This is a genomic window from Herbaspirillum sp. NPDC101397, from assembly GCF_044767325.1.
GTDB lineage: Bacteria > Pseudomonadota > Gammaproteobacteria > Burkholderiales > Burkholderiaceae_D > Herbaspirillum.
In genome coordinates this window covers 230687-409637 of the sequence record NZ_JBIWNS010000007.1, presented here as the reverse complement: position 1 = coordinate 409637, position 178951 = coordinate 230687, and the positions used below count along the sequence as shown (strand labels likewise).

The following is a 178951-nucleotide window of genomic DNA, read 5'->3' as shown; positions in this document are numbered from 1 at the left end:
ATCCGTGCAATACTTTTTGAAAAATTATTTAAACTTTTTAATCCACCTCCCCGCAAACCCGCTCCAGCTCTGGATTTGCAACCGTAAATAATTTTTAAAACAAAAGCATGAAGCCCATCCCTTACGGGATGGGCTTCATTTTCTGCCTTAACTAACAGTGATTAGCGGTGCAGCAAATTAGCTGCTCTTGACGGTCAGTTCGCTCTTCACGTCCTTGACGCCGTCGATCGCGGCCGCCAGCTGCAATGCATGCTGGCCGGCGTCGGCATTAGGTACTGCGCCGGCCAGGGTAACGATGCCCTTCTTGGTGGTGACCTTGATCTTCAGGGCGGACACCTGGCTGTCTTCAACGAAGGCGGCCTTGACCTTGGCGGTGATGACGGAGTCATCTACATAGGCGCCGGCTTTTTGGGTAGTAGTGCCGGACGAACTGGTGGAGCTATCGGCGGCGTAGACGGCAGGAGCTGCTACGGCGGCGGTCAGGAAGGCGGCGGTAACCAGTGTCGAGATGGTTTTGGTCTTTTGCATGATGAGGTCCTTATAGTATGAAAAAGAGAGACAACGCATTCGCGCTACCTGCCCTCTCTTTCGCAAAGGCCGTGCCAAGCAAAATTAACCCAATGATTTCAACAACTTAACGGATTCAGAGCAAATCCGCGGCGGATTTCGAGGGCAAAAACCCGGTTTTTCGTCGCCTGATAGCGACGCTGCGGCAGCCCACGATTTTAAGTTATTGATTTTAAAGAGATTACTCTTGTCGCTCGACGGCGACGTCTTCCTCATCTCCCCGGAAAAGCCGCGGATCCAGTCCGTTCTTCTGCAACAGACGATAGAACTCGGTCCGGTTACGGTCGGCCAGGCGCGCCGCATCGGTGACATTGCCGTCCGTTAATTTGAGCAGCTGGATCAGGTAGTCGCGCTCGAACCGCTGCTTGGCGTCGGCGTAGCGCAATACCTCCAGCGCCGGCACCCGCAAGGCGCGCTGCACCAGCGCGGCCGGAATCAGCGGCGCGGTCGACAAGGCGCAGACCTGCTCGACCACGTTATATAACTGGCGTACGTTGCCGGGCCAGGAGGCCATCATCAGCATTTCCAGCGCATCAGGGGCGAAGCCGTTGAGTTTCTTTTGGTACCGGTCTGCGATTGCCTGCAGGAAATGATTGGCCAGCAAGGCAATATCTTCACGCCGTTCGACCAGCAGCGGCAGCGCCAGCGTGACGACGTTGAGCCGGTAATAGAGATCTTCGCGGAAGGAACCGTCGGCCATCGCCGCATCCAGATTGCGATGGGTTGCCGAAAGGATGCGCACGTCCACCGTCGTGCTGTCGTTGGAGCCGACCGGGCGCACCGTGCGTTCCTGCAACACCCGCAGCAGCTTGACCTGCAGCGGCAAGGGCATGTCGCCGATCTCGTCGAGGAACAGCGTGCCGCCGTCGGCCGCCTGGAACAAACCCTTGCGGTGCTCGACTGCGCCGGTGAACGCCCCCTTCACGTGACCGAACAGCTCGGACTCCAGCAATTGCTCGGGAATCGCCGCGCAGTTGACCGCGATGAACGGCGCCTTGGCGCGGCGGCTGGCCCGGTGAATCGCGCGCGCCAGCAATTCCTTGCCGGTGCCGCTCTCGCCGCGGATCAGGATGCTGGCGTCGGACACCGCCACCAGGCGCGCCTCCGACAGCACTTCCGCCATGCGGGGGCTGCGGCTGATCAATTCTTCACGCCACGCCTCCTCGTCGGCATCACCGTCGACGGCCGCGGTCAGACTCAGCGCCTGCTCGATCTTGGCCAGCAGGATCTTGGCGTCGTATGGCTTGGTCAGGTAGGCGAAAGCGCCGCGCGTGGTCGCATCGACCGCATCGGGAATGGTGCCGTGCGCCGTCAGCAGGATCACCGGCAGCGCCGGATACTGCGCGCGGATCTCGTCGAACAGCGCCAGCCCGTCCTTGCCCGGTAGGCGGATATCGCTGATCACCAGCGCCGGCAAGTCCATCGCCAGTTGCGCCTGGGCTGCTTCCGCGCTGGCCACGCCGGTCACGCGGTAGCCGTTGGCAGTCAGGCGCAAGGACAGCAGTTGCAGCAGATCGGCGTCGTCATCGACCAGCAGCAAGTGGCGCGGTGTACTCATCTCGATGTGCTTCTCTATATAGGGGGAGTTATTTGGGCTGGCCCGGCAGCGTGCGCTCGATATTCTTGAGCGCCTCCAGCTTCTCGCTCAGCTGGTCGAGACGGCGCTGATTGTCGCGCGCCTGCTGGCTGGCCTTGTCCGCATTGTCATTGAGCCGACGCATCTCGGCATAGTTGCTCACCAGCAGTTGCGCCAGCGGCTTCAGCGCAGCCGCATCGGAATCGGTCGCACTGAGCACCGATCCCAGTTGCGCCTGTGCCCTGGTCAGGTCGCCCGCGTCGTGCGTGAGGCCCAGCACCATGGCTTTCTGCATTGCCAGCATGGCGCCGCCGCCATGGCGCGCGTTGAGCGCCTGCAGCTCGCGCCCCAGCTCTTGCGGCGACAAGCGGCGCAGGGATTGGTGGTACGCCAGCAAATCGTCCATGCCGCCGACCGTAGTCACCAGCTTGACGGTCGTGGTCGGCGCTTCCGGCGCAGGCGTGGCGCAGGCTGCCAATAACAGAGAGAGCAACAGAAGAAGTAGTCTTGATTTCATGATTTGTCAGGTTTCAGCTTTCATCCGGCAATTCGATGCGGAAATGCGCGCCGCCCGGGCCCGCCATCAATTGCACCTCGCCATTGTGCGCCAGCACGTACTCGCGCACGATGGACAGGCCGATGCCATTGCCGTGGCGCGCGCCTTGCGGCTGGTTCAGGCCCTGGTAGAAGGGATCGAAAATCCGCCCCGCGTCGGTCGCCGCCACGCCCGGCCCCTGGTCGATGCAATCGATGCGCACGCGGCCCTCCTGGCCCGACAGCACGAAACGAATGGCGCCGCCGCGCGGGCTGAAGCGCACCGCATTCGACAGCAGGTTGGCCAGCACGATGGCGAACTTGTCCGGATCCAGCACCGCCGTACGGGCGCCGCCTTCAACGTCCACCTTGAGGTCGCGCGCCGCCCATTGCAGGCGCTGGTCGTCGATCACCTTATATAAGAGGGCGCGCAAATCCACCGGCAGGCGGTTGATGTGCTGGGCGTCGAATCCCACTTCGTTATAGCGCAACAGATCCTCGATCTGGTTCTGCAGGGCCTGGGTATTCTGGCGCAGGATGCGCGAAATCTCGCGTTGGCTGTCGGTGAGTTTGCCGGCGACCTCGTCGTCGAGCAGCGCGGCGCCTTCGCACAGGGCCGCCAGCGGCGTCTTCAATTCATGCGAAACGTGGCGCAGGAAGCGCGACTTCTCGGCCTCCAGGTCGGCCAATCGTTGCCGCAGCCAATCCAGTTGCTGGCCGAGGCGGCGCAAGTCGGCCGGCCCCTTGACGATGATCGGCTGGTCGAAGCGGTTTTCACCGAGACGGTTGATCGCCAGCTCGATGCGCGCCAGCGGCCGCGACAGCCACAGCCCGAACCAGAACGCCAGCAGCACCGCCAGCACGATGGCGCCGATCACCTGGAACGTCAGCATCTGGCGCTGCTGCTCCAGATCGTTGGACAAGGCGTTATTACGGCGCTCGACTTCGCGTTTGCTTTCCAGCGCCAATTGTTCGTTGAGCGCCGGCAGATGGGCGAAAGCCTGGAACAGCGCGCGCTGGTCTGGTTTGCGCGCCTCGACCTTGCGCGCGGCCTGCTTGCGCTTGCTGCCCGTCGCCGGCGCAGGGTCGACTGCAACTGCAGGCGTCTGGTCCGCCTGTAACACGGTCCAGGCCGCTTCGCCGTAGCTGTTCCAGGAATTGAATGTCTCGGCCGGCGCCTGCGGCAGCGCTTCCTGCAATTCGGTCAACGCGGTCTTGGCTTGTTGCCAGGCTTCGGCGTACCGATCGCGGAAGGCGGGATCGTCCAGCACCAGGTACTGGCGCGCGCTGCGCTCCATCGCCACGGTGCGTTCGGCCAGCCGCTGCGCCTGTTCGGTCAGGCGCACGGCCTGGCCGGCGGTCTCGCGGCTGTGGGTGGACATGCGCTCGAGCGTAAACAAGGCGTGCACCGAGGTGCCGCTGAGCAGGGCGGCAATCAACAGGAATGCCGCCAGCAACAACTGACGGAACGACAATCCCGGCAGCATCACCGGCCGGGCTGCGGGAGAACGAGACACCGGCTGTTGTAAGGCAGCTTGCTTGAGCATGAATCTTTCTCGCTAGGATGGATCATCATTGTAATCAACGACGAGGCGGAAGCAGAAAAGTATCTTATAACTTCTAGAAAATACTTCAAACCGAGGCCGACGCACAATCCCCGCAAAACACCCCTCGCCAGCAGCCCCAGCGGTTCCCGTATATCATGGCCGCAGCTCCGGACCGCCCGCCCTGCCGCCGTGTTTCGCGCAATTCAACGGCAGCATGCGCACCGATCGTCCGCAACATCCTCCCTACCACTACTCCGCATCACAATGGAACCTTCGAAGTCCAAGGCCGCCGATTCCGCCGCTGCCCCTCATATCGTCATCGCCGGTGAAGGCCTGCCGGCCGACAAGCGCGCCATCGCCGTCATCACGCTACTGATCGCCGTCGGCCTGGCCACGCTCGACACCGCCATCGCCAACACCGCGCTGCCGGTCATGGCGCGCGACCTCAACACCACCCCGGCTGCCTCGGTCTGGATCGTCACCGCCTACCAGCTGGCCATGATGGTGTCGCTGTTGCCGCTGGCCGCGCTGGGTGAAATCGTCGGCTACCGCCGCATCTATATTGCCGGGCTGGCGCTGTTTACGGCCGCGTCGCTGCTGTGCGCCGTGGCCTGGTCGCTGCCGGCGCTGACCGTCGCGCGCTTCCTGCAAGGCCTGGGCGGCGCCGGCATCATGAGCGTCAACACCGCGCTGATCCGCTATATCTACCCGACCCGCTCGCTCGGACGCGGGGTCGGCATCAACACGCTGATCGTCGCCATCTCCTTCACCATCGGCCCCAGCGTCGCCTCCGGCATCCTGGCGATCGCGCCGTGGCCGTGGCTGTTTGCCGTGAACGTCCCGCTCGGCATCATCGGCCTGGCGATGGCGATACCGTCGCTGCCGCACACGCCCAAGTCCACCCACCATTTCGACATCAAGAGCGCGCTGCTCAACGCCGCCGCCTTCGGCCTGCTGATCATGGCCATCGGCGAGGGCGCGCATCAGGCCGCGCCGAGCGTGGTTGCGCTGGAGTTCATCGCCGCGCTGGTCTGTGGCTACCTGCTGATGCGCCGCGAAGCCTCGCACCCGGCGCCGATGCTGCCGGTCGACTTGTTCCGCCGGCCGATGTTCTCGCTCTCGGCCATCACGGCGGTGTGCTCGTTCGCCGCGCAGGGTCTGGCATTCGTGTCGCTGCCGTTCTTCTTCCATCACGACCTCGGCCGCTCACAAGTCGAAATCGGTTTGCTGATGACGCCGTGGCCGGTGGCCGTCGCGATCATGGCGCCGATCGCCGGACGCATGTCGGATCATTATCCGGCCGGCATCCTCGGCGGCTTCGGCCTGGCGCTGCTGTGCATCGGCCTGATGCTGATGACGCTGATGCCGGCAACGCCGAGCGTGTTTGAAATTTCCTGGCGCATGTTCGTCTGCGGCATGGGCTTCGGCTTCTTCCAGTCGCCCAATCTGAAAGCGCTGATGACCAGCGCGCCGCCCCATCGCAGCGGCGGCGCCAGCGGCATCGTCGCCACCGCGCGGCTGTTCGGCCAGAGCATCGGCGCGGCGCTGGTGGCGCTGTGTTTCAGCATGTCCGAACTGCATGGTTCGCGCATCGCGCTGGGACTCGGCGCGGGTTTTGCAGGCGCGGCCTGTCTCGCTAGCTTCCTGCGTCTGCTGACCACTAATCCATACGCGCCGCCGGCGCCGAAATAAGTCCGCATTTTTCTTGCAAAACGATCCGTGCCGCATCAGCGCGGATCGTTTGCAACGACCGCCGCTCTTCTTTTTTCAAATCCCCGCGCAGTACAAATACAAGCCACATTCCCGGCAGGTTCTGCTACGATAAGGCCATGCAAAACGCTAAGCGTGAATCGCTGAAGTCCAGCATCCGCGCAAGTTTCAGAGCAGCAACATCCAACAAAAAGCGTCCACGGAGGACCGGTAGTGTTGAAGCGTATTGCACCCGATCAGTTGCGTCTTGGCATGTATGTCCAGGAGATCCCAGGCCCGTGGATGAACCATCCATTCTGGCGGGGTTCCTTCAAGCTGGAGAAATACGAAGACCTCAAGACGCTGCGTTCCGCCAAAATCGAACAGATCCTGATCGACACCACCAAGGGGCGCGACATCGTCATGGAAGACGAGCCCAAACCGACCGCGCCCGCTGCCGACGAATCGACTCCTGAAACTGCCGCCCCGGCCACAGTCGAACGACCCGCTGAAGCCTCCCGCCCGAGACAAGCCAAAATCGTCGTTCAGGTCGGCGCCGAGCAGGAACGCGTGCAAGCCGCACGCGTACTGACCGCGTCCAAAAAAGCCATCATGACGATGTTCAATGAAACCCGCATGGGCAAGGCACTGGACGTACGCCAGGCGTTGCCGGTGGTGCACGAAATCACCGCCTCGGTCGCCCGCAACTCCGGCGCCCTGATCAGCCTGGCGCGCCTGAAGACGGCCGACGATTACACCTACATGCATTCGGTGGCGGTCTGTGCGCTGATGATCGCGCTCGGCCACCAGCTCGGCCTGTCGCCTGAAGAAACACGCCAGGCCGGTATCGCCGGCCTGCTGCACGACATCGGCAAGATGGCGGTGCCGGCCGACATCCTGAACAAACCCGGCAAACTCACCGACGACGAATTCACCTCTGTCAAGAAACACGCACAAGCCGGCCACGCCATCCTGCGCGGCGTCGACGGCATCGGCGATGCCGCCCTCGACGTCTCGCTGCACCATCACGAAAAAATCGACGGCAGCGGCTACCCGTTCAACCTCAAGGGCAATCAGATTTCCATGGTGGCGAAAATGGGCGCGGTGTGCGACGTCTATGACGCCATTACTTCCAACCGGCCCTATAAGCCGGGCTGGGAGCCGGGCCATTCGGTCAAGCGCATGGCCAACAACCAGGGCCATTTTGACGAGACTATCCTCGAAGCGTTCATCAAGAGCGTGGGGATTTTCCCGACCGGATCCTGTGTGGTGATGCAGTCGGGCAAGGTCGGCATCGTGATCGACCAGCATCCCGGATCGCTGCTGACGCCGAAGGTGAAAGTATTTTTCTCGGCGCTGACGATGGCGCCGCTGCCGATCGAGATCATCGACCTGGCCACCACCCGCAGCGGCGACAAGATTGCCTCGCATGCGGATCCGGCCAAACTGCACCTGCCCAATCTGGAAACGATCTGGGCATCGGCTGCAATCGTCTGAGCGGCATCGCGTGAAAGCTTAGTCCCGGACTGCGAAGGCGCCGGTTTCAGCCAACTCCTCCAGCAACGCCACGGTGGCGCAACCCGACACGTCGTAAGGATTGAGCACGCCGGTGCTGGAATATTTCAGCAGCAGCGAGCGGTTGACCTTATCCAGCCGGACCTTGCCCATGGTCCACGATGAATAGCGGCGCACGCCGATCTCTTCATAGCAGAGCAGGATGACGTCCTTGTGGCGCGGGTCCTGCAACAGGCGCGCATACAGCTGGTTGACCTGCTCGCGGCCGCCTTCCAGCGCCTGCACGAAGACTTCCTCACTGTGACACAGCACACCGGTAATGCCGTTGCCGGGATTGTGGCGACGCGCGGTCGACAGGATGGCGTCGACCTGTTCCTGAGAGATCGGCGTACAGGCGCGGCTTGCATAGATCAGACGAACCAGCATGGTGATTATCCCTTCCGGATGAGTGCGAGGAATTCGCGACGCAGATTGGCGTCGCGCAGGAACGAACCGCGCATGACGCTGTTGATCATTTTTGACTCGGTGTCCTTGACGCCGCGCCAGTGCATGCAGAAGTGATCGGCTTCCATCACGATCGCCAGGCCGTCCGGCTGCAACTTTTCCATCAGCAGGCCGGCGACTTGCGACACGGCTTCTTCCTGGATTTGCGGACGGCTCATGATCCACTCGATCAGGCGCGCGTACTTGGACAGGCCGATCAGGTTGGAATGTTCGTTCGGCATCACGCCGACCCAGACCTTGCCCATGATCGGGCACAGGTGATGCGAGCAGGCGCTGCGCACGGTAATCGGGCCGACGATCATCAACTCGTTCAGGCGCTCGATATTGGGGAATTCGGTCACCGGCGGCGCCGGCTGGTAACGCCCGCGGAATACCTCCTGCAGATACATTTTGGCCACGCGCTTGGCGGTGTCCTGAGTGTTGTGGTCGCTCTCGACGTCGATCACCAGGCTCTCGAGCACGCCGGCCAGCTTGGCCTGGACTTCAGCCTGCAAGGCATCGAGCTCGCCGTCTTCAATGAAGGCAGAGATATTGTCGTTGGCGTGAAAACGAACGCCGGCAGCCTTGATGCGCGCGCGGATCCGCGTCGACACCAGTTCGTCGTGCAGGCTTGGTCGTGGTTGGTCTGTTGCCATTGTGGAATTGCGCCGCAAGGCGCAGTGCGAATGAAATTGACGCCATTATGCCCCGAAACGACGCTTTCATATGCGAGTCGCGGCAAGGCCTCGGTCCTGATAGACATCCACCGCATATCCTCATGCGGAAACAACGCTTAATTTCCCGCCGCACCGGTGCTATCGTCGGCGACGACCTTTCACTCATCGCCGGAAACCCATGCCCACTCTCATTTTCAAGCGCGCCATCGGTGCGCTGTTTGCGCTTACCCTGAGCCTCTCCGCCGCCACCTCGCATGCCGCCGCGCCGGCCGCGTATCCCAGGGAATTCCGCATCGGCTACCAGAAGGGCAACAGCCTGGTCATCCTCAAGGCCAGCGGCGAGCTGGAAAAGGCGCTGGCTTCCAGCGGTGTTGCGGTGAAGTGGTACGAATTCCCGTTCGGCCCGCCGATGGTGGAAGCACTCAACGCCGGCGACATCGACCTCGGCTTCGTCGGCTCGACGCCACCTGTCTTCGCACAAGCCGGCGGCGCGCCCGAGATCCGCTATGTCGGTTACGCCGCAGCCTATAAAGACAACTACGCCGTGGTGGTGCCGAAGGAATCGACCGCACGCCGCATGAAAGACCTGCAAGGCAAGAAGATCGCTGTCGCCAAGGGATCGGCCGGCCAGTACCTGCTGCTCAAGGCGCTGGAACAGGACGGCATGAAGCCCGATGACATCGTCTTCGCCTACCTGCAATACAGCGAAGCGCGCTCAGCCTTCGAACGCGGCGACGTCGCCGCCTGGGTGGTGCCCGATCCGCGCCTGGCCGACATCGAGCAGAACATCGGCGCACGACCGCTGGTGACCGCATCCAAACTGACGCCGCAATACAGCTTCTACGTCGCGCCGGCAAAATTCGCCGCGACCTATCCGGCCATCCTGCGCCTCACGCTCGACAAGCTCAACGACACCGAGCAATACGCAAAAGAACACGCCGACGAAACCGCGCGCTTCCTCGAAAAGGACACGCGCGTGCCACTCAAAATCTGGCAACTCGCACTGACCCGCCAGGCCTGGGGTGTGGCCTATCCACTGCCGCCCAACATCGTCGAGGCACAGCAGGAAGTCGCCGACACCTTCTTCCGCTACAAGCTGATTCCCAAAGCCGTGCAGATCAAGGATGCATCGGTTTCCGTCAAATAACGCGTCAGGTAAATCCATGTCTTCGTCAAAGCCCAAACAAATGCACCTCGGCGCCTTCCTCATGTCGGTCGGCCATCACGCCGCCGGCTGGCGTTTCCCCGGTGTCGATCCGGCCAACACCATGAACTTCGCCTATTACAAGAAGCTGGCGCAGACCGCCGAGGCGGGCAAGTTCGACCTGATTTTCTTTGCCGACCGGCTGGCGATTTCGGATCGCTTCGACAATCGTTTCGACACCACCGTGCGCTACCTCGCGCAGGCGCGGCCCGAGCCGATCTCGCTGCTCGGTGCACTCGGCGCCATCACCGACAAGATCGGTCTGGCCGCCACCGCCTCGACCACCTACAACGAGCCGTTCTTCCTGGCGCGCGCCTTCGCCACGCTGGACCACCTGACCGGCGGACGCATCGCCTGGAATATCGTCACCTCCACCAATGACGGCGAAGCGCTCAACTTCAGCAAGCAGGAACATCTGGAGCACGAAACCCGCTACGGGCGCGCGCACGAATTCCTCGACGTGGTCACCAAATTATGGGACAGCTGGGAAGACGATGCGCTGGTGCTCGACAAGGAGAATGGCGTCTACGCCGATCCGTCCAAGGTGCATTACCTGCATCACAAAGGCGACTGGTTCGGCGTGCGCGGCCCGCTCAACGTGACGCGTCCGCCGCAAGGCCATCCGGTACTGATCCAGGCAGGGTCATCGGATACGGGGCGCGACTTTGCTGCGCAGACGGCGGAAGTGATTTTCTCGTCACAGCCGCAGATCGCGGCGGCGCGCGAATTCCGCAACGACATCCGTGCCCGCGTCCTCAAATACGGCCGCACGCCCGACAGCATCAAGATCCTGCCCGGCGTGATGCCCATCATCGGCGCCACGCAAACCGAAGCCGAAGAGAAGCTGCGTCATCTGGAAGACCTGGTCCATCCGCTGGGCGGACTGGCGCTGCTGTCCGACAGCATGAACCACGACCTGTCGGTGTATTCACTGGACGAACCGCTGCCTGACCTGAAAGAGATTCGCGGCAATCAAAGCCGCTACAAGCTGGTGCAGGAAATGTCGAAGCGCGACAACCTGAGCCTGCGCCAACTCGGCAAACGCTTCGGCGGCAGCCGCTCGCACCGCGTGGTGGCCGGCACCGCCGAACAGATCGCCGACAACTTCGCCGAATGGTTCGGCAGCGGCGCCTGTGACGGCTTCAACCTGATGCCGGCTTACCTGCCTGAATCGCTGACCGATTTCGTCGAACAGGTCGTGCCGATCTTGCAGGAGCGCGGGCTGTTCCGGCGCGAGTATGAGGGCGACACCTTGCGCCAGCATCTGGGGCTGGAGCGGCCGAAGAATCGGTTTGCCTGAACAATTCAGCCGAACCTCAGAATGTCTCCCAATCGCCATCGGTGGAGCCGTGCACCAGTGCGGGCTTTCCGACAGGCGCCTGCACCAGTTTTTTGCGCACTGTCGGCGCGGCAATGCGTGGTGCGACCGTGGCCGGCTTCGCCAGATGCGGGACGTCGTTCACGTTGAGCCGGAACACGCCCACCACCTGCGCCAAGTTGGCGGACTGATCCTGCAGCGATTGCGCGGCAGCAGCAGCCTGCTCGACCAGCGCGGCATTCTGCTGCGTCACTTCGTCCATGTGCGTGATGGCCTGGTTGACCTGTTCGATGCCCGAGCTTTGCTCCTGGCTGGCGAAGCTGATTTCGCCGACGATGTCGCTCACGCGTTTGACACTGGCGACCACCTCGTCCATGGTGCTGCCGGCCTGCGCAACCAGCTTGCTGCCGATCTCAACCTTCTCGACCGAGTCGTCGATGAGCGCCTTGATTTCCTTGGCGGCGCCGGCCGAGCGTTGCGCCAGGCTGCGCACTTCGCTGGCCACGACCGCAAAGCCGCGGCCTTGTTCGCCGGCGCGCGCTGCTTCCACCGCAGCATTGAGCGCCAGGATATTGGTCTGGAAGGCGATGCCGTCGATCACGCTGATGATGTCGACGATCTTGCGCGAGGATGCGCTGATGGAGCCCATGGTGGTGACCACCTGCGCCACCACCGAGCCGCTGTGCGTGGCGACGTCGGAGGCGGTCGCCGCCAGTTGATTGGCCTGGCGCGCATTGTCGGCGTTCTGCCTGACGGTGGAGGTCAGCTGTTCCATGGTGGCGGCGGTCTCTTCCAGCGAACCGGCCTGCTGCTCGGTGCGGCTCGACAGGTCGAGGTTGCCGGTGGCGATTTCACTCGAGGCGGTGGCGATGGTGTCAGCGCCGGTGCGCACTTCCGAGACGATAGTCGTGAGACTGACGTTCATGTCCCTGAGTGCCATCAGCAACTGGCCGATTTCATCCTGCGAACTCACCTCGACATGGCTGCTCAGGTCGCCGGCGGCGACGCTCTGCGCCACCTGCACCGCGTGATTGACCGGCCGCGTGATCGAGCGCGTGATCCAGAACGCAAAGCCGCAGGCCAGCAGTACCGCGATGGCGGCCATGCTCAGCATGATGACGGTCTTGCTGTGATACAGGTCGCTGGCTTCGACACTGCTCTTGGCCATCACGATCGAGCCGCCCTTGATGAAGCCTTTGACGCGGTTGATGTAATTCTGCTGGTCGGTGCGCAGGGAGGTCAGCAGCAATTGCGACGCATCCATGGTGGCGCCGGTGGCGGCCAGCTTGAGAAATTCCTTCTGACCCTTTTCATAGGTCGCGCGCAGCGCTGAGATTTCGCCGAAGGACTTGCGTCCCATATCGCTCGAGAGCATCTGCTGAAGCGTAGTGAGGTTGGCGTTGATGCCTTTTTCGCCGTCTTCGATGCGCTGGATTTCCTTGAGCAGGGTGTCGTGATCATCGATCAGCAGGATGTTGCGCATGGCGATGGCGTTGTCGCTGATCTGCAGCACGATGTCGTTGGCGACCACCACTTGCGGATAGCGGTTCTTGACGATCAGCTGCGTGCCGTCGTGCAAAGCGCCGAGGCTCTGGATGCCCAGGCCGGTGATGCCGATCAGCAGCAGTACAACAAGTCCGAATGCCAGACCGAGCCGCGTGCCGAGTTTCAAATTAGTCATCTTTTTATGCTCCCCAAAAACAAACCGGCGCCGGGATGTCGGTCGGCGCCGGGTTGCATTGCTACGATGTTCGCGACTTAGAAGGAATGGTGCATACCTACTGTTGTCACCAACTGGCTGTCGCTGCCCGACACACCGGTAGCGCCGCCGGCGCCGGTGCCGTTCATGACCGCAAAGCGCGCGCTGCCGCCCGCACGTTGATATGCCGCCTGCACATAGAACTCGGTGCGCTTGGAGAACGCGTGCACATGGCTCAGGCTGAAGGTATTCCAGCGTGCGCTTTCCAGCTTGGACAGGCCGTAACCGAAGTTGAGCGTGTCAGCCGTTGCATAGCGCCAGGCTGCGCCGAGGTCGAAGTTCTTTTGCTTCGGCGTGACGCCGGTTGGCAACGAGATCTTGACCTGGGTGTAGTCGGCGTTCAAACGCACCGGACCGATGGTGTAACCAACGCCCGCGGCAGTGGTGCTCAGGCTGTTGAACACGGTCGCAGCGGTGCCGAGACCGAGGCTTTGCAGGAACGCGCCGCCGTAACCGGCCGCGCGGTTATTCAGCTTCGAGTACGCCAGTGCGGCGCGCAAAGGACCGTTGGTATAGGTCGCGCCGGCGCTGACGTTGCGGCCGTTGCTGCTGTCACCGGCAACTTCGCCGAAACCGTACATGCCGCTCAATTCCAGCCCCGCGAATTTCGGCGAAGTGTAGCGCACGGCATTGTCGAACTGGTAGGTGTTGGCCAGGCTGTCCAGGTTACCCGGATGGAACAGGTACCAGTTGGTCAGTTGATAGCCGTTGGACAGTTTGCCGACGTAGTCGAACACGATGTCGGGCATGTGGCCCATGCTCACCGCGCCGAAGTCGCCGGACAGGCCGACGGTGCTGTAGCGGTTGAACAGTTTGCCGGCTGTCGGCTGAGCGCCGGTGTCGGTGTAAAAACCAGTTTCCAATTGGAAGTTGGCCTTCAGGTTGCCGCCCAGATCTTCACTGCCGCGGAAACCGATACGGTCCGGCTGCATGGTGCCCTGATCCACACGCGTGACGGAACCGCCGCCAAGGTTGTTGATATATGCCACGCCGGCGTCGAGACTACCGTAGATCGTCACGTTGCTCTGAGCGAATGCGCTTGCCGCGAAGCCGGTGGCGGCGACGGCAAAGAGTACCTTCTTCATGAAAAACTCCCCTTCAATTAAGCACGGCTGACGCCGCGTTCACTGCTCTCATCTGCCCCGCGCCGATGAAAGGTGAATCCTGTAGAGCCACTAACAACACACCGCTGGCGGCGTTGCTTCTCCTTGCCGTACTCGCGTACTGTCTGTATCGGCGCGTCTTGCCAGCGGTGCGTTGTCAGCGGCTCTTCGCGGAGCGTTGGATCGGGTCTTTGTTTCACCCATGAATCAACGTTCCACAAAAATGTTCAGGCTCAAAAAAATGCCCGACGCTTGTGGGCATTTTTAGAGTGCTACTCAGAGGTTTCGAGAAAGCACCGATAGCAAGGCGCGCCGACGCAGACAGTGCGAATGCACGGTAAGGAGAAGCAACGCGGCTAACGGTGTTTTATCGGAACCTCCTACAGATCCAACACCAGGCGGCGTCCCTTGCAACCCGAGACACACACCATCATCATCTTGTTCGAGGCTTTTTCCGCCTTGCTCAGCACGCCGTCGCGATGCTCCGGCTCGCCTTCCAGCACCTTGGTTTCACAAGCGCCACAGACGCCTTCGCGGCAGCTGTGGTCGACGTCGAGACCGGCATCCAGCAGCGCGTCCAGCAGCGATTTACCGGCCGGCACCGTGACCGACTTCTTGCTGCGCGCCAGTTCGGCGACGTATTCATCACCCTGTACTGCTTCGACGTTTTCCGCCGCAGAGAAACGTTCGATGTGCACATTGGGCAGATCGAGTTCGGCGCAGATGGCTTCAAACGCATTCAACATCGGCGTCGGGCCGCAGCAATAGAAATGCGCGTCCTTCGGCTTGCTCGCGAGGAAAGCGCGCAGGTCCGGCGGCGTGCCTTTCTCGGCGTCGAAGTGGCTGCTCACGTCGGCCTGTTGCAGCAACTCGCCGGCAAATGCCGCTTCGGCACGCGAACGCGCGCAGTAGAGCAGCTCGGCCGACTTGCCCTTGCCGCGCAGGTAATTGAGCATGCAGGAGATCGGCGTGATGCCGATGCCGCCGGCGATCAGCACCGAATGCGCGGCGCTCTCGTCGACCGGAAAATTATTGCGCGGCGCCGAGATCGTCAGCGTCGCCCCGACGCGCAACTGCTCATGCACGTAGCGCGAACCGCCGCGGCTGTTGCGGTCGTTGAGCACGCCGACCACATAGCGATGACGCTCGGCCGGCGAGTTCAGCAGCGAATAACTGCGCACGATGCCGTTGCCCAGGTGCAGGTCGACATGCGAACCGGCTTCGAAGGCCGGCAGTTGCGCGCCTTCGGGCGAGACCAGCTCGACGCTGACGATGCCCTGCGCTTCAAAGCGCATGGCCTGGACACGGACGGAAAGAAGAGAGCTGCTCATAAAAAATCCAAATCAGGAAACTGCTTGCTGCAAATCGATGTCGAGCCGCGCGAACGCATCAACCTCGACCGTCAATTCCGGAAACACCAGGCCGCTGACTTCCACCAGCGTCGAACACGGATAAGGGGCTTTGAAGAAGTCGCGCCGCGCACGACCGACTTCATCCTTGTCCCCGATATCCTTCACATAAATCACCAGCTTGTAGATACTGCCCAGCGTGCCGCCGGCCGCCTCCACCAGATCGCGCACCTTGCCCAGCACCACCAGCGTCTGCTCGTAGGTCGACAGAACGCTGTTGCGCGAGGCCGGATGCGCGGTCATGCCCGACATGGCAATCTCATTGCCGATCACCAGGCAATTCGACCAGGTCGCGGTGGCCAGCTCGGCCACCTTGTCGGTCTTGATATGCTTCACAGTCTGCATCTGGACGGCGGTCATTGGTCAGGCTGCCTTCGCCGCTTTGTTTTCCTGAGCCGCTTCTTCGCGCGCCAGTTGTTCCTTGGCGAGGCTGCGCATGTGGCGGCGCAGGCGCACGATGCCCATGTCGTGCTGGTACAGCATCTCGCGCTGGTTGGCGTCGGGCTCCATCACTTCCAGCACCGCGCGGTCCTGCTCCAGCACGTTCCAGTGACGTGCTTCCAGGCGGTTGCGATAGAGGAAACGCCAGGTGTCTTTTTGCCAGCCGGTCAGCTTGCGGCAACGCCAGTGGAAGACGGCGGCGATGTTGTCGACGATAGGCGTGTAGCTGCCGACGATGACAAAGCTGCCGCCGGGACCGCCGGTCTTCGGATACGGAATCGCCAGGCGCATCCAGTGCAGGCCGGTGTCGGCCCATTCGGTCCAGTCGAAGTTGACGTCGCGCTGGCCTTCTTTTTCGAACACGAAGCCGATGTCGGTTTCACGGATGCCGAACGAGGCGGTGTTGTCGCCTTCGGCCATCGAGTGCGACTGCTTGTGCAGGAAGGTGCCGTGCATTGGATCCATGACGTTGTCCAGCACGTAGCGGTAGTCGCCCTTCCATTCGGTGTAGCACAGGAAGTTGGAATACTCGGGGCTGGTCAGTTCTTCCGGCAGTTGCAGCGGCGGCGGTTCGGCGATGTCGCTGCTGGCGTTGAACAGGAAGATCGCGCCGCAGGCTTCGGTGACGTGGTACGAACGGGTGGCTTTTGCGCCTTCCAGTTTGCAGCCCGGGCTGCCGGGCACGCTCATGACGACGCCGTCGAAACGCACTTGCACGCCGTGGTAGCCGCAAGCGATGCGGTCGCCCATGGCGATGCCCATGGACAGCGGCGCGCCGCGGTGCGGACAGTGATCTTCCAGCGCGTGCAGGGCGCCGTTGGCTTCGCGCCAGAGCACGAACTTCTTGCCGAGGCGGCGCAGCGACACGGGGCGCTCGGCGACGAATTCGGACGGGCAGATCGGGTACCACAAGTCTTTCAATCCAACGGCGAGGACTGCATCGACCGGATCATTGGCTGTCGTTCTCATTGACTATTCTCCTGAGGGTAGAGGTCGCCGGCTTAAGCCGCCAGGCGAGCAATCTCTTCTTGATAATTGGCTTCGGTCCAGACGCCGTTGTTGTACGGGCAGCCGGGACCGGTGCGATTGAGATGCGCGACCAGCGCCGCCAGCTCGGTGATGCCGGCGCCATACGCTCGCTCGATGGAATCGCCCAGCAGATCTTCATACTGGGTCGGCGCACGACGACGCGCCTGATGGGGATTGAGATAAACCTCTGTGACTGTTGCAACCATTATTGGCCTCCATTCTTGACGCGTTCGCGGATACGCTCACGCACAGGTACAAAATCGTAAGTCGGGTAGCATTCCGTGCGGAACACGCCCCAGGCGGAGCGTTCCAGCTCCACGTTCACCAGCGGCAGCAAGGCCGGCGGCAGTTCCAGCGTGACGATCTGGCCCAGGCCCATGGCCACGGTCCACGACACCACGCGCGTGCCTTCGACAGGAAAGCGATCCCACCAGCCGACCTTCTTCATGTGGGCCTGGATGTCTTCCAGATTCTTCGACTGATCGTGCTTGAGCAGCACGGTCAGCAGCATCAGCTCTGGCTTCTTGTCGATGTCGCTCATCATTCAGACCCTCAGACCGTTTCCGCGTCAGTTTCCACTTCAAGCGGAACCGACCAGGCATCGTAGCCGTACACCCAATCCGCATTGCCGCCTTCGCGCAGCCAGTTGTTGCCGCGCGAACCGATCTGGATCTTGCTGGTGCGTTCCAGACGCAGCTCTTCGTAGACGTGCAGCGCGTCGGCGATGCCGTCGACGGTCGTCACTTTTTCCAGGCAGCGCGCCAGCACCACAGCGTCTTCAATCGCCATGCCGGCGCCTTGCGCCATGAACGGCATCATCGGATGGCTGGCGTCGCCCAGCAGCGTCAGGCGCCCCTTGGACCAGTGCGGCAGCGGATCGCGTTCGTACAGTGCGGTCTTCAACACTTCGTCGCAGGCGTCCAGCAGCGCAGTGGCGTCGGGATGGAAGCCGGCGTAGCTGTCGCGCAGTTCCTGCACGCTGCCCGGCGTGGTCCATGATTCGAGGTGCCAGGTTTCCTGTGCGGTGGTGGCGAAGATGAAAATGTCTTTGCCGCAGTTGAGCGGGAAGGTGACGATCTGGCTTTCCGGATTCGGGCCCCACCATTTGGTGAAGGCTTGCAGGTTCGGCACCTGCGCCACGCTGCCAGCCGGAATCACGGCGCGGAAGGCGACGACGCCGGTGAAGCGCGGGCTTTCCTTGCCGAACATGGCGCTGCGCACGGCCGAGTGGATGCCGTCGCCGCCGATCAGCAGGTCGACCTTGTCGGTAGTGCCGTCGGTGAAGTTCAGCGTGACGCCTTGCGCGTCTTCGGTGATGGCTTCAGCGCGCTTGGCGAACTGCACGCGTTCGGCCGGGAACACTTCGGCCAATGCCGCCAGCAAATCGGCGCGGTGGATGGTCAGTTGCGGCGCGCCGTATTTCTTCTCGGCGGTGTCGCCCATTTCCAGGCGCGAGGTTTCTTCGCCGCTGTCCCACGTCCGGCTGATGCGATGAGTAGGGCGTGCGGCGGTGCGGCGTACTGCCGCGCCGATGCCGAGACCGTCCAAAGCGCGCACGGCATTCGGCGTCAGGTTGATGTCGGCGCCGACGCGCAGGAATTGCTTCGACTGTTCGTACACGACCACGTCGTGGCCGGCGCGATGCAGCGCGATGGCGGCAGTGAGGCCTCCGATTCCTGCGCCGAGGATGCCGATTTTGAAAGAAGACATGTGGCTTGCTCCGATTACTTGTGGGTCGGTTGACGGTCGGTCAGGAATTTCCCTGTCGGGCCTTGCGCATTCTTTTGACGGCGCGTATTGCCGTCGATGCCGCCGTCGATCGCCCATTCGGCGAACACGGTCGGGCCCGGTTCGAAATCGCGCGGCTCCCAGTCGGCGTCGAGCTGGTCTTCATCGGCGTAGTACTCGATCAGGCCGCCGGCGGGATTCTTGAAGTACCAGAAATACGCCGACGAGATCGGATGACGCCCCGGACCCAGTTGCGTATCCCAGCCCTTGCGCGACATGTGCATGCCGCCGCCGAAGACTTCGTGAATATCGCGCACGGTGAAGGCGACATGATTCAGGCCCGAACGCGCTTCCGGCGGTTGCAACAGGAAGATGTCGTGATGCCCGCCGACATCGGCGCAGCGCAGGAAGGCGCCGCGTTCCGGATAGCGGTCGGATGGCACGAAGCCGAAGTTCTCGCAGTAGAATTTTTCACAGGCCTTGACGTCCTTGACGAAGAACACGACATGGCCGACTTCGATCGGCGAGGCGTGGTCATAGACCGGGCTGCGCTGGTTGATGCGGTTCTTTTCGTTCCAGGTGTTCATGGTGGCGCACTCGACCTTGACGTCGCGCTTTTGCGAAACCTGGAAGCTCACCGCCAGGCCATTGGGATCCGTGCAGCCGACGCGCTTGCCGTCGCTGAAATAACCCGGCAAGTCCTTGATGCGCTCCGCAAACTTCGGCAGCACCTCGGCGGCGGACACCCCCCAGACCACTTCACGCAATGTCGGACCGGCCTCGATCGCAGGCGGCAAAGCCGGGTCGGCGCTGCTGCGCACGACCACGCGGCAACCGTTCTGCGATTCGAACACCAGTGCTTCAGCGCTCTCCTGCGCCAGCGTCATGCCCCAGTCGAGGAAGAACTGGCGGCAAGCCGGCAGGTCGTCCGCGCCGTAAGTGATTTCGTCGATACCCAATACATCCATTTGCTTCTCCTTGTTGCTGTCCGGTGGCGCTTAACTTAACTGAGCGCCCACGGCAGCGGATTTTCATTCAGTCCCCAATACATGGCCTTCTGCTCCATGTATTGCAGGATGCCGAGGCGGCCCTTTTCGCGACCGAGACCGCTGTCGCGCCAACCGCCGAACGGCGTCGAAATCGAGAACTGCTTGTAGGTGTTGATCCATACGTTGCCGGCCTGCACCGCGCGCCCGAAACGCCAGGCCTTCTTGTAGTCGCGCGTCCAGATGCCGGCCGCCAGCGCGTACACGCTGTCGTTGGCTTGCGCGATCAGATCCTCTTCGTTGTCGAACGGCATCGCCACCAGCACCGGGCCGAAGATTTCTTCCTGGCAGATGCGCTGGTCGTTGGTCACGCCTTCGATGATGGTCGGCGCGTAGTAGTAACCCCGTGCAAACTGATCGCCTGCAAGACGCGTACCACCGGTGCGGATGCGGCCGCCGTCGGCAACGCCGATGGAGACGTAGGACTCGATGCCTTCGCGATGGCGCGCGGTGATGAGCGGGCCCATTTGCGTGCGCTCGTCGGCCGGATCGCCGACGCGCAAGGCCGCGGCACCTGCCGCCAGGCGTTCCATGAAGCTGTCGTAGATGCCGCGCGCTACAAAGAGGCGCGAGCCGGCGATACAGGATTCGCCCGAGCTGCTGAAAATGCCGTACAGCACACCGGCCACGGCATGATCGAGGTCGGCGTCATCGAACACCATGGTGGGCGATTTTCCGCCGAGCTCCAGCGAGACCGGCATCATCTTGTCGGCGGCGATGTGGGCGATGTGCTTGCCGGTGGTGGTGCCGCCGGTGAAGGACACGCGCTTGACCAGCGGATGCAGCGTGATGGCGTCGCCGATCACGGAGCCCTTGCCGGGCAGCACGCTGATCATGCCTTTCGGTACGCCGGCTTCTTCACAGATCCTGGCCAGTTCCAGCGCCATCAGCGGTGTGACTTCGGCGGGCTTGACCACCACGGCGTTGCCGGCCGCAAGCGCGGGCGCCATCTTTTGCGCTTCGCTGGCGATCGGCGAATTCCATGGCGTGATCGCAGCGACCACACCCATCGGTTCGTAGACGCTCATGGTCAGGTTGTCGCCGCGCATCGGCGTGATGGTTTCTTCCAGTGTCTCGCAGGCAGCGGCGAAGAATTGGAAGGTCGCGGCAGCGCTGCCGACCAGGTTGCGCGTCTCGGTGATCGGCTTGCCGTTGTCGAGGCGTTGGCGTTGCGCCAGCGCTTCGCCGCGTTCGCGGATCAGCTGCGCGACGCGGTAAAGGACGATGGCGCGTTCATGCGGCTTCTTCTGCGCCCAGCCGCTGGTGCGGAAGGCGCGGTCGGCGCCGACGATGGCTTCTTCGACGTCGGTCACGCTGGCTGCGTTCAGATAGGCAACCGCTTCGCCGGTGGCCGGGTACAGCGTGGCGTAACGGTCACCGCCGCCCAGGCGCCATTCACCTGCGACGCAGATCGGCAGTGTTTCGTTGAGATTCAGTTCAGTCATGATTGCTTGTTCACATCACTTAAATGGACAGCGCATGTGCACGATTACCGAGCGCACGCACCACACTGAATACGGTCAGCGCCGAGGTCTTCGGATTGGCCGCCAGCGGCTTGCCGCGCATGGTCAGTTCGAAGCCGCCGAACTCGCCCTTGGCTTCGACGTGATGGACGTTTTCCGTCACACCCGGATCGGCGTACAAACGCACTTGCGTGTGATCGAGGCCAAGGCCGGCCAGCGACAGGGTCGCAGCGACGTTGGCGTTCTTCGGATACAGGCGCGCGGCTTCGCGTGCGGTGCCTTCGAAGATCACCGTTGCCACAGTCAGGTTGGCAAGATCAAAAGGTCCGTCAGCCGGCGTGTCTTTCCACGCGTGCGGCGGCTTGCGTCCGGTGTAGACCACCGACTCCAGGCCGCCGACGCGCGCCGCCGACAAGGCGTCGATGGCACCGATGGCGCCCGACAGCAATTGCACCTGGGTCTTGCCTTCGCGTGCTGCGGCTTCCAGCTTTTCGACCAGGCCGGGCTCCGACAGCGCGCCGATCGACACCACCATGCAGGGGATGCCGCGCAGCAGCGCCGGGATGATGTGCTCTTCGATCGCCTGGTGGCCGGCGCATTCGATCAGCAGATCGGGACGGTCGTCGCCGAGACGGGTCTCGACGCGCGCCTTGGGCGCCAGCGACGACACCACGGTGCGGGCGTTCGCCATGTTCGCCTCCGGGACGATGACGACATCGAAGGCGACTTCCGGATCGCTTTTCAGCAGCTCCATCACGCCGACGCCAATGGCGCCGCAACCGATCATCGAAACATGCAGCATGGGTTTCTCCTCAGTTTCTTCAGACGGCTGCGGTAGCTGCAGTTTTGCTCGTGGCGATGGACGCTGCGGCGGCTTCCGCTGCCGCTTTTTCCGTCACCGGCGGACCGGCAAAGGCGGTCTTGAAACTGCCGATGGTCAGCATGTCGATTTCGAGCAGGAAAGGACCGGACTCGGACAACGCCGTCTTCAACGCGCCTTCGACGTCGGCCAGGTTGCTCACGCGGGTGTGGCGCAGGCTCAGCGCCTGCGACAGCTGCGCGTAGTCCGGCGTGTGCAGGTCGACGTAGTGGCGGCGACCGCCGTATTGCACGTCCTGGATATTCTTGATGACGCCGTAGCCCTTGTCGTTCATCAGCACGATGACCATGTCGGCCTTCTCTTGCACGGCGGTCGCCAGCTCACCCAGGTTGAGGATGAAGCCGCCGTCGCCGGCCAGCGTGAAGGTCTTCTTGCCGGAGGCGGTGACCGCAGCGCCGATGGCGGCGCCGATGCCCATCGCCAGGCCCTGGCCGATACCGCCGCCGAGCGCATGCACGCCGGCCAACGGATCGAAGATGCGCAGATAGCGATTGCCCCAGGTGCTGTTCGAGACAGTGACGTCGCGCACCCAGTTGAATTTGCGGCCGGCGGCTTTTTGCACTTGCTCGACCAGCGCGCTGTAAGGACCGAGGCCGTCGACCAGTCCGGCGACGGCGGCGTCGCGCGCCTTTTGCAGGTCGCCCATGAAGGCCGGATCGATCTGGATGGCGCTCTTGCGTTTTTCGAGACGATCGGCCAGGCCTTCCAGCGCCAGCGCTGCATCGCCGCAGACGAAGTGGTCGCTGTTGTAGCAGCGGCCTTCGGCCGACGGATCGGCGTCGATGCGGTACAGCGGGCGCGGCAGTTTCAGTTCGTACTTCAGTGTTTCATTGCCGCGCAGGCGCGAGCCGATCACGACGACGGCGTCGCAGGTCTGGTAGAAGTTTTCGACAGGCTTGTGCAGGTTGAACGACCCGAGCGAGCGCGGATCGTCTTCCGCCACGATGCCGCGGCCTTGGGTGCTGGTGACCACGCCGAAGCCGAGCGCGAGCAAACGCTGCACCTGCTTGCCGGCCTGGCGCGCACCGCCGCCCAGCCACAGCAGCGGACGCTTGGCCTTGAGCAAACGCTCGGCCAGTTCGTCGAGCGCATGTTCGGACGGCGCCTGCACGGCGATCGGCAGCGGACGCAGATCGGACGGCATCGGGATCAGCGCCGCCTGGATGTCGATGGGAATCTCGACGCTGACCGGACCCATCGGCGGCGTCAGCGCGGTTTGCACGGCCAGCTTGATGGTGCTGACGGCGGTCTCGGTGCTGCGGATGCGGAAGGCGGCCTTGGAGATCGCTTTCAACATCGACAATTGATCCGGCGCTTCGTGGATGTACGCCAGGCTCTGGTCGAGGTAAGGCGTTTCGATCTGGCCGGTCAGGTGCAGCAGCGGCGTGCCTGCGGTCAGTGCTTCGACCATGGCGCCGGCGGCGTTGCCGGCAGCGGTGCCGGTGGAGGTCAGGCAGACGCCAAGGCCGCCGGTGGTGCGTGCATACGAGTCAGCCATGTTGGCGCCGCCGGCTTCTCCGCGTGCCGGAATGAAACGGATCTTGCCGCGCTCGCCGAAGGCGTCGAGGATGGGCATGTTGTGGATCGAGATCACGCCGAACGCCGCCTTGACGTCGCATTGTTCGAGGAAGGCGGCGATGGCGCAGCCGACGGTGACTTGTTCTGTTGGTTGGTTTTGCTTAGGCATGGCGGGAAAGTCCTCCTGAAACATCGATGTGGCTGCCTGTTGTGTACGAAGAAAGCGGTGTCGCGAGAAAAACGATCGCGCGGGCGGCTTCCTGTGGATGACCGAGACGGCCGAGTTGAATATTCTTTTTTTGCGCCAGCGCCCGGGTCCATTGTTCCCAGGACAGGTCGAGGTCGGCGCCGGTGCGCGCCTCGTAACGGCGACGCCATTGGCCGGATTCGACCAGGCCGATGAGGATGCCGTTGACGCGGATTTTCTGTGTACTGAATTCAGTCGCCAGCGAGCGCACCAGGTTATGGATGCCGGCGCGCGCGGCCGAGGTCGCCACCATGTGCGGCTCGGGCTGGATCGCCAGCAGCGAATTGACGCAGACGACGGCGGCTTCGCCATGGGCGGCGCTCATGCGTTGCAGCTGCGGCTGGAAGGCGCGGGTCGGATAGATCACCGAGAAAAATTTCAGGCGCAGCTCTTCGGTCCAGGCCGCATCTTCGGTATCGGCAAAGGTCGACACGCGGCCCTGGCCGGCGTTGTTGACCAGCATCGAGACCGCGCCGAGATTTTCTTCCACGGCGACGGCGAAGGCTTGCACCTGCTCCTGCGACAACACGTCGCAGACCGACGAAAACAATTTCGCTTGCGGAAAGCGCACGCGCAATTGCGCTTCCACCTGTTGCAAACGCTCCTGGTTGCGGCCGCAAAACGCGACTGCCGCGCCGGCTTCGAGCAACAGCTCGACGGTCGCCAGGCCGATGCCCGAAGAGCCGCCGGTAACGACGGCGACTTTGCCTTCGAGTTGAATCATGCTCATTGCTGTTACTCCCGCCACATATTGACGACCTTGCCCGACTTTTGCGGGGCATGGTCGAGCAGGCGCGACAGTTCGTTCGCGGTGTCGCGCACCTTGACCACGATCAGGTCGAGTTGATCGGCTTCGATGTGCGGCGACGGGATCGTCGCGCCCATCGCGGCCACCACCTTGCCCGAGTGATCGCGCACCGGCGCGGCGATGGTGGAGATGCTGGTTTCGAAGAAGCCTTCCTGCAGCACATAACCGCGCTGCTTGTCGTTCTGCACCATGTCGAACAGCTCGACCACGGTCTTCGGTGTGTTGCTGGAGAAGACTTCCAGGTGTTCTTCCGGATACAGGTCGCGCAGTTCGGCCAGGGTCAGGTCTTCCAGCAGTACGCGGCCGAGCACGGTGGCGTGTGCCGGCAGACGGGTGCCGACGTTGACGTGGCTGGCGAACGCGGTTTGCGTGACCGACTTGGCGACGTAGACGATGGAGCGGCCGTCGCGCACGACCAGGTTGCAGGAGTAGCCGATTTCGTCGCGCAGGCGATCCAGCAGCGGACGACCGATCTCGGTCAGTTCCAGCGAGGCCAGGTATTCGAAGCCGAGGCGCAGCACGGCCATGCCGAGGCGGTAGTCGCGGCCGCCGTCGTTGCGCTCGACGAAGCCCATGCGTTCCAGCGTGGTCAGCAGGCGGAACACGGTGGAACGCGGTACGTCGAGACGGCGCGCGAGTTCGGGCGCAGACAGGGTCTTGTCCTGGCGGCTGAACTCGCACAGCAGGCGCAGGCCGCGCTCCAGGCCTGGAACGAGGTATTTCTCTTGCGATTCTTCTTCTGGCAGCACTGGTTTGTTCATGATTTTTGTTTTAGGAAAGTTGATAAAGATGACCACTGAGCTGGTGACGTATCGCTGCTGCTACCGCTCCGGCTTGTTCGATGTAGCAGGCGTGGCCCGCATTGTCGATCAGATGGAAGGGCAAATTCAAATTCCAGGCCAGTTCGCGGCTGTCGTCGGCCGTGGTAACCACGTCCTCGGCGCCGCAGTACACCGTCGCCGGCACGTGGCCCAGCATGCCGTTGGGCGCATACGCCTGCAGCGCGTCGCCGCACAGCATGTGCACCGCCTGCGTGTAGCCGGCCGGATTGAGCCACTGAATGTTCCAGCGCACCCAGGCGCGTTCGGTGTTGCCGGCCTGCGCCGACAACATGCGCGCCGGGCTGCGTTCGGCCATGCCTTCTACGCCGATGGTACGCAGGACCTCCAGGCGTTCCTGCGCAATCTGCCGGCCGCGTTCGCGTTTGGCGTCGCTGCCGTAGCCTTGCGCCGGGCTGATCAGCAGCAGGCGCGAGGCGCGCTCGCCACCGCCGCCGACATAGGCCGCCGCCATCATGGCGCCGAGCGAGTGGCCGACCAGCAGGCAGTTGTCGACGCCCAGCGCTGCCAGGAACAATTCCAGTCGCGCGGCGTAGTCGGCGGCGCTCGGCTGCATCTGCGGCAGCGCGGTCGAACGGCCGTAGCCAGGCGCGTTCCAGGCGATGACCTGGGCGTCTTTTTCCAGGCGCAGCGCGCATTGCAGCCACGACGCTGCGCCCGAGCTGATGCCGTGCAACAGCACGATCACCGGACCGCGTCCGCACGAGCGATAGGACACGATGCTGCCGTCACCGAGATCGACGGTGCTTTCCGCGAAGCGTCCCTCGAGCAGGCTCAGGGAATCCTTCAGCGTATCGGCGCAGGTGACGGAGGCGGGTGCGTGCGGAGTCATGTCGGTTTCCGTTACGCTGAATCAGCCGCGCTTGATGGAAGCCAGCGGATGGTCCGCCGGATAGGTCGGCGTGATCGGCTTCTTCGCGCCCAGCATCACGCACATCAATGCGTCTTCGTCGCCGATGTTGATTTCTTCGCGATACACGCCGGGCGGCACCGACACGACGTCGCGGTCGGTCAGGATGGTTTCGAACCGCTCGCCGTCTTTTTCCAGCACCAGCTTGAGCTTGCCGCGCAGGACGAAGAACACTTCTTCCACATCGATATGCAGGTGCGGCGGACCTTCGTGGCCGGCCGGGATGATCATGGTGGAGAAGGTGAAGTGTTCCGACGGAATCACGTTGGTATCGACCGCGACGCCGGTGCCGCCGGTGCCGATGTAGCGCATCTGCGCACGGCGGAATTTGGGGTCGTAGTCGGCCTGGAACTTCAGCGCATCCCAGTCGTACTTGCGCGTCGACAGGCGCGCCACGCGCGATTCCATCCAGTCGCCGAAGCTGCTGCCTTCAGGCTGGTCCCAGCTGCGCTTGACGTTGTTTTGTTCGGACATGTCGGTCATTCTTTTCTCCTTGGTGGGTCGGGAAGATCTCATTAATCAATTCGTCAATTCGTCAATTCATCACGAAGCCGCCGTTGACGGCCATGACTTGTCCCGTATAGAAGCGGGACAAATCGGACAAGGCAAAGAGCACGGCGCCGCAGACGTCTTCCGGCAACTGGTCGCGCTGGATGGCGCGGCGGTCGTGGTAAGTCTGGTGGCGTTCCTTCGGTACGTATTCGGTGGCTTCGACCAGCGTCAGGCCCGGCGCCACGGCATTGACGGTGATGTTGTCGCCGCCCAGTTCGCGCGCCAGCGAACGCGTCATGCCGATCACCGCGCTCTTGCTGGCGACATAGGCCAGCAGGTTGGTGGCGCCCCACAGCGGCGTGTCGGAAGACAGGTTGACCACGCTGCCCCGGCCCGACGCGCGCAAGGCCGGCAGGCAGGCGTTGGTCATGAGCCAGGTGCCGCGCACATTGACGTCCATGACCTTGTCCCACATCTCGATGGACAGTTGCTCGGTGGTCTTGCCGCCCGAGTTGGTGATCGCGGCGTTGTTGACCAGACCGTCGAGGCCGCCCAGCCATTGCACCGATGCCTTGGCGCAGGCGTCGATGGATTGCGGGTCGGCCAGGTCGACGGTGAAACCGGCAACGCTCAGTCCGCGCTGTTGCAGGCCGGCGACTGCGCTCTGCAAGGTGTCTTGCAGGATGTCGGCCATGGCCACGCTGGCGCCGGCTTCCGCCACCGCAGTAGCGAAGGCCAGCCCCAGGCCGCGCGCCGCGCCCGTGATCAGGATGCGGCGACCGGCCAGCAGTTGGTTTGGTGAAGTCATTTCGCGTGGCTCCATCAGACCGTGCTGGTGTGCACTTTAGGCAGGTAATGCAGCACGCGACGCTCTGCCCAGACCACGGCGCCGTAGGTGACGATGCCGATCAGCGTCAGCGCGCAGATGGCGACGAACACGGCGGCCGTGTTGCCCTGCCCTTCGCCGTCGACCAGCAGGTAACCCAGACCTTGATTGCCGCCCACCAGTTCGCCGACGGTCACGCCGATGACGGATAACGTTGATGCAATGCGCAGACCGGAGAACAGCGCCGGCAGGGCCGAACGGAACTCAACCAGATGGAAGATCTGCCAGCGGCCGGCATTGAGCGTGCGCACCAGGTTGACCATGTCGGGATCCACCGTGCGAACTGCAGACAGCACGTTGATCATGATCGGGAAGAACACGATCAGCACGGCGACGATGATCTTCGGGTAGATGGTATAGCCGAGCCACATCACGAACAGCGGTGCAAATGCGACCTTCGGTGCGATCTGCAGGGCCAGGATGTACGGCGACAACATGGCTTCGGCACGCGGCGACAGACCCAGCGCGACGCCGACGGCCAGGCCGAGCAAGGCGCCGAACAGGAAGCCGAACACCACTTCCATGGCGGTGATGCCGAAGTGCGTCAGCAGGTCATTGTTGTTCCACATGACCACCGATTCCTTGAGCACGTGCGACAGGTTCGGCAGGATGTATTCCGGCATGCCGAGCCAGCCCGGGCCCCATTGCCATGAAGCCAGGAACAGGACCAGCACCACCAGGCTGCCGCAGACGGTGCGCGCGCGCTCATTGAGCAGTGGGCGTTTTACCTTGGCGATGGTGCTTGTCTCTGGCGCAGGCGTAGTCATGGGATTGGCTGTAGTAGAGGTATCCATTTATCTGGCTGTTCCGACGAATTGATTGGTGAAGAGTTCGTTGACCGGCGTGGCCTTGGTCACGATGCCTTCGCTGACGTAGAACTTCTGCACGCTGTCCATGCGGGCGGCGTCGATCTGGCCCAGGGTCTTCTGGCCGGCGTAGACGTATTTGCGATACATCTCGAAGGTGGCTTCGATGCTGGCTTCCTTGCCCTTGTAGGCAGGCAATGCCGCAACGTAATCGGTGGCGGCGGCTTTCGGATCCTTCATGATGTCCTGCATGCCGCGCAGGGTGGCGCGCACCAGGCGCTTCAACAGTTCAGGCTTGTTCTTGATGGTGTCGTCGGACGCCAGGATCGCCTGCGCCATGCTCTTGAAGCCGCCGTTGTCGAGCAGCTCGACCTTGGCGCCGGCATCGGTCGAGTTGACGATCCAGTCAGGCACGCCGGCAAATGCCGAGGCCTTGCCTGCGGTGAACACCTGCCATACGCCCGCAGGACCGGCGGCCTGGATCTGCAGGTCGGTCTTGGACAGGCCGGCGGTCTTGAGGCTGCCGAGGAAGGCGTAGTATGTCGTGTCGGTGTACGACATCACGGTGACGGTCTTGCCCTTGAGGTCTTTGAGCGACTTGATGTTTTCGTTGGCGTTGGCGGCAACCATGGTGATCGAGCCTGCACCGAGGACGGCGATGGCCTTGACCGGAATGCCGTTGGCGCGCACCACGATCGGTGTGTCGCCGATGGCGCCGCCGATGACGGCATTGCCGGCGCCGATCTGCTTGGCGACGTCGACGCCGCCCTTGGCGACGATGAAGTTGATCTTGAGGTTTTCGTCAGCGTAATAGCCCTTGTGCTGCGCCAGCACCCACGGCGCGAAGGCCGGCGAATTCGGCGGCGCCGGCAGCAGGTAGGTCACTTCTTCCGGGGCGGCCTGGGCGATGCCCGGCACCACGGCGGTGGCGGCGAATGTCGTGGCGACGGCGGCGCTCAGGACCAGCTTGCTGCAGAAAGAGGCGAGAAATTTTTTCATGCTTGCTTCACTCCTAATGTTCGGTGGTGATCAGGTTGGATGTTGGATGTTCGGATACGTCTGCTGAATTAGTGCAGCTCGACAGTCTCTTTACCGACTTTGAGCAACTCCATCAGGCGGCCTTGCAGCGGGCCGATTTCCGGCAGCTTGCGGCGCTCCAGCGGGTTGTCGCGGAAAGGCAGGTTGACTTCGATCTCTTCGATGATGGTGCCGGGACGTTCGCTCATGACCAGCAGGCGGTCCGACAGTGCGATCGCCTCGACCAGGTCGTGAGTGATGAAGAGCGCGGTCTTTTTCTTCTCGAACAGCATCTTGGCCAGGTCCTGCTGCAAGACCATCTTGGTCTGCGCATCCAGCGCCGAGAATGGCTCGTCCATCAGCAGCACTTGCGGATCGACCGCCAGCGTGCGGGCCAGCGCAGCGCGTTGGCGCATGCCGCCGGACAATTGATAGGGATAGTGTTCTTCAAAGCCCTTGAGGTGGCACTTGGCCAGCAGCTCGTCAGCGACGCGCTTGCGCTCGGCGGCATTGACGCCGTCGATTTCCAGGCCCAGCGAAACGTTGGCGCGAATATTGCGCCATGGCATGAGCAAGTCTTTTTGCAGCATGAAGGCGACGTTGCGGACCGGCTTGGTGACGCGCTGGCCGCCGACGATGACTTCGCCGGAAGTCGGCAGGTACAGGCCCGCGCCCATGTTCAGCAAGGTGCTCTTGCCGCAGCCGGACGGGCCGATGATGGAAACCACTTCGCCGCTGCGGATCGACAGGTTGACGTTGGTGACGGCAGCGCGCGGCTGGGAAGTCTGGCGGTCGACGAAGCTCTTGCCGACGTTGCGAAATTCGATTTCGATCATGATGCCTCTTGGTTAGTTACTTGTTGCTTTGGCGCCCTCGCGCCTAATTACGTGACATTTGCTGAAGCCGGCGACCGGTAGGTGGCTGGTGCGGCACAAACGCCAGTTGTCTCATATATAAAACCACAAACCAAATGCGAGATATACGAATCAAATATAGCAGATATTCGGTAAAAAGATAGTGCTTTTTGTTTCATATATGGTTTGATGATTTATATAAGAACTGTTTTCCTTTTATCGCAAGGTTTGTGCCACACGAAAATCGGCAGTTTTGTCTCATATTTCAGACGTCCATTCACCAAAGAAACGCGCTGACGCGCCGCACCGGTGCGGTTTGCACCAATTCCAGCCAACATTGGCCGCGGCTTCAGGAGACGGAAATTGCCGGATCGGCAGTGAATTCCGCTGGCATGGCCATGGCGATACGCATCGTCTTCACATTCCTTGAGGAATCTTCACGCGTCTTGAGAGGCGTTTTCGCTGATTTACAGCGCATTAACTTCCGCTTACAGGCTTTGCCACGATGATTGCCGCGAGGGCCTGTCCTTTGCAGGACCCGTTGCCGGTTATCGGTTTTTATCGGTTTGCCAGGGGGGAAGATCATGATTCAGGGACGCATCGCCTACGTTGCTTTGGGTGCAGGACTTTTATGTGTATTAAGCGGGTGCAGCAGCCCGCCGACGATGGTGCAGGGACCGACCAGCGTGCGGCCGGCTTATCCGGTGGCCAACATCGAGAACAACGGTGCGATCTTCCGCGTCAGCAGTGCGCAGCTGTTTGAAGAATCGACCACGCACTACGTCGGCGACATCCTCAAGATCGAGATTGCCGAGTCGCTCACCGGCAGCAACAAGTCGACCACCTCCAACAGCCGCGACACCAGCCTCAAGCAAGTCGGCCCCGGCGCGGGCTCATCCATGAGCGGCTTGCTGGCGTCGGTCTTCAACATCAACGCGACGGCCACCGGCAGCGATTCCTTCAAGGGCACCGGCCAGACCGACAACAGCAACAGCATGACCGGCAGCCTGATGGTGTCGATCATCGAGGTGCTCCCCAACGGCAACCTGGTGGTGGCCGGCGAGAAGCGCATCGGGATGAACGGGTCAATCAATACCTTGCGGTTTTCGGGGGTGGTGAGGGCGCGCGATATTCGCGGGGGGAATGTGGTTTCTTCCAGCAATGTTGCTGATGCGCGGCTGGAGCAGGTTGGAGGAGGAACTGTGGCGGATGCCAATTCGCAGGGGTGGATGCAGCAGTTTTTCAGGAGTGTTTTGACGTTTTGGTGATGAGGGTTTAGCGCTGCTTTTTGAGAGCGGCGTTTTGTTCCGACTTGCTGTGTGTTGTTGCTGATGCTGCTCTTTCTTCGATCAACCCTTCGCCGGGGGTAGCCCGGCAGCTACTCACTTTTCTTGTCTCGCCAAGAAAAGTAAGCAAAAGAAGCGACCGCTGGTTCGTAGCCCCCTGCGGGGGTTCCCGGCGTCGTCAGGCGCAAATCGGGAGGGGAAACAAACTCGCTGCGCTCAGACAAGTTTCCCCTCTTTATCCGATTTGCACCTGCCGCCACCGGCTACTCGCAAGCGGACTTCCAGACTGGCTCGCTGCGCATCGCCAGGGGACAGAGATGATTTGACGGTCACCGTTATTCGCTATCGCTAAAAAAACGAAAGAACGAGAATCACGATGCCGCAGGCGAGCCACCCAAGGCAATGCGGAGCGAGCCGAGGAAGAATTCCGCTTATGAGTCGCCGTTGGTGACGTGCTCAAATCGGATAAAGAAGGGAAACTTGTCTGAGCGCAGCGAGTTTGTTTCCCTTCCCGATTTGAGTACGGCGCCAACGGGCACCCCGAAGGGGCGGCGAATCGTTGCGTTGGAGCAGTGCTCCAACCCTTTCTTTGCTTACTTTCTTTGGCGAAGCAAAGAAAGTGAGTAGCCGCCGGGCTACCCCCGGCAAAGGTTGATCGAAGAGAAAACAGAATCAGCTACCGGCAAAGGCCAGTCGGAACAACCGACAAAGATTCAAGACCCGCCAAACACATTCGACGCCCCCACACTATTAGTAGCCTCCACCACCGGATTACTAATCAACAAGGCATCCACCACCGGCCCCAGCTTGCTCCCCGTAGAAGACCACTTGTCCTGCGCAATCGCCCCCATCTTGTAAGAAGCGCTGCCCACCACCCGCCCCTCCTTGCGCAAGGTCACCGACGCAAACGTCAGGTAAGGCGTATAGGCATTGCTGAAGGTCTTCATGTCCCATTTGACGAAAGCCGCATACGCCAGCGTCATCGAACAACTGCCCGGCTGCGTACCCGCGTCGTACACGCGGCTCGGCACGCCGTGGCGTTGCAGTTCGCTTTGCAGGCTGGGGACGAAATCACTGAGCGCCACCGCACCGTTCCACTCGATGCAGATCTCCTTGATCGGCGCGTGCGCGAAGACGATGGGATTCTGCGGTGTGGCCGGCGTCATCGACGACACGCCGGAGATGGCCGAACCTAACAGGTTGGCGGCTTCCACGATCGGACTGGGCGACATGACGACGCAGCCCGATAGAGAAAATGCTGAAGTGGCGCAGACGGAGACGAAGAGAATTTTGATCATGGCGGCGACCGGTTCGACGATGAGTGAAATTCATCATATCCGCCGATGTTCCCGGGTTCGCGCGCTTTTACCCTGATTTACGCTATGCCGAACACGGCTTTACACTCGCCGGTTTTCGGTAGCCGGTCCGCGACGATGGCACAATGGACGCTCCGATTTTCAGGAGAGCCACCATGCGCACATTGCTGTCCACCATTACGGTCGCACTGTTAGCGGCGACCACGTTCAACGCCCACGCCGACACGCTCAAAAATGAAACCGAAGTACGCCAGCTCGCCGACAAGGTCATGGCCGCCGCCGGCAAGGGACAAACCGACGACGCCTACGCGGCAATGACCCCGTACACGCTGACCGACATCAACACGCTCGACCGCGCGCGCCTCAGCAACCGCACTTCGCGCATGCAGCTGGAACAATACATCGGCGGATCGGTAGGCTACGAATTCATTCGCAGCGAAAAGGTGGGCGAGTCGCTGCTCAAGCTGGTCTATATAGAGAAGGCCGAAAAGCAGGCGATTCCCTGGCAATTCATTTTCTACAAGACCAGCTCTGGCTGGGCATTGAGCAACTTCAGCAACGGCGACAACATCAACAGCCTGTTCAGCCGTTAATTATTGAAACGCGCGCAACGGACTCAGATCGTCGCTGACGATTTCGGTAGCGACGCCGGCGATCTTGTCGGCGATCAGCCGGCTGGAACCGCAGGCCGTGGTCCAGCCGTTGGAGCCATGACCGGCGTTGAGATAGAGATTGGAAAACGCCGTCGCGCCGATCAGCGGTGCGCCGTCCGGCGTCATCGGACGCAGGCCGGCCCAGTAGCTGATGCCGCTCATGTCGGCGCCGCCCGGGAACAGCGAGCTCAGCGACTTGACCGCGGTGGCACAGTCGCGCGGCGTCACTTTCGTGTCCCAGCTGCCGATCTCGGCGGTGCCGGCGGCGCGGATGTGCGAACCCATGCGCGTGATAGCCACCTTGTAATACTCATCCATCACACCGCTCTTCGGCGCGGCCGTGGCGTCGCTGACCGGCACCGTGATGGCGTAGCCCTTGACCGGATACACCGGCAATTGCAAACCCAGCGGCTTGACCAGGGCCACCGATGCGCTGGCGCAGGCCACCACATAAGCGTCCGCTTTCAACATGCCTTTTGTGGTGCGCAGGCCGGTGGCGGCGCCGCCGGCGTATTCGATCTGCTGCACCGACGTTCCGAGCACAAAGCTGACGCCCTGCGTCTGCAGCCAGTCGGCCAGTGCGCGCGCGAACAACGGGCAATTGCCGGTCTCGTCCTGCGGCAGCAGCATGCCGCCGACCAGTTGATCTCGGGCGGCGCGCAGAGCCGGGTCGAAGGCGACGCAGGCGTCGGCGTCAAGCAGCTCGTACGCCACACCGGCTTCGGCCAGCACGCGCGCGGCGAGACCGGCGTTGTCCATGCCTTCCTGCGTGCGGAATACTTGCAGATTGCCGACCGTGGTTTGTTCGTACTCGATGCCGAGGCGTTCGCGGATGTCTTTCAGCTGCGTGTGGCTGTAGCGCGCCAGCCGGCCCATGCGCGCCTTGTTGACGGCGTAGCGCTCGGCGTTGCATTGCGACAGGAACTGGCCGAGCCAGCGCCATTGATGGCGGTCCAGGCGCGGCGTGAAACGCAAGGCCGACTCCATGCCCAGCCAGCTTTGCAGCGACCATTTGAGCGACTTGCCCTTCATGCCGGGCGCCGCCCACGGCGTGGCGTAGGACGGGCAGACATGGCCGGCGTTGCCGACGCTGGTTTCGGCCGCAACTTCGGGCTGGCGGTCGACCACCGTGACGGTGTAGCCCTTTTCATGCAGGAAATAGGCGGTGGTTACGCCGACGATGCCGGCGCCGATGACGATGATGTGCATGGATTGTTAATTGTTTATAAGGTTAATCCGCCGTCGATGTGCCATACCTGACCCGTGACGTACGACGCGGCCGGGCTCAGCAAAAAGGCAATGACGTTGGCGATCTCCTGCGGCTGGCCGAGGCGTTGCATGGGGATGCGTTCCAGCGCGGCGGCCCAGGCGGCCGGGTCGATGGCGGATTTGTTGGGATCGGATTTCTGCACGTAACCAGGCGCCACGGCATTGACGGTCGCGCCCGATGGCGCCAACTGCACCGCCAGCGATTTGACCAGCGCTTCGATGCCGGCCTTGGCTGCGGCCGAGGCCGGAAAACCCGATTCGCCGAGGCGGTACACATGTGCGACGAAGGAGCTGACCGCCACCACGCGGCCGGCCGGCGCCTGCTGCAAGGCGTCCTTGCAGGCGGTGACCAACTGGAAGAAGCCGCCCAGCAGCGCATCAATGGAACGCGACCAGTCCTGCGTGCTGAGCTCGCCGATGCGCTTGCGATCGGCGAAGCCGGCGTTGGCGACCAGCGCGTCGAGGCGGCCGTAGGTATTCAGCGCAACGTCGCGCAAGGCTGCCGCAGTGCCGGTGTCGGCCAGGTCGCCGAAGGCCGTCACGCACTGCGCGCCGCGCTCACGGCAGGCGGCGGCGGTCTGCTGCAGCTCGGGGGAGTCCGCGCGCGCATGCAACACCATGCCGGTGTCGGCGGCGGCCACGGTTTTCGCGGTGGCTGCGCCGATGCCGCGTGCGGCGCCGGTAATCAGGATCACGCGCTGCACGCTGGGAGATGGATTCATGGATGACGAGGAAACAATATGAGGAAATGACGGAATCAGGCGGCCGGAACGACCGTGCGCTATTTTAACCAATAAGTGCCGGCCAGCCGCAAAAGCGCTGCACAACAGGTTCCGCTACATCCCGGGCGGTATTCTCCATTACAATTGCGGGGTTTTCAGGGACGGTAAATTGGTCAGACCGACGCTCCCTGCAGCGAATGGCACGCTTCCTGCTGCCTGCCTGATGGTCATTCGGGCAACCAAGAATTCAGACACCAAAGAGTAAAAGAAAAGGAAACACGATGTATCACTGGGACTTCGCCGCGCTCTGGCAATTCCGCAACGTCATTGCGGTGGGCTTCGGCTACACGCTGGCCTATACGGTCGCCTGCGTCCTGCTGGGCTTGTTGATCGGGCTGGCGGTCGGCCTCGGCCGCTTGTCGACCAACCCGCTGGTGTCGGGCCCGCTGCGCGCCTACGTCGAAGTGTTTCGCTGCACGCCGGTGCTGGTGCAACTGGTGTGGTTCTACTACGCGCTGCCGGTGCTGGTCGGCATCGAGATGTCGGCCGGCACATCGGCCTTGCTGGCGCTGGCCCTGTATGGCGGCGCCTTCTATTCGGAAATCATCCGCGGCGGCATCGTCTCGATCGACGTCGGCCAGAGCGAAGCCGGTTGCGCACTCGGCATGACGCGCTTCCAGCTGATGCGCCGCGTGATCCTGCCGCAGGCGTTCAAGCGCATGACGCCGCCGCTGGTCAGCCAGTCCATCATGCAATTGAAGAACACCTCGCTGCTGTCAGTGCTGGCGGTGCCGGACCTGCTGTACCAGGGCCAGATCATCGCGCATGAAACCTACCGCCCGCTGGAAATCTACACCATGGTTGCGGTGATCTATTTCCTCATCCTGCTGCCTGCGACGATCTGGGCCAAGCGCCTGGAAAACCGCCTGACTGCGCAACAGGGGGCATGAGATGAGCAATCCAACCAATGAAGTCATGATTGAAATCAAGAATCTGAAAAAGGCTTTCGGCGACCACGTCGTGCTGAAAGACATTTCGCTGCAGGTCAACAAGGGCAGCGTGGTCGCCATGATCGGCCCGTCCGGTTCCGGCAAGTCGACGCTGCTGCGCTGTATCAACCTGCTGACCGTACCCGAGCAAGGCAGCATCCGCGTCGGCGCGCAAGATTTCACCTTTGGTTCCAAAGCCTCCAAGCCGCTCAAGGACCGCGAACTGGCCAAGTTCCGCACCAACACCGGCATGGTATTCCAGCATTTCAACCTGTTCCCGCACATGACCGCGCTCGAAAACGTCATGGAAGGCATGCTCACCGTGCTGCGCAAACCCAAGGCGGAAGCACGCGCCTACGCGCTGGAACTGCTGCAGAAAGTCGGCCTGTCCGATCGCGCCGACATCTATCCGCAGCGCCTGTCCGGTGGCCAGAAGCAGCGCGTGGCGATCGCCCGCGCTCTGGCCATGCGCCCTAGCGTGATGCTGTTCGATGAAGCCACCTCGGCGCTGGATCCGGAACTGGTGGGGGAAGTGCTCAACGTGATCCGCTCGCTGGCGGCCGACGGCATGACCATGATCCTGGTCACGCATGAAATCGCGTTTGCGCGCGAAGTCGCCGATCAGGTCATCTTCATGCGCGACGGCGTCGTGGTCGAAGCCGGCCCGCCGTCGCAAGTCATCGACAATCCGCAGCAGGCGGCGACGCAGTCCTTCCTCACGCGTTTCAACGGTTGATCCGGAACAACCCGCCATGACCGGCCGCCTCGACCTGCTCGACGACACCGACCGCAAACTGATCTCGCTGTTGCAGCAGTCGGCCCGCGACAGCGTCGCCAACCTGGCGCGCCAACTGGGCGTGGCGCGCACCACCGTAGTGGCGCGCCTGGCGCGGCTGGAGAAGAACGGCGTCATCGTCGGCTACACCGTCAAGCTGGGACAAGAGGTGCAAGACAGCGGCCTGCTCGCCTACGTCGGCATTACGGTCGAAGCCAAGACCGCGCGCGACGTGCTCAAGCGCTTCAAGCGCATTCCCGAAATCGAGCAGCTCTGCTCCGTCAGCGGCGAGTTCGACTACGTCGCCTGGCTGCGCGCCGCCTCGGCCGAACAGCTCGACAAGTTGCTCGACGACATCGGCGAGATCGAGGGCGTGGTCAAGACCACGACGTCGATTGTGTTGTCGCGCAAGATTGATCGCTGAGCAGTCGTTGAACATTGACCGCCGCCGCTGCGCCTGAGGTCATGAGCGAAGCGCAAGGCATGACCGCCGACAGGACCGGCCTTTCATCCCTACCATTTTACGGAAGCGGCATCCATGTTGCAGATCACCCCGGACCTGAGCCTGCCCGATACCGACATCGATCTCAGCTTCGTACGCGCCCAAGGGGCGGGCGGCCAGAACGTCAACAAGACGTCGACCGCGGTGCATCTGCGCTTCGACATCCGCGCGTCGTCGCTGCCGGACTTCTACAAGGAAAAGTTGCTGCTGCTGAAGGACCAGCGCATCACCCGCGACGGCGTGATCGTGATCAAGTCCCAGCAGAGCCGCAGCCAGGAGCAGAACCGTATTGCGGCGCTGGAGCGGCTGGCGGCACTGATTCAGGAGGCCGGGGTCGTGCTTCCTCCGCGCAGGCCGACCAAACCCACTCGCAGCGCCAAGCGCAAGCGCGTCGACAGCAAAACGCAGCGTGGACGGCTGAAGGTATTGCGCACCCGGCTCGGCGACTGAGCCGATACGCAAGCACCCTCGCGGAGAAGTAGCTGATCTGGCGGGAAATGCCCCATACAAACCGTTCGTTTGGCAATCGGAAGGCATCGCCTGTTCATTGCAACGACAATGAGATCCGTGTTCAGATACTAAGTCACCGACAACGTGACAACGACAGTCCCACTAAGAGCGCCCGGCACGACAGGATCGCTAATTTTGATCATTGCCGCTGAAAAGGGAAAGTTTCCCACTTTGTTACTGCCGACTGCGGCCAGATCAACTGGAAATTGCTGACCGAATCGTATTGGCGAAACGCCGTCGTCACGCATCAGAATGATGCCGATACCTTGGACGGTCGAGCCTCCACTGGCCCGGAGTACCCCGGGTGATGCCGCCACTGCGGTCGTCGAGCTGAATGTCAGTTTGGCAGTCGAAGTGGTAGATGGACAGGTAATGTCGACCGACGTGAAGAAATCGGAAACGACCGGCCCCTTGGCGCCGATACTCCTGAAAATGCTTGCCTTGGCACTGCCCAGATTGACAGGGACATTGCGCAGAATACACGTGGTATTGCCGCCACCGGGCTTGGTAAACGTTGTTGCGTTCGCTCTGTAGTTGGCAAACCTCACTTCGTTGGTACCTACGTACCAAGTGGCGATATCGCTGACAACGGCGAGCGCCGCGCTGGTACCAGAAAAATAGGCAGTCGATAGCTTCACGAATTTTAGTGTCGCCATGTGCGTATTGTGATTGTTGTTAGGGCCGGGTCCATCCGGATTGCTCGGATATGCCTTTATCCCGTTGACGAAATTGCCTTGCGATATGACATAGCCAATACCTGCGACGTTGGTTTTTATCGCATTGAAGGACCCGACCGGCGATGCGCTCGTCCCCCAATTGTCTTTTAGTCCGGCGGACCCGGCGCCTGTACCGCAGTTCGCCCATGTAGCTTTACTGCCGGCAACTGCGGGTGATTCCCATAGCACCGTTCCCGGCGCTTCCGTCCCTGTCAGGGAAATCGTAGCCGGCACCGTAAATTCATAGACTGCCTGGCCGGTTGTATAGTCTTGTCCCGTGCCATAGACACAATCACCCGCCTGTGCACTTCCCACGATCCCTCCCCACAGCAAGCCACACAGCCCGGCGAATATTCTCCCGCGCCATTTTTGCATCTTCATCATCAATCCCTTTCCGTTCTTCCGGTTTCAACACCTCTGGGGCGTCATTGCGAACGGAGGAGTGTGGAGCTTTCGACCGATGGAAGATATGAGAAAACTCTGAAAGAGATGGTCGGTTCGAAGCACCTACATGGTTCGCTGCGCCGGAGATACCTTACCTCTGCCAGCACGACAGCGTCCCCACAAATCGACAACCAATATCGTCACCATCTGCGCTGCGGATCGGCCAGAAAATAGGTATCGCCTGGACATATTTTCTGCCCATGGGAGATTCGGTATCAAGCAGCTGATCATGCGTCTCAGGGAAATTCAATCGTGAAATTCACTGTGCTGCTCACCGCCCCCGACCCTGCTTTGCCTGTCGCAAAATAGCTTATCGCATACGGCAGGGTTGCCGTACCGGCGCTTATCCGCGTGGTGGCGACGTTCTGACTCCCTTTCACGCCGGCCAGGTTGATCACCGAGCCGTCGCCATTGCTCAACTGCAGTTGCACGTTGGCGGCTCCGGTCACGTTGAGATTTCCTGTCGTCGCATTGACGCGCGGACCGTCAAAAAAGGTGCGGACGTTCACCGCATTGGATTGCACGCCGCTGGTCTTGCAATTGTCGAGCCGGATCGAGAACGGCGTCCAGCCCGCCTTCTGGCCGTTGGCGGACAGCGCCGAAACCGACACCTTGGGTAAAGTGATTGTGTTGCCCGGCACGACCGTAGGAGTGCAGGTTGTGGCGCTGCCGCGGATGAATTTGATGGTGGGAATGGTGATTTGAATGGTCACCAGTTGGTTGTCCCCCTTGGCGAGTTGCACGTCGGCACCAGCCAAATCATCTGAGCCAATTGTGGCGGAACTGATTTTGACAAAATCAACCGTGATAAAAGCTGGCCCGGTGCCAGCTTTGCTGCTCGCACTGGTTGGCCAAAATTTGGTGTAGGAGTTCCCCCCTCCATTGGAACCGGTGATTCTTATGCCAACTCCTGGGACTTTAGTTTGGAGGGTGTTGTTTGGCCCTGCGCTGCCGGTCAGTATTGCACTTCCCGTCACTATACCTGAAACCACGGTGGTGCCGGAAGCACCCGGGCAATTGCTGTTAAGCGGGGCGGGTATGGCACTTCTCGCCGCGGTGGCTATTACCGCACCTACAGCGAGGCTGCTGATGTCAATGCGGCTATTGAAGCTTCCAGTGAAGTCTGCAATCGCAGGATCGGACCCGCCGCTAGTAATCACACAACCGTCCGCAGCGAAAGCTGCATGTCCCACCACCACGCCGCATAAGCTCACCGCCACTTTCCAGCACCATTTCTGCATGTTCATCATCCGCTCCTTTTTTGTCCATTCAGCCGCCGCAGCTTTGCAGCAAACACGGCGAGGAGGCGCTTACCGTGAAGCGCCCGTAACCAAGGAGTTTGAATTTTTTGTCCTGTGAAAGATATGAGAAAACTCTCGAACTGCCGGGTCGTTGCAATAGGCTGTCGGCGCGATGCATCAGACTCGCCAAACCGATCCGGCACGGTCTGTTGCACCGGTCCCGAGCTATCTGAACTGGACCTGACTCAATGCGATTGCCTGTGGAGAGATTTGATCTGGAAAGCTTTTGAGAGTTTTCTCATATCGGCGCAACAAATGGACTTGTATCCTCTCGCCATTTGACCGTTGGAGAAGCGCATGCACGCGAGCAAATATGGAAGACGGTTTCTGCCGTCGATGACGTTGCCAACACGGGCCCATTCTGGAAATGCTGCTCTCTGGAACAGCGCAGGCGAAAGGGCTTTCGCTCCCGGTGGCGCGCTGTTCAAAAAACTTCTGCTCGCTTTGCTGCTGAACCTGGCGTTCATTCATTCTGTATGGGCGACCTGTAGTTTTATCTTTGTCGCAGGATTCGGTAGCTATATGCCGACAAAAGCGATCACGGGTTCAGCAGCACCCGTCGGTACCGTGGTCTACGACGAGACATGGACGGACGCGGGGATAGTTAATTGCCCGGTCGTGGACGTGAGTAACCGCATTAGCAGTAACAGGAGAATATTGGCAAAGCCGATTCGAGGCGGTTTCGTTACTGGTCCAGTAGGACTGCAATTCGATTCGGACATCGAATTCAGCGGCGCCACAAGCTCGGGACCGACGACCCGATCAGATGGTGATTATGTTTACTTTGAATATCCGCTTGGCATCACCAGGGTCACGGTAAAGCCACGCCTGCGATATAAAAAAACCAACGATGCGGCACTTGGCGCCGGATTGCGGAGTCCCCAACAACTATACTATGCCGGAGTCCCTCGAATTTTTATTGAGATATTTGCTGGTGTCGCGTTTCCCGAAAAAATCATGAACCTGTCGACAGACGTAAGATCTTATGGCTCTACCTGCAACCTGACAGTGCCTCCCGCCGTCACCCTGCGTTCCGTGCCGCAACGCCTCTTTACGGGTATCGGCACTGTGCCGGCAGAACGCACCAACTTCAACATATCAGCCGATTGTTCGGGGGTCGTGGCCGGACAGGTTGTGGGCGTATCTTTCTCAGAAAGCTCTCGCCATGCCTCCGGCGCAGCGGGCGTCATCGCGGTCAGCGAGGGTGACGGCAAGGCGGCAGGAGTCGCTCTGCAAATCATCAATACCACTTCCGGGCGCCCTATCGCCTTCAATGCGCTCGAACCAGGCACACCGCCGCCATCGCTCAATGGCATGTACAACTTCCCGATGCGGGTTCAGTATTTTCAGACTGCCGCGACAGTCGGCACCGGGACGGTGACCGGCACCACGGTGGTTACCATGCAGTACCGGTAAGCGAGCCGGGTATCTGCCTGCAGGATCAGGGCACGGTTGCTGCGGCCGGTCACGGCAACTGACGCAAGAACAATTGCAACCGGGAAATTTATTCTAAATAATCCGCATATTTTTGAGACTATTCTCATATAAACGAAGCAAGGAACACGTCAAACTCACTCCATCGAATAACGCATTGTTATCGGGTCAATCCAACAATATTTATTTCCGAGGGAGTCAGAAATGAAAAACGCCATGCTCTTGTCAGCACTGTTTGCCACGCTCACCCTGTCTATCGGCGCACGCGCTGCCGACACCACAGAGTTGAAAGTCAAGGGCTCAGTCAAGCCGCCGTCCTGTACGCTCAATCTTGCCGCAGGCGGCGTGATTGACTATGGCAACATTCCGCCGTCGCGACTGAGCAACACCGCCGCGACCAAGCTGGAACGCAGAACCACGGCGTTCAACATCGATTGCGCAACCGGCAAGGCCATGGTGGCGCTCAAGCTCAGCGACAATCGCGCGTCCTCCGTGGTGCCCGCGATCATGTCGTTTTCCAATGGATACAAGGACGATAACTTTGCTTATGGACTCGGGATTGTCGATGGCAAAAAAGTCGGCATTTACACCGTCAGCATGACCAAGGTCCAGGCGGATGGCTATAACATCGCTCTTTACCTGAATCGAGGTCTCGGCTCCGACCCGACCATCTGGAACAATGCTTACAGTAGCAATGGCGCCTTCTTCCGTCCGACACTGATCTATACATGGGCGCCAAACGACCCTGATTCAATCCGAACGGGTGCACAACACGCCCCGGGCACTTTCAGCACGGTAGCCGGCGAACTGACTGTTGAGGTCACTATCGACAAGCTCGCCAATCTGCCGGTGCGCGACGCGATTCCGCTGGACGGATCTTCCACACTGGAATTGGTGTACCTGTAAGCAGGGCGACGCGACGTGGGCAAGGGCACCGTCATCCCCCAGGGCGACAGTTTGGCGGAGCAGTCGGACTGCGTCCATACCTGCACAGAATCAACGGGGGTATTCAGCCGCGCTGGATGCAACCCGACCGGGAGCTCTGGATGTTTTTCCACATGGAAATTTCGAATCTCGTATATTTTTGAGATTATTCTCATATAAACGAAACAAGGAACACGGCAAACTCACTCCATCGAATAACAGATCGTTATCGAATTAATTCAGCGATATTGATTAACGAGGGAGCCAGAAATGAAAAACGCCATGCTCTTGTCTGCATTGTTTGCCGCGCTTACCCTGTCTGGCGGTGCGCGCGCTGCCGACACCGCCGAACTGCAAGTCAAGGGTTCGGTGCGGCCTTCCGCGTGCACATTGACGCTCTCGGCTGACGGTGTCGTGGACTACGGACGCATCCCTGCGTCGCGCTTGTCTGACACCAAAGTCACTTCGCTCGGCGGCAGGACCGTGAATTATGCAATCAACTGCGACAACGGGGCCGCGCGCATCGCACTGCAGATTACGGACAACCGCAAGCCGTCAGTGGTAAAAGGCATGGCGCTTGACGTCTCGAAGTACTGGGGCGATGCCGCCGCCTTCGGCCTGGGGATAGTGGATGGCAAGACCATCGGTATTTATATGGTGGTCATGAATGGAGGAACGCAAGCCAACGGGGGTTCCAGCACCACCACGCTCGCTCCCGCCTCATCCGGCGATGGCGGGAAAACTTGGCGGACTTCCTCCAGCGGCTACCTGCAATTGATCAGCGACAGCTGGTACTCCTGGGGCACCTCCTATACAGACCTTGAACCTCTCGCCATCAACAATGTGAGCGGCACCCTGACGGTCGTAGCATTCATCGACAAGCTGGGCAACATCCCTCCCGGCAATGACATTCCCCTCGATGGTTTGACAACACTGGAGATGCGTTACCTCTAACCGCGCACCAGGCGCATTTGGATCGACACTTGATCACGCTGGCTTCAGCGCTGCACAAACGACAACGCCGCCGTCCCGACTGACTCGGAACGGCGGCGTTTCGGCGTTTCGTCGCTGCGGTATTTATTGCCGACGAAATTACCGCAACATTACAGCGGGATCTGCGGTGGCACGTCTTCCGGGCGTACGCCCGACAGCTTCTGCAGGTTTTCCAGCACGGTGGACTTGACCTTGCCGGCGGCGCGTTCCTGCACGATCCACTTGTTGATGTACTCGAGCCAGGCCTTGTCGTCTTCCTTGGGCACGCCGATGTTGGTCGAGGTCGCTTCCAGCGGCATCGGCACGATCATGGTGCCCAGGCTTGGGTTCTTCTTGAGCACGTTCAGGGCCAGCAGCCAGACCAGCACTTGCACGTCGACGCGGCCGGTTTGCAGGGCCAGGGTGGCGTCGTCGGCTTTTTCCAGGCGCACGATGGTGGCCTTGGGGCAGACGCGGGTGATCATGGCGTCGTGCGAGGAACCGATGTCGACGCCGATCTTGACTTCAGGCTTGTTGAGCTCTTCCCAGGTCTTCGGTGCGAAACCCTTTTTGGAGACGATGGTGAACGCGTTGTTGAACAGCGGCTCGGAGAAGCCGACGGTTTCGCGGCGTGCCGGGGTCGGATTGAGGCCGAAGAAGACGTCGATCTTGCGCGTCTGCAGGTCCAGCACCGAGTTGCCCCAGGTGGTTTCCAGGATTTCCAGCTTGACGTTCAGGCTGGCCGCCAGGTTCTTGGCGAAGTCGACCATGAAGCCGACCCATTCGCCGCTGGCCAGGTCCTTGTTGTAGTAAGGCGCCTGACCGCGTACACCACCAATGCGCAGCACTTTGGTCCGCTTGATGCGGGCGAAGGTGCTTTCGCCGGCTGGCGCGCTCTGCGCGAAAACGCCGGGCAGATAGCTGGCGGCGGCGAGACCCGCGACGTTGGTGATGAAACTGCGGCGATTTTGCATTTGCTTCTCTCCCTGGATGTATGAAGTGGCACTGATGTGCGCTGGTTTGATTCTCTGGCGCCTTCAGGACTTCTGGTCCCGATGGCATCCGGCAATTTTAATACCAAGCGGTATGTGTTGCGCGGCATATTGCATATTCCCGCTTGCTGAGAATGCGCTGGAAGATCGCCTGTACGGATGCTTTTTCGGCATGGACGGCTATTTATAGCGTCATACACTACAAAACGACCAAATTATCGTCATACACGCATCAATCCTGGTCTTTTTATCGTGCCGACTGCTCCCTACAATAAAGGCATCCGCCGGCTGTCACGGCTCCAAATCCACTGCAAATTCACAACAAGGAGCGCCATCATGAAAATCGTCCTGCTCGGCACCGGCCACATCGGCCTGGCCATCGCCCGCCTCCTGCACCTGCATGCCGACGGCGATTACGAAGTGCTCGCCGCCGACCGGGACGCCAACGCGCTGGCCGCGATGCGCGCGCTCGGCGTAGCCACCGCGCAGGTCGACTTCAACGACCACGACGCGCTGTGCAGCCTGCTGTCGGGCCGCGACGCCTGCCTCAATGCCCTGCCGTACCACATGGCCACCGCCGTGGCGAAGGCGGCCAAACTGAGCGGCGTGCATTATTTCGACCTGACCGAAGACGTGCGCGCCACCCGCGCCATCGCCAAACTGGCGGCCGGCGCGGACACTGCCTTCATGCCGCAATGCGGGCTGGCGCCGGGCTTCATCGGCATCGCCGCGCATTCGCTGACGAGCAGCTTCGACGAGATCCACGAGGTCAAGATGCGCGTGGGCGCGCTGCCGGAGTTTCCCACCAATGCGCTGAAATACAACCTGACCTGGAGCGTCGACGGCCTCGTCAACGAGTACTGCCATCCCTGCGAAGCGATCCGCGACGGCAAGATGCAGGACATCCAGCCGCTGGAAGGACTCGAGCATTTTTCGCTGGATGGGGTCGAGTACGAAGCCTTCAACACCTCGGGCGGGCTCGGCACGCTGTGCAGCACGCTGGCCGGCCAGGTGCGCAATCTCGATTACAAATCGGTGCGCTATCCGGGCCACCGCAACCTGGTGAAATTCCTGCTGGAAGAACTGCGCCTGCGCGACGATCAGGAGCAGCTCAAGGGCATCCTGCGCAAGTCGGTGCCGACCACCATGCAGGATGTGGTGCTGGTGTTCGTGACAGTGAGCGGCATGCGCGACGGCATGCACGTGCAGGAGGTGTTCTCGCGCAAGATCTTCGCCGCCACCCGCGACGGCGTGCATGAGAGCGCGATCCAGATCACTACAGCGGCCGGTATCTGCACCGCGCTGGACCTGTTCCGGCAGGGCAAATTGCCGGCGCACGGCTTCATCCGGCAGGAGCAGATTGCGCTGGCGGATTTTCTCGGTAATCGATTTGGCCGCGTGTATGCCCACGGTTCGCAAGGCGCGCAGGGAGCAAACCCGCATGCGCCGTACGTGTCTCGCCATGCAGAGCGGGAAGCGGCAGTCGTGGCCTGACGCGTCGCCGGATTTGCACGGTATTCAAAGCAAAAACCGGAGTGCGCAAGAACCGTGGTCACCGCAGACTGCCCTGATCGAAACCAGATCCGATCAGGGCAGTCTCCCATGCGTACATCGCCACTTCCACCCGCCTTCTCCACGCTGGCCTGGTCCAACCTGGCCGCGCAATCCGCCGAACAACTCAGCCTGGCCGCCGCACCGCTGGTCGCAGTATTAGCGCTCGGCGCCGGTCCCGGCGACATCGGCACGCTGACCGCCTTTCAAACCCTGCCGTTTCTCCTGCTGTCGCTGCCGCTGGGCGTGCTGGCGGATCGCTTGCTGCGCCGGCGCCTGATGTTGTGGAGCGAAGCGCTACGCTGCCTGGCGCTGCTGGGTTTGCTGCTGGTGCTGCATTCTTCCGCGCTGAGCATCGGCTGGATGGCCGTGCTCGGATTTGCCGGCGCCATCGGCACCGTCGGTTTCAGCGTGGCGGCGCCCGGGCTGGTGTCTTTGCTGGCGCCGCGCGCATCGCTGGCCCAGGCCAATGCGCGACTGGAGCTGGCGCGTAGCGCTGCCTTCGCGGCCGGCCCTGCGGTGGCCGGCGCGCTGGTGTCGTGGGCCGGCGCAACGGCTGCGTTCAGCGTGGCGGTGTTGTTGTCGTCCGCCGCCATCGTCATGTTGCTGCGGCTGCCGGAGCTTGCTGTCGTTCGCGCGTCAACAAGCAGGCGACATCCGTTGCGCGAGATCGCCGAGGGCGCGTCATTCGTCTGGCGCGATGTCTTGCTGCGGCCGGTCGCGATCACCGGCGTGATCTTCAATCTGTCCTGGTTCGCGCTGCAGTCCAGCTATGTGCCGTATGCGATCCGCGTGCTCGGCATGGGGACCGGAGCGGTGGGTTTTACGCTGGCCCTGTATGGCGCCGGCATGATCGCCGGCGCATTGGCGACGGCGCGGGTAATGGGCGGATTACCGCTGGGGCGAGCCATCCAGATCGGTCCGGTGGCGGGCGTGCTGGCCGGCGCCAGTCTCGCGGCTACGCTGATCATTCCGCATGCGGCGCTGGCGGGGCTGTGCTTCTTCTTGCTGGGCGCCGGCCCAATGGTGTGGACCATCACGACCACCACGCTGCGCCAGAGCATGACGCCGGACGCCATGCTCGGCCGGGTCTCTGCGGTGTTCCTGACGGCCAATGCCGGCGCGCGTCCGCTTGGCGCGACGCTGGGCGGCCTGGTGGGGAGCCAGTGGGGGACATCCGCGTGCCTGTTGATGGTGCTGGCCGGATTTGTCCTGCAGGCTGTAGTGATCATGACCTCGCGTGTGGCGCGACTGCGCGAGTTGCCCGCACGATGATGCTCTTGACGATTTTGTACACAGGTAAAGTTGAATCAGGATGATGTAATAGTTTTTGGCACGGTTCTACACTGGCTGCGTGATCAATCAGTGCAGGATTTCCATGCAACCCTTCGTGATTTCCCGGGCGACGACTTTACTTGCACCCTTGCTTGCTGCCTGCGCCCTGAGCGGCTGCGCCAACTTCAGCGAAGTCGTGTCGGTCGACGGCGACGACAATTACAACCTCATCGCCACCGGCATCAGCTACACCATGTCGATGGCCCAGCTGACCAACGCCAGCCGCGAAAAAGCCGTGGCGTATTGCGCCGGCCAGGATCGCGACATGCAGCTGCGCCAGCAGGCGCGCGGCTGGCAACCGATGCAGGTGGAACTCGATTTCCGTTGCTTGCCGCGCCAGGCCGGCCCGCTGCGGACTGAGCTGCAGACCGGACAGCAACCGGCGCTGTCACTGACCCGCTTGCAGATGATTACCAAGTGACGCCAAGGTAGTTCAGGCGCTGTTCAAATTCCTGTGTGGCGCAGGGCTTCCGTGATGAAGTCGATGAAGTGCCGCACGCGCTGCGGCATCTGCTTGCGCTGCGGGTAGTACATGTACAGGCCGCCATAGACGCTGTTGAGGCGCGGCAGCAGCGGCACCAGCTTGTCGGCGGCGACCTGCTCGCGCACCGAATACACCACCAGCTGGCCGATGCCGACGCCGGCCTGCACGGCGGCGACTTCCGACTCCATGGTATTGAAACTCACCACCGCCGGCATTTCCTCAAAGACCGTGGAGCCGTCCACCGTCAGCATCCAGGGCGACAGCCTGCCGGTATTGGGATGGCGAAAACCGGTGCAGCGATGCTTGCGCAACTCATCCAGGTTCTTCGGCTTGCCGTATTTTTCCAGATACGAGGGTGCTGCGTAGATTTGCAGAACGATGTCGCCCAGGCGACGCGCGACCAGGTTGCGCTGCGGCTCCTTGCCGGTGCGAAAGCCGACGTCGACGCGTTCGGCCACCAGGTCGGTGAAGCGATCGTCGAGCAAAAAATCGAAATGGATGTTCGGGTAGTGCTCCTGGAATTCCTGGATCAGCGGCATCAGCAACAGATTACCCACCGAGGTCGGCGCGCTCACGCGGATCATGCCTTCGGCGTCGCGGCGGCTGTTGCGCACCTGGTCCAGTGCTTCGTCGAGCAGGCGCAGGCCGGGGTCGGCCAACTCGGCCAGGCGCGCGCCCTCTTCCGTCAGGCTGAGCTTGCGCGTGCTGCGATGGAACAGACGCACGCCCAGGTCTTCCTCCAGCTGGCGCACCGCCTTGCTGACCGCCTGCGGCGTCATGCCGGCTTCCACCGCCGCCTGGCTGAAGCTGCCGGCGCGCACCACGCCCAAGAAAATCGTCACTACCCTGGCTTTGTCCATCGCTTCCCGCTCCTTATTTATTTACAACTATTGGTTGTAAATGAAACACGTTGACGCTGTCTAGTGTAACAGCGCGCGCCTGCCTACACTTCGTCCTGCCAATTGCGCAAAGCCACAGTGCAGTTCACATCCGACGATAGACAATTCACCAAGGAGCATCACCATGACACAAGCACCGACAACAGCCAAAGTCTGGTTCATCACCGGCGCGTCGCGCGGTTTCGGCGCGCTGATCGCCCGCGACGCCTTGCTGCGCGGCGACCGCGTGATCGCCACCGCACGCAATCCGCAAACCGTCATCGACGCGCTCGGCGAACAAGCCAACCTGTTGGCGCTGAAGCTGGACGTCACCAGCGAAGCCGACGCGCAAGCTGCGGCCAAACAAGCCGTCGCACGCTTCGGCCGCATTGACGTACTGGTCAACAACGCCGGTTACGGCTTGCTGGGCGGGGTCGAGGAAGCCAGCGCCGATGAAGTGAGAAAACAATTCGACACCAACGTGTTCGGCCTGCTGCACGTCACGCGCGCCGTGTTGCCGACGCTGCGTGCACAGGGCAGCGGCCACGTGATCAACATCTCCTCGATCGGCGGCTATATGTCGCATCAGGGCTGGGGCGTTTACTGCGCGACTAAGTTCGCCGTCGAGGCACTGACCGAAGCGCTGCACACCGAACTGGCGCCGCTGGGCGTGCGCGCCACGGTGGTGGAACCGGGCTTCTTCCGCACCGACTTCCTCAACGCCGATTCGGTGGTGTCGACCGCCAACCATATCGCGCAATACGCCGACAGCGTCGGTGTGATGCGCACCCTGATGGCCGGCGCCAACCACAAGCAACCGGGCGATCCGGCCAAGCTGGCAAGCGCCATCCTGAAGCTGGCCGACGACGCCAACCCGCCGCTGCGCCTGGCGCTCGGCTCGGACACCGTTGCCGCGATTCAGAAGAAAAACCAGGCGGTGGAAGCCGAGTTGCAGCAATGGATGGCGGTGTCGACCTCGACCAACCACGACGACGTCACGGCATGATGTAAGAGGAAGCGAGGCCGCCTGAAGCCGGCCGGGTTGTTTGCTATGATCGACGACAGTCGCCGGTCATGCATGCAGCCTGGCCGGCTTTCACGTTTTCGAAGGAATCGCCATGACCTCTTCCCCACCCAACGATCCGGGCCAGCTCGACGACGCCACGCTGGATTTCGCCGCCAAGATGTTCGACCTGGCGCGCCACGGCGAAGCCGATGAGCTCGCGGCTTATCTGGCCAAGGGCCTGCCGCCCAATCTGCGCGACCACAAGGGCGACAGCCTGCTGATGCTGGCCGCGTACCACGGCCATGATGCGGCGGTGCAGGTCCTGCTGCAGCACAAGGCCGACGCCGGCTTGCGCAACGACAACGGCCAGACGCCGATTGCGGGCGCGGCGTTCAAGGGACATGCGGCGGTGGTGCAAGCTTTGCTCGACGGCGGCGCGGATGTCGAAGGCGCATCGCCCGACGGCAAGACGGCGCTGATGATTGCGGCGATGTTCAATCGCGTGGAAATCGTGGAGTTGCTGCTGGCGCACGGCGCCGACATCAAGGCGCGCAGCGAGAATGGGGCGACGGCATTGGAAGCGGCGCGCGCCATGGGGGCGCCGGAGACGACGGCGCTGCTGGAGCGCCGTCTGGCGAACTGAATCTAAGCTGCGGAACCGTCGGCGTAAGGCTGGACGTTGACGGCGTTGCCGTCAGCGTCAAATTCTTCCGCCAGCGCCACCGATTTCAAACCCATGGTCAGCAGCGCGTCGCAGGTGTCGTCGAGTTCGATCTGCAGATTGTCAGCGGCGGCGCCATCCAGCGGCTTCTCGGCGGTGGCGACAACGGTCTCGCCGTTGTAGATATTCACGCGCAGCAAGATTTCTCCTTCGATATCCACCGGACCCATGACGGCATGGGTCTGCTGCGCATCCACGCCGCTTTCCTGCAGGCCGTGGTCGAGCTCCGACATCATCTGCAGCATGAAGTACTCGGCGATGCCGCGTTCCTTGCCGCCGTGGAACAGGTCCTGGTACAGGAAGTGCACGTCGAACTGGCGGCCATCGGTGACCAGGCAGCGCTGCACCAGCGGCACGACCTTTTCGCTCCAGGTCTGGAAGCGCTGCGCGCGCACTGCGAAGTAGGCGTCCATCGCCGCTTCGTCTTTCGGAATCGTGTAGAACGGATCGTCTGCCGTCTTCAGTGCGAAGCCCAGCAGGAAGCGCAATTCCACCGCCGTGTCCTCGGCGCCGAAACGATTGGCCGGCCAGCTGCTCATGCTGCGATTGATAGCCGCTGTTTCGGTGATCTTCTTGTCGGTCATGGCGGCGTAAGCGTCGCGCACCATGGCTTCGAGATGGCTGTAGGTGATCGCGTCGATTTCATCAAGATGGTAGGCGTAGCTGACCAGCACGACCTTGGCATCGGCGCTCTCGAGCTGGGCTTCCTTGATGCTGGCGGTCAGTTCGGTGAAGGCGTCGGCATCGCGGAAGTTCTGCTCCGCGTCGAGCCCGCCGATGGTGCGCACGAACATCGGGATGACGAAGGCGTTGACTTCATAGCTGCGCTCGTTGCGGGTGAAGAAGACCGTCTCGGCGGCTTCCTCGATCTTTTCACGCAGGTAAGGATAGGCTTCGGCTTCCTGGTCGCGCGCGCGTTCCAGCGCTTCGTACAGGACGTCGTCCTGCTGCTGGCGCAGGCTCTTGGTGATGATGCGGTGCAGGTCGCGTTGCTTGGCAGGCAAGTCGGGCGAGGCTTCGTCCTCGGTCGCCAGTTCAACCGCCAGGTTGGCCAGCTTGTCGACCAGTGCTTCGTCGAGATCGTATTCGGCCGGCACCACGGAAGGAGCGGAAGAGGGGGCGGCTTTGCCGGCGGGGCGCTTGCTTTTGGACATGGCTGGAATGCTGGTGGAGAGAAGAGGCGGACATTGTAACAAGTCCGCCCTCCATTACCTTCAGACCGCGCCGTCAGACTGCTCCTTCAGACTGCTTTTTTGCCCGAGGTCCGCGCCAGGAACACCAGCCCGGCGGCAATCACCGAAGCCACCGCCAGTGCATACAGGCCGCCCTGGATCGAACCGGTCTTTTGCTCCAGATAACCGAAGGTCGCCGGCGCAAAGAAGCCGCCCAGGTTGCCGATGGAATTGACCAGCGCGATCACGGCGGCGGCGATGCGTGCGTCCAGATAGGCCTGCGGGATCGGCCAGAACAGCGACGAGGCCGCCTTGAAGCCGATGCCGGCGAAACAGATCGCGACGAAGGCGAACACCGGGCCGCCGGTGGTCGAGGCGAACATGCCGGCCGCAGCGATGATCAGCGTCGCCGCCACCCATGCCTGCTGGTGACGGAAACGCGCGGCCAGGCTGGCGAAGATATACATCGCGACGATCGAGATGATCCATGGAATCGAATTGAACAGGCCGACCTGGAAGTCGTTGAAGTGGCCCATCTTCTTGATGATGCTGGGCAGCCAGAAGGTGGCGCCGTAGATGGTCAGCTGGATCGCAAAGTAGATGAAGCAGAACAGCAGGATCTGCGGGTCCTTGAGCAGGCTCCACGACGATACGTGCACCGGCTTGCTGGCCTGGCGCTCGCGTTGTTCATGCGCGATGATGGTGGCCAGGCTGTTGCGCTCGTCGTCGCTGAGCCAGGTGGCGTCCTGCGGGCGTGAATCGAGGCGGCGCCAGACCACGAAGCACAGCAGCACCGAGGCCAGGCCTTCGATGATGAACATCCATTGCCAGCCATGCAGGCCGCCACCCTCGATCTGCAGCAGCGCACCCGAGATCGGGCCGGACAGGATCGACGCAATCGCCGAGCCGCTCAGGAACACCGCCATCGCCTTGCCGCGTTCGCTGTTGGGCAGCCATTGCGTGAAGTAGTACACCACGCCCGGGAAGAAGCCGGCCTCGGCCACCCCTAGCAAAAAGCGCAGGATGTAGAACGAGGTCTCGTTGTGCACGAAGGCCATCGACGTCGCCACCACGCCCCAGGTCAGCATGATGCGCGTCAGCCAGGCCTTGGCGCCGAATTTCTGCAGCAGCATGTTGGACGGCACTTCGAAGATGGCGTAGCCGATGAAGAACAATCCCGCGCCGAGACCGAACGCCGCCGATCCGATGCCGAGATCGGTCGCCAGGTGCGAGCGCACGAAGCCGATGTTGACGCGGTCGATGTAGTTGGCGATGAACATGATCACGAACAGCGGCAGGATGCGCCATTTGACCTTGTCGATGGCGCTGGCCAGCGGACCGCTTGCCGGGCCGTCGGGATGGGCGGCCCAGGCCGCGATGTTTTGCTCATTTGCGGGATTGCTCACTGCTGTCTCCTTGAGGTTGTCGCTGCGGCCGTCGTGGCGGCCTGTGCGATCTTTATTGCGTTTTTTATTGCGCTTTTTATTGTCGTGATGCGTATTGAAGCTGTTGGCTTATCTGACCAGGCAAGGCTTCTTGTTGTCGAACTTCCAGCCCGGAATCAGGTACTGCATGGCGATGGCGTCGTCGCGCGCACCCAGGCCCTTGGCTTTGTAGAGCGCGTTGGCCGCCATTACCTGTTCCATGTCGATCTCCACACCCAGGCCCGGTGCGGTCGGCACGTCGACCATGCCGCCGACGATCCTGAACGGTTCACGCGTGAGGCGCTGGCCGTCCTGCCAGATCCAATGCGTATCGATGGCGGTGATCTTGCCCGGCGCGGCGGCTGCCACTTGCGTGAACATTGCCAGCGAGATATCGAAGTGGTTGTTGGAATGCGATCCCCAGGTCAGGCCCCACTCATTGCACAGTTGCGCCACGCGTATCGAACCCTGCATGGTCCAGAAGTGCGGGTCTGCCAACGGAATGTCGACCGATTGCAGTTGAATCGCATGGCCCATTTCGCGCCAGTCGGTGGCGATCATGTTGGTGGCCGTCTGCAGGCCGGTGGCGCGGCGGAACTCGGCCATCACTTCGCGGCCGGAGTAACCGTTCTCGGCGCCGCAGGGATCTTCGGCGTAAGCCAGCACGTCGTGCTGGTCGCGGCACAAACGGATCGCGTCTTTCAGCAACCAGCCGCCGTTGGGGTCCAGCGTGATGCGCGCCTGCGGAAAGCGTTCATGCAACGCTGCGACGGCTTCGATTTCATCCTCGCCGCGCAGCACGCCGCCCTTGAGCTTGAAGTCGTTGAAGCCGTAGCGCTGGTAGGCCGCCTCGGCCAGCCGCACGATGGCGTCGGCGTCCATGGCTTTCTCATGGCGCAGGCGCTGCCAATCGTCAGCGTTGTCGGGTTCGCTGTGATAGTCGAGGTCGGTGGCGTTGCGGTCGCCGACGTAGAACAGGTAGCCGAGCATTTCCACCTTGTCGCGTTGCTGGCCTTCGCCGAGCAAGGCTGCGACCGGCACGCCGAGGAACTTGCCAAGCAGATCGAGCAGCGCCGCTTCCACCGCCGTGACGGCGTGGATGGTGATGCGCAGGTCGAAGGTCTGCAAGCCGCGGCCGCCGGCGTCGCGGTCGCTGAAGGTCCGGCGCATGCGATTGAGCACGGCGTTGTAGTGGGCGATGGATTGGCCGACGACCAGTTCGCGCGCGTCTTCCAGGGTCTGGCGGATGCGTTCGCCGCCTGGCACTTCGCCGACGCCGGTGTTGCCGGCGCTGTCGGTCAGGATGACGATGTTGCGCGTGAAGTAAGGACCGTGCGCGCCGCTCAGGTTGAGCAGCATGCCGTCGCGGCCGGCGACCGGGATGACCTGCATCCCGGTGACGACAGGCGCGGAAGAGCGGGAAGAATTCAGTGATGCGTTTGGCTGAGCAGACATGGTGGGCCTTGTACGGTGATCGATGGGCACACGGAATTGGTACCGCTACCAATTCCGATTGATGCAAATGGTAGCGGTACCGTTTTTGGCTGTCAATCGGTTTAGCGCGATGTTGTCAGATCGCAAACAAATGGAGGAAGAGGACCAGGAAGATGAGCGCCGCAGCGCTCAGACGCTCTGCCGTTCGATGATGGTGAAGCCGATGTCATGAACGCGTTCCGGCACCTCCCGGCCTTCCGCACGTTCGATGATGAAGCGCGCGGCGGTCTTGCCGATGCCGGTGCCGTCGATGCGCACGGTAGTCAGTTGCGGATGCAGGTCGCGCGAGAAGCTGAGGTCGCCGAAACCCATCACCGCCAGCTGCGACGGGATCGCGATGCCGCGCACCTGGGCTTCGATCATGACGCCCATGGCGAGGATGTCGGAGCTGCAGAACACGCCGTCGATGGCGCCGTCCTGCCCGAGCAGGTCGGCCAGGCCGGTGCGGCCGCTGCCCAGCGTGGTCGGCGCCGGCACCATGCACTGCGGCACCTCGGCGCGACCGGCTGGCGCCATGCCAAGCCGCACCGCTTCGTCGGAGAACGCCCGCGCGCGCCGCCGGCTGCGCTCGTCGACACCGGCGATCACGGCCACGCGGCGGCGACCGGCTGCGTGCAGGTGCTGCGCCACGGCGACGCCGATGCGTTCATGCGAAAAGCCGACCAGCATGTCGATCGGCGTAGGCGTCAGGTCCCAGGTTTCCACCACGGGGATACCGCTGGCCAGCAGGCGCTTGCGCGACTCGGCCGAGCGCATGATGCCGGTCAGCACCACGCCGTCGGGACGGCGGCCGATGATGGCTTCGAGCAAGGCGTCTTCGCGCGAATTCTCGTAGCCGCTCTGACCCAGCATGAGCTGGTAGCCGGCGTCGGCCAGCGCTTCGGTCAGCGACTGCACGGTTTCCAGGAAGATCGGCCCGACGATGGTCGGCACCACGGCGGCGACCAGGCGGCTTTTCTTGGAAGCCAGGCCCCCGGCCAGCAGGTTGGGCACGTAACCGGTGCGCTCGACGGCTTCACGGACCTTCTTGAGCACGGTCTCCGACACCGCGTCGGGCGTATTGAGCGCGCGCGAGGCGGTGATCGGCGCCACGCCGGCCAGCCTGGCGACGTCGCGCAGGGTCAGCCCGGCGCCCTTGCGGCCCTTGCGCACGGCAGGTGCAGGGGCGGTCATCGGGGCGTCAGGTGAAGGTGCTGAAATGGCAGGAATCGAAGGCTTCGTCATGGCGCGATTTTAGCATCGACAAAATGGTACCGATACCAGTGCGCCACCGTGGATGACATTGCGCCAGCGCCAGATTCGCGTAAGCTCCCGTTTGCTCATTGATGAACTGACCACCCGGGAATCCCTTTGCGACTCTTTCTGCTTTGCTCACTCGTGGCGCTGTCCGGAACCGCTTGCCTCGACGCCGACGCGCAAACCGCCGCCGGCGAGCCCGATATCAGCGTCGTCATGACCCACGCCAAAGGCTACCCGCAGTTTGCAGTGACGGCGAAGATGACCACGAATGCCGACATCGCGCGCAGCTGGAAAGTGCTGACCGACTACGACCGGCTGGCCGAATTCGTTCCCAACCTGTCGCATTCGCAAGTCACCTCGCGCGAAGGCAATGAGCGTGTCGTCATCCAAAACGGTTTCGCCCAATTCCTGTTCCTCCGGCAAAACATCGATCTGGTGCTGCACGTCACCGAGCAAGCGATGGACGCCATCGACATCCGCCTGGTCAGCGGCAACATGCGCGAATACCAGGCGCGTTGGGAATTGCAGTCATTGCAGGCGCAGCAGCCGGGAGACGAAGGACGCACCCGCATTTCCTACGCCGGCATCATAGCGCCTGATTTTTATGTGCCGACCCTGTTTGGTGCAACACTGATGAAACGCGACCTGCGCAACATGCTCAACGCCGTCAAGGCTGAAATGGAAAAGCGGCCCTGAGGCCGCTTCTCTATCGTGACGCTATCGTGATGAAGAACCGATCGTCTCAGACTATCCCGAGTATCGAATAGCCGCCGTCGCACAAGGCGTCATAGCAACGCGTGCAGTGGTCGCAGAACAGGTGCGAGCGTTTGACCTGATGACGGCGCAGCACCAGCTGGAGTGCGACGCCTTCGCAATGCGGGCAAGTCTCACGCATGGTGCCGACCGGGATCGGATCGGGAGCGAGGAACATGCCGTTGTCGAGCACCATGCCGTCCACCACTTCGCGCGGATCGATTTCCAGCAACGTGATATCGAGACGCTCGCGTCGGCGGTGCGGCCGGGGAGGGAGATTGACGCCGATGGCGCTGGTGTAGATGGATGAACGGTCTTCCGTTGCGACAGATGCAGGACTCATTACTGTGCTCCTTTTGGTCGACAGATAAGTGCGCTGTTTTTCTGATGGAATACCCAATCTAGTCAAGATAAAGACCAAGTGCAAGGTCGAATTCAGAATAGTTTTTGAATCTTGTTTTATAGATCGATCGTTCGATGTTTTAGTAGAAAGATTGTCGAAAATCACGTCGACCAACCTACCCGACGCGAGGATGCTGCCGGTATTGTCTGTCTGCTACGCCGCCGCTTTTTTCTGGAAGCGTTTGACGCAGAGCGACACGCTGAAACAGATCGCGAAATACACCGCACCCGCGAAAAACAGCAATTCAATGATGCGGCCGTCGCGTTCGCCGATGCTGTAGGCGCGGCCGAAGAAATCCGCCAGCGCGCTCACGTACACCAGCGACGTGTCCTGGAACAAAATGATGCCTTGCGTCAGCAGCAGCGGCACCATGTTGCGGAAGGCCTGCGGCAGGATGATCAGGCGCATCGTCTGCGTATAGGTCAAACCCAGTGCGAATGCCGCAGCGAGTTGGCCGCGCGCCACGCTCTTGATGCCGGCGCGGATGATTTCGGAATAGTAGGCCGCTTCGAACAGCGAGAACGCCACCAGCGCCGAGATCATGCGCAAGTCATTCGACGCCGACAGGTGGAACACCTTCTGCAGCAGTTGCGGCACGATCAGGAAGAACCACAGCAGCACCATCACCAGCGGTATCGAGCGGAACAGGTTGACGTAGCCGCTGGCGAACCACTGCAACGGCTTCGACGACGACAGCCGCATCATCGCCAGCAGCGTGCCCCAGATGATGCCGAAGGCAATCGCCGTGGCGGTGATCTGCAGCGAGATCGCCATGCCGTGGCCGAGCACCTGAACCGCTGCAGGCGTGATGGAACTGAAATCGAACTGATAGCTCATGGCCGCGCGCCCTCTCTATTTTCCGCCGCCGAAACCCGGCAGGGCGACGCGCCCTTCGAGCCGGCGCATCAGCGTCATGACCGTGATGTTGATCAGCATGTAGGTCAGCGTGACGGCGATGAAGGCCTCATACGGCTGCGCGGTGTAATCAACCAGTTGCCGTCCCTGCGCGGCAAGCTCCAGCAGGCCGATGGTGGAGGCCACCGCCGAGTTCTTGAAGATGTTGAGGAATTCCGAGGTCAGCGGCGGCAGGATGATGCGGAACGACATCGGCAGCAGCACGTAGCGGTAGGTCTGCGCCAGCGTGAAGCCGATCGCCAGGCCGGCGTTCTTTTGTCCGGGCGGCAAAGCGCCGATGCCGGAGCGCACCTGCTCGCACACGCGCGCCGCGGTGAAGAAGCCCAGGCACAGCATGGCGGTGGTGAACTGTTGCGCCAGCGGGCTCATGCTCTTGATGTCGTCGCCGATGCCGAACGGCAGCACCTCGGGCATGGCGAAATACCAGATGAAGACTTGCACCAGCAGCGGCACGTTGCGGAACAGTTCGACGTAAGTCGCGGCGGCGCCGCGCAGCCAGCGATTGGGCAGCGTGCGCATGATGCCCAGCACGGTGCCCAGCGCCAGGGCCAGGCACCAGGCCGACAGGCCGAGCGCCAGCGTCACCGACAAACCCGACAGCAGCCAGTCGGCGTAGGTCTGGTTATCGGCGGCCTGGTGGAGGAAGACGCTCCAGTTCCAGCGGTAGTCCATGCAATGCTCTCAGGATGAGGGATGAGATGCGCGCGGCGCTCAGGCCGGGGGCGGTTCAGGGAAAGGCAGCGAGGCCTGGCCTTCGGCGCGCATGCCGAAGACGTTGAGCGTCATCGCCACCAGTGCGTAGTAGCCGAGCAGTCCGATCAGGTTGACCACCACCTTGATGCCGAACAGTTCCAGCGCGCGCGCATAGGTGGCATCGCTGACGCGCTTGCGCCGGCCGAGTTCGGTGGCGAAGGACCAGATCACGCGTTCGTCCTCCAGCGCGAACACCGGCGTCTGGCCTTGCCGGATCTGCTCGGCGACGTCCGCCGACAGGCCGGCGTCGATCGCGATCGGCAGGTGGATGTACCACTCCGCCTGCGACTGCCATTGCTGCGCCGTGGCCAGGATCGCCAGTTCGGATAGACGCAGCGGCAGCCCGGTTTCATAGCGGCAGTAGGCGCCCAGCTTTTGCGCCAGCTGGCCGAATTCCGGGCTGTGGATCCAGCTCACGAACGGCCCGTTGAGATTGCCGCGCGGGCCCGACAGGATGTCGTCGAGCAGCGCTTTCTGGTCGGGCGTGGCGTGGGCTGCGTCGAAGGCGGGCAGGCGTGATTGTTTCATGTCATTGCTCCAGATTTATGGACTACCTCAAAACCTGCTTACGATCTGTAGCGAGAGGCCATCAGCCGGTGGCGGACGGAGCGCAGGAACCGGAGTGTACTTTAGTACATGAGGATTCCGAGCACCGCCCGGCGCCGGATCATGGCCTCGCAGTAAGATCGTAAGCAGGTTTAATCCATGGGTTTGTCGCTTGGATTGGCATACAGCTTTTTGACGTCTTCCGGCATCGGGAAATTGAAGCTGATGTTCTTCGGCGGAATCGGGAAGGTGAACCACTTCGCGTACATGCGGTTGATCTCGCCGCTCTTCATCAGGCCGCTCAGTGCGCCGTCGACCAATTGCTTGAATTGCGGATCGTCCTTGCGCACCATGAAGCCGTACGGTTCAGCGCCGAACGGCGTGCCGGTCAGCAGCCAGTCGTTGGGTTTTTGCGCGGTGGTGCGCGCACCGGCCAGCAGGATGTCGTCCATCACGTAGGCGGCGACGCGGCCCGATTGCAGTATCAGGAAAGCTTCGCCGTAGTCCTTCGCGCTCTGGATCTGCATGTTCATCTTGCGGCGCTCATTGAGCGTGCGCAGCAGGCGTTCCGAGGTGGTGCCGGCGTTGGTCACGACGGCCTTGCCGGCGAGGTCGGGGAAGTCCTTGATGCCGCTGTCCTTGCGCGTCAGGATGCGGCTGCTGGCGACGAAGAAGGTGGTGTTGAAAGAGACCTGCTGCCAGCGATCCTTGAGGTTGCTGGTGACGCCGCATTCGAGATCGATGGTGCCGTTCTGCAGCAGCGGCGTGCGGTTCTGCGAGGTCACCGGGATCATGCGCACTTCCAGGTTGGGCAGGTTCAGTTTCGCCTTGACCGCGTCGATGGCCTTGTTGCACAGGTCTTGCGAATAGCCGACCACCTTCTGGTTTTCGTCGTAATAGGAAAACGGAATCGAGCTGGTGCGGTGACCGATGGCGATGACGTTGCCGTCCTTGATCTTTTGCAGCGTCGGACCGAGGCCGGCGTCGGCGGCGTGCACGGCGCCCGCACAGGCCAGCGTGGACAACAATGCAAGCAGCGGGTAAGTAAATCGTTTCATGGCGCTTCCTCTCCTGAAGATGTAGATGGGTGCTGCTTGAGTGTTTGTTATTGATTTATGCGAGTGCTGCATCGACCGCCGGAACCAGGCGTTCAACCATGGCATCGATGTCGGCGGCGGTACTGATGAACGGCGGCGCGATCAGGATGTGGTCGCCCTGGCGACCGTCGACGGTGCCGCCCATCGGATACACCAGCAGCCCGCGCTGCATGGCTTCGCTCTTGACGCGGCTGTGCGTGCGGCGCGCCGGATCGAGCGGCTGCTTGCTGTCGCGCTCGGCCACCAGCTCGACGCCGACGAACAGGCCGCGGCCGCGCACGTCGCCCACATTCGGATAGTTGGCGAAGACTTCGCGCAGGCGGGCGCGCAATTGTTCGCCGCGCGCCTGCACGTTCAGCAGCAGTTGCTCTTCGCGGATCGTTTGTTGCACGGCGAGCGCGGCGGCGCAGGCGGTGGCGTGGCCGATGTAGGTGTGGCCGTGCTGGAAGAAGCCGCTGCCGCCGACCACCGTGTTATAGATGCGGTCGCTGGCGATCATGGCGCCGATCGGCTGGTAGCCGGCGCCCAGGCCCTTGGCGATGACCAGGATGTCGGGCGCGATACCGTCTTCGGCGCAGGCGTACAGATGGCCGGTACGGCCCATGCCGGACATGACTTCGTCGAGGATCAGCAGGACGCCGTACTTGTCGCAGACGGCGCGGATCTTCTTGAAATAGTCGCCGACCGGCGGCACCGCACCCGCGGTGGCGCCGACCACGGTTTCGGCGACGAAGGCGGCGACTTCATCGGCGCCGAGTTCGAGGATCTTGGCTTCCAGTTCGTCGGCCAGGCGTTGCACATATTGCGCGTCGGATTCGCCGCTCAGCTGCTCGCGGTAGGCGTAGCACGGCGCCACGTGGTGCGACGGCGTCAGCAGCGGCAGGAAGGCTTCGCGGCGCCAGGCGTTGCCGCCGATGGCCAGCGCGCCGAGCGTATTGCCGTGATAACTCTGGCGGCGCGCGATGAAATGGCGACGCTGCTTTTGACCGTTCTCGACGTGGTATTGCCGCGCCAGCTTGAGCGCCGCTTCCACTGCCTCCGAACCGCCCGACAGGAAGTACACGTGATTCAGGTCGCCCGGCGCCGAGGCGCTCAGTTCGTCGGCCAGTTGCTCGGCGACGGCGGTGGTGAAGAACGAGGTGTGCGCATAGGCCAGCTCATCGACCTGCTTGTGGATCGCCGCCAGTACGCGCGGATGACCGTGGCCGAGGCAGGACACCGCCGCGCCGCCGCAGGCGTCGAGATAGCGCTTGCCCTTGCTGTCGATCAGCTCGATGCCCTCGCCTGCTGCGGCGACCGGCAGGGTCATTTTCGGATAACGATGGAAGACGTGTGTCATGAAGCTGGTCCCGTACTGAAATCAAGTTGGGGCCAACTATAAATTGAAAGAATCGCTTTTGCAACGTTTGTTGCATATATATTTTATTGCGCATTTTTTGGTGCATTGCGACGTAACTCCGCACCAAATCAGGTCGTCTCGCCAATCGCCATCGAACGGCGCGTAAAGACAGCGCCTCCGGGCACTGCGGGGGCATCGTGGTGGATCAGGACAGGGCAATCATTGCTGCAACACTTGTTGCAGTGAATGTTGAAACGTGAACCGGCCGAGCAACTTACTTGTTGCCGGCTTTCACGTGATTCACATAAGCGCCGCTCTGGTACAGCTCTTCCTCGGCGTGCTCAAGGCGCTTGACGGCCTTGTCGTCGTCGAGCGAAATCACCAGTTCGATCAGGCTTTCCGCCACCGCGATGGCAGCCGCCATTGACGGGAAAAACGACGGGCTGTCGTGCGAGAACAGGATGGTGTGATCGGCCTGCAGCGCGATCGGCGCGACTGCACTGTCGGTCAGCGCGATCAGTTTGCTGCCGGCGCGCTTGGCGGCCTCGGCCACCTGCACCGCTTCAATTGAATACGGCGCGAAGCTGATCACGATGGTGGCATCCTGCGGCGCCACCGCGCGCAATTCCATCGCCAGCGAACCGGCGGTGCCCTTGATCAGCGTGACGCTGGGGCGGAACAGGCGGTACAGGTATTCCAGCATGAAGGCCACCGAATACGCCGCGCGGAAACCGGCGATATGCACATGGCGCGCCTTGGTCAGCGTGCGTGCAGCGCGCAGCAGTTCGTCGGCATTCTTCGGCTCGGAAGCGTCGAGGTTGGCGCGCTGGGCCTGGAAGATTTCGGCGATCAGGATGTCGCTGTTGTTGCGCTTGACCAGGCTCTGCGCCTTGTAAGCGTAGGCCTTGGGCGTGACGGCCAGGCGCTCCACGAACAGCGCGCGCAACTCGCCCCAGCCGGGAAAGCCAAGATACTGCGACAGCCGCACCAGCGTCGACGGCTGCACGCCGGCGCGCGTGGCGACCGCGCGCATGGTCGACACCGCCACCTCGCCCGGATTGTCGAGCAGAAAGGCCGCACCGGCCTGGAACTGCGGACGCATGTCGGCATAGTTGGCGCGGATCAGGGCGTCGAGTTCGGCGAAGTTGGCCGGGGTGTCAGCGGTGGCAGCGGTGGAATCCGTCATGGCGGCGTATGCATGTGGGAATGAATCAGGGAGGCTGCATTGTTTCACAAATTGCAGCGGCGCAGGCGCGTGCAACATTGGTTTCATTTCCGGCTTCCGCCTACCGTGAGGGATGACATTTTGAATAGGAATTGTTATCATCTAGAAATAAGTCTAGTCAAAAACCAAATAATTCACAGGCTTACTCCAGATACCCAGCTCCCGATTCTTATCGTTGCCAGGCACAGGACCGCGATAACTTAGAGGGAATCCACCATGTCATACCGCTCGTTCGACGCGCGGCCGACGGCTGTTTCAGCCGCCGTTGCCGCCGCCTTGTTTTGCATCGTCCACACCGCGTCTGCGCAGGAAGCCGCCGGCAACGCCGGCGCCCTGCCGGAAGTCAACGTCACTGCCACCACCGACCAGACCGCCACCGGTCCGGTCAGCGGTTTCGTCGCCAAGAAAACCCTGACCGGCAGCAAGACCGAAACGCCCTTGCTGGAAACGCCGCAGTCCGTGTCCGTCGTGACGCGTGACGAAATGAACACGCGCGGCGCGCAAAACCTGATCGATGCGCTGGCCTACACTCCCGGCGTCGGTGCGCCCTACCCGGACCCCAACGGCGACTGGCAGTACATCCGCGGCTTCTTCGCCTCGCAATATCTGGACGGGCTGCGCGTGGTCTATTCGGGCGGCGGCGGCGCCGTCACCATGCGTACCGAAACCTGGGGCCTGGAGCGCGTTGAAGTATTGCGCGGCCCGGCTTCAGTGCTGTACGGCACCAACGCGCCGGGCGGCATCGCCAACTCGGTCAGCAAGCGCCCCACTGCCGAACCGGTCCGTGAACTGCAGGTGCAATACGGCAGCTTCGACCGCAAGCAGGCCGCCTTCGATATCGGCGGCGCCATTGATGAAGACGGCAAGCTGAGCTACCGCCTCAACGGCCTGGTCCGGGATGCCGGCACCAGCGTCGACGGCGTCAAGAACAACCGCCGCTACTTCGCTCCCGCGATCACCTGGCGGCCTTCCGCCGACACCAGCTTCACACTGCTGGCGCATTACCTGAGCGAGGACCTGAGTCCGCGCAATTTCATGCCGTCCAAGGGCACGCTGTTTGTGAATCCTCTCGGACAGATTGCGCGCAACCGCAATCTCGGCGAGCCGGATTACAACATCTACACGCGCGAACAACACGCGGTCGGCTACGCATTCGAACACCGCTTCAACGATGCGCTGACGCTGCGCCAGAATTTCCGCTTCACCGACGTCAACGCCTATTCGCGCGCGATCTCGCCGACCAGTTTCGCCAACCTGCAGGCCGACAATCGCACGGTATTGCGCTCGGCGTCGCAAGCCTGGCGCCAGAGCCAGACCACCAACGTCGACACCCATCTGGAAGCGAAATTCGACACCGGCCCGTTCAAGCACACCAGCCTGGTCGGCTTCGACTATTCACAGTATGAAGAAGACACGCGTTCGGCCAGCGCCACTGCCCGGCCGATCGACATTTTCAATCCGGTATACGGCACCCTGCCAACTTCGGCGTTTACCTTTGCCGTGCCGACGCTGCAAAAGCAGGAGCGCCCCGGCGTCTACCTGCAAGACCAGGCGGCCTTGGGCAACTGGCGCTTCACGCTGGCGGGCCGCTATGAACAGGCGCGCACCAGCACCCGCAACCAGAGCACCCTTGCCACCACGGCCAAACTGGAAGACAGCGCGTTCACCAAGCGCCTGGCCGCCCTCTACCTGTTCGACAACGGTATAGCGCCCTATGTGAGCTATTCGGAATCCTTCGAACCGATCAGCGGCACCGACTTCTTCGGCAAGCCATTCATCCCGACCAAGGGCGTGCTGTATGAAACCGGCGTGCGCTATCAGCCGAAGGCGTACAACGCGATGTTCTCTGCTGCGGTGTATCAACAGAAGCAGAAGAACAACACCATGACCGATCCGGATCCGACGCACGTCTGCGCCGGGGGCACGCAATGCTCGGTGCAGACCGGTGAGTTGCGCACCCAGGGTATCGAACTGGAAGCCAAGCTGACGCTGGAAAGCGGCGTCAACCTGACGGCCGCCTATGCTTACACCGCAGGCAAATACCTGAAGGCCAGTGCACCGGCGCAGGACAAGGCGCCAACCTCGCTGGCCCCGCATACGGCCTCGGTATGGGCCGACTATGAAGTCAAGAACGGTCCGTTGAATGGCCTCGGCTTCGGCGCCGGTGCGCGCTACACCGGTAAAATGTGGCTCGACGCCGGCAACACGCAAAAGATCGCGTCGTTCACCCTGGTCGATGCGATGTTGCGTTACGACCTGGCGAAACTGGATCCGAAGCTCAAGGGCGCACGCCTGGCCTTCAACATCCAGAACCTGTTCGACAAAGTGTATTACCCCGGCATCTGCTCCACCACTTACTGCCTGTACGGCGAAGGCCGCACTGCGACGGCAACGCTGTCGTACGGCTGGTAACGCAATTGGAAATACGACAGAGCCGACGCCACATCATCATCAAGTAAAGAAATGAACCTGAATCCCTCCCTTCGTTATCGCCTCGCCGTCGCCTCGCGCGCACTGGCCGCCATCGGCGGCGGCTATGCGCTGTCCGCCGTCGCGGCCGCCCTGCTTGCCGTGGTGTTGCCGATGCAGCCTGCCGAAGCGGTGATCACCGCCACGCTGTTGTCGTTCATCGTGTTCTGCTGCGCAGTGCTGTGGGTGTTCGCGGCGCGCACGGCGTGGCGTGCGTGGGGCGGGATCGTGGCGCCGGGCTTGTTGCTCGGCGCGGGTTTGTTGATTGTGACGATGATCCAGCGGAGCACGCCATGAGAGAAGGCTTCCGCCAGTCGATGGCATGGCTGCACACCTGGTCCGGCCTGCTGGTGTGCTGGGTGCTGTTCCTGGTGTTCTGCGCCGGCACGGCATCCTACTTCCGCGAAGAAATCACGCTGTGGATGAAGCCCGAACTGCATGCGTCACACAGCGCGCCCATCACCAATGCCCAGGCCGTGCAAACTGCACTGACGGCATTGCAAGGCAAGGCGCCGGATGCTTCGCGCTGGTTCATCACGCTGCCGGCCGAACGCAGCACGGCGCTGCGCATCGGCTGGATCAATCCGCCGCCCAAGGACGCGCCGCCGAAGACGCGCGGCAAGTTCACCAGCCAGATCATCGATCCGCTGACCGGCGAAAAAATGCCCGACGTGCGCGAGACGCGCGGCGGCGAATTCCTCTACCGCCTGCACTTCGACCTGCATTACATGCCGGCGCTGTGGGCGCGCTGGATCGTCGGCTTCTGCGCCATGTTCATGCTAGTGGCGATCGTCAGCGGCGTGATCACGCACAAGCGCATCTTCAAGGATTTTTTCACCTTCCGACCGAAGAAAGGCCAGCGCTCCTGGCTCGACGCGCATAACGCCACCGCCGTGCTGGCCCTGCCCTACCACCTGATGATCACCTACACCGGCCTGGTCACGCTGATGTTCATGTACATGCCGTGGGGCATCCAGACCGCGTACAAGGGCAACCAGGAAAGCTTCTTCGCCGACGTCTTCCCGAGCGCCAGGAACGGCAAACCCGCCGGCAAGCCGATGCCGCTGACGCCGCTGCAACCGTTGCTGGCGCAGGCCGAACAGCGCTGGCACGGCATGTCCGCAGTCGGCATCACGATCAATCATCCGGGCGACGCCAACGCAACGATACAAATCCGCCGTGAGGAAGAAAAAGGCCTGAACTACATCCAGCCGAGCGTGCAATTCAACGGCGTCACCGGCGCGCTGGTCAGCGCCGACAATGAAGACATCGGCGGCGCCAACGCCACCCGCGGCGTACTGTACGGCCTGCACATCGGCCACTTCGCCAACCCGCTGCTGCGCGTGCTGTTCTTCCTGTGCGGCCTGTCGGGCTGCGCCATGGTCGCCACCGGCGCGTTGCTGTGGGCGGTCAAGACGCGCCAGGGCCATGCCAAAAAACTCGCCGCAGGTGGGCGCGTCGGTTTCGGCCTGCGCCTGGTGGAAGCGCTCAACATAGGCGCGATCGCCGGCCTGCCGATCGCCTTCGCTGCCTATTTCTGGGCCAACCGCCTGCTGCCGGTGGCAATGCCCAAGCGTCCCGACGCCGAGATCAGCTGGTTCTTCATCGCCTGGGGAGTGGCCGCCGTGCTGGCGCAGATCCGCCCCGACCGCCGCATGTGGCAATGGCAATTGTGGGTCGGCGCCCTGCTCTTCATGGGCATACCGGTGCTCAATGTGTTCACCACCTCGTCGCACCTGGGCGTGACGCTGTTCATGGCGCAAGGTCCATGGTCGGTGGCCGGTTTTGACCTGACGGTGCTGGCGCTGGGGATTGCGCTCGCGCTCGCGGCATGGCATCTGGGCCGCAAGAAAAAAGTGGCAAGGAAAGCCGGCAAGCAAGGTGTGCAAGAGCCGCAAGAAACATCCGAAGCCAAGCTGCAGGAGGTCGCATGATGGACATGACGGACCTGATCCCGCTGCCTTTCCTGGCGACGCTGGCGCTGACCTACAGCGCATGGGTGGCGCTGAGCCTGGCGATGGACCGCCACTACGCGGACATCAACGGCCGCGGCGCCGAACCGAGCGCTGTATCGCGCAAGCGCGGCCGCTGGCTCGGCACGCTGGCGCTGACGGCGGCCTTCGCAGTCTGTGTGCGCGACAGCGGCTGGGGCATCGGCCCGGTGGCCTGGCTGGGGACCATGACCGTCGCTGCGCTGCTGCTGGTGCTGCAGCTGTGCTACGCGCCGAAGTCGGTGCCGCGCACGGGCAAGCCGGTGTTGTGGCTGGCCGGCCTGCTGACACTGGCAGCATTGGCGACCTAGGTTTAACAGTCGATGCGAGCGCCAACTCGAACCATTAAATAATCCTTAATAGTTCGAACTTCTGCCAAAACGCATTCATCGAGCGATCGTTTCAATGCCCGCAACTGGCATTTTGGGTAAGTGTGCGCAATAATGCACCAATAGTATGATTTTCATCACTCTATTGAAACCTACCGGGAGATTGCCTCATGGGAACCGTGCGCAAGACCATTACGTTGACGGACACGCAGGACAACTGGATCAAGGCACAGATTGACGCCGGCCACTATACAAACGACAGCGAATACATCCGTGACCTGATACGACGTGAACAGGAACGCAGTATCGAACTTGAGGCGATCCGGGCTGCGCTGATCGAAGGCGAGTCCAGTGGAGAACCCCGCCCCTTCGATGCCCACGCATTCAAGCAGCGAATGTCAGCCAAACATGGCTGAATACCGTCTTGCGCCCGCCGCCGAGCGCGACCTGGAGGCGATATGGACTTATACCCGCATGAAGTGGGGTGCCGAGCAAGCGGATCGCTACACGGACATCATGGCGCTGGCCTTTGATGAGTTGGCGCGAGCGCCGCAAGCAGCGCCGGCATGTGACCATATTCGTCCCGGTTATCGTCGCCGAAGCGTGGGGCGGCACATGATCTATTTCCGTGTCACGACCTATGGGATTGCAATCGTTCGGATATTGCACGATCTGATGGACGTCTCCCGACACCTTTGACTGCAGCGGCAGGAGCCGGCACTGCACCGCTATGCAGCCGGGACCTGCATCGATGTCTCCCGCCGTCCCAGCCACACCACCTGCAGCGTCGCCCCCACCAAAAACACCAGCACCAGCGCACCGGTCAGCATCTTCAGCAGCGGGTCTTCCGCGTTCGCAAAAAAGGGCGCGCCGACCGGCAGGCGCGTGCCGGTCTCGGTCAGCGCAGGAATGAAATGGAACAGCACCGTGGCCGAGTACGCGACCATTTCGACGTAAGCGCTGCGGCGGCCGAACCAGGTGGTTTGAATTGCCGCGCGCGCGATGGCCAGGGTCGCCAGCGTGATCAGCGCCAGTGCGTGGGGCTTACCAAAGCCGCCGTGCTGGAAGATGCCCAGCGAAGTCAGGCTGGTCAGCACGGTGGCGTGAACATATAGCTTGCCGGCGTTGGTGGCGTAGCGGATGCGGTGTTCCCGCGCGAGGATGATGAGGGCGGTGACCACGGCCACCAGCGCGATGGCCGTGTGGATGATGCCGAGCGAAGTCAATCCGAGCATGTCTTTCTCCTTTTTCAATGTGGCTGACAACAACGTTGGCTACAAATCAGGACGTACAAAGACGATGCTCGCAAAGCGTGCTCAGAAGGAACGCATGACCCTCACGGTGACGTAGGGCAGGCGCTCGGTCGCGGCGGAGGCGCGCGCGCTGTGCAGGCGATGCAGGGTGATCTGGTTGACTTCCGCGTGGCTGCCGTCGATGTGCTCCGTTATCAATCTGACAGCTTCATCGCCGGCGCGGGCGTCGATTTGCGCAAGGATAGCAGCATGTTCTTCGTAGGTCGATCCGACGCAATCGCCGTAGACGAAATCAAGCCGGCGCACGATGCGGATGCGGTCGGTAAGGCGGTCAAAGGCGCTCGCCATTTCCAGGTTGCCGGTGGCGCGCACCAGCGTCTGGTGGAAGGCTTCGTCCAGCGCCGCGGCGGCGCGGCCGTCGCTCAGGCGCTGCCCGACCGGCACGCACCAGTCCGCCTTGAGGGCCTCGATCTGCGCCATATCGACCTTGTGCTTGCCGTCAGCGCCATCGGCGCACAGGCGCGTGACCGCATGCACCTCGATCAGCTGGCGCAACTCGTACAAGTCGGCGAAGCGCTTGAAATCCATCGGCACCACTTCCCAGCCGCCGCGCACGTAGCCCTGCATCAGGCCGTCGCTTTGCAGACGTTGCAGCGCCTCGCGCACCGGCGTGCGCGAGACCTTGAAGTAGGCCGCGACTTCGGTCTCGGTGACCTGGTCGCCGGGCAGCAGGCGCATCTCGAAAATGTCTTCACGCAGGCGCGCGTAGACGTACTCCGGCAACGACGACGACTTGACCGGCTCTGCGGCGACGCTGTCCATCAGCGACGGATCGGGTGAAGCATGCATGGGCGCACAGCCTTTTCCAGAAGAGAGTGAAACTGCTGAAACTACCAGGCCGCCACGCAACCGTCGCTGCGCGGTTCGGTGCCGCCGCACAGCACGCCGTTGGCGTCGCGCCAGATGATCTGGCCGCGGCCGAAACCGAGCTGGTTGCCGGACCAGCTGACTTCATGTCCGAGGCCGGCCGGGCCGAGGCCGCGGAACAGGTGCTCGGCAGTGGTGTGCTCGATGCTGACCTTGTTGCCGCTTTCCCATTCCCAGCGCGGCGCGTCCAGCGACGACTGCGGATTGAGGCCGAAGTCGACCGTGTTCATCACCATCTGCACGTGGCCTTGCGGCTGCATGAAGCCGCCCATCACGCCGAACGGACCGACCGCTGCGCCGTCCTTGGTGAGGAAGCCGGGGATGATGGTGTGGTACGGCCGCTTGCCCGGCGCCAGGCAATTCGGATGGGCGGCGTCGAGCGTGAAATTGTTGCCCCGGTTGTGCAGCGAGATGCCGGTGCCCGGCACCACCAGGCCCGAACCGAAGCCCATGTAATTGCTCTGGATGAAGGACACCATGTTGCCTTCGTTGTCGGCGGTGCACAGGTACACGGTGCCGCCGCGCGGCGGTTCGCCCGGCGCCGGCAGCGCGGCGCGCGCACCGATCAGCTTGCGGCGCTCGTCGGCATACGCATCCGACAGCAAGTCCTTGACGGAGACACGCATGTGGCCACTGTCGGCGATGTGGGCGAGGCCATCGGCGTAAGCCAGCTTGATCGCTTCGATCTGGCGGTGATAGGTCAGCAGGGTATCGCGCTCGCTGAAGTCGAAGCCCTTGAGCATGTTCAGCGCCAGCAAGGCGACCAGGCCGTGGCCGTTCGGCGGGATTTCCCAGACGTCGTAGCCGCGATAGTTGGCGCGGATCGGATCGACCCATTCCGGCCGGTAATTGGCGAGGTCGGAGACATCCAGGTAACCGCCGGCGGCGCGCACGAAGGCGGCGGTTTTTTCGGCCAGCGCGCCTTGATAGAAGCTGCGCGCGTTGTCGTCGGCAATCGATTGCAGCGTCGCGGCGTGACCGGGAGAACGCCACATTTCGCCGGCCTGCGGCGCGCGCCCGGAGCCGTCAAGTGCGCCGAAGGTGTCGAACCAGGACTTGAAATGATCGTCCTTGAATTCACGCGTGAAATTCTTGTAGGCCTGCTGCCACGCCACCGCCACCATCGGCGACACCGGGAAGCCGTCCTGCGCCAGGCTGATGGCGCCGGCCATCGAACGCGACAGCGGCAGGCGGCCGAAGCGTTCAGCCATCGTGGCCCAGGCCGACGGCGTGCCGGGCACGGTGACGGGCAGGGCGCCGTACTTCGGCACGTTCTTCTGACCGGCCGCGCTCAGCGCGTCGAGCGAAATCGCCATCGGCGCCGGACCGCTGGCGTTGAGGCCGTGCAGCTGGCCTTTGTGCCAGATCAGCGCGAAGGCGTCGCCGCCGATGCCGTTGGCGGTTGGCTCGACCACGGTCAATGCGGCCGCCGCTGCAATCGCCGCGTCAATCGCGTTGCCGCCGGCTTGCAGCACTTGCAGGCCGGCTTGGGCGGCCAGCGGCTGGCCGGTCGCGACCATGCCGCGATTGGCGAAGACCGCGCTGCGGCGGGAAGCGTAGGGATAGTGGTTGGCGTTGAAAGTGGGCATCGGATGCTTTCGGGTTTCTGATCTGGACGAAGGAGAAAGTTTAACGGTATAGATGACAGGCGACATATTCGCCCGGCGCGGTTTCGATGTTAGGCGGCGTTTCAGTTTTGCAGACATCCATGCAGGACGCACAGCGCGGATGGAAGTGGCAACCCGCCGGCGGCGACGCCGGATTGGGAATGCCGCCTTGCAGTACGATGCGCTGGCGCACCTGGTCCGGATGCTCGCGCGGGATCGCCGACAGCAGCGCCTGCGTGTAAGGATGCTTGGGCGCGCTGTAGACGCTCTCGCAGCTGCCGTACTCGACCATGCGGCCGAGGTACATCACGCCGATGCTGTCGCTGACGTGACGGATCACGGCAAGGTCGTGCGAAACGAACAGATAGGTGAGGGCGAATTCCTTCTGCAGCTCTTGCAGCAGGTTCAGGATCTGCGCCTGGATCGAGACGTCGAGCGCCGACACGGCCTCGTCGGCGACCACCAGTTTGGGCCGCGTGATGATGGCGCGCGCGATGCCGACGCGCTGGCGCTGGCCGCCGGAAAACTCATGCGGATGGCGACTCGCATAGGCCTGGTTGAGACCCACCACGTCGAGGATTTCGGCGACCTTGCGCTTGCGCGTGGCGCGGTCGAACAGGCCGTGCACGATCAGCGGCTCTTCCAGTACCTCGCCGATGGTCATGCGCGGATTGAGCGAGGCGAACGGATCCTGAAACACCATCTGCATGTTGCGGCGCATGGCGCGCAGGGCGGAAGACGATAGCGTGGAGATTTCCTCGCCCATGAAGTTGACGCTGCCGGCGGTCGGCTCGATCAGGCGCAGCACGCTGCGTCCGGTGGTCGACTTGCCGCAGCCGGATTCGCCGACCAGGCCAAGGGTCTTGCCTTCCTCGATGGCGAAGGAGACGTCGTCGACCGCCTTGACCGGCGATGCGCCGCGCCTGCCGGCGGCGAAATGTTTTTTCAGTCCGGAGACCCGGAGCAGGGGAGCGGAATTCATGTCGGCCTCTTCAATTCGGATACCAGCAACGGGCCAGATGACCGCTGCCTGCGCTGTTGCTTATGCCCACGCTTACGTTGTCCAGCGTCGGCGCCTCGCGATGGCAACGCTCCTGCACCTTCGGGCAGCGTGCCGCAAACCGGCAACCGAATTCCACCGAACCCGGCAGCGGCACCGAGCCGGGGATCGCTTCCAGCGGCTCGCCCGGCACGGCGTCCAGCGCCGGCCGCGCGCGCATCAGCGCTTGCGTGTAAGGATGGGCGGGCGCGTCGAACAAGTCGCGCACGCTGCTTTGCTCAACCACCTGGCCGGCATACATGACCACCACGCGGTCGCACATTTCGGCGACTACGCCGAGGTCGTGCGTGATCATCAGGATCGCGGTGCCGTGCTCGCGCTTGAGGGCGCGCATCAGGTCGAGGATCTGCGCCTGGATGGTGACGTCGAGAGCGGTAGTGGGCTCGTCGCAGATCAGCAGGCCGGGATTGCACAGCAGCGCCATGGCGATCATCACGCGCTGGCGCATGCCGCCCGACAGGCTGTGCGGATAATCGCCGACCAGCTGTTCGGCGCGCGGCAGTCCGACCCGCTGCAGCATGGCGATGACCTGCGCGTCGATTTCCTTGCGGCTCAGCTTGCCGTGCACCTTCAGCATCTCGCGCAACTGGTCGCCGATACGATGCAGCGGATTGAGCGAAGTCATCGGCTCCTGGAAGATCATGGCGATCTCCTTGCCGCGCATGCTGCGCAGGGTGGCGTCGTCGGCTTCCAGCATATTGGTAAGCTTGACGCCGTCGTTGTACTGCACCGAGCCGCTCAGCTGCGCCTTGCTGGCCATCGGGAACAGCCGCAGGATGGACAGCGCGGTGACGCTCTTGCCGCAGCCGGACTCGCCCAGCAGGCCGACGGTTTCATTGGCGCCGACCGAGAACGAGACGCCGTCGACCGGCGCCACGCGTTTGCCGTTGCGGACGAATTCGACTTTGAGATTGTTTACTTCCAACATGGCCGGTTCTCTTTAACGGTATAACTTGGGGTCGAATACTTCACGGATGCCGTCGCCCAACAAGTTGAAGCCCAGCACCACCGCGAAGATCGCCACGCCCGGCCACAAGGCCAGCGTCGGATTGGTGTTCAGGTAGCCCTGCGCGATGTGCAGCATCGAACCCCAGCTTGGATCTTCCGCGCGGGCGCCGAGGCCGAGATAGGACAAACCCGCTTCGGCGATGATGGCCGAGCCCATCGCGAAGGTGGCCTGGATGATCAGCGGCGCCATCGCGTTCGGCAGCACGTAGCGCCACATGATGCGGATGTGGCCGGCGCCGACCGAGCGCGCCGCCATCACATAATCGAGATTGCGGATGCTCATCGCCTGGCCGCGCGCGAGACGGATGAAAGCCGGCGCGAAGCCGATGCCGACCGCCGCCATGGCGTTGTAGAAACCGCCGCCCAGCGCCGCCGCCAGCGCCAGCGCGAGGATCAGCGGCGGGAAGGCTTGCAGCGCGTCGACGATGCGCATCACCACCCACTCGTCCCAGAAGCCGCGGAAGTAGCCGCTGGCGATGCCGACCGGCACGCCGACGCAGAAGGCCAGGCCGACGGCGATCAAGGCCGCCTGCAGCGAGATGCGCGCGCCGTACAGCATGCGCGAAAAGATGTCGCGGCCGAGGTCGTCGGTGCCCATCCAGTGTGTGGTATCGGGGCCCGACAGCAGGTTGCCGTAGTCCTGGTCAAAGATCGGATCGTGGGTCGCCAGCAGCGGCGCAAAAATCGCGATCAGTACCAGCAGCAGAATGATGGCGGCGCCCAGCACGGCGAGACGATTGCCGGCGAAGCGGCGCAGGCCGGTGAAGCGTTGCTGGCGGGGCAGGGCGACGGCCTCTGCCGTGTTGACGATAGCCTGGTCCATGTTGGCTTTCATATTCATGCTCACCTTTCGATGCGCGGATCGATGACGGTGTACAGCACGTCCACCGCCAGGTTGACGATCACCACCATCAGCGCGGCGGCCAGCACGCCGCCCTGCACCATGACGTAGTCGCGCTGGAAGATGGCGTCGACGATCATCTTGCCCATGCCGGGAATGGCGAAAATGCTTTCCGTAATCACCAGCCCGCCCAGCAGCACCGACACCATCAGGCCGCTGGCCGTGACCACCGGGATCAGCGCATTGCGCAGCGCGTGGCCGATCACCACCTGCCAGTCGCGCAGGCCTTTGGAGAACGCCGTGCGGATGTAATCTTCATTGAGCACTTCGAGCAGGCTGCTGCGCACCATGCGCATCAGGATCGCCGATTCGCGCAGCCCGGTCGCCAGCACCGGCATGCACATCGCCGCCAGGTTGCCGCGCCAGTCCTCGGTGAACGGCACGTAGCCCGAGGCCGGCAGCCAGCCCAGCTTGACCGCGAACAGGATGATGAACATCATGCCCAGCCAGAAGTGCGGCACCGACATGCCGAACAGCGCAATCAGTGTGGTGAAATAATTGGCGATGCCGCGCGGGCGCACCGCCGACAGGATGCCTGCCGGCACCGCGATCAGGATGCCGACGGCGAAGCTGCCGACCGCCAGTTCGATGGTCACCGGCAGGCGCTGCATCAACACGTCGATGACCGGCGTGCGGTCGATGAAGGAGCGCCCGAGGTCGCCGTGCAGCACATTCCACAACCAGCGCCCGTATTGCACGTACAGCGGGTCGTCGAGGCCGAGCTGCAGGCGCAACGCCGCCGCGGCTTCGGGCGTCGCTTCAAGGCCGAGGATGGCGGTCACGGGATCGCCGGGCAGGATCGCCAGCAGCGAAAAGATCACCATGCTGACCAGCAGCAGGGTAGGAATGACCAGCAGGACGCGTTTGATCAGTGGAGACATGGGTGATATGGGAAGCTCGGGTAATGCATGCAATGTGGCCGGAAGCATTGCCGCCGCAGGCCCTCGCCCACGGCAGCAATCATGACGACGCTCCGCTGATTACTTCGACAGCGTGGCCGTGCGGATCACGCCGTCCGGCACCAGCTTGAAGCCCTTGATGGCCTTCGAGATCCCGAACAGCACGTTGTCGTGGTTCAGGTAAACGTAGGGCACTTCCTTCACCAGGATCTGCATGGCCTGGTCATAGAACGCCTTGCGCTTGGTCTCGTTGCTTTCCAGGCGCGCCTGTTGCAGCAGATCGTCGATTTCCTTGGTGCCGAACTTGGAATAGTTCAGCGAGCCGTTGGTGACGGTGAAGTCATAGACGTTCTGGTCGGGATCGGGACGACCGCTCCAGCCAACGAACAGCGCCTCGTGCGTGCCGGCCTTGCCTGCTTCGATCTGCGTGGCCAGCTCGGCTTTTTCCAGCGTAACGGTGATGCCGGCCGGGCGCAGCATGCCCTGGATCATCTGGCCGACCTGCGATTCATAGGGCGTGGTCGGCAGCGTCAGGCGGAAGCTGAACCCGGCTTCCTTGCCGGCTGCTTTCAACAGCGCCTTGGCGCGTGCGAGGTCGACTTTCGGCGGTGTGTCGGCTTCGCCATGGGCGAACTGGGCCTTGCTGAACGGCGAGTGTGCGGCGGCGACGGCGCCGTTGTAGACCACCTTGGCGATGGCGTTGCGGTCGATCAGGATGTCGACGGCTTCACGCACTTCCTTCTTGTCGAACGGCGGCTTGGACGCGTTCAGGTAAAAGCCGCGGAAGCCCAGCGACGGCTTGTTGATGACGGTGTACTTGGCGCCGGCGTCGATGTTGGTGATTTCCTTGTACGGAAAACGGTTGGTGATATCGACCTGGCCGCTGCGCAGGTTGTTGAAGGCGACGTTGACGTCGTTCATGATCTTGTAGGTGACGCCATCGACTTTCGGCAGGCCGGCCTGCCAGTAGTGCGGATTCTTTTCCAGCGTGATGGTGGCGCCCTTGAGGCGGCCCTTGTAGATGAAGGGGCCGGTGCCGACCGGGTTGTTGACGTAGTCGTCGCCGTACTTCTTGACGGCGTCGGGCGAGGACATCATGCCGGCGCGATCGGTCAGGATCGACATGAACGGTGCGAACGGCGCGGTCAGCTCAAGCTTGACGGTGCTGTCGTCGACCACGGTGATCTGCTTGATGTACTTGAGCTCATTGCGGCGCAGGGAGGCCTTCTCCTGACCGCGCAGCAGGTTGAATTCCACCGCCTTGGCGTTGAAGGGCGTGCCGTCCTGGAATTTCACGCCTTTTTGCAGGTACAGCGTATAGGTCTTCTGGTCGTCGGAAATGGTCCAGCGCTGCGCCAGCATGGGCACGATCTTGCCGCTCTCGTCGAGGTCGACCAGCTTGTCGAAGATGCTTTGGTAGACGATGCGCTCGGCGATCATCGACGACTGCGTCGGATCGAGCTTGCCCGGATCGTCGTCCAGCGAAATGTTGATGACCGCGGCCGAGGCCGACAAGGCCGCGCCGCTCAGCAGACCGGCGGCGGCAAGACGGATGAACATGCGCGTAAAAGCATGCGAAGACGGAGGAAGAATCTGGCTCATCGTTGTTCCTTTAAATGTAGGCACCAATGTATACATCAAAGTAGACATGCATTTATCGTGCCATATCCCATTCAAAAGGTGGGCTGAAAATCGACAATCCGCCGCTATTTCTGCTTTAAAAACAACGATGTAACGACCCGACCGGAGCCGCCAAGGACCATTGCGGCGCACAAGAAACCCGGCTTCGGGGGCACTTTAGCACTTGCTTGAAAGACAACAAAATGCCTGCAAGGTGCAGGCGTGGTGCGGGGGCGGTCGATCCGCTCGATGCCATGGTCCCTAATGGTGCGACGCGATTGCACACCGGCAAACAAAAAGGGCCGTGCTTTTTCTGCACGGCCCAAGAAGATGCAAGATGCAATCCGTCGGCTAACGGCGGGTTGCGTTGCGCGCGTCGAGCTCGCTCAATATCCGGTATGCAGCCGTCACCCGTTGATCGTTGGGATAATTCTTGTTGGCCAGCATCACGATGCCGATCTTCTTGGCCGGCGCATACAGCGCATAAGCGCCGAAGCCGCCGGTCGATCCGGTCTTGTTGAGCAAGACCGCCGCCTGTGGCGGCAAGGCGGGATCCAGCTGCGTGACGGCAGTGCTTTCGTAAATCATCTGGTTGGAATTCCCGGCCAGCAGGCGCGCCAACGGCGCGGTATCGGGATATTGCTCCCAGATCAGATCCTGGATCATTTCACCGGCCTTGAAATAACCGGTGTGGGTAGCCGCAATCGCCTGCTGCAGTTTCGGATCGAGTTTGACCAGTCCCATATTGGCGTCGATGAAGCGGATCAGGTCCAGCGTACTGGTCTTCACGCCATAGGCTTCGTCGGCCAGCATCGCCGGGCTCACCCGTACCGGCGCATCGGCTTTGTTGTAGCCCTGCGCATAATCCTTCATCTGGGCCGGCGGCACGTGGATGTAGCTGTGCGTCATGCCGAGCTGCGGGAACAGGGTCTTTTCCATCGCTTCCGAAAACGGCACGTGCATGCTCTTGGCCGTGACCACGCCGAGCAGGCCGATGCCCGGATTGGAGTAGGTCCGGTAGGCGCCGACGGCACGGGTGGGCTTCCAGTTCTTGTAGTAGTCCAGGAGCTGCTGTTCGTTGGTCACCTCGTCGGGAAGCTGCAGCGGGAAGTTGCCGGCGGTATGCGTGCCCAGATTCATCAGGCTGATGCGGTCGAAACTGCCGCCGGCCAGATAGGGCAGATGCCGGCTGACGCTGTCGCTCAGCGACAGTTGGCCGTTGACCTGCGCATAGGCGGCCAGCGTCGCGGTCAGGGTTTTGCTCAGCGAGCCGATTTCGAACAAGGTCGCACTGGTCACCGGCTGGCCGCTGGCCTTCGACGCCACGCCATAGTTGTAGAAATAATTCTTGCCGTCCACGGAGACGGCGACCGCCATGCCCGGGATGGCGTATTTTTCCATCAGCGGACGGACTGCAGCGTCCACCACGCCCTGGATTTCAGGCTGGCCGGCGACGGGCCCTGCATAGCTGGTGCAGCCCGCCAAAAGGGACAGCGCCATGGCGACGCGCAGTGTGTTGATGGCTTGTTGATACATGCCTGGATACCTCGGTTCAGATCGGAATGAATGGGGCAATTTTCCTCACCCGACGGTCGCAAGGCGCGCTGCGATGACGCTGCGATTGGACGGCTGCGTCCTTGCCGGAGAGGGAAATGCCAGTCGCACTATCCCATCCCGACATGCCCGGTGCAAACGATAATAACTGATGCCTTTCCCAAGAAAATCTGAGTCCGCATTCTTCAGATCCTGGTTAATCGGCGTGTCAGGGCACCGCCTGGCGGCGCGCCAGCACTTGCGCCGTGGCCTGCCGCCAGCGCCAGCGTGAATGGATGCGATTGAAGAGCTCGGCATACTCCCGCGCCTGCGCTTCGTCCAGATCGCCGGCGCGGGCGAGCGCGCGGTAACGGGAGAAGACCGGATCGGCATAGCCGCCGCGCGCACCTTGCAGCACCTCATTCCGCAAGAACTGCCTGAACAGCGCCATGTCGGTCCGCAGGGACATGATGTTTACGCCGCCTTGCGCCCTTGCGGGCTGGCCAGCGCGACGCAGCGGCGTGCCAGGATTTCGGTGGGATCGAGCACCGGGACTTTCTTGCCGCCGACCTCGAACTTGTCGTCCTGGGCGATCAGCAGCGGCAGTTCGGTACAGCCGAGCACGATGACGTCGGCGCCCTGCGCCACCAGGTGGGCGATGGCGCGCTGCAGCTTGGCGCGCACGGCGTCGTTGACGAAGCCGGCCTTGACGCCTTGCTCGCCGTAGATCACGTCCATGACCAGCGCCTGGTGCTCGGCATCCGGCACGATCATGCCGAACTTGCCGTCCCCCTTGTTATGCCCGGTATTCCGGTCGACGGCCTGTTGGTACACGCGGCTGGCGATGGTGCCGGAGGTCGCCAGCAGGCCGATGCAGGTTTTGTCGCCGTGGCGTTTTTCGATGTAGCTGACGGTTTCCGACAGCATGTTGACGATCGGGATCGACAGGTAGGACTGGATCCGTTCGACGAAGGCGTGCGCGGTGTTGCACGGGATCGCGATCATGTCGGCGTTGTCGTTCTCGAGGCGCTTGCAGGCGGCGTAGATCGCCACGGTCGGATCGGCGCCGTCGCCGATCAGGTTGTCGGTGCGGTCGGGGATCTTGGGGTTGTGCTCGACCACCAGCTTGATGTGGTCCTGGTCGCGCGCAGCCGGCGTGTTCTTGATGACCTTCTCGATGAAGTCGACCGTGGCCGCCGGTCCGACGCCGCCGACCACGCCGATCTTGAACGAGCGCGCCACCTGTTCGGCCTGGAAGCTCAATGCCGATTCCGCATAGATCTGGTTGGTGTCGATGATGGGGATGCCGCGCGCGCTGAGCGCCTCGGCCACGGTGGCGATTTCGGTCATGCCGGGCACGATGACTTGCGCGCCCTGGTCGAGCAAATCCTTGCAGGCGCGATACAGCAGGTCGATCGACTCGCCGTCGAGGTAGCCGTTCTTGATGCCGGTGGTGCCGTAGACGGCGCGCATCAGGCAGGCGTGCTGCATGACCGGCGCCGGGTAGAGCAGCTCGCAGTCGCCGGCGAAATACTTCTCGAACAGCGCCTTCTTGCGCACGTAGCTCGAGGTCAGCACGCCGATCTTCTGCAGCTTGGGCAGGCGCTGCGCCAGGTGGCGGCGGATGGCGGCGACCATGTCGATGATCGGCACGCCGACCTCGGCCTGCACCTCGTCGATGAAGGTATGGCTGATGAAGCAGGGCAACAGCACGGCGCTGGTGCCGCGCTGCTCGAACTCGCGCAGCATGTCGAACACGTACAGCTTGCGGGTGTTGGTCTGGGCGTTCTCGGCGCCGGCCATGTCGGCGTCGTCGAAGGCCTGCTGGCCGAACAGCACCTTGACGCGCTCCCTGGCGGTGGTCTTGGCGGCGGTGCGGGTCATTTTTGCGTACAGGTCCGCGCTGCCGATGGCGCCGAGGCCGCCGATCACGCCGACCGACATTGCTCGCTGGATTTGTTCGACTTTCATGGATACGCTCGCACGGATGTTGTTCTATGTGCCGAGCATAATCGTTGCAGCGCGCGACGCTATGCAAAGTAGTACGAAGGTTATGTCGCCAACGCATAGTTTCTCGCAACACGTACCGGGCGGGACTTTCCACGCCCGGTTGCAACTGTTATACATGTAATCCTCAGCGCGCCCGCCAACTCAGCAACAAGGAAAACAGCCGATGGACATCAAGTGGATAGAAGACTTTCTCAGCCTGGCGGCGACGCGCAACTTCTCGCGTTCGGCGGATCACCGCAACGTCACGCAGCCGGCCTTCAGCCGCCGCATCCGCGCGCTGGAAGCCTGGACCGGCGCCGAGCTGGTCGACCGCAGCACCTATCCGCTGACGCTGACCGTGGCCGGCAAGCTGTTCAACGACGCCGCCTCGGAAGCGCTCAAGCTGCTCAACGATGCGCGCAACCAGCTGCGCAGCGAGCAGACCGCGCACAACATGTTGCGCGTAACGGCGGGGCATTCGCTGGCGCTCAGTTTCTTTCCGGAATGGCTGGACGGACTGAACGGGGATGGCGGCGCCGACCTCAGCGCCCGTATCACCGCCACCAACATCCACGACTCGGTGCTGGCGCTGAGCGAGGGCGAATGCGACCTGCTGCTGTGCTTTTACCACCCGCAACTGCCGCTCCTGCTCAACCCCGACCAGTATGAATACCTGACCGTCGGCAGCGAGCGCGTGATCCCGGTATCTGCTCCCGATAAAAACGACGCCGCCCTGTTCCGCTTGCCCGGCAGCAAGAGCAAACCAAGCCGCTTGCTGGCGTATCCGGCGGCGTCCTTCCTCGGCCGCGTGATGGAGCTGATCCTGGCCAACGCACCGCACGCGCCCGGTCTGCTCACGACCTACGAGTCCGAAATGGCGGAGTTGCTCAAACGCATGGCGCTCAACGGCCACGGCATGGCGTGGCTGCCGCAGCGCTCGGTGGCGGAGGAGTTGGCGAACGGCAAGCTGGTGCCGGCCGGCGGCGATGCCTGGTCGCTGGAACTGGAGATTCGCGTGTACCGGTCGCTGCAAAACAAGCGGCCGGCGCTGACCCGCCTGTGGGACAAACTGACAGCTTCCTGAACCGCAGAAAAATTAAGCAGCCGGCATGTTTTCCCCTCAAGTACGGCATCGCAGCATCCGATAACATAAGGACACGCAACGTATCGACCGGATATCTGCCTGTTCCTGCATAAAGAGCCAGAAGCCACAAGCTGCAAACATCGGCCACCAGGAACAAGGTAAGCGGCGGACAGCGTCCAACCTCGAGGGAAGACAATGAAAAATCTGAAAATCGGCACACGCCTGGGCATAGGCTTTGCCGCGATCCTGGTGCTGATGAGCATCATTACCGCCATCGGCGTCTGGCGCCTGCAATCCGTGGGCAACATGACCGACTATATGGTCCACAACGCGCTGGCCAAGGAACGGCTGGTCAATGCCTTCTACAAGTCCATCGAACTCAACGTCGGCCGCATCGTCGCCGCGGCCAAGAATGCCGATCCGGCGGAGCAGAAGTTCTACAAGGATCAGATCGTCGCCACCATTTCCAAGAACAACGAATACGTCAAGCAGATGGAAGCCACCATCGTCGACGACCAGGGCAAGGCGCTGCTCAATGAAATCAACGAACACCGCAAGGTGGTGATCGCCAACAACACCGAAGTCTTCAAGGAAAAAGGCGCCGGCAACGAAGAGGGCGCGCGCAAGGTCGTCGAAGAAAAGTTGTTGCCCAACGCCAAGCTCTACCTGGCCTCGATCGAGAAGCTGTCCAACTTGCAGAGCGACGCCATCACCTCGCTGACCAAGGAGGTCGATGATCTGTTCAAGACTGCGCGCCTGCTCATGATCGTGCTGGGCGGCATCGCGCTGGTGGCCGGCATCGGCCTGGCGGTATTCATCACGCGCTCGATCACGCGACCGCTGGTGACCGCGGTCGGCGTCGCCGGCCGCGTCGCCCAGGGCGACCTCGGCACCACCATCAAGGTGGAGTCGCGTGACGAAACCGGCCAGTTGATGGCCGCGCTCAAGGACATGAACGACAACCTGGTCAATATCGTCGGCCAGGTGCGCACCGGCACCGACACCATCGCCACTGCCTCGGCCGAGATCGCCAACGGCAATCTCGACCTGTCCAGCCGCACCGAGCAGCAGGCCGGTTCGCTGGAAGAAACCGCCGCCGCCATGGAACAGCTCACCTCGACCGTCAAGCAGAACGCCGAGAACGCGCGCCAGGCCAACCAGCTGGCGGTGTCGGCGTCCGAAGTCGCGACCCAGGGCGGCGCCGTGGTCGGCCAGGTGATCGACACCATGAGCGCGATCAATGAGTCGTCCAAGAAGATCGTCGACATCATCAGCGTGATCGACGGAATTGCCTTCCAGACCAACATCCTGGCGCTCAACGCCGCGGTGGAAGCGGCGCGCGCCGGCGAGCAGGGCCGCGGCTTCGCGGTGGTGGCCTCGGAAGTGCGCAGTCTGGCGCAACGCTCGGCTTCCGCCGCCAAGGAAATCAAGGAGCTCATCACGGCCTCGGTGGACAAGGTCGACAGCGGCAGCAAGCTGGTCGAAAACGCCGGCGCCACCATGTCCGAAGTGGTCGCCAGCGTGCGCCGCGTGACCGACATCGTCGCCGAGATCAGCGCCGCCAGCACCGAGCAGAGCACCGGCATCGAAGAGGTCAACCGCGCCATCGTGCTGATGGACGAAAGCACCCAGCAGAACGCCGCCCTGGTCGAGGAAGCGGCCGCCGCCGCACGCGCCATGCAGGACCAGGCCGCCAACCTGGCGCAGATCGTCGGCATCTTCAAGCTCAAGGGCTGACCCGCCTGCATTTCCTCCCCGACGGCTGCGGGAATTACGTACAAATATCGTTCCCGCAGCCGCCGTCTCTCTCGCTACAATGTCTGCTCCCTGTTTTTGTGCAGACTTGAGCGGACCGTATGACCACCATCGAAGACATCCAGCGCGCCGCCGCGCGCCTGCAAGGCCAGATCCTCAACACGCCGTGCGTGGAATCGCGCACGCTGTCGGAGATCGTCGGCGCCCAGGTTTTCCTCAAATTCGAAAACCTCCAGTTCACCTCGTCCTTCAAGGAGCGCGGCGCCTGCAACAAGCTGACCGACCTGGCCGCCGCCGGCGTGCGCGGCGTGATCGCCATGTCGGCCGGCAACCATGCGCAGGGCGTCGCTTATCACGCGCAACGGCTCGGCCTGCACGCGCTGATCGTGATGCCGCGCTTCACGCCGGGCGTCAAGATCGAACGCACGCGCGGCTTCGGCGCCGAGGTGGTGCTGCACGGCGACACGCTGGAAGAAGCGCGCGCCCACGCCTTCGCGCTGGCGCAGGAACGCGGCCTGACTTTCGTCCACCCTTACGACGATGAAGCCATCATCGCCGGCCAGGGCACGGTCGCTCTGGAAATGCTCGACGCCGTGCCCGACCTCGACACGCTGGTGGTGGCCATCGGCGGCGGCGGCCTGCTGGCCGGCATGGCGGTGGCGGCGCGTGCGCGCAAACCCGACATCGACATCGTCGGCGTGCAGGCCAAGCGCTTCCCGTCGATGATCAACGCGGTGCACGGCACCACCCATGCGCTCGGCACCAGCACCATCGCTGAAGGCATCGCGGTGGCCACGCCCGGCGTGCTGACGCGCGAGATCATCGCGCGCGAAGTCAACGACCTGCTGCTGGTCGACGAGGGCGACATCGAACAAGCCGTGCTGATGCTGCTGGAAATCGAAAAGACCCTGGTCGAAGGCGCCGGCGCAGCCGGGCTGGCGGCGCTGATCCGCCATCCGGAACGCTTCCGCGGCAAGCGCGTGGGCATGGTGCTGTCGGGCGGCAATATCGATCCGCTGCTGCTGGCCGCCATCATCGAACGCGGCATGGTGCGCGCCGGCCGGCTGGCGCGCGTGCGCGTGTCGGCGCGCGACGTGCCGGGCGTGCTGGCGCGCATCACCGCCACCGTCGCCGAGGCCGGCGCCAACGTCGACGAGGTGCATCACCAGCGCGCCTTCACGATGCTGGCGGCGCAGAACGTCGACATCGAACTGGTCCTGCAGACGCGCGGCCGCGAGCATCTGGCGCTGGTGCTCAACGCGCTGCGCCAGGCCGGCTTCGAAGCCGAAGAACAACACTAAAAGAATAAAAGAAGGGGAGAGGAGCGATGGCGTTTTCGCTGGAGAATTTCGAATACCTGGCCTACTCGCGCCAGCACGAGGACGCCGCGCGCGAGCTGATGGCCCTGCTGTCGGCGCTGGACGCCAACTACGGCCTGCCGGGTGCGGATTTCACCGCCAGGCCGCTGTCGAGCGTGCAGGCCGATGAGCTCAACGACCACGTCGTCACGCGCATCGCGGCGGCGATTTCCTGCCTGTTCGCGGACAGCGAATTCCAGTTCTCCCAGCTCGGCTTCGGCCAGATGCTGGTGATGCATCGCTGGCTGTCCAGCCTGTTCGCGGCGAGCTCGTTCCGCAACGCCGACCATGTGGTGCGCGCCTGGAACATCCGCGGCAAGGGCAACCTGCGCGAAGTGGAAATCAGCAACCGCGACCTGATCAAGTTCTGCTTGCTGTATTCGCCCGAATCCGAAATCCCGATGGACCTCGACGCCTTCTGGGCGCACGACAAGACGCTGGTCGCCAGCCTCTGCCTTGCCCTGCTGTCGCCGCGCCTGCTGGCCACGCCGGTGGCCTACGAAAAGCGCGAGCAGATCCTGCCGTGGCTGTCGGCGCGGCTGGAGCAGATCGAGGACCTGGCGCAACTGCCGGCCGGCATCCTGCACGACGTCTACATGCATTGCAGCTACGCGCGCCGCGCCGACAAGCACGACATCAAGAAGCCGATCAATGCGCTGATCCGGCGCAGCATCGATCGCGCCGGCATCAAGTCACTGAATACGCCGGTGCAGACCGACCGCGCAGGCGGCAAGCACAAACCCGTGCTGCTGGTCGTGGTGGAATGGTTCAGCTCGGCGCACTCGATCTATCGCACCCACTCGCGCACGCTGGAAGCGGCGCGTGAACTCTTCCACGTGGTCGGCATGGGTTATGGCAGCACAGTCGATGAGGCCGGCCGCGCGGTGTTCGATGAATTCGTCGAAATCGCGCCGGGCGAAATCCTCGACCAGCTGAAACAGATCCGCGGCGTCGCGCAAGACAAGGCGGCGCAGGTGTTCTACATGCCCAGCGTCGGCATGTTCGCACTGACGATGTTCCTGTCCAACCTGCGTCTGGCGCCGGTGCAGGCGATGGCGCTCGGTCATCCGGCGACCTCGCACTCGCCCGAGATGGATTACGTCGTGGTCGAGGACGACTATGTCGGCGACCCGGCCTGCTTCAGCGAACAGCTGCTGCGCCTGCCCAGCGACGGCATGCCGTATCGCGCCTCGGCCCATGCGAGCCAGCTCGATCTGCCAACGGAAATCCGCGAGACGCCGGACGTGGTGCAGATCGTCGTGGCCTCGACCACGATGAAGCTCAACCCTGATTTCCTGCGCGCCTGCCAGGGCATCCTGCGCGAGGCGAGCAGCAAGATCCATTTCCATTTCCTGATCGGGCAGGCGCAGGGCATGCTGATCTATCCGCAGGTCAAGCGCGTGATCGGGCAGTTCCTCGGCGACGCCGCCACCGTGTATCCGCACCAGCAGTACGGCGCCTACATGCAGGTGATCGCGCGCTGCGACATGTTCATCAACCCTTTCCCGTTCGGCAACACCAACGGCATCATCGACACCGTCAGCGCCGGCCTGGTCGGCGTGTGCAAGACCGGACCCGAGGTGCACGAGCACATCGACGAAGGCTTATTCGGACGCTTGAAATTCCCCCAATGGCTGGTGACGCCGACAGTCGACGAGTACATCAAGGCCACCGTGCGGCTGGCCGACGACCACGCGCTGCGCCACCGGCTGCGGCGCGAACTGACCGGCGTCGGCGCGGTGCAGACCATCTTCAGCGGTCGTCCGGAAATCATGGGGCAGATGATGCTGGAAACGCTGAAGTCGAAGGCATCCTGAACGCAAGCGAAGCGGGCTTGCAGGATGAGGGGAGGACAGATTGAGGCGGCGGCGAAAGAATCAGTCGCGCTTTTCCGCTTCCTGGCGATTGCGCTTGCACAGATACATGGCCTCATCGGCGCGCGCCAGCAGCGTGACGAAATCGCAGACTTCATCCGGCTCCAGCGTCGCAATGCCGACGCTGATCGTGACATCGCAATGCGGCCACGGCGCCGCAGCCAGCATCGCCTGAATCCGCTCCACCACCAGCTGCGCGCCGAGGTGCGGCGTATTCGGCAAGATCACCGAGAATTCGTCGCCGCCATAGCGTGCCACGAAATCGCTGGCGCGCAGCGGCATGCGCAACAACTCGCACAACAGATTCAGGATGACGTCGCCGGCCGGATGCCCGTAGACGTCGTTGTATTGCTTGAACTTGTCGACATCAATCATCAGCAGCGACAAGGCCGAGCCGCTGCGCACGTGGCGCGACCATTCTTCGTGCAGGCGGCGGTCGAAACCGCGGCGGTTGCCGACGCCGGTCAGCGGATCGGTGAGCGTCTGGCGCTGCAGCTGCTGCATGTCGCGATGCATCTCCAGCTGATCCATGAACTGCTGCGCCAGCAAATGCAAGCCGTCGCGCTGATGCTGCGTCAGCCGGCGCGGCACGCGATCAAGCACGCACAAGGTGCCGATCAGTTCGCGGTGCTGATCGCTGAGGGGAATCGCTGCATAGAAGCGCACCTTGGGTTCCAGCGTCATCATGGCCAGCCCGGCGCAGCGGCTGTCGGCATGAAGATCGCCGATTTCGGTAATGCGGTCCGGGGTGGTGACGGCGGTTTCGCACAGGCTGTAATCGGCGGTGCTGCACACCACGCTCGACTGTCCTGCAAACCGCCACCATTGGCGGCGATGATCGACGCCGCTGTCGAGTGCAACAGCGGCGGTGAGCGACAAGGCGCCGCGTTCGGAGCAATCGAATTCGCCCTGCAGTTGCGAGACCATGGCTATCGGCGCTTCACACAGCAGGCCGGCCAGCGAGGTGATGTTCCACAGCAGGCGGCCCAGGCGCTCGTCGGGCTCGCTCATGGGATGACCCGGCAGGCGCAGCGACACGGTCGCTCCCGCACCGCCGCCCAGGCCGATGCCGAAACCGTGTTTGTCGCTGACGCCTGTCTGCAAAACTGCCATCGCCGTCGTTTCCTGTTCTTGTTCTGCCCCTGAAGTACTGCCCCTGACCAGAGAATGTAAAACGATCCGGGGCAACTGTATATCCCCCAAACGTGCTACAGACAGGTTTTATGGCAAAGGCTGAATAAAAACACAACGCTGCGCGCCCCGACCGTGACAACATCGACAACTATCGTGGCAATTACAACAACAATTTTGACGTGAAGCCGCCTCCAGTCAGGTTTTCAGGCTTTCTGGTAAAAGCCCTGATCAGCCCGGATACCGAGATCGGCCACCATTTTTTTCGGATCGAAATCGTCTTCGGCGAAGCGCTTTTGCACGTGCGCCACTGCCGCCGTCATGGCGTCGATATCCGCCCATTCGAGGAAGGTCACGACGTTGAATTCACCATCGCCGCCGATCTGCGAGAGGATATGCCGCTGTGCCGATCCCGGCAGGTCGACCAGAATCGCATGCACGTAACGCAAGCGTGTCATGAAAGCTTCCAGCGATGCGGCGGGGACGACGAATTTGTCGACGCGGTAGACGGCAGCGGATTTGGATGAGGTGGAAGGGATGGAAAAAGCAGGCAATTCAAGCGAAGCCGGGGACGACAGGTTTACGGTGGACATGTGAATTTCTCCCTTAAAATGATGATCCGCTTGCAGTCTAAAACCTCAAGCAAAGTTGAGGTCAAGGAGAACTTCATGATCCCGTTGTCAGCACTTGAGCAGGCCGGTATTGCGTCCATGCTGTCGGTCGGCGACGTCGCCAGGCGCAGCGGCGTTGCGGTCTCGACGCTGCACTTCTACGAGTCCAAAGGACTGATCACCAGCACCCGCACCGACGGCAACCAGCGGCGCTACCCGCGCGAGGTGTTGCGCCGTATCGCCTTCATCCGCGTGGCGCAGCGCGTCGGCATCGGACTGGCCGAGATCGACGCTGCACTGGCCACGCTGCCGGCCACGGCGGCGCCCAGCCGCAGCGATTGGGAACGCCTCTCGGCCGGCTGGCGCGCCGAACTCGACGAGCGCATGGCGCAGCTGAGGAAGTTGCGCGACACGCTGGACGACTGCATCGGCTGCGGCTGCCTGTCGATCGACCGCTGCCGCCTGCGCAATCCGCTCGACAAACTGGCGGCGCAGGGTGCGGGGCCGCGGCGTTTGCTGGTAAAACAGAAGGGATTGAAGCGCGACGAATGATTTTCTCCGGCAACTGATACCGTCCACCTGTCCATGCAATCCGGTCAGGCAACAAGTTTATTTCGCCGCTCTCACAATATCCGCCGCTGTGATCCGTCTTCACGGCATGGAACCGACGATGGCTCAAAACAATAAACACATCACCGACACCGTCTTGCGCGAGCGAACGCGGCTGCGCAACTTCATTCGCACGCGGGTACCCGACCCGGGCGAGGCGGAGGACATCCTGCAGGATGTGTTTTACGAACTGGTGGAAGCCTGCCGTCTGCCCGAGCCGATCGAGCAGGTCGGCGCCTGGATGTTCCGGGTGGCGCGCAACCGCATCGTCGACCGCTTTCGCAAGAAGAAGGAACAGGCGTTGCCGGAGGTTTCCGGCGACGCGGACGATGACGGCTGGCTGGAAGACATGCTGCCGGACACCGACGCCGGCCCCGAGGCGGCGTATGCACGCTCGATGCTGCTGGCCGAATTGCAGGACGCACTGGAAGAATTGCCGCCCGAACAGCGCGACGTCTTCATCGCGCACGAACTGGAGCGGCGCAGCTTCAAGGAACTGGCCGCCGAAAGCGGCGTGAGCATCAATACCTTGCTGGCGCGCAAACGCTACGCAGTGCTGCATCTGCGGTCACGCCTGCAAATCCTATATGACGAATTCAACAACTGAACTTCGACCGAACTGCGTTGAATTCCACTTTTAATCTATCTCATCTGTAACGGAGGAAAAAAATGAACGGCCCAATGAACTGCAAACGAAAATTCTGGAAGATCCTGGTATTCATCATCGCCGGCGTCGCTGCGCTCGGCTTTGTCGTCATGTCGCTGTGGAACTGGCTGATGCCGTCCCTGTTCAGCGGTGCGCAACAGATTGATTATTTGCATGCGTTGGGATTGTTCGTGCTGTGCAAGATCTTGTTCGGCGGCTTCCGCGGACGCGGCTGCCACCACCATCACCGCCAGCGCTGGGAACAGATGAGCGAGGAAGAACGCGAAAAATTCAAACAGGGCATGCGCGGAATGCGCGGCTGGCGCGAGCGCTGGAATCGCAACGAGCGCAACGGCGTCGCCGATGCCAAAGACCCGACTTCCGGTGGCGTCTGACGCCATCGCTGATAAAAAAATGAAGCAAACTTTGCAGCAACAGCAACAGCAGCCACACACGCACTCTGCCAGCGGCTGCAAACAAACCCCGGGCGTCATCGTCCCGGCGGTCAATCTGAAACGTTGCGAAGGGAAGGGCGACTGCCTGGGGGTGTGTCCGGAAGACGTTTTTGAAATCCGCCGCATCGACGACGCCGACTACCAGTCGCTGGGCATGCTCAACAAATTCAAACTGCGCGTGCACGGCATGCACGTCGCCTACACCCCGAACGCTGATGCCTGCCGTGCCTGCGGCCTGTGCGTCACGGCTTGCCCGGAACAGGCGATCACGCTGGTGCGCGCCGCTTGATTTTCCTTACGGCTTGCCGACCGAAATCTGCGGCTCATCCTTGTGCCTGATGTCAGCTGCTGTCTTGTCGTGATGCGGCGGCTTGCTGTGGTCGAGTTTGGACTCGGTGGAGTCTTCATACTCATGGTCGGGGTTGACCTGGGTATCAGCATTGTCGGTCTTGGCGGCATTGTCTGCCGACTGCGGGAGATGTAAAACGGGACGATTGGACATGACGGTACCTGTCGATTCTGAGGGAATGACTTTCACTGTAGTCTCCCGCGCGCGCAATGGACATCGGACAGTGCCGCAAGATGGCGTAGGAGAACAGACCGCACGGCCTCCACAACAAAACGGCGACCCGCAGGCCGCCGTTTGCATGGACGCTTGTTATTTCAGCGGCTGATCACCAGCCGTTCTGCGCCGCCGCCTTGCGATACGCCAGGCCGGCCAGCGCCACGTCTTCCAGGCCGATGCCGATGGCCTTGTAGATCACGATATCACCCTCTTTGCGCTGATAACCGATGCTGCCGTCAACGGCCTGGCCCAGCTCCCACACGTTGGCCCAGTCGAAGGTGCCCGGTGCGCATTGCACCAGGTCGCCGGCTTCGACCTGCGCCTGCGGCTTCCACTCCACCACCAGTGCGGCGGCGCGCTTGATGGCGACGTCGTCCAGCTCGCGTACGGTCGCCTTGCTGGCGCCGACGGCCGCGACGAAGGCGCCCGGCTTGATCAGGTCGCCCGAGAACAGCGGCGTGCTCGCGCGCGTGACGGTCACCAGCACGTCGGCCTGGCGCGCGGCTTCGTCGATCTCCACCACGCGCGCCGGCACGCCATAGGCGGCGGTGACTTCGTCAGCCAGCTCCTGCTGTCCGGACAAGCCGGCGATCAGGATTTCCTTGAACTTGCGCACCTGCAGCAGCGCCGGAATGTGCGAACGCGCCTGCACGCCGGTGCCGATGATGGCCAGCGTCTCGACGTCCTTGCGCGCCAGCGCATCGCAGGCCACGGCGGTGGCGGCGGCGGTGCGCAGGCCGGTCATGGTGTCGCCCTCGATGGTCGCCAGCGGCGCGCCGGTCTCGGTCGAGAACAGCGTGATGACGAACTTGAACGCGCCCTTGATGGTGGTGTAGACCTTGGCGCCGGCGATGCCCGCGTCGGGGATCACCGCGCCCATCATCGACAGCATCACGCCGTTGGATGCGCTGGTGCGCACGCGCGCCTGTTGCGCGCCGCTGCCGGCTGCGGCGAAGGCTTCGCGCATGGCTTGCACGGCGTCGGCGGTGGTGACGAGTTCGCTGACTTGCTGGTTGGTGATGAGCTTCACGGTGGTCCTCTTCTAAACGTTGGTTGATGCAGAAACGAAATCTTGTAATTTGCAGTTGCTAGCGCAAGGGTTTAGCGCACTGCGTGCGCAGCGCGCAGGCAAGCCCAGATGCGATCCAGATCGGGGCGGGCGTCGTCGATGCGGCGGTACACGCGGATGTCCATCTCGTCGCTCCACAGGCCGGTCGACAGCGCCTCGTTGTCATTGGGTGCGATCGCCAGCGTCAGCTTGCCCTCGGCCACTTCGCGCGTCACCGCGCTGGCCGGCAGCCAGGCCACGCCATGGCCTTCCAGCACCATGCTTTTCAGGCCCTCGGCCAGGTCCGACTCAAAGCGGCGGAACACGTGCACCGGGCGCGGGCTGGCGCTGAGCTGCTTCTCGACGATGCGGCTCAGCGAGGAATAGGAAGAGTAACTCAGGAACGGCACCGGCTCGCTCGCCGTGCCCGGCAGCGTGTACTTCGGCACGCCCTTGCCGATGGTCTTGACGTAAGGACGCAGCGGCTCCTTGCCGAGCGACAGCATGGCGTAGCGCTCGGCGTCGAGGTCGATGCCCTGCTGCGGATGGTGATAGCAGATCAGCAGGTCGCAATGACGCTCGACCAATGCCATCACGGCATCGTGCACATTGGTGGCCTGCACCGTGGTCGCCATGGCGCCGGTGCACTTCTCGATTTCAGACAGCAGCTTGGGGTAGAGCGTGAGCAGCAACGTGTGCGGCATGGCGAACTTCACGGTCGCCTGCGCCCCGGCCAGCTGGCCGCGCAGGATCAGGCGCGCCTGGGTCGACTGGTTGAGCATCTCGCGCGCGATCGGCACGAAAGACTCGCCCGCCGAGGTCAGCGCGCAAGGGTAGGTGGAGCGGTCGAACAGCTCGGCGCCGAGCCAGGCCTCCAGCGAGCGGATGCGGCGACCGAAGGCCGGCTGCGTGACGTTGCGCAGCTTGGCCGAGCGGCTGAAGTTCAGCGTCTCGACCACCGACAGGAAGTCTTCCACCCATTTGATTTCCATTTGTTCGCGCTCTTTTTTGCTGGTTGTGCAGGTAATTGGAGGTGTCGTGCCGGCGGGGTGCGGGCCCTGCGGAGCCGCATACTTTCCGGCATGACACTATACAAATACGGCATGGGAATGTCCTATGCCGTTTCGGCATTGCCGTGGTGACAACGCTTTAAACACCTGCACCAGGGCCTGAAACTGGCGCGCGCCACGGCAGCTCATGCACAATGGCGACTCGCGCACCGCCGCCCCATCATCAGTATTCAGCACACCTCAGGAAACCGCATGCAAGACATCCGCCAGCTCATCGACGCCTCCAACGACCTCAGCGCCACCGCCATGGCGATCCGGGCGCTGATCGTGTTCTGCTTCACGCTGATCTTCCTGCGCATCGCCGGGCGCCGCTCGTTCGGCCAGCGCAGCGCCTTCGACCTGTGCATCACGGTCTTGCTGGGCGCGATCCTGAGCCGCGCCATCGTCGGCGCCTCGCCGCTGCCGCCCACGCTCGCCGCCGGCGCCGTGCTGGTGCTGCTGCATCGTCTGATCGGCGTGCTGGTCACGCGCTGGGCCTGGCTCGACAACCTCATCAGCGGCACCGAACGCCTGCTCGTCAAGGACGGCCGCAAAGACCCGCACCAGATGCGCGCCGGCCTGATCAGCGATCGCGACATCGACGTCGCCCTGCGCAAGAAGTCCGATGACGCCAGGCTGGAAAACGTGGCGCGCGCGGTGCTGGAGCGGAATGGGGAGATCACGATCACGCTGCGTGATGCGAATGCACCGACGGAGCGGCTGCACTGATCCAGCCGGCACGTGATTTACAATCGCCTCTCGCGTCAGCGCATCCATGCATGACGACACCATCCACCAACCGCAGCCACAGCATCCACCGAATCCGATGACCAGCCCGACCATCCTGCAAGCCACCGACCTGAGTTTTAGCTACCCCGACCATGAGGTGTTCAAGAACATCTCGCTGGCCCTCCCCGCCGGCGTCACCGTCATCCGAGGCGGCGACGGTCGCGGCAAGACCAGCCTGATCCGCGTGCTGGCCGGCGAGCTCAAGGCAAACAGCGGTCAACTGGCCATCAACGGCATCCGCCTGGATGAACAAGCCGCGCAATACAAGCAGCAGGTTTACTACGTCGACCCGCGCACGGAAGCCTTCGATCAACTGAGCGTGCCGGAATATTTTGCGTCGGTGAAGGCGAGGTTCCCCGACTTCGACGAGACCGCGCTGCCGGAGTTACTGGAAGGCCTGTCGCTGACGCCGCATGCGGAGAAGAAGCTGTTCATGCTGTCGACCGGCAGCAAGCGCAAGGTGTATCTGGCGGGGGCGTTTGCCGCGGGCGCGGCGGTGAATTTGCTGGATGATCCGTTCGCCAGCCTGGACAAGAGCTCGATCAATTTTGTGAGCGAGGTGCTGGCGGATTTTGCTGAGGAGGGTGAGCAGAGTTCGCAGGTTTGGGTTGCCAGTTTTTATGAGACGCCGGAGGGGATTGGGGAGAATCAGGTTATTGATCTGGGCGACTGAGTTTGCTTTCGCCTGCTCGGTTTATTTTCCCGAGCCGATTTGGTCTTCAAGCGATGCGAACAAATCGGGATTCAGCAAATCCTTCAACGGAATCCCCAACGCGATCGCCAGCAACTCCATGTTGTCGATGGAGATATTGCGCACGGCACGTTCCACTTCACTGACGTAGGTGCGGCTGAGCTCTGCCCGCAGAGCGAGGTCTTCCTGGGATACGTCCTTCAAACGTCGGGCGCGGCGCAAATTCTGTCCGAATATTTCTCGTGCGGAGATAGATGCTTTTGGCTTTTTCATGCCGTAAGCATCCGAGGATTGATACTTACAGTCCACTAACTATAGATGACTCAATGCAAACTATAAGTGACATAATGAGCAATTAAAGATATATTTTGCTCGTTAAACGTCTCGCAGGTGAGTCCGTCACTATGGTTAAACAGATGAGTTTTTTCGCCATCGCCTGGAAACACATGGCGGAGCTCGATGATTTTCTTGCGGAGCAGGCCGCCGAAGCAGCGCGGCGCATCACCGAGCGATTTGCGCTGAAGCAAAAGCTGGATGCATTCGCGGCCGCAACAGACTTCCGATTGGAAGTCATCGTGCGCAAGGATTCGATCCGGGGCGAGGACAACGCAACCCATACCTGCGCTTTGCTTGAACTGAGCTTGCCCGCCGTCTCCACGGCAGCATCCCGAGAGACCTATATGGAGACGGTCAGGCTATTGCGTGAAGCCACGAAGGAAGCGATGGAGCTGCCGCCCGTACTGACGAGAACGGTAGTGCGCTTCCGCTGGTCAAGAAAGTACCGCTAGCCGGGAATATTCGGCTCGACAAGATTGGCCAGCTGCAGAAGCGACTCTTGCCAACCGAGATAGCACATCTCCACCGGAATGATTTCCGGAATCCCCGCCTGCGTAATGCGCACTTCCGTGCCGACCAACACCGGCGTCAACTTCACCGTCACCTGCATTTCGCCAGGCAGATTCGGATCGTCAAACTTATCGGTATAGCGGACCAGTTCGCCCGGCACCAGCTCCTTGTACTCACCCCCAAAAGAGTGCCCGTTACCGCTGGTGAAATTCGAAAACGACATGCGGAAGGTACCGCCGACTTTGGCTTCCAGATGCTCCACGGTGCAGGTGAAGCCGTAGGGCGGAAGCCACTTGGCGAGGGCGGCTGCGTCGGTGAAGGCGCGGTAGATTTTGTCGGGGGTGGTGCGGAGGATGCGGTGTAACTCGACGGTTCCTGTTGACATGGTATGTCTCCTTTGGGGTCGGCTTCTCTTAAGGGAAGTTTTTAAGCGTGTGAAAGAGCAGAGATTGTATAAATCGCCGGCAACTTGGTGCGTCCGCTTGAGCAGCGGAGCTCATATTGTATGACAGCTAGATTCCGCGCCACCACGCATTAGATTGAACGCCAACTCGACAAGATGCGCATCGGCTACGTACTTGAATCAATCCTCCTCTGCTAATTTCCCATACATTTTCTTCAGTTCATTAAGCTCAACGACAAGGCCTCTTGCTGCTAAGTCATCTTTCCGTAACTGCCATAACCGCCTCAAAGGCTCATTTTTCTCATCGGAGCGAGCATGGTGAAGTAAGCGATGGCAATTGGCGCACAAAGCAACGATATTCTCTTCTACGTCCAGACTGTGCGGAAACTGGTCTTGCTTACTGAACGGAATTAGATGATGTGCTTCTACATAAGTCATTCCTGTCTTCTTCCAGAGAAAAGAAGCGTGCGTACCGGGCCCTCCTGATAGCGCACATACACCATCCGACATTGAAATTGCCCGAGCACTCACATTCGCCGAGCGTGAAAATACTTCGCGTCCCGACGACTTCAATTTAGGCGGAGGAGGTTGCGGACCTTGAGTAGCCGGCGCTTTGGGCACCGTCTTTACAGTTATCTCAACCGCTTTAACGAATTCGTCATTGGATATTTCTGTGTTGGCATCGACTAAGGAATGGGGGAATTTCGTCCATAACGTCTTATACGCCTGCATCAGAATCAGTACGTCACTTTCCAGTTCAGTTTGTGAAGGAAGTTCATCGACGAAGTACTCTTTCGCCCAAATTGAGCCGAACTCATATCCTGTTGAAAGCGTGCCTTTGGTTCTCAGATCGATGGGGCCTGTAGTAAAACCATCTGGCGCCGGGCCGAGCTCGAGTACTGCTTGTTGAGCACAATCTTGTAGCTTTCGATATGCCAGATTGATAGAACCGTAACGAGTTTCAAAGGCGGTAAAAGCTTGATTCAGCGTCAAGTACACAGAAGACATGTCCTCTGAAAATAGTAGGACGATGTAGTAACCCTCTAGCGCTGATTTCGTGATGGAGCGCTTGAATATTGCCACCCACGGGACGTGGGCAAAGGTGCGATTTGGCTCGCCAATTGAGCCCTTCGTAAGCCACTCGGTAGAGATATATCCGCCCCTCTCTACACACTCTAGAAAGAATCCAGGGATACTTTTTCGTATGGCCTCTACAAGAGCGGGTATTTCAACATTTCGTGGAACGCGCCCGTATTTTTCTTTTGCTGGCAGATATTCTGCGAAGACTGTTTTTAGTTCTATCATTTGTCGTTTTTATCTGGTCTAGGGTGCCAGGTTTTATTTGACTGAAAATCAAATAATTACGACAAATAATACGTAAATATTCCATATCATGCACGGCCGCATAGTCCTCCAGCGGCCTGCATGCGGCCATTCAATGGTTGCCTCTATATCCCCGTGTTAAATTGCAGGACAAAATTTGATAATTATTGGGAAAATCTCGTGCCAACAGGTAAATCTATTCGCATATATCTCGCTGATGCCACTGTCACAGGCATTCGGTTCGCAGAGTTAGTCAATTGGACCGGACAAGGTCTCGCCTGCCCAAGAAATCGATTAAGTGAATTGACGAGCTGGCCTGAGGTGTCAAAGCCGGGCGTGTACTTTTTATTCGAAGGCCGCTCGAGCGACGCAAAGTCTCTTGCCTACATTGGCGAATCAGAGAATGTTCTGGAGCGACTAACATCACATGATCGACAAAAAGATTTTTGGAATGAGGTCGTTATCTTCAGCAGCAAAGACGACAATCTGACCAAAGCGCACGTTAAGTATTTGGAGTCTGCGCTGGTTTCTCTAGCAAAAGATGCAGATCGGTATCAGCTCGAGAATGGCAACATTCCCACTGCATCTAGCTTGCCACGCGCAGATCGAGACGCGATGGAAGAGTTTATTGAGAATAGTCGGATGGTACTTGGCGTGTTGGGGTACACGATTCTCGAACCACTATTGCCGTCAAGTCGTCGATCGGACAGTGGAATGGAAACTACCGATTTAAATAACGCGAATAACCCGCTGATGGATCTCAGCTTCACTGTCAATGGATTAGTTGCAAAAGGTGCGTTAACTGATGAAGGTTTCGTATTGAAGAAGGACTCGCAACTTTCCAAAAATCAAAGTGAGAGCATGCCCGGGAGGTCGGCTAATATTAAAGCTCAATTCGTTGCCGCAGGTAATTTAGTCGAACATCCAGATTATTTTTTGGCAGTCAGTGATTTACTACTGAGTTCATCCACTTATGCTGCAGCAATCGTTGCAGGCACCTCTCGTAGTGGGCCGCAAAGTTGGAAAACCTCGGATGGGCAGACATTGAAACAACGAGAAGACATGTCTTTGCAAACAAGTTGATACCGCCGTAAGTGTGAGCATTCGTACTTCGCTAGATAGCCTAGCGATCAATACACACGCAGCTCAAGGCTTAGCATACGAAGGGTCTTACGATCGCGTCGCGGCGTTCGCGCGACAGTGGAAGGTGGATCAGTTGGAGAGGGTCAACTCAGCGAGCAAAGGAACAACTCCCGCGTTCGTACTTGAATGACTCTTCGGTTTGGCAGGAATCAAACGTCTAGAAGACTTCATTCTCAAAATAAATATCCGCATTAACATTGCCACCTAAACGCATGCCAAAGTAGCCAGGCATTCGTAATCAATATAGTTACCTGAGGTCTTGATACGAACACTTCCCATGAGCCTAAAAGTATTTGTCGACACCGAATTTACTAATTTTGTTGATACTCATCTGATCAGTATTGGCATGGCCGCTGCGTCCGGCGAAGAATTTTATGCGGAAGTGCCATATCCTCTCGACAACTGTAGCGAATTTATACGTGAAGTAGTGATTCCACTACTTGGTAGTATGCCAAATGCCTTCTGTCCGATCGACGACCTGTATATGAAGATAACCAGTTGGTTGAAAATTATCCGGATCCATGACGAAGTTGTGGACATTTGTTTTGACTATCAAACTGACTGGGATTTGTTTTCCGTAGCACTCGACGGCCGAGTGCCAACGTGGTGCCGCCCCTGCATGGTCAGCCGTAACATCAACGAATTGTTGCGATACGAATTTCACAAAAAGAACAATCTGCCAGAGCACCACGCGTTATATGACGCGCAGGCAAACCGATACGCCTACCGCGAGCGGCCCTCCATATCTACGTGACTAAGAGCTTTTGATATCTTGCCGCGCCCGGAAAATTCCCACTTGGCAGGCGCGCACGGCCAGTACCTCATAACAACTGCTCCATGAAACCACGCCTGACGACTGACATCGTGATCGATGCATTGGCGACGGCCCGGTTTCGTCGTCAACCGAAAGCAGGCGTCATGCTTCATTCGGATCGTGGTAGCCAACACTGCCCTCGTATCTGCGCCGTTCCAGACACGTCATCTACTGCTTCCACATCGTTCTGCCTGATCGCTTGGCCCTTGCTCTGGGCCAGCGTGAACTTGTCCGTTCTTTGGGAATACGCTACCCTAGCCAAGCTAGATTTTCTGACTACTAAATTGCGCAACGAATCAAACCACTGTTGGAAAGACTGGAAACGCTCATAGCGACGAAGACCTCCGTGATTTGGGCGCAACGCGGTTTTTCCGACGTTCCCGCTCGATGCGAAAGGCAAGCGCGAACGGCGCCTGTCCCATGACGGCAACGAATATTTAAAGCTAGTCGGTGTTCACGTGGAGCGCAACAAGGTCATGCATAGCTTCCGCGACACCGTTTGCGAGATGCCGAGCGTGGACAACACGGACGACGTGCGCGCCAATCAGTGGACGGGGCATAAAAACCAGAGCATCAAGGGGCGCCATTACCGGCGCAGCAAAGCCGCAGTCGAATTGAAAGCCAAGGAAGGTTTTAGCGCGCTTGATTTCCCGTTCATCGACATCGACAAGCTGCAATACACCAAGGGATGGTGGAACGATTACATCCGAAAAAATCTGGTGGATTGAACACCACGGCCCCATAGCGTCTGACACAACGGGGCTAAGTGCAGTACTTGTATACCATATTAGTTTATGTGCTCCGTCTGCGAGTTCAGACCGAAGCAACAACCAACAAAGAAAAAGACCAATAGATGCCATTTTTAGACTGGGTAAATAAAAACCAAGCCAAAGAGGCCACCCTGGAGGTGCCCTACCACCTGCTCAGACAGGAGTCCGTCCACGGGGACGTGAGCGGCGCCAATGCCGACAACCTGCTGATTCAAGGTGACAACCTGCTAGCGCTGAAAGCCCTGATCCCGTTTTACGCTGGCCGGGTAAAGTGTATCTACATCGACCCACCATACAACACTCAGAGTGCATTCGAGCATTACGACGACAAATTGGAGCACAGCCAGTGGTTGTCGATGATGTATCCACGGCTGGTGCTTTTGCGTGATCTGCTCGCAGAGGATGGCAGCATATGGGTTTCTATCGATGATCGTGAAGGCCACTACCTCAAAGTTCTTATGGATGAAATTTTTGGGCGCCAGAACTTTGTAGCAAGCAATGTCTGGCAAAAAAGGTATTCCAGAGAGAACCGTGAGTCCATCGGTGATGTTCACGAATATTTAGTCGTTTATGCGAAGGACCCGGAGCGCTTCAAAGCTATCCGCAATCGGGTGCCACTCGACGAAGCGCAGGCAAAAATCTATCGCAATCCGAAAAACGCCAAGGAAACTGACCCTGCAAAGCGGTGGCGCGGCTTGCCAATGACGGCACAAGGATGGCGACCGAACCAGATGTATGTGATCACGGCGCCCAACGGACAAGAACATCGACCTCCGGAAGGTAGGTGCTGGTCAATGATCGAGCCGGAGTTCAAGAAGCTATTAGCGTCAGGGCGTATCTATTGGGGCAAGGACGGAACTGCGCAGCCAAGCGTCATTCGGTTTTTGTCCGAGGTGGAGGGCCTTGTCCCGTGGACGTGGTGGCCTCACGAAGAAGTAGGCCACACAGACGAATCCAAGAAGGAGTGTAACGTTCTGTTCGGCGCTGATGTCAGTTTCGGGACACCGAAGCCCGAGCGGCTGATTGCCCGTGTGCTCCACATAGCATCCAATGAGGGGGACCTAATCCTGGACTCATGCCTTGGTTCCGGAACGACTGCGGCAGTTGCCCACAAGATGGGCCGCAAATATATCGGAATCGAAATGGGCGAACATGCCCGCACCCATTGCGTGCCGAGGTTGCAGAAGGTCATCGCGGGCGAACAAGGCGGTATAAGCGCAAGTTTTGAGTGGCACGGTGGTGGTGGATTCCGTTTCTGCACCTTGGGCGAGCCAGCCTTTGATGATCATGGACGTATCGGTGCAGACGTGAAGTTCGCTACGCTAGCCGCGTATGTCTGGCACTTCGAGACCGGCGAACCTGGCCATCAAGTTTTCGACAAGCCGCTGCTTGGTATTCACAACGGCACCGCCTACTATCTGCTTTACAACGGAATCTTGGGCGACCGGCGACCAGCCAGCGGCAACGTTTTGACCCACGCCGTGCTGAAATCCATTGACGAGATATTCCCGCATGACGGGCCGAAGGTGGTCTATGGGGAAATGTCGCGGCTGGGTGCATCACGTCTCGCAGCCGAGAGCATTTCCTTCAAACAAATCCCTTATGACGTGAAAATGCGCTGACCAGCGAGAAGAACAAAAACCATGCTGACACTCAAAACCTACCAGCAAACCGCCCTCGGGACGCTCACTCAGTTTCTGACCGACACTCGCAGCAAGCCGGTCGCGGATGCCTATGCGGCCAACCTTACCGGGCAGAACCGTATTGGCGAAACCTATCAAGCCCTGTTTGGCGATGTGCCCTGCGTGTGCCTGCGCGTGCCCACCGGAGGCGGCAAGACTATCATGGCGGCGCACGCTGTGGCCATGGCTGGCAAGGCTGTGCTGGACAGCGACGCTCCGATTGCGCTGTGGCTCACTCCCTCGGACACGATTCGCACTCAAACCCTCGAAGCGCTGTCCAATGCACGCCACCCCTACCGGCAGGCGCTCGCACACTATTTCGGCGACCGTGTGCAGGTGTGCGACTTGGAAAGTCTGCAAACTATCAGCCCGCATGATGTCGGCAAGGCTGCCATCGTGATCGTAGCCACCATCCAGTCCTTTAACGTGAGCGACACCGCCAAGCGCAACGTCTATTCGTTTTTCGAGGAACTGGCGCCGCACTTCGACAACCTGCCGCCGCATCTGACCACAGACCTGGAAAAAGTGTCCGAGGCTGACTTGCAATCTCAGCCCTTTCTGACAGCCAAGGACTTGGGCCGGGTCAAGTATTCGGTGGCGAACTGGATGCACCTGCAAAGTCCCATAGTCATCGTGGACGAAGCCCACAACAATCGCACTGACCGCTTTTTCAAATCCCTGGGGCGCGTCAACCCGAGTTGCGTCGTCGAAATGACCGCCACCCCGGTGCCGGGCAACAATGTGCTATATCACGTCGCCGCTGCCGAGTTGAAGGCCGAGCAAATGATCAAACTGCCAATCGTGCTGGCCGAGCACCCGCAGGGTTGGCGCGAGTGTCTGCGCGACGCCGTGCTGACCCGCGACCGTTTGGAGCTAGCCGCGCAACGCGAGACTGATTACGTCCGCCCAATCGTGCTAGTGCAAGCCCAGCCGAAGGGAGGCGAGGCCGTGGTGGACGTGGTTCGCCAACACCTGATCGAGCAGGAGCGTATCCCAGAAAACCAAATCGCAGTGGCCACCGGCACGCAGAAGGAGCTGGCCGGCATCGACCTATTTGATCCCGCAACGACCATCCGCTATGTGATCACTGTCGAGGCCCTGAAAGAGGGTTGGGACTGCTCATTTGCCTACGTGCTGGCCAGCCTGCAATCGGTCAACTCATCCAAGGACGTGGAGCAGTTGCTAGGTCGAGTGCTGCGCATGCCCTATGCCAAGAACCGGGCGCAGGATTCGTTGAACCGGGCCTATGCCCACATCGTGGCCGACAACTTCGCGCAAGCAGCGGCCACGCTCAAAGACCGCATGGTGCAGAACATGGGATTTGAGCGACTGGAAACGGCCTCGCTCATCATTCCCCAGCAGCCACTGCAGCTGACCGGTGGCGAAGGCGGCGCAGGTGGCGCTGCCACACCGGCCCTGCCGGATTGCCACATCGACCTGCCACAAGCACCAGACACGCAGAACTGGCCCAAGGAATTGAAACAAGCCGTGCGGGTAATGCAAACCACGCAAGGTGCCACCGTCTTGCTCAATGGTGAAGTCAGCAACGAGATACTGGCGCAGGCCGAAGTGTTCATCAGCAACGCCATGCCCGCCAAGGCGCGCGAGAAAGTCAAGGAGCAGTTCGACGCTCACCGGGCAGTGCGCCAAGCCATGCGCGCCCCGGCACAGTTGGGGTTAAACTTTGCCTCCATTCCCCAGCTTTGCCTGAGTCTCGACGGCCACCTTGAAGTTGTGGAGCGCGAAACGCTTTCCGCCTTAGGCGATTGGGACCTGCTGGATCACCCAGTGCAGCTTGCTAGATTTAGCATTACCGAGACCATCAATTCGTTTGAGATCGACGTGAACGGGGAGAAAGTGAAATGGCGCCACATTGACGCCCAGCAGCTTCTGCTCAATGAAACCATCAGCCACACCAGCCAGCAGGACCTCATCCGGTGGCTGGACGTGGAGGTTCGCCAGAGCGACATCGGACAGGCGCAGATACAGGCATATCTGGTCAAGATGGTAACTCACCTGATTGCTGACCGTGGGTTTACGCTAACCGCACTGGTCCGTGCCCGCTTCCAGTTGGCGCAAGCGTTGAACAACGAAATTGGACGGGTGCGCGGCATCGCCATGGCCCGGGGCTTCCAGGGCCGACTCATGGACATGGCTGTGCCCGGGGTGGAGGAACTGGCACATTACAGCTTCCACTACCATCCGGGCCAATACCCGGCGCGCCAGATTTATCAGGGCAGCTACGAGTTTTCAAAGCACTTCTATCCAGTGATCCACGACCTCCGTGAAAAGACGCAAGCGGGTCAAGTCGCAGAAGAATTCCGCTGCGCGCAGGCCATTGATGCCAATACCAAGGTCAAGCAATGGGTGCGCAACATCGAGAGGCAGGAAAAATTCTCGTTCTGGCTGCCGACCGCGACGGATTATTTCTATCCTGATTTCGTCGCCGAACTGACCGATGGCCGTGTGCTGGCTGTCGAATACAAGGGAGAGCCATACAGGACCAACGACGATTCACGCGAGAAACAGCAGGTGGGGCATCAATGGGAGCAATCCAGCGATGGGCGCTGCCTGTTTCTGTTTGCCGTGGATCGCGACGAGGTGGGGCGAGATGTGTTTCAACAGCTTGAACACAAGCTGACGTAGACCAATGATGAGGCATTGAAATCACCAATACGATTGGGAGATCGGGATGACCAGTAAGCGGATCGGACGATTGTTACGCCCATACTTGGAGAAAGCGCGAGATTCTGCGCTCCTCGCGATTGAGGTCTACAACAAGCCTGCCATCAAGTTTCGAAGTTCGGGCTACATCGCTTTAATGGTTATTGCTTGGACCGCACTTCTGCATGCCGTTTTCATTCGGCAAGGAGTTAAACCTTACTACAAGAATGCAAAGGGCAAGTTTCAGGAACTAGATGGCGATTTTCGGCACTGGGAGCTTGCTAAATGCGTTGAAGAGTATTGGAAAGCTGAACCAAACCACCCCGTGCGAAGCAATGTGGAATTTTTCATCCCTTTGCGAAACAAGATTGAGCACCGGCATCTACCGGAGCTTGACACGGCAATTTTTGGGGAATGCCAAGCCTTGTTGCTCAATTTTGATGATCTGCTGGGGGAGCATTTTGGGGCAGCACAACAACTGCGCGAAAGTCTCTCCTTCTCTCTGCAATTGTTCCCCAGTGGCGACTCCTTCGCCCAAGCCGTCAAAGCAAACAAGAAACTTTCAGACGTAAAGAAGTTTATTGATGGATATCGGGCGATGATTTCCACGCAGGTCATCGGAAGCAGTCAATTTGCTTTCAAGGCATTTCTGATTCAGGTAACCAATCATCAGTCCGGCGATGCATTGCCAATTCAATTCTTTCATCGCGACAAACTTACAGATGCTCAGAAGCAGGAGTTCGACAAGTTTGCGGTGATGGTCAAGACGAAGGAAGGCTCCGTTGTGAATGGTGGATTGCTCAAACCATCAGTTGTGGTGACGCTGGTTCAGGCTGGGCTGGGCAACCCCAAGGTCACTCGACCGACCGGCGAGACAAACAAATTCAATGTAACAACGCACTCGCTATTCTGGAAGCGCTACAAGGTAAGGCCCGTAAGCGGCGCAAAAAAACCTGCGGAGACTGTCAAGGAATATTGCGTATATGACGAACCACACAAGGACTATCTGTATACAGGTGCTTGGGTCAAATTTTTGATTGAAAAAATGAAGATTGATGGCGAGTATGAAGGATTGTTTCACCCCCAGATCACAACCGGATCTACTACGAAATAGCCATACGCGCGCACCAGCGGGAGCAGCCCATCGGAGGCCGTCGTCTGTTCCTGTTCGTCGGGGCGCTGGACCCATCATCACAGAGACGTTTTTCAGCAGGTACGCTCGCGCTTGAGCAATTGGAAAAACCTTTCAACGACTGCGTTATCGTGGCAGTGTTTTTTGAATGCGGGGCGTGTTTCTGGCTGTAAGGTCAATTCTGAGCTAGCCTCAATGGTTTGATCCCATTCCGCCTCTGACAAAAGCTTGAGAATTTCGATTGCTCGCATTAATTGCTACTCTTTCTTGTGACGACTTCCTCCGTTGGCTGTTAGTCAGCGAGCCGTAAATAGACCGGGCGCGAGGACTTTCGGTCCTAGAAAACGCAAAACGCCAACCGGTGAGGGCTGGCGTTATACAAGGAACATTCTTGGTGGCCTGGGGCGGAATCGAACCATCAACACAAGGATTTTCAATCCTCATGTCGCCAGTAGCAATTACTTTGGCGCCCTACGTTATAGAGAGGTAGATAGCGAACGGACTTTAGTGGATGTTATTTCGTCTGTTAAGGTCCCAAGTAAGTATTTCGTACACTTGTGCACGCTTCTAGATGAAGTCTTACTTTAAGTCGGATCATGTCATGTTGCAAAACGGATCAACAAAGCCAAATTCGAATGCGGATGATATGGAAAAATGTCGCGACATTGACTCGCAGAGTGAATGCCCGTTTAGCGACATTCTGTAACATAGACAACTATTAATCTCTGCTATCTAAACGCCCCCCTTGATAAATGTCTTAGGGGATGCGTCCCAAAATCTCAGGTTATGCGTCCTGCTACATAAAAATCAAACATCAATATTCCCAGCCTGCAGCGCATTCAACTCAATAAACGCGCGGCGCGGTTCCACGTCATCCCCCATCAGTGTCATGAAAATCTGATCCGCGGCGATCGCGTCTTCGATTTGCACTTTGAGCAGGCGGCGGACGGTTGGGTCCATGGTGGTTTCCCACAGCTGTTCCGGATTCATTTCACCCAGACCTTTGTAGCGCTGCTTGCTGACGCCGCGTTCGGCTTCTTCGCGCAGCCATGCCATGGCCTGGTGGAAGTCGCTGATGGCGCTTTCCTTGATCTTGTCGCCGGTGCCGCGGCGGATCAGTGCGCCGCGTCCGATGAGACCGCGGAAGGTTGCCGCTGCGTTGGCCAGCACCTGGTAGTCGGGGCCGTTGACGAAGTCGGTGTCGATGGCGGTGACCTTGATGTTGCCGTGGTACATGCGCTGGATGCGCAGGATGTGCTTGTCGGTCAGCTCGTCGGAGCGGACGATGACGTCGATGCCCGGTTCGTTGATGGCGGCCTTCAGTCTGGCGGCGGATTGCTCGGCTTCTGCTGCGGTGTTCAGTTGCAGCGTGACGCCGGTCATGATGGCCGACAGCGCGGTGGCGTCGATCATGCGCGTCAGGCGCATGATGATGGCGTTGGCGGTGTTGTACTGACGGACCAGTTCGGTCAGCGGGGCGCCGCTGATCGGCGCTGCGCCTTCGCTTGGGACGAGCTCGGCGTCGTTCAGGGCGATCTGCATCATGTAGTGCGCTTCTTCGACGTCATCCTTGAGGTAGCGCTCGTCCTTGCCGGCCTTGACCTTGTAGAGCGGCGGCTGGGCGATGTAGATGTGGCCGCGTTCGACCAGTTGCGGCATCTGGCGATAGAACAGCGTGAGCAGCAGCGTGCGGATGTGGGCGCCGTCGACGTCGGCATCGGTCATGATGATGATGCGGTGGTAGCGCAGCTTGTCGGCGTTGAATTCGTCCGGGCCGATGCTGGTGCCGAGAGTGGCGATCAGCGTCGTGATCTGCTCGGAGGAGAGCATCTTTTCGAAGCGGGCTTTTTCGACGTTCAGGACCTTGCCGCGCAGCGGCAGGATGGCCTGGAATTTACGGTCGCGGCCTTGCTTGGCCGAGCCGCCCGCGGAGTCACCCTCGACGATGTAGAGTTCGCACAGCGCCGGATCCTTTTCCTGGCAGTCGGCCAGTTTGGCGGAGAGGCCGAGGCCGTCCATGACGCCCTTGCGGCGCGTCAGTTCGCGCGCCTTGCGTGCTGCTTCGCGCGCACGGGCTGCTTCGACGATCTTGCCGCAGATGATCTTGGCGTCGTTCGGGCGCTCTTGCAGGAAGTCGGTGAGGGTCTTGGCGACGATTTCTTCGACCGGGCCGCGCACTTCGCTTGAGACCAGCTTGTCCTTGGTCTGCGAGCTGAACTTCGGCTCGGGGACTTTGACGGACAGGACGCAGGTGAGGCCTTCGCGCATGTCGTCGCCGGAGACTTCGACCTTGGCCTTCTTGGCGAAGTCGTTTTCTTCGATGTACTTGTTGATGACGCGGGTCATCGCGGCGCGCAGGCCGGTCAAGTGGGTGCCGCCGTCGCGTTGCGGGATGTTGTTGGTGAAGCAGAGCACCTGTTCGTTGTAGGCGTCGTTCCATTGCATGGAGACGTCGACGCTGATGTTGGTGTTCTGGTCCGACATGCGCTCGCCGGTGGCCTGGAAGATGGTCGGGTTGAGGATGCTCTTGTTCTTGTTGATGTATTCGACGAAACCGCGGGTGCCGCCTTCGAACGCGAAGTCTTCTTCCTTGCCGGTGCGCTGGTCGGTCAGGCGGATGTGCACGCCGTTGTTGAGGAAGGACAGTTCGCGGATGCGCTTGGCCAGGATTTCGTAGTGGAATTCAACGTGGGTGAAGATTTCTTCGTCGGCCCAAAAGTGGACTTCGGTGCCGCGCTTGTCGGTGTCGCCGAGCACTTTGATCGGCGAGACTTGCACGCCGTCGATGGTTTCGATCTGGCGGTCTTGCGGGATGCCGCGCACGAATTCCATGCCGTACATCTTGCCGTCGCGGCGGATGGTCAGGCGCAGCAGTTTGGACAGGCCGTTGACGCAGGACACGCCGACGCCGTGCAGGCCGCCGGAGACCTTGTAGGAGTTCTGGTCGAACTTGCCGCCGGCGTGCAGCTCGGTCATGACGATCTCGGCGGCGGAGCGCTTGGGATCGTGCTTGTCGTCCATCTTGATGCCGGTCGGGATGCCACGACCGTTGTCGGTGATGGAGATCGAGTTGTCGGAGTGGATGGTGACGTGGATTTCGGTGCAATGGCCGGCGAGCGATTCGTCGATGGAGTTATCCAGGACTTCGAACACGAGGTGATGCAGGCCGGTGCCGTCAGAGGTGTCGCCGATGTACATGCCGGGGCGCTTGCGGACGGCTTCCAAACCTTCCAGAATCTGGATGGAGGAGGCTCCATATTGATTTTGTTGCGGTTGATCGGTGTTGTCTGCTGGCGCTTGGGACGATTGGGACATGGCTACCTTCTGAAAAAACTAACGGAACTGCCTGACTGACTGCTAAGGAAATACACGGGTATTGCTCTGAAACTGGTGGAATCCGGTGCGAGGAAGATGCAAAACTAACGCAATATCGACGCAATGCCGATGCAAAACCGAATTCCTGAAAGTGGCGAAGGGCCGTGTATGCACGGCCCCTCGTCTGCTTTCGGCTAACTGAAATCAAATGCGCATCGGCATGACGACGTATTTGAAATCGGCATTGTCGGGAATGGTGATCAATGCGGAGGAGTTGGCGTCGCCCAGGGCGATGTTGACGAAGTCGCCCTTGAGGTTGTTCAACACGTCGAGCAGGTAGGTGACGTTGAAACCGATGTCGACGCTGTCGCCGCCGTAGTCGATTTCGAGTTCTTCAACCGCTTCTTCCTGATCGGCGTTGGTGGAGCTGATCTTCAGGCTGCCGGGAGCAACCACCCAGCGCACGCCCTTGAACTTGTCGCTGGTCATGATCGCGGCGCGTTGCAGCGAGCGCAGCAGCTGTTCGCGGCCGATGGTGAAGTTGTTCTTGTAGCCCTTCGGCACCACGCGGGTGTAGTCGGGGAACTTGCCTTCGACCAGCTTGGAAATCAGCTCGATGTCGGCGAAGGTCAGCTTGACCTGGTTGTTGGCGATCTCGAGCTGGACCGGGTCGTCGTTTTCTTCCAGCAGGCGCTGCAGTTCGATGATGGTCTTGCGCGGGATGATGACTTCCTGGCGCGGGAACTCTTGCTCGGTGGCGACCTGGCAGAACGCCAGACGGTGACCGTCTGTTGCGACCGCGATCACGTTCTTGCCTTCGACGACCAGCAGCAAGCCGTTGAGGTAGTAACGGATGTCTTGCTGCGCCATCGAGAAGTGGACCATGTTGAACAGGTGCTTCAGGGTCTTTTGCGGCAGCGTGACCTGGGCGTTGTAGTGCTCGGCCTGGGCGACGGTCGGGAATTCTTCCGCGGCCAGCGTTTGCAGTGCGAAGCGCGACTTGCCGGACTGCACCGTGAGGCGCTTGTTGGCGAGGGTGACGGTGACTTCGCCCGAGTCGGGCAGGGCGCGCAGGATGTCGAGCAGCTTGCGCGCGGCGACGGTGGTGGCGGTGACTTCGCTGCCGGAGCCGACTTCGGCGTGCGTGGTGATCTGCACTTCAATGTCGGTGGACAGGAAAGACACCTTTTCGCCGTCCTTGCGAATGAGGATATTGGCCAGAATCGGCAATGTGTGCCGACGCTCGACAATACCGCTCACTATTTGCAGTGGCCGGAGAAGCGTATCTCGTTGGGTTTTGACCAATTGCATAGTCTTTTTATCCTTGTTGATAATGGTTTAAAGGATGCTGAAAGCCGCTTTCAAATTCTGTCTGCAATCCGGCATGGTCAACCGTTTGCGCCCAGTTTTGCCGGAGTTTCTGCAAATGCGCTGCAATTTGAAAAGGGCTTCGTTGCGTTTGCGCCGACTTACCACTGACCGGCGCTTTTACTGCAGCGCGACGATGCCATCCTCGCTTACGGTTTTGCCTATCTCCCGCAGTGCTTAAATGACAACAAAAACACCGCCAAGGCAAACCGGACCAACTCTCTCATTGTATCAAATCAACCCCAGTTACAGCAGTAAATTGGGGTTGCCGGATCAACCTTTCAGGGTCTGCTCGAGCACGTGCAGCTCGTGGTTGCATTCCGGGTTTTTGGTGCGATCGGCGGAGATCTTGCGGACCGCGTGCAGCACCGTGGTGTGGTCGCGGCCGCCGAACAGGTCGCCGATTTCCGGCAGGCTCTTTTGGGTCAGTTCCTTGGCCAGGTACATGGCGATCTGGCGCGGACGGGCGATATTGGCCGGACGCTTCTTGGAATACATGTCGGCGACTTTGATGTTGAAGAAGTCGGCGACGGTCTTTTGGATGTTTTCGACGGAGATCTGACGATTTTGGACTGACAAGAGGTCTTTTAATGCATCTTTGACGACATCGATGGTGATGTCCTTGCCGTGGAAGCGCGAGTACGCCAGGATCTTGCGCAGCGCGCCTTCGAGCTCGCGGACGTTGGAGCGCAGGTGCTTGGCGACGAAGAAGGCGACGTCGTCGGACAGGACCACGCCTTCGAGGGTGGCTTTTTTCATCAGGATGGCGACGCGCATCTCGAGCTCGGGCGGCTCGATGGCGACCGTCAGGCCGGAATCGAAGCGCGAGATCAGGCGGTCATCCATGCCGCTGATTTCCTTGGGATAGGTGTCGCTGGTGATGATGATCTGCTTTTTGGCGGCGATCAGGGCTTCAAAGGCGTAGAAAAACTCTTCCTGGGTGCGGCTCTTGCCGCCGAAGAACTGGATATCGTCGATCAGCAGCAGGTCGAGCGAGTGGTAATAGCGCTTGAAATCGTCGAAACCCTTGCGCTGGTAGGCCGTGACCACATCGCGCACGTATTGCTCGGCGTGGATGTAGCGGATCTTGGCGTTGGGGTTGTCGGCCAGCACCTGGTTGCCGATCGCGTGGATGACGTGGGTCTTGCCGAGGCCGACGCCGCCGTACAGGAACAGCGGGTTATAGGACACGCCGGGATTGTTGGCGACCTGGGTGGCGGCGGCGCGCGCGAGCTGGTTGGCCTTGCCGGTGACGAGGTTGTCGAAGGTCAGCACCGAGTTGATGCGCGACAGTTCCTGGCGCGGCGCCACATGCGGCGGCGGCGCCGGCTGCACGATGGATTCCTGGATGCCGGTCGGATAGCCGTCGAGGATGTTGCCGACGCGGTGAGGTTGACCGGGGCCGGCGCCCTGGCCCTGATCCGAGCCCTGCGGTGCAGCGGCTGCGGCGGCGCGGCGTGCTTCACCGACGCGCGGGTCGAGCACGAACAGGACTTCGATCTGGGTTTCCCAGTATTCCGAGGCGATGGTGGTGATGCGGCTGGCGAACTGGGTCTTGACCCAGTCGAGCTTGAAACGGTTGGGCGCGGCGATGCGCAAGCGGCCATCTTCGTAATCAAGCGGGGCGAGGGGCTTGATCCATGCGCTGTATTGCTGCGGCGTCAACTCTTGCTCCAGCTTTGCGGAGCAAGCTTGCCAGAAATTTTCCATGAATCTTCTTATAAAAACGGGTGGGATGCGTATTGACCGGCTTGGGCTGAAGGAATCCTGGAGCGCCCGATATCAACACAATAAGTGCGCCATTTTACTCTGACCGGGAAAAGTTATCCACAGGCAGGGGCGGTTTTTGACAGAGTAAAAATGTATATCGATAGCTGGCAAAAGCTTCGCCGGAAATATCGAAGGAGTGCGACATAAAGAGGCAGGGAGTCCGGCGGCGAAAACTTGCCGCCCGGATAACTTAGCCGACCACGGCGCCGTCGACGAAGACTTTCAGTTCGCCCTGGGCGAACTGGGTCCAGGTCTCGTTGGTGGTGAGGGGCTGGGTGACGATGACCGCGACGCGGTCATTGGCGGTGGTGACTTCGGAGAAATCCACCGAGACGTCCTGGTCGGACAAGTGTGCCGAGGCAAACGGGTGCTGGCGGATGATGTAATACAAATTGGTCGAGCAATGCGAAAACAGCGCCGAGCCGTCCGACAACAGCATGTTGAACGGGCCATGTCCGGCGATATTTGCGGTAAGTTCGCGCAACACCGGCGTTAATTCCGCCAACGTCGGCAATGTGTCGCCAAAGCGCGTGCGCAGTTCCTGCAGCAGGTAGCAAAACGCCATTTCGCTGTCGGTGGTGCCGACCGGGCGGTAAGGGCCGTCGAGCGTGGGGGTGAAATTCTTCAGATCGCCGTTGTGGGCGAATACCCAATAACGCCCCCACAGCTCGCGCACGAAGGGATGGCAATTGGCCAGCGAGACGCGGCCTTGCGTGGCTTTGCGGATGTGGGCGATGACGTGCTGCGACTTGATCGGGCAGCTCTTGATCAGTTCGGCCACCGGCGAACTGACCGCCGACTGGTAGTCGACGAAGTGGCGCACGCCGGAACCTTCAAAAAACGCGATGCCCCAGCCGTCGCTGTGGTGATCCGTCAAACCGCCGCGGGTTGCAAAACCGGTGAAACTGAAAACGATGTCGGTGGGCGTGTTGCAATTCATCCCGAGTAACTGGCACATGATGTCGGCGAAGCGGTGAGGCTGGAGTAATAAAGAAGAGAGGAAAACCAGACCCTACGTTATCACGCGGGCATGGCGCGAGAAAGCCGTTGTCGGGTGAAATCGCCGAAAACCCGGTTGATTTCCACAAATGACAGTCAAATAAGTGAAGGCACATAAAAAAAGCCCCACGAATTGGGGCTCGTGGGGCTAATCCTTCCTGAAGAGGGAGGAGGAGACGCGGTACGTACTGCTAATCTTAAATGAGCGTTACAAATATGCCTTACCAATAAGCTTGAGTCAGGCTTACTCCCTGGCGGCGATCAGTTGTCGCGCGCGGCCAGGTTGCGCAGCTCGGCTGCAAAATTCGGTTGGCTGCCGCTGTAGTCGTTGGCCATGCGGTTGAGCATGCGCACGCCGCTGAAACGGTGGGCGGCGACACGTTGCTCGAACGACTTGCGCGGCACGAAGAAGGCGACGACGGCGCGCATGATGCCGGCCAGCAAGGGCTTGAATACCATCAGCAGGGTCACGAGCGCACCCAGGCCCAGCAGCGGACGCGTCAGCGCGAGACTGGCTCCGATCAGCGATTGCGCGACCGGTACGGCGGCTTCAACTGGAAAGGCGATGGCGAGGACGGACATGATATTGATTTCCCTGATATGAAACTGCTTTTGAGCGTAATTGCTCTGTTGTTGCAATGCAGTATAGGTTTTTCAGCACGGGAGTGCCAATTTAGACTGGGGATATCAGATATAGGGATTGTGAATAAGGCACGGGATGCAGTATGCTCAAGGCTTGTGGAGGGGGCTCTCGAACAATCACCGGACTCCGAAGACAAAAAAATCCCCGCAAAGCCGAAGCTTGCGGGGAAATCCTTCCTAAAGAGGGAGGAGGAGACGCCGGACAGATTCCCATGTCGCGCGATCGCTGCGGGCTTGTTTGCCTGCATACGCGCCAGGACGCGGGCCTGAGAAGCTCAGGACTGAAACCGTTGTTGCCCTACAGAAGCGCTGAAATGCGTCGTTACCGGGTGGTTCCGCGCACTACATCGCCATACTGTAGTGTTGCTGCAAAAGCTTGTTGCCAGATTCTGTCGCCCGATGTTGCCTGATGTTGCCGGCCTGTCGAATCTGAAGAAGCTGCTGATTAGCCGCGCGACGCGATGAAGCGCAGTTCAGCTGCCAGGTTAGGCTGGCTGGATTCGAACTTGTTGGCCAGGCGGTTCAGTTGCGAAGCGCCTTCGACCTTGCTGTTGTAGTCAGCGGTCATCAGGGCGGCTTGCGATTCGTGGGCTTGGACGAAGCGGACGAAAATGCTGCGCAGTGCGGCGCCGAGCTTGCTGGAACCGGTTGCAGTGGTCTTCGACGAGTAATTGGCGGTCAATGTAGTCATGATGGACTCCTTGCGAAATGTGTTATGTTGCATTGCAGTGTAATGATGACCGACTGCCTTTACCAATTTCGTTTTCAGATATCAGTTATACCGTTTGTGAATACTAATTTTTTACCCGGGATTTTTCTCTTTCCCTTTCTCTGCCTTATGGGGCGCGGCTGACATGAGCTTCCTTACTCTCGACCTGAACCTGTTGCGCGTCTTTGACGCCGTGATGACGGAGCAAAACCTGACGCGCGCGGCCAATCTGCTGGCGATGACCCAGCCGGCCGTGTCCAACGCGCTGCGCCGCCTGCGTGACACACTCAACGATGAACTGGTGATCCGCACCGCTCACGGCGTCAAGCCGACGCCGCGCGCAGAAGAACTGTGGCCGACCGTGCGTCGCGCGCTGTCGGAACTGGAAGCGGTGATCACCCCCGAAACCTTCGACGTGACGCGCGCGCAGAATACCTTCCGCATGGCGATGGTCGATGCGACTGCGGCGCTGTGGCTGCCGTCTCTGGTGCGCACCATCATGCGCGACGCGCCGCGCCTGAAGATCCGCATGATGCCGCTGACCACACGCGACCCGCGCGCCATGCTGCTGCGCGGCGACGTCGATCTGGCGGTGGGATTTTTCCCGGGCGTGACGGCGCAACTGGCCGACGGCCAGGGCACGGTCAAGACCCAGATCAGCCATGAACGTCTTTACACCGGCCAGTATGTCTGCGTGATGCACAAGAACCATCCGCTGGCCGACAAGGAACTGACACTCGACACGTATTGCGCCGCCGACCACTTGCTGGTCAGTCTGTCAGGCAAACCCCACGCCGTGATCGATGATGTCCTCGCGGGAATGGGACGCGAACGTAAGATTTTGCTGACGGTGAACCAGTTCTTCACGGCCGGTCGCATCGTCGCCAGTTCGGAGCTGATCACGGTGCTGCCGCGCCATCTCATTGCCGCCACCGGCATGACGGAAGTCCTTGTGGTGAAAGAGCTCCCGTTCAAAACGCCGGAGGAGCATGTAGACATGTTGTGGCATGAACGGGACGCGCGAAATCCGGCCCATAAATGGCTGCGTGCGCATTTAGTTGCAACAACTCATGACGAATTCGGTCGTATCAACATGAAGCGCTGACGATACCCTGATTTTTTCTTGATTCCGTCGGCGTAAAACAATCACTTTGGGATGGTTTATGTCACGGACATCAAAAATAATCGGGTTCAGTCTCGCCGGCGTGATCGCATTGATCGCGTTGTTGATCATTCTGATCATCACTTTCGACTGGAATCGCGCGCGGCCCTGGATCAACCAGCGCGTCAGCGACGCCACCGGGCGCCACTTCGCCATCCAGGGCGACCTCATCGTCAAATGGCGCAAGCCTGATTCTCCGCAGACCAGCTGGGCCAGATGGATACCGTGGCCGCATGTGAGCGCCAACGATATCGTGCTCGGCAATCCGGACTGGGCGCCGGCCAATTCCAACATGGCGACCGTCAGGCAACTCAACGTCACGCTCAATCCCTGGCCGCTGCTGCAGCACAAGATCGTGCTGCCCGATCTCGAAGCCCAGGATCCCTACCTGCAGTTGCTGCGCAAGAAAGACGCCGTCAACAACTGGACCTTCAAGTCCGACGACGGTCCGTCAACCTGGCAATTCCGTCCTGAAAAAATCGTGATCAGCAAAGGCGTGGTCGAGCTCGACGACGCCATTCAAAAAGCCAAGGCGCGTGCTGAAATCGACACGCTCGATCCCGCCAAGGAAAAAATCTACGGCCTTGGCTGGAACGTGAAGGGCACCTTCAACAAGGCCGACATCAATGGCGAAGGCAAGGCCGGCGGCGTGTTGTCGCTGCAGGATGAGAGCAAGCCGTATCCGCTCGAAGCTGACGTGCGCGTCGGCAAGACGCGCATCGCCGTCAAGGGCACGCTGACCAAACCGCAGGAACTGGCCGCGCTCGACCTGCAGCTGAACCTGTCCGGCGACAGCATGGCGCATCTGTTCCCGTTGACCGGTGTGCTGTTGCCGGAAACGCCACCGTTCTCCACCTCGGGCCATCTGATCGGCAAGCTCAATCCGGTCGGCGAAAAGAACGGCAGCACCTGGACCTATGAAAAATTCAAGGGTCAGGTCGGCTCCAGCGACATCGGCGGCACGCTCGAATATCAGTCGAAGGAACCACGTCCCTTGCTCAAGGGCGAAGTGGTGTCCAACCTGCTGCGCTTTGAAGACCTGGGCCCGCTGATCGGCGCTGACTCCAACGCCAGCAAGGAAAAACGCGGCGCCGAAGAACGCCAGCCGACCGATAAGGTGTTGCCGGTCAAGGAATTCCAGACCGAAGCCTGGGGCGCGATCGATGCCGACGTCAAGCTGACCGCGCATCGCGTAGTCAAGGAAAAGGATCTGCCGGTCAACAATATTCAGGCCGACCTGCATCTGAAGGACAAGGTCTTGTCGCTGACGCCGCTCAACTTCGGCATCGCCGGCGGCAACCTGACTTCCACCATGCATCTTGACGGTCGCACGCCGAAGATGAAGTCCGACGTCAAACTGTCGGCGCGCAAGATCAAGATTCAGCAGCTGTTCCCCAACCTCGATGCGGCCCAGACCAGCTTCGGTGAAATCAACGGCGACGCGGCGTTGACGGCCACCGGCAATTCGGTGGCGGCGATGCTGGGTTCATCCAACGGCGAACTGAAGACACTGATCAACCACGGCGCCATCAGCAAGCTGCTGCTGGAAGAGATGGGCCTCAACATCGGCAACGTGGTGGTGTCCAAGCTGTTCGGCGACAAGCAGGTCAAGCTCAATTGCATGGCCGGCGACTTCACCGTGACCAACGGCCTGGCGCAGGCGCGCATGTTCACGCTGGATACCGAAGACGCGATCATCAACATCAGCGGCGACGTCAATATGGCGCAGGAAAAACTGAACCTGACCATCAATCCACGCAGCAAGGGCTTGCGCATTATCTCGCTGCGCTCGCCGCTGTACGTGACCGGCCCGTTCAAGGATCCGAATGTCGGCGTCGACAAGGGAGTGCTGGCGTTGAAGGCGGGCGGCGCAGTAGCGTTGGCAGTGCTGGCGCCGGTGGCGGCCATCCTTCCATTGATCAATATCAGCGGTGAACAACAAACCGATTGCGCTAATCTTTTGCAGGAAGTGCAGAAGCAACCGGTCGCACCACCACCCGGCAAAACCAGGCCAGAGGCGGCTAAGCGTTAGGTTGCCAGTTTGCAATAGAGATACTTATCAGAACGTCATCCTGTGGATAACTTTGTGAATAAGGTTTGTGCGGATTGGGGACAGATGGCGAGTTTTACACAGGCGCGATTTCTGTCCCCGAACTGTTCTTTTGTCATACAAGACTTGCCAAGCGGTTATGAATTTTGCAAGTCGATGATTTGATGAAGGTTTACCGAGTTATCCACAGAAAGAGGCCTGTGTTAACTACTACTACTATTTGTATATATAAACTTCTATATAAAAACCTAAAACCCTGAAAACCCGAGAACCTGAAAACCGGTTTCTTTCAAGCCGATTGAAAAACCAAAAATTTCAAAAAACCCGCTTCGCTCGGGATGCCCTCGATTTCATTTCAGGGAAGAGGCATCCGGTGCGTCGATGACCAGGTCCGATTCGGCGACCGCAACGCAGGGCAACAGGTAACCTTCGGCTTTTTCTTCCTTGGTCAAGCCGGGCCAGTCAATCTGGTAGCTGATCTCTCCGCTTTTCAATACACACAGGCAAGTACGGCATGTTCCATTTCGGCAAGAACTGGGCAAACGGATTTGTGCCCGCAAAGCGGCGTTGAGCAGAGAACTTCCCGCCCCAGCTTCAAATTCCAATCCTGAAGGCAGCAAAGAGACCTTGTAGGCATGTTTTGGTAGTGGTTCGTCCGTGGGCATTGGAAAAATTCGTATCGTGCGGGGGGTTGATTGAGGCCATCACCGTCGAAATGGCAAAATCGATGCGCTATCGGTTCATGGTTTTACGTTGATCAACAAAAATACCAAGAAAAACAGCGATTTTCAGACCATCTGTGGATAAGTCTCTGGATAACTTTTGTGCGGATTGGGGACAGCTCGAGAGTTCTTCACAACGCTGATTTCTATCCAACATGTGTTCTTTTCTCATACAAGACTTGCCAAGCGTTTATGAATTTCGCAAGTGGATGATTCAATTCAGGTTTACCGGGTTATCCACAGAAAAGTGCCTGTGTTAACTACTACTACTATTTATATATATAAACTATTAATTTAAAAACCAACTTCACGTCATTTCCGAAAAACTTTAAAAAATTCCTGACAGGAAACGTGACAAATTCAGTTCCAGACGTTCTGCAACAAGGCAAACACGGCACTGATGGCTGGTTCGTTCTTGCGTTTCTCCAGCGCAATGAAAGACAACTCGGTGGAGAGGTCAACCGCATCGGCGATCACCAGCCCGTGCGCATGCGCTTGGTTCAGCGCAATCGACTCGCGCGCCAGCGACAGACCGACGCCGGATTTCACCAGGTCCAGCATGGAGGATTCCTGATCGACCAGCGCGACGGTATTGGGCGTCAGCTTGTATTGCATGAAAACCCGGTTTAGCAGACGGTGATGTGCGGACTCCGGCGGCGTCCAGATCCAGGGAAGTTGCGCCAGCTCCTTCCAGCCCCTGCCGGCGACGCGGTTCTTCCAACCTGCGGGGGCGATGACGTTGTAGGTGAACGGCGTCAGGGTGAGGCTGTGGAAGCCCTTGCCGGGCGTTCCCAGGAAGAAGCCGACGTCGAGCTCGCCGGTTTTCAGCAATTGCAGCACCGAGCCGGACATATGGTGTTGAAGACGTGTGGACAATTGGGGATAACGTTCGACCAGCAGCTTGAGGAAGGCGCCCAGGCGTATGAATTCGGGATCGAGGATGGTGCCCAGCGACAAGGTGCCGCTCAGGGTGCCGGCGCTGGTGTGCAGGGCATCGGCGTGCTGGTGGAATTCCTGCAGGGTGTTGAGGACCCGTTCGGCTACTGGCAGCAACTTGCTGCCCTCGTTGGTCAGCCGCATGCCGGCGCTGGTGCGCACGAACAATTGCAGATTGAGCCGTTCTTGCAGCAACTTGATCTGCAGGCTGACGGCCGGTTGGGTGACATGGAGCCGGTCGGCGGCGCGGGTCAGGTTGCCTTCCTCGGCGACGGCGATAAAAGCGCGTAACTGCGTGAAATCCATGGCTAAATGCGGGGAAAAGAAAAATAGACGGTCGGCAGTCAATTGCGGACCGGATAGGTTTATCAGTTATTTTTATATTGCTGTTGATAATAACTGATTGGATTCCTTTGAATCCACGCGATATTCTCTCAAAACAAGATAAATACGCCATTTTCTACGATCTGACATCACTTCATACCAAAGGGACACTTATGACTGCCGCACCATCCACGATCCAGCATTACATCAACGGTCGCATTGCGCCGTCCGAAAGCGGACGCCAGCAGGACGTTTTCAACCCGGCTACCGGTGAAGTGTCGGGTCAGGTCGTATTGGCCTCGACGGCGGAAGTCAACGCCGCGGTCGCCTCCGCTAGCGCCGCTGCGCCGGGCTGGGCCGAGACCGCGCCGCTGAAGCGCGCCCGCGTGCTGTTTAAGTTCAAGGAGCTGATTGAGCAGCATCACGATGACCTGGCTGCGGCGATCACGCGTGAACACGGCAAGGTGTTTTCCGACGCCAAGGGTGAAGTCACGCGCGGGCTGGAAATTGTCGAGTTTGCCTGTGGCGTGCCGCAATTGCTGAAGACCCAGTTCACCGACAACATCGGCGGCGGCATCGACAACTGGAACCTGCGCCAGCCGCTGGGCGTCACCGCCGGCATCACGCCGTTCAACTTTCCGGTGATGGTGCCGCTGTGGATGGCGCCGATGGCGATCGCCACCGGCAACAGTTTCATCCTCAAGCCGTCCGAGCGCGACCCGACGCCGTCGCTGATGCTGGCCGACCTGTTCAAGCGCGCCGGTTTGCCGGACGGCGTGTTCAACGTGGTGCAGGGCGACAAGGTGGCGGTCGATGCGCTGCTGCAGCATCCGGACGTGCAGGCGATTTCCTTTGTTGGCTCGACGCCGATCGCCGAATACATCTACAGCGAAGCGACCAAGCGCGCCGGCACCTTCCCATTGCGTGCACAAGCGCTGGGCGGCGCCAAGAATCACCTGGTGGTGATGCCGGACGCCAATCTGGAACAGGCGGTCGATGCGCTGATCGGCGCGGCCTACGGTTCGGCCGGCGAGCGCTGCATGGCGATTTCGGTGGCGGTGGCGGTCGGCAGCGTGGCCGACAAGCTGGTGGAAGCGTTGATTCCGCGCGTGAAGGCATTGAAGATCAAGAACGGCATGGAAGCCGACGCCGAAATGGGCCCGCTGGTCACGGCGGCGCACAAGGCCAAGGTGGAAGGCTACATCGACGACGGCGTCAAGGCCGGCGCCAAGCTGCTGGTGGATGGTCGCGGCATCACCGTGCCTGGTCATGAAAACGGCTTCTACGTCGGCGGCACCTTGTTCGACAACGTCACGCCGGACATGAAGATCTACAAGGAGGAAATTTTCGGACCGGTGTTGTGCGTGGTGCGCGTGCCTGATTTCGCCGAAGCGGTGCGCCTGATCAATGCGCATGAATACGGCAACGGCGTCTCGCTGTTCACGGCCGACGGCAACACGGCGCATGAGTTCTCGCGCCGCATCCAGGTCGGCATGGTCGGCATCAACGTGCCGATTCCGGTGCCGATGGCATGGCATTCCTTCGGCGGCTGGAAGCGTTCGCTGTTCGGCGATACGCATGCCTACGGCGAAGAGGGCATCAAGTTCTACACGCGATATAAGTCCATCATGCAGCGCTGGTCGGCTACTATCGGCAAGGGCGCAGAGTTCACGATGCCGGTGGCGAAGTAATTGCAACATAAGTTTGCAGTAAGTTCGCCGCACCACAATCGATAAAAATAACGGAGACAGGTATATGGAGTCAGCAGGTAAATACGATTACATCATCGTCGGCGGCGGCACGGCTGGTTGCGTGCTGGCCAATCGCCTGAGCAGGGATCGCGACGTCAAGGTGTTGCTGATCGAGGCGGGCGCCAAGGATGATTACCTGTGGATCCATATTCCTGTCGGTTACCTGTATTGCATCAACAATCCGCGCACCGACTGGCTGTATCGCACGGAAGCCGACGTCGGCCTCAACGGCCGCAGCCTGATCTATCCGCGCGGCAAAGTGTTGGGCGGCTGTTCGTCGATCAACGGCATGATCTACATGCGCGGCCAGGAACGCGACTACAACGAGTGGGCGCAACTGAGCGGCGACGACAGTTGGCGCTGGGACCAGGTGCTGCCGCTGTTCAGGAAGAGCGAAGACCATTACAAGGGCGCCAATGAGTTCCACGGCGTCGGGGGCGAATGGCGCGTCGAGAAGCAGCGGCTGTCGTGGGAAATCCTCGACGCGTTTCGCGATGCGGCGGCGGAAACCGGCATTCCCAAGATCGACGACTTCAACCGCGGCGACAATGAAGGCAGTTCCTATTTCGACGTCAATCAGAAACGCGGCATTCGCTGGAATGCGTCGAAAGCGTTTTTGAAGCCGGCCATGAAGACCGGCAACCTGCACATCATGACCGGCTCGCACGTCAAGCGGCTGCGCATCGAACAACGCGACACGGGTCCGGTTTGCGTCGGTGTTGAATTCACCGGCGGCGGCAGCGAGTGGTACGCCGAATCGACACATGAAACTATCCTCGCCGCCGGCGCGGTGGGTTCGCCGCATATCCTGCAATTGTCCGGCATCGGTTCGGCCGCGCTGTTGCAGCAGCACCAGATTCCGGTGGTGAAGGAGCTTGCCGGCGTCGGCGAAAACCTGCAGGACCATTTGCAGATCCGCATGGCGTTCAAGGTGAAAGGCGTGAAGACGCTCAACATGATGGCCGGCAACTGGTACGGCAAGATGATGATCGGCGTGCAATACGCCATGTTCCAGAGCGGCCCGATGTCGATGGCGCCGTCGCAGCTCGGCGTATTCGCCAAATCCGATGCGTCGCAGAGCAGCGCTAATCTCGAGTATCACGTACAGCCCTTGTCGCTGGAAAAATTCGGCGATCCGCTGCATCCGTTCCCGGCATTCACGGCCAGCGTGTGCAACCTGCGTCCGACCTCGCGCGGGCATATACGGCTGGGTAGCAACGACGGCGCTTTAGCACCAAAAATCACGCTGAATTATCTGAGTACGGAAGCCGATCGCAAGGTCGCCGCCGACTCGCTCAAGCTGACGCGAAAAATTGTCTCGGCGCCGGCGTTGCGAAAGTACCAACCCGACGAATGCAAGCCCGGTGTGGAATACCAGTCTGAGGAAGAGTTATACAAGGCGGCCGGTGAAATCGGCACGACGATTTTCCATCCGGTCGGCACCTGTAAGATGGGCCGCGCCGATGACGCACAAGCCGTTGTGGACAGCCAGTTGCGCGTGCGCGGCGTGGCCGGACTGCGCGTGGTAGACGCTTCTGTGATGCCTACCATCACATCCGGTAATACCAACTCTCCCACCCTGATGATTGCCGAAAAGGCAGCAGAATTGATCCGCGCAGCACGCCGCGGAATGCCTTGAAAGTTGCGCCGAAAATAAAAATTTCGACCTTTCTCCAATACGGTACTTATACGTATTGTAGTAATGGTACGACTCGGCTACTATGCGCCAGATATTAAAAAAATAAGACTCTCGCACGAGAGCCTCACAGGCTCAGATTGCGGCGCCAGAAGCGTAGCGATTTACACAAGGCGGCCCTGCGGACACACGCAGGGTATTCATGGGAAGAATGAGAAGAGACACTATGACAGATGTCATTCTGGAGACAAAAAACCTGACGAAGGAATTCAAGGGTTTTACAGCGGTAAGCAAAGTCAACCTGCAAGTCGAGCGCGGCCACATCCATGCGCTGATCGGCCCGAACGGCGCCGGCAAGACGACGTGCTTCAACCTGCTGACCAAATTCCTGGTGCCGACCTCGGGCCAGATCCTGTTCAATGGTCGCGACATCACGATGGAAGCACCGGCGCAGATTGCGCGCCAGGGCATCATCCGTTCGTTCCAGATTTCGGCGGTGTTTCCACACCTGAGCGTGATGGAGAATGTGCGCATCGGTTTGCAGCGCACGCTCGGCACGTCCTTCCATTTCTGGAAGAGCAGCGACAGCCTGAAGCAACTCAATGACCGCGCCATGGCCTTGCTCGACGAAGTCGACCTGACCAGTTTCGCCGACACGCTGACGGTCGATTTGCCGTACGGCCGCAAGCGCGCGTTGGAAATCGCCACGACGCTGGCGATGGAACCCGAACTGATGCTGCTGGATGAACCGACCCAGGGCATGGGCCACGAAGACGTCGATCGCGTGACTGCGCTGATCAAGAAAGTCTCGGTCGGCCGGACCATCCTGATGGTGGAACACAACATGAACGTCATCGCCGGCATCTGCGACCGCATCAGCGTGCTGCAACGCGGCGCCGTGCTGGCCGAAGGCACGTATGACCAGGTATCGAAGAATCCGCAAGTGATGGAAGCCTACATGGGCACCACCGCCGGCGCGCTGGAAGGAGCACACTGATATGAGCACCGCGACATTGCAACAAGGCGGTACTGTATCCGCAACCGGCGGTACCCCGGCGCTTGAGATTTCCGACCTGCAATCCTGGTACGGCGAATCGCACATCCTGCACAACGTCAACCTGTCGGTGAACAAGGGTGAAGTGGTCACGCTGCTGGGCCGCAACGGCGCCGGCCGCACCACCACCTTGCGTTCCATCATGGGCCTGGTCGGTGCACGCAAGGGCTCGATCAAGATCAACGGCAATGAAACCATTGCGATGCCGACCTACAAGATCGCGCATCAAGGCGTCGGTTACTGTCCGGAAGAACGCGGCATCTTCTCGTCGCTGTCGGCGGAAGAGAACCTGATGCTGCCGCCGTTCGTGTCGAAGACCGACAAGGGCATGTCGATCGACGAGATCTACGACATGTTCCCGAACCTCAAGGAACGCCGCAACAGCCAGGGCACACGTTTGTCCGGCGGTGAACAGCAGATGCTGGCGGTGGCGCGCATCCTGCGCACGGGCGCACGCCTGTTGTTGCTCGACGAGATTTCCGAAGGCCTGGCGCCGGTGATCGTGCAGGCGCTCGCGCGCATGATCCTGATGCTCAAGGCCAAGGGTTACACGATTGTGATGGTGGAACAGAACTTCCGCTTTGCAGCGCCGTTGGCTGATCGTTTCTATGTGATGGAACACGGCCAGATCGTCGAGTCGTTCGCTTCTTCGGAACTCGAGTCGAAGACGCAGAAGCTCAATGAGCTGCTGGGCGTATAAGCGAACAAGCGCATAAGCCAGGTTTCGCTATTCAAGCGGTTCAAGCTGTCGCATCATTATTCTGAATTAATAAAGCAGTCATAAAAAGAATGCACCATGGTTTTCGGATCATGGTGCGACGAGCGGTCGCGTGATCATTCATGCGCGCGTTTGTAAAAATCAGTGTTGGGTATTTGTATTATTTACTACTGAGCGGGCATCACAACGTTACCAGCATCACTGGCGTTATAACAAAAGGAGATGGAAATGAAGTTAAAGGCAATGTCACTCGCCGTGTCGACTGCGGCAGCAGCGTTCGCATTCGCGGCACCGGCTTCGGCGCAGATTTCCGGAGACGTGATCAAGATCGGTTTCATCACCGACATCTCCGGCGTCTATTCGGACATCGACGGCCAGGGCGGTGCGGAAGCGATCAAGTTCGCGATCGCCGACATGGGCGGCTCGATCAACGGCAAGAAGATCGAACTGGTCGTCGCCGATCACCAAAACAAGGCTGACGTCGCCGCCAGCAAGTCGCGCGAATGGTTCGACCAACAGGGCGTTGACGTCCTGATCGGCGGCACCAATTCCGGCACCGCGCTGGCAATGGCCAAAGTCGCCAACGAAAAGAAAAAGGTCTTCATCGAAAACGGCGCCGGCTCGGCCCGCCTGACCAATGAAGAATGCTCGCCGTACACCGTCCACTACGCCTACGACACCGTCGCACTGGCCAAGGGCACCGGTTCGGCAGTCGTCAAGCAAGGCGGCAAGAGCTGGTTCTTCCTGACTGCCGACTACGCGTTCGGCCACTCGCTCGAAGCCGACACCAGCACCGTCGTCAAGGCATCCGGCGGCACGGTCGTGGGTTCGGTCAAGCATCCGCTGGGCGCATCCGACTTCTCGTCCTTCCTGCTGCAGGCACAGACTTCCAAGGCCCAGATCATCGGCCTGGCCAACGCCGGCGGCGACTTCATCAATTCGGTGAAGGCAGCCAACGAGTTCGGTATCACCAAGACCGCCAAGCTGGCCGGCCTGCTGGTGTTCATCAACGACGTGCATTCGCTCACGCCAAAGCTGACCCAGGGCATGTACCTGACCGACAGCTGGTACTGGGACACCAACGACGAGACCCGCAAGTTCGCCAAGCGCTACTTCGAAAAGCAAAAGAAGATGCCGTCGAGCCTGCAAGCCGCCGACTACTCTTCCGCGCTGCAGTACCTGCAAGCCGTGAAGGCCGCCGGTTCGGATGACGCCGACAAGGTCATGGCGCAACTGCGCAAGACCAAGTTCAACGACGTGTTCCAGAAGAACGGCTACCTGCGCGCCGACGGCCGCGTGGTCCACGACATGTATCTGTACCAGGTCAAGACACCGGCCGAGTCCAAGTATCCATGGGACTACTACAAGCTGGTCCAGACCATCCCTGCGGAACAAGCCTGGACTACCAAGGCTGAATCCAAGTGCTCGGCCTGGAAATAATCCGCCGGTAATCGACGGGCAATCAACGCACCAAAAGGATCTGTCATTTCTGATTTCTGTTGAAGAATCGGGGATGACAGATTTTTCTTGTTGTATTTGATCAGCCGGAAACGTGCGGTCCGCCGTACGACATCCGGTCAATCGGAATGAATGAGTTTCTATGGAATTATTCGGCATACCCCTGCAAGCCTTGTTGAGCCAGCTGCTGCTGGGCCTCGTGAACGGCTCGTTCTACGCGATGCTGTCGCTGGGACTGGCGGTCATCTTCGGCCTGCTCAACGTGATCAACTTTGCACACGGCACCCTCTACATGCTCGGCGCTTTTACGGCATGGATCGGGCTGACCTACTTCAATATCAATTACTGGGCGATGCTGATCCTGGCGCCGCTCATCGTCGGCGCGTTCGGCATCGTGATCGAAAAGACCATGCTGCGCTGGCTCTACAAGCTGGACCATCTGTACGGTCTGCTGCTGACCTTCGGCATCACGCTGATGGTGGAAGGCGTGTTCCGCTCGATCTACGGCGTCTCCGGCCAGCCTTATTCCGTGCCTGACGCGCTGCAGGGCGCGACCAACCTGGGCTTCATGGTGTTGCCGAACTACCGCGCGTGGGTTGTGCTGGCGTCGGTGGTGGTGTGCTTCTCGACCTGGTTCGTGATCGAAAAGACCCGTCTGGGCGCTTACCTGCGCGCCGGTACCGAGAACCCGAAGCTGGTGGAAGCCTTCGGCATCAACGTGCCGCTGATGGTCACGCTGACCTACGGCTTCGGCGTGGCGCTGGCGGCATTCGCCGGCGTACTGGCAGCGCCGGTGATCCAGGTGTCGCCGCTGATGGGTTCCAACCTGATCATCGTGGTGTTCGCGGTGGTGGTGATCGGCGGCATGGGTTCCATCCTCGGCTCCATCGTCACCGGCCTCGGCCTGGGTGTGGTCGAAGGCCTGACCCGCGTGTTTTATCCGGAACTGTCGGCAACCGTCGTCTTCATCATCATGGCCATCGTGCTGATGATTCGTCCGGCCGGTCTGTTCGGTAAAGAGAAATAAGGCGCACAAGATGAACAACCCATTGAACAAGAAACTCTTTTACGTCGTGCTGCTGATCCTGGCATTGCTGGCGCCGTTCGGCCTGTATCCGGTGTTCCTGATGAAGATGCTGTGCTTCGCGCTGTTCGCGTGCGCCTTCAATCTGCTGATCGGTTACACCGGCCTGCTGTCGTTCGGCCATGCGGCCTTCTTCGGCGGCGCCGGCTATGTGGCCGGCCAGGCGATCAAGGCCTGGGGTGTGCCGACGGAAATCGGCCTGATCCTGGGCACCCTGACGGGCGCGCTGATCGGCCTGGTCATGGGCCTGCTGGCGATTCGCCGCCAGGGCATCTACTTCACCATGATCACGCTGGCGCTGGCGCAGATGCTGTTCTTCGTTGCGCTGCAAGCACCGTTCACCGGCGGCGAAGACGGCCTGCAAGGCATCCCGCGCGGCAAGCTGCTCGGCTTCATCGATCTGTCCAGCGACATGACCCTGTACTACGTCGTGCTGGCGATCGCGATTGCCGGCTTCGCCCTGATCGTGCGCACCATCCACTCGCCGTTCGGCCAGGTGCTCAAGGCGATCAAGGAAAACGAACCGCGCGCGATCTCGCTGGGCTACGATGTCGACCGCTACAAACTGCTGGCGTTCGTGCTGTCGGCGGCGCTGACCGGCCTGGCCGGTTCGACCAAGGCGCTGGTGCTGGGCTTTGAAACCCTGACCGACGTGCACTGGAGCATGTCAGGCCTGGTGGTGCTGATGACGCTGGTCGGCGGCCTGGGCACGATCATCGGTCCTATCGTCGGCGCGGTGATCATCATCATGCTGGAGAACAAGCTGGGCGACATCGGCAACTGGCTGGCGTCCGTGACGCACATCGAGTGGTTCAATACGCTGGGTGATTCGGTGACGATCGTGACGGGCTTCATCTTCATCGTTTGCGTGCTGGCCTTCCGTCGCGGCATCGTGGGTGAGATCCTGAACCTGTTCAACAAACGTTCGGCAAGCACGTCGCACTGATGCACTGATGCGCTGATTACAGCGAACCTGGCAACTGCCGCCGCACAGCTCAGCTGTCCGGCGGCAGTTTTCATTTGACGCCGGCCGGTTTGCTTGTACAGTGTCGCCACGCGCAATGATGCAGACAAGCGTATCCCGGAGAATTGAATGGCAGTGCCCCAGACCGACGAGCAGATTGAGATTTTGAAGTGTCACGCCCAGATCGTCATGATCGAGGCGGTTGCCGGCTCGGGCAAGACCACGACGCTGGCGATGCTGGTGAAGCAGGCCCTGACGAGGGGAATGGGTGCACATCAGATTCAATGCCTGTGTTTCTCGGAAGGCGCAAACAAGCGCTTCCGTGAAAAGCTGTACGAGGAGGGCGTCGCCAGGCCGGTGCCTTTGAATACGGTAGAAGCGTACGCGCGTGAGTGCCTGGCGCAGCTGGGCGAAGCGCTGACGCTGGAGAAGACGCGCTACTATGCCTCGGATGAAGAGTTGCGCCCGCATCTGGTCGCCGCTGCCAATAGCGTGTTGGCGCGCCATGAGGGAAGAGCAGGGCGAAGCGACAACGGCTTCGATTTTTCCTTCGAGAAAAACAGCGCCAACGCCGAGGAAATGTTCTCGCTGCTGTACCGCTTCAAGGCGAGCTTGGCTTCGCACCGCTTCCATGACGAGGAGCTGGATTATGACGACCTCGATCAACTGTCGACGCAGTTCGGCACGCAGATCGAAGCGGTTGAAATCGGCATCGCCTATGAGAGGCAACGGCAAACTTATCCCGGCGAGTACAAATGGCGCAGCGCCGCGGATCTGGTGCCGGACCTGGTTGAGCTGCTGAGCAATCATCCGTCTGCACTGGACATCCTGCCGGCCAAGGACTTGTATCTGATCGACGAATGGCACGACATCAATGCGGCGGAATTTCGCTTGTTGCAGTTATTGCTGCGGGGAAATAAATTGGTTGCGGTAGGCGATCGTTATCAAATTATCAACTCCGCACGCGGCGCCGATATTGTCTATTCCACCGCCGGTTTTGAAATGGCCTTCCCCAATGCGCAGTATCTGCCGCTGGGGAAATCCTATCGTTTCGGGTCTTCACTGTCCAAGCTCGCGCAGCGCCTGACGGCGCGCAAATGCGCCTCGCATGAAGATCTGTACACAGAAATCAAGCGCCTGACTTACGACCCGACCTTGCCCGGTGATTGCGCCGCGAAAGTGACGCAGCAGGTGCAAGCGCTGGTGAAGGCACGGGCCGACACGCGTTACTCCGACATCGCGATCATCGTGCGCGAGCCGGACCAGACCATCGAGATCGAAAACCTGCTGCTCGACCAGAACATTCCGTATTACTGCGACGACATCGAGTCTTACCTCCACCGTCCCGAAATCCTGATGCTGCGCGGTCTGCTGCATATGGCCGGCAACGCGTTCGCGACACTGCAAGGCGACAAGGAAAGCATCAAGCGCATGGTCATGGGATTTTCCCTGTATTTGCCGGTGGGGGAGTCGTCCGAAGACTGGGAGCGTGGTTACTTTGCCGAAGGTACCTGGTTCGAGGAAGCGCAACGGATGATTGCGGAACAGCCGAACGCGCTCAAGGATTTTTTCGAAGCGGTGCTCTGCAAACCGCGTGATACGGACGACGACATGACGCTGCGCTGGAAGCAGCGCTTCACCGATGTCGTGAAAGAATTACAAAAGCTGAACGAGGAGAGCAGCGCGGCGGAGTTGCTCAACTTCGCCAATCGTCAGCTGTCATTGGTCGACGCCACCAGCAGGGCCTTCATCAATCGCAGCCGTGCGACGTCGGCGGCCAAGTCGATCCAGACCTTCATCGCCTTTGCGACACGTCACCCCGACATGAATGCGGCGGACTTCCTCGCCGAGTTGCATCTGCGCCAGCAAAAGGTCAGCAAGAATCGGAACGCCATCCAGTCGCGCCGGCAATTGACGCTGACAACCATCCAGGCAGCGAAAGGGCGGCAGTGGCCGCATGTGCTGGTGCCTTATCTGCAGCGGCATGAATTCCCTCGCTTGCGGGATATCGCCGAAGAGGTGCGCCATTTTTATGTGGCGATGACGCGGGCCATCTCCAGCCTCTCCTTGTTTGAACCCGATGAAGAACATGCGGGGCAGCGCAGCGTCCTGATGGATCGTGTGCGCAAGTAACGTCGTTCGCTTCGCACGGTGTCGGATACCTGTATCTGATAGGAGTGGAGAAGGGCGGGTCGCAGGAGTAAAATGCTTGTCGCTCTGACAGTGCTTCCTGCTTGCTACACGCGCATTTGTCGGTGCCGCGTCGACAAGTTATTTCCCTTCTCCCGTTTTGCGAAAGCCTCCCATGTCGTTGTTTTTCCCGCGCTGTATGTCCACGCAGGCAGATGTCCATGCCTGATCTCTTTTCCAATTATGTGATTCTCTGCATCGGTGCATTCGTCGCCGGCCTGGTGGACGCGGTGGTCGGCGGCGGCGGCCTGGTGCTGATCCCGACCTTGTTCTCGGTCTTTCCCAACGTTGCGCCGGCCACGCTGCTCGGCACCAACAAGGTGGCAGGCGTCATGGGTACCAGTGCGGCTGCGATCAATTTCGCCCGCAAGGTCCGCATCCACTGGGCTGCCGCGGCGCCGGCGGCATTGGCGGCATTTGCCTTGTCCTTTTGCGGCGCCTACCTGGTTACCCACGTGCCGACTGAATTGATGCGCAAGGCCTTGCCGTTTATCTTGCTGGCGGTGGCGATTTATACCTTGAAGAAGAAGGACTTCGGCCAGCACCATGCACCGCTATTGTCCGGAGGCAAGGAAAGACTCTACGCCATTCTGGTCGGTGCCGGGGTAGGGTTCTATGACGGGTTGTTCGGACCGGGCACCGGTAGCTTCTTCGTCTTCCTCTTCGTGCGTATCTTTGGCTACGATTTCCTGCGTGCGTCCGCGGTGTCCAAGGTCGTGAACATTGCGACCAATCTGGCGGCGCTGGTGTGGTTCTCGTACAGCGGCCACGTGATCTGGCAGTTGGGCCTGCTGATGGCGGTGTTCAATATCGGCGGTTCTTTGGTCGGTACCCGCCTGGCGATGAAGCATGGCAGCAGCTTTGTCCGCAAACTTTTCCTGTTAGTGGTGAGCGCGCTAATTCTGAAGACCGGCTACGACGCATTTTTAAAATGAAGGACGCATAGTTTTCAGCGATTGTTTCACGTGAAACAATCGCTGGAGGGTATCGGTGTCGTTGAAAAGGGAGGCGAAGTCCTCCCTTTTTGTTTGTCCGTCGCAAGTGGGCCCATACCCAGCGCATACTAATCCAACCTCAAATTGTTTCACGTGAAACAAAAAGCGCGAATAAAAAGAGAATAACAGGGGTAGGCCCTGATGCCTGTCCAAAAAGACTTTATAATCTCGCCTCTGTTCACCGTCTCCACGAGGCGCATTATGCTATTTCCCACACACTTTGAAGTCATTGTCGTCGGCGGCGGTCACGCCGGAACCGAAGCTGCTTTGGCATCCGCCCGCATGGGTCAAACGACTTTGCTGCTGACCCACAACATCGAGACCCTCGGTCAGATGTCGTGCAATCCTTCCATTGGCGGTATCGGCAAGGGTCACCTGGTCAAGGAGGTTGACGCCATGGGCGGCGCGATGGCGATTGCGACAGATGAGGCGGGCATCCAATTCCGTATCCTGAACTCTTCCAAAGGGCCGGCCGTACGCGCCACGCGCGCCCAGGCCGACCGCATCCTGTACAAGCAGGCGATCCGTTCACGCTTGGAAAACCAACCAAACCTGTGGCTATTCCAGCAGGCGGTGGATGACCTGATCGTCGAAGGCGACCGCGTGATCGGTGCCGTGACCCAGGCCGGGATCCGCTTTGCGGGCAGGGCGGTGGTGCTGACTGCCGGTACTTTCCTCGACGGGAAGATCCACGTCGGCCTCAATAATTACTCCGCCGGCCGTGCCGGGGACCCGCCGGCGATCTCCCTGTCGGCACGCCTGAAAGAGCTCAAGCTGCCACAAGGCCGCCTGAAAACCGGCACGCCGCCACGCATTGACGGTCGCAGCATCGATTTTTCGGTGCTGGAAGAGCAGCCCGGCGACCTCGATCCGATCCCGGTATTCTCGGTCATGGGCAATGTCGGCATGCATCCGGCACAGATGCCGTGCTGGATTACCCATACCAACACCCAGACCCACGACATCATTCGCGCCGGCCTCGACCGCAGCCCGATGTACACCGGCGTGATCGAAGGCGTCGGTCCCCGCTATTGCCCGTCGATCGAAGACAAGATCCATCGCTTCGCCGGCAAGGATTCGCACCAGATCTATCTGGAGCCGGAAGGCCTGACGACCAACGAGTTCTATCCCAACGGCATCTCCACCAGCCTGCCGTTCGACGTGCAGCTGGCGCTGGTGCGCTCGATGCGCGGCATGGAAAACGCCCACATCCTGCGCCCGGGCTACGCCATCGAGTACGACTACTTCGATCCGCGCGGACTCAAGTCTTCGCTGGAAACTCGTCAAATCCAGGGCCTGTTCTTCGCCGGCCAGATCAACGGCACCACCGGCTATGAAGAAGCGGCAGCTCAGGGCATGCTGGCCGGCCTCAACGCAGCGCTGCAAACGCAGGGCCGCGACGCCTGGACGCCGCGCCGCGACGAGGCTTATCTCGGCGTGCTGGTCGACGACCTGATCACCCAGGGCGTGCTGGAGCCTTATCGCATGTTCACCAGCCGCGCCGAGTATCGCCTGAGCCTGCGTGAAGACAATGCCGACCTGCGCCTGACCGAAATCGGCCGCCAGCTTGGTTGCGTCGGCGATGTCCAGTGGGAAATGTTCGAGAAAAAGCGCGAAGCCGTTGCACGTGAAATGGAGCGCCTGAAATCCACCTGGGTCAACCCGCGCATCCTCGCCGACGCCGAAGCCGAGCGCGTGCTGGGCAAAGCCATCGAGCGTGAATACAACCTGGTCGATCTGCTGCGCCGCCCGAACGTTACCTACGACAGCCTGATGACGCTGACCGGCACCGACGGCCAGGCGCTGGCGGGTCCGGGCGTGAGCGACGATCCGGTGCGCGAACAGATCGAGATCCAGATCAAGTACGCCGGCTACATCGACCGCCAGGCCAAGGAAATCGGCCGCCAGGAACACAATGAAAGCCTGAAATTGCCGGCCGACCTCGACTACATGGAAGTCCAGGCGCTGTCGATCGAAGTGCGCCAGAAGCTCAACAAGCACAAGCCCGAAACCCTGGGCCAGGCTTCGCGCATTTCCGGCGTGACGCCGGCGGCCTTGTCCCTGCTGCTGGTCCACCTGAAAAAAGGCGGCCTGAGGCACGCCGCCGTTTCCGATAATCATAACGAAGCGGCCTGAGCATCTTGAATACGACCACCACCACGCCTACCGACCTGCAACTGGGCAGCACCCTCAGCGCCGGCGCCGAAGCGCTCGGCCTGACGCTGAGCGCCGGCCAGCACAAGAAGCTGCTGGCTTACCTGGCCCTGATGGCCAAGTGGAATCGCACTTACAACCTGACCGCACTGCGCGATCCGGCGCAGATGATGACCCATCATTTGCTCGATTCGCTGGCTGCGGTATCGGCCTTCGCGCAAGCCGACAATGTGCTGGACGTCGGCGCCGGCGGCGGTTTGCCCGGTATCGTTCTGGCCATCTGGGCGGCCGAGGCGCGTCCCGGCATGAAGGTGTCGATGATCGACACCGTGCACAAGAAGACCGCGTTCCTCACGCAAGCCAAGGCGGAGTTGCAATTAAGCAATATCTCAGTGTATACGGCGCGCGTCGAACAGTTGCAAGTTAAGCAACTATTCGACGTCATCACTTCACGCGCGTTTGCGGAACTCAACGACTTCATCAACTGGTCGAACCATCTGTTGCAACCCGGCGGCCGCTACATCGCCATGAAGGGCGTGATGCCGCAGGACGAAATCGCGCGCCTGCCGGATGGATGGAAGGTGGAAAAGACCCAGGCACTGGAGGTGCCCGGACTCGATGCAGAACGTCATCTGATCTTTATTGAAAGGTCCTGAATGAAGCACTTGCCAGTCACTCGCGCATTATCGGTTTTTGCCTTCGCGGCCGCAGTCTTGTCCACGGCCGCTCCGGTCCTGGCCCAGGAAGTCGTCACCGTACCCTCGGTCGACCTGAAGCGCTACGTCGGCAAATGGTATGAAATCGCCCGCTTCCCGAACAGCTTCCAGAAGAAATGCATTTCCAACGTGACCGCCGAATACCGCGCGCGCACCGACGGCGACATTGATGTCACCAATCGCTGCAAGGTCGAAGGCGGCGTGCTCGACCAGGCCGACGGCCTGGCGCGTGTGATCGAAGGCAGCCACAACGCCAAACTGCAGGTACGCTTCGCACCAGCCTGGCTGGCATGGTTTCCGCTGGTGTGGGGCGACTACTGGGTGATCGACCTGGACGCCGACTACTCGGTCGCGACCGTCGGCACGCCATCGCGCGACTACCTGTGGATCCTGGCGCGCAAGCCGGCGCTGTCGACCGCGGAATATGAAGCCGCCGTCAACAACGCCACCAAGCAGGGTTTCGACACGTCGAAGCTGGTCAAGACGCCGCAAGAATAATTCACGACCGATAGTCCAATCAAGGAGACGCCATGCAAGCACTGTTTCACATGATCGGCATTACCGATGTCTGGCAACTGATTGCCGCGACGGTGGTGTTCCTGATGCTGCCCGGTCCCGGCACGTTCTGCGTGCTGACCTGCTCGGCCAAGCACGGCTTGCGCGGCGGCTTCGCAGCGATCGCCGGCCTGATGCTGGGAGACATCGTGCTGATGTTCCTCGCGGCGATCGGCGTGGCGGCGCTGCTGCACGCCAATCCTCTGCTGTTCAAGGGCATGCAGTATGTGGGCGCGGCCTATCTGGCTTATCTCGGCGCACGCTTGCTGTTTGCGAAGGAAGAGGGTGGATCTTCGGTGGTGCCGTTCTCGAACATGGCGGATTTCCGTCGCGGCTTTTTCGTCACGCTGATGAATCCGAAGGCCATCGTGTTCTACATGGCATTTTTCCCGCTGTTCATCGATCCTGCCACGCAAAAAGGTGCAGCGACTTTCCTGACCATGGGCGCCGTGATTTGTACATGCACGCTGATCTATGGCAGTCTGCTGGTCTTGGCCGGCAACGCCGCCGCAAAACGGCTCGCGCGCAATCGCAAGATTGCCACGCTGGCCTCGCGCGCAGCCGGCGTTTTCCTGATCGGCTTCGGCATCAAGCTGAGCACGCACTAAGCTGTATCGACGACAAACTCAACGACAAACGATTCACTGTAATCCCGACGGAACACTAACTAGAAAAACCTATGGCTAAAATCTTTTGCGTTGCGAATCAAAAAGGCGGTGTCGGCAAAACCACCACAGCAGTCAATCTCGCTGCCGGCCTGGCACAGCACAATCAGCGCGTGCTGCTCGTCGACCTCGATCCGCAGGGCAATGCCACCATGGGTTCCGGCATCAACAAGGCCGAGCTTAAGGGCTCGATCTACGAAGTGCTGCTCGGCATGGCCGACATCAAGAGCGTACGCAAGCGTTCCGAAAGCGGCAACTTCGACGTGCTGCCGGCCAACCGCGAACTGGCCGGCGCCGAAGTCGAAATGGTCGAACTCGAGAATCGCGAGAAGCGGCTGAAGGATGCCTTCGCCGCCGTCGCCGACGACTACGATTTCATTCTCATCGATTGTCCGCCGGCGCTGTCGCTGCTGACGCTCAACGGCTTGTGCTCGGCCCATGGCGTGGTGATCCCGATGCAGTGTGAATACTATGCGCTCGAAGGCCTGTCCGACCTCGTCAACACCATCAAGAAAGTGCACGCCAAGCTCAACCCCGATCTCAAGATCATCGGCTTGCTGCGGGTGATGTTCGATCCGCGCATGACGCTGTCGCAGCAAGTGTCCGACCAGTTGGAACAGCATTTCGGCGACAAGGTATTCAAGACCGTGATCCCGCGCAACGTGCGCCTGGCCGAAGCGCCGTCGTACGGCATGCCGGGTGTGAACTTCGACGCAGCGTCGAAGGGCGCGCAGGCGTACATCGCATTCGGCGCCGAGATGGTCGAACGCATCAAGACGCTGTAATCGTATAAACGATATAAACAATTTTAGTAATCAGTATTTCAGAAACAGGCAGGTAAAAGATGGCAACCAAAAAATCAAAAGGCCTCGGCCGCGGTCTCGACGCACTGCTCGGCGGATCTTCCGATATCACCGAAGACGTGCCGGTCGTTGCGGGTTCGCCATCGGTGATGCCGGTCACGGATCTGCAGGCCGGCAAGTACCAGCCGCGCAGCCGCATGGACGAAGGCGCGCTCAATGAACTCGCTGCCTCGATCAAGGAGCAGGGCCTGCTGCAGCCGATCCTGATCCGCGCCATCGGCCAGAAGAACGGCAAGGACATCTACGAAATCATTGCCGGCGAACGCCGCTTCCGCGCGGCCAAGATCGCCGGCCTGACCGAAGTTCCGGTGCTGGTGAAGAACGTCGACGACCAGACCACCGCCGCGATGGCGCTGATCGAAAACATGCAGCGCGAGGATCTCAATCCGCTGGAAGAAGCGCAGGGCATCCATCGCTTGATCACCGATTTCAACTTCACGCATGAGCAGGCGGCAGTGGCAGTCGGTCGTTCGCGCAGCGCGGTGTCGAACCTGCTGCGCTTGCTGAACCTGGCCAAGCCGGTGCAAACCATGCTGATGGCCGGCGATATCGACATGGGTCACGCACGCGCCTTGCTGGCGGTGGATTCTGCGACGCAGATCACGCTGGCGAACCAGATCGTCGCCAAGCGCATGTCGGTGCGCGAGGCGGAAAAGCTGGTAGTGCGCACCACCGCCGAGCAAGCGGCATCGAACAAACCACGCGACGGCGGCAAGGAAAAATCACGCGACATCACACGCCTCGAAGAAGAACTGTCCGACATCCTGGCCACGCAAGTGTCGATCAAGACCGGCGCCAAGAATCGCGGCCAGCTGGTCATCAATTTCTCCGACCTCGATGCGCTCGACGGCGTGATCGCACGCCTGCGCGGCGAAGCGGTCGAGCAGTAACGCTGCAAGCTCCGGCGGCAGCATGTGTAGCAGCAGCTGCCGCAGCAATGAAAGGAAAGCGCCATGCCTTACCTGCAACTCGACGTCAACGACAGCTATCCGGCGGAGCAAAAGAAGCAGCTCGCCACGCGCATGGCGCAAACCTATGCCGACATGATGACAGTGGATATCCGCCGCATCAGCATCGTCATCCGCGAGTGCGGCGCAGGCAGTGTGTGGCGTACGGTTGACGGCGGCGAAGTGGAGCCGGTCTCGGTGCTGATGTGCGACATCCGCCGCGGCCGCACGCCGGAGCTGCGCATGGAAGTCGCCAAGGCCTTGTGCCGCGATTGCATCGACGTGCTGGGCTTGCGCGAAGACCGGCTCAACGTCGAGTTCACTCAGCACAGCGGCGATGAAATGTACCACCCGACGCTGGGTGGCTACAGTCCCGAATGGTCCGCCGGCGAAGCCGCGCCGGAGAGTTGATCACAGCGCTGATAACCGTACTGACTACCTTGTATCGGCACTCGTCGAAAAATTATCCCGATACTGCTGCGCACTGATGCCGAGCCGGCGCTGGAACACCACGCGCATGTGGCTGGCATCGCGGAAGCCGCAGCGCCAGGCGACCGTCTTCAACGGCGCCGCTGAGCTCTCCAGCATCACGCGCGCTGCGTCGACGCGTGCACTCTCGATGAACTCCGCCGGCGTCATGCGCGCATCGCGTGCGAATACGCGCGCGAAGTTGCGCGGGCTGCTCGACACCACCGCGGCCAACACGTCGACGCTGAGCTTCTCCTGCAGATGCTCGCGCACGTAATGCTGCACCTGGCCGACCAATGAAGTTTCTTCCGCATACGGCGTAAGGTAAGGACTGAACTGCGATTGTCCGCCGCTGCGCTGCATGAACACCACCAGCCGTTTGGCGACGTTGAGTGCGACTTCCTGGCCGGCGTCTTCCGCCAGCAACGCCAGCGACAGGTCGATGCCGGCAGTCACGCCCGCCGACGTCACCAGCTTGCCATCGCGCAGATAGATGCGATCGGCATCGACTTCGACCTCGGGGAAATCACGCGCCAATACCGCGGCGTCATTCCAATGCGTAGTCACGCGTTTGCCGTTGAGCAGGCCGGCATGCGCCAGCAAAAATGCGCCGTTGCAGATCGAGCCGTGGCGACCGGCGCGTTGCGCGGCATCGGCCAGCCAGTCGCTCAACTCGGCATCGCGCTCCTGCTGAGGCAAGCCGGGACCGCCGGCGGCGAGCAGCAGGTCGTAGTTCTCACGCGCATCGCTGTAGTGCAGGTGCGGCACGATTTGCATGCGGTTGGAACAGACGATGGGCTCGTGCGTGCTGCCGATCACGCTGAGGTGGTAGTGCTGTTGCGGCGGCAAGAAACGGTTGGCCTCGGCGAATACGTCGAGCGGGCCCGAGACATCGAGCGCCTGGACTCCGGGGAACACCAGCAGGGCGACAGTAGGCATGGCAGCAATCGGCAGTGGAAACGATAGCCGCCATCATAGCGCCGTCCTGACAATGTGGTGATGCGGCCTCCCTGATCACAGGCTCGGTGCATTTTTCGAGCACCCGCCGCGCGATGACAGTGACTGCTCCTGATTGCTTTGCGACGCTCGCGTCAACATCTTGCGATATGAGAATTTCTCGCAAGCGATGTGATTATTTTCCGTTTTGTCTGTCGGTCCGCGGTCCGCATAATGGCGTCTTGCCGCAGCAGAGAAGATCGAAAAAAGGAAAAAATGTCGGCGCGCTGCGGCAGATGGGAGGGCCATCCATCATCAAAGGAAACGACATGCCGGTAGCAGAAATCCAGAGTTTTTTGAAAGAGTACTTCGACGTCCTGCAGAGCCAGGATATTGAGCAATTCGATCGCGTCTTCCATCGCGGTTGCGTGCTGTATTCGGCACAGGACGGCGTGGTCGTCGTGCGCCCGTTCGACGAGTATCGCAAGATGGTGCAGGGGCGTGAATCGCCTCAGTCGCGTGGCTTTGGGCGTGCCGATCAGATTCTGATGATTGATGTGCTGTCGCCCGATATGGCGCTGGCCAAAGTACGCCTGCGCCTGTTCGACAACATCATGGAGGACTACCTGAACCTGCTCAGGGTGGACGGCAAATGGACCATTGCCGCCAAGCTTTTTCACCGCGCTGAAACACTGGCGGGTTGAACGAAAAAAGAAGATGTGCATCCCGGCGCCGCGAAAAATCTGCAGCGCCGGAATGCGATTTGCGCTATCAGCCCGTCACGCTTCCTCACCCAGAAAACCACCACTCTGATGCGACCACAGGCGTGCATACAAACCGTTGTGTGCCAGCAGTTCCTGGTGACTGCCTTGTTCGACAATGCGACCCTGGTCGAGCACGATCAGGCGGTCCATCGCCGCGATGGTCGACAGGCGGTGGGCGATGGCGACCACGGTCTTGCCTTCCATGAGGCGATACAGGCTTTCCTGGATTGCTGCTTCCACTTCGGAATCGAGCGCGCTGGTGGCTTCGTCCAGCAGCAGGATCGGTGCATCCTTGAGCATCACGCGCGCAATCGCGATACGCTGGCGTTGACCGCCGGACAGTTTCACGCCGCGCTCGCCGACGTGCGCATCGTAACCACGGCGGCCGTGCGCATCGGCCAGGTTGCCGATGAAGTCGTGCGCTTCGGCACGGCGTGCGGCGGCGATCATGTCGTCGTCACCGGCGTCGGGGCGGCCGTACAGGATGTTGTCGCGCACCGAGCGATGCAGCAGCGAAGTGTCTTGCGTGACCATGCCGACTTGCGCACGCAGGCTGTCCTGCGTGACGTGGGCGATGTCCTGGCCGTCGATCAGCACGCGGCCCTGCTCGACATCATAGAAACGCAGCAGCAGGTTGACGATGGTTGACTTACCGGCGCCGGAACGGCCGACCAGGCCAATCTTTTCGCCGGGGCGGATGTTCAGGTTGAGCTGGTCGATCACCTGGCGCGCATCCGGACCGGTGGCGCCGTAGGCGAAGCTGACGTTCTCGAAGACCAGTTCACCTCGTTTGACATCAAGCGGTTGCGCGTCCGGCAAATCCTTCACATCATGCGCGCGCGACAGCGTATTGATGCCGTCTTGCACGGTGCCGACGTGTTCGAACAGCGCCGCCATTTCCCACATCACCCAATGCGCGATGCCGTTCAGGCGCAGCGCCATCGCGGTGGCTGCGGCGACCGCGCCGATGCCGAGCTGGCCCTGCGTCCACAGCCACAGCGCCACGCCCGCCGTCGACAGGATCAGCACCATGTTGAGCGAGTGATTGACGATTTCAAAACCGCTGACCAGGCGCATCTGACGATTCACCGTGAGCAGGAAATCCTGCATCGCGCTGCGCGCATAACCGGCCTCGCGACCCGCGTGCGAGAACAGCTTGACGGTGGCGATGTTGGTGTAGGCATCGGTGATGCGTCCGGTCATCAGCGAGCGCGCATCAGCCTGGTTGCGCGCCACCTTCGACAGGCGCGGCACGAAGTAGCGCAACGCCGCCATGTACAGCACCAGCCAGCCGAAGAAGGGCGCCAGCATCCACAGGTCGAAGCCGCCGACCACCGCCGCCATGGTGACGAAGTAGATCATCACGAACACCAGGATGTCGCCCATGATCATGCACACGTCGCGCACCGCCAGCGCGGTCTGCATCACCTTGGCGGCAACGCGGCCGGCGAATTCGTCCTGATAGAAACTCATGCTCTGGTTGAGCATCAGGCGATGGAATTTCCAGCGCAGCATCATCGGGAACGCGCCCGCCAGCGTCTGGTGCTTGAAGAAGGTCTGCAGTGCGATCAGCAGCGGACTGCCGGCCAGCACCACGGCCAGCCAGATCAGGCTGCCGCGTTCCTGCGTCCACAACTGCGCCGGCGCGATATGGCTGAGCCAGTCGACGATGCGACCCATCATCGCGAACAGCAGCGCTTCGAAGGCGCCGATGATCGCGGTCAGTGTGGTCATCGCCACGATGTAGCGGCGCAGACCCTTGGTACAGGCCCAGATGAAGGCGGTGAAGCCGCGCGGCGGCGGCTTGATGACGTTGTCGGGGTAGGGGTGAACCAGTTTTTCAAACCATGCGAGCATGCAATCTCCAGAGTGTCGCCGGGTGGACCGGTGCACATTTCTTGTCGTGTGCGAGGATGGCGCAGAAGAAATCGGGCGCCGGTGCGGCGAAGAACAGAGATTCTAACCCGTTCACCAAAACAGGGCGGGTAGCTTGCTGCAGGCTGACGAATACCGCCGGCGCGCCTTGATTGCAGCCTTCGTTGCACTTGGTTGCATTTATTCCGCAGCCGAAAACCGCCGGATTGCTTATCATCGCGGATGATCCTGCACAGAACTCCTTCGGAAAATTCATGACAGCCAACAAGAAAAAAGCCATCGCACAGCCCTTCAACCGTCACGCCGTCTGGCGACTCATCAAACCGTACTGGATTTCGGAAGAACGCTCGAAAGCATGGGGTCTGATGGCGGTGATCATTGCGCTGGTGCTGGTCATGGTCTACATCAATGTGCTTCTCACCGACTGGAATCGCACCATGTACGATTCCCTGCAGAACAAGGATTACGCCGCCTTCAAGGGCCTGCTGTGGCAGTTCAGTTACCTGGCTTTTGCCTATATCGTGGTCGCCACGGCGCGCATTTACCTGACGCAATCGCTGCAGATCCGCTGGCGTACCTGGATGACCGACAAGTACATGGGGAAGTGGCTGGACCATCACGCCTACTACCGCATGGAGCAGGGCCGCATCGCCGACAATCCCGACCAGCGTATCGCAGAGGACTTGCGCTCGCTGACCTCGAACACCATCAGCCTGGTGCTCGGCTTCATCTCCAGCCTGGTGACGCTGGTGTCCTTCGTCGGCATCCTGTGGGCCATCAGCGGGCCGCTCTCGTTCGCCTTCATGCAGCACGACTGGGTCATCCCGGGCTACATGGTGTGGTTCGCCATCGCCTATGCCGGCGTCGGCTCGTGGATCATCTGGTGGATCGGCAAGCCTCTGGTGGTGCAGAGCTACAACCAGGAGCGCTTCGAGGCGAACTATCGTTTCGGCCTGATCCGGATTCGCGAACATGCCGAAGCTATCGCCCTGTATCGCGGCGAGCGACGCGAGCGTGACGAGCTCGACCTGCGTTTCGAAGATATCCGCCGCAACTGGTGGGACATCATGCGCACCACCAAGAGCCTCAATATCGCGAGCAATTTCTACGGTCAGTTCGCAATCATTTTCCCGATGCTGGTGGCGGCGCCGCGCTATTTCTCCGGCGCCATGTCGCTGGGCGTGCTGATGCAGCTCAGCAGCGCCTTCGGCCAGGTGCAGGACGCCTTGTCATGGTTCATCAACGCCTTCACCACGCTGGCCGACTGGAAGGCCAGCATCAATCGTCTGGCTGGTTTCAACCTCGCGGTGGAACAGGCCCAGAAGCAACCCGCCAGCATCTCGGTCGAACGCAACAACGTCGGCGCCATCCTGTTCGACAAGCTCGACCTTGCACTACCCGACGGACGCGCGCTGATTGGCGGCGTCAATGGCGCAATCCATCCCGGCGAGCGCATCCTGGTGAGCGGCCCATCGGGTTGCGGCAAGTCGACGCTGTTCCGCGCCATCGCCGGCATCTGGCCGTACGGCGGCGGCGACATCCAGATCCCGCACAAGGCGAAGCTGATGTTCGTGCCGCAAGCGAGTTACCTGCCGATCGGCACGTTGCGTTCGGCGCTGGCGTATCCGGCCGATGAGAGCGCTTATACCGACCTGGCGATCTGCCACTATCTCGACCTGTGCCGCCTGCCGCATCTCAAGGACCAGCTCGATGTCTACAACAACTGGGGCAATCGCCTGTCGCCGGGCGAGCAACAGCGCCTGGCGTTTGCACGCGTATTCCTGACGCGGCCGGAAGTCGTGTTCCTCGACGAAGCCAGCAGCGCCATGGACGGCGAGACCGAAGAAGCGCTTTACTCCCTGCTGCACGAAGAGCTGCCGCAGTCAGCCATCGTCAGCATCGCCCATCGCGAAACCGTAGCGCGCTATCATCAGCAGCGCTGGCATTTTTCCAACCGCAACAATGCTGCCGGCGACAGCATCAGCCGTCTCAACATCCAGCCGCTTTGATCGTGCTGAACCGGCCGCGCTGAATGCGCACTCTCAGGCGTTATAGCCGCCGTCAATGGTGAGCGCGGCGCCGGTCACGAAGCGGCCTTCGTCGCCGGCCAGGAACGCCACCAGGCCGGCGATATCCTTACCTTCGCCGTAATGCGGCAGTGCCATGAACGCCAGCGAGCCGGCCGCCTTGGGACCGGCGGCAGGATTCATGTCGGTGTCGGTCGGGCCCGGCTGTACCAGGTTGGCGGTGATGCCGCGCGCGCCGAGGTCGCGCGCCATGCCCTTGGTCAGGCCGACCAGCGCCGACTTGTTCATCGCGTAGAGCGTGATGGAAGGCTTCGGCACGCGGTCGGCCAGGTTGCTGCCGATGGTGATGATGCGTCCGCCTTGCTGCATGTGACGGGCCGCCGCCTGCGAGGCGACGAACACCGCGCGCACGTTGATCGCGTTGCTCAGCTCGAAGTCGTCCAGCGAATAGTCCTCGAATGGTTTGGCGATGAAGATGCCGGCATTGTTGACCAGGATGTCGAGCCGGCCGAACTCTGCCGCCGTGCGTTCCACCGCGCCGGTCACCGCTGCAGGATCGCGGTTGTCGGCGACCAGCGCCAGCGCACGCCGGCCGCCGTTGCGGATGTCTTCGGCCACGGCCTGCGCCTTGTCCGCGGCGCTGGCGTAGGTGAAGGCGACGTCGGCGCCGTCGCGCGCCAGGCGGCGTGCGATTGCTGCGCCGATGCCGCGGCTGCCGCCGGTCACGAGGGCGACTTTTCCTGCAAGATGCGTCATGGAGATTCCTTTTATATAGTGATCGTTACATAATAGTGTGTCAGGCATAATATGCTTGTCAATCAATTTTGTAATGATCGCTATGGAAAGGAAGGGGCATGGCTGAGCGAGGACGTCCGCGCAGCTTCGATCGCACCGACGCCTTAAGGCGCGCGATGATGCTGTTTTGGAAATATGGATACGAAGGAACCTCGCTGGCCGACCTGACGGCGGTGATGGGCATCACCGCGCCCAGCCTGTACGCCGCCTTCGGCTGCAAGGAAGCCTTGTTCCGCGAAGTGGTGGAACACTACCAGGCCAACGAAGGGCGCTTCACCGGCGAAGCGCTGGAAGCCGATACCAGTGCGCGCGAAGCGATTGAGGCAATGCTCAACGGCGCCGCCGTCAACCTTGGCGCCACCGGCGGCTGCCTGGTCGTGACCGCGGCCACCAAATGCGGCGCGGCCAACGAAACCGTCGACCTCTACCTTCAGGAAAATCGTGTGAGCAGGAACGACGCCATCCGCCGCCGCCTCGAACGTGCGGTGCAGGAAGGCGAACTGCCGGCCGATACCGACACGCGCGGACTTGCCACCTTCTACGCCACGCTGCTGCAAGGCATGTCGATCCAGGCGCGCGACGGCACCTCGAAGAAATCGCTCAAGGCGGCGGTCGTCGCCGCAATGTCGGCATGGCCGGTGCAGCCCGTGACCGCTGCCGCAAAGGCGGTGGGCAAACGTACGGCAAAGGCGGCTGCGGCGTCATGAGGCGAGGGCATCGCCCGATGCTTACTTTGCATAGCGGCGCGCGCGCACGTATGCAAGAATGTCCTGTCGCATTTCCCATAACATTTGAATTCCACCAGAAGACGCAGCCATGAACGACCCCATCGTGTATCTCAACGGCGAAATGACGCCGCTCTCCGAAGCCCGCATTCCCGTGCTGGACCGCGGCTTCATCTTCGGCGACGGCGTGTATGAAGTGATCCCGATGTACGCCCGCAAGCCGTTCCGCGGCACCCATCATATTGCGCGCCTGTTCCGCAGCCTTGCCACCATCGGTATTACCAATCCGCATAACGAAGCCGAATGGCTGGCGCTGATCGCGCGCGTGGTGCAGGCCAATGATCTCAACGATCAGATCGTCTACATCCAGGTTACGCGCGGCGTCGCCAAGCGCGGCCACGCATTCCCCAAGGATCCGGTCACGCCGACGGTGTTCATGATGACCAGCCCGCTGGCAGTGCCGTCGGCCGAGGTGCGCGCCAAGGGTGTGGCCTGCGTCACGCTGGAAGACAAGCGCTGGCTGAATTGCCAGATCAAGTCGACCTCGCTGCTGGGTAACGTGCTGGCGGCGCAATATGCGGCCGAGCACGAAGTCACTGAAGCGATCCAGTTCCGCGACGAGTTCCTCAGCGAAGCCTCGTCGTCCAACGTCTGGATCGTCAAGGACGGCAAGCTGTCGGCGCCGCCCAAGGACAACCTGATCCTCGAAGGCATCCGTTACGGCTTCATCGAAGAGCTGTGCAAGTCGCAGGGCATCGTGTTCGAAGCGCGCCGCATCACGCGCGAAGAAGTCTTCGGCGCCGATGAAGTGCTGCTGTCATCGGCCACCAAGGAAGTGCTGCCGGTGGTGACCATCGATGACCAGCGCGTCGGCGACGGCAAGCCGGGCCCCGTTTTCGCCAAGCTGTACGCGGCCTACCAGGCGGCCAAGGCGGCGCTCTGAAGATCGTTGTATCTGAATAAACGCATGTCTTGTCACGCGGCAAGACATGCGCAGGTGGGCGGCGAGTGGCGTAAAATACGCAGATCGCCACAGAAGTTTTCAAAACACTGCCATGTCATCACCTAAAGATCCCGTAGATCCCGCCGCTCCTGCCATGCCCGTCATTCCTCCGGAAGAATCGCTGATTGAATATCCCAGCGATTTCCCGATCAAGGTGGTCGGCATCATGCACGACGAATTCACCGATCGCATCGTCAACATGGTGATCGAACACGATCCGTCTTTCCATGCCGGCAAGGTCGAAATGCGGCCTTCGACACAAGGCAAATACCTGTCGCTGACGGTCACCGTACGCGCCACCAGCCGCGAGCAACTCGACAATCTGTACCGTGCGCTGTCGTCGCATGAGATGGTCAAGTTCGTGCTGTAAGCCAGGGATTGCGCCCGCCATGCGGGCATAAAAAAACCGGTTCGTCCTCGCAGGAGGCGAACCGGTTTTTATTTGCGGCGCAGCATTTAGCGCAGTGCTGCGGCGTGCGTGCGATCCAGCTTGAATACGCTGACCACCTGCGCCAGGCGTCCGGCCTGATCCTGCAAGGACTGCGCCGCGGCAGCAGCTTCTTCGACCAGCGCGGCGTTCTGCTGGGTGGTTTCATCCATCTGCGTGATGGCCTGGCCGACCTGGTTGATGCCGGCGCTCTGTTCCTGGCTGGCTGAGCTGATTTCTCCGACGATGTCGGTCACGCGCTTGACGCTGGCGACCACCTCGTTCATGGTTTCGCCGGCCTGCTGCACCAGCTTGCTGCCGACGTCGACCTTGGACACCGAATCGTCGATCAGCGTCTTGATTTCCTTGGCCGCAGCGGACGAGCGCTGCGCCAGGCTGCGCACTTCGCTCGCCACCACCGCGAAGCCGCGGCCCTGTTCTCCGGCGCGTGCGGCTTCCACTGCCGCGTTCAGTGCGAGGATGTTGGTCTGGAATGCGATGCCGTCAATCACGCTGATGATGTCGACGATCTTGCGCGAAGATTCATTGATGGAACCCATCGTGTCGACCACCTGACTGACGACCGCGCCGCCCTGTTGTGCGACCTCGGAAGCGGACACCGCGAGTTGATTTGCCTGGCGTGCATTGTCGGCATTCTGCTTCACGGTCGAGGTCAGCTCTTCCATCGCCGACGCGGTTTCTTCCAGCGAGCCGGCCTGCTGTTCGGTGCGGCCTGACAGGTCGAGGTTGCCGCTGGCGATTTCGCTCGACGCCGTGCTGATGGTGTCGGTGCCGACGCGTACCTGGCTGACGATATTGAGCAGGTTGTCGTTCATGGTCTTGAGCGCGGTGAGCAGCTGGCCGGTTTCGTCCTTGCCGCCGGCGACGATGTCCGAGCTCAGGTCACCCGAGGCTACCGTTTCAGCGATGCTGACCGCCTGCGTGAGCGGACGCGTGATGCTGATCGTCAGCAGCCATGCCAGCGCACCGCCCAGCACCAGCTCGACGATGCCGAGGATGATCAGCATGTTGCGGCTGGACGAATAATAGTCGGCGACCGCGTCGGCCGAGGTGCTGATCTCCTGGCGCTGCATGTCGCGGAACTTGGCGACTGCCCCGGTGTAGGAGGCATACAGGGGCATGAATTTCTCGGCGGTCATCTTCTTGACTTCATCCATACTGCCGGCCTTCTTGAGCTTGAAGATATCGTTGCGCACCGCCTGGTAGGTATCGCGCACCTTGTTGATCTCGGCCAGTTGCGCGATCTCTTGCGGCGCAGTATTGATCTCTTCGATCTTCTTGCGCATCGGCGCAATGCGCGCCGACTCCGCAGCGATCTGCGCCGTGAAGTATTGCTGCGCATCGGGATCTTCCGTCTTGATCACGGCCAGCGTGCGGATGCCGCTTTCGCGGATCACCGCCAGCCATTCGACCGCGTTGCGTTCATTGGTGATCGAGTCGGTGGTGATCGACACCACGGCGGTATTGATCTGCTGCAGACGCCAGACGCTGATGCCCAGCATGACGACCATGAGCATGAGGATGACGACAAAACCGATGCCGAGGCGTACGCCGATTTTAAGATTTTTCATAAGAGACTCCGAGCGGAAACAGACAATAGGCAAAGCGATTTCAAAGCGAATGCAGATACCGACCGGCAAGGCCGGCGGAAATTTTCAAGCGTGCAGACAAGATCAGACGTCGCCTGCGCGGGGTGATGCGCACACGTTGCGGGTAGCAACTCCATGCAGCAATTTGGGGGAGGGGGTTTTCATCGGCAGCCGCGGTCGGCGGATACCTGTCGGCAATTGTTTTATATCGTTCGCCGCTCCATACCTGAACGATAGGGCATGCGGCGTTTTCCAAGCAGTCGAACAGAGAGGTTTTCGGGCGGTATTTACGCGTTAGCGACCGGGCCAGCGCGCGCTCGCTTTGAACAGCGCGATTTCTTCCTGCAGCCAGGCGCGGAAATGCATGACCTGCGGCTTGCCCAGGGTTTCCGCATGGCACACAAAATAGTAGGCGCGCTCGCTTTTCCAGGCGATATCGAACAGGCGCACCAGCTCGCCGGCGGCGATTTCCTGGGAGGCAATGGCATGCCGCGTCAACGCCACGCCGGCGCCGTCGGCCGCCGCACGCAAGGTCAGCGAGGAGTCCTGCGTCACCAGGCCGCCGGCCGGGTCAGGCAGGTCCAGCCCGGCCAGCTTGAACCACGGCAACCAGGATTCCTGCAGGCCGTCCATGCGCAGCAACACGCAGTCGCGCAATTGCTGCGGCGACGAAGGCAGGCGACCTTGGCGATAGTTGGGGCTGGCCACCGGGTAGTAAAAATCTTCCATGATCAACTCGGTTTTCAGGCCTGGATAATTGCCCAGCCCGAAGCGCACGCCGACGTCGATGCCGTCACGCGCAAGGTCGTTGAGATGGCTGCTGGATTGCAGGATGACTTCGATGTCCGGATAGCGGTCGATGAACTTCCATAGCCGCGGCGCCAGCCAGCGCGAGGCGAACGAGGGCGGCGACGACACCACCAGACGTTGCTGACGGCCTTGCTCCTGCAGCGTTTCGGCGGCTGCGGCGATTTCGGTCAGGGCATGGCGGATGGCGCCGGCGAAACGCTGGCCGGCCTCGGTGATAGCGATACGCTTGCCGTTGCGCGTGAACAACGGCAGGCCGAGTTCTTCTTCCAGCGCGCGGATCTGATGACTGATCGCGCCGGGCGTGACGTGGATCTCTTCAGCCGCGCGCGAAAAGCTGTCATGGCGCGCCGCCGCCTCGAAGGCGCGCAAGGCGGCGAGATTGGGCAATTTACGGAAGTCGGCCATGGCATGTGAGTAAAACTAGCAAGAGACGTCAATATATATCGTTTTGGTTTGCCTGTGGCGCTGACTAGAATGTCTTCACGGATCACACAAAAGTGTACGCAAGTCGGGATAGCAGAACATATCTGGCATATCGCCCGACCTTTCCCCGGCACAACCGAGAGAGGACATCATGCAAAATATATTCACTAAGAGGAACATCCGGCTGCAAGCCGGCGACGTCATGTCGCTGCAGGTCACGCGCCCGGTTTGCCTGCAAGTCGGCAGCGGCCGTGTGTGGATCACAGTCGAAGGCGGTCGCACCGATTACTGGCTGGCCGGGGGGCAAAGCCTGGATATTCCAGGCCACGGCCTGGTGGTGATCGAATCGGTCAATACGGCCAGCAAGCTGCAGGTGGGGCTGTGCCGCCGCCATTGGCTGATGCGACTGGCCTCGGGCGTGCATATGCTGGCCCTGCGCCTGCGCCTGCGCGGTCGTCGCGCGGTATCGCCCGCTGCAGCCGGAACCGCAAACAATTGCGGGCAGTCTTGAAGTTTCCTTGAGGTAATTCGTTGGGTGCCGCGTTCGGCGCACCTCGACGCGATCCGGCGATTTTCGTTACACTTGCGGCTATGCATACCGCACCACAAGCAGCCTTGGCGGCATCAGCACCCTTGGCCCCCCCGGCGCCGCAGATCATCCGGCGCGGCGTTGAAGACTATCAGGTCAGTTTCGACGCCATGCGCGCGTACACCGACAGCCGTACCGCAGATTCCCCCGACCAGCTCTGGATCGTCGAACACCCGCCGGTGTTCACGCTCGGCCTCGGCGCCGACATCGCCCACGTGCTCAATCCCCACGCGATTCCCGTGGTCCAGACCGACCGCGGCGGCGAAGTCACCTACCACGGCCCCGGCCAGGTGGTGATTTACCTGCTCATGGACTTGCGCCGCAACCATCCCGGTGCACGGCTGTTCGCGCGCGAATTCGTGCAAAAGATCGAACAGGCGGTGATCGACACGCTGGCGGCGTATAATCTCGCTGGCGAGCGCAAGCAGGGCGCGCCCGGCATCTACGTCAGCGCAGGGCCGTGGCAGGGCGCCAAGATTGCCGCGCTGGGCTTGAAAATCCGCGCCAGCGGTTGCACCTATCATGGCGTATCGCTCAACGTGGCGATGGACCTGACGCCGTTTTCCTGGATCAACCCGTGCGGCTACGAAGGACTCGCCACCGTCGACATGCAAACGTTGAACGTCGATGCGCCACTGAGCGACGTGCAGACGCTGCTTGCCGACCAACTCGTTGCGCACTTTGCCTTACCGCCATCGGCTTGATGGCCAAAGAAATCACTCTACTATGACTACCGAAATCACTCCAGCCGCGCCGACGCTGCGCAATGCCACCGACAAGCAAAAGGGCGCCGGCAAGACGGCCTGGATCCCGATCAAGATCATGCCGGCGGAAAAGCTCAAGAAGCCCGACTGGATTCGCGTCAAGGCCGGCTCGCCGACCACCCGCTTCTACGAAATCAAGGACATCCTGCGCGCCAACAACCTGGTGACGGTATGCGAAGAAGCGTCCTGCCCCAACATCGGCGAATGCTTCGGCAAGGGCACCGCGACCTTCATGATCATGGGCGACAAGTGCACCCGTCGCTGCCCGTTCTGCGACGTCGGCCACGGCCGTCCCGATCCGCTCGACCCCAATGAACCGGAAAACCTGGCCAAGACCATCGCCCAGCTCAAGCTGAGCTACGTGGTTATCACCAGCGTCGACCGCGACGACCTGCGCGACGGCGGTGCCGGCCACTTCGCCGCCTGCATCCAGCGCGTGCGCGAACTGTCGCCCGAGACCCGCATCGAAATCCTGACCCCGGACTTCCGCGGCCGCATGGACCGCGCCCTCGAGATCCTCAAGATGGCCCCGCCGGACGTCATGAACCACAACCTCGAAACTGCACCGCGCCTGTACAAGGAAGCGCGTCCCGGTTCCGACTACGAGTATTCGCTGAACCTGTTGAAGCGCTTCAAGGACCTGCATCCGAACACCCCGACCAAGTCCGGCATCATGGTCGGCCTCGGCGAGACCGACGAAGAAGTCCTGCAAGTCATGCGCGACATGCGCGCCCACAACGTCGACATGCTGACCATCGGCCAATACCTGATGCCAAGCGGCGACCACCTGCCGGTGCGCCGCTACGTACATCCCGACACCTTCAAGATGTACGAAGAAGAAGCCTACAAGATGGGCTTCGTGCACGCCGCCGTCGGCGCCATGGTGCGCTCGAGCTACCACGCGGATCAACAGGCGCACGGCCTGGTTGGATAAGCAGTTTTCGCCGGTAGCAGCGGCGTAAAAAAACGGCCTGGTTCTTCGATGAACCAGGCCGTTTTTTATTGCGCTTCACATCACCATATTCAGTGAGTGCACAGTGTGCTCAGTGAGAATTCCCATCCCACATCCAGGCCCACAATCCCGGCAAATGCAGCGGTTTGGACCGATCTGTGACCGTGCGCGCCATCACCGCGCGCTGCAACGCCGCGCTGTCGTCGTAGAACGGCTTGGCGGCCACTCTCAGGCCGGTTTCCTGTGCACTGTCGAGCAGGATTTGCATGTACTCCAGCATGTGGCGCGAGGTGTAGCGGTTCAGATCGTGGAACGTGACTTCCACCGGGATCACCCCATCCACCGTCGGCAGTTCGCCGTCGGCGATGCGTTCGCGCACTTCCGACAACTGGCGCACGATATTCGAGCGGCGGCGCAGGCTGAAGTTGTAGCCCCAGATCTTGCCGTCGTTCAGGCTGACGTCGGTCATCAGCACGTGAAAGCCGTGCTGCTGATAAGCGGTGAAGGTGCGCCGGTCGAAGTTCCAGAACGGCGGACGCAAGAAGATCGGCGCGGCGCCGGTGATGGCGGCAATGTCGGCGCTGCCGTCAGTCAGCGATTTTTCCAGGGCCTGCGGGTTCAGGTCGCGGTGGTTGGTGTGTCCCGGGGTGCTGGTATGGAAGCCCAGGATATGCCCCTCCGCATGCTCGCGCCGCATGATCTCGCGACCGAGATCGCTGCCGCCTGCGCCGGTGGCGCGGGTCTGGACAAAGAACACCGCCTTGACGCCGGGCAGGTGCGGATTGTTGGCGAGATCGTCGAGGATAGCCGTTGTCGGGTTGGCAAATCCGGAAGCGCTCGGACCATCGTCGAAGGTCAGCAGAAAACGAATCGGCGCCTGCACGCTCAGGCGCTGCTCGGTCAGCGGCGTCAGCACGATGGGCGGCGCAATGCAGCCGCTCAGGGAAAGCGCCATGGTGACTGCTGACAAAATGGAAGAGATCGTTTTCAAGCGGCGGACCTGTCATGGTTTTCGGTGTCGACAAATCCAGGGACGAGCCGCACAGAGGCGGGCCGATTATACCTGAGCGTTGTTGCGAAAAATTCAATCAGCGACTGTCGCCGGAAAGCCTCTGCGCCTGGCCAGCCACGCCACCGCCAGCGTCGGCGCCAGCAGCACCAGCGAGGCCCACGGAAACGATTGGACCCCGACGGTATCGAGCAGCACCCCGCCGACTATCCCGCCGCCGGCGATCGCCAGATTCCACACCGTCACGATCATCGCCTGGGCGATGTCGGCGGCTTCCCCTGCATTCTTGGCCGACGCCGTCTGGAACAGGGTCGGCACGCCGCCATATGCCAGTCCCCACGCCGCCACGCCGGCATACACCATCGCCGGGACGCTGCCCCACACACCCAGTGTCGCCGCAGCCAGGCCGAACAGCACGATGCTGATCAGCACCAGCGCGCGCAGCCGGCGATCAATCAGGGCGCCGGTGACCCAGATCGAGGCCAGTGCGCTCACGCCGAAGATCAGCAGGATCGCGCCGACCTTGTCCGCCATGCCGGCCGGCGCCAGGAAGGGCGCGATGTAGGTGTACAGGATGTTGTGCGCCAGCACGAACGCCAGCGTCACGAACAGCACCGAACGCACTCCGGGCAGCATGAACACGCCGGCGATCGACAAGCGATTTTCACTTTTCTGGCCCGGGAAATCCGGCACCTTGGCAATCGCCCAGATGATCAGAATCAGCGTCATCGCGCTCATGATGCCGAAGCTCAGGCGCCAACCCACGCTCGCCCCGAGAAAGGTTGCTGCAGGGATGCCCAGCGACAGCGCAATCGGAATGCCGGCCATCGTGACGGCGATGGCGCGGCCCTGCAGGTGGGTCGGCGCCATGCGTGCCGCATAGCCCGCGATCAACGCCCACACCACGCCTGCGAACACACCGGCGAAGAAGCGCGCCGCCAGCGTCAGCGGATAGCTGGTCGATACCGCGGTGATCGTGTTGACGATCACGAAGCCGACAATGGCCGTCATCAGCAAGGGTTTGCGCCGCCAGCTTTGCGTCGTCGCCGTGAGCGGAATGGCGGTGATCATCGAACCGATCGCATACAGGGTCACGAGTTGGCCGATCAGGGATTCCGACACGCGCAGGTCGGCGCTCATCTGCGGCAGCAAACCGGCCGGCATGGCCTCGGTGAGGACGGTGATGAAGGCCGCCATGGCCAGCGCCAGCAAGCCTGCCAGCGGAAGTTTGTCGACGCCATTGTCGATCATCTTGTTTGTCGGATCAGGCCGTACAGATGCCGGTGCGGCGGTGTTGGAGCTGGTTGAAGAAGTCATATCGGTGGTCCAATTTTTTAAGCAGCGGCAAGCGCCATTGCATGAACGACCAAGATAAGGCTTTCAGCGACTGCGGACAATTGGGCTATAGTTCCAAACACATTGGACGGAAATGTCCGTAATTGAAATCAGCCAGCCTCGCGCGAAGGAGCATCATGGACAGCCTCAACTCGCTCAACGCCTTTGTCCACGTAGCGGAGGCGCGCAGCTTCACTGCCGCCGGCCAGAAGCTCGGCGTGTCGTCGTCGGCCATCGGCAAGTCTATCGCGCGATTGGAGGAGCGGCTCGGCGTGCGCCTGTTCCATCGTTCCACGCGCTCGGTGACGCTGACGCCGGAAGGCGCCGCCTTCCTCGAGCGTTGCCGCCGCATCTTCGGCGAGGTCGAGGCGGCCGAGCAGGAATTCGCGCATAGCCTGGGTGCGCCGCGCGGCAAGCTGCGCGTGAGCATGCCCATCGTCGGCATGCTGATGATGCCGGCGCTGAGCGCCTTCATGCGCGCGCATCCGGAGATCGAACTGGAACTCGACTTCACCGACCGGCTGGTCGACGTCATCGCCGAAGGTTTCGACGCCGTGGTGCGTTCCGGCGACGTAGCCGACTCGCGCCTGGTGGCGCGACCGCTCGGCAAGTTCAGGTTTCGGTTGGCGGCGTCTCCCGCCTACCTCAAGCGCGCAGGCGTACCGCGCACGCCCGACGATCTGTTGCAGCACGCCTGCCTGCATCACCGTTTCGCCACCAACGGCAAGCTGGAACGCTGGCCGTTACGTGCAGGCCGGGGCCGCAAAGACTTCACGCTCGACTTGCCCACCACCGCGGTGGTCAACACCATCGAGCCGCTGATCCATCTGGCCGAGGCCGGCCTGGGCATTGCCTGCCTGCCGGATTTCTCCATCCGCGAGCAGGAACGCAAGGGCACGCTGGTGAGCGTGCTCGACAGCTACATCCATCACTCCGGTACCTTCCGCATGCTGTGGCCATCCAGTCCCTATCTCTCGCCCAAGCTGCGTGCGTTTGTGGACTTCATGGCGGCGCATCTGTTCACGTAGTTTCAGATTTCATCAGCGCGCTCAGCGCTGATCCGCGCCGCAGCAGGAAGTCGCGCAGCGCCGCCTCGTAATCGGATGGCGCCGCAGCGCGCACCGATGGACGCATCCGCAATGCCTCGCGCCAGGCGCACACTTTGGGCGTCGCCGCCATGAAGCCGAAATCGGCGACGGCGTCGAACACATCGAAGTAGCGGAACGCCGGCCCGAACACCGCGTCGACCATGCAGAATTTGTCGCCCGCGAAATACGGACCGTCGCCCAGCACATCTTCCAATTGCAGAAACCTGCCGCGGATGTCTTCAGCACGACGCTGCAAGCCAATGTCATCCGGCGCCGAGTAAAAACCCCCGATGGCGTTCAGCAGCGAGGAGCCGAATTCCATCCAGCCGCGGTGGCGCGCACGCGTCAGCACGTGGGTCGGATGCAGCGGCGGCGCCATGCTGTCGTCGAGGTATTCGCAGATCACGGCTGATTCGAAAATCGCCTCGCCGTCCACCAGCAACACCGGCGTCTTGCCCAACGGCGACACCCGCAGAAACCAGTCAGGTTTGTCGGCCAGGTCGATGTCGATGCGCTCGAAGTGCAGGCCTTTTTCCTGCAGCACGATCGCAACGCGCTGTACGTAGGGACACAGATGATGGCTGATCAGCGTAAAAGGTGAAGTCATGACGATCTCCTCATGCCGCCGGCACGAAGCGCCGGCTACGTACCAGGGCATAGGCGCCGTCGCCGGTCAGCCACAACACCACCGACATGGTGATCAGGAAGGCCGGATATTCCCAGCCGCCGCCCTGGCTGGTATGCACCCAGCCGTTGTTCCAATGCACCGCTGTCGCGAGCGCCAGGATCGGCGTCAACGCCAGCGCAACCTGGCGCGCATACACGCCGAGGAGGATCGCGACGCCGCCGATGATTTCCGTCGCGAACACCGGGTATGCCAGGAAGCCGGCAAAGCCGACGCTCTCGAAGTACTGCGCCGTGCCCGGCAGCGTGAACACCAGCAGCTTGAGCAGCGCATGCGAAATCCACATGGCCGCGAGGCTGACGCGCAACAGCAGCGCGCCCCAGGCAGGGGTAGGGGTGGGAATGGCAGCGCTGCGCTCCGCGGCATGGGCGCGCGGGGAAGAAACAGAAGACATGAAATACTCCTGAAGAATGAAAAGACAGGGGTAATATAGGGCGACAGAAATGCAATGAAAATAGGCAAGAGCGCAAACCATGAATGCAAAGCTGCAATACAAACCGGCGTACAGAATCAGCCAGACGGACCTCGAAATCATCCTCGCACTGGTGCGTGCACAGACGTTGGCGATAGCCGGCGAACGGCTGGGCGTGGATGCGTCAACGGTATTTCGCGCCGTGCAGCGTATGGAAAAGGGGCTGGGCATCCGCCTGTTCGAGCGCTCGCGCAGCGGCTACCGGCCTTCAGAACTGGCGCAGGAACTGGCGGTGCATGCGGAGCAGATGGAGGCGCAACTGGAAGCCGCGCGTTCGGCGGTGCAGTTGCAGCCGGACCAGGTATCCGGCATCGTGCGCATCAGCACCACCGACACCGTGCTGCACGGCCTGCTCGCGCCGGCGCTGAAATTGCTGCGCGCCAGCCATCCGCTGCTGACCTACGACATCCATGCCGGCAATGAACTGGCAAGCCTGACGCGGCGCGACACCGACATCGCCGTGCGCGCCACGCGGCGGCCGCCGCAGCACCTGATCGGCAAGCACGTGGGGCCGATCCGCGTGGCATTGTATGCGGGCAAGAAAAGTGGAATCAAAGATGTCGACGCCGGTATCGCTGCAGGCAGCTGGATCGCGCCCGACGACGCGTTGCCCGAACACCCTTCGGTGATCTGGCGCAAGAAGCATTTCCCGAAGGCGGTGCCGGCTTTCCGCGTCAACAGCATCCTCACCGTGGCCGAACTGACGGCGCAAGGTCTTGGCATCGGCCTGTTGCCGGTGTTCCTGGCGGAGCGTCGCAACGACCTGGTTCAGCTGACCGAAGCGATCAATGAATGCCAGACCGAGCTGTGGCTGCTCACGCATACCGAGTCGCGCCATCTGCGTCGCGTATCGGCGGTGTTCAATCACCTCGCGGAGCAGATCGCGCTGGCATAACAATTATTTGCGCCTGTCGCTCAGGTCACCCAAGGTCTGCGCCACCAGTGAACGGAACCAGCGGTGCGCAGCGTCATTGTGGAAGCGCGCATGCCAGAACTGCTTGACGGTGAGGTCGGGCAGTTTCACCGGCATCTCGAACATGCGGATGTCGGCCAGCTGGGCGAACAATTCAGCCAGTTCGCTCGGTACGCAGGCGATGTAATCGGAGGTTGCCACCAGGCCCGGCACGGTCAGCAGATAAGGCACGCTGACGCCGACTTTCAGGCGCTCGCCCTGGCGCCGCAATTCTTCATCGAGCAACTGGTTGGTCAGCGACAGCGTGCCCGCCAGCACATGTTCGCTGTCGACGAACTGCTCGAACGACATCTTCATCGGCTGGCCTTTCACGCCTTTTCCCTTGAGCTTGCCGGCGCGCACGATACCCACCAGCGAACGGCGGAACAGGGTTTGCTGGTAGAGGTTGTCGCCCATCTTGCCGAGGTAGCCGATGGCCAGATCGATGGCGCCGTCCTGCAATGCCGAGGCCAGTTCCAACGACGGCACCTGGATCGGTTTGAGCGTGGCGTGCGGCGCATGCGCGCGCATTGCGCCGAGCAGTTTGGGCAGGAGCACGATCATGCCCATGTCGCTCAGGCAGACCGAAAATGTGCGTGCGGTGGTCCGGGCATCGAACGCCTTCACATCCCAGATCTCGCGCTGGATCAGCGCCAGTGTTGCAATCGCTCCCTGCGCAATGCGTTCTCCGGTGGGCGTGGGCGCCATCACAGAACCGGCCCGCACGAACAGGTCGTCCTGGAAACTCACACGCAGGCGGCTCAGCGCATGGCTCACCGCCGGCTGCGTCAGGCCGAGGCGCTCGGCGGCGCGCGAGACGGACTTCTCTTCGAACAGCGCCTGCACCACGTACAGGAAGTTCAGGTCGGGGGTATTCATATATGAGCCGGATGTATAGTAATTTTGAATTCTTTCCGCGCATTGTCAGCGGTCTCTTGCTTAGTATGCCCCCGATCTCTTCCGGAAAACAAGGCGCTGCAAGGACTTCCGGATGACATGCCGCATCTCCCCGGTGGTACACGGTTTCTGTTCCATGAATGCTGTGCATGCCGTCTATGAGTTTCATTGGATGGTGTTACACCGATCACATCCCTAGAATCAATCGCGTCGATAAGGCGAGGCTGTCCCCGTTTCCGGGACCCCGTCATGGAGATGCATAAAAACCAGAACGATTGCGGAGACAACCCGGGCCGGGACGCCCGGCCGTAGCCATTTCAGCGGGCGTATCACATGAAATCAAATACCGGATTTTTGGTCGTCTTTCTCTATGTCCTGCTGGCGTGGGGGACGATGTTCGGACTGGCCTGCACGACGTCGGGGGCGCAACATCAGCAATGGATGATGGGGATCGCCAGCGCCGCGCTGCTGGGTGTACTGATATGCAATTGGCGCTTGTCGCGCGAAGCCGGCCGGCACAACGCGCGCTTGCTGGCAGACATGCGTGCGCTCGGCACCGGCCGCCTCGCCCCGTCCGCCGGTCGTTACACCGATGGCGAGATCGACAGCGCAGTCTCCACCCTGCGCCAACACATGAGTGAAGTCGTCATCAAGGTGCGCAACGGCACCGTCGGCTTCGCCATGACCTCGGGCCTGCTGTCGACCGACAACAGGGCGCTGCTGGAACGCACCGACAAACAGGGCGCGCTGTTGCAGCAGACCGCGGCATCGACGGAGCAGATCACATCCAATGTGCGGCAGAACGCCGACAATGCCCACAAGGCCAACGAGCTGATCGCCACTGCCGCGCAGGCAGCGGCACAGGGCGGGGAAGTGGTCGGCAATGTCGAGACCAACATGGCCGATATCCGCGACAGTTCGCACCGCATCGCCGACATCATCAACGTGGTCGACGGCATCGCGTTCCAGACCAACATCCTTGCGCTCAACGCCGCCGTCGAAGCGGCGCGCGCCGGCAAGACCGGACGCGGCTTTGCCGTCGTGGCGACTGAAGTGCGCGTGCTGGCGCAGCGCGTGGCCGCCGCGTCGAAAGAGATACAGGCGCTCATCAGCGACTCGGTCAGCATGGTGGAGAGCTGCGACAAGCAAGTGCTGCTGGCCGGCGCCACCATGCGCAAGATCGTCTCGTCGGTCAGCAGCGCGGCCGCCATCATGCAGGAAATCAGCAGCGCCAGCCGCGAGCAGAGCAGCGGCGTGGCGACCATCAACGACACGATCTCGCAGCTCGACCAGATGACGCAAGAGAACGCCAAACTGGTCGACGAGATCTCCGCTGCCGCCGCCAATCTGCACCGGCAGGCCGTGACGCTGACCAACGTGGTCTCGCATTTCGATCTCGGATCGGATGAATTTGGCACGCGCGAGGATGCCGTGGCGCTGGTCGACACCGCCGTCGCCCATGCGCAAGAGGAGGGCTTGCCGAGTCTGATAGAGAAGGTCAACGATTTGGTCGAGCGGGACTTCGCGGATCGCGACCTGTATCTGGTGGTGGTCGCCATCGCCGACGGCCGCATCGTTGCGCACGGCGGCAATCCGCGCCTGGTCGGCGTCGACACGCGCAAGCATCGCGACCCCGGCGGCAAGCCGTTCGGGCAAGAGATCGTCGACATCGCCAGGAATCACGGCACCGGCTGGGTCGATTTCAAGTTCGCCCATCCGGTCACGCAGGAGATCAAAACCAAGTCGGCCTATGTGCGCCGGCTGGGCGACTGCCTGGTGTCCTGCGGGTTTTATACGCGCTGAATTGCGCGTTTGATGTGCACTGAATGCGTGATTGCAACAGTGACGGCAACACATGGTCTTGAGGTTCTTCCCTGGTGCGGCGTGCGACTCTCTCCTCCACGCTGCACCATTTTTTTGCCACCCGGACAATCTCGGTTTTATGAATCAAATGCATGTGATGTATGAAATTCATTCTATGGATTAATAGTTTTACCGGCACTAACATGAGCCTCAACAAGACATTCAATAAAACAAAATCTTCAGGAGACATGGTGTTTGATTGCGACGTCCTCATCGTCGGCGGCGGTCCCGTCGGTTTGTTCCTGGCGGCTGAACTCGGCCAGCGCGGCCTCAGCGTGCAGGTGTTCGACGCCAAGCCCGGCACGGCGCGCCATCCGGCCGCCAACGCCAACAGCGCGCGCACGATGGAACATTTCCGCCGCATCGGCATCGCCGACGAAGTGCGCGCCGCCGGCCTGCCGGCCGACTATTCTCCCGACATCGCCTACTTCACCTCGATCGGCCAATACGAACTGGCGCGCCTGTCGCAGCCGAGTTCCGCCGAGGCCGTCGAATGGGCGAAGCAACACGACTTCACCTGGCCCACCGCGGAACCGCCGCATCGCTGTTCGCAACTCTACGTCGAGCCGATCCTGCTGAAGGCTGCGTTGCAGCATCGCGGTTGCAACGTGCATTTTTCCGCCGTGGTGGAATCCTTCGAGCAAGACGCACACGGCGTCACCGCCGTCGTCAATATGGAACAGACCGCCAGCCGCGAAGCACGCCAACGCAAAGTGCGCGCACGCTACCTGGTCGGCTGCGACGGTCCGCGCAGCGGCGTGCGCAAGGCGCTCGGCATCCGCTACAGCGGCGTGGCCGGCGAGAAGCGCGGCTTCATGGGCGGCCAGATGGAAGCGGTGTATTTCTATGCGCCGTCGCTGTACAGCGCCAGCCGCAAGCGTCCCGCATGGCAGTACTGGACCTTCAGTCCGACCCAGCGCGCGCTGCTGATTGCCGTCGACGGCCGCGGCGACTTCATCATGAACGTGCAACCGCCAGACGACCAGCCGCTCGATCCGGAACTGGTGCGCAAGCGCATCGCCGCGGCCATCGGCGCCGACATCCCGTTCGAGATCAAGAGCACTTCGTCATGGACCGCCGGCTTTGCGCTGGTGGCGGAACGGCTGTCGCAGGGCCGCGTGTTCCTGGCCGGCGACTCCGCGCATCTGTTCACGCCGACCGGCGGCCTCGGCTACAACACCGGCATCGACGACGCCGCCAACCTGGCGTGGAAACTTGCGGCGCTGGTTGACGGCAGCGGCGGCCCGGCGTTGGCCGAGAGTTATCACGCCGAACGCCATCCGGCGGCCTTGCGCAACACCGCCTTTGCACGCGAGTTCGCCGATAGCATCGGCCACGTGCAGTTGCCGGCCGCCGCGTTTGAAGACGGCCCGCAAGGAGACGCCGCACGCGACGCCGCCGGGCGCTATCTCGACTTTCACGCGTATCGGGAATTCATGATCCCCGGCGTGCATCTGGGCACGCGCTACGAGCAATCGCCGCTGCTGGTTGCCGAAGCCGGCAGCCCCGGTCTGGACGCGGCCAACCTGTATCTGCCGTGCGCGCGGCCGGGACATCGTGCGCCGCATGCCTGGCTGCGTGACGGGCGTTCACTGTACGCGCTGTTCGGCGCCGGCTTCACGCTGCTCACGCTCAATGCCGACAACGCCACGCAAGCTGATCCGGCCAGGCTTGTCGCCGATTTGCCCGGACTGACCTGCGTGACGGTGGCCGACCGCGCCGTGCGTGAGTTGTATCAAGCCGACTTCGCGCTGATCCGTCCCGACCAGCACGTGGTGTGGCGCGGCAACGTACTGGATGCAAGCTTTGCCACTATCGCGGCGCGTGCGCTCGGGCACATCCGGGACACCGCGCCGGTGCACCTGACCGAACCGGAACGGCTCGCAACGACAGAATAGAAAAGACAACGGTAAAAGAATTGCCACATCGGTTTTCCAACATAACCAACTACAAGATCCGCTGAGCGGACTTCACCTGCAGGAGACAAGGAAAATGCACGCACAAGCAGTGACGTCGGACGCCGTCATGAACGGCAGCAAGACATCGGGATTGCAAATACTGACGCTGGTTCTGTGTTTCATGGTGGTGGCCTGCGACGGCTTCGACCTGGCGGCGGTCGGCTACGTCGCACCGTTGCTGAGGAAGGCGTGGACACTGACGCCGGCGCAGCTCGGTCCGATCTTCGGCGCCGGCCTGTTCGGCCTGACAGTCGGCAGTTTCGTGTTCGGTCCGCTGGCGGACCGCATCGGCCGCAAGCGCGTGATCGTGATGTCGATGCTGCTGTTCGCACTCGGTACGCTGGCTTGCGCCTACGCCGACTCGGCCAGTTCGCTGGCCTTGCTGCGCTTCCTCACCGGCGTCGGCCTGGGCGGCGCGATGCCAACCGCGATCACGCTGTCGTCGGAGTTCAGCCCCGAGCGCAACCGCGCCTTGCTGGTGACGCTGATGTTCTGCGGCTTCACGCTGGGACTGGCCTGCGGCGGCGCGTTGGCCGCCTTGCTGATTCCGTCTTACGGCTGGCAGGGCGTTTTCATTTTCGGCGGCATCGTGCCGTTGGTGCTGACGCCGATCATCTGGATTTTCCTGCCGGAGTCCTTGCGCTTCATGGCCGGCAAAAAGAAATTCGAAGCCGAGTCACGCAAGGTGCTGGAACGCCTGACCGGCAATCCGAACGCCGCGCTGGCGGAAGCGATTCCCGATGAAGTCCGCAACGACGACGACAAGAAAGCCGGCATCCTGGCGACGCTGTTCAGCCGTCACTATCGCACCGGCACCATGCTGCTGTGGCTGGCGTTCTTCTGCACGCTGTGGGTCTACTACCAGATCAGCAGCTGGCTGCCGACCGTGATCACCGAAGGCGGCATCGCCGTCACGCAGGCCGCCACCATCGGCGCCATGATGCCGGTCGGCGGCACCATCGGTTCGCTGATCAATGCGCGCCTGATGGATCGTCACAACCCGTTCGCGGTGTTGAGCGTGTCTTACCTGATCGCGGCGATTTCCATCGTCTGCATCGGCCCGGCCGTGCATCACGCCGGCTGGCTCTACGTCACGGTGTTCTGCGCCGGCTTCGGCCTGTCCGGCGCGCAGACCGGCGCCAACGTGCTGGTGTCTGGATTCTATTCAACGGTAGCCCGCGCCACCGGCGTGAGCTGGGCGCTGGCAGTGGGCCGCATCGGTTCCATCATCGGCTCGATGACGGGCGGCCTGTTGCTGGCGGCGCTGCCGTCGACGCAGATGGCATTCATCGTGTTCGCGGTGCCGGCGGTGATCGCCGGACTGTCGATGTTCACCGCCGGCCGCCTGTATCACGGCAAGGCCAAAGCCATTTAAAAACAGCCGCCACAGGCTGACCGATTTCCATAAACAACACGAGGCAGGAGACATGAAACTCAACCACTTTTCGATCGCCATGCTGGCTGCGGCGGCCATGGCGGGCGGCGCTCCGGTGCTGGCGCAGCAAGTCACCAATACCACCAACGTCAGCGTCTACGGCATTTTGGACACCGGCGTGGAATACATCACCCACGCCAACGCCGCCGGCAACAGCGTGCTGCGCATGCCGGGCATCACCGGCAGCATGCCGTCGCGCATCGGCTTTCGTGGCACCGAAGATCTCGGCGGCGGCTGGGCCGCGCAGTTCACGCTGGAGAACGGCTTCAACGTCCGCGCCGGCGACATGAACCAGGGCGGCCGGCTGTTCGGTCGCCAGGCCTGGGTCGGCGTCAACAGTCCTTACGGTCTGGTGTCGGTCGGCCGCCAATACAACATGATGTTCTGGGCGATTCTCGACGCCGACATCATCGGCCCGGACATCTATGGCGGCGTCGGCTCCTTCGACGCCTACATCCCGAATGCGCGCAGTGACAACACCGTGGCGTACAAGGGCAAGTTCGACAACGTCACCGTCGGCGCGACGTATTCCTTCGGCCGCGACAGCACCGGCACCGGCAATTCGCCGGGCCAGGGCACCTGCGCCGGTGAAGTCGCCGGCGACACGCAAGCCTGCCGCGACTGGTCGGCGATGCTGCGCTACGACGGCGCCAACTTCGGCATCGCCACCGCTTATGACCGCCAGCAAGGCGGCGCCGGTGCGGCCGCCAACTTCTACAACGGCGTCGCGCCGCTGGCGCTGACCTCGTCGGGCGACAAGGATGCGCGCACCCAGCTGAACGGCTATGTCAAGGCCGGTGATCTCAAGATCGGCGGCGGCTGGCTGGGCCGCAAGGTGGCCGCAGCCATCGGCAACCGCGAGGTCAAATCCGATCAGTACTACCTGACCGCGGCCTATCTGTTCACACCGCAGTTCACGCTGGACGGCGGCTACTACCGCATCATCAACAAGCAGCAGGACGCACGCGGCACCATCAGCGTGGTGCGCGGCACCTATGCGCTGTCCAAGCGCACGTCGGTCTACCTGCAGACGGCCTATTTGTCCAACAGTGCGCAGGCCGCCTACACGCTGAGCCAGGGCGGCGCCGGCGCGAGTCCGGGCAAGGGCATGAATCAGTGGGGCACGATGATCGGCATGCGCCACGCGTTCTGAGTTTGGTAGTGAAATAGTTTTAATGCCGCCGGCATGGTGCCGGCGGTGTGTCTGGAGAGTGAAAATGAGATACGTAAGTTTTGAACAAAACGGCAAGGCCCTGCTCGGCGTGCGCGACGGCAAACAGATCCGCGTGCTCGGCGAAGAAACGCTGGAGCAATTGCTGGCGCGAGGCGTCGACCTGCAAGCCTATGGCCGCGATACGGAGAGCAAGGGAACGGTCGAAGAAGCCGGCCTGAAACTCCTGCCGCCGCTGCGCCGTCCACCGAAGATCATCTGCGTCGGCCTGAATTTTTCCGACCACACCAAGGAAAGCAATTTTGCCCAGCCGGATTATCCGACCATCTTCCTGCGCCTGCACACCAGTCTGATCGCGCACAACCAGCCGATGATCCGTCCGACCGTGTCCGACAGCCTCGACTTTGAGGGCGAGATCGCGGTGGTGCTCGGCAAGGGCGGCAAGAGCATCCGCAAGGAAGACGCGCTGAAACACGTCGCCGGCTATGCGCTGTTCAACGACGGCTCGGTGCGCGAATACCAGTTCAAGTCGCCGCAATGGACGGTCGGCAAGAACTTCGACGGCACCGGCGCGTTCGGTCCCGACCTGATTACTGCCGACGAACTGCCGCCGGGCGCCAAGGGTCTGCTGCTGGAGACGCGCCTGAACGGCGAAGTGGTGCAATCCGCCAACACCGACACCATGGTGTTCGACGTCGAATCGCTGATCTCCATCCTGAGTGAAGCCTTCACGCTGGAAGCGGGCGACGTCATTGTTTCCGGCACACCGTCGGGCGTGGGCTGGGCGCGTACGCCGAAGCTGCTGATGAAGCACGGCGACGTCTGTGAAGTCACGGTTGAACGCATGGGCACGCTGACCAACAAGATCGTCGACGAAGCGCCGCGCTGATCGGTAAAACAATAACAAGCGGCGCAGCGACGCCGCTGTTTGCTAGCGTTTTTGTAACAGGCAAGGAGACAGGGATGAGCAGTCAGACACGCCCGGCAGGCGTACATTCGATCGATCACTTCGCACTCAACGTGCCGTCGCTGGCCGAGGCGGATCGCTTCTACCGCAGCTTCGGGCTGGAGGTGAACGGAAGCTCCGATGAACTGGAGTTGCGCGCGCAGGATGGTCATCGTTGGGCCCGCGTGCTGCCGGCGGCGGGCAAGTCGCTGGCTTATCTCTCCTTCAATTGCTATGCCGCCGACCTGGCGCAGATCGAGCGCCAGGCGCGCGCGGCGGGTGCTTCCTTCGACGTCAATCCGCGCGCGCTGCGCGGTGCGGTGAACGAGGGCATCTGGTTCCATGATCCCGACGGCAATCTGCTGCAGGTAAAGCCGGGTGTGAAGACCACGCCCGACAGCAAGCTGCCGCTGGTGCAGCAGCAGGCGCCGGCCAATGCGCGCGGTTCGGTCACGCGCGCCGAAGCGCCGTTCATTCGGCCGCGTCGCATGTCGCATGTGCTGATGTTCTCGCCGGACGTGTTGCGTATCCTCGACTTTTACCATCGCGCCCTGGGACTGCAGCTGTCGGACCGATCGCTCGATGTGATCGCCTTCACGCACGGTCCGCACGGCAGCGACCATCACCTGGTCGCCTTCGCCAAGAGCCACGCGAAAGGCTGGCACCATGTCGCCTGGGATGTGGCGCGCATCGATGACGTCGGCATCGGTGCGTCGCAAATGGCCAAGGCCGGCTACAAGGAAGGCTGGGGCACCGGCCGCCACGTGCTCGGCTCCAACTATTTCCACTACGTGCGCGATCCCTGGGGATCGTTTTCCGAGTACTCGGCCGACATCGACTACGTCCCGGCCGGCGCGCAATGGGATGCGGGCAATTACCAGCCGGAGGATTCATTGTATCTGTGGGGACCGGACGTGCCGGAGTATTTCATCCGCAACACCGACAGCTAAGCCAGTCAAGTCCAAGCCGGGACCGGCCGCCCAAGTGGCGGCTTTTTTTCGTCGGCGCTTGATCTATACTCATCGGGCAAGGTGGTTTCTCGTCCAATCACCGCATCAGAAAGCCTCTATGCCCGTCTCCTATCTGCGCAGCCTCGCCGGCAAGAACCGCACCGTCACCGCCAACCGGCACCTGGCTTTCGTCCTGTCCGCAATTGCGGGCGCGATCAACGCCGGCGGCTTCCTGGTGGTGGGGCAGTTCACCTCGCACATGTCCGGCATCCTGTCGATGATGGCCGAGGACCTGGCCATCGGCGCGATCGGGCTGCTGTTGGCAGGTGCGGCCAGCATGTCGTTCTTCATCGCCGGCGCGGCCTGTTCGGCGGTGATGATCAACTGGGCGCGCAAGCGTCGCCTTGAGGCCGAATACGCCATGCCGCTGATCGCCGAAGCGCTGTTGCTGTTGTGCTTCGGCCTGCTGGGCGGCAATATCGCCGGCATTGAATGGCTGTTCGTGCCGGTCACGGTGCTGCTGTTGTGCTTCATCATGGGCTTGCAGAACGCCGTGATCACCAAGCTCTCGCGCGCTGAAATCCGCACCACCCACGTCACCGGCATGGTCACCGACATCGGCATCGAATTGGGCAAGGCGCTCTACTGGAACAGCGGCCGCCATCCCGACATGCAGGTGCGCGCGGATCTCGCCAAGCTGCGCACGCTGGCGACGCTGGTGTCGCTGTTCTTCATCGGCGGCGCTGTCGGCGCGCTCGGATTCAGGCACATCGGCTTCGTCTTCACCCTGCCGCTCGCGGCGACGCTGGTCTTTGTCGCGCTGGTGCCGGTGCTGGACGACATGCGGCGGGTTCTGCGCGGGCAGTAATCGCCGGGTGCAATGTAAAAAGCCCGCCACCGCGCAATGCAGGGACGGGCCTTGCGCCAACCACAGCGCCTCCTCAAGTCAATTACAGATACTGCACTTCAATCGTGGCCGAGCCGTCGAGGTCGATGTTCTGCGTCAGCGGCAGGTTGGCGCCCTTGTCCAGAACAGCGGTGACGCCCAGGTTGCCGGAGATGGTCTTGTACGAACCGGGCACGGTCGAACCGCTGGCGGAGAACGACTGGCGGCCGGTGCCGTCGGCGTTGAAGCGGCCGTAGGTCGACTTGGCCCAGGTGTTGTTGTTGGCGGCGTCGGCGACGACGTCAGGGGTAGCGCCGTCAGCGGTGAACGAACCGACGATGGAGCGCACGCTGTAGGCGCCGATGTTCTTGCCGCCAGCAGCACCCAGACCGTAGGCATGCTTGTCGGCCAGATTGGAGTTGATCGCAGTCATCAGGCCGGGAACGACGGTGGAGGCCTTGTTGTCGATGGCGCGCACGGCAACTTTGGTTGCTGCATCGCAAGTGACGGTGAAGGCGATGGTCTTTTCCGCCAGCGCAGTCGGCGCGGTGGCGCTCAGGCTCTTGGCGGCGATGGTGCCGTAGTCGACCACGTTGGTGCCGGTGAAGCTTGGTGTACAGGCCGAAGGGCGGATCACGCCTTTGACCTTCAGTTCAGCGGTGTCGGCGGCTTGCGCAGCGAAGGACACCAGCAGGGACGCAGACAGTGAAGCAGCCAGGGCGGAGAAGAGGGCGATTTGCTTGTTCATGATCGTTTCCTTAAAGAGTCAACATGGGTTCAATTCGGTTTGCATTCGTTGTGCCTGAGCGCCTTGTGTTTGCTTAAGCAGTGAAGCCATTTTGACGATTTAAAGATCGGATTTATATGAGAAAACTCTCAAAAAACGAGTTGCTAAAATTGCAATGACTACGATTTGTTCGTGGGCATACGACGTCGCCGGCGCCGCACCAGCCCGGCGACAACGGCCGCCGCCGCAATCAGCGCCAGTGCCGCAGTGACGACGGCCGCATTGCGATGCGTCGCCACCCAGTGGCGCGTTTTCTTCCACGCCTGCACATACGGAAAGCGTCCCGCCGCCTTGAAATCCGGCTCCGCGCAGTTCTGGCCGAAGTCCGCCGAGAACGGCACGGCGGCGCCTTCCTTCACGTAGCGGCGGTAAGGTACCGGCGCCAGCGCCGCGTCGTAGTAGACGAAGCCGGTACCCTTGCATAGCACCGCAGCGAAAGCCTGCGAGCGCGCGGGCAGTTCGTCGGCCGACTTCATGATGTAGTCGACGGCGATGTTGCGGTAGTGATAGCGCTGGTTGGGTTTGCTCTCGCTGGCGGCGTAGCGCTTGCGCTCATCCTCTGTGACGAAGGGGCCGGGCAGGTCGGCGGCGGCGCGCTGTTCAGGCGTTTTGACGAAGGCTGCCTTGCTGGTGTCGCCGCGCGGATATTCCTGGACTTCCATGCGGCCGATGCCGAAGGCCAGCATGCCGCCGAGCCCGGTGTAGTCGGGCGCTTCTTCGTATCCCATGATGTCCATGCCGCGCCGGCGCGCCAGCGTGGCCGCCTTGTACCAGGCTTCGGCGCGCGTCACCGCGCGCCATGCATGTTTGGCGTCGTCGAGCGCGTCGCCGTATTCCTTCGCCGTGGCGCGATAGCGCCAGGAGGCCAGCGTCCGCTTGCCGTCGGTGTAGTAATTCTCGTCGACATCGACGTAGCGCCAATCCTGGTCGTCGGGGAAGTAGGACAGCGCATCGCTGACGCGTCCCTCGCGCACCAGGCGGCGCGCCAGCAGCCGGCGCAGATAGTCGGACTGTTGCGCCGGATGCGCGCTCAGCCATTCGTAATACGGCTGGTCGGGTGTCGTCGGGATGATCGGCGGCGGTGCCGGCACCGGCGTCGCCGGGACTTTCGCGTCGACATAGGTCTTGAGTTCATCGACCGTCAGCACGCGCTCGGCCAGGTACCAGGTGTCGCCGCTGTAGTCGCTGTAGAGGGGATGGCTGAGGTTGCCGTCCTTGCCGCGCGTCTGGCTGGCTTTGGTGACGTTGTACAACTGGTCGAAGGCTTCAACATATTGTCCGCGCGACAGCGACAGCACGCTTTGCTCGGCCTTGATCAGGCCGAGCGAGGCGGGTTCGACGCTGGCGTCATTTTGCGGGAAGGCCTTGGACGCCTCGGCATAGGCTTGCGCCGCCGCCGCGACATCGCCCTTGCGCAAGGCCAGCTTGGCGCGCACCCAGCTGGCCAATGCGCTGCGTTGTTTATCCGCCAGCGTCTGCGCCAGCTCATACAAGCCACTGCGGTAAGCAAGAGCCGCCACACGGTCGGCGTCGGCAATGTTGGCGATGCCGCGTTTCTGCAACGCTGCAACCAGCGATGGCAGCACCGGATTGACCTTGACGTCCTTGCCGCCGCGGCCGGCGTCGGCGTAGCCGTAACCGCCGCCCCAGGTATCGTATTCGGCTGGCTGGCTGGCGTCGGCGCCGCTCATGTCGCCCACGCGCGCGAGTGCGTAGCTGACCAGCAGGCGTTGCGCGACCGGATCGTCGATCAGCTTTTGCGCGCGCTCCGGATCGCTCAGCGCCCACCCCGCGAGAATGCGCAGCGACTGCACGCCGCTGTTGGAATTGCGCGCGGCCTGTTCGGCGTACAGGCGAACGGCTTGCTTGAGGTCGGCGGCGGAGACTTCGTCGGCGCAAGGCATGGCGTTGACGAAATCAAGATAGCCGCACATGGTCGTGCCGTTGCTCGCTCCGCTGACCAGAAATACGCGCGCCTGCTCGCCGTAGCTCGCCACCGCCAGTCCCTTGGGATCGGGGGCGCCGGCAATTGCGCGCGAACGCGTCAGTGCATAGGCCTGGATGGCTTTGGCGCGTTCATCGCCGGGCTTGTTGCCGGCGGCTGTCATGGCGCCGGCATGGCTTTGTCCAAGCATGTAGGCCGCCGGTACGGCGCGTTTGTCACCGTCGGCCTTGGGCAGGTCGAGCACGGCCTGGAAGCGTTTCAGCGCGCGCGTCGCGCTGTCGCTGCCGGCCAGATAATCCACCGCGCCGGCCGCATACAGGCGTACCGCCGGCGGCAAGTCCGTGCCTTGCGCGTAAGCGGCGTCGCCATCCTTGAGCGCGCGCACAGCGTTAAGCTGCGCCAGCTGTGCCGGCGTCATGAAGGCCGCATCGGCGGCGTCGGGTTTGCCGGACGGATCGGGCGCGCTGTCGCTTTCATTGGCCAGCAATGCATCGCCGGGTTTGACCAGATGCGCAGCTTCGTAGGCAAAGGAATTGGCCGGCGTCGCCTTGAGCGTGCCGGCGCGATCGTCGAGCACCTGCAGCGGGAAGTCGGGGCCGCAGGCAATCACCACGGCGGCGCTGAAAGGGATCGCCAGGGCGATCGCGATGCGGAGATGTTTGATATGCATGTCAGTGTTCCACATGGAGTTGGATGTGTTGTTGTCCGCAATGCGCCCAGCCGATGTTGCGCTGGTAGCCGGCACGCAGCAGACCTTCGTGCGTGCGTCGTAAATATTTTCCTTGCGCGTCGGCTTCCAGCGCATAGCCGTTGATGCCGTCGGCGGCGTCGCAGGCCGATGCCGCATCGATGCGTACGATCAACGGCAGCGCGCTGTCGGCGTTGCCCTTGTTGCGCAGCGTGAGGTCGTGCAGGCCGGCTTGCGTATTTTGGCTACTGGCCTGCGCTTCCACCGTCACGGCGGCTTTGAGCGGCTGGCGCGCCAGCACCGCCTGCCAGGTCGGCAGGCTCCAGTTACGTACGTCGTCTTCGGTCGGCAGGCGGAACCAGACCACGCCGATCAGGCCGGGTTCAGGATTCTTGTCCCGCTGCGCAAGGAAGGCGCTCACCACCGCCGGCGAGGCCGTCAGTTCCTGCGCAGTGTTGCCGGATGCCAGCAGCGGACGTTCGCTTTCGACGGTGCTGATGCGGCCATTGTCGTCCCAGCTCACGCGCGTGCCGTACGACGGCAGGGCGACGCGCCAGGGATGCGAGGTCTGTTTTGCATAGGCTTTCAGCCACGCCTGCGCGCGCTCGGCGTCGAACAGGCCCTGGCGCGGATTCATCACGGCATGCACCTGCAACACCGATTCATCGGCGACCGCCAGCAGCTTGCCGAGCTCAGGGCTGTTGAGCCAGGTCGGTAGGGCCGTGATCGACAGCGTGGTGTCGCGGTCCAGGCTTTGCCGAAGCCCGGCAAGAAAATTGCGGTACGCCGGCAACTGCGAGGTCGGACAGTCGTAGTCGATTTCCACGCCCGCGACCGGCACGCCCTGTTGCCGCCAGCGCGCCAGCAGATCGCTGATGCGCGCATGCGTGGCGGCATCGAGCGACTCGGTCTGGCCGTCCAGACGCACCACCATCACGATGGCGTGCTGCGTGGTTTTCAGCGCCTGCCAGTCAGGGCTGGCGGTCTTCCATTGGCGCTGCGTCGTGAGCTCGGCCGCGAGTACACGCCAGCCGCCGACCAGTTGCTCGCTGGCCTGCATGGCGGCAGCAACGGCCGGACTCCATTGCCGCTGCCAGATGTACGCCTGCTGCGGCAAGACTTGCGGTGCGCGCTGGCAGGCGGCAAGCAGGCCGCAGATCGAGAGAAGCAGCAGAACAGAAATTGAACGCAGGCGCCGGTGGCGGGATTGCAAGCCGAATGGGGGGCAGCGCAGCATGTGTGGTGTGGGGAAGTACAGGTTGGGAATCGGATCTGACGGAGATCAGGCCGCAGACGCGGCACAGGCAATCATTCTAGTTTATCCGTCTGACGCTGCGCTGAGGCGCGGGGGATTTATTCACGCGCATGGTGAGCCGTGAATGGAGGAGGTAACAAGAAGAAGCGCCGCCCGATCAGCCGATCAGGCGACGCAGCACAACCGACCATGGTTGTGGCCGAGCTTTACACCGCGCCGCGCGTATCCACGTAGACCGCATACAGCGAATGGCTGCTGGCCATGAACAGGCGGTTTTTCTTTGCCCCGCCGAACACCAGGTTCGGGCAGCGCTCCGGCAGGTGGATGTGACCGATGGCCTTGCCTTGTGGCGTGAAGACACGCACGCCATCCAGCTCGGACGGCTTGGCGTCGAGCGCGCCGTTGCTGCCCCAGCCGCACCACAGGTTGCCGTCGACGTCGACCTTGAAGCCGTCGATCGCCCCCGGACCGGCAGCGTCGACCGCCAGCGTGCGCGAACCGAGTCTGGTGCCGTTGTCGGTCAGCTGATAGGCCCAGATCAGGCGGTTCGGCGTGGCGCGCGACTCGACGATGTAGATGACTTTTTCATCGGGCGAGAACGCCAGGCCGTTGGGGCCGGCCAGCGCATCCGTGATCAGGCTCAGCTTGCCGCTCTGGCCGTCGATGCGGTAGACCGCGTGCGGCAGTTCCGAGGTCTGCTTGTCGCCTTCCCATTCGCCGGCGATGCCGAACGGCGGATCGGTGAACCAGATCGAGCCGTCCGATTTGCAGATGATGTCGTTGGGCGAATTGAAACGCTTGCCGTTGTAGTTGTCGGCCAGCACCGTGATGCGACCGTCATATTCGGTGCGCGTGATGCGGCGGGTCAGGTGTTCGCAGGCGATCAGGCGGCCCTGGCGGTCGCGCGCCAGGCCGTTGGTAAAGTTGGCCGGATTGCGGAACACCGAGGTGGTCCCGGTGACTTCATCCCAGCGCATGATGCGGTTGTTGGGGATGTCGCTGAACAGCAGATAGCGGCCGTCGCCGAACCAGACCGGGCCTTCCACCCAGCGGAAACCGGTCGCCAGCTGTTCCACCGTCGAGCTGTACAGGCGGTATTTGAGGAAGCTGTTGTCCAGCACCTGCACGTTGGGATCGGGATAGCGCTGGCTGGCCTTGAAGTCGAAACTCTGCGCCTTGGCGGTCAGGGCGGTGGTGGCCATCGCCAGGCCGCCGAGCAATGTTGTACGACGAGTTGCGTCGAAACCAGGTGTTTTTTTCTTGTCTTCTTGATTCATCGTTGTCTCCATGTGGGGAAAATACCGACCTCGCCAGCTGCCGGAGCTGGTCCGCAGCATGCGAAGAAATCAGATTTGTTCCATATAGGCGTGCGCTGCGACGGGGAAATGCCGGTACGGCATGTCGCAAAGAAGGGGGGATGCGGTCTCCTGGGTGGCAGGTCGCGGCGGGTAGCCGGCCTGCTCACACTTATATGTTGTCGTACATCATATAAGCGAAGCTGGCACTTGGCAATATCAATTTTTCGAAGCGAGGGGCGATGTCATTCTTGGCGATTTTCGAATAGTGATAGCAAATTAAGACTGTTTATCCAATCCGGGCCAAGGTTCACAATAGCCTCAACGGCTGGATCGCATTCACAGCCAGCTCATCCCGACTTCAATCATTCATCAGGAGCACATCATGGAACAAACCAACATCGCCACAGCACGGCAAGTCGCCATCGTTACCGGCGCCTCGCGCGGCATCGGCGCGGAAATCGCCAAAGAACTGGGCAAGCGAGGCTACGCCGTGGTCGTCAACTACGCCGGCAACGCGGCCGAGGCACAAAAGGTGGTCGACGCCATCGCGAGCGGCGAAGGCCAAGCCATCGCCGTCCAGGCCGACGTCGCCGACCCCAAGGCCGTCAACGCCTTGTTTGAACAAGCCATCGCCGCCTTCGGCCGCGTCGACGTGCTGATCAACAACGCCGGCATCATGCCGCCAAACCTGCCGATGCTGGCCGACACCGACGACGCGACCTTCGACCGCCTGATTGCAGTCAACCTCAAGGGCAGCTTCAACACCATGCGCGCCGCCGCCGCCCACCTGCAACAGGGCGGCCGCATCGTCAACTTCTCGACCAGCGTGATCGGCCTGGCGTTGCCCGGCTACGCGGTGTACGCCGCCACCAAGGGCGCCATCGAAGTGATGACCAACATCTTCGCCAAGGAATTGCGCGGCAAGCAGATCACCGTCAACGCCGTCGCGCCGGGACCGACCGCCACCGCGTTGTTCCTGGACGGAAAATCACCGGAAGTCGTCGAGCGCATGTCCAAGGCCGCGCCGCTGGAACGCCTGGGTGCGCCGGAGGATATCGCGGCGACGGTGGCCTTCCTGGCGGCGCCGGGCAACTGGGTCAATGGACAAACGCTGCGCGCCAATGGCGGCCTGGTGTAGCGCCAGCGGCTCTGTTCATGGCAGGATACTGAAGCCCGACATCAGAACCTGGCATTCAGCCCGAGCGTGATCGTGCGCTCGTCGCCGGGCGCAATCCAGACGCTGCTGTAGGAACTGGCGTAGTAGCGCTTGTTGAACAGGTTGCCGACATCCAGCGACAAGCGCACGACCGGTGTGACTTGCCAGTACACAAGCGCCTTGGCCGTCACGTAAGCCGGCAGCATGAAAGTGCCTCCGGCGTCGCCGGTGCGCGCACCGACATAGCTGGCGCCGCCGCCCAGGCCATAGGCGCCGCCGCGCGCGTCGACATCTTCATACACCGTCAGCAGGCTGCCCGAGGTGCGCGGCACGTTGATCAGGCGCGCGCCGACCGCGAGCGTGTTGTCTTTGGTCACGGCAGCGTCGGTATACGCCAGGTTGCCGGTAACGCGCCAGTGGCGCGCGAGCTTGCCGTTGAAGTCGAGCTCGACGCCGCGGCTGCGCACTTCGCCGGCGGCGATGCTGTAGGAGGCGTTGACCGGATCGACGGTCAGCACGTTGCGCTTGGTGATGTTGAACACCGCCAGCGTGGCGCCGGCCTGCTTGTCACTGCTCTCGTATTTGAGCCCGGCTTCGGCGGCGCGTGCGGTCTCCGGGCCGAAGGTGTTGCCGCCGGCATCGCTGCCGCTGTTGGGACGGAACGACTTGCCGACGCCGGCGTACAGCGACACCGACGGCGTCGCCAGGTAAGTCAGGCCGAGGCGCGGCGAGCTCGCGCTCTTGTCCTGGCGAGTGCTGGTACCCGCACGGCGGTTGTCCAGCGTCGAACGGAAGCCATCGAATCGCACGCCGGCCAGCAGGCGCCAGCGTTGCGCCAGACTGATCTGGTCTTGCAGGAAGAGTCCAGTACTGATCTGGCGTTCGGCGGTGTCGGTGTTGGGCCGCGGCGTCGGCTGGAACTGGCCGTAGAGCGGATTGCTGACGTTGATCGCATACGGCGCGCCGGCGCTCGGATTGATGCGCAGCAGGCGCTGGTCGAGCGTCATGCGGTCGGCTTCGACGCCGCTCAGGATCTCATGGCTGATGCCGCCGGTATCGAACTTGCCGCCGATCTCCGCCTGCAGCGAAGTATCGTGCCACGAGAAATCGCGATAGCGGCGCTGGCGCCACAGCGTGGCGTTGTCGGCGCGCAGCGACGAGGCCTCGGTCGAGTAGCCGTCCAGCGTGCCTTGCTTGTGGAACACGCCGGTGCGCAGATGCCATTGCTCGTTGATCTGATGTTCCAGTGTCAGCAGATGGTTCTGGTTGTCCATCTTGAGCTTGCCGTCGTTCGGCTCGCCGAGGAAGCGCGACGCCGGCAATGCATCAAGGCGGCCGTTGACCGCCACGATACCGCGATCCATCGGCGCGATCTGGCGCAAGAATTCGGCCTCGTAGTTGAGCGTGGTGTGATTGTCGAGCAGCCAGGTGAATGCCGGTGCAACGAATTCACGCTTGCTGCGCACGGAGTCGCGGCTGCCGCCCTTGCTCTCGGCGGCAGCGTTGAGGCGGTAGGCGACGTTGCCGCTGAGCGCGCCGGTCGAGTCGATGGCGCTGCGGTAAAAGTCATTGCTGCCGATCGACAGGTCGAGGGCGTTGGATGCCTTGAACTGCGGCTTCTTGGTCACGACGTTGAGTGTGCCGCCGGGCTCGCTGCTGCCGTACAGTGCCGCCGAAGGACCCTTGAGAAAATCGATGCGCTCCACATTGGCGACGTCGCGCGGCGGCGAGTAGCCGCGATTGGAAGCGAAGCCGTTCCACAGGATATTCATGCCGCCGTTTTCATTGCCGGAAAAACCGCGCACAGAGTAGTTGTCCCACAGTCCGCCGAAATTGTTCTGGCGCGCCACGCCGCTGACGTACAGCAGCACGTCGTCCAGGCGGGTGGCGTGCAGGTCGTCCATCAGCTGGCGCGATACCACCTGCACCGACTGCGGCAGTTCCTGCAGGGGCGTGTCGGTGCGAGTGGCGCTGGCGCTGCGCGACTGCCGGTACTGTTCTTTTTCGTTGCTTCCGGTGACGGTGATGGCTTGCAGTTCCGTCGGCGCTGTACTGGTCTGTGCGCGCACGTGATTGGTCTGGACGCAGGCGAGCAGACCCAGGACCGCAAAGCGGATGGTGGTGAGATTCATGGAGCGAGGACTTCCCAAAGAAGATGATTGGCGGTTGCCGGCGTCACGCCCACGCGCCTGGCGGCTGCGGCTGGCGCGTTGATGTTGCTGCGGGGGTGACGGACACGATGTGTGCGCCGGGATTGTAATGAAGCGCGCCCGCGAATGGCTGTGGCCCGTGCACTATTGTGCTAAAACTCTGATTCCTGCAATTCAACGGGCGAAGATCTTTGAGGGAAGGAGGCTGCATCGCCCGATATCGAATAGGTAACCGCCGTCACCGGGCGACGATGGCGCATTCTGTCCGTCGCTTGTCCGCCGCCAGTCTTGACGTCATCCCGCACCACTCTAAGATGGGCAGCCCGAGGCGTGACGAAACGATAAAATGTCTGCCTCTGAAGGACAGCAGCCGTCGTTTTTTTGCGATGCTCACAAGGTCATGCTCATAAGGTAAAAACATGTTCGCTCAACCCATGCGTCCCGCCCACGTGGCGCTCGTCCTGCTGGTCATCCTGGTCTGGGGCGTCAACTTCGCCATCATCAAGGTTGGCCTGAACGGCGTGCCGCCGCTGTTGCTGGGGGCGCTGCGCTTCTTGCTGGCGGCGTTTCCGGCACTGCTGTTCGTGCGTCCGCCCAAGCTGCCGCTGCGCCTTTACCTGGCGTTCGGACTGACCATGTCGGTCGGACAATTTGCCTTCCTGTTCAGCGCCATCCATGTCGGCATGCCGTCCGGACTGGCCTCGCTGGTGCTGCAGTCGCAGTCCTTCTTCACCTTGCTGCTGACGGTGCTGTGGCTGCGCGAAAAATGGCAGGCCAACCAACTGGCCGGACTGGCGCTGGCCGCCGCCGGGCTGGTGCTGATCGGCAGCGCGCACGGCGCCACCATGCCGCTCAACGGTTTCCTGCTGACGATTGCGGCGGCGGCCATGTGGGCATGCGGCAATATCGTCAGCCGTGCGGTCGGCCGCCACGGTCCGATGAACCAGGTGGCGTTCGTGGTGTGGGCCAGCCTGGTGCCGCCGCTGCCGCTGTTGGCGCTGTCGTGGCTGATCGAAGGACCGACAGCGATCAGCTCGGCGCTGCAGCATTTCAGCCTGCAATCTTTTGCCGCAGTGGCTTACATCGCCTGGGCTTCGACCTTGTTTGGTTATGCTGTGTGGAATTTCCTGATGTCGCGCTACGCCGTCAACCGCATCGCGCCGTTCACGCTGCTGGTGCCGCTGGTCGGTCTGACCACCGGCTGGCTGGCCTTCGGCGAAGAGCTGCAGGCGGTGCACCTGATCGGCGGCGCCTTGCTGATGGTGGGGCTGATCGTGAATTTGTTCGGGGCGCCGTTGCTGGCGAAGTTCAGATTGAAGACTTGAATTTCCGGCAAGAAGATCGCCGGCGAACACGAAAAATTTCGCCGCGATGTCACAATCGGCAGTAGCTGCCTCGTCTTATCAACGGGAATCTTCCCTGACGATAAAGGACTGACAATGCACACCCGAATGAACCCCTACGCTACCGAGATGAAACTGGTCCGACCGCTGATCAGTTTCGCCCAGACCGTTGAAAGCATGGGCCTGGAACCGGACCTGATGGAACTGGTGAAAATCCGCGCCTCGCAAATCAACGGCTGCGCCGTCTGCCTGCACATGCACACGGCCGCCGCCCGCAAGAACGGTGAAACCGAAGAGCGCATCTACATGCTCGACGCCTGGCGCGAATCCTCGCTCTACACCGAACGTGAACGCGCCGCGCTGGCCTGGACCGATGCGCTGACCTTGTTGAAGGAAAGCCGCGCGCCGGACGACGTCTATCAGCAGGTCGAGCGCCAGTTCACCCCGGCCGAACAGGTCATGCTCACGCTGATGATCAGCGTGATCAACACCTTCAACCGTTTCGGCGTGGGCTTCCGCCTCGGCGACGCTGAACTGAAGCAGGCCGCCTAGTGGACCGCATGGACGCCACGCCGGAACAGCAGGCAGCGGATTCCTTCGATCCGCTGCGCCCGCGCCTGATCCGGCTGGCGTATCGCATGCTCGGCTCGGTGGCCGACGCCGAAGACATCGTGCAGGACGCCTTCCTGCGCTGGCTGGCCACCGACCGCACGCAAGTGCAATCCGCGGAAGCGTATCTGCGGCGTGTCGTTACGCGGCTATGCCTCGACCAGATCAAATCGGCGCGCCACCAGCGCGAAACCTACATCGGGCCATGGTTGCCGGAGCCGGTGGTGCAAAGCGCCGAGGATGAGCTCGAAGACGTCACGCTGCCGCTGATGATGGCGCTGGAACGGCTGTCGCCGCTGGAGCGCGCAGCCTTCCTGTTGCACGACGTATTCGACGTCGGCTTCGACGACATCGCCGACATCATCGGCCGCGAACCGGCCGCCTGCCGCCAGCTCGCCAGCCGGGCCCGCACCAACGTCCGGGCGCAACGTCCGCGCTTCGACCTGCCGCCCGAGCGCGGCCTCGAAATCGCCACCGCCTTCTTTACCGCCTCACGCAGCGGCGACATCACCGGACTGCGCAGTTTGCTGGCCGACGACGTCACCCTGCACGCCGACGGCGGCGGCAAGCGCCCGGCCTCCGCCTTCCCGATCCACGGCATCGCCGACGTGCTGCAACTGCACGAGGACCTGGCGCACATTTTCG

General features: G+C 61.3%; 168 protein-coding genes, 1 other RNA gene and 1 pseudogene (1 of these 170 only partly in view). 82 read left to right on the top strand and 88 right to left on the bottom strand.

The genetic code is table 11. The annotated features are described in order from the left end of the window. Positions 1-177: 177 nt before the first annotated feature. The 4 genes from ACIROW_RS19200 to ACIROW_RS19185 form a co-directional block, all read right to left on the bottom strand. Positions 178-528: a BON domain-containing protein gene (locus ACIROW_RS19200; RefSeq protein WP_402278039.1), complete on the bottom strand. Its 351-nt coding sequence runs from the start codon at positions 526-528 to the stop codon at positions 178-180. A 220-nt stretch (positions 529-748) separates the two neighbouring features. Further along, a complete protein-coding gene (locus ACIROW_RS19195; RefSeq protein WP_402278038.1) occupies positions 749-2125 on the bottom strand; it encodes a sigma 54-interacting transcriptional regulator in 1377 nt (458 codons plus the stop codon). A 28-nt stretch (positions 2126-2153) separates the two neighbouring features. Beyond that, positions 2154-2660 carry a hypothetical protein gene (locus ACIROW_RS19190; protein WP_402278037.1) on the bottom strand — a complete coding sequence of 169 codons (507 nt, stop codon included), beginning with the start codon at positions 2658-2660 and terminating at the stop codon, positions 2154-2156. Positions 2661-2673: 13 nt separating this feature from the next. Next, a complete protein-coding gene (locus ACIROW_RS19185; RefSeq protein WP_402278053.1) occupies positions 2674-4164 on the bottom strand; it encodes a sensor histidine kinase in 1491 nt (496 codons plus the stop codon). 324 nt (positions 4165-4488) lie between these two features. Between ACIROW_RS19185 and ACIROW_RS19180 the strand changes: the two genes are divergently transcribed. Together ACIROW_RS19180 and ACIROW_RS19175 are read left to right on the top strand one after the other, a co-directional pair. Beyond that, on the top strand, positions 4489-5916 hold the full coding sequence (locus ACIROW_RS19180; protein WP_402278036.1) for an MFS transporter: 1428 nt from the start codon (positions 4489-4491) through the stop codon (positions 5914-5916). A gap of 231 nt (positions 5917-6147) precedes the next feature. Next, positions 6148-7410, top strand: coding sequence for an HD-GYP domain-containing protein (locus ACIROW_RS19175; RefSeq protein WP_402278035.1), 1263 nt, complete (start codon positions 6148-6150; stop codon positions 7408-7410). Positions 7411-7428: 18 nt separating this feature from the next. On the opposite strand, the gene ACIROW_RS19170 is transcribed toward ACIROW_RS19175, so the two are convergent. Beyond that, positions 7429-7854, bottom strand: coding sequence for a BLUF domain-containing protein (locus ACIROW_RS19170; protein WP_402278034.1), 426 nt, complete (start codon positions 7852-7854; stop codon positions 7429-7431). Positions 7855-7859: 5 nt separating this feature from the next. Beyond that, the gene (folE, locus tag ACIROW_RS19165; RefSeq protein WP_402278033.1) at positions 7860-8567 is read right to left on the bottom strand and encodes a GTP cyclohydrolase I; all 708 of its coding nucleotides are present in this window, start codon (positions 8565-8567) and stop codon (positions 7860-7862) included. Positions 8568-8766: 199 nt separating this feature from the next. Between folE and ACIROW_RS19160 the strand changes: the two genes are divergently transcribed. Further along, positions 8767-9735 carry an aliphatic sulfonate ABC transporter substrate-binding protein gene (locus tag ACIROW_RS19160; RefSeq protein WP_402278032.1) on the top strand — a complete coding sequence of 323 codons (969 nt, stop codon included), beginning with the start codon at positions 8767-8769 and terminating at the stop codon, positions 9733-9735. A gap of 16 nt (positions 9736-9751) precedes the next feature. Continuing rightward, positions 9752-11092 carry an LLM class flavin-dependent oxidoreductase gene (locus ACIROW_RS19155; RefSeq protein ID WP_402278031.1) on the top strand — a complete coding sequence of 447 codons (1341 nt, stop codon included), beginning with the start codon at positions 9752-9754 and terminating at the stop codon, positions 11090-11092. Between the two features lie 16 nt (positions 11093-11108). On the opposite strand, the gene ACIROW_RS19150 is transcribed toward ACIROW_RS19155, so the two are convergent. The 20 genes from ACIROW_RS19150 to ACIROW_RS19055 form a co-directional block, all read right to left on the bottom strand. Continuing rightward, positions 11109-12791: a methyl-accepting chemotaxis protein gene (locus ACIROW_RS19150; protein WP_402278030.1), complete on the bottom strand. Its 1683-nt coding sequence runs from the start codon at positions 12789-12791 to the stop codon at positions 11109-11111. 77 nt (positions 12792-12868) lie between these two features. Then, positions 12869-13954 (bottom strand): porin, encoded by a 1086-nt coding sequence (locus ACIROW_RS19145; protein ID WP_402278029.1) that lies wholly within the window; start codon positions 13952-13954, stop codon positions 12869-12871. Between the two features lie 398 nt (positions 13955-14352). Then, positions 14353-15303 carry a PDR/VanB family oxidoreductase gene (locus tag ACIROW_RS19140; protein WP_402278028.1) on the bottom strand — a complete coding sequence of 317 codons (951 nt, stop codon included), beginning with the start codon at positions 15301-15303 and terminating at the stop codon, positions 14353-14355. 12 nt (positions 15304-15315) lie between these two features. Beyond that, positions 15316-15741 carry a RidA family protein gene (locus ACIROW_RS19135; RefSeq protein ID WP_402278027.1) on the bottom strand — a complete coding sequence of 142 codons (426 nt, stop codon included), beginning with the start codon at positions 15739-15741 and terminating at the stop codon, positions 15316-15318. Between the two features lie 3 nt (positions 15742-15744). Beyond that, positions 15745-16791, bottom strand: coding sequence for a Rieske 2Fe-2S domain-containing protein (locus ACIROW_RS19130; RefSeq protein ID WP_402278026.1), 1047 nt, complete (start codon positions 16789-16791; stop codon positions 15745-15747). Positions 16792-16823: 32 nt separating this feature from the next. After that, positions 16824-17057, bottom strand: coding sequence for a recombinase-like helix-turn-helix domain-containing protein (locus ACIROW_RS19125; RefSeq protein WP_007882409.1), 234 nt, complete (start codon positions 17055-17057; stop codon positions 16824-16826). Then, a complete protein-coding gene (locus ACIROW_RS19120) occupies positions 17057-17392 on the bottom strand; it encodes a hypothetical protein (protein WP_402278025.1) in 336 nt (111 codons plus the stop codon). Before ACIROW_RS19120 ends, ACIROW_RS19125 begins: the two co-directional genes overlap by 1 nt. Positions 17393-17403: 11 nt before the next feature. After that, positions 17404-18561 (bottom strand): FAD-dependent monooxygenase, encoded by a 1158-nt coding sequence (locus ACIROW_RS19115; RefSeq protein WP_402278024.1) that lies wholly within the window; start codon positions 18559-18561, stop codon positions 17404-17406. Positions 18562-18575: 14 nt separating this feature from the next. Continuing rightward, complete coding sequence (locus ACIROW_RS19110) at positions 18576-19547, bottom strand: VOC family protein (protein WP_402278023.1); 972 nt, start codon at positions 19545-19547, stop codon at positions 18576-18578. A gap of 35 nt (positions 19548-19582) precedes the next feature. After that, complete coding sequence (locus ACIROW_RS19105; protein WP_402278022.1) at positions 19583-21070, bottom strand: aldehyde dehydrogenase; 1488 nt, start codon at positions 21068-21070, stop codon at positions 19583-19585. Between the two features lie 19 nt (positions 21071-21089). Continuing rightward, positions 21090-21890: an aspartate dehydrogenase gene (locus ACIROW_RS19100; RefSeq protein WP_116436076.1), complete on the bottom strand. Its 801-nt coding sequence runs from the start codon at positions 21888-21890 to the stop codon at positions 21090-21092. A gap of 19 nt (positions 21891-21909) precedes the next feature. Continuing rightward, entirely contained in the window at positions 21910-23655 is a 1746-nt protein-coding gene (locus tag ACIROW_RS19095; RefSeq protein ID WP_402278021.1) for a thiamine pyrophosphate-binding protein, read from the bottom strand. Beyond that, positions 23648-24463, bottom strand: a complete 816-nt coding sequence (locus ACIROW_RS19090; protein ID WP_402278020.1) for an SDR family oxidoreductase — start codon at positions 24461-24463, stop codon at positions 23648-23650. The genes ACIROW_RS19095 and ACIROW_RS19090 overlap by 8 nt, the downstream gene beginning before the upstream one ends. Before the next feature lie 5 nt (positions 24464-24468). Further along, positions 24469-25302 (bottom strand): IclR family transcriptional regulator, encoded by an 834-nt coding sequence (locus ACIROW_RS19085; RefSeq protein WP_402278019.1) that lies wholly within the window; start codon positions 25300-25302, stop codon positions 24469-24471. 10 nt (positions 25303-25312) lie between these two features. After that, a complete protein-coding gene (locus ACIROW_RS19080) occupies positions 25313-26212 on the bottom strand; it encodes an alpha/beta fold hydrolase (RefSeq protein WP_402278018.1) in 900 nt (299 codons plus the stop codon). Between the two features lie 21 nt (positions 26213-26233). Beyond that, a complete protein-coding gene (locus tag ACIROW_RS19075) occupies positions 26234-26773 on the bottom strand; it encodes a cupin domain-containing protein (RefSeq protein WP_402278017.1) in 540 nt (179 codons plus the stop codon). Between the two features lie 52 nt (positions 26774-26825). Further along, positions 26826-27590, bottom strand: a complete 765-nt coding sequence (locus tag ACIROW_RS19070; protein ID WP_402278016.1) for an SDR family oxidoreductase — start codon at positions 27588-27590, stop codon at positions 26826-26828. A 14-nt stretch (positions 27591-27604) separates the two neighbouring features. Beyond that, the gene (locus ACIROW_RS19065) at positions 27605-28462 is read right to left on the bottom strand and encodes an ABC transporter permease (protein WP_116436083.1); all 858 of its coding nucleotides are present in this window, start codon (positions 28460-28462) and stop codon (positions 27605-27607) included. Beyond that, positions 28463-29473, bottom strand: a complete 1011-nt coding sequence (locus ACIROW_RS19060) for an ABC transporter substrate-binding protein (RefSeq protein ID WP_402278015.1) — start codon at positions 29471-29473, stop codon at positions 28463-28465. It lies immediately after the preceding gene. A gap of 68 nt (positions 29474-29541) precedes the next feature. Further along, positions 29542-30327, bottom strand: a complete 786-nt coding sequence (locus ACIROW_RS19055; protein WP_402278014.1) for an ABC transporter ATP-binding protein — start codon at positions 30325-30327, stop codon at positions 29542-29544. A gap of 602 nt (positions 30328-30929) precedes the next feature. Between ACIROW_RS19055 and ACIROW_RS19050 the strand changes: the two genes are divergently transcribed. After that, positions 30930-31613 (top strand): flagellar basal body L-ring protein FlgH, encoded by a 684-nt coding sequence (locus tag ACIROW_RS19050; protein WP_402278013.1) that lies wholly within the window; start codon positions 30930-30932, stop codon positions 31611-31613. Between the two features lie 731 nt (positions 31614-32344). On the opposite strand, the gene ACIROW_RS19045 is transcribed toward ACIROW_RS19050, so the two are convergent. Then, positions 32345-32929 (bottom strand): cell division protein FtsI, encoded by a 585-nt coding sequence (locus tag ACIROW_RS19045; RefSeq protein WP_402278012.1) that lies wholly within the window; start codon positions 32927-32929, stop codon positions 32345-32347. 173 nt (positions 32930-33102) lie between these two features. On the opposite strand from ACIROW_RS19045, the gene ACIROW_RS19040 reads away from it, so the two are divergent. Beyond that, positions 33103-33540: a hypothetical protein gene (locus ACIROW_RS19040; RefSeq protein ID WP_402278011.1), complete on the top strand. Its 438-nt coding sequence runs from the start codon at positions 33103-33105 to the stop codon at positions 33538-33540. Here the strand turns inward: ACIROW_RS19040 and ACIROW_RS19035 are convergent, their stop codons facing one another. Both ACIROW_RS19035 and ACIROW_RS19030 read right to left on the bottom strand, forming a co-directional pair. After that, positions 33541-34809, bottom strand: coding sequence for a D-amino acid dehydrogenase (locus ACIROW_RS19035; protein WP_402278010.1), 1269 nt, complete (start codon positions 34807-34809; stop codon positions 33541-33543). A 14-nt stretch (positions 34810-34823) separates the two neighbouring features. Then, positions 34824-35591 (bottom strand): SDR family NAD(P)-dependent oxidoreductase, encoded by a 768-nt coding sequence (locus ACIROW_RS19030; protein ID WP_402278009.1) that lies wholly within the window; start codon positions 35589-35591, stop codon positions 34824-34826. A gap of 281 nt (positions 35592-35872) precedes the next feature. On the opposite strand from ACIROW_RS19030, the gene ACIROW_RS19025 reads away from it, so the two are divergent. The 4 genes from ACIROW_RS19025 to arfB all read left to right on the top strand — a co-directional run bounded on the left by ACIROW_RS19025 (position 35873) and on the right by arfB (position 38307). Then, positions 35873-36541 carry an amino acid ABC transporter permease gene (locus tag ACIROW_RS19025; protein WP_402278008.1) on the top strand — a complete coding sequence of 223 codons (669 nt, stop codon included), beginning with the start codon at positions 35873-35875 and terminating at the stop codon, positions 36539-36541. A 1-nt stretch (position 36542) separates the two neighbouring features. Further along, positions 36543-37316, top strand: a complete 774-nt coding sequence (locus ACIROW_RS19020) for an amino acid ABC transporter ATP-binding protein (protein ID WP_116436093.1) — start codon at positions 36543-36545, stop codon at positions 37314-37316. 16 nt (positions 37317-37332) lie between these two features. Further along, positions 37333-37779 carry an Lrp/AsnC family transcriptional regulator gene (locus ACIROW_RS19015; protein ID WP_402278007.1) on the top strand — a complete coding sequence of 149 codons (447 nt, stop codon included), beginning with the start codon at positions 37333-37335 and terminating at the stop codon, positions 37777-37779. Positions 37780-37893: 114 nt separating this feature from the next. Next, the gene (gene arfB, locus ACIROW_RS19010) at positions 37894-38307 is read left to right on the top strand and encodes an alternative ribosome rescue aminoacyl-tRNA hydrolase ArfB (RefSeq protein ID WP_402278006.1); all 414 of its coding nucleotides are present in this window, start codon (positions 37894-37896) and stop codon (positions 38305-38307) included. Between the two features lie 128 nt (positions 38308-38435). On the opposite strand, the gene ACIROW_RS19005 is transcribed toward arfB, so the two are convergent. Further along, positions 38436-39467 carry a fimbrial protein gene (locus ACIROW_RS19005; RefSeq protein WP_402278005.1) on the bottom strand — a complete coding sequence of 344 codons (1032 nt, stop codon included), beginning with the start codon at positions 39465-39467 and terminating at the stop codon, positions 38436-38438. A 296-nt stretch (positions 39468-39763) separates the two neighbouring features. Next, on the bottom strand, positions 39764-40774 hold the full coding sequence (locus tag ACIROW_RS19000) for a fimbrial protein (RefSeq protein ID WP_402278004.1): 1011 nt from the start codon (positions 40772-40774) through the stop codon (positions 39764-39766). A gap of 351 nt (positions 40775-41125) precedes the next feature. On the opposite strand from ACIROW_RS19000, the gene ACIROW_RS18995 reads away from it, so the two are divergent. The 3 genes from ACIROW_RS18995 to ACIROW_RS18985 all read left to right on the top strand — a co-directional run bounded on the left by ACIROW_RS18995 (position 41126) and on the right by ACIROW_RS18985 (position 44140). Beyond that, entirely contained in the window at positions 41126-42244 is a 1119-nt protein-coding gene (locus tag ACIROW_RS18995) for a fimbrial protein (protein ID WP_402278003.1), read from the top strand. Between the two features lie 222 nt (positions 42245-42466). Continuing rightward, entirely contained in the window at positions 42467-43168 is a 702-nt protein-coding gene (locus tag ACIROW_RS18990) for a DUF1120 domain-containing protein (protein ID WP_402278002.1), read from the top strand. A gap of 288 nt (positions 43169-43456) precedes the next feature. Beyond that, on the top strand, positions 43457-44140 hold the full coding sequence (locus ACIROW_RS18985) for a DUF1120 domain-containing protein (RefSeq protein WP_402278001.1): 684 nt from the start codon (positions 43457-43459) through the stop codon (positions 44138-44140). Between the two features lie 149 nt (positions 44141-44289). Here ACIROW_RS18985 and ACIROW_RS18980 read toward each other — a convergent pair whose 3' ends face one another. Further along, positions 44290-45132, bottom strand: coding sequence for a transporter substrate-binding domain-containing protein (locus ACIROW_RS18980; protein WP_402278000.1), 843 nt, complete (start codon positions 45130-45132; stop codon positions 44290-44292). Positions 45133-45486: 354 nt separating this feature from the next. Here ACIROW_RS18980 and ACIROW_RS18975 point away from each other — a divergent pair, with 354 nt between their 5' ends. The 3 genes from ACIROW_RS18975 to ACIROW_RS18965 all read left to right on the top strand — a co-directional run bounded on the left by ACIROW_RS18975 (position 45487) and on the right by ACIROW_RS18965 (position 48457). Continuing rightward, positions 45487-46644, top strand: a complete 1158-nt coding sequence (locus ACIROW_RS18975; protein WP_402277999.1) for a saccharopine dehydrogenase C-terminal domain-containing protein — start codon at positions 45487-45489, stop codon at positions 46642-46644. Positions 46645-46752: 108 nt separating this feature from the next. After that, positions 46753-47976 carry an MFS transporter gene (locus ACIROW_RS18970; protein ID WP_402277998.1) on the top strand — a complete coding sequence of 408 codons (1224 nt, stop codon included), beginning with the start codon at positions 46753-46755 and terminating at the stop codon, positions 47974-47976. A 103-nt stretch (positions 47977-48079) separates the two neighbouring features. Beyond that, positions 48080-48457 carry a hypothetical protein gene (locus ACIROW_RS18965; RefSeq protein ID WP_402277997.1) on the top strand — a complete coding sequence of 126 codons (378 nt, stop codon included), beginning with the start codon at positions 48080-48082 and terminating at the stop codon, positions 48455-48457. A gap of 23 nt (positions 48458-48480) precedes the next feature. Here the strand turns inward: ACIROW_RS18965 and ACIROW_RS18960 are convergent, their stop codons facing one another. Further along, a complete protein-coding gene (locus ACIROW_RS18960) occupies positions 48481-49380 on the bottom strand; it encodes a LysR family transcriptional regulator (protein WP_402277996.1) in 900 nt (299 codons plus the stop codon). A gap of 163 nt (positions 49381-49543) precedes the next feature. Here ACIROW_RS18960 and ACIROW_RS18955 point away from each other — a divergent pair, with 163 nt between their 5' ends. Together ACIROW_RS18955 and ACIROW_RS18950 are read left to right on the top strand one after the other, a co-directional pair. Next, positions 49544-50404, top strand: a complete 861-nt coding sequence (locus tag ACIROW_RS18955) for an oxidoreductase (RefSeq protein ID WP_402277995.1) — start codon at positions 49544-49546, stop codon at positions 50402-50404. A gap of 112 nt (positions 50405-50516) precedes the next feature. Continuing rightward, on the top strand, positions 50517-51047 hold the full coding sequence (locus ACIROW_RS18950; protein WP_402277994.1) for an ankyrin repeat domain-containing protein: 531 nt from the start codon (positions 50517-50519) through the stop codon (positions 51045-51047). Positions 51048-51049: 2 nt separating this feature from the next. Here the strand turns inward: ACIROW_RS18950 and ACIROW_RS18945 are convergent, their stop codons facing one another. The 4 genes from ACIROW_RS18945 to ACIROW_RS18930 form a co-directional block, all read right to left on the bottom strand. Further along, positions 51050-52279 (bottom strand): DUF2863 family protein, encoded by a 1230-nt coding sequence (locus tag ACIROW_RS18945; RefSeq protein ID WP_402277993.1) that lies wholly within the window; start codon positions 52277-52279, stop codon positions 51050-51052. Positions 52280-52365: 86 nt separating this feature from the next. Beyond that, entirely contained in the window at positions 52366-53676 is a 1311-nt protein-coding gene (locus ACIROW_RS18940) for an MFS transporter (protein WP_402278052.1), read from the bottom strand. A gap of 135 nt (positions 53677-53811) precedes the next feature. Next, a complete protein-coding gene (gene gudD, locus ACIROW_RS18935) occupies positions 53812-55176 on the bottom strand; it encodes a glucarate dehydratase (RefSeq protein WP_402277992.1) in 1365 nt (454 codons plus the stop codon). Between the two features lie 168 nt (positions 55177-55344). Beyond that, on the bottom strand, positions 55345-56388 hold the full coding sequence (locus ACIROW_RS18930; RefSeq protein WP_402277991.1) for a LacI family DNA-binding transcriptional regulator: 1044 nt from the start codon (positions 56386-56388) through the stop codon (positions 55345-55347). Between the two features lie 177 nt (positions 56389-56565). Here ACIROW_RS18930 and ACIROW_RS18925 point away from each other — a divergent pair, with 177 nt between their 5' ends. Then, positions 56566-57150 carry an SRPBCC family protein gene (locus ACIROW_RS18925; RefSeq protein ID WP_402277990.1) on the top strand — a complete coding sequence of 195 codons (585 nt, stop codon included), beginning with the start codon at positions 56566-56568 and terminating at the stop codon, positions 57148-57150. A 46-nt stretch (positions 57151-57196) separates the two neighbouring features. Here the strand turns inward: ACIROW_RS18925 and ACIROW_RS18920 are convergent, their stop codons facing one another. The 8 genes from ACIROW_RS18920 to ACIROW_RS18885 form a co-directional block, all read right to left on the bottom strand. Further along, entirely contained in the window at positions 57197-57550 is a 354-nt protein-coding gene (locus ACIROW_RS18920; protein ID WP_402277989.1) for a hypothetical protein, read from the bottom strand. Positions 57551-57763: 213 nt separating this feature from the next. Further along, entirely contained in the window at positions 57764-58447 is a 684-nt protein-coding gene (gene gltK / locus ACIROW_RS18915; protein WP_402277988.1) for a glutamate/aspartate ABC transporter permease GltK, read from the bottom strand. Between the two features lie 15 nt (positions 58448-58462). Then, a complete protein-coding gene (locus tag ACIROW_RS18910; RefSeq protein WP_402277987.1) occupies positions 58463-59197 on the bottom strand; it encodes an amino acid ABC transporter permease in 735 nt (244 codons plus the stop codon). 39 nt (positions 59198-59236) lie between these two features. Next, positions 59237-59806: a carboxymuconolactone decarboxylase family protein gene (locus ACIROW_RS18905; protein WP_402277986.1), complete on the bottom strand. Its 570-nt coding sequence runs from the start codon at positions 59804-59806 to the stop codon at positions 59237-59239. Between the two features lie 35 nt (positions 59807-59841). Continuing rightward, positions 59842-59916: non-coding RNA, sX9 sRNA (locus ACIROW_RS18900), on the bottom strand. Positions 59917-59976: 60 nt separating this feature from the next. Continuing rightward, positions 59977-60882, bottom strand: a complete 906-nt coding sequence (locus ACIROW_RS18895; RefSeq protein ID WP_402277985.1) for a glutamate/aspartate ABC transporter substrate-binding protein — start codon at positions 60880-60882, stop codon at positions 59977-59979. A 55-nt stretch (positions 60883-60937) separates the two neighbouring features. After that, complete coding sequence (locus tag ACIROW_RS18890) at positions 60938-62260, bottom strand: aspartate aminotransferase family protein (RefSeq protein ID WP_402277984.1); 1323 nt, start codon at positions 62258-62260, stop codon at positions 60938-60940. A gap of 274 nt (positions 62261-62534) precedes the next feature. Then, positions 62535-63446, bottom strand: coding sequence for a MurR/RpiR family transcriptional regulator (locus tag ACIROW_RS18885; RefSeq protein WP_402277983.1), 912 nt, complete (start codon positions 63444-63446; stop codon positions 62535-62537). A 255-nt stretch (positions 63447-63701) separates the two neighbouring features. Here ACIROW_RS18885 and ACIROW_RS18880 point away from each other — a divergent pair, with 255 nt between their 5' ends. The 6 genes from ACIROW_RS18880 (at position 63702) to ACIROW_RS18855 (ending at position 68973) form a co-directional block, all read left to right on the top strand. Further along, a complete protein-coding gene (locus ACIROW_RS18880) occupies positions 63702-65897 on the top strand; it encodes a TonB-dependent siderophore receptor (RefSeq protein ID WP_402277982.1) in 2196 nt (731 codons plus the stop codon). Between the two features lie 51 nt (positions 65898-65948). After that, positions 65949-66251: a DUF3649 domain-containing protein gene (locus tag ACIROW_RS18875; protein ID WP_402277981.1), complete on the top strand. Its 303-nt coding sequence runs from the start codon at positions 65949-65951 to the stop codon at positions 66249-66251. Then, positions 66248-67888 carry a PepSY-associated TM helix domain-containing protein gene (locus ACIROW_RS18870; protein ID WP_402277980.1) on the top strand — a complete coding sequence of 547 codons (1641 nt, stop codon included), beginning with the start codon at positions 66248-66250 and terminating at the stop codon, positions 67886-67888. The genes ACIROW_RS18875 and ACIROW_RS18870 overlap by 4 nt, the downstream gene beginning before the upstream one ends. Continuing rightward, on the top strand, positions 67885-68256 hold the full coding sequence (locus ACIROW_RS18865) for a DUF3325 domain-containing protein (RefSeq protein ID WP_402277979.1): 372 nt from the start codon (positions 67885-67887) through the stop codon (positions 68254-68256). Before ACIROW_RS18870 ends, ACIROW_RS18865 begins: the two co-directional genes overlap by 4 nt. Positions 68257-68444: 188 nt before the next feature. After that, positions 68445-68690, top strand: coding sequence for a type II toxin-antitoxin system ParD family antitoxin (locus ACIROW_RS18860; RefSeq protein WP_402277978.1), 246 nt, complete (start codon positions 68445-68447; stop codon positions 68688-68690). Then, entirely contained in the window at positions 68683-68973 is a 291-nt protein-coding gene (locus tag ACIROW_RS18855; RefSeq protein ID WP_402277977.1) for a type II toxin-antitoxin system RelE/ParE family toxin, read from the top strand. The genes ACIROW_RS18860 and ACIROW_RS18855 overlap by 8 nt, the downstream gene beginning before the upstream one ends. A gap of 29 nt (positions 68974-69002) precedes the next feature. Here the strand turns inward: ACIROW_RS18855 and ACIROW_RS18850 are convergent, their stop codons facing one another. The 11 genes from ACIROW_RS18850 to ACIROW_RS18800 all read right to left on the bottom strand — a co-directional run bounded on the left by ACIROW_RS18850 (position 69003) and on the right by ACIROW_RS18800 (position 81053). Continuing rightward, entirely contained in the window at positions 69003-69509 is a 507-nt protein-coding gene (locus tag ACIROW_RS18850) for a hypothetical protein (protein WP_402277976.1), read from the bottom strand. 81 nt (positions 69510-69590) lie between these two features. Next, the gene (locus ACIROW_RS18845; RefSeq protein ID WP_402277975.1) at positions 69591-70376 is read right to left on the bottom strand and encodes a GntR family transcriptional regulator; all 786 of its coding nucleotides are present in this window, start codon (positions 70374-70376) and stop codon (positions 69591-69593) included. 41 nt (positions 70377-70417) lie between these two features. Then, on the bottom strand, positions 70418-72043 hold the full coding sequence (locus ACIROW_RS18840) for a gamma-glutamyltransferase family protein (protein ID WP_402277974.1): 1626 nt from the start codon (positions 72041-72043) through the stop codon (positions 70418-70420). Positions 72044-72083: 40 nt separating this feature from the next. Further along, a complete protein-coding gene (locus ACIROW_RS18835; RefSeq protein WP_402277973.1) occupies positions 72084-73043 on the bottom strand; it encodes an ABC transporter ATP-binding protein in 960 nt (319 codons plus the stop codon). A 10-nt stretch (positions 73044-73053) separates the two neighbouring features. Then, positions 73054-74049: an ABC transporter ATP-binding protein gene (locus ACIROW_RS18830; RefSeq protein WP_402277972.1), complete on the bottom strand. Its 996-nt coding sequence runs from the start codon at positions 74047-74049 to the stop codon at positions 73054-73056. 12 nt (positions 74050-74061) lie between these two features. Continuing rightward, on the bottom strand, positions 74062-74952 hold the full coding sequence (locus ACIROW_RS18825; RefSeq protein WP_402278051.1) for an ABC transporter permease: 891 nt from the start codon (positions 74950-74952) through the stop codon (positions 74062-74064). A 20-nt stretch (positions 74953-74972) separates the two neighbouring features. Then, the gene (locus tag ACIROW_RS18820; protein ID WP_402277971.1) at positions 74973-75911 is read right to left on the bottom strand and encodes an ABC transporter permease; all 939 of its coding nucleotides are present in this window, start codon (positions 75909-75911) and stop codon (positions 74973-74975) included. Positions 75912-76010: 99 nt separating this feature from the next. Continuing rightward, complete coding sequence (locus ACIROW_RS18815; protein ID WP_402278050.1) at positions 76011-77489, bottom strand: ABC transporter substrate-binding protein; 1479 nt, start codon at positions 77487-77489, stop codon at positions 76011-76013. Between the two features lie 411 nt (positions 77490-77900). Next, complete coding sequence (gene ampC, locus ACIROW_RS18810) at positions 77901-79085, bottom strand: class C beta-lactamase (protein WP_402277970.1); 1185 nt, start codon at positions 79083-79085, stop codon at positions 77901-77903. 226 nt (positions 79086-79311) lie between these two features. After that, a complete protein-coding gene (locus ACIROW_RS18805; RefSeq protein ID WP_402277969.1) occupies positions 79312-79551 on the bottom strand; it encodes a hypothetical protein in 240 nt (79 codons plus the stop codon). Between the two features lie 5 nt (positions 79552-79556). After that, a complete protein-coding gene (locus ACIROW_RS18800; RefSeq protein ID WP_402277968.1) occupies positions 79557-81053 on the bottom strand; it encodes an aspartate/glutamate racemase family protein in 1497 nt (498 codons plus the stop codon). A gap of 202 nt (positions 81054-81255) precedes the next feature. Here ACIROW_RS18800 and ACIROW_RS18795 point away from each other — a divergent pair, with 202 nt between their 5' ends. The 4 genes from ACIROW_RS18795 (at position 81256) to ACIROW_RS18780 (ending at position 87085) form a co-directional block, all read left to right on the top strand. Continuing rightward, positions 81256-82155 (top strand): LysR substrate-binding domain-containing protein, encoded by a 900-nt coding sequence (locus ACIROW_RS18795; protein ID WP_402277967.1) that lies wholly within the window; start codon positions 81256-81258, stop codon positions 82153-82155. A gap of 195 nt (positions 82156-82350) precedes the next feature. Next, complete coding sequence (locus ACIROW_RS18790; RefSeq protein WP_402277966.1) at positions 82351-83892, top strand: methyl-accepting chemotaxis protein; 1542 nt, start codon at positions 82351-82353, stop codon at positions 83890-83892. Between the two features lie 119 nt (positions 83893-84011). Beyond that, positions 84012-85211 (top strand): threonine ammonia-lyase, encoded by a 1200-nt coding sequence (locus ACIROW_RS18785; protein WP_402277965.1) that lies wholly within the window; start codon positions 84012-84014, stop codon positions 85209-85211. 26 nt (positions 85212-85237) lie between these two features. Next, complete coding sequence (locus ACIROW_RS18780; RefSeq protein ID WP_402277964.1) at positions 85238-87085, top strand: peptide transporter; 1848 nt, start codon at positions 85238-85240, stop codon at positions 87083-87085. A gap of 60 nt (positions 87086-87145) precedes the next feature. Here ACIROW_RS18780 and ACIROW_RS18775 read toward each other — a convergent pair whose 3' ends face one another. Continuing rightward, positions 87146-88255: a GGDEF domain-containing protein gene (locus ACIROW_RS18775; RefSeq protein ID WP_402277963.1), complete on the bottom strand. Its 1110-nt coding sequence runs from the start codon at positions 88253-88255 to the stop codon at positions 87146-87148. A 224-nt stretch (positions 88256-88479) separates the two neighbouring features. Continuing rightward, a complete protein-coding gene (locus ACIROW_RS18770) occupies positions 88480-88866 on the bottom strand; it encodes an antibiotic biosynthesis monooxygenase (protein ID WP_402277962.1) in 387 nt (128 codons plus the stop codon). A gap of 75 nt (positions 88867-88941) precedes the next feature. Here ACIROW_RS18770 and soxR point away from each other — a divergent pair, with 75 nt between their 5' ends. The 4 genes from soxR to ACIROW_RS18750 all read left to right on the top strand — a co-directional run bounded on the left by soxR (position 88942) and on the right by ACIROW_RS18750 (position 90883). Further along, positions 88942-89436, top strand: coding sequence for a redox-sensitive transcriptional activator SoxR (soxR, locus tag ACIROW_RS18765; RefSeq protein WP_402277961.1), 495 nt, complete (start codon positions 88942-88944; stop codon positions 89434-89436). A gap of 106 nt (positions 89437-89542) precedes the next feature. Next, positions 89543-90100, top strand: coding sequence for an RNA polymerase sigma factor (locus ACIROW_RS18760; protein WP_402277960.1), 558 nt, complete (start codon positions 89543-89545; stop codon positions 90098-90100). Between the two features lie 62 nt (positions 90101-90162). Further along, the gene (locus tag ACIROW_RS18755) at positions 90163-90534 is read left to right on the top strand and encodes a hypothetical protein (protein WP_402277959.1); all 372 of its coding nucleotides are present in this window, start codon (positions 90163-90165) and stop codon (positions 90532-90534) included. Between the two features lie 19 nt (positions 90535-90553). Then, complete coding sequence (locus ACIROW_RS18750; protein WP_402277958.1) at positions 90554-90883, top strand: 4Fe-4S binding protein; 330 nt, start codon at positions 90554-90556, stop codon at positions 90881-90883. A 6-nt stretch (positions 90884-90889) separates the two neighbouring features. Here ACIROW_RS18750 and ACIROW_RS18745 read toward each other — a convergent pair whose 3' ends face one another. From ACIROW_RS18745 to ACIROW_RS18735, 3 genes are all read right to left on the bottom strand, one after another. Next, entirely contained in the window at positions 90890-91096 is a 207-nt protein-coding gene (locus ACIROW_RS18745) for a hypothetical protein (RefSeq protein WP_402277957.1), read from the bottom strand. A 172-nt stretch (positions 91097-91268) separates the two neighbouring features. Next, entirely contained in the window at positions 91269-92189 is a 921-nt protein-coding gene (locus tag ACIROW_RS18740; RefSeq protein WP_402277956.1) for an ornithine cyclodeaminase family protein, read from the bottom strand. 71 nt (positions 92190-92260) lie between these two features. Further along, positions 92261-93199 (bottom strand): LysR family transcriptional regulator, encoded by a 939-nt coding sequence (locus ACIROW_RS18735; protein ID WP_402277955.1) that lies wholly within the window; start codon positions 93197-93199, stop codon positions 92261-92263. Positions 93200-93469: 270 nt separating this feature from the next. Between ACIROW_RS18735 and ACIROW_RS18730 the strand changes: the two genes are divergently transcribed. Both ACIROW_RS18730 and ACIROW_RS18725 read left to right on the top strand, forming a co-directional pair. Next, the gene (locus ACIROW_RS18730; protein ID WP_402277954.1) at positions 93470-93985 is read left to right on the top strand and encodes a DUF421 domain-containing protein; all 516 of its coding nucleotides are present in this window, start codon (positions 93470-93472) and stop codon (positions 93983-93985) included. A 97-nt stretch (positions 93986-94082) separates the two neighbouring features. After that, on the top strand, positions 94083-94718 hold the full coding sequence (locus tag ACIROW_RS18725; RefSeq protein ID WP_402278049.1) for an ATP-binding cassette domain-containing protein: 636 nt from the start codon (positions 94083-94085) through the stop codon (positions 94716-94718). A gap of 21 nt (positions 94719-94739) precedes the next feature. Here ACIROW_RS18725 and ACIROW_RS18720 read toward each other — a convergent pair whose 3' ends face one another. After that, on the bottom strand, positions 94740-95009 hold the full coding sequence (locus ACIROW_RS18720) for a helix-turn-helix domain-containing protein (RefSeq protein ID WP_402277953.1): 270 nt from the start codon (positions 95007-95009) through the stop codon (positions 94740-94742). Positions 95010-95152: 143 nt separating this feature from the next. On the opposite strand from ACIROW_RS18720, the gene ACIROW_RS18715 reads away from it, so the two are divergent. Next, positions 95153-95524, top strand: coding sequence for a hypothetical protein (locus ACIROW_RS18715; RefSeq protein ID WP_402277952.1), 372 nt, complete (start codon positions 95153-95155; stop codon positions 95522-95524). On the opposite strand, the gene ACIROW_RS18710 is transcribed toward ACIROW_RS18715, so the two are convergent. Continuing rightward, positions 95521-95967, bottom strand: coding sequence for an SRPBCC family protein (locus ACIROW_RS18710; RefSeq protein ID WP_402277951.1), 447 nt, complete (start codon positions 95965-95967; stop codon positions 95521-95523). The genes ACIROW_RS18715 and ACIROW_RS18710 overlap by 4 nt on opposite strands. A gap of 198 nt (positions 95968-96165) precedes the next feature. Then, positions 96166-97290, bottom strand: coding sequence for an MrcB family domain-containing protein (locus ACIROW_RS18705; RefSeq protein WP_402277950.1), 1125 nt, complete (start codon positions 97288-97290; stop codon positions 96166-96168). 198 nt (positions 97291-97488) lie between these two features. Between ACIROW_RS18705 and ACIROW_RS18700 the strand changes: the two genes are divergently transcribed. From ACIROW_RS18700 to ACIROW_RS18675, 6 genes are all read left to right on the top strand, one after another. Further along, a complete protein-coding gene (locus tag ACIROW_RS18700; protein WP_402277949.1) occupies positions 97489-98391 on the top strand; it encodes a GIY-YIG nuclease family protein in 903 nt (300 codons plus the stop codon). Positions 98392-98728: 337 nt separating this feature from the next. Then, entirely contained in the window at positions 98729-99205 is a 477-nt protein-coding gene (locus ACIROW_RS18695; protein WP_402277948.1) for a hypothetical protein, read from the top strand. 518 nt (positions 99206-99723) lie between these two features. Then, positions 99724-99993 carry a hypothetical protein gene (locus ACIROW_RS18690; RefSeq protein ID WP_402277947.1) on the top strand — a complete coding sequence of 90 codons (270 nt, stop codon included), beginning with the start codon at positions 99724-99726 and terminating at the stop codon, positions 99991-99993. A gap of 125 nt (positions 99994-100118) precedes the next feature. After that, entirely contained in the window at positions 100119-101657 is a 1539-nt protein-coding gene (locus ACIROW_RS18685; RefSeq protein ID WP_402277946.1) for a site-specific DNA-methyltransferase, read from the top strand. Between the two features lie 21 nt (positions 101658-101678). Further along, complete coding sequence (locus ACIROW_RS18680) at positions 101679-104363, top strand: DEAD/DEAH box helicase (RefSeq protein ID WP_402277945.1); 2685 nt, start codon at positions 101679-101681, stop codon at positions 104361-104363. A gap of 46 nt (positions 104364-104409) precedes the next feature. Further along, positions 104410-105495: a DUF3644 domain-containing protein gene (locus ACIROW_RS18675; RefSeq protein ID WP_402277944.1), complete on the top strand. Its 1086-nt coding sequence runs from the start codon at positions 104410-104412 to the stop codon at positions 105493-105495. Between the two features lie 825 nt (positions 105496-106320). On the opposite strand, the gene gyrB is transcribed toward ACIROW_RS18675, so the two are convergent. Further along, a complete protein-coding gene (gyrB, locus tag ACIROW_RS18670; RefSeq protein ID WP_402277943.1) occupies positions 106321-108828 on the bottom strand; it encodes a DNA topoisomerase (ATP-hydrolyzing) subunit B in 2508 nt (835 codons plus the stop codon). 204 nt (positions 108829-109032) lie between these two features. Further along, entirely contained in the window at positions 109033-110139 is a 1107-nt protein-coding gene (gene dnaN / locus ACIROW_RS18665; protein WP_402277942.1) for a DNA polymerase III subunit beta, read from the bottom strand. Here dnaN and ACIROW_RS18660 point away from each other — a divergent pair. Further along, on the top strand, positions 110062-110307 hold the full coding sequence (locus ACIROW_RS18660; protein ID WP_402278055.1) for a hypothetical protein: 246 nt from the start codon (positions 110062-110064) through the stop codon (positions 110305-110307). The genes dnaN and ACIROW_RS18660 overlap by 78 nt on opposite strands. 162 nt (positions 110308-110469) lie before the next feature. Here ACIROW_RS18660 and dnaA read toward each other — a convergent pair whose 3' ends face one another. The 4 genes from dnaA to ACIROW_RS18640 all read right to left on the bottom strand — a co-directional run bounded on the left by dnaA (position 110470) and on the right by ACIROW_RS18640 (position 114298). Then, on the bottom strand, positions 110470-111906 hold the full coding sequence (gene dnaA / locus ACIROW_RS18655; RefSeq protein WP_402277941.1) for a chromosomal replication initiator protein DnaA: 1437 nt from the start codon (positions 111904-111906) through the stop codon (positions 110470-110472). 250 nt (positions 111907-112156) lie between these two features. Beyond that, on the bottom strand, positions 112157-112924 hold the full coding sequence (locus ACIROW_RS18650; protein ID WP_402277940.1) for a class II glutamine amidotransferase: 768 nt from the start codon (positions 112922-112924) through the stop codon (positions 112157-112159). Between the two features lie 302 nt (positions 112925-113226). Further along, complete coding sequence (locus ACIROW_RS18645; RefSeq protein ID WP_402277939.1) at positions 113227-113547, bottom strand: hypothetical protein; 321 nt, start codon at positions 113545-113547, stop codon at positions 113227-113229. Positions 113548-114052: 505 nt separating this feature from the next. After that, positions 114053-114298 (bottom strand): hypothetical protein, encoded by a 246-nt coding sequence (locus ACIROW_RS18640; protein ID WP_402277938.1) that lies wholly within the window; start codon positions 114296-114298, stop codon positions 114053-114055. A 163-nt stretch (positions 114299-114461) separates the two neighbouring features. On the opposite strand from ACIROW_RS18640, the gene ACIROW_RS18635 reads away from it, so the two are divergent. Next, on the top strand, positions 114462-115421 hold the full coding sequence (locus ACIROW_RS18635; protein WP_402277937.1) for a LysR family transcriptional regulator: 960 nt from the start codon (positions 114462-114464) through the stop codon (positions 115419-115421). 58 nt (positions 115422-115479) lie between these two features. Further along, entirely contained in the window at positions 115480-117510 is a 2031-nt protein-coding gene (locus ACIROW_RS18630; protein ID WP_402277936.1) for an AsmA family protein, read from the top strand. A 368-nt stretch (positions 117511-117878) separates the two neighbouring features. Here the strand turns inward: ACIROW_RS18630 and ACIROW_RS18625 are convergent, their stop codons facing one another. Beyond that, complete coding sequence (locus tag ACIROW_RS18625; RefSeq protein ID WP_402277935.1) at positions 117879-118193, bottom strand: 2Fe-2S iron-sulfur cluster-binding protein; 315 nt, start codon at positions 118191-118193, stop codon at positions 117879-117881. A gap of 417 nt (positions 118194-118610) precedes the next feature. After that, the gene (locus ACIROW_RS18620) at positions 118611-119492 is read right to left on the bottom strand and encodes a LysR family transcriptional regulator (RefSeq protein WP_402277934.1); all 882 of its coding nucleotides are present in this window, start codon (positions 119490-119492) and stop codon (positions 118611-118613) included. A 191-nt stretch (positions 119493-119683) separates the two neighbouring features. Between ACIROW_RS18620 and ACIROW_RS18615 the strand changes: the two genes are divergently transcribed. The 16 genes from ACIROW_RS18615 (at position 119684) to ACIROW_RS18540 (ending at position 137671) form a co-directional block, all read left to right on the top strand. Beyond that, positions 119684-121201 carry a CoA-acylating methylmalonate-semialdehyde dehydrogenase gene (locus tag ACIROW_RS18615; protein ID WP_402277933.1) on the top strand — a complete coding sequence of 506 codons (1518 nt, stop codon included), beginning with the start codon at positions 119684-119686 and terminating at the stop codon, positions 121199-121201. A gap of 64 nt (positions 121202-121265) precedes the next feature. Next, positions 121266-122900 carry a GMC family oxidoreductase gene (locus ACIROW_RS18610; protein ID WP_402277932.1) on the top strand — a complete coding sequence of 545 codons (1635 nt, stop codon included), beginning with the start codon at positions 121266-121268 and terminating at the stop codon, positions 122898-122900. 223 nt (positions 122901-123123) lie between these two features. After that, positions 123124-123894, top strand: coding sequence for an ABC transporter ATP-binding protein (locus ACIROW_RS18605; protein ID WP_116436165.1), 771 nt, complete (start codon positions 123124-123126; stop codon positions 123892-123894). A 1-nt stretch (position 123895) separates the two neighbouring features. Then, entirely contained in the window at positions 123896-124651 is a 756-nt protein-coding gene (locus tag ACIROW_RS18600; RefSeq protein ID WP_402277931.1) for an ABC transporter ATP-binding protein, read from the top strand. 246 nt (positions 124652-124897) lie between these two features. Continuing rightward, on the top strand, positions 124898-126109 hold the full coding sequence (locus tag ACIROW_RS18595) for an ABC transporter substrate-binding protein (RefSeq protein ID WP_402277930.1): 1212 nt from the start codon (positions 124898-124900) through the stop codon (positions 126107-126109). A gap of 160 nt (positions 126110-126269) precedes the next feature. Beyond that, positions 126270-127154 (top strand): branched-chain amino acid ABC transporter permease, encoded by an 885-nt coding sequence (locus ACIROW_RS18590; RefSeq protein ID WP_402277929.1) that lies wholly within the window; start codon positions 126270-126272, stop codon positions 127152-127154. A 10-nt stretch (positions 127155-127164) separates the two neighbouring features. Further along, on the top strand, positions 127165-128157 hold the full coding sequence (locus ACIROW_RS18585; RefSeq protein ID WP_402277928.1) for a branched-chain amino acid ABC transporter permease: 993 nt from the start codon (positions 127165-127167) through the stop codon (positions 128155-128157). A 147-nt stretch (positions 128158-128304) separates the two neighbouring features. Continuing rightward, on the top strand, positions 128305-130308 hold the full coding sequence (locus ACIROW_RS18580) for a UvrD-helicase domain-containing protein (RefSeq protein ID WP_402277927.1): 2004 nt from the start codon (positions 128305-128307) through the stop codon (positions 130306-130308). A 218-nt stretch (positions 130309-130526) separates the two neighbouring features. After that, a complete protein-coding gene (locus ACIROW_RS18575) occupies positions 130527-131300 on the top strand; it encodes a sulfite exporter TauE/SafE family protein (RefSeq protein ID WP_402277926.1) in 774 nt (257 codons plus the stop codon). A 261-nt stretch (positions 131301-131561) separates the two neighbouring features. Beyond that, on the top strand, positions 131562-133496 hold the full coding sequence (mnmG, locus tag ACIROW_RS18570; protein WP_402277925.1) for a tRNA uridine-5-carboxymethylaminomethyl(34) synthesis enzyme MnmG: 1935 nt from the start codon (positions 131562-131564) through the stop codon (positions 133494-133496). A 5-nt stretch (positions 133497-133501) separates the two neighbouring features. Continuing rightward, entirely contained in the window at positions 133502-134170 is a 669-nt protein-coding gene (rsmG, locus tag ACIROW_RS18565) for a 16S rRNA (guanine(527)-N(7))-methyltransferase RsmG (RefSeq protein WP_402277924.1), read from the top strand. Beyond that, positions 134171-134728: a lipocalin family protein gene (locus tag ACIROW_RS18560; RefSeq protein WP_402277923.1), complete on the top strand. Its 558-nt coding sequence runs from the start codon at positions 134171-134173 to the stop codon at positions 134726-134728. A gap of 32 nt (positions 134729-134760) precedes the next feature. Beyond that, positions 134761-135393 carry a leucine efflux protein LeuE gene (leuE, locus tag ACIROW_RS18555; protein WP_402277922.1) on the top strand — a complete coding sequence of 211 codons (633 nt, stop codon included), beginning with the start codon at positions 134761-134763 and terminating at the stop codon, positions 135391-135393. Positions 135394-135464: 71 nt separating this feature from the next. After that, entirely contained in the window at positions 135465-136235 is a 771-nt protein-coding gene (locus ACIROW_RS18550) for a ParA family protein (protein ID WP_116436175.1), read from the top strand. 59 nt (positions 136236-136294) lie between these two features. Continuing rightward, complete coding sequence (locus ACIROW_RS18545) at positions 136295-137203, top strand: ParB/RepB/Spo0J family partition protein (RefSeq protein WP_402277921.1); 909 nt, start codon at positions 136295-136297, stop codon at positions 137201-137203. Between the two features lie 63 nt (positions 137204-137266). Next, on the top strand, positions 137267-137671 hold the full coding sequence (locus tag ACIROW_RS18540; RefSeq protein ID WP_402277920.1) for a 4-oxalocrotonate tautomerase family protein: 405 nt from the start codon (positions 137267-137269) through the stop codon (positions 137669-137671). A gap of 24 nt (positions 137672-137695) precedes the next feature. Here ACIROW_RS18540 and ACIROW_RS18535 read toward each other — a convergent pair whose 3' ends face one another. Then, positions 137696-138667, bottom strand: coding sequence for a GlxA family transcriptional regulator (locus ACIROW_RS18535; protein ID WP_402277919.1), 972 nt, complete (start codon positions 138665-138667; stop codon positions 137696-137698). 167 nt (positions 138668-138834) lie between these two features. Between ACIROW_RS18535 and ACIROW_RS18530 the strand changes: the two genes are divergently transcribed. Beyond that, positions 138835-139368, top strand: coding sequence for a nuclear transport factor 2 family protein (locus ACIROW_RS18530; RefSeq protein ID WP_402277918.1), 534 nt, complete (start codon positions 138835-138837; stop codon positions 139366-139368). Between the two features lie 75 nt (positions 139369-139443). On the opposite strand, the gene ACIROW_RS18525 is transcribed toward ACIROW_RS18530, so the two are convergent. Beyond that, the gene (locus ACIROW_RS18525; protein ID WP_402277917.1) at positions 139444-141285 is read right to left on the bottom strand and encodes an ABC transporter ATP-binding protein; all 1842 of its coding nucleotides are present in this window, start codon (positions 141283-141285) and stop codon (positions 139444-139446) included. Continuing rightward, complete coding sequence (locus ACIROW_RS18520) at positions 141269-141583, bottom strand: hypothetical protein (protein ID WP_402277916.1); 315 nt, start codon at positions 141581-141583, stop codon at positions 141269-141271. The genes ACIROW_RS18525 and ACIROW_RS18520 overlap by 17 nt, the downstream gene beginning before the upstream one ends. On the opposite strand from ACIROW_RS18520, the gene ACIROW_RS18515 reads away from it, so the two are divergent. Continuing rightward, complete coding sequence (locus tag ACIROW_RS18515) at positions 141558-143312, top strand: ABC transporter ATP-binding protein/permease (protein WP_402277915.1); 1755 nt, start codon at positions 141558-141560, stop codon at positions 143310-143312. The two genes, ACIROW_RS18520 and ACIROW_RS18515, sit on opposite strands and share 26 nt — an antisense overlap. 33 nt (positions 143313-143345) lie before the next feature. Here ACIROW_RS18515 and ACIROW_RS18510 read toward each other — a convergent pair whose 3' ends face one another. Then, positions 143346-144086 (bottom strand): 3-oxoacyl-ACP reductase family protein, encoded by a 741-nt coding sequence (locus ACIROW_RS18510; protein WP_402277914.1) that lies wholly within the window; start codon positions 144084-144086, stop codon positions 143346-143348. A 98-nt stretch (positions 144087-144184) separates the two neighbouring features. Here ACIROW_RS18510 and ACIROW_RS18505 point away from each other — a divergent pair, with 98 nt between their 5' ends. From ACIROW_RS18505 to ACIROW_RS18495, 3 genes are all read left to right on the top strand, one after another. Beyond that, positions 144185-144832 carry a TetR/AcrR family transcriptional regulator gene (locus ACIROW_RS18505; RefSeq protein WP_402277913.1) on the top strand — a complete coding sequence of 216 codons (648 nt, stop codon included), beginning with the start codon at positions 144185-144187 and terminating at the stop codon, positions 144830-144832. Positions 144833-144941: 109 nt separating this feature from the next. Continuing rightward, positions 144942-145793 (top strand): D-amino acid aminotransferase, encoded by an 852-nt coding sequence (locus ACIROW_RS18500; protein WP_402277912.1) that lies wholly within the window; start codon positions 144942-144944, stop codon positions 145791-145793. Positions 145794-145947: 154 nt separating this feature from the next. Continuing rightward, positions 145948-146223, top strand: a complete 276-nt coding sequence (locus ACIROW_RS18495) for a DUF493 family protein (protein WP_402277911.1) — start codon at positions 145948-145950, stop codon at positions 146221-146223. Between the two features lie 86 nt (positions 146224-146309). Here ACIROW_RS18495 and ACIROW_RS18490 read toward each other — a convergent pair whose 3' ends face one another. Beyond that, complete coding sequence (locus tag ACIROW_RS18490; protein ID WP_402277910.1) at positions 146310-147872, bottom strand: methyl-accepting chemotaxis protein; 1563 nt, start codon at positions 147870-147872, stop codon at positions 146310-146312. A gap of 312 nt (positions 147873-148184) precedes the next feature. After that, positions 148185-149105: a transcriptional regulator GcvA gene (gene gcvA, locus ACIROW_RS18485; protein WP_402277909.1), complete on the bottom strand. Its 921-nt coding sequence runs from the start codon at positions 149103-149105 to the stop codon at positions 148185-148187. A gap of 169 nt (positions 149106-149274) precedes the next feature. On the opposite strand from gcvA, the gene ACIROW_RS18480 reads away from it, so the two are divergent. The 3 genes from ACIROW_RS18480 to lipA all read left to right on the top strand — a co-directional run bounded on the left by ACIROW_RS18480 (position 149275) and on the right by lipA (position 151410). Then, positions 149275-149634: a DUF2917 domain-containing protein gene (locus tag ACIROW_RS18480; RefSeq protein WP_402277908.1), complete on the top strand. Its 360-nt coding sequence runs from the start codon at positions 149275-149277 to the stop codon at positions 149632-149634. A gap of 80 nt (positions 149635-149714) precedes the next feature. Next, positions 149715-150416, top strand: a complete 702-nt coding sequence (gene lipB, locus ACIROW_RS18475; protein WP_402277907.1) for a lipoyl(octanoyl) transferase LipB — start codon at positions 149715-149717, stop codon at positions 150414-150416. Positions 150417-150438: 22 nt separating this feature from the next. Next, positions 150439-151410 (top strand): lipoyl synthase, encoded by a 972-nt coding sequence (lipA, locus tag ACIROW_RS18470; RefSeq protein ID WP_402277906.1) that lies wholly within the window; start codon positions 150439-150441, stop codon positions 151408-151410. A 109-nt stretch (positions 151411-151519) separates the two neighbouring features. Here the strand turns inward: lipA and ACIROW_RS18465 are convergent, their stop codons facing one another. Both ACIROW_RS18465 and ACIROW_RS18460 read right to left on the bottom strand, forming a co-directional pair. Continuing rightward, the gene (locus tag ACIROW_RS18465; protein WP_402277905.1) at positions 151520-152383 is read right to left on the bottom strand and encodes a polysaccharide deacetylase family protein; all 864 of its coding nucleotides are present in this window, start codon (positions 152381-152383) and stop codon (positions 151520-151522) included. 129 nt (positions 152384-152512) lie between these two features. Continuing rightward, positions 152513-153688 (bottom strand): MFS transporter, encoded by a 1176-nt coding sequence (locus ACIROW_RS18460; RefSeq protein ID WP_402278048.1) that lies wholly within the window; start codon positions 153686-153688, stop codon positions 152513-152515. A 221-nt stretch (positions 153689-153909) separates the two neighbouring features. Between ACIROW_RS18460 and ACIROW_RS18455 the strand changes: the two genes are divergently transcribed. After that, positions 153910-154800 carry a LysR family transcriptional regulator gene (locus ACIROW_RS18455; protein ID WP_402277904.1) on the top strand — a complete coding sequence of 297 codons (891 nt, stop codon included), beginning with the start codon at positions 153910-153912 and terminating at the stop codon, positions 154798-154800. Here ACIROW_RS18455 and ACIROW_RS18450 read toward each other — a convergent pair. Continuing rightward, on the bottom strand, positions 154793-155467 hold the full coding sequence (locus ACIROW_RS18450; protein ID WP_402277903.1) for a glutathione S-transferase family protein: 675 nt from the start codon (positions 155465-155467) through the stop codon (positions 154793-154795). The genes ACIROW_RS18455 and ACIROW_RS18450 overlap by 8 nt on opposite strands. 10 nt (positions 155468-155477) lie before the next feature. After that, positions 155478-155939 carry a DoxX family protein gene (locus tag ACIROW_RS18445; protein WP_402277902.1) on the bottom strand — a complete coding sequence of 154 codons (462 nt, stop codon included), beginning with the start codon at positions 155937-155939 and terminating at the stop codon, positions 155478-155480. A 79-nt stretch (positions 155940-156018) separates the two neighbouring features. On the opposite strand from ACIROW_RS18445, the gene ACIROW_RS18440 reads away from it, so the two are divergent. Then, positions 156019-156912 (top strand): LysR family transcriptional regulator, encoded by an 894-nt coding sequence (locus tag ACIROW_RS18440; protein WP_402277901.1) that lies wholly within the window; start codon positions 156019-156021, stop codon positions 156910-156912. Positions 156913-156915: 3 nt separating this feature from the next. Here the strand turns inward: ACIROW_RS18440 and ACIROW_RS18435 are convergent, their stop codons facing one another. Next, the gene (locus ACIROW_RS18435; protein WP_402277900.1) at positions 156916-157848 is read right to left on the bottom strand and encodes a LysR family transcriptional regulator; all 933 of its coding nucleotides are present in this window, start codon (positions 157846-157848) and stop codon (positions 156916-156918) included. Between the two features lie 351 nt (positions 157849-158199). Here ACIROW_RS18435 and ACIROW_RS18430 point away from each other — a divergent pair, with 351 nt between their 5' ends. From ACIROW_RS18430 to ACIROW_RS18400, 7 genes and pseudogenes are all read left to right on the top strand, one after another. Beyond that, the gene (locus ACIROW_RS18430) at positions 158200-159669 is read left to right on the top strand and encodes a methyl-accepting chemotaxis protein (protein WP_402277899.1); all 1470 of its coding nucleotides are present in this window, start codon (positions 158200-158202) and stop codon (positions 159667-159669) included. Between the two features lie 203 nt (positions 159670-159872). Then, positions 159873-161627 (top strand): FAD-dependent oxidoreductase, encoded by a 1755-nt coding sequence (locus tag ACIROW_RS18425; protein ID WP_402277898.1) that lies wholly within the window; start codon positions 159873-159875, stop codon positions 161625-161627. A gap of 94 nt (positions 161628-161721) precedes the next feature. Further along, positions 161722-163062: an MFS transporter gene (locus tag ACIROW_RS18420; protein WP_402277897.1), complete on the top strand. Its 1341-nt coding sequence runs from the start codon at positions 161722-161724 to the stop codon at positions 163060-163062. Positions 163063-163114: 52 nt separating this feature from the next. Further along, positions 163115-164275: a porin gene (locus tag ACIROW_RS18415; RefSeq protein ID WP_402277896.1), complete on the top strand. Its 1161-nt coding sequence runs from the start codon at positions 163115-163117 to the stop codon at positions 164273-164275. 64 nt (positions 164276-164339) lie between these two features. Continuing rightward, complete coding sequence (locus tag ACIROW_RS18410; protein WP_402277895.1) at positions 164340-165182, top strand: fumarylacetoacetate hydrolase family protein; 843 nt, start codon at positions 164340-164342, stop codon at positions 165180-165182. Positions 165183-165256: 74 nt separating this feature from the next. Next, positions 165257-166189: a VOC family protein gene (locus tag ACIROW_RS18405; protein ID WP_402277894.1), complete on the top strand. Its 933-nt coding sequence runs from the start codon at positions 165257-165259 to the stop codon at positions 166187-166189. Positions 166190-166307: 118 nt separating this feature from the next. Next, positions 166308-167036, top strand: a pseudogene (locus ACIROW_RS18400) (YoaK family protein); the annotation flags it as partial. A 103-nt stretch (positions 167037-167139) separates the two neighbouring features. Here ACIROW_RS18400 and ACIROW_RS18395 read toward each other — a convergent pair. The 4 genes from ACIROW_RS18395 to ACIROW_RS18380 all read right to left on the bottom strand — a co-directional run bounded on the left by ACIROW_RS18395 (position 167140) and on the right by ACIROW_RS18380 (position 173027). After that, positions 167140-167823, bottom strand: coding sequence for a DUF1120 domain-containing protein (locus ACIROW_RS18395; protein WP_402277893.1), 684 nt, complete (start codon positions 167821-167823; stop codon positions 167140-167142). Positions 167824-167981: 158 nt separating this feature from the next. Further along, a complete protein-coding gene (locus ACIROW_RS18390) occupies positions 167982-170477 on the bottom strand; it encodes a hypothetical protein (RefSeq protein WP_402277892.1) in 2496 nt (831 codons plus the stop codon). Between the two features lies 1 nt (position 170478). Beyond that, a complete protein-coding gene (locus ACIROW_RS18385; protein WP_402277891.1) occupies positions 170479-171732 on the bottom strand; it encodes a DUF3142 domain-containing protein in 1254 nt (417 codons plus the stop codon). A gap of 224 nt (positions 171733-171956) precedes the next feature. Then, entirely contained in the window at positions 171957-173027 is a 1071-nt protein-coding gene (locus ACIROW_RS18380) for an SMP-30/gluconolactonase/LRE family protein (protein WP_402277890.1), read from the bottom strand. A 403-nt stretch (positions 173028-173430) separates the two neighbouring features. On the opposite strand from ACIROW_RS18380, the gene ACIROW_RS18375 reads away from it, so the two are divergent. Beyond that, complete coding sequence (locus ACIROW_RS18375) at positions 173431-174186, top strand: SDR family oxidoreductase (RefSeq protein WP_402277889.1); 756 nt, start codon at positions 173431-173433, stop codon at positions 174184-174186. Between the two features lie 41 nt (positions 174187-174227). Here the strand turns inward: ACIROW_RS18375 and ACIROW_RS18370 are convergent, their stop codons facing one another. Beyond that, positions 174228-176336, bottom strand: coding sequence for a TonB-dependent siderophore receptor (locus ACIROW_RS18370; protein ID WP_402277888.1), 2109 nt, complete (start codon positions 176334-176336; stop codon positions 174228-174230). Positions 176337-176773: 437 nt separating this feature from the next. On the opposite strand from ACIROW_RS18370, the gene ACIROW_RS18365 reads away from it, so the two are divergent. The 3 genes from ACIROW_RS18365 to ACIROW_RS18355 form a co-directional block, all read left to right on the top strand. After that, entirely contained in the window at positions 176774-177679 is a 906-nt protein-coding gene (locus ACIROW_RS18365; protein WP_402277887.1) for an EamA family transporter, read from the top strand. 114 nt (positions 177680-177793) lie between these two features. Further along, positions 177794-178249, top strand: a complete 456-nt coding sequence (locus ACIROW_RS18360) for a carboxymuconolactone decarboxylase family protein (RefSeq protein WP_402277886.1) — start codon at positions 177794-177796, stop codon at positions 178247-178249. Positions 178250-178257: 8 nt separating this feature from the next. After that, positions 178258-178951 carry the 5' portion of a sigma-70 family RNA polymerase sigma factor gene (locus ACIROW_RS18355; RefSeq protein ID WP_402278047.1) on the top strand. It continues 188 nt past the right edge of the window, so the window shows 694 of its 882 coding nt (coding positions 1-694); it begins with the start codon at positions 178258-178260; the stop codon falls past the right edge of the window.

Bases quoted from the DNA above. Each gene is read 5' to 3' on its own strand.
- ACIROW_RS18835 (WP_402277973.1), bottom strand. From the start codon at position 73,043: ATGAATTCCGCTCCCCTGCTCCGGGTCTCCGGACTGAAAAAACATTTC.
- ACIROW_RS18920 (WP_402277989.1), bottom strand. From the start codon at position 57,550: ATGAGTCCTGCATCTGTCGCAACGGAAGACCGTTCATCCATCTACACC.
- folE (WP_402278033.1), bottom strand. From the start codon at position 8,567: ATGGCAACAGACCAACCACGACCAAGCCTGCACGACGAACTGGTGTCG.
- ACIROW_RS18645 (WP_402277939.1), bottom strand. From the start codon at position 113,547: ATGTCCGTCCTCGCCATCGCCTTTCCAGTTGAAGCCGCCGTACCGGTC.
- ACIROW_RS18760 (WP_402277960.1), top strand. From the start codon at position 89,543: ATGGAACCGACGATGGCTCAAAACAATAAACACATCACCGACACCGTC.
- ACIROW_RS18980 (WP_402278000.1), bottom strand. From the start codon at position 45,132: ATGCAAAATCGCCGCAGTTTCATCACCAACGTCGCGGGTCTCGCCGCC.
- ACIROW_RS18745 (WP_402277957.1), bottom strand. From the start codon at position 91,096: ATGTCCAATCGTCCCGTTTTACATCTCCCGCAGTCGGCAGACAATGCC.
- ACIROW_RS18705 (WP_402277950.1), bottom strand. From the start codon at position 97,290: ATGATAGAACTAAAAACAGTCTTCGCAGAATATCTGCCAGCAAAAGAA.
- ACIROW_RS18725 (WP_402278049.1), top strand. From the start codon at position 94,083: ATGACCAGCCCGACCATCCTGCAAGCCACCGACCTGAGTTTTAGCTAC.
- ACIROW_RS18965 (WP_402277997.1), top strand. From the start codon at position 48,080: ATGCAACCCTTCGTGATTTCCCGGGCGACGACTTTACTTGCACCCTTG.
- ACIROW_RS18975 (WP_402277999.1), top strand. From the start codon at position 45,487: ATGAAAATCGTCCTGCTCGGCACCGGCCACATCGGCCTGGCCATCGCC.
- ACIROW_RS18750 (WP_402277958.1), top strand. From the start codon at position 90,554: ATGAAGCAAACTTTGCAGCAACAGCAACAGCAGCCACACACGCACTCT.
- ACIROW_RS18845 (WP_402277975.1), bottom strand. From the start codon at position 70,376: ATGCATGCTTCACCCGATCCGTCGCTGATGGACAGCGTCGCCGCAGAG.
- ACIROW_RS18880 (WP_402277982.1), top strand. From the start codon at position 63,702: ATGTCATACCGCTCGTTCGACGCGCGGCCGACGGCTGTTTCAGCCGCC.
- ACIROW_RS18675 (WP_402277944.1), top strand. From the start codon at position 104,410: ATGACCAGTAAGCGGATCGGACGATTGTTACGCCCATACTTGGAGAAA.
- ACIROW_RS18530 (WP_402277918.1), top strand. From the start codon at position 138,835: ATGAGAATTTCTCGCAAGCGATGTGATTATTTTCCGTTTTGTCTGTCG.
- ACIROW_RS19030 (WP_402278009.1), bottom strand. From the start codon at position 35,591: ATGAATCCATCTCCCAGCGTGCAGCGCGTGATCCTGATTACCGGCGCC.
- ACIROW_RS19115 (WP_402278024.1), bottom strand. From the start codon at position 18,561: ATGTCTTCTTTCAAAATCGGCATCCTCGGCGCAGGAATCGGAGGCCTC.
- ACIROW_RS19125 (WP_007882409.1), bottom strand. From the start codon at position 17,057: ATGGTTGCAACAGTCACAGAGGTTTATCTCAATCCCCATCAGGCGCGT.
- ACIROW_RS19005 (WP_402278005.1), bottom strand. From the start codon at position 39,467: ATGATGAAGATGCAAAAATGGCGCGGGAGAATATTCGCCGGGCTGTGT.
- ACIROW_RS19050 (WP_402278013.1), top strand. From the start codon at position 30,930: ATGATTCAGGGACGCATCGCCTACGTTGCTTTGGGTGCAGGACTTTTA.
- ACIROW_RS18370 (WP_402277888.1), bottom strand. From the start codon at position 176,336: ATGAATCTCACCACCATCCGCTTTGCGGTCCTGGGTCTGCTCGCCTGC.
- ACIROW_RS19195 (WP_402278038.1), bottom strand. From the start codon at position 2,125: ATGAGTACACCGCGCCACTTGCTGCTGGTCGATGACGACGCCGATCTG.
- ACIROW_RS18905 (WP_402277986.1), bottom strand. From the start codon at position 59,806: ATGAAACAATCACGCCTGCCCGCCTTCGACGCAGCCCACGCCACGCCC.
- ACIROW_RS18855 (WP_402277977.1), top strand. From the start codon at position 68,683: ATGGCTGAATACCGTCTTGCGCCCGCCGCCGAGCGCGACCTGGAGGCG.
- ACIROW_RS18505 (WP_402277913.1), top strand. From the start codon at position 144,185: ATGGCTGAGCGAGGACGTCCGCGCAGCTTCGATCGCACCGACGCCTTA.
- gcvA (WP_402277909.1), bottom strand. From the start codon at position 149,105: ATGGCCGACTTCCGTAAATTGCCCAATCTCGCCGCCTTGCGCGCCTTC.
- ACIROW_RS18560 (WP_402277923.1), top strand. From the start codon at position 134,171: ATGAAGCACTTGCCAGTCACTCGCGCATTATCGGTTTTTGCCTTCGCG.
- ACIROW_RS18620 (WP_402277934.1), bottom strand. From the start codon at position 119,492: ATGGATTTCACGCAGTTACGCGCTTTTATCGCCGTCGCCGAGGAAGGC.
- ACIROW_RS18895 (WP_402277985.1), bottom strand. From the start codon at position 60,882: ATGAAACGATTTACTTACCCGCTGCTTGCATTGTTGTCCACGCTGGCC.
- ACIROW_RS18650 (WP_402277940.1), bottom strand. From the start codon at position 112,924: ATGTGCCAGTTACTCGGGATGAATTGCAACACGCCCACCGACATCGTT.
- ACIROW_RS19155 (WP_402278031.1), top strand. From the start codon at position 9,752: ATGTCTTCGTCAAAGCCCAAACAAATGCACCTCGGCGCCTTCCTCATG.
- ACIROW_RS18480 (WP_402277908.1), top strand. From the start codon at position 149,275: ATGCAAAATATATTCACTAAGAGGAACATCCGGCTGCAAGCCGGCGAC.
- ACIROW_RS18930 (WP_402277991.1), bottom strand. From the start codon at position 56,388: ATGACCGCCCCTGCACCTGCCGTGCGCAAGGGCCGCAAGGGCGCCGGG.
- ACIROW_RS18875 (WP_402277981.1), top strand. From the start codon at position 65,949: ATGAACCTGAATCCCTCCCTTCGTTATCGCCTCGCCGTCGCCTCGCGC.
- ACIROW_RS18365 (WP_402277887.1), top strand. From the start codon at position 176,774: ATGTTCGCTCAACCCATGCGTCCCGCCCACGTGGCGCTCGTCCTGCTG.
- ACIROW_RS19000 (WP_402278004.1), bottom strand. From the start codon at position 40,774: ATGAACATGCAGAAATGGTGCTGGAAAGTGGCGGTGAGCTTATGCGGC.
- ACIROW_RS18955 (WP_402277995.1), top strand. From the start codon at position 49,544: ATGACACAAGCACCGACAACAGCCAAAGTCTGGTTCATCACCGGCGCG.
- ACIROW_RS18795 (WP_402277967.1), top strand. From the start codon at position 81,256: ATGGACATCAAGTGGATAGAAGACTTTCTCAGCCTGGCGGCGACGCGC.
- gltK (WP_402277988.1), bottom strand. From the start codon at position 58,447: ATGAGCTATCAGTTCGATTTCAGTTCCATCACGCCTGCAGCGGTTCAG.
- ACIROW_RS18415 (WP_402277896.1), top strand. From the start codon at position 163,115: ATGAAACTCAACCACTTTTCGATCGCCATGCTGGCTGCGGCGGCCATG.
- ACIROW_RS18890 (WP_402277984.1), bottom strand. From the start codon at position 62,260: ATGACACACGTCTTCCATCGTTATCCGAAAATGACCCTGCCGGTCGCC.
- ACIROW_RS18950 (WP_402277994.1), top strand. From the start codon at position 50,517: ATGACCTCTTCCCCACCCAACGATCCGGGCCAGCTCGACGACGCCACG.
- gyrB (WP_402277943.1), bottom strand. From the start codon at position 108,828: ATGTCCCAATCGTCCCAAGCGCCAGCAGACAACACCGATCAACCGCAA.
- ACIROW_RS19110 (WP_402278023.1), bottom strand. From the start codon at position 19,547: ATGGATGTATTGGGTATCGACGAAATCACTTACGGCGCGGACGACCTG.
- ACIROW_RS18535 (WP_402277919.1), bottom strand. From the start codon at position 138,667: ATGCCTACTGTCGCCCTGCTGGTGTTCCCCGGAGTCCAGGCGCTCGAT.
- ACIROW_RS18490 (WP_402277910.1), bottom strand. From the start codon at position 147,872: ATGAAAAATCTTAAAATCGGCGTACGCCTCGGCATCGGTTTTGTCGTC.
- ACIROW_RS18825 (WP_402278051.1), bottom strand. From the start codon at position 74,952: ATGGACCAGGCTATCGTCAACACGGCAGAGGCCGTCGCCCTGCCCCGC.
- dnaN (WP_402277942.1), bottom strand. From the start codon at position 110,139: ATGCAATTGGTCAAAACCCAACGAGATACGCTTCTCCGGCCACTGCAA.
- ACIROW_RS19015 (WP_402278007.1), top strand. From the start codon at position 37,333: ATGACCGGCCGCCTCGACCTGCTCGACGACACCGACCGCAAACTGATC.
- ACIROW_RS18755 (WP_402277959.1), top strand. From the start codon at position 90,163: ATGAACGGCCCAATGAACTGCAAACGAAAATTCTGGAAGATCCTGGTA.
- ACIROW_RS19085 (WP_402278019.1), bottom strand. From the start codon at position 25,302: ATGAACAAACCAGTGCTGCCAGAAGAAGAATCGCAAGAGAAATACCTC.
- ACIROW_RS18445 (WP_402277902.1), bottom strand. From the start codon at position 155,939: ATGTCTTCTGTTTCTTCCCCGCGCGCCCATGCCGCGGAGCGCAGCGCT.
- ACIROW_RS19060 (WP_402278015.1), bottom strand. From the start codon at position 29,473: ATGAAAAAATTTCTCGCCTCTTTCTGCAGCAAGCTGGTCCTGAGCGCC.
- ACIROW_RS18850 (WP_402277976.1), bottom strand. From the start codon at position 69,509: ATGCTCGGATTGACTTCGCTCGGCATCATCCACACGGCCATCGCGCTG.
- leuE (WP_402277922.1), top strand. From the start codon at position 134,761: ATGCAAGCACTGTTTCACATGATCGGCATTACCGATGTCTGGCAACTG.
- ACIROW_RS19190 (WP_402278037.1), bottom strand. From the start codon at position 2,660: ATGAAATCAAGACTACTTCTTCTGTTGCTCTCTCTGTTATTGGCAGCC.
- ACIROW_RS19170 (WP_402278034.1), bottom strand. From the start codon at position 7,854: ATGCTGGTTCGTCTGATCTATGCAAGCCGCGCCTGTACGCCGATCTCT.
- ACIROW_RS18425 (WP_402277898.1), top strand. From the start codon at position 159,873: ATGAGCCTCAACAAGACATTCAATAAAACAAAATCTTCAGGAGACATG.
- ACIROW_RS18575 (WP_402277926.1), top strand. From the start codon at position 130,527: ATGCCTGATCTCTTTTCCAATTATGTGATTCTCTGCATCGGTGCATTC.
- ACIROW_RS19025 (WP_402278008.1), top strand. From the start codon at position 35,873: ATGTATCACTGGGACTTCGCCGCGCTCTGGCAATTCCGCAACGTCATT.
- ACIROW_RS18800 (WP_402277968.1), bottom strand. From the start codon at position 81,053: ATGAAAGTCGAACAAATCCAGCGAGCAATGTCGGTCGGCGTGATCGGC.
- ACIROW_RS18440 (WP_402277901.1), top strand. From the start codon at position 156,019: ATGAATGCAAAGCTGCAATACAAACCGGCGTACAGAATCAGCCAGACG.
- ACIROW_RS18830 (WP_402277972.1), bottom strand. From the start codon at position 74,049: ATGTTGGAAGTAAACAATCTCAAAGTCGAATTCGTCCGCAACGGCAAA.
- ACIROW_RS18970 (WP_402277998.1), top strand. From the start codon at position 46,753: ATGCGTACATCGCCACTTCCACCCGCCTTCTCCACGCTGGCCTGGTCC.
- ACIROW_RS18780 (WP_402277964.1), top strand. From the start codon at position 85,238: ATGGCGTTTTCGCTGGAGAATTTCGAATACCTGGCCTACTCGCGCCAG.
- ACIROW_RS18590 (WP_402277929.1), top strand. From the start codon at position 126,270: ATGGAATTATTCGGCATACCCCTGCAAGCCTTGTTGAGCCAGCTGCTG.
- ACIROW_RS19020 (WP_116436093.1), top strand. From the start codon at position 36,543: ATGAGCAATCCAACCAATGAAGTCATGATTGAAATCAAGAATCTGAAA.
- ACIROW_RS19140 (WP_402278028.1), bottom strand. From the start codon at position 15,303: ATGAGCAGCTCTCTTCTTTCCGTCCGTGTCCAGGCCATGCGCTTTGAA.
- ACIROW_RS19160 (WP_402278032.1), top strand. From the start codon at position 8,767: ATGCCCACTCTCATTTTCAAGCGCGCCATCGGTGCGCTGTTTGCGCTT.
- ACIROW_RS18910 (WP_402277987.1), bottom strand. From the start codon at position 59,197: ATGGACTACCGCTGGAACTGGAGCGTCTTCCTCCACCAGGCCGCCGAT.
- mnmG (WP_402277925.1), top strand. From the start codon at position 131,562: ATGCTATTTCCCACACACTTTGAAGTCATTGTCGTCGGCGGCGGTCAC.
- lipB (WP_402277907.1), top strand. From the start codon at position 149,715: ATGCATACCGCACCACAAGCAGCCTTGGCGGCATCAGCACCCTTGGCC.
- ACIROW_RS18390 (WP_402277892.1), bottom strand. From the start codon at position 170,477: ATGCATATCAAACATCTCCGCATCGCGATCGCCCTGGCGATCCCTTTC.
- ACIROW_RS19055 (WP_402278014.1), bottom strand. From the start codon at position 30,327: ATGATCGAAATCGAATTTCGCAACGTCGGCAAGAGCTTCGTCGACCGC.
- ACIROW_RS18680 (WP_402277945.1), top strand. From the start codon at position 101,679: ATGCTGACACTCAAAACCTACCAGCAAACCGCCCTCGGGACGCTCACT.
- ACIROW_RS19200 (WP_402278039.1), bottom strand. From the start codon at position 528: ATGCAAAAGACCAAAACCATCTCGACACTGGTTACCGCCGCCTTCCTG.
- ACIROW_RS19145 (WP_402278029.1), bottom strand. From the start codon at position 13,954: ATGAAGAAGGTACTCTTTGCCGTCGCCGCCACCGGCTTCGCGGCAAGC.
- ACIROW_RS19180 (WP_402278036.1), top strand. From the start codon at position 4,489: ATGGAACCTTCGAAGTCCAAGGCCGCCGATTCCGCCGCTGCCCCTCAT.
- ACIROW_RS19080 (WP_402278018.1), bottom strand. From the start codon at position 26,212: ATGACTCCGCACGCACCCGCCTCCGTCACCTGCGCCGATACGCTGAAG.
- ACIROW_RS18730 (WP_402277954.1), top strand. From the start codon at position 93,470: ATGCAAGACATCCGCCAGCTCATCGACGCCTCCAACGACCTCAGCGCC.
- ACIROW_RS18625 (WP_402277935.1), bottom strand. From the start codon at position 118,193: ATGCCCACGGACGAACCACTACCAAAACATGCCTACAAGGTCTCTTTG.
- ACIROW_RS18605 (WP_116436165.1), top strand. From the start codon at position 123,124: ATGACAGATGTCATTCTGGAGACAAAAAACCTGACGAAGGAATTCAAG.
- ACIROW_RS18945 (WP_402277993.1), bottom strand. From the start codon at position 52,279: ATGTCCAAAAGCAAGCGCCCCGCCGGCAAAGCCGCCCCCTCTTCCGCT.
- ACIROW_RS18865 (WP_402277979.1), top strand. From the start codon at position 67,885: ATGATGGACATGACGGACCTGATCCCGCTGCCTTTCCTGGCGACGCTG.
- ACIROW_RS18990 (WP_402278002.1), top strand. From the start codon at position 42,467: ATGAAAAACGCCATGCTCTTGTCAGCACTGTTTGCCACGCTCACCCTG.
- ACIROW_RS18820 (WP_402277971.1), bottom strand. From the start codon at position 75,911: ATGTCTCCACTGATCAAACGCGTCCTGCTGGTCATTCCTACCCTGCTG.
- ACIROW_RS18450 (WP_402277903.1), bottom strand. From the start codon at position 155,467: ATGACTTCACCTTTTACGCTGATCAGCCATCATCTGTGTCCCTACGTA.
- ACIROW_RS19120 (WP_402278025.1), bottom strand. From the start codon at position 17,392: ATGAGCGACATCGACAAGAAGCCAGAGCTGATGCTGCTGACCGTGCTG.
- ACIROW_RS18510 (WP_402277914.1), bottom strand. From the start codon at position 144,086: ATGACGCATCTTGCAGGAAAAGTCGCCCTCGTGACCGGCGGCAGCCGC.
- lipA (WP_402277906.1), top strand. From the start codon at position 150,439: ATGACTACCGAAATCACTCCAGCCGCGCCGACGCTGCGCAATGCCACC.
- ACIROW_RS18870 (WP_402277980.1), top strand. From the start codon at position 66,248: ATGAGAGAAGGCTTCCGCCAGTCGATGGCATGGCTGCACACCTGGTCC.
- ACIROW_RS18960 (WP_402277996.1), bottom strand. From the start codon at position 49,380: ATGGACAAAGCCAGGGTAGTGACGATTTTCTTGGGCGTGGTGCGCGCC.
- ACIROW_RS19095 (WP_402278021.1), bottom strand. From the start codon at position 23,655: ATGCCTAAGCAAAACCAACCAACAGAACAAGTCACCGTCGGCTGCGCC.
- ACIROW_RS18520 (WP_402277916.1), bottom strand. From the start codon at position 141,583: ATGGCTTTTTTCTTGTTGGCTGTCATGAATTTTCCGAAGGAGTTCTGT.
- ACIROW_RS18430 (WP_402277899.1), top strand. From the start codon at position 158,200: ATGAAATCAAATACCGGATTTTTGGTCGTCTTTCTCTATGTCCTGCTG.
- ACIROW_RS18860 (WP_402277978.1), top strand. From the start codon at position 68,445: ATGGGAACCGTGCGCAAGACCATTACGTTGACGGACACGCAGGACAAC.
- ACIROW_RS18735 (WP_402277955.1), bottom strand. From the start codon at position 93,199: ATGGAAATCAAATGGGTGGAAGACTTCCTGTCGGTGGTCGAGACGCTG.
- ACIROW_RS18545 (WP_402277921.1), top strand. From the start codon at position 136,295: ATGGCAACCAAAAAATCAAAAGGCCTCGGCCGCGGTCTCGACGCACTG.
- ACIROW_RS18615 (WP_402277933.1), top strand. From the start codon at position 119,684: ATGACTGCCGCACCATCCACGATCCAGCATTACATCAACGGTCGCATT.
- ACIROW_RS18395 (WP_402277893.1), bottom strand. From the start codon at position 167,823: ATGAACAAGCAAATCGCCCTCTTCTCCGCCCTGGCTGCTTCACTGTCT.
- ACIROW_RS19070 (WP_402278016.1), bottom strand. From the start codon at position 27,590: ATGACTTCACCAAACCAACTGCTGGCCGGTCGCCGCATCCTGATCACG.
- ACIROW_RS18385 (WP_402277891.1), bottom strand. From the start codon at position 171,732: ATGCTGCGCTGCCCCCCATTCGGCTTGCAATCCCGCCACCGGCGCCTG.
- ACIROW_RS18550 (WP_116436175.1), top strand. From the start codon at position 135,465: ATGGCTAAAATCTTTTGCGTTGCGAATCAAAAAGGCGGTGTCGGCAAA.
- ACIROW_RS18495 (WP_402277911.1), top strand. From the start codon at position 145,948: ATGCCCGTCATTCCTCCGGAAGAATCGCTGATTGAATATCCCAGCGAT.
- ACIROW_RS18420 (WP_402277897.1), top strand. From the start codon at position 161,722: ATGCACGCACAAGCAGTGACGTCGGACGCCGTCATGAACGGCAGCAAG.
- ACIROW_RS19090 (WP_402278020.1), bottom strand. From the start codon at position 24,463: ATGAGCATGATTCAACTCGAAGGCAAAGTCGCCGTCGTTACCGGCGGC.
- ACIROW_RS18455 (WP_402277904.1), top strand. From the start codon at position 153,910: ATGGACAGCCTCAACTCGCTCAACGCCTTTGTCCACGTAGCGGAGGCG.
- ACIROW_RS18635 (WP_402277937.1), top strand. From the start codon at position 114,462: ATGAGCTTCCTTACTCTCGACCTGAACCTGTTGCGCGTCTTTGACGCC.
- arfB (WP_402278006.1), top strand. From the start codon at position 37,894: ATGTTGCAGATCACCCCGGACCTGAGCCTGCCCGATACCGACATCGAT.
- ACIROW_RS19150 (WP_402278030.1), bottom strand. From the start codon at position 12,791: ATGACTAATTTGAAACTCGGCACGCGGCTCGGTCTGGCATTCGGACTT.
- ACIROW_RS19075 (WP_402278017.1), bottom strand. From the start codon at position 26,773: ATGACCGACATGTCCGAACAAAACAACGTCAAGCGCAGCTGGGACCAG.
- ACIROW_RS19130 (WP_402278026.1), bottom strand. From the start codon at position 16,791: ATGAGAACGACAGCCAATGATCCGGTCGATGCAGTCCTCGCCGTTGGA.
- ACIROW_RS19065 (WP_116436083.1), bottom strand. From the start codon at position 28,462: ATGGATACCTCTACTACAGCCAATCCCATGACTACGCCTGCGCCAGAG.
- soxR (WP_402277961.1), top strand. From the start codon at position 88,942: ATGATCCCGTTGTCAGCACTTGAGCAGGCCGGTATTGCGTCCATGCTG.
- ACIROW_RS18580 (WP_402277927.1), top strand. From the start codon at position 128,305: ATGGCAGTGCCCCAGACCGACGAGCAGATTGAGATTTTGAAGTGTCAC.
- ACIROW_RS19135 (WP_402278027.1), bottom strand. From the start codon at position 15,741: ATGACCGCCGTCCAGATGCAGACTGTGAAGCATATCAAGACCGACAAG.
- ACIROW_RS18460 (WP_402278048.1), bottom strand. From the start codon at position 153,688: ATGATCGACAATGGCGTCGACAAACTTCCGCTGGCAGGCTTGCTGGCG.
- ACIROW_RS18515 (WP_402277915.1), top strand. From the start codon at position 141,558: ATGACAGCCAACAAGAAAAAAGCCATCGCACAGCCCTTCAACCGTCAC.
- ACIROW_RS18785 (WP_402277965.1), top strand. From the start codon at position 84,012: ATGACCACCATCGAAGACATCCAGCGCGCCGCCGCGCGCCTGCAAGGC.
- ACIROW_RS18790 (WP_402277966.1), top strand. From the start codon at position 82,351: ATGAAAAATCTGAAAATCGGCACACGCCTGGGCATAGGCTTTGCCGCG.
- ACIROW_RS19105 (WP_402278022.1), bottom strand. From the start codon at position 21,070: ATGACTGAACTGAATCTCAACGAAACACTGCCGATCTGCGTCGCAGGT.
- ACIROW_RS18540 (WP_402277920.1), top strand. From the start codon at position 137,267: ATGCCTTACCTGCAACTCGACGTCAACGACAGCTATCCGGCGGAGCAA.
- ACIROW_RS19035 (WP_402278010.1), bottom strand. From the start codon at position 34,809: ATGCACATCATCGTCATCGGCGCCGGCATCGTCGGCGTAACCACCGCC.
- ACIROW_RS18375 (WP_402277889.1), top strand. From the start codon at position 173,431: ATGGAACAAACCAACATCGCCACAGCACGGCAAGTCGCCATCGTTACC.
- ACIROW_RS18465 (WP_402277905.1), bottom strand. From the start codon at position 152,383: ATGGCGCTTTCCCTGAGCGGCTGCATTGCGCCGCCCATCGTGCTGACG.
- ACIROW_RS19045 (WP_402278012.1), bottom strand. From the start codon at position 32,929: ATGATCAAAATTCTCTTCGTCTCCGTCTGCGCCACTTCAGCATTTTCT.
- ACIROW_RS18720 (WP_402277953.1), bottom strand. From the start codon at position 95,009: ATGAAAAAGCCAAAAGCATCTATCTCCGCACGAGAAATATTCGGACAG.
- ACIROW_RS18595 (WP_402277930.1), top strand. From the start codon at position 124,898: ATGAAGTTAAAGGCAATGTCACTCGCCGTGTCGACTGCGGCAGCAGCG.
- gudD (WP_402277992.1), bottom strand. From the start codon at position 55,176: ATGTCTGCTCAGCCAAACGCATCACTGAATTCTTCCCGCTCTTCCGCG.
- ACIROW_RS18685 (WP_402277946.1), top strand. From the start codon at position 100,119: ATGCCATTTTTAGACTGGGTAAATAAAAACCAAGCCAAAGAGGCCACC.
- ACIROW_RS18600 (WP_402277931.1), top strand. From the start codon at position 123,896: ATGAGCACCGCGACATTGCAACAAGGCGGTACTGTATCCGCAACCGGC.
- ACIROW_RS18815 (WP_402278050.1), bottom strand. From the start codon at position 77,489: ATGTTCATCCGTCTTGCCGCCGCCGGTCTGCTGAGCGGCGCGGCCTTG.
- ACIROW_RS18410 (WP_402277895.1), top strand. From the start codon at position 164,340: ATGAGATACGTAAGTTTTGAACAAAACGGCAAGGCCCTGCTCGGCGTG.
- ACIROW_RS18805 (WP_402277969.1), bottom strand. From the start codon at position 79,551: ATGTCCCTGCGGACCGACATGGCGCTGTTCAGGCAGTTCTTGCGGAAT.
- ACIROW_RS18610 (WP_402277932.1), top strand. From the start codon at position 121,266: ATGGAGTCAGCAGGTAAATACGATTACATCATCGTCGGCGGCGGCACG.
- dnaA (WP_402277941.1), bottom strand. From the start codon at position 111,906: ATGGAAAATTTCTGGCAAGCTTGCTCCGCAAAGCTGGAGCAAGAGTTG.
- ACIROW_RS19040 (WP_402278011.1), top strand. From the start codon at position 33,103: ATGCGCACATTGCTGTCCACCATTACGGTCGCACTGTTAGCGGCGACC.
- ACIROW_RS18775 (WP_402277963.1), bottom strand. From the start codon at position 88,255: ATGGCAGTTTTGCAGACAGGCGTCAGCGACAAACACGGTTTCGGCATC.
- ACIROW_RS18770 (WP_402277962.1), bottom strand. From the start codon at position 88,866: ATGTCCACCGTAAACCTGTCGTCCCCGGCTTCGCTTGAATTGCCTGCT.
- ACIROW_RS18995 (WP_402278003.1), top strand. From the start codon at position 41,126: ATGCACGCGAGCAAATATGGAAGACGGTTTCTGCCGTCGATGACGTTG.
- ACIROW_RS19100 (WP_116436076.1), bottom strand. From the start codon at position 21,890: ATGCTGCATGTTTCGATGATCGGTTGCGGCGCCATTGGCGTCGGCGTG.
- ACIROW_RS18405 (WP_402277894.1), top strand. From the start codon at position 165,257: ATGAGCAGTCAGACACGCCCGGCAGGCGTACATTCGATCGATCACTTC.
- ACIROW_RS18640 (WP_402277938.1), bottom strand. From the start codon at position 114,298: ATGACTACATTGACCGCCAATTACTCGTCGAAGACCACTGCAACCGGT.
- ampC (WP_402277970.1), bottom strand. From the start codon at position 79,085: ATGTATCAACAAGCCATCAACACACTGCGCGTCGCCATGGCGCTGTCC.
- ACIROW_RS18695 (WP_402277948.1), top strand. From the start codon at position 98,729: ATGAGCCTAAAAGTATTTGTCGACACCGAATTTACTAATTTTGTTGAT.
- ACIROW_RS18630 (WP_402277936.1), top strand. From the start codon at position 115,480: ATGTCACGGACATCAAAAATAATCGGGTTCAGTCTCGCCGGCGTGATC.
- ACIROW_RS18985 (WP_402278001.1), top strand. From the start codon at position 43,457: ATGAAAAACGCCATGCTCTTGTCTGCATTGTTTGCCGCGCTTACCCTG.
- ACIROW_RS18885 (WP_402277983.1), bottom strand. From the start codon at position 63,446: ATGACGGATTCCACCGCTGCCACCGCTGACACCCCGGCCAACTTCGCC.
- ACIROW_RS18715 (WP_402277952.1), top strand. From the start codon at position 95,153: ATGAGTTTTTTCGCCATCGCCTGGAAACACATGGCGGAGCTCGATGAT.
- ACIROW_RS19185 (WP_402278053.1), bottom strand. From the start codon at position 4,164: ATGCTGCCGGGATTGTCGTTCCGTCAGTTGTTGCTGGCGGCATTCCTG.
- ACIROW_RS18500 (WP_402277912.1), top strand. From the start codon at position 144,942: ATGAACGACCCCATCGTGTATCTCAACGGCGAAATGACGCCGCTCTCC.
- ACIROW_RS18360 (WP_402277886.1), top strand. From the start codon at position 177,794: ATGCACACCCGAATGAACCCCTACGCTACCGAGATGAAACTGGTCCGA.
- ACIROW_RS18435 (WP_402277900.1), bottom strand. From the start codon at position 157,848: ATGAATACCCCCGACCTGAACTTCCTGTACGTGGTGCAGGCGCTGTTC.
- ACIROW_RS18525 (WP_402277917.1), bottom strand. From the start codon at position 141,285: ATGCTCGCATGGTTTGAAAAACTGGTTCACCCCTACCCCGACAACGTC.
- ACIROW_RS18840 (WP_402277974.1), bottom strand. From the start codon at position 72,043: ATGCCCACTTTCAACGCCAACCACTATCCCTACGCTTCCCGCCGCAGC.
- ACIROW_RS18380 (WP_402277890.1), bottom strand. From the start codon at position 173,027: ATGAATCAAGAAGACAAGAAAAAAACACCTGGTTTCGACGCAACTCGT.
- ACIROW_RS18710 (WP_402277951.1), bottom strand. From the start codon at position 95,967: ATGTCAACAGGAACCGTCGAGTTACACCGCATCCTCCGCACCACCCCC.
- ACIROW_RS18585 (WP_402277928.1), top strand. From the start codon at position 127,165: ATGAACAACCCATTGAACAAGAAACTCTTTTACGTCGTGCTGCTGATC.